Below are 225770 nucleotides of genomic sequence, written 5' to 3'. Positions count from 1 at the left end.
ACGCGTATCGCGTCCTGGCCGGGCTTGTCCCGGCCATCCACGTCTTGGAGCCTGCGTACTGTTTCCACGTCGTGGATGCCCGCGACGAGCGCGGGCATGACGGCCTTGAGGTATAGGCGGGCGCTCCAGCTCGCCTGATAAGCCGTTGCCGGCCGCTGACGCCGGGCCCTCATGGCAGGGCCCGGCGTAACCTGCTCCTACCGATACCCGTAACTCGGCGAAGTCGGCATGGGCTGGCGCTGCGGCATCGGCTGGCGCGGCATCGGGCGATAGCCGCCGCCATCACCGCGCATGCGCGGGGGGCGTGGCCGGCTCATGCCGCCGAGGATGGCGCCGCCGATGATGTCGACCGCGATGGCCGGGCCGGGGTCATAGCTGCGCACGGGCCGCTCGACCCATACGGGCTCGGCGTAGTCGTCGACCGGCGCGCGGCGCGGCTTGGTCGTGGCCTTCTGCGTCTTCTTCGGTGCCGGCGCGGGCGTCGTCTTGGTCTTCGTGGGCTTGAGCGCGGGTGCCGGCGCGGGACATACGGCCGCCAGCTGCAGCCTTGCGCGTTCCGGCGCGGTGGCGGCGAGACGCGTGGCCGCCTCGGCGTGCGAGGAGCCGGGGAAGAGGCGCAGATAGAGGGCGAAGGCGTCCTTGGTGCCGTCGCGCACGGCCTCGGCCCAGGCCATCTCCTCCTGCCGCAGCGTCAGGATGCGGTGCACGCGCAGCGCCAGCACGTCGTCGGGATGGGCGGCGAGGAACAGGCGGTAGGCGTCCGGCGTGTCCCAGTAGAGGGCGGTGCGGAAGGCCTCCGCCGCGGTGTGCCCGCCGAGCGAGGCGGTCGTGACGTGGGCAGGGCCCGTCGAGCCGGTGGTCTCGACCGTGTCCGCCGCCGTCTGCAGCGATCCTTCGAAAAAGCTGAACTGCGTCGTCAGCGACGAGGTTTCCCAGGGCGTCTGCTGGCCGCCGGTGGTCTCGTAGACGGCGAGGCGCACCTGGCGGAACAGCTGCTCCACCGGCAGGCCCGGCTCGCGCACCAGCTTGAGGAAGGCGGCGGCGAAGGGGCTGTGCTCGCCGCTGCCGTCGGCCGCCGTCGCGCCCGGGGAGGTCGAGAAGGCCACGAGGGTGCCACCCTTCGATTCGATGCGCGCGAGACCTGTCTCGCCCCGCAGGGTGGCGTCGGCGCCATCGAGGAGCGTCAGCGCGAGGCCGCGCGCCCCGGCCGGGTTGACGAAGGGATTGTCGCGGCAGGAATCGAGGATGACGATCTTGGTGCGCGCTTTCGTGGCGTCGAGGCGCTTCAGGATGTCGGTGAGCGAGACCGACTGGCCGGGCACGTCGGCATCGGTGCGGGGCTTGACGTCAATTGGCAAGAGGTAGTTCGTTCCGGCAAGCTGGACGGCATGGCCGGCGTAGAAAACGACGGCTGCCGCATCCTCGCCCGCCGCCTCGACCTTCTTGGCGAAGGCATCGAGCGTCGCCTGGAAGGCGGGCAGGGTGGCGTCAGCGAGATGGACGACGTCGAAGCCCGCCTCCGTCAGGGCATCGCGCGTCGCCGCCGCGTCCCGCATCGGGTTCGGCAGCGCGGGGATCGCCTCGTAGGACGCATTGCCGACGACGAGTGCGACGCGCTTGGCGGCTTCCGCCGGCCATGGGGTGAGGATGACTGCAACGACGGCGGCGGCAAGCCAGTTCATGAGATGGCCCGGCCGCATCGGCCGGGGAGCCACGGCTGGACTGGTCATGGAAATACCCTCCTCAGCCTGCGAGACGGCGTCTCGCGCGCGCACCGGGCATCTCTTCACAGGCGGCAGGCTGTCGGCCTCGTCTCTTCCGGGCGATTTCGCCGCGCAGGCTGCCGCGCCTGCCTGCCGGTGCAGTCCGACGTTAGGCGGGTCTTTCGCCAGCTGCCGTGAGGCGGCGCACATGCCGGCCCGCCGACCGTTCCCGCCGGCTTCCGTGCCATCAGCCCTCTTCGTGCTGTTGCGCACCGCTGCCGGTCTCTTCCTCAGGCATTCTACGCCTGTCTCGACCAGAAGACACGACTTTCGCCCCTCCGCTTCCCATGGTGGAGGGGCTTTCTTTTGCTCGTTCATCAGCGCCAGGCATAGGCGAAGGCGCCATCCTCGATGAAGACCCGGGCCTCTTCGACCTCTCCCTTGCCAAGGGAGCGCTTCAGGAACTCGCGCGAGAGGGCGGGCAGCAGCGTGTTGGTGATGACGTTGTCGATCATGCGCCCGCCGGATTCCGGGTCGCGGCACAAAGCGACGATATGGTCCACCACCTGATCGTCATAGACGAAGGCGGCGCCGTGGGCCTCGTCGATGCGCCTCGCGATGCGGCCGAGCTGCAGGCGCACGATGCCGGCGAGCACCTCCTGCGACAGCGGCAGGTAGGGAATGGTGACGATGCGGCCGAGCAGCGCCGCCGGGAAGACGCGCAGCAGCTCCGGTCTGAGGGCGGCGGCAAGGGCTTCCGGATTGCCGGCATAGCCCGGGTCCTGCCCGAGCTCCATGATGACATCCGTGCCGACGTTGGAGGTGAGGAGGATGAGCGTGTTGCGGAAATCGATGCGCCGGCCCGTGCCGTCCTCCATCTGGCCCTTGTCGAAGACCTGGAAGAAGATCTCGTGCACGTCGGGATGCGCCTTCTCCACCTCGTCGAGCAGGATGACGCTGTAGGGCTTGCGCCGCACGGCCTCCGTCAGCCGCCCGCCCTCGCCGTAGCCGACATAGCCGGGTGGCGCGCCCTTGAGGGTCGAGACCGTGTGCGCCTCCTGGAACTCGGACATGTTGATGGTGATGACGTTCTGCTCGCCGCCGTAGAGCGCCTCGGCGAGCGCCAGCGCCGTCTCCGTCTTGCCGACGCCGGAGGGTCCGCAGAGCATGAAGACGCCGATGGGCTTGTTCGGATTGTCGAGCCGCGCGCGGTTGGTCTCGATGCGCTTGGCGATGATCTCGAGCCCGTGCGACTGGCCGATGACGCGCCGGTTGAGGATATCCGGCAGCGCTAGCACGGTCTCGATCTCGTCGCGCACCATGCGGCCGACGGGTATGCCCGTCCAGTCCGAGACGACGGAGGCGACGGCCGCCTCGTCGACATGGGCGTAGATCTTGCGCGCCTCGGCTTCCATGGCATCGAGCGCGGCGAACCTTTCCTTGAGCGCCGTGCGCGTCGCCTCGGCATCGGCCTCTGTCTCGGCCTCCGTTTCCCCCTCCCCCTTCGGCGCGGCGAGCTTGTCGCGCAGGGCGCGGATTTCGGCGACGATCGCCTGTTCCGCCTGCCATTCCTCCTCGAGGCGGGCGAGCTTTTCGGTGAGCGCGCCGATCTCGGTATCGATTGCGCCAATACGCGCCTCGTCGGCGGTGCCGAGGTCGCGCTCGGTGATGAGGCCGGCCTTCTCCTTCTCCCGCGCCGCGATGGCGACGCGCGTGTCCTCGATCGTCGCGGGCGTCGCGTTCTGGCTGATGGCGACACGGGCCGAGGCCGTGTCGAGCAGGCTCACGGCCTTGTCCGGCAATTGCCGGGCGGGGATGTAGCGATGCGACAGCTCGACGGCGGCGACGATGGCCGCGTCCGAGATGCGCACGCCGTGGTGCTTCTCCATGGGGGCGAGGATGCCGCGCAGCATGTCGCAGCAGCGCTGAACGTCGGGCTCGTCGATCTGGATCGGCTGGAAACGGCGGGTCAGTGCCGGATCCTTTTCGAAGTATTGCCGATACTCCGCCCAGGTCGTGGCCGCGATGGTGCGCAGCGTGCCGCGGGCCAAGGCGGGCTTCAGCAGATTGGCGGCATCGCCCGTGCCAGCCGCGCCACCGGCGCCGATGAGGGTGTGCGCCTCGTCGATGAAGAGGATGATGGGCTGCGGTGAACTCTGCACCTCGTCGATGACCGAGCGCAGGCGCTGCTCGAACTCCCCCTTCATGGAGGCGCCGGCCTGCATCAGGCCGATGTCGAGGGCGCACAGGCGCACGCCGCACAAGGGCGGGGGCACGTCGTCGGCGGCGATGCGCTGGGCGAAGCCCTCGACCACCGCCGTCTTGCCGACGCCGGCCTCGCCGGTGAGGATCGGGTTGTTCTGGCGCCGGCGCATGAGCACGTCGACGATCTGGCGGATCTCCTCGTCGCGGCCGACGATCGGATCCATCTCCCCCGTGCGCGCCTTCGCCGTGAGGTCGTGCGAGAAGCGGTCGAGCGCCGTGGTGCCGGCCTGCCCCGCCACGGCCTCCGCCCCCGGCGTACCGGCGGCCCGAAGGCCCGCGCCGTCGAGCGGGCGCAGGTTCTCCTCCTCGGAGCCGGCCCAGATGGCGCGATATTCGCTCGCCAGCTGATCGACCGGGATCTTGCCGAACTCGCGCGAGGCGCTCGTCAGGGCGCGGCGCAGTTCGAGCGACTTCAGCGCGCCGACGAGGATATGGCCGGTGCGGATCTGCGTCTCGCCGAAGAAGAGGGTGGCGTAGTGCCAGCCGCGGTCGAGCGCATCGATGACGGCGTTGGAGACGCCCGGCATCTCCGTTTCGTTCTTGGCGAAGCCCTCGACGACATGGCCGATGTCGGCGAGCAGCCGACCGCGGTCGAGGCCGAAATGGTCGACGGTCAGGGTGATGTCGGCCGCGTCGTGCTGCAGGATGTGGAACAGCCAGTGCGCCAGCTCGACATGGCGATTGCCGGCGCCCTTGGCGTGGCGCAGCGCCTGGATGAAGGTCTCGTATCCGATGCGGTTCAGCTTGCCGGTGACTGCTTCGAGCGAGATGTCGGCCATGGATCGCCCCCTTTGCTATCGGGCGTTGGTTTCGCGTGCGCGCCGCAGACGCTCGGCGGGGTGGAAGCGCGCATCCCGCCGCATTGTTTCGTCCGTCGCGGCCCAGTTCGGGGCCATCCAGCTCGTCCAGCCGAGCTCGCCGGAGCGGCCGAGGCGTACCGGCTCGACGCGGCCGGCGGGCAGGGCGAGTTCCACGTCCCAGTCGAGTTCTTCGCCGAGGACGTGGAACACCGCATCCGCCAGCATGGCCGAGCGGTCCCCGCTCGGCAGGAAGCGGCGGTAGTCGGCGAGGCTCGCCGTGAACAGGCGGATGCGGAACTTGTCCTCCACGCTGAAGACGCTGGCGCCGAGCAATGCGTCCACACCGAGGCCGCAGTGCTGCCGGCCGAGATGGGTGCGCTCGTCCTTCTGGAAGACGAGGCGCGAGCCGACGAACTCCTCGATCTCCACCTCGGTGCCGAAGAGGCCGGCGAGGAAGCTGCGCAGCCGCGAAGCCGAGCGCGCCTGGGGCGCAAGGAGCCCGGCGAAGGCGAGCTTCTCGGCATCCGGCACCGTGTCGCGCCCGCGCATGTGCGGGGAGGCGATGCCGACGGCCGCGCCGATATAGGCGCCGAAACGGTCGAGATCGGGCCGGTCGTGCTGTGCGACGGGCCGTGCGTCGGCCCAGGCGCGGAAGAAGAGCTGCAGGAAGCGGTGGTTGAAGATGTCGAGGAAGCGCGGAAAGGCGTCGTCATGCGCCAGGTGCCAGGCGTGGGCCTCCTCGGTGGTGGCGAGCGGCAGGGCGCCCTGCGGGCCGAGCAGGCCGAGGAACTTCACGAAGAGCCGCACGCGCTCGCGGCTGTCGCGGTCCGCGCGGGCGAGCGTCGAGGCGGGGAAGTCGAGGTAGGGATCCTCGCCGAGCGCGACGTAGTCGTCGCGGCGGGTGGCGCTGTCGCCGATGCGCGGGCGCCCGGGATGGCTGCGCTCGAGATGCCGCAGGACCGTGAAGAAGTCGAAGCGCCAGGGCTCGCGCCGAAGAGCGTCGAGGAAGCGGTCCGGTGTCGCGCCGGTGTCTTCCGCAGCCGGCAGTTCGGCGGCGTCGGCCATGGCGATGCGCGCATCCTCGTTCACGGCGGGCCCCCGGCGGTCACAGCAGCCTCCTCGATCCGGCGCGCGGCGGGCCGCGCAGGATCTCGCCGCGCTCGGTCGAGCGGATCACCGTCTCGGTGAAATGGTTGAGCGTGACATATTCGGCGAAGAAGCGGTCGAGCACCGTGCCGAGCAGGAAGGCGCCGCTGCCTTCGAAGGCCTTCTCGTCGAGGGTGACCGTGATCTCGAGGCCGCGTGCGGCACCGGTGCCGGCGCGCTCGCGCAGCCGCCGCACAACCGGCCGGCTGCTCAGCGAGCGGATGCCGCGCAGCTTGCGCTCTGTGGCGCTGTCGGAGAGATCCGCGAAGAGCGACAGGATCTCGCGCAGCGCCTCGGCATTCTGGCCGGCGCCGTGGCGGACGAGGCCGAGGTGGTTGAGGCTGAGCATGTCTATGAGCCGCCAGGCGACCGTGCCGGTGGAGGCGCTCTCCCCGCGGCTCTGCCGGTGGGAGACGACGGGCTCGCGCGGCGGCGTCGGCCCGGCGATGCAGAAGACGTCGAGTGCCACGTTGTCGATGAGCCGGAAGTCCGCCCCGCCTTCCCCGATGGGCAGATGCTCCGGCAGGTGGCGGTTGGAGCACAGGGCCCGCACGCTGAGCTCGGCGATCGCCTCCCCGTCCTCCATGTCTGCCGGCTGGGTGAGCGCGATGAAGACGTCGGTGCCCGTGTAATCCGAGGCGGCGCCCCAGCGCCGCTCCTCGGCGGAGCGGCGGCGCGGCAGGCGGCGGACGGTGTAGAACGGCCCGCCGGGATGACCCGCCGCCGCGGCGGAATAGAGCGGCCGCACGGGCACCTTCTCGCGCCCGCCGGTGTAATGGGCGTGCACCTCGAGGATGCGGTGCGGCTCGTAGTCGAGGTTGCGGCTCCGGTCCGGCACGACGTGATATTCGTGCTGGTTCGGCCGGACGGGAATACGCTCCGTCGTCTTCTCGAACAGGTTGATCGCCGGCACCGCATAGAGGGCGAACATCCCGGGCTCCACCGCCGCCGGAAGGCGCGCGTGCGCCTCGTCGAAGGCGAAGAGGATGTCGAGCGACTTGGCCTTGACCTGCGGCAGCACCTCGGCGAGCCGCTTCAGCCGGAAACCGAGGAACTTGCGGGGGAAGAGGAAATATTCGCGCAGCAGCTCGAAGCCGCGGAAGATGCGCTTGTCCTGCGGCAGGAGCGCCTCGTCCTCGCCGAAGCCGACCGCCTCGATGATGTCGGCCGGCATCGGGATGACGACGGGATCTCCATAGGTGTCGAGATAGCGGAAATAGACCCCGTTGCAGTGGGCGAAGAGCTGCTCGTAGAGCGCGATCGCATCGGCCTCGGCGCCGAGGATGTGGACCGGAAGATCCGTCGTGCGGCAGCCGGCGAACCATCCCGTGGGCTCCCTGGCATCCTTGTCGGCCGGCTCGTCGTCCCGCCGCGCGGCGAGGCGGTGGGTGAGGGTGAGCCGCAGGCCCGCCGCCACGTCGGGCCCGATGGCGGCGCCGAGCGCCTGGAGGCTCGCGGGATTGGCGATGTATTCGGCCGCCGCCACGTCGAAGGGCCACAGCGTCACGTCGGCGGCGAGCCGGTAGCGGCAGGTCACGCGCCGGTCGCGCTCGCGATAGGTTGCGTCAAGGCTGGCGCCGCGGCGAATGCGGCTGCCGTCGCGCAGGGCAGGGTCGGAATAGGGCGGCACGATCTTCGCCAGCATCGCCGAGGGCGTCGGGGCGAGATAGTTCGGGACGAGCTGTTCGATGAGGTTGTTGGTGAATTCCGGGAACTCGTGCTTGAGCTTCAGCTGTACGCGGGCGGCGAGGAAGGCCGCGCCTTCGAGGAGGCCGGCGACCATGGGGTCCATGCGCTCGGCGACGAGCCCGCCGAGGCGCTCGGCGATGCCGGGATATTCCTCGGCGAATTCGCGCGCATGCTCGTTGAGGAGCTGCAGCTCGCGATTGTAGAGATCGAGGAATTCCCTGTTCATCGGCGGCCGGTTCCTTTCCGGTCGTCCTGTCGCAGCCTCAGCGGCGGGCGACGACCACCTTGCCGGTGTCGAGCTCGACATCGGCGACGAATTCGACGGGGATAGCGAGGGGCTCGCAATCGAGCTCGGCCCTGATGAGGAAGCGCACCCGCAACGCTGCGGCATCGACGCTGTCGTCGCGCACGACGGCGAGGGCTTCGCGCGCAAGGCGCGGCTCGAAGCGGGCGAGCGCCTCGGCGATCTCCGTTCCGATGCCGCCGACGGAGAACTCGTCGATGGAACGGTGCACGAGGTCCGGCCGGCCGTAGTTGAGGATCGAGCGGCGCACATGCTCGGCGGGGCCGAGCGGCAGCGAGGAGGCGAGATCGACCGTGTTGAGGAGCACCTCGAGGTCGCGGATCACTTCCTGCTTGAGCCTGGGTTCGGTGATGGCGAGGCGAGGAGCGGCGCGCCGGCCGGCGATGATGCGCTCGCCCGCCTCGTCCCTCAAGTCGAGCTTCTTGCGCGCATCGCGGGCGGCGTGAGCCTCCCGGAACGCGTACATGAGCGGCGGGCGCAGCCTATCCTTGGTAGTCGGGCTCCCCATGGCCGTCCGGGCCTCCGTCGCCTCGATGCGGCCGCGGCGCCACGTGGGGCGGCGCCGCGGTCCTGGCCCGTTAGGCCTTGACGCCCTTCTTCACGTCCCAGCCGAACTCGACCGGGCCGCCGAGGTTGCCCTCGCGCGTCTGCGGCTTGTAGACCATCTTGATCTTGGCGAAGTTCAGCGACATCTGCTCGGTGGGCACGATGTCGGAACCGCCGCCGTCATGCCCGGAGCTGTTGATCGACGAGATCAGGATGTCCTCGAGCTCGTAGGTGAGATACGGCTCCTGCTTGCCGCCCGCCTTGCGGATCGTCAGCTTGCCCTTCGGGATGTGCTTGCCCTCGGCGCATTTGAGATAGAGCGTCGGGCTGGCGTTGTTCACCCGCATGGTGACGTGCAGGTCCTGGAACTGCACCTTGCCCGCGCCGGAGCCGCCGCCGTAGTGGCCGGCACCTGACTGGCTGGCGCCCCAGGAGAAGGACAGGATGTCGATTTCATCCTTGTGCTTCTCGTCCTGCGACTCGCCCTTCACACCTTCCAACTTGAGGAAGTAGTCAGCCGTTGCCATGGTAGTTCTCCAATGATTGCCTCTGGCCTGAACTCGACCTTGGACACTGGAGCCGAATTGCCACGTCCATCGTCATCGGATGGCGTCGGGCGGCCCTTCTGCGGCGTCGGTCCTCACTGGTTCGTCGGCGCCGGCAGGCGCGACACCAGGCTCAGGCCGACGTCCATGCCCTCGAGCTGGTAGTGCGGCCTGAGATAGAATTTCGCCGAGTAATAACCTGGGTTTTCCTCGTTCTCGAAGATGTCGATGCGCGCATCGGCCAGCGGCCGCCGCGCCTTCGTCTCCTCCGTCGAGTTGAGCGGATCTCCGTCCACGTATTCGAAGATCCAGTCCTGCAGCCACTTCTTGAGCTGGTCCTTCTCCTTCATGGAACCGATCTTGTCGCGCACCATGCACTTGAGGTAGTGCGCGAAGCGCGAGACGGCGAACATGTAGGGCAGGCGGGCCGAGAGGTTGTCGGAGGCTGTAGCTTCCACCCCGTTGGGCCCGAAATAGGTCTTCGGCTTGTAGAGCGACTGGGCGCCGATGAAGGCCGCCTTGTCGGTGTTCTTGCGGTGGATGAGCGGAATGAGGCCCGCCTTGGCAAGCTCGGCCTCGCGCCGGTCGGAGATGGCGATCTCCGTCGGGCATTTGAGGTCGACCCCGCCGTCGTCCGTCGGGAAGGTGTGGGTGGGCAGGTTGATGACCTCGCCGCCCGACTGGACGCCGCGGATGCGCGTGCACCAGCCGAATTCCTTGTAGGCGCGGTTGATGTTGACCGCCATCGCATAGGCGGCATTCATCCAGCCGTATTTCTCGCCCTTGTGCCCGTCCGTCTCCTCCTCGAAGGCGAATTCCTCGACCGGCTCGGACTTGGCGCCGTAGGGCAGGCGCGACAGGACGCGCGGCAGGCAGAGCCCGACATAGCGCGCATCGGGGGAATCGCGCAGCGACTTCCAGGCCGCATAGTCCGGCGTGTCGAAGATCTTGCCGAGATCGCGCGGGTTGGCGAGCTCCGTCCAGGCGTCCATGCCGAGCAGCGTCGGATCGGCGCCCGTGAAGAAGGGCGTATGGGCCGCACCCGCGATCTTGCTGAGGTCGCGCAGCAGCTGCACGTCCGTCGGCGTGTGGCTGAAGTGATAGTCGCCGATGAGGCAGCCGTACGGCTCGCCGCCGAGCTGGCCGAACTCGTGCTCGTACACCTTCTTGAACAGCGGGCTCTGGTCCCAGCGGGCGCCGGGGAAGAGGCGCAGGTTGCGGTAGATCTCGTTCTTCGAGATGTTCATCACCCTGATCTTCAGGGACGAATCCGTCTCGGAGTTGAAGACGAGATAGTTGAGGCCGCGCCAGGCGCTCTCGATCTGCTGGAATTCCGGCGCATGCAGGATCTCGTTCATCTGCGCCGTCAGCTTCTCGTCGATGCGCGCGATCATGTTCTCGATGGTGTCGAGCACGTCCTCCTGGATCACGCTGGTATCGGCGAGGGCCTGCTGCACCAGCGTCGCGACGGCGTTCTCGACTTCCGTCGCCGCCCGCTCGGTGCGTGGCTTGAAGTTCTGCTTGAGGATCGAAGCGAATTCATCGGCATCGCGCGTCGTTACGACGGCTTCGTTCGCCTGCCGTTCGGGTCCAGCTGCTGTGGCCATGGTACCCTCGCCTTACTCTTGCGGTTCGTTCTGAGCCGCCTCGCCGCCCGCCGGCTCGGCGAGCCGTTCCTTGAGGGCGAGCATCAGCTGCGGATCGGCCAGAAGGGCCTTGATCTGGTCGCTCGCCGCGACCTTCCCGTCCATGTAGCGCAGGAGGTTGGCGAGCTGCTCGCGCGCTTCGAGGAGCCTGGCGAGCGCCGGCACCTGCCGCGCGACGGCGGCGGGACCGAAGTCTTCCATCTTGCGGAAGCGCAGGTTGACGGAGAGCTTCTCACCCTCCTCGGTGCCGAGCCTGTTGGTGACCTTGAAGGACACGCCCGGCTCGATCGCCGCCATGCGCTGGTCGAAATTGTCCATGTCGACGTCGAGGAAATTCCTGTCCGCGACGTCGGGCTTTTCCACCCCGGCGTCGTTGCCGGAGAGATCCGCCATGACGCCCATGACGAAGGGCAGCTCGATCTGCCGCTCGGCGTCGTAGGGATCCTCGTAGGAGATGTGCACGCGTGGCGCGCGGTTGCGACGAATGAACTTCTGTCCGGAGTCTGCAGCCATCGGATATCCCCTCCTGCGCGTCAGCGCGTCCGTCAGGGCGCAACTACTCGGATTGCCCGCGGGCAATTCGACGAACCAAGAAGAGCGACGTCGTTTTCACAAGCACGACCTCAGTCTTCGGTATCGGATGACCTTAGCTGATCCGATAGTACATCTTTTAGCAGACCGAGGAAATCGCGCTGTGCGAGCCCGCACGCGCGATCCGTCAGGAGCGGGATGGGGCTCGACGGCTCTGCGGTGCGGTAGTAGGCGCCGACCGCCTCGATGAGCGTGAGCGCCTCGCGCCGGCTCGTTGCCGCCGGGCGCGGCCGCGGCCCGCCGGCGTCGTTCACGGGAGAGGATGTTCCCGGAAATGCGACGACTTGCGCCCCCGCCTCGTCTTCTCCGCGGTCCTCGTCGGCCGGCTCCCGCGGCGGCGCGTCTTCCTCCCCGCCGTTGCCGTCGGGCACGAGACCGGCGAGGCGCTCCAGCGGCAGCTCGAAGACCTGACGGTTGCCGATGTTGAAGGCTGCCCGGTCGGCGAGGTCCGGCATCAGGATGCGCACCACCTCGGTGAAGGACTTGCCGATCAGTTCCTGGGCGAGGCCGACGAGGAGGATGGCCGGGTTCGACGGCTCCGCGCGGCGGAAATAGGCGGCGGCGGCCGCGAGGGCGGCTGCGGCGGCCTGCGGCGAGGTGATGGTCCCGGCCGCCGGAGGGGGGACGCGGCCGGCCGCGGTGCTTCGGAGGGCATGGCATCGGAAGGCATGGCATCATGCGGTTCGGCGGGCGGGGCCGACCGCGCGTCGGGGTCCCGCCGGGCCACGGCCTCGTCGAGAAGCTTGAACATGGCGTCTGCCAGAGGCGACAGCCGCTCGAAGCTCACCGCCTCCGCCGCGCCCGCATTCTCGAGCGTCGCGAGGCGAATGCCCGCGAGCGCCGCCCGCAGGGTGACAAGGGCATCGCGGGTCGCGACGAGATCGGGCAGCGGCGTCTCGCTGAAGGCGGCCTCGATCGCGGCGGCGCCGGGCGCGTCCTCGCCTTCGCGCGGCTCGGCGGTGCCGCTCGCGACGAGATGGCCGCGATAGCTGACGGCGCCGAAGCGCCGGCTGTGTCCGATGGGCACGTGCTGAAGCGGCATGACCACCGTCGGCATGTCGTCGAGGGTCTGCAGCGCCGCGCAGCGCAGCGTGAAGTCGCCGTCTTCCCCGGCGGGATGGACTTCGCCCCAGCGCTCGGCCAGGAGGGCTGCGATGGCGGAGAGACAGCCGGAGAAGCGGCCGAGATCGCGGTTGAGGACGAGGAGCTTGGCGAGCAGCACGAGGAGGCGCAGGTCGCGCGTGCTCGCGAGCAGGCCGCCGAGCCCGGCGACCTCCGCCGGAATGTCGATGCTCGCCCTGTCGAAGGGCACGAGCCGCCCCTCGGCGTCGTGGCTGAGGAAGGAGGCCGGCAGCAGGCCCTCGACGCGGGCGACGAAGTTCATGTAGTCGGCGTCGCCGGCGAGCTCGAGGTCCGGCCCGCAGGGCTCATCCTGCGAGACGGGGGTGGTGAGGGCGGCGAAGTCGATCTCCGGCATCGGCGGGTGACGTTCCTTGCGAGGGGCCGCCGGTATGCCGGAGACCGCGTCTAGCGGATCTCCAGGCGCGTCTCGACGCGCCTGTTGGCAGCGTCGAAGGGATTGGCGGTGCGTGGCCGCATCTTGCCGTAGCCCCTTGCCGTCAACCGCGAGACGTCGATGCCCTTCCCGGTGAGATAGCGCACCACGGAGCTCGCGCGCCGCTCCGACAGGCCGAGGTTGTACGCCTCGCTGCCGGTCGCGTCCGTATGCCCCTCGACGAGGAAGGTGGCGGTGGCGAGCCGCTGGTCGGCGAGCGCCTTGGCGAACTCGTCGAGATTGCGGCGCGCCTCGCGCGTCAGGACGTCGGAGTTGTAGTCGAAGGTGACGACGAGATCGAAGGGCTCCACCACCGGCTTGGCCGGGGCGGACTTGCACTCGGCCTCGGTGCCGATGCACAGGCCGCGGGTCGCGCCGAGCCCTGATTGCGGCGCGAAGTGCTGGATGATGTCGTTGGCGTTGTAGGCCGTTTGCGCCGTTGCCGTTTGACAGAGGGGAACAAGCAACGCAAGGGCGAATACTGCAGGGACCTTGTTGCGCATGGGAGCACACCTGGTCTTTGATTGCTCGACGATGCCCCTATTTTCCTATACTGTCAAGTTCCGTAAGTGTGCCACAACACGCGTCGAAGGCTGATCCATGAGCACCGATCTCAGTCAGGCACGGCGTATTGCTTCCTTCAAGACCCCGTTAGGCGACGATGCATTCGTCTTAACTCGCTTCGATGCTCGCGAGGGGCTGAGCGAACTGTTCGAATACAGAATAGATGCTCTGAGTAGCCAGCGAAGTGCCAATCTCGAACCGCTCCTGGGCGAGAAATGCTCCGTCAGCTTCAAGCTGCGTGACGGCAGCGAGCGGCATTTCAGCGGCATTGCGGCCGAATGCCAGCGCCTCGACGTGCGCGAGCAGGAGCAGGTCTACCGCTTCGTCCTCAGGCCCTGGCTTTGGCTTCTGTCGCAGAAGGCGACCTGCAGGATCTTCCACAAAAAGCGCGCTCCCGAGATCATCTGCGACGTTCTCGACAAGGAGAAGGGCGCCCGCTACGAGCTGCGCCTGTCCGACGACTACCAGCTGATGGATTATTGCGTCCAATACCGGGAGAGCGACCTCGATTTCGTGCAACGCCTGATGGAGGAGCACGGGATCTATTATTACTTCAAGCATTCGTCAGACGGGCACACGCTGGTGCTGGCGGATTCCCGCTCGGCGCACGATGAACTGCGCCCCTCGGCGGCGCGTGGCGGAGCGCCCGCCGACGGCGCCTTTCCCTTTCTGCCGCGCGGGACGCAGGACCAGCGCCAGTGCGAGCACATCACCCACTGGCTCAGCGAACGGCGCCTGCGGACCGGGCGCGTCGAGCTCAATGACTACGACTACACGAAGTCTGGCGCCGACCTGAAGCGCTCGAAGGAGGACGGGGCCGCCAAGGCCAAGGCCTACGAGTTCTACGACTATCCCGGCCGCTACACCGACCGGAAGGACGGCGAGCGCTTCGCCGAGATCCGCGTGCAGGCAGCGCAGGCGCAGGACGACAGGCGCCATGCCGGCGGCGACGCCGTGAGCCTCTATCCCGGGGCGCTGGTGCGCGTCGGCGAGGTGCCCGGCGAGAGCTACAAGGGCGACTATCTCGTGACCAGCGCCCGGCACGGCTTCTCGACCGAGGCCTACCGCTCGCAGGCCGGCTCGGGCGAGGACGAGATCTACAGCGGCTCCTACGAATTCCTGCCGACCGAGCGCCGCTTCCGCGCGCCGCTGGTGACGCCGCGGCCCGTCATCACGGGGCTGCAGACGGCCAAGGTCGTCGGCGAGAACCGGGAGGAGGGCGAGGAGATCGACGTCGACAAGTACGGCTGCATCTATGTCCAGTTCCACTGGGACAGGGACGACAAGACGACGTCGCGCCGCGTGCGCGTCGCTCAGATGTGGTCGGGCAAGGGCTGGGGCGGGCAGGTCATCCCGCGCATCGGCCAGGAGGTCGTCGTCGCCTTCCTCGAGGGAGATCCGGACCAGCCGCTCGTCGTCGGCACCGTCTATAACGACGAGCACGACCTGCCTTATGAGTTGCCGGCGAACAAGACCGTCTCGGGCCTGAAGTCCAACTCCACGAAGGGCGGCGGGGGCTACAACGAGCTGAAGTTCGAGGACAAGAAGGGCGAGGAGGTCGTCACGCTGCACGCGCAGAAGGACCTCGCCTCCGTAATCCGGCACCAGGAGACGCGGGAGATCGGCCAGGATCTCAAGAAGCCGACCGGCGATTTCGCACGCAAGACCATCCTGAAGAAGGGCGACGATCACCTCGACATCGACCAGGGGTGCCTCTACGTCACGGCCAAGCTGAAGATCCGCTTCAAGGTCGGCATGAGCACGATCACGATGGATCCGACGGGGGTGACCATCAAATCGCCGACCGTGACGGTGAAGAGCACGAAGACCAGCGTGAAGGGCGACGCGACCGTCGTCATCAAGGGTGGCATCGTCCAGATCAACTGAGGCCGGCCATGCAGCGGGTGCGCTTTCCCACGGCGAAAAGCTTGTTCGAGGCCTTTCCGGAGGCGGGGGAGGACATCGCCGCGCCTCCCACGGAAGAGCCGCCGCTCACCTTTGCTAGGCGCCTCGCGGCGGGCGAGACGCCGGAGGAGGCGATCACCTTCTGCGCCTATCTGCTGCCGCGGCGCGAGGCCGTCTGGTGGGCGTGCCGGTGCGTCCGGGCGCTCGTGCCGCAGCCGGCCGGCGAGGATGCGGCAGCGCTCGCCGCCGCCGAGGACTGGGTGCGCGAGCCGGAGGACGGGCGGCGCCGCGCAGCGCTCGCCCTCGGCTCGGCCGGCGACCACGGCCGCCCGGCCACCTGGGCGGCGCTGGCTGCCGCCTGGTCCGGCGGCAGCCTGGTGGAGGGACACACGGTGCCGTGCCCGCCCCACCTCACCGCCAAGGCGGCGCAGACGGCCGTCCTTACGGCACTGGCGCATGTGGATGCGCACGAGCGCGGCGGTCAGATCGCGGCCTGCCTCGAAACCGGGCTGTCGCTGCTGACGCCGGACGGCGAGAGGCGCTGAGCCGATACAACCGGCGCGCAAATTGGTCTAGGATCGGCAAGCGATGCGACGTGCGCGGCGCCGATGCGAGGAGGGCGAGCCCGGCGATGGCCCTGACGCTCACGATCGAGAACATGGCCAGCCTGCCCGACGGCGGCCCGCTCAGCGTCTCCGTCTCCGGCCCCCGCGGGCTCGACATCGGCCGCGACCAGCACCTCGACTGGACCCTGCCGGACCCGACCCGCACCGTCTCCGGCAAGCATTGCGAGGTGCGCTATCACGACGGCGCCTACTGGCTGACCGACGTGTCGACCAACGGCACCTATCTCAACGGCTCGGGGCAGCGCATGCAGTCGCCGCACCGGCTGCGCCATGGCGACCGCATCGAGATCGGCGACTACATCATCGCGGTCGCGCTCGATGCGACCGAGCCGGCGTCGCTGCCGGCGGAGGAAGCCCCCGGACCGTCTGCCCGCGCGACCGAGTTCTGGAGCAGCGCGCCCGATGCCGCCCCGCCCGCGCCGCGGCGCGACTTCCAGCCGGCGCGCGAGTTGCGTCCCGTGCGGCCGGATTTCCTCGACTGGGCGGTCGAAACGCCCGATGTCGCCGCGGCAGAGGGTGGCGCGGGTGCGGCAGGGCCGGCTCCCGCCCCTGGCGGCGCCCCTGCCGGCGAGGACCTGTCCTGGGCGGCGGGTCCCGTGCCGCAGCCACCGGCCGTGGCGGCCGTGCCGCCCGTCCCGACGCCTCGCCGGCCGCCGGCGGCTGCAGCCGCCAATCCGTGGAGCGAGCCGCCGGAGCCGTCGTCCGCGCCGCCCCCCGCACAGGAGCCTGCGCGTGCGGCAGAGCAGGGACCGCCGCCAGCGGTGCCGTTTCCTGCCGCGCAAGGCGCCGATTTCCTCGCCCGCTTCGCGCGCGGCGCCGGCCTGCCCGAGGAGGCGCTTGCCGGCCGTGACGTGGGCGAATTCGCGGAGCATCTCGGCGTGCTCATGCGGCTCGTGGCCGACGATCTCAAGCAGTTGCTCGCCGCCCGCGCCGAGGGCAAGCGCCTTGCCCGCAGTGCCAGCCAGACGACGATCCAGGCCGTCGACAACAATCCGCTCAAGTTCTCGCCGACGGTGGAGGATGCGCTGCGCCTGATGTTCGGCCCGCCGGCGAGCGGCTATCTCGATGCCCGGCAGACGCTGGCGCAGAGCTTTCGCGATCTCAAGATCCACCAGGTGAAGACCTATTCGGCCATGCAGCACGCGCTGCGCATGCTGATGGAGGACCTTGCCCCCGAGGCCATCGACGAGGCGACCGGGGACGCGGGGATCGGCGGCCTCATCGGCTCGCGCAAGGCGCGCCTGTGGGACGCCTATGTGGCGCGCTGGCAGGCGAAGACGGCGCCGCACGAGCACGGCCTCGTCGATGCCTTCATGATCTATTTCGCCGAGTGCTACGACAAGGGCGGCCGGGGCGGCTGAAGCGCGTCCCTTCATGGGCCTGCAGTCAGGACTGGCCGAGGATCTCGTCCATCTTGTGCGGCCGCAGCTCCGGCGGCGCCTCGTCGAGGCTCGCCCCATAGCGCATGAGGATGCGGATCTGGTCGTGCACGTCCCATTGCGACTGGCCGGCTTCCTCGATCTCGTCGAGATTCACGATGTTGCGCTCGAGATCGTAGACCGGCGAGGGCACCGAGGGGCGCGACCGCTTCTGCTCCTCTGCGGCCGCATAGGCGGCGCGGGCACCGGGAACCCACAGCGTGCGATAGGCTGCGGTGATGTCCTGCCGCAGCGGGCCACGGCCGTGCAGCACGTATTCGCCGGCGGCGCGGAACGCCTCGGTCAGGCCCTTGCCCTCGGCGGCGCTGTCGGCCTTGTTGAAATTGGCGGGCAGGGCGCGCACCTCGGCGAAGAGCAGCTGCAGGTCGCGCGCATGGGCGGCGTCCTTGAGGTAGAGCCACGGATAGCGTCCGTCGACCATGATCTGGCCCGGCAGCAGGTGCGCCGCCTGGCGCGGGTGGCTCTCGCGGAAATGCTGCCACTGCGCTTCCCCGCAGGTGACGCGCGGGCGCGGCGGCAGGGGCAGCGACCGGTTCTGCGCATCGCGCAGGAGGGCGAGCCAGCACAGCACCTTCACGACATGGCCGTTACGCGTCTCGGCATGGGATTTCGCGAGCTGCGGATCGCTCCTGAAGTGCTCGACGGTCTGGTGCGTGAACCGCGCCGCCTTGGCGGCTTCGCGATCGGGAACCCTGCGCGTGGCCATCGGCGCTCCTTCCTCGCAACGGCCCTTGCGCTCATCATCGTTCGTTCGCGCGGCCCCGCCGTGCGCCGGGGCACGCGCTACGGGCCGATGATGACGGTCGGCAGGCCCATGGCGATCTTGTTGGGCGGGCCCACCGCCTCGACGATGGTGTCGCCCATGCGGCAGGCGGCAAGATCGTTGATGAGCACCGTCGTCGAGCCGTCGACGACGACGCCCGGCCCGTGCGGCGGGATCGGGAGCGGTGTCGTGCATAGATGGATGTCCGCACCGCCGGCCGCCGCGGTGATGGTGGAGCCCATCGCCGTGGCAGCGGCCGCCTTGGCCGCTTCCTCCGCGGCCTTGGCCGCGGGGGCGCCCGGCGTGCCCGCGGCGGCGATCGTCGCCGCCTCGGCCGCGCGGATGGTCGTCTCCGAGGCCGTCTTGGCCGACTGGATGGCAGCCGCCGCGGCAGCGGTGACGCCGCGCCAGGCCGGCAGGCCGCCGATGAAGACAGTGGGGCTGCCCGGCCCGGGCGTCAGCAGGCCCGGGAGGGGATGGACGACCGGGTCCGTGACCCGCGCGGCAAAACCCTTCGGCATCCGGCCTTCCTCGGCAGATGGGCTTCATGCCTCGTGCGCGCCCGCACGCCGGTCATCTTGCGCCGGCGCCATCGTGCGATCAAGCGCACTGCTTGCGCGACGACTTTGGACGGCTCCCGCGACAACCTGCAGGCGGCAGGTGACGGCGGGGCGGGTGCAGTCTATACTTTTTCGGCGAGACCGGCGGGAAAGCAAATGTCCTGGTATAGCAAGGTCGTTTGGTCGGAAGGTCTCTTCCTGAGGCCGCATCACCTGCAGCAGAGTGATCGTTACCTCGAAAATCTGGTCGAGAGCCGCCTCCGCCATATCACGCCCTATCCCTGGGGCTTCTCCGCGCTCGAAATCGACCGGGACCTCGCGCAGCAGAGCAAGTTCGGCCTGCGCCGGGCGAGCGGCGTGATGCCGGACGGCACGCCCTTCAGCGTGCCCGACAACAGCCCCTTGCCCGCGCCGCTCGACGTGCCGGAGGATGCGGCCAAGCAGGTGGTGTGGCTGTCGCTGCCGGTCGGCGCGCCGAACACGCGCGAGGTCGAGGACGGCGAGGCCGACAGCGCGAGCCGCTTCGTCTCGGCGAGCGCCCTCATGATCGATTCCACCTCGCCGCTCAGGGTCGAGGAGGAGATCGACGTCGCCTATCCGCGCCTCGCCTACGAGCTGCGCCGGACGCCGAAGCCGGGCTTCGTCAACCTCGCCGTCGCGCGCATCCTCGAAGTGCGCGACCGGGCCGTCATCCTCGACGAGAAATTCGCGCCGCCGGTGCTGACGTGCAGCGCCCATCCGGTCATCGACGGCTGGATCGACCGCGTCATCGGCTGGATGGACAACAAGCTCGAGGAACTCGCCCGCTATGCCGCCGACCCGACGGCAGGCGGCGGCCTGCAGAGCGCCGACTATCTCATCCTGCAGCTGCTCAACCGGCACATCCCGGTGCTCAAGCACTTCCGCCGCTCGCGCTACGTGCATCCCGAGCGGCTCTACGAGGAACTGCTGCGCATCGCCGGCGAGCTCGCCACCTTCGTCACGGCCGAGCGGAGGGCGCGCGACTACCCGGCCTATGACCACGACGACCTCGAGCCGGTCTTCGCGCCGGTCATCCGCGACATCCAGGACTTCCTCAGCGCCCAGATCGGCCGCCGCGCCATCCGCCTCGAGATCGTCGAGCGGGCGCACAACGCCTTCACCTCGACCATCCGCGACCGGGCGCTGTTCCGCAACGCGACGCTCGTGCTGGAAGTGGCGGCACAGCGACCGCTGACGGAGATCCAGAACCAGTTCCCGCATCTCTTCAAGGTCGGGCCCAACACCAAGATGAACGAGATCGTGCATGCCCACCTGCCGGGTGTGCCGCTCATCCACCTGCCGACGCCGCCGCCGCAGATCCGGGCGATCACCGATCACGTCTATTTCTATCTCGACCGCACCTCGCCGCTGTGGCCGGAGTTCAGCACGGCGACCTCCATCGGCATGCATTTCTCCGGTGACTGGCCGGGCCTCGAGCTCGAACTCTGGGCGGTGCTGGAGGGGCGGCGATGAGCGGCGACGACAACGGCCCGCGCGATCCCTTCGGGCGCAGCGAGCGCACCATCATCCGGCCGCGGCCGGCCGGGCGCGGCCCGGCGGCGCCGCCTCCGAGCGCCACGCCTCCGCCGGCCACGCCTCCGCCGCCGGCGGCGAGCTCACAGCCGGGGCAGGGGGCAGGCGACGAGTGGGTCGCCGCCGTCCCGCCGCCGCAGGCCGCGGGCGGGGAGCGGCAGGAGGGGCGGGCCCGGGCGCTGGTGCTGCGGCGCGAGGAACTTCTCACCCCGAACGACAATCCCCTCATGCGGGCCGCCGGGCCGCTTCTTCTCCTTCTCGGCGAATTGCGTGTCGGCACGCTCAGGGCGCCCTTCGCCCAGCTGATGGAGCAGGTGGCCGACAGCATTGAGGAATTCGAGCGCGACGTGCGCGCAGCAGGCCTTCCCGCGGAAGAGACGCGCGTCGCCAAATACGTGCTTGCGGCCACCGCCGACGACATCGTCCAGAACATTCCCGGCGAGGATCGGCATGTGTGGACGCAGTACAGCATGCTGAGCCGCTTCTTCGGCGAACGCGTCGGCGGCGTGCGCTTCTTCGACGAATTGGAGCGGGCGAGGGCCGATCCGAGCGTCAACTACGCCCTTCTCGAGCTCATGCACGCCTGCCTTGCCCTCGGCTTCCAGGGCGTGCACCGCACCTCGGCCGGCGGGGCGGCGGCGCTGCAGCAGATCGAGCGCGGCCTCTACGAGACGCTGCGCCGGGTGAAGCGGGCGAACGAGGAGCTGTCGCCGCGCTGGCAGGGCCAGGCCGTTCCGGTGGAGGCGGCTCGCCTTCGGGTGCCGGTGTGGGCCGTCGCCTCGCTTGCCGGGGTCGTCCTGCTCGGCCTCTTCCTCCTCCTGCGCAGCCTGCTCGGCAACGATTCCGAAGCCGTCGCGGCGTCGCTCATCGCCGTCCACCCGACCTCCGAGATCGGCATCCAGCGCCGCGTCTTCTCGGCGCCGCCGCCTCCACCGCCCTCGGCCCAGGCGAGCCGCCTGCAGCAGGACCTCAAGGGCGAGAAGATCCTCGTCCAGGAGAGCGGCAACAAGGTGCTCATCCGCATCTCCGACCTGCCGCTGTTCGCGCCGGGGCAGGCGGTGGTGCGCAACGAGTTCAAGCCGCTTCTGGCGCGCATCGCGGCGGCGGTGGAGAAGGAGCCGGGAACGGTCAAGATCGTCGGCCACACCGACAGTGTGCCGATCCGCACCGTTCGCTTCCCGTCCAATTTCGTACTGTCGCAGGAGCGGGCGAAGGCGGTCGCCGACCTCATCAAGGCGCAGCTCACCAACCCGGGCCGCGTCGTCACCGAGGGCAAGGGGGCCGACCAGCCCATCGCCTCCAATGCCACGGCAGACGGGCGCGCCAAGAACCGTCGCGTCGAGATCCTCATCGAGCGGAGCAGTTGACGTGCCATGCCCGCAACTGAAGCCAGAGGGACAAGCAGAGGCCGCCTGACGCTGGTGGGTGCGCTCGCGCTCGGCGCGACGCTCGCCGGGCTCGTGGCCTTCGGCCTGCTGGTGTGGCTGGCGGGGCCGCTTCTCGCCTTCGGCGAGATGCGGCCGCTGGAAGAGGCATGGGTGCGTGCCGCGCTCATCGGCATCGTCGTGCTCACCGTCGCAGGGCTCCTTGCCTGGCGCCTCTACCGGCGCCGCAAGGCGAGCCGCGAGCTGGAGGAGGGGATCGCCGCCGAGGTGGCCGAGGAGAGCGATGCCGCCGCCCTCAAGGAGGGGATGAAGGATGCGCTCGCCACCCTGCGCCAGTCGAAGGGCGGCAGCGGCGACTATCTCTACGACCTGCCGTGGTACCTCATCATCGGCCCGCCCGGGGCCGGCAAGACGACGGCGCTGATCAATTCCGGCCTCAAGTTTCCCCTCGCGCGCGGGGGTACGCCGCAGGCGGTCGCCGGCGTCGGCGGCACGCGCTACTGCGACTGGTGGTTCACCGAAGATGCGGTGCTGATCGACACCGCCGGCCGCTACACGACGCAGGACAGCGACGCCAAGGGGGACCGCGAGAGCTGGCTCGCCTTCCTCGACCTCCTCAAGGAGAACCGGCCGAAGCAGCCGATCAACGGCGTCCTCGTCGCCATCAGCGTCGAGGATCTCCTGACCGCGAGCGGCGAGGAGATCACCGCCCATGCGGCCGCGATCCGCAAGCGGCTGATGGAGCTCAACCAGCGCCTCGGCGTCGATTTCCCCGTCTATGCGCTCCTCACCAAGACGGATCTCGTCGCCGGCTTCCGGGAATTCTTCGGCAGTTTCACGGAAAGCCAGCGCCGCATGGTCTTCGGCCATACGTTCCAGACCGGCGACAGGACGCGCAACATGATCGCGGACGTGCCGGGGGAATATGACGCGCTGATCGCCCGGCTCAACGGGCTGCTGCCGGACCGGTTGCACGAGGAGCCGACGCCCCAGGCGCGGGTCGCCCTCTTCAGCTTCCCGAGCCAGATGGCGACGCTGAAGCGGGTGGTGGTCGACTTCCTCGACCGCGTCTTCGAGCCGACGCGCTATCACGTCAATGCGACGCTGCGCGGCTTCTACTTCACCTCCGGCACGCAGCAGGGCACGCCGATCGACCAGCTCATCGGCACGCTCGCCAGGAACTTCGGCGCCGAGGCCGCGGCGGGCGCGGCCTATTCGGGCCTCGGCAAGAGCTATTTCCTGACGGATCTCTTCCGCAAGGTGATGCTGGGCGAAGCCGGCTGGGTGTCGACGAACCGTGCCGCCGTGCGGCGCGCGCGGGTGCTGCGGGCGGCCGCCTTCGGCGTGATCGCCGCCGCCGTCATCGCCGCCGGGGCGCTGTGGTGGCTGAGCTACAGCAAGAACCGGGACCTCATCGCCTTCTCCGGCAATGCGGTTGCCGAATATCGCGAGATCGCCGCGCCCGTGCTGCGCGAGACGACGGTGATGGAGCGCGACTTCGGCAAGATCCTGCCGCTCCTGCACAAGCTGCGCTACATGCCGGCCGGCTACGCCCAGCGGGAGGAGGCGACGCCGCTTGCCGCCACCTTCGGCCTCAGCCAGCGGGAGCGCCTGCAGTCGGCCTCCGAGACCGCCTATCACGTGGCGCTCGAGCGCATGCTGCGCTCGCGCCTCATCTTCCGCCTCGAGGAGCAGCTCGAGGCCAATCTCAACAATCCGAGCTTCCTCTACGAGGCGCTCAAGGTCTATCTGATGATCGGCGGCCAGGCGCCGACGGACGCTGATTTCGTGCTCGCCTGGATGCGGCGCGACTGGGCGGACAATCTCTTTCCCGGCGCCGCCAACGCACGCGGCCGCGAGGCGTTGGAGGAGCATCTCCTCGCCATGCTCGAGCTCGAGACGGGCGAGGCGACGATCGCGCTCAACAACGCCCTCATCGAGGACGCGCAGCGGACACTGGCGCGCATGAGCCTCTCCGAACGGGCCTACGAGCTGCTGAAGTCGCAGGCGCGCGGCCAGAGCCACAAGGACTGGGTGGTCGCCTTCCGCGGCGGGGCGGACACCGCCCTCGTCTTCGAGGGCACGGGCGGCGAGGACCTCGAAAGCATCCGCGTGCCCTATTTCTACACCTACGACGGCTTCCACGAGGCCTTCATCGCCCGCCTGCCGGACATCGGCGCGCAGGTCGAGCGCGAGCGCTGGGTGCTTGGTCCCGCCGGCCAGCAGGCGGCAGTGGCGACGCAATACCAGACGCTCTTCCAGGACATCCTGCGCCTCTACACGCGCGATTTCGTCGCCGCCTGGCAGCAGGCGCTGCTGCGCCTGAAGCTGCGCCCGCTGACGGCCGACAAGCCGCAATATGTCGCGCTGAGCGCGGCCTCGGCCGCGACCTCGCCCATCAAGCAGCTGCTGGAATCGATCCGCGACGAGACCAGGCTGACGCGCGAGCGCCCGGCGCCGCCCGTCGAAAGCGCCAGCAACGGCAAGGCGGCCGCGGCGGCCATCGACGCGGCGGCGCGGGCCGCTTCGCAGCTCGGCGGTACAGTCGGCCGCGTCGGCTCCACGGCCGGGCGCGTCGGCTCCATCGCCGGGCAGGCCGGCGTCGGCCAACTCGTGACCGGGGGCCGGCCGGCTCAGCCCCCATCTCCGCCGACGGGCAGGCGCCGGGGGCCAATATCGAGGCGCTGTTCAAGCAGTTCCACGTGCTCGTCGATGGCGACCTCGGCCGCCGGCCCGTCGACCAGCTGCTGCAGAGCCTCAGCGAGATCAACCAGAACCTCGCCGTCTCGGCCATCAACCCGGCCCAGGCGACGCAGGCCAACAACGCCCTCGTGCCGCAGATCGCGGTGCTCCGGGCCACGGCCTCGCGCTTCCCCGCGCCGTTCGACCAGATGATCCGCTCGGCGGCGGGCGACTTCGAGGGCGATGCGGCCGGCGCCTCGGTGGTCAATCTGCAGCAGGCGCTCGCCGACCAGGTGACGCGCGTGTGCCAGCAGATCGTCACCAACCGCTATCCCTTCGTGCGTGGCAGCGGGCGCGAGGTGCCGCTTGCCGATTTCGCGCGCCTCTTCGCCGCCGGCGGCATCATGGACCGCTTCTTCAGCCAGAACCTCGCCCCCTATGCCGACCAGTCGGGCGCGCAATGGACCTGGCGGGGCGACAACCGGGTGGCGCAGTCGCTCTCGGCGGCGACGCTGCGGGAATTCCAGCGTGCGGCGCAGGTGCGCGACGCCTTCTTCCCCACCGGCGGCAACATGCCCTCCTTCACCATGGCGGTGACGCCGCTGACGCTCAGCGGCGATGCGCAAAGCGCCCAGCTGGAGATCAACGGCACGGTTGTCGCGAGTCAGCAGGGCGTCAACACGCCGACCAACGTCAACTGGCCGGGCGGCGGCATCGGCCGCACGTCGATCACTCTCGGCGGCGGGTTCTTCAGTGAGGGGGCACAGCTGGAGCGGCAGGGCACGTGGTCCTTCTTCCGGCTGCTCGATGCGGGCTCCGTCCTGCGGCGCGGCGACAGCATCGTCGCGAGCTTCCTCGTCGGCGGCCGCGAGGTGTCCTACCAGTTCAACGTCGGCTCGCTGCTCAACCCGCTCGTGCTCCCGGCGCTCCGGGAGTTCCGCTGCCCGACGGGGCTGTGACATGCGCCTCGGCCTCTTCGGCAAGCTGCCGGCCAAGCGGGACTTCGTCGCCACCGGGCTGCCGCGTGACCTCATCGGCCTGTGGGAGAAGTGGATGGAGGGCGGGCTATCGACCAGCCGCCTCAGGCTCGGCGCGGGCTGGCAGGAAGTGTTCCTGAAGGCGCCGCTGTGGCGCTTCTGGCTCGGCGCCGACCTCTGCGGCGCGACCGTCGCCGGCGTCTTCATGCCGTCCGTGGACGGGATCGGCCGCTATTTCCCGCTCAGCCTCTTCGCCGTGGCGGAGGCGGGCGAGGCCTTTCCCCCGCCCGAGCTCGACCCGCAGGATGGATGGTTCGCCGGTGCCGAGGAGTTCCTGCTCTCGGCGCTCGCCGAGGGCGCCACCTACGAGGGCCTGCTCGCCGCGCTCGCCGCCCTGCCGCCGCCGGTCGCGCACCTGGCGATGCCGCCGCCGGAGGGTATGATGCGCCTTGCCGACGGCAGCGTGGCGATCAGGGCGCCACTCGCCACCCTGCCCGAGACGCTGGCTGCCATCCGTGTCGAGGATTATGCTCGCGCCTATGCGGCCACCAGCATGTGGTGGACGGCGGGCGGAGCCGGCTTTTCCCCCATGCTGCTGGTGGCCCGGCGCCTGCCGGACCCGCATCTCTTCGCCGGCATGCTGACGGGCGCCTTCGACCGAGCCGTTGCGTGACGGAGCCGCTGCCCATGCACCAGATGGCCGCAAGGTTCGAAACCGGGGCCGCCACCCATGCCGGCAAGGTGCGCAGTCTCAACGAGGACCGTTTCCTCGCCCGGCCGCAGGCCGGCCTGTGGGCCGTGGCCGACGGCATGGGCGGCTATGAAGGCGGCGAGATCGCCAGCGCCGCCCTCGTCGCGGTGCTCGAATCCATCGGCGCGCCGGCCTCGGCGCCCGATCTTCTCGCCCGTCTCGAGGACCGGGTGCTGCGCGCCAACCGGCAGCTCCGGGAGATGGGCCGCGCGCGTGGCGGCGTTCTCGGCACCACGCTCGCGGCGCTGCTCGTCTTCGACGGCGATCATGCCTGCGTCTGGTCGGGCGACAGCCGCATCTACCTCGTGCGCGACGGCGCCATCGCGCAGCTCACGCGCGATCACAGCGAAGCGCAGGAGATGGTGGACATGGGGCTCCTCACCGCGGACGAGGCGCGCGTCTGGCCGCGGCGCAACGTGATCACCCGCGCCATCGGCGTCAGCGACGAGCCGGAGCTCGAGATCCACCAGGGGCGGGTCGAGCCGGGGGACATCTTCGTCCTGTGCAGCGACGGGCTCACCGTCCATGTCGCGGACGAGGAGATCCTCGCCCATGTCGCCGGCGCGCCGCCGCAGGCGGCCTGCGACGACCTCGTCGCGCTGACGCTGGAGCGCGGGGCGAGCGACAACGTCACCGTGGTGGCGGTGCGCTGCATGCCCGGGCCGCGGGCGGGAGGCTAGCCATGGACGAGAAGACGCGCATCGCGCCGGCCCGCCAGCGCATCGCCGCGGGCACGCGCCTCAACGACATCTACGAGATCGAGCGGCTCGTCGCGGTCGGCGGCATGGGCGAGGTCTACAAGGGCCATGCCATCCAGACGGGCGATGCGGTCGCCATCAAGACGATCCGGCCGGATCTTGCCGAGAACGAGGCGGCCATCGCGCTCTTCCGCAAGGAGGCCTCGGCGCTGCACGAGCTCTATCACGAGGCCATCGTGCGCTATTTCGTGTTCTCGCGCGACCCGGCGCTCGACCTCACCTATCTCGCGATGGAATTCGTGGACGGGCAGGCGCTGTCGGAGCGCGTGAAGGCGGGGCCGCTCGGCTTTGCCGAGGTCGACCTGCTGCGCCGCCGCGTCGCCGCCGGCCTTGCCGCCGCGCACGAGCTCGGCATCATCCACCGCGACCTCTCGCCCGACAACGTCATCCTGCCCGGCGGCAACGTGGGGCGCGCCAAGATCATCGACTTCGGCATCGCCCGCTCGACCAAGCTCGGCGAGGCGACGGTGATCGGCAGCGGCTTCGCCGGCAAGTACAACTACGTCTCGCCCGAGCAGCTCGGCCTCCACGGCGGGGACGTCGGGCCGAAGTCCGACATCTACAGCCTCGGGCTCGTGCTGGCGGAGGCGCTCCTCGGCCGGCCGCTCGACATGGGCGGCAGCCAGAGCGAGATCGTGGAGAAGCGCCGGGCCGTGCCGGATCTTGCGGGCATCGATGCGCGCATGCGGCCGCTCATCACGCGCATGCTGCAGCCACGGCCGGAGGACCGGCCGGCGTCCATGGCCGAGGTCGCCGCCTGGCAGCCGCCGGCGGAGAAGGCCCCTGCCGGGCGCCGGCCGCTGGTTCTTGCCGGGCTCGCCGGTGCGGCGGCCGTCGCGGTTGCGGCCGGGATCGCAGGCATGCCGCTGCTGCAATCGCTGCTTGGTCCGCAGCCCGGCGAGCGCAGGGTCGAAGCCCCGGTGCTGACGCCGGCATCGCGCCCTCCGGCCGTGGAGGAACGCCCGACGCAGGGTGAACCGCCGGCCCTTGTGCCGGACAACGGCGCGCCGACGCAGCAGGAGACTGCGACACGGCCGGTGCCGCAGGCCGCCCCGCCGGCCGAGACTGTTGCGCCTCCCACCCTGGCGCCAGAGCAATCTCCGCCCCCTGCCGCACCAGAGCCTTCTGCAACGGAGGTGGACAGCACGCCTCAGGAAGCGCTTGCCCCAGCCCCAGCGCCGGCTCCGCCCCCGGCCCAGCCAGCGGAGGCACGGCCCGAGGCCGGCAGCGCCGATCCGCCGCCGCTGCTTCCGGCCCCGTCGCAGAGCAGGACCGATGTCGCCGCGCGGCCGGCACAGCCGGAGCTCGCTCCCGCGACGCCTGCCGTGACGGCCCCCGCACCGGCCGGGCCGGTGCCGCGCATCACGGAGATCACGCGCTATATCGACGAATACAGCGGCGGGGATTGTTTCTTCCTCAATCCCGTGGAGGTCAGCGCCAATGCCGCGCAGGTGGAGGGCTATGGCGCCGCGACGCAGCCCTTCGTGGCGTTCGACGAGGCCTTCCGGCAGGTCAACGGCTTCGAGGCGCAGATCAGCCTTCGGCAGGTGACGGGCGCGCAATGCCCGCTCGTCGCCTTCCTGCGCCAGATGGGACCGCTGCGAGGGGAGCCGCCGCGGCTCGACATCGCCGCCTTCAGCCTGCGCAGCGGCGAGACTCTGAGCGGCACGGTAGCCGGTACGGACGGCCGCGAGGTCACGGTGCTGCTCGTCTCCGACGACGGCTATGTGCACAACCTGGCGAGCTTCCTGAAGAAGGACGCCGAGGCGCTGTCCTTCAACCTGCGCGTGGAGCGTACCAGCGGCACCGGCGCCCGGCCGCAGGTCGTCCTGGCGCTCGCCAGCCCGACGCCGCTTGCGACGCTCGCGGGCGGCAAGACCTTGGATGCAGCGACGCTCTTCCCGCTGCTTTTTGCCGAGATCGACCGGACGGGCCAGAAGGTGGGCGTCGCGGCGAAGTACTTCAGGCTGGAGGAATAGGCCTCAATCGACGCGTTTGCCGGGCGCCTGCTCCACGGCCGCCTGGATGCGCTTGACCTCGCGGTAGCGGGCGAGGCGCACCGAGATCATGGCCTCGAACTTCTTGTGCACCTCGGCGAGGGAGAGGGTGCCGCCGGCCTTGTCGTAGAAGATCGGGCGGTTCGCCTCCGCGGGCTTCGGCAGGAGCTCCGCCGCCACCCGGTCGGGCGCACCTTCCATGGCGTCGATGAACAGCTCGGCCCCGCCCGGCCCGAGGAAGTGGACGAGATAGACCTCGCCGCCGGTCAGCGGCCGACCGATGCGGCGCTGGATGCGCAGCGTGTCACGCTTCAGCATCTCGCCGGCGAGCAGTGCCGAGAGATAGGGCTCGCGGCGCAGGTCGAGGATGCGGGCGCGCTCGCCGGGGTCGGTGACGACATGGCGCCGGTCGACGCGCTGGATGAGCGCCGCCTCGTTGGCGAGGCCATGTTTGGCGCCGAAGTCCTTCACCACGCCGAGCCAGGTGCTCTCGATGAACTGGTAGAGGCCGGTCGCCGAAGAGGTCTTGGCCTTCACCTCGGTGGCGAAGCTCGATTCCTTGTCGGCGACGGCCATGAGCAGCGAGGGATCGGCCCCGACCACGCGGGCGGCGCGCACGATCGTCTCGACGAGGTGGCGCCGGATCTTGATGGGGCCGAAGGTCAGGATCTGGTTGGCGTTGCCGGGGGAGGTGACGATGGGGTCGGCCCGCTCCTGCGGCACGACGCTCGGCTCCTCCTTCTCGATGAAGTCGACCGCCTGCTGGGCGGCGGCGAGATCGTCCTCGACGGCGGAGAGCAGGATCGAGGGCGGAGTCGGCGCCGCGACCAGTGCCGGCACACTGTCGGACGGCACTGTGGCGGTTTCCTGCCGCAGGGCAAGCACGGCGGTGCCGATGGCCGCCACGACGATGAGGCCGCTCGCCGCGGCAACGAGATGATGGCCACGAAGGCGCGCCCGCGCGGGCGCAGCGGCTTCCGGGACGACCGGCGCGGAGGGATCGGCAGTCGGCGCGGCTCCTGCCGCGCCGCCGTCTCCCACGCGCCGGGAGATGGCCGCGTACCATCCGGCGAGGGGGCCGGCGGCGTCGGCAGCCGCGAGGCGCTCCAAGGCCTCATGCATGTGCCGTGCGGTTCCGGGCGGGCAGCCGAGCCGCCGCTGCAGCGCGCGCGCCGAGGGGCCGCCGTCGCGGCCGGTGCCGAGCTTCACGGCGAAGAACCAGTCCGACAGTGCAATGCGCAGCGGCTCGAGGGGCGTGCCGACGCAGGGGTAGAGGGCGTGCCCGCAGGCGCGGCAGGCGAAGGCGCGGTGCTTCACGTCGCGCGCGAAGCTGCCGTTCTTGCCGCAGGCCGGACAGTCGATGGCGGTGCCGCCGAAGCGCAGCGCCATGATGGTGTCGAGACAGGCGCTCTCCGGGAATGCTGCCCGGAACTGCCGCAGGGCTTCGTCCATGTCTGCCGTCTCGCCCTGGAGCCGAATCCGATCAGGTTGAACCAAGCTGATCGGCGAATCCGTCTCTCTGTAAAAGGCGGCGGTGTCCCGCTTCTTCTTCTTCTTCCTATTCATAGCACAGGAGGGGCGCCGACGGGTGTCGGCGCGCACGCGCAGCCTGCTTCCGTCGCGCGCCAAAGGCCGCTACAACCGACAGGCGACATGGGCTTGGCGATGGGCCCGGGCGACAAGGGGATGGTGGCGACGATGGCCGGCCAGTCCTGCGAGATCGGCATCCTGTTCGGCGACATCTCCGGCAGCACGCAGCTCTACGAGGTGCTGGGGGACCGCGCCGCGCTCTCCGCCATCGAGGGGTGCCTGCGCACCGCCACGGGCGTCGTCACGGCCCACGGCGGCGCCGTCGTCAAGACCATCGGCGACGAGCTGATGGCGGCCTTTCCCGATCCCGCGGCGATGTTCGATGCGGCGCTCGCCATGCAGCGCTGCATGGAAACCCAGGCGGGGCCCGAAGGTGCGACGCGGCTCGCGCTGCGCATCGGCTTTCACTACGGGCCGGCCATCCGCACCGGGGCCGATTATTTCGGCAACACCGTCAATGTCGCGGCGCGCATGGTGCAGATCGCCCGCGCCGGGCAGATCATCACCAGCGGCGACATCACGGGGCTCCTCCCGCCGACGCAGCGGGCGGTGACGCGGGAGCTGACGCGCTTTCCCGTCAAGGGGAAGAGCGAGGCGACGCGCATCGTCGAGGTGGTCTGGCAGGAGAGCGGCGGGTTGACGGCGGTCGACGTGCTGTCCCGTTCGCCCCGCACCGTCCTGCGGCCAATGCTGCAGCTCAGCTGCGGCGGCAGCGAGCGCATGTTCGAAGGGGAGCGCGAAGTGACCCTCGGGCGGGACGCGGGCAACGACCTCGTCGTCGCCCATGACCGGGTGTCGCGCCGGCATGCCACCCTCGGGCTCCGGCGCGACCGGTGGGTGCTGACCGACCACAGCACCAACGGCAGCTTCATCGCCTTCGACGGCGAGCCGGAGCGGCCGCTGCACCTCGACGCCATCGACCTGCACGGCGCCGGCACCATCGGCCTCGGCCAGCCGGCGGCGCTCGGCGGGGGCGTGCGCTTCTCGGTGCTGCTACGCCGCCGGTGACGGCGTGGGCGCGCTCCTTTAAGCCCACTCGCCCTTGCGGAAGACGGGGACGCGCGTGCCGTCCGGCTTGATGCCGTCGATGTCGATCTCGTTCGAGCCGATCATCCAGTCGATGTGGATGAGGCTCTTGTTGCCGCCGCGGGCGGCGATCTCGTCCGGGCTCAGCGCGCCGCCGCCCTCGAAGCACTTGGCATAGCACTGGCCGAGCGCGATGTGGCAGGCGGCGTTCTCGTCGAAGAGGGTGTTGTAGAAGAGGAGCCCGCTCTTCGAGATGGGCGAGGAATGCGGCACCAGCGCCACCTCGCCGAGGCGGCGCGCGCCCTCGTCGGTGTCGAGCACCTTGCCCAACACCTCCTCGCCGCGGCTCGCCTTGGCCTCGACGATGCGCCCGCCCTCGAAGCGCACGGCGATCTCGTCGATGAGCGTGCCCTGGTAGGAGAGGGGCTTGGTGCTGACGACGCGGCCCTCGACGCGCAGGGCGTGCGGGGTCGTGAACACCTCCTCGGTGGGGATGTTCGGGTTGCAGGTGATGCCGTTCTTTGCCGTGGAGGCGCCGCCGTGCCACTCGTGGCCGTCGGCGAGGCCTACCGTGAGGTCGGTGCCCGGCCCGGTGAAGTGCAGCGCCGCGAAGCGCTCGCCGTTGAGCCAGGTCGTGCGCAGCCTGAGCGCCGCATTGTGCGCCTCCCAGGCGCCGACGGGGTCCTCGCCATCGACGCGCGAGGCGGCGAAGATGGCCTCGGCGAGGCGCGCGACCGCGACGTCCTCCTCGTCGCCCGGGAAGACCTGCTTCGCCCAGGAGGCGGTCGGGTAGGCGATGATGTTCCAGTTGATGTCGAAGCCGGCGATCTTCTCCAGCGCCGGCTGGTAGGCGAGCGAATTGGCCTTGTTGGCGCGGGAGACCTTGGCCGGATCCTGGCCGGCGAGCAGCATGGGGTTGTCGCCGACGATGGCGAGGCGGGCCGTGTCGGCAGAGAAGGCCTTGGCGACGCCCTCGTAGAGCCAGACCGGGGCGCGGTCGAAGCTCGCGTCCTTGGCGAAGCGGTAGCGGGCGAGGGTCAATTCCTCGTCGGACAGGATGGGCGTGACGAGGCCGGCGCCGGCCTTGTAGGCGTGCTCGGCGATGCGCCGCACCAGCGGCAGGGCGGCGACCGGCGCGGTGAGGAACAGATCCTGCCCCTCGCGCAGCTGCAGGCCGACCCTGACGGCGACCTCCGCCAGCCGGTCGAGCTTCACGGGGTCGATCGATGCGACGATGGTGCGCTGGTGCGTGGTCATGAGATGCCCTGCCTGCGAGAAACCTGTGCGCATCGATATACGCTCGCCGGCAGCGATCACAATGGCGAATGCCGCCTTTATGGCTCAGGCGGGCGTGCCGCGCGTCGCCTTTTCCGCGTGATAGAGTTTGCGGAAACGCGCGAGCCGCTCGGCATAGCCGTCGGGTCCGCGCGGCGAGAAACGCTCGCGCAGCGGCGGCTTGCGGCAGATCTCCGCCTCGCTGCCGGCCCCCGCTGCGAGCATGCCGAGCCGCGCCGCGCCGAGCGCCGCGCCCGCCTCGGCCCCCGCCGGCAGGTCGAGCGGGAGGCCGAGGATGTCCGCCAGCATATGCCCCCAGAAGCGGCTGCGCGAGCCGCCGCCGACGAGCATGCAGCTATCCAGCCGGGCGCCGGCTTCGTTGAGCACGTCGAGGTCGTCGGCAAGGCCGAAGGAGACGCCTTCGAGCACGGCATAGGTGAGCGCCTCCGGTCCGTGCTCGGCCCGCAGGCCGGCGAAGAGCCCGGTCGCGTCGGCGTCGTTGTGCGGCGTGCGCTCGCCGGTGATGTAGGGAAGAAACAGGGGCGCGTGGATGCGGTTGCGCTCGCTCTCCGCAAAGAGCTCCACATCGGCGAGCAGGCCCGCGATGTCGCCGCCGCGGCCCACGAGGGTCGCGACCCAGGTGAGCGCCGAGGCGGCGGCGAGGGTCACGGCCATGCCGTGCCAGCGGCCGGGCAGGGCGTGGCAGAAGGCGTGCAGCGTGCGTTCGGGCAGGGCGGTCAGCCGGTCCGTGACGGCGAAGAGCACGCCGGAGGTGCCGAGGGAGAGGAAGCCCTCGCCGGCGCGCGTCGCGCCGATGCCGACGGCCGAGGCGGCGTTGTCGCCGCCGCCGCCGGCCACCGGCACGCGCCGGCCGGCAAGGCCGAGGAGCGCCCCCGTGTCGGCCGACAGGTGGCCGGACAGCTCCGAGCCCTCGACGAGATCGGGCATGTGGGTGCGCGTGAGGCCGCAGGCTTCGATGAGCACGTCGTCCCAGCGGCGGGCGTCGACGTCGAGCCACAGCGTGCCGGCGGCGTCCGACATTTCCGAGACATAGCCGCCGGTGAGGCGGAAGCGGATGTAGTCCTTCGGCAGCAGCACCTTGCGCGTCGCCGTGAAGACATCCGGCTCGTGCCGGCGCACCCACAGGAGCTTGGGCGCCGTGAAGCCGGGCATGGCGATGTTGGCGGCGCGGCGAGTGAAGTCCGGCACCTTCTCCTGCAACTCCCGGCACTCGGCGGCGCAGCGCCCGTCGTTCCAGATGATGGCCGGGCGCAGCACACGTCCCTCGCCATCGACGAGCACGGCGCCGTGCATCTGGCCCGAGAGGCCGATGCCGGCGAGGCCCTGCCATGCCTCGGGCGCGGCGTCCCGTACTCTGGCGGTGGCGGTGAGCGTCGCCTGCCACCATTCTTCCGGGTCCTGCTCCGACCACAGCGGATGGGGCCGCGAGATGCCGACCGGCACGGTGGCCTCGGCGACGGTCGCCTGGCGCTCGTCGAGCAGCAGCGCCTTGACCGAGGAGGTGCCGATATCGAGCCCGAGATAGGTCGGCATGGAGATCTCCGATCAGATGGCGCGGCCGGCGCCGTCGAAGAGATAGGCCTGGGCGGGATCGAAGCCCGCGCGGATGTCCTCGCCCGCCGCGAGGGAGCGGCGGCCCGGCACCTGCAGGATCAGCGTCTCGCCGTTGCCGGTCTGCGCATAGAGCTGCGAGGTGGCGCCGAGGCTCTCGGCGAACTCACCCCGGAGGGCGAGGCGCGCGGCCCCGCCGTCGCCGACGGAAAGGTGCTCCGGCCTGAGGCCGAGCACCACGTCCTCGCCCGGCTGGACCGTCGGCGCATGGCGCGTGGGCAAGGTGAGGTCGTCGGCGAGGGCCGGGTGGCGCACGGTGACGGCGCCGCCGTTTACCGCCGCGACGGAGGCCTTGAGGAAGTTCATCTTCGGCGAGCCGATGAAGCCGGCCACGAAGATGTTGTCGGGGCGCTCGTAGAGGTCGGCGGGCGAGCCGATCTGCTCCACCTTGCCGGCGCGCAGCACGACGATGCGGTCGGCGAGCGTCATCGCCTCCACCTGGTCGTGGGTGACGTAGACCATGGTGACGCCGAGGTCGCGGTGCAGGCGCGCGATCTCGACGCGCATCTGGCTGCGCAGCTCGGCATCGAGGTTCGACAGCGGTTCGTCGAAGAGGAAGAGCTTCGGGTTGCGCACGATGGCGCGGCCGATGGCGACGCGCTGGCGCTGGCCGCCGGAGAGCTGGCGCGGCTTGCGCTGCAGCAGATTCTCGATCTGCAGGATGCGCGCGGCCTCGGCGACGCGGCGGTCGATCTCCTCCCGCGGGGTCTTCGCCATTCGGAGGCCGAAGGAGATGTTGTCGTGCACGCTCATGTGCGGGAAGAGCGCGTAGGACTGGAAGACCATGGAGACCTGCCGCGATGCCGGCTCCGTGTCGGTCACGTTGGCGCCGTCGAGGTAGATGTCGCCCTCGCTCACCTCCTCGAGGCCGGCCACCATGCGCAGCAGGGTGGACTTGCCGCAGCCGGAGGGGCCGACGAAGACGACGAACTCGCCGCGCTCGGCGGTGATGTCGACATGGTCGATGACCGTCGCGTCGCCGAAGCGCTTCACGATCTTCTCGAGCTTGAGAAAGCTCATGTCGGGCGGGCTCCTTTCATCTGTCCTGGCCGGAGGCGGCAAGAGCCTTCGCCTCCCGCTCGATGTCGTTGCGGAAGGCGAACAGCTTCAGATAGACGCCGTAGGCGGCCTCGTGCGCGGCGCGCCAGCGCGGGTCCGGGGCAAGGCTCTCCTGCGCCGGGGCCATGGCGTCGAGCGCGGCGAAGAGATCCGGCTGCAGGCCGGCGCCGACGGCGGCGACCATGGCCGTGCCGAGCAGCACCGGCTCGGCGCTGTCGCTGAGGACGAGCGCGGCATCGCCGAGCGCGTCACGATACAGCCGCACCATGAGCGGGTTGCGCAGGTGTCCGCCGGAGAGGGCGACGCGATCGAGCGCATAGCCGTGGGCGTTGAGGTGCTCGATGATATGCCGGGCCTGCAGGGCGAGCGCGCGGGCCGTGGCGTAGTAGGTTTCGAGGAAGGCGCGTCGGCTCATGTCCTCGCCGACGCCGACGAGGATGGCGCGCACGCTGCCGTCGCCGAGCGGCGCGCGGTTGCCGAGGAAGTCGGGCACGAGATGCCGGCGCGCGGCGAAGGCCGGCCCCTCCGCTTCGAGAAGGGCGAGGATGTCGCGGACCGCGGCCGCATGCTCGTCGGCCGAGGCGCGCCGCGGCCCGCCGGGATGGTGGGCGAGCACGGCGTCGAGCGCCGCGCCGGCGAGCGACTGGCCGGCCTCGTGCATCCAGTAGCCGGGGAAGATCGCGTCCCTGAACGGGCCCCACACGCCGGATATGCGGCGCTCGTCGGGCGCGAAGGCCATGTAGCAGGTGGAGGTGCCGCCGATGAGCGCCACCGTGCGGTTCATGTTGCCGGCAAAGCCGCGGCCGAGGACGCCGAGCGTGCCGGCCTCGGCGTCGATGAGGCCGACGGCGACGGGGATGCCCGCGGGCAGGCCGAGCCGCGCGGCGACGGCCTCCGTCACCCGGCCGTGCCGGTGGCCGACAGGCAGCGGCGGGGCCGCGAGCGCGCCGAGCTGCGGCAGGCGGCCGAGGCCCAGGCGCGCGAGGAGTTCGTGCCGCCAGGGCTCGGCATCAGCCGGCAGGTAGGCCCATTTGCAGGCGAGGCCGCAGAGCGAGTGATGGTCCTCGCCGGTGGCCCGGCGGGCGAGCTCGTCGCACAGGTCTCGCGCGCCGGTGACGCGGGCGAAGGCCTGCGGGTCGCGCCGCGCCAGCCAGGCGAGCTTCGGCGTGTGCATCTCCGGCGACATGGAGCTGCCGGTATAGGCGAGGAGCCGGTCGCCGCTTGCGCCGATCTCCTCGGCTTCCGCCTCGCCGCGGTGGTCCATCCAGCAGAACACGTCCGCCTCGCCGGCGAGCGGCGGCGGCCCTTCGTACGAGAGCGCGAGGGAGGAGGTGGCATCGAAGGCGAGAGCGGCGACGCGCCCGGCCGCATCCGCGCCGGCAGCAGCAAGGCAGGCCCGGATCGCCTCCTCGACCGCCGCCCAGATGTCGTCCATGCGATAGACGGCGTGATGCTCCGCCGGCCGCAGCAGGGGGAATTCCCGTGCGGCGGTGGCGAGGAGGTGGCCGGCGAGGTCGAACAGGCCGGCGCGGGCCGACAGGGTGCCGACGTCGACGGCGAGAAGCAGCTTCGGCGGGGGCGACGTCATGACGCCTTCTCCAGCGGCATGGCGAGGATGGCGCGGGCGCAGTCCTCGTCGGTGACGAGGCGGTTGACGTAGCCGCCCGACAGGATGGCGTGCACGACCGGCGCCTTGTTGAGCCCGCCCGAGGCGAGGATGGAGCGCGAGACGGCCTTCAACTCCTGGGGCGAGAGGGCCATGACGCACTGGTTGAGGCGGTGGGCGATGGGCCGCCCGCGCGCGTCGAGGAAGGTGCCGAGCAGGTCGCCGATGGTGCCGGCGGCCTCGAGCGCCTCCTGGTGCTGGCGCACGGTCTGGGTGGTGGCGAGCAGCGAATGGCTCGAGACGTCGCCGCAGGAGACGAGGGCGACGTCGACGGCGCGCGCCCGGCGCATCACGTCGGCGAGGCCGTAGTGGGTGAGGAGGTCGTTGCGGCTGTGCTCGCTCGGGCAATAGATGGGTGCAGCGAGATAGTGGCATTCGCCGCCGATGGCCTCGGCGAGGCGCGTCGCCACCTCGAAAGTGTTGGTGCCGGACCCGCGCGTGAGCCCGCCCATGAGCGACACGACGCGGCTCGCGGGCAGGCGCCGCGGCCCGAGCGTTGCGACGCTGGCGCTCAACGTGCGCCCCCAGCCGATGCCAATCGACTGGCCGTCCCCCATCAGGCGGCTCAGCATGGCGCCGGCGGCCTCGCCGATGACGCGCTGCTGATCCTCGTAGCCGGGCACGGCCGGCACCACCGCCACCTCGGCGAGGCCGTAGCGGGCGGCGAGTTCCTCTTCCAAGGCGACGCAGGAGGCGAGCGGCAGGCGCACCTCGATGCGCACCGAGCCGTCCACCCGCGCCTGGCCGATGATCTTGTTGACGCGCAGGCGCGTGAGGCCGAGCCGGTCGCCGATCTCCTGCTGGGTCAGATTGCCGACGTAGTAGTACCAGACCACGCGGGCCGCGACCTCGTCGCCGGCGCTGCGCTGGGCGGCGCGCGGCGGGTCGGTCATGGTGGTGCCCGCAACGGGATCGTTCATCGCGTCATTCCCCACCGAGCACCGGCGCGAGCACCGCGACCGAGCGGCGGACCCGGTCGAGCACCGCGGCATCGGTCTCCTCGAACGGGTAGAAGACTTCGAGGAAGACGGGCCGGTCGGCAAGCCCGAAACGTGCGAGCGTCGCCGCGATAGCCTCCGGATCGACGATGCCGCGCTCGGTGAAGTCCCAGTGGCGGTCGAGGCGGCCGTCGCTCTGCTGGATGTGGATGGCGCCGGTCTCGCGGCCGATCGCCTCGAGCCACGGTTCGACGCGCGCCTCCTCGGGCGCGTAGGGCGGCGAGAGGATGGCGTGGCCCCAGTCGAGGCAGTAGCGCCAGGGGACGGCGGAGCCGGCGAGGTCGTCGGATAGGCGCCGCGCCTGCGCGGGCGTCCACGGCCATTCGCGCCGGAGCGGCGTCGGCTCGATGTAGAGCTCGGTGAGGCCTTGGCTCTGCGCCTTCTCGGCAAGGCGTTTCAGGCGGGCGGTGAGGTCGACATAGTCAGCGGCCGGAATCTCCTTCGCTTCCACGGCGTCGGGCCGGGCGGCGATGGCGCCGAGGGGGCCGCCCGCGGCGCGGATGCCGGCCTTGCCGCAGAAGGCATAGGCGCGGGTGAGCCAGTACTCGGCCGCATCGCGCACGCCGGGCTCGGGGTGGAGCAGCTGGTTGAAGGTGTAGTGGGCGAGGCCGATGAAGCCGCTGTGCACGGTGATGCCGTGCTCGGCGCAGGCCTGGCGCAGGTCCGTGGCCGCCTTGTCCAGCACCTCGTCCGGCCACAGCGGATCGACGAGGTCGAACGAGAGCTGCACGAGGCCGAGGCCGAGGTCCTCGCGCACGAGGCGGGCCCAGAGCGCGGGCGTCACCCAGCGCTTGACGCAGAAGGAGAGATTGATGCCGAGCGCCATCGCCGCCTCCCTATTTGGTCGCGCCCATGGTGAGGCCGCGGATCATGTGGCGCGAGACGATGAGGGCGAAGATGGTGACCGGCAGGACGATGACCGTGCCGGTCGCCATGATCTTGCCCCAGGGCAGCTCGTAGCCGGACATGAAGCTCGTCGCCGCCACCGGCGCCGTCTGCACGTTGCGGCGGGTGAGCACCAGCGCATAGAGCAGCTCGTTCCACGAGAAGATGAAGCTGAAGATGGCCGACACCGCGACGCCCGGCAGGCCGAGCGGCAGGTAGATGCGCCAGAAGACGTCGAACTGCTTCGCCCCCTCGAGCCGCGCCGCCTGCTCCAGCTCGGGCGGGATCGAGCGGAACTGGTCCGTGCAGATCCACACCACGATCGGCAGGTTGAAGGTGAGATAGATGAGGATGAGGACGAGGTGCGTGTCGAGCAGGCCGAGCGACTGGGCGAGGAGATAGACCGGCAGGGCGAGCACGATCGGGCTGATCATGCGGTTGGAGATGAACCAGAACCACAGGTCGGACTTGCCGCGGAACTCGAAGCGGGCCAGCGCATAGGCCGCCGGCGTGCCGAGGAGGACGGCGAGCGCCGTCGTCGAGACGGCGACGATGAGCGAGTTGACGATGGCCGCTGTCACCTTCTGGTCAGCCCAGATCTCGGCGTAGTGCTTGATGGTCGGCTCGAACAGCCACATGGGCGGCGAGGCGAGCAGGTCCGCCTGGTCCTTGAAGCTGGACGAGACCATCCAGTAGAACGGGAACATCGCGAAGGCGAAGACCAGCACGAGGCCGGCAAGATGCGCAAAGCGTGCCGCGGGGCGGGACACCATCACTGGATCTCCCGGTAGAAGATGCGGATGTAGAGCCGGCTCAGAAGGATCGTGAACAGGAGCAGCAGGATCGCCTGGGCGGAGGCTGCGCCGAGGTCGAACACGCGGAAGCCGACGCGCTGGATGTAGATGGAGATGAGCTCGGTCGCCGTGCCCGGCCCGCCGCGCGTCATGGTGAAGATCATGTCGAAGAGCTTCAGCACGTCCGCCGAGCGCAGGATGAGCATGGCCGTGAGGCCGGGCAGGAGATAGGGCAGCTGCACGTGGCGCAGGAGCGCCCAATGGCTCTTCGTTTCCAGCCGCGCCGCCTCCTCGATGTCGACCGGCACCATGGAGAGCCCCGACAGGAAGATGAGGGCGCAGAACGGCGTCCACTGCCACACGTCCATGATGACGATGGCGGCGAAGGCCCCGCTCGGGTTGCCGAGCCAGTCGAAGGGCGCGAAGCCGAACCAGGACAGGAACTGGTTGGCGACGCCGAAGTTGCGGTTGAAGATGAGGTTGCCGAGGAGGCCGACGACGGCATAGGTGGTGGCGAGCGGCACGACGAGCGAGACGCGCGCGAGCGAGCGCATGAAGCCCCAGCCCGGCCGGTGCAGCATCAGGGCGATGAGGAGGCCGAGCGCCACCTGGATCGGCATGACGGTCAGGAAGAACCGGCCCGTCAGCAGGAGCGTGTCCCAGAAGGTCTGGTCGCTCAGCACGCGCCCGTAGTTCTCGAAGCCGACGAAGGGGAAGCCCTCGCGCGCCCGGGTGAGATTGTAGCGGCGGAAGGAGGTGACGAGCGCGAACAGCATCGGGTAGAGGCCGATCGCGAGCAGCGTCACCACAGCCGGGGCGAGGAAGAAGAGCGGCGTCCAGCGGCCGTGCTCGAGCCGGCGCCTGCGGGCGGGCCTTGCCCGGGCCGCTTCCTGTGCCAGTGCCTGTCCCTCGACGCTCATCCCGTCCCTATTCCAGATTGGTGTGGTTGGCGCGCATGGCCTCGGCGCTCACGCCGAGCTTATCCTTGAGCTTGAGGATCATCACCTCGAAGAGGATGTACTGCGCGCCCTCGTAGAGCGAGCCCATGGGCAGGACGGAGGAGGCGGGCCCCCTGTCATCGGCCATGGTCTGGGCGGGGATGGCCAGGACCGTGTCGGCCTGTTTCGCCGCCTCGCCGCCCGGCTGCGCGGTGACGAGGAGGCAGGCGGCGCCCGCCTTCCGCGCTTCGCCCATGAGCGCGAGAACCGTCGAGAATGCGCCCGGCCCGGCCGAGACGATGAGCAGATCGCCTTCTGCGAGCGGCGGCGTCGTCATGTCGCCCACCACCGCGGCCGCGCGGCCGAGGTGGAAGAGGCGCATGGCGAAGCCCTTGATCTGCAGGCCTTCCCGGCCGACGCCGTAGAGGGCGATGCGTCTTGCCGCGGCGATGCGCTCGACCGCGGCATCGACGGCCTGTTCGTCGATGCGGGCAAAGACGGCGCCGAGCTCGTCGAGCGCGCGTTGATAGAGCGAGGGCATGGAAGAGGCTCCGCCGATGCTGTCACGAACTGGAACGATGCCGGCCGGCACGGGGCTCGCCCGGGCCGGCCGGAGCGTCTCGTTACTGCAGCAGCGCCTTCTTGCCGTCGTAGTAGCCTTCCTTGGCGAGGATGTCCTCCATGCGGGTGCCGATCTCCTTGGCGCCCTGCTCGGTGGACACCTCGCCGAGCATCATCTTGGTGCCCCACTCGGCAACGATCTCGGAGATGGCCGGCCAGGCGGGGAAGCGCGGACGGAACTCCGGCACGCCCTTCTGCCAGGAGGCGACCATCGGCTCGACGAACTTGTACTTCGCCTTGATGTCGGCATCCTCGTAGATGCTCTTGCGGCCGGAGACGCCGCCGGCCTCCACATAGGCGCGGGCGATGTCCTCCGAGGTCGCCCACTGGATGAAGAGCCACGAGGCCTTCTGCTCCTTCTCCGGCGCCTGGGCGGCGACGGCGAGCGAGAAGCCGCCGAGGGCCGGCAGGCGGCCGGCGGGGCCGGAAGGCTCGGGCGCGACGGCGAGGCAGTCGACGATCTTCGACGTCGCCGGATCGATGAGCGTCGAATAGAAGGCCGACCATTCGGTGATCATGGCGACTTGGCCCTGGGCGAGGGCATTGACCGCCTCGGCATGGTCATAGGAGACGATGCCCGGCGGCATGTACTGCATCAGGTCCTGGCGGAACTTGAGGCCGGCCTGGCTCTCCTCGCTCAGGAGGTTCGACTTGAATTCCTTGTCGAGCAGCGAGCCGCCGAAGGGCCACAGCACGCGCATGAAGCTGTCGGCGGACTGCGTCTCGCCGCGGCGCGACTGCAGTGCGAAGGCGAACTGGTTCTTCGCCTTGTCGGTGAGCTTCGGCGCGTAGGTCTCGTAGAGCTCCTGCCAGGTTTCCGGCGGCTTGTCGAAGCCGGCCTCCTTCAGCATGCACTGGTTGTAGAAGAGGAGGCCCGAATAGTTGTCGAAGGGCAGGCCATAGACCTTGCCGCCCCAGGAGCCGAAGGCGTCGAGCAGCAGCGGAAAGAAGCCGTCGAGGTTGAGCTTGGGATCGGTGACCGCGGGATCGCTGGTGAATTTCTCTACCGGCACGATCCAGCCGTTCTCGGCGAATTCGCCGATCCAGACGAGGTCGACGAGCGCGATGGTGAGGTCGCCGTTGGAGCTGAAGTTGAGGACCTGCTTCTCGCGCGAGCTCTCGTAGGGCACGATCTCGTAATTGACCTTGATGCCCGTCTTCTTCTCGAACTCCGGCAACAGCTGGATGATGGCGCGATAGCCGGGGCGGTCGAGAAAGACCACGTTGATCTCCGCACCCTTGAGCGGCTCGGCCGCCTTCTCGAGCGACCAGTCCTGCGCCTCGGCCGGCGCGCAGACGGCCGCGGCGGCGAGCGCGAGCGCACCGACCGCTGCATGCGTGAACAGTCTCATGAGCGTCTCCCCTGATTATTGTCGTTCGGAATAATGATGCTCTTGACCATGCCGGGGGCGTCCTCAGCGTGCAGGCGGAAGGCCTCCGGCGCCTCGTCCAGCGTGAAGCGGTGGCTGACCAGCGCGTTCACGTCGACCTTGCCGGTCGCGACGAGTTCGATGGCCCGCGGATAGACCTCCCCCATCCGCCGGGCGAACTTGATCTTGAGGCCGCGCCGGCGCGCCTCGGCGGCCGGCAGCGTGTAGGTGTCCCCGTCCGGGATGCCGACGAGGACGACGCGCCCGCCGATGCGGGCGGCGAGCACGGCATCGCGGAAGCCTTCGGGCGCATTGGTGGCTTCCACCACGAGCGGGCAGCCCTCGCCCTTCGTCCAGTCGCGGATCTCGGCGACCGAGGCGCCCGTGCGCGTCGCGCCGAGCTTCGTGGCGAGGTCGCGGCGGTGCGCCTGCGGGTCGACGGCGAGAATCTCCCCAGCGCCCGCCGCCTTGAGCACCTGCAGGATGAGAAGGCCGATGGGGCCGCAGCCGACGAGCGCCACCCGCTCCAGAAGCCGCGGCTTGGCGAGGTCTACCGCATGGATGGCGACGCCGAGCGGCTCCAGCATCACCGCCTCTTCGGGCGTGAAGCGATGGGCGAGCGGCACGATCAGGTCTTCCGGCACCCAGATGCGCTCGGTCATGGCGCCGTTGAAGGGTGGGGCGCCGATGAACTCGACGTTGGGGCACAGGTTGGGATGGCCCGAGCGGCAATGGTCGCAGTGGCCGCAGGCGTGATTGGGGTCGACGGCGACGAGGTCGCCGCGGGCAAGACCGCGTGCCGGCAGGTCCTCGGCAAGATAGCCGGCAAATTCGTGACCCGGGACGAAAGGCGCGAGGATCTTGGCCGAGCCGATGCCGCCGTCCTTGTAGTAGTGCAGGTCGCTGCCGCACAGGCCGACGGCCGCCACCTCGAGCAGCGCCTCGCCCGGCTGCCCCTCGCGCAGGTTGAAGGGGGCGACCCGTGCATCGTGCGCGCCGTGGAGGAAAAGAGCCTTGCCCATATGGTCGCCCCGTTGGTCGCCCGTTCCGAATGCGACTCGGTTATACAGATGTAAATCGATCTTTACAATCGTATCGATGGCCGTGCGGCATGGATGCAGAAACGGGCTGGCGCAAGCAGCGGCTGCGGTCCACATATGAAAGGAAGTCGCCGCCAACGGTTGCGTGCGGGCAGCAAGGAGTTTTTTCTTGTTACTCGAGCTTGCCCTCGTTCTTGCGCTGACGGTCCTCAACGGCCTGCTGGCCATGTCGGAGCTCGCCATCGTCTCGGCGCGTCCGGCGCGGCTGCGCGTTCTCCACGACCAGGGGGCGACGGCGGCGGGCGTGGCGCTCGCCCTCGCCCAGACGCCGGGACGCTTCCTGTCGACGGTCCAGATCGGTATCACGCTCGTCGGCATCCTGTCGGGCGCTTTCTCGGGCGCGACGCTCGGCGTGCGGCTGGCGAACGTCCTCGAGGACTTCGGCTGGTCGCGCGGGGCGGCGGATGCGGTTGGCGTCGGCGTGGTCGTCGTCGCGATCACCTATCTCTCGCTCATCGTCGGCGAGCTCGTGCCCAAGCAGATCGCCCTGCGCCATCCGGAGCGGATCGCCGTGCGCGTGGCGCCGGCCATGGCGCTGCTGTCGCGTCTCGCCGCGCCGCTCGTGTGGCTGCTCGACACGTCGGGTGGCCTCGTCCTGCGTCTCCTCGGCCAGCGTGGCCGGCCGAAGGAGAAGGTGACCGAGGAGGAATTGAAGAGCGTCATCGCCGAGGCGGAGCAGGCGGGCGTGCTCGAAAGCGAGGAGCGCGACATGATCGCCGGCGTGATGCGCTTCGCCGATCGTGCGGCCAAGGCGCTGATGACGCCGCGGCGCGACGTGGAGCTGCTCGATCTGTCCGACGACATCGAGACGATCAGGGCGCAGGTGCGGATGACGCGCCGCTCGCGCCTGCCGGTGCGCGACGAAGAGCCCGACGCCATCGTCGGCATCGTGGCCGTGAAGGATCTCGTCCCGCTCCTCGCCACCGACGCGCCCGACATCCGCAGCCTCATCCAGGAGGTCCCGATCGTCGCCGACAATGCGCGCGCCCTCGATGTCCTGCAGGCGATGCGCGCGTCGACCGTGCACATGGCGCTCGTCTATGACGAGTACGGCCATTTCGAAGGCATCATCACCTCGGCGGACGTGCTGGAGGCCATCACCGGCGCCTTCCAGGAGGAGGGCGAGGAGGAGGCGCCCTACGTGGTGCGCGAGGACGGCTCCTTCCTCGTCTCGGGCTGGATGCCGATCGACGAGTTCGCGGACAAGATCGGCGTGCCGGTCGAGCGGGACGGCGATTTCGAGACGGTGGCCGGCCTCGTGCTCAACAGGCTCAACCATCTGCCGGACGTAGGCGAGTGTTTCGAGCTCGGCCCGTGGAAATACGAGGTGGTTGACCTCGACGGCCGGCGCATCGACAAGGTGCTCGTCAGCCGGCTCCAGTGACACGCGACGGTTGCGGCGACTTGAAAGCGCCGCATTGCGCTCCCATATCCGGATCTCGGGCAGGACCCTGATGCGCGGGATGCGCGGAAGGGCCGGGAGGATAACTGATCTTGGGGCTGCGTCTGAACCGCACCCCCGATGCCCGTTTACCCAGAACAAGAAGGACATTGCCGTGGCGTGACCGCGGCAGAGATATCGTGAGTACAATGAAAAACTTGAAGAGCGTGGCCGTTCGGGTGCGCCCGGTGCCGCATGTCGCGGCCTCGGGGCAGGCTCAGCGGCCCGGGACATCCCATCGGCCGGGCGTGGCGATGCTGCGCCGGGCACAGGAGCCGATCTGGCATCCCGAACCCTGCGGCCTGTCGCGCGGCGAACTGCGCGCCATCGTCGCCGACGTGCTCGGCTGAGCCGGGTGCGAATGCAACCGGAGCCGGCGAGGCCGGCTTCACGGTCATGACCATGAACCAACACCAACCTCAGGCTGTCCGCCCGCGTCAAGCGGGCCGGCAGCCGACCGGCACCGAGGCGCGCCGCGCCTACGAGCGCTATCTCGCGCTTGCCCGCGACGAAGAGCGCAGCGGACACCGCATCGAAGCCGAACGTTTCTATCAATATGCCGAGCACTACCTGCGTATGAGCAAGGGACGGAACGAACCGTAGCCGGGCCGTGCCGGCCCCTCGTCAGCGCAGGCGTGCAGGATATTGCAGGGCGAGTTGATCCTGCTTGCGCAGCTGCGAGCGCAGCATGTCGAACGGCCCGGCCTTGCTGAAGCGGAAGCCCTGCGCCGCATCGCAGCCGATGGCGCGCAGGAACTCGAGCTGCACGTCCGTCTCCACACCCTCCGCAATGACCGTCAGGCCGAGATTGTGCGCGAGCTCGATGAGCGCGCGGATGATGGCGGGGCTTTCCGCCTCCCGGCCGATACCGGCCACGAACGAGCGGTCGATCTTAATGCAGTCGATCGGGAAATCCCGAAGGTGCGTCAGGGACGAATAGCCCGTGCCGAAATCGTCGAGCGCGATCGGCACGCCGGCATCGCTCAATTCCTCGACCGCGAGGCGCACGTTGCGTGCCTGCTCGCCCATCAGCACCGTCTCGGTGACTTCGAGCTTGATCCAGGAGGGCGGGATGTCGTGCTCGCGCAGCTGGTGCAGGAAGCGCTCGGCGAAATCACCGCCGGCGAACTCCGCCGCGCTCGCATTGACGCCGATGACGATCGGCCCCTCGAAACCTTCCGCACGCAGCTCGGCGAGATGGGTGGTCACCAGGCTGAGAACGCGCTCGCCGATGCGCCGCGCGCTGTCCTGGTCGGCGAAGGCGTGGGAAAAGGCCTGCGGCGACATGAGCACGCCGTCGCGCCCGCGGATGCGCACGAGCGCCTCGTAGCCGGTGAGCTGGCCGTTCCGCAGCTTCACGATGGGCTGGTAGAACGGCAGCAGCCGGTTGCTGGCGAGGGCCTTGCGCACCGTCTCGATGGCGAGGCGCCGCTCGTCGAACAGCGATGCGACCTCCGGCGCGTAGGTGCCGACCGCGCCACGCTCGCGCCGCTTGGCGGTGTAGAGGGCAACGTCCGCGCATTTCAGCAGCCCGTCTGCCGTGGCGGCGTCATCGGGATAGGCGGCAAGGCCGACGGTCGTCGTCACGTAGTGACGGTCGTTGCCGATGCGAATGGGCTTGCGGACCGCGGCGACGATGCGGGCGGCCATCCGTTCGGCTCCGCTCGCCTGGCCGTTCTCGTCGAAGATGACGGCGAATTCGTCGCCGCCGAGGCGGGCGAGGAACATGTCCCGGCCCCTGCAGAGTTGCCCGAGCCGCTCGGCGACCGCGATCAGCACCCTGTCGCCGACGTGGTGGCCACAGGTGTCGTTGATCTCCTTGAAGCCGTCGAGGTCGAGCAGCAGGAGCGAGACGCGTCCGCCGCCGGAGGTCGCTCTGTCCACCACCGCCTCGAGATGGGTCTTGAATGCGGCGCGGTTGGCGACGCCGGTCAGGCCGTCGAGGTGGGCCGCCCGCCACAGGGCCTGGGTGGCTTCGATCTCGCGGGTCACGTCCTGGACGACCCCGACGACGCGGACGTGGCCATCGTCGCCGCCCACCAGGCGCTCGCCGATGGCGCGCACGGTGCGCCGCTCGCCGGAGCCGGTGACGAGGTCGGCCTCGAATGAATAGGGACTGCCCGTCGTCGCGGTGAGCTCCAGCTGGCGGCGCATGGCCGCGCCGGCCTCCGGCCCGTACCGCTCGACCACCTCGTCGATGTCGAGACGGCTGCCGACCTCGAGGCCGTGCAGGCGATAGACTTCGTCCGACCAGATGACCTCGCCGGTCGCGGCGTCGTACTCCCACCCGCCGATGGAGGCGAGGTGCTCCGTCTGCGCGAGCAGCCTGTTCCGGCGGGCGAGCGCTTCGCTCTGGCGCCGGGCGTTCGCCTCCGAAAGGGCGAGCTTGACCGCATTGGCGTGGGCGCGGATCAGCCCCTCCACCACCTGGCCGAATTCGGTCAGGATACGGGCCTCGTCCACGCCGAAGCTTCTCGGCTTCGTGTCGAGCAGGCACAATGTGCCGAGCTGGTGGCCGCTGTCGCTGCGCAGCGGGCAGCCGGCATAGAAGCGCGCATGGGGCGGCCCCTGGACGAACGGGTTGTCGTGGAAGCGCGGGTCTGCGTGCGTGTCCTTGATGACGAAGACGCCGTTCTCGACGAGGGCATAGTTGCAGAAGGCGTAGCGCCGCGGCGTCTCCTCGATGTCGAGCCCGTGCCGGGCCTTGAACCACTGCCTGTCCTTCTCGAGGAAGGAGATCACGCTGATCGGGCAACTGAAGAAGGATGCAGCCAGCCGTACCACGGCATCGAAATCCGGCCCGGTGGGGGTGCCGACGATGCCCAGCACCTCGAGGGAATGTAGGCGGGCCTCCTCATCCCCTGCGATCGGGTATGGCAGCATGTGAAGACCCGCGTGCATTTAACGAATCAATCAATCATAGAATCTTGATGCCCGCCGACAATAGATTGCCTCAGGTCCCGCTGGCCCGGCGGAATGGCTCCCGAGAGGGCACGCTTCCGGCCAATCCATGACCAGTCTGCCCATCTATTGGGCGGCTATGTGGCGGTTGCCGCCGCGCATCGGCTTTCTTCGGGTGAAGTGGCACACAATTTGATAGGCTCCACCAGGTGAGTTGCTGCGGGAGGACACATGAAGCCGAGAGCCTTCGACGAGATGGGCGGCTTCGGGGAAGGGTGCAGGCCCTGCTATGCGGCGCTGAAGCGGTGGCTCGACGACGCCCCTTCGGACCTCCTCGACCAGCGGCGCAAGGAGGCGGAGCTCCTGTTCCGCCGCATCGGCATCACCTTCGCCGTCTACGGCGAGCAGGCGGCGCAGGAGCGGCTCATCCCCTTCGACATCATCCCCCGCGTCATCGCGGGCGAGGAATGGCGCAAGCTCTCGCTCGGGCTCGAGCAGCGGGTGAAGGCGCTCAACGCCTTCCTGAAGGACGTCTACGGCAATCGCGAGATCGTGCGCGCGGGTGTCGTCCCCGAAGAGCTCATCCTCTGCAATCCCTACTTCCGGCCCGAAATGGCGCAGCTGCGCCTCGTCGGCGACATCTACGTTGCGATCGCGGGCATCGACGTCGTGCGCGTCGACGCCGATACGTTCTACGTACTCGAGGACAATGCGCGCACGCCCTCCGGCGTCTCCTACATGCTCGAGAACCGGGAGGCGATGATCCGGCTCTTCCCGGAATTATTCGCCCGCCAGAGCATCGCGCCGGTCGACGGGTATCCGGACGAACTGCTCGCGACGCTCCACTCCATCACGCCGCGGCGCGGTGAGGAGCCGTGCGTGGTGCTGCTGACGCCGGGGCCCTACAACAGCGCCTATTACGAGCACTCCTTCCTCGCCGACAAGCTGGGCGTCGAGCTGGTGGAGGGCCGCGATCTCTTCGTGCGCGACGAGATGGTCTTCATGCGCACCACGCAGGGACCGAAGCGGGTCGACGTCATCTACAGCCGCATCGACGACGACTTCCTCGATCCGCTCGTCTTCCGGCCGGATTCCGTCCTCGGCGTGCCGGGGCTGATGCTCGCCTATCGGGCCGGCAACGTCAGCCTCGCCAACGCGGTCGGCACGGGCGTCGCCGACGACAAGGCGATCTACAGCTACATGCCGGAGATCGTGCGTTTCTATCTCGGCGAAGAACCGATCCTGCAGAACGTGCCGACCTGGCGCTGCCGCGAGCCGGAGGCGCTCGCCTATGTCCTCGATCATCTCGGGGACCTCGTCGTCAAGGAGGTCAACGGCTCGGGCGGCTACGGCATGCTCGTCGGCCCGGCGGCGGATGCGGCGACGCGGCGACTCTTCGCCGAGAAGCTCAAGCGCCGGCCCGACAACTTCATCGCCCAGCCGACGCTGGCGCTCTCCACCTGCCCGACCTTCGTCGGCTCCGGCATCGCCCCGCGCCACGTCGACCTGCGCCCCTTCGTGCTGACCGGTGCCGACAAGGTGCGCATCGTCCCCGGCGGGCTGACGCGGGTGGCGCTCGTCGAAGGCTCGCTCGTCGTCAATTCGAGCCAGGGCGGCGGCACGAAGGACACCTGGATCCTGGGCGAATGATGGCGAGTGACCGATGACGCTGCTCTCCCGCACGGCCGACAATCTCTTCTGGATGGCGCGCTACATGGAGCGGGCCGACAGCGTGGCGCGCATCCTCGATGCCGCCTATCGCCTTTCCTCGCTGCCGACCGCCTATGGCGGGCTGACGAGCGAGTGGGATTCGGCGCTCGCCACGGCGGGCTGCACCGATGCCTTCGCCGCCGCGCACGAGAAGGCGACGCCCGAAGCGGTCGTCCACTTCCTCGCCGTCTCGCCGGAAAACTCCTCCAGCATCCGGCGCTGCCTCGAGATCGCCCGCGCCAATGCCCGCGCCGAACGCACGGCGCTGACCATCGAGATGTGGGAGGCGATCAACGACAGCTACCTGACCATGCAGGGCTGGGTCGACCGCGGCGTTTCGCTCGCCGATCTGCCGCGCTTCCTCGCCTTCGCCAAGGAGGCGGCCCTGCGCTTCGACGGCTCGGCCCACCGCACCATGCTGCGCACCGACGCCTTCTGGTTCACCTGCCTCGGCCTGTGCACCGAGCGCGCCGACAATACCGCCCGCATCCTCGACGTGAAGTATCATGTGCTGCTGCCGGACCATGCCCGCGTCGGCGGCGGGCTCGACTATTACCAGTGGGCCTCCATCCTGCGCTCCGTCTCGGCGCTGACAAGCTACCGCTGGGTCTACCGCGATAGCGTCAAGCCGTGGCTCGTGGCCGACCTCCTCATCCTCAAGGAGGACATGCCGCGCTCGCTCGCCGCCTGCTATCGCAATGTCAGCGGCTACCTCGACGAGCTCTCCGCGGCCTACGGCTGGCAGGGCAACAGCCAGCGCCTCGCCCGCAGCGTCCACATGCGTCTCAGCAACACGTCCATCGAGACGATCTTCCAGTCGGGCCTGCATGAATTCGTCCAGAGCTTCCTCTTCCAGAACAACGAGCTCGGCGCAGCCATCGCCGAGCAATACCTGAGCTGAGCCCATGCGCATCCGCGTGTCGCACACCACCCGCTACGACTATTCCCCGCCCGCCAAGTCGGCGATCCAGCTCCTGCGCCTGACGCCGCGCAGCCACGAGGGCCAGCACGTGCGCCACTGGCGCATCGATGTCGACGCCCAGTGCCGGCTGAAGGCGGGGGAGGATGCGCTCGGCAACATCACCCATGCCTTCACGCTCGAGGGGCCGATCCAGTCCTTCTCGGTGACGGTCGACGGGGAGGTGGAGACGCAGGACAGTGCCGGCGTCGTGCGCGGCACGGTGGAGCGCTTCCCGCCTGGCCTCTTCCTGCGCACGACGACGCTCACCGAGCCGGACGATGCGATCCTTGCGCTTGCCGGCGAGGTGCGCGAGGCGATGAGGCGGGATCCCATCGCCGGGCTGCACGACTTGTCGGGCACGATCCACGCCCGCATGGCCTTCGACACCGAGGCGACGACCACGGCGACGAAGGCGGGCGCGGCGCTCGCCCTCGGCCACGGCGTCTGCCAGGACTTCGCCCATATCTTCATCAGCGCCGCGCGCTTCCTCGGCGTGCCGGCGCGCTACGTGTCCGGCTATCTGCTGCGCGATGACGGGCTCGTCGTGCAGGAGGCGGGGCACGCCTGGGCGGAGGCCCATGTCGGCGAGCTCGGCTGGGTCGGCTTCGACCCGGCGCACGGCCTCTCGCCGACGGACGCCTATGTAAGGCTTGCCGCTGCGCTCGACTACTACGGCGCCGCGCCGATCCTCGGCAGCCGCTATGGCGGCGGTCAGGAGAGCCTCGACGTCAGCGTGCGCGTGGAGCACGCCCGGCGCCAGATCCAGAGCTGAGTGTTGACGCGGGCTTGCCTCCGGGCGCGGCTTCGTTCTATCGCAACGTCGCCGCCCGAAGGCCGGCGGCGAGGGATTTGCGGGAAAGGCGGGCGCAGCCATGACCTATTGTGTCGGCATCCTGGTGCGCGAGGGGCTCGTGATGCTGGGCGACACCCGCACCAATGCCGGGCTCGACAACATCGCCACCTTCCGCAAGCTCACCGTGCTGGAAGAGCCCGGCGAGCGCGTGATCATGCTCGCCACCGCCGGTAACCTGTCGATCTCCCAATCGGTCATGACCCTGCTCACCGAGGGCATCGAGACGGAAGCGGGCATGCGCAAGACGCTGATGGACGTCGAGAGCATGTTCGAGGCGGCGAAGCTCGTCGGCGAGGCGATCCGCCGGGTCTACGGCACCTACGGCGAGGCCCTGCAGCAGCAGAGCATGTCCTTCGACGTGACCTTCCTCATCGGCGGCCAGATCAAGGATCGCCGGCTGCGCCTCTTCCAAATCTATGCCGCCGGTAACTTCATCGAGGCGACGCAGGACACGCCCTATTTCCAGATCGGCGAGCACAAGTACGGCAAGCCCATCCTCGATCGCTCGATCTCCTACGACGTCGAGCTGCTCGACGCGCTGAAGCTCGCGCTCATCTCGATGGATTCGACCCTGCGCTCCAACCTGAGCGTCGGCCTGCCGGTCGACGTGGCCGCCTGCCGGCGCGACGAACTGAAGGCCGCCGTCTCCTATCGCATCGCGCCCGACGAGCCCTATTTCCGCGACCTGCGCGAGCGCTGGTCGAAAGCCCTGCGCCAGGCGCATCTCGCCATCCCGCGCCCGCCGTGGATCGGGTGATCGCTGCCTGACCGGTGGTTATCGGTTTGCGTGGTGCGAAGCGCAGGGCTGCGGAGCGCAACGGTTCCCCGTCTTGGCCGGGCTTGTCCAAAGCAAGTCGAGCCTGCCCGACTTGCGTCACTTCAAAGACTTGCATCACTTCAAAGAGACGCAACGCGCGCGTTGCTGTTGCCATCCAAGCGTTTCAGTTAGTGCCGGCGTTACGGCGTGGATGCCCGCGACAAGCGCGGCATGACGGGGAGGATGGAGCCGGAGCGTTTTTCAGTATGGACACGCTTCGCATAAACCGGACGGCTGTGACTGCGGCCGATCCCATGCACCATAAGCGCCTCTTTGACGGCATTAAGACGGGTGGCATGCCCCTCATGCATGTCTTTTCCCGCAGTTAGGTCTCGTCCTTCCTTGCCGGCGCGGGTCGGTCGCGGGTAGAACGGTCATCATCCCGAAAATTGCCGCCCCTGCCTGCTGCGGGGATGCGACGGATCTATCATGCGAGCCGACCTGTCAGCCCAGCCCCAGACCGGCGGCGAACGTTTCGCGCCGGCCTACCCGCCGTTCTTCGAGTTCGTGGCGCTCGTCGCGCTGCTGATGAGCCTTGCCGCCTTCTCGATCGACAGCATCCTGCCGGCCTTCGGCCATATCCAGCAGGAGTTCGGCGTCGTTGATGGCAACGACCTGCAACTCGTCGTCTATGCCTATATGGCGGGCTTCGGCATCATGCAGCTGTTCTTTGGCCCGGTGGCCGACGTCGTCGGCCGCCGGCCGACGCTGATGGCGGGTCTTGCCATCTATGTCGCCGGCACCGGGCTCGCTTTGATGGCCGACGGCTTCCACATGCTGCTCGTGGCGCGCTTCGTGCAGGGCACGGGGGCGGCGGCGGCGCGCGTGCTCGTCGTCACCTTGGTGCGCGACCGCTATTCCGGCCGCGAGATGGCCCGCGTCATGTCGCTCGTCATGATGTTGTTCATCACGGTGCCGATCATCGCGCCGGCCGTCGGCAGCGCCATTCTGGCGGCGAGCGAGTGGCACATGATCGTCGTCGCCATGTTCGCCATGGCCGTCCTCGTTTTCACCTGGTTCGCGCTGCGCATGCCGGAGAGCCTCAACCCGGCCTATCGCAAGCCGGCGGCGGTCAGGCCGATTCTCGTCGACGTGCGCCGCATCCTCGCCTCGCGCCTGTCCTTCGGCTACGCGAGCGCGATCATGCTGATGCAGGGCTGCATCATGATCTACATCGGCCTTGCCGCGCAGGTCTTCGAGACCGACGGCTACCGCCTCGGCCCCGTCGGCTTTCCACTCGTCTTCGGCCTGCTCGGCGTCATGCAGGGTGTGGCGTCCTACCTCAATTCGCGGCTCGTCGGCCGCTTCGGCATGCGCCGCATGTCCCATGCCGCGCTCTGCGGCTTCTGCGTGACGACGGGCCTGCTGCTCGTCATCGCCCTTGCCGCGGGCGGGCTGCCGCCGCTCTCCGTCTTCGTCGGCCTGCTGGCCGTCAGCCATTTCCTCTTCAGCCTGACGATGCCCAATTTCAACGCCATGGCGATGGACGAGCTCGGCGACATCGCCGGCACCGCCTCGTCCTTCATCGGCTTCTATTCCACCGTTGCGAGCGCGATCACCGGCGCCCTCATCAGCCGCACCTTCGACGGCACGGTCATTCCCCTGTGCGGCGGCTATCTCGGCCTCGGCCTTGCCTGCCTCGCCGTGGTGCTGTGGGCGGAACGGGGCCGGCTGTTCAATCCGCACCAGGCCGAAGCAACGCGATAGTGCAACGCCCTGCCGGGTTGTCCGCCCCGGGCTTTCATGGTCTCATCGCGCCCTCTTTCCGGGCCCTCAGGCCCCACAGCTTGCGGGATGATCCCATGACGCAGACGATGCCCATGCGGCGGCTCGGCCGCTCGGGCCTGACCGTGTCGCGCCTCGTGCTCGGCACCATGATGTTCGGCGGGCGCACCGACGAGGCGGAGGCGGGCCGCATCATCGCCCATGCGCGCGATGCGGGCGTCAATTTCATCGATACGGCGGACGCCTACAACGACGGCCGGTCAGAGGAGATCGTCGGCCGCGCCATCCGGGCGCAGCGCTTCGACTGGGTGCTGGCGACGAAGCTCGCCAATCCGATGGGCGAGGGGCCCCACCGGCGCGGCCTCTCCCGCCGCTGGATCATGCAGGCGACGGAGGATTCGCTGCGGCGCCTCGGCGTCGAGGCCATCGACATCCAGTACCTGCACAAGGAAGACAACGAGACGCCGCTCGAGGAGACCGTGCGGGCGATGGCCGACCTCATCCGGGCCGGCAAGGTGCGCTATTTCGGCGTCTCCAACCATCGGGCCTGGCGCGTGGCGCGCATCGCGGCGCTGTGCGACGAGATCGGCATCGACCGGCCGGTGGTGTGCCAGCTCTACTACCATGCGCTCTACCGCCCGGCGGAGGTGGAATTGCTGCCGGCCTGCGCGGCGCTGGGCATCGGCACGGTCGCCTACAGCCCGCTCGCGCGCGGCGTGCTGACGGGCAAGTATGCGCCCGGCGCCGCCGCCCCCGAGGGCAGCCGGGCCGCGAGCGGCGACAAGCGCATGGGCGAGACCGAGTTCCACCCCGCCAATCTCGAAGCCGCGGCGCGGCTCAAGGCCCATTGCGAGAGGCGCGGCCATGACATGGGGGCCTTCGCCGGCGCGTGGGTGCTGGCCAATCCGCTGATGACCGGCGTCATCGCCGGGCCGCGCACCATGGAGCAGTGGCAGGCCTATCTCGCCGCGCTCGACCTTTCCCTCGACGCGGACGACGAAGCGGCCGTCGATGCCGTGGTCCGACCCGGCACGACGGCCATTCCGCAATATGTGGACCCGGCCTATCCGGTGGAGGGGCGGCCGGTCGCGTGACGCGCTGCCGCCCGATCGGGCATTCTGCCTAGAGAACGAGCAGACCGATGCCGGCGAGCGCGATCGCGCCGCCGGCCGCGCGCGTCGCCATGAGCGGCAGGCGCGGCACGGCGCGGGGGGAGAGCCCGATGCCGATGCCGTGCAGCAGGGCCGTGGCGGCGACGAAGCCCACGGCATAGCCAGCCGCATCGGCGCCGGCCGCCATCTCGGCCCCGTGCGCATAGCCGTGGAAGACGGCGAAGGCCGCCACAAGTGCGGCGCCCGCGGCCGCCGGCAGCTTCAGGCCGAAAGCGAGCGCCGCCCCGAGCACCACGACGGACAGGGCGATGCCGGTCTCGACAGCGGGCAGGCCGACATCGGCGATGCCGAAGAGGCCGCCGACGACCATGAAGGAGAGGAAGGCGAGGGGATAGGACCAGACCGCGCGGCCGCCCGAGACGCCGGCCCACAGGCCGACGGCGACCATGGCGAGGACATGGTCGAGGCCACCGAGCGGATGGAGGAAACCGTCCATGAAGCTCGCGGCAGCGCCCGCTCCGGTGTGGGCGAGCGCCGGGGATGCGGCGAGGGCGAGGACGCCGAGGGCGGCAAGGCGGGCGGTTCTGGTCGGCATGGATGCTGGCCTCGTTGGTTGCCTGTTGCTACCGCATCACGCAAATGTCGGGCCATTCACGCAGCCGATTTCAGCCCGCCGGCCTGCTCGATGAAGCGCGCCACCGTCTCGACGCCTTCCCCGCTGCGGATGTTGGTGAAGACGTAAGGCCGCGACGGACGCATGAGCCTGGTGTCGTGCTCCATCACGGCGAGGCTCGCGCCGACATGGGGCGCAAGGTCGATCTTGTTGATGACGAGGAGGTCGGAGCGCGTGATGCCGGGCCCGCCCTTGCGCGGGATCTTCTCGCCGCCCGAGACGTCGATGACGTAGATGGTGATGTCGGCGAGCTCGGGCGAGAAGGTGGCGGCGAGATTGTCGCCGCCGGATTCGATGAGCACGAGGTCGAGCCCGGGGAAGCGGCGCATCATCTCGTCGACGGCGGCGAGATTGATGGAGGCGTCCTCGCGGATGGCCGTGTGCGGACAGCCGCCGGTCTCCACGCCCATGATGCGCTCGGCCGGCAGGGCGCCGGTGCGCGTCAGGATCTCGGCGTCCTCCTTCGTGTAGATGTCATTGGTGATGGCGCAGAGGTCGTAGGTACCGGCGAGGCGCTTGCACAGCGCCTCCATCAGCGCCGTCTTGCCGGAGCCGACGGGGCCGCCGATGCCGACGCGCAGGGGACCGTTGGGGGAGGGCACGGGTTCGTCTCCTTGAGGCTCGGCCCGTTCACGAGCGGAACAGGCGGGTATATTGCGTCTCGTGCCTGAGCGAGGCGAGGTCGGAGCGGAAGGCGGCGCCGCCGAGATCGTCGAGGCCCGCTGCCTCGGCCTCGCCCGCCACCTGCCGGCAGAGCGGCACGAGCGCAGCCGTCACGGCCTGTCCGTCGGTCTGGCCGACGACCCCGAGGCGCACGGCGGCGGAGACGAGATTGGCCGTGAAGGCGGCGAGGAAGGCTTCGAGCGTCATGGCGAGCGGCAGGCCGTGGCCCGCCGCCGCGACGCCGAGCGCGACGGGATAGGCGATGTCGCCCTCCCACGCGCCCTTCAGCAGGTCGAAGGCGGGCGTCGGCCAGGTCTTGCGGGCCGTGAGCACGAAGGCATTGCCCTGGGTAACGGTCTCCAGCAGCCGCTCGCGGCTCGTGGCGAGGGCGAGCGCCAGCTCCGCCACGCCGGCGAGGGCGGCTCGGTCGCGGGCCGTCACAGCCCGGTGGGACGCGGCGAGCAGGATGGCGTCGTTGCGGCCGGCGCCGTGGGCGAGGATGTCGGCGAGCCAGCCTTCGAGGCTCGCCGCATCCCGGATATCGCCGGTCTCGGCCGCCCATTCGAGCCCGTGGCTGTAGGCGAAGGCGCCGACCGGGAAGGCCGGCGACAGCCACGTCATCAGGGTCAGCATGGGCGAGGCGCCGGCGGGCGCCGCCTCACCTGTGGTCATGCCCGTGATCGTGATGGCCATGCTCGTGATGGTCATGGTCGTGATGATCGTGGCCGCAACCGCAGGCGCCATGCTCATGGTGATGCGCGTGGTCGTGCCCATGGGAATGATCAGGCCCGTGGCTGTGACCATGCCCGTGATCGTGCCCGCCGTGATCGTAGGCGCCGCGCTCGGGGCGGAAGGGGCGTTCCACCCTGGCGACGGCGCAGCCGAGCCCGCGCACCATCTCGGCGAGCACATGGTCGTCGGCGATATAGATGGCGTCCGCCGTGATCTCGGCCGGCGTGTGGCGGTTGCCGATATGCCACGCGACCTTGAGCAGCCTCAGCGGTCTCTCGGCGCGGATCTCGAGGAGCTTTTCCGGCGCGGCGCGCACGGCGACGAGCCGCCCGTCCTCGAGCTTCAGGGCGTCGCCGTCGTCGAGCACGGTCGCCTTGTCGAGGTCGAGCAGGAAGGAGAGGCCGCCGTCGGCGGTCAGGGTCACGCGGCGGCGGTGGCGGTCGTCATGAACGAGGGTGACGGTGTCGACGACGCGCTCGGCCTTGACGGCCGGGCGGCGGACGACGGAAGCGGCACGGAGCATGATGTTCTCCAGTTCAGTCGGGCGATGTGCCCGCGTTAGTAGCAGGAAACAGCATTTGTGCTACTAACCTGCCCGATGTCGGATGTGCCCGCATCAGAACAGGAAATACCGCTGCGCCATGGGCAGCACCTTGGCCGGCTCGCAGACCAGCAGTTCCCCGTCGGCCGTCACGGCATAGGTCTCCGGATCAACATGGATATCCGGCGTCGCGCCGTTGTGGATGAGCGAGGCCTTGGAGATGCCGGAGCGGGTGTTGTCGACGGGCAGCAGCTTCTTCTCGACGCCCAACCTGTGATCGATGCCGCGGTCGAGGGCGGCCTTGGAGACGAAGGTGACGCTCGTCTCCGTCAGGGCCTTGCCGAAGGCGCCGAACATGGGCCGGTAATGCACCGGCTGCGGCGTCGGGATGGAGGCATTGGGGTCACCCATGGCGGCCGCCGCGATGGCGCCGCCCTTGATGATGAGGTCCGGCTTCACGCCGAAGAAGGCGGGCGACCACAGCACGAGGTCGGCGAGCTTGCCGACCTCGACCGAGCCGATATGGGTCGAGACGCCGTGGGCGATGGCCGGGTTGATAGTGTACTTGGCGATGTAGCGCTTGACCCGCTGGTTGTCGTTGCCGCTCTCGCCGGGCAGATGGCCGCGCTGCACCTTCATCTTGTGCGCCGTCTGCCAGGTGCGGGTGATGACCTCGCCGACACGGCCCATGGCCTGGCTGTCGGACGACATCATCGAGAGGGCGCCGATGTCGTGCAGGATGTCCTCGGCCGCGATCGTCTCCTTGCGGATGCGGCTCTCGGCGAAGGCGAGGTCCTCCGGGATCGACGGGTCGAGGTGATGGCACACCATGAGCATGTCGAGATGCTCGTCGAGGGTGTTCACCGTGAAGGGCCGCGTCGGGTTGGTGGAGGAGGGCAGCACGTTCGGCAGGCCCGCCACCTTGATGATGTCCGGCGCGTGGCCGCCGCCGGCGCCCTCCGTGTGGAAGGCATGGATGGTGCGGCCCTTGAAGGCGGCGATGGTGTCCTCGACGAAGCCCGACTCGTTGAGCGTGTCGGTGTGGATCATCACCTGCACGTCATAGTCGTCGGCGACGGAGAGGCAGCAGTCGATGGCCGCGGGCGTCGTGCCCCAGTCCTCGTGCAGCTTCATGGCGCAGGCGCCGGCCTCGATCTGCTCGATCAGCGCGCCCGGCAGTGCCGCATTGCCCTTGCCGGCGAAGGCGAGGTTCACCGGCAGCGCGTCGGCGGCACGGATCATCTGCTCGATGTGCCAGGGGCCGGGGGTGCAGGTGGTCGCGTTGGTGCCCGTCGCCGGGCCCGTGCCGCCGCCGAGCATGGTGGTGATGCCGGACATCAGGGCATCCTCCACCTGCTGCGGGCAGATGAAGTGGATGTGCGCATCGAAGCCGCCGGCGGTGAGGATCTTGCCCTCGCCGGCGATGACCTCGGTGCCCGGACCGATGACGATGGTGACATTCGGCTGGATGTCCGGGTTGCCGGCCTTGCCGATCGCCGCGATGCGCCCGCCCTTGAGGCCGACGTCGGCCTTCACGATGCCCCAGTGGTCGACGATGAGCGCATTGGTGATGACGGTGTCGACCGCCCCCTGCGCGCGTGTCGCCTGGCTCTGGCCCATGCCGTCGCGGATCACCTTGCCGCCGCCGAACTTCACCTCCTCGCCATAGGTAGTGAAGTCGCGCTCCACCTCGATAAAGAGCTCGGTGTCGGCGAGGCGCACCTTGTCGCCCGTGGTCGGGCCGAACATGTCCGCGTAAGCCGCGCGGGAGAAGGGGAAGGGCATGGGCGTCCTTTCTAGCTAGACGGAACGGAAGAGCCGGCTTCGGCTCGCCTTTCCGTCGAAGGTCAGGGTGCCGTCGCAGCCTGCGCGCGTGTTCAGGGCGGCGATCAGAGCGTCGGCGAAGTCGAGTTGCTCCGCTTTCATGATTTCGAGGCCGTCGATGACGGCATCGCGGTCCGCGATGACATAGCCGGGGCTTTCCAGCAGCGCCTCGATGGCCATGATCACGTCGGTGCGGCTCGCCCAGTAGCGCCGCTGCAGGCTCCAGACGAGCTCGACAAGGACGACACTGTTGACGAAGCCCGGCGCCTCGGCGCTCAATGTCTCGAGCAGCCGCACCGCTTTCGGCGATTGCGCCGGGTCGTCGTTGGTCAACGCCCGCAGCAGGACGTTCGTGTCGAGCCCGATCACGGGGCTTCATCCGAAGCGGAGCGCTTCGACCTTTCGTCACGCGCAGCCGTTTCCGCGGCAATGGCCTCATCGTCAGACCCGAAACGAGGATCGGGCTTCAGATGGGCCAGCATGCCGGCGAGCGCCGCGGCGCTCTTGGCCCTGATGCGCATCCTGATCGTGCCGTCGTAGCCCTCGAAGAACTCGACGAGGTCGCCGGACCTGATGCCGAACTTGTCGCGCAGGGAGGCAGGAAGGGTTATTTGCCCCTTGCTGGTAACCGTAGAGGCGCCTATGTGCGGCATATTGGATATCTCCTTACAAAGTCGAAGGAGTATAGCATTTTAACGGTACGCCTTACAGTCTGCCCATCACCTGCTGGCGGAAGCCATAGACCTTGCGCTCGCCGGCAAGCGCAACGAGCGTGACCTCGCGCGTCTGGCCGGGCTCGAAGCGCACGGCGGTACCGGCGGGGATGTCGAGGCGCATGCCGCGGGCCTTGTCCCGGTCGAAGGACAATGACGGGTTCGTCTCGTAGAAGTGGTAGTGCGAACCAACCTGGATCGGCCGGTCGCCGGTATTGGCGACGGTGAGCGTCACCGTCTCGCGGCCTTCGTTGAGGACGAGTTCGCCCGGCGCGGCCAGCGTCTCGCCGGGCTGGAGCGCGCCGGTCGCGCCGCGGATGGGATGATGCACGGTGACGAGCTTGGTGCCGTCGGGGAAGGTCGCCTCCACCTGCACGTCGGGGATCATCTCGGCGACGCCGTCCATCACCTGTTCCGGGGTGAGCACGTGCGCGCCCGCCTCCATCAGCTCGGCGACCGAGCGGCCGTCGCGCGCGCCCTCGACGACGAAATCGGTGATGAGGGCGATGGCCTCCGGGTAGTTCAGCTTGACGCCGCGCTCCAGGCGCCGGCGGGCGACCATGGCCGCCATGGCGATCAGGAGCTTGTCCTTCTCACGCGGGGTGAGGTTCATCGCGTCTCCTCCAGCTACCAATAGCGCGGCACGCTGCGGCCGCGGAAAGTTTCGATCGTGCGCACGATGTCGGCGCGCAGGGCCGCCGGGTCGGGTCCCATCAGCCGGGCGACGAGCAGGCCGTTCCAGGCGCTCGCGCCGCATTCGCTCGTCGCGCCGGCGAGGGCCGCGCGCATGGCGTCGAGCCGCGCCTCGGCGTCGGGGGCGACGTGGAGGATCGTGGCGAGCGCGCGTGCTCCACCGCCGATGGCCGGACGTACGAGCCGGGCCGCGATGCCGCCGTCGAGCCTGACCGCCTCCGCGAAGATGAGCCGGCCGTCCCGGCGGATCGACCAGCGGTCGTCGAGACGCCCTTCGGTAACCGCCTCGCCCATGGCGGTGCGGCCGAAGACGAGGCTCTCGGCGAGGGTGAGCGAGGCGTCCGGCGCCATCTCGACGTCGAGCCGGCGCACGAGCCGCGCCCGGTCGAAGAGGATCATCTCCTGCGGCAGCCAGGCAAGATCGCTGCCCGCGCCGAGCCTGAGCGCGATGTCGATGCGGGTGGGAGCGTCCTCGGCCCGGTAGAGTTTCTCCGCCGCCTGGCTGGTGACGAGGGCTTGCGCGCCCGGGGCGAGGGCGATGTCGACGCGCATGTGGTCGCCGCCCGCCATGCCGCCGCCGGTGTTGATGAGGGCGCCTTCGCAGATCTCGGCGTTGCGCGGGAAGCGGATGCGGTAGCCGCCGCTCTCGGCGACGGTCAGCGGCTGGGTGCGTCCGCCCGCCGTCCCGAAGGCGACGCGCACGCCGCCTTGCGCACGCACGAAAGCGGGCATGCTGGGGGCGGATGCGGCCGGAGCCGCGCCGGCGTGGCCCAGGTCGGATCGCATATCAGACCGCAAGGCGCTGGCGGACATCGTCCTCCACCATGGTGTCGCGCGTTCCGGCAAGGACGATCTGGCCGCGCTCCATGACCGCGAAGCTGTCGCACAGGTCGCGGGCGAATTCGAAGAACTGCTCGACGAGCACGATCGCCATCTCCCCCTTGCCGCGAAGATAGTCGATGGCGCGGCCGATGTCCTTGATGATGGAGGGCTGGATACCCTCCGTCGGCTCGTCGAGCACCAGCACCTTCGGCCGGGTGACGAGCGCGCGCGCGATGGCGAGCTGCTGCTGCTGGCCGCCGGAGAGGTCGCCGCCGCGCCGGCCGAGCATGTCCTTGAGCACGGGGAAGAGCGCGAAGATCTCGTCCGGCACGTGGCGCTCGCCGCGCTTCAGGGGCGCAAAGCCGGTCTCCAGGTTCTCGCGCACGCTGAGCAGCGGGAAGATCTCGCGGCCCTGCGGCACGAAGGCGATGCCGCGGCGGGCACGATCATAGGGCTCGAGCCGCGAGATGTCCGCGCCGTCGAGGCTGATGCGACCGGCCGAGATCGGCTGCCGGCCGACGATGGCGCGCATCAGCGAGGTCTTGCCGACGCCGTTGCGGCCGAGCACGCAGGTCACCTTGCCGGGCGCGGCCTCGAGCGAGACCCGGCGCAGCGCCTGGGCTGCGCCGTAGTGCAGATCGATGGAATCGACGCTCAGCATGGCATTCTACCGTCCGAGATAAACTTCGATGACGCGCTCGTTGGCCGAGACCGCGTCGATGGAGCCTTCGGCCAGCACGGAGCCCTCGTGCAGGACGGTGACCTTGCAGCCGAGGTCGCGGACGAAGGCCATGTCATGCTCGACGACGACGACCGAATGCTCGCGGGCGATCTCCTTGAGCAGATGCGCCGTCTCGGCCGTCTCCGCGTCGGTCATGCCGGCGACGGGCTCGTCGACGAGCAGGAGCTTCGGGTCCTGCGCCAGCAGCATGCCGATCTCGAGCCACTGCTTCTGGCCATGCGAGAGGTCGGCCGCGAGGCGCGTGCGATGCTCGGTGAGGCGCACGGTCGACAAAATGGCGTCGATGCGCTCCCCGGCGATCCGGTTGCGGGCGCCGAAGAGGGCCGAAAAGGGCGAGCGCGCGCCGGCGAGCGCCAGGCGGATATTGTCGGCCACCGTGTGGCTCTCGAACACCGTCGGCTTCTGGAACTTGCGCCCGATGCCGAGTGTCGCGATCTCGGCCTCGTCGAGCATGGTGAGGTCGATCATGCCGCCGAAGAAGACCTCGCCCTCGTCGGGCCGCGTCTTGCCGGTGATGATGTCCATCATCGTCGTCTTGCCGGCGCCGTTGGGGCCGATGATGGCGCGCATCTCGCCCGGGGCGATGGCGAGCGAGAGATTGTTGATGGCGCGGAAGCCGTCGAAGGTGACGGAGACGCCGTCGAGATAGAGCACGGTGTTGGTGAGGGTGGGGCTGGTCATCGGCTTCACTCCGCCGCCTCGGCCGCGATCCCGGCGGGCTTTGCCGTGGCCGTCGCCTGCCGCTTCTCCCGCCACTCGGCGAGCGTGCCGACGATGCCCTTCGGCAGGTAGAGCGTGACGACGATGAAGAGCGCGCCGAGGGCGAAGAGCCACAGCTCCGGCAGGGCGCCGGTCAGCCAGGACTTTGCCATGTTGACGACGACGGCGCCGAGGGCCGCACCGACGAGCGTGCCGCGGCCGCCGACGGCGACCCACACCACCGCCTCGATGGAATTGGCCGGCGAGAACTCGCTCGGGTTGATGATGCCGACCTGCGGCACGTAGAGCGCGCCGGCGACGCCCGCCATCATGGCCGAGACGGTGAAGGCGACGAGCTTGTAGTGCTCCACGCGGTAGCCGAGAAAGCGCGTGCGGGATTCAGCGTCGCGAATGGCGACGAGCACCTTGCCGTAGGTGGAGGTGACCATGTAGCGCGCCACGCCATAGCCGAGGGCGAGCGCGATCACCGTCGCGACGAACAGTGCAAGGCGCGTGCCCTGCGCCTGGACGGAAAAGCCGAGGATGTCCTTGAAGTCGGTGAGGCCGTTGTTGCCGCCGAGCCCCATGTCGTTGCGGAAGAAGGCGAGCATCAGGGCGAAGGTCATCGCCTGGGTGATGATGGAGAGATACACGCCCGTGACGCGGGAGCGGAAGGCGAGCCAGCCGAAGACGAACGCAAGCAGCCCCGGCACGGCGAGCACCATCAGGGCCGCGAAGGGGAAGATGTCGAAGCCCGACCAGTACCAGGGCAGTTCCTGCCAGTTGAGGAAGACCATGAAGTCCGGCAGCACGGGGTGGCCGTAGACGCCGCGCGGGCCGATCTGGCGCATCAAGTACATGCCCATGGCATAGCCGCCGAGGGCGAAGAAGGCGCCGTGGCCGAGCGAGAGGATGCCGCAGTAGCCCCAGACGAGGTCGAGCGCCAGGGCGAGCAGCGCATAGGAGAGGTACTTGCCGAGGAGCGAGACCGCATAGGTCGGCACGTGCAGCGGCGATGTCTCCGGCAAGAAGAGGTTCGACAGCGGCACGAGGACGGCGAGGGCGGCGAGGACGCCAAGGAAGATGGCGCCCTTGCCGTCGAGCATCGCAAGGAGGATGGGGCGTCGCGTCATGCTTCCACCGCCCGTCCCTTGAGGGCGAAGAGCCCGCGCGGTCGCTTCTGGATGAAGAGGATGAGGAAGACGAGGAGCAGGATCTTGCCGAGCACGGCGCCGGCGAAGGGCTCCAGGAACTTGTTGGCGATGCCGAGGGTCAGCGCCGAGACGAGCGTGCCCCACAGGTTGCCGACGCCGCCGAAGACGACGACCATGAAGCTGTCGACGATGTAGCTCTGGCCGAGGTTGGGCGAGACGTTGTCGATCTGCGACAGGGCCACCCCGGCCACCCCGGCGATGCCGGAGCCCAGCGCGAAGGCCATGGTGTCGACCCACGGCGTGCGGATGCCCATGGAGGCGGCCATGCGCCGGTTCTGCGTCACGGCGCGGATCTTGAGGCCGAAGGAGGTGGCCTTCAGCGCGACGATGAGGGCGGCGAAGACGGCGAGGCTGAAGACGACGATCCACAGCCGGCCGTAGGTGATGGTGAGGCCGCCGAGGTCGAAGGCGCCGGCCATGTAGGAGGGGGCGCCGACCTCGCGGTTCGACGGCCCGAAGAGCGAGCGCACGGCCTGCTGCAGGATGAGGCTGACGCCCCAGGTGGCGAGCAGCGTCTCCAGTGGGCGGCCGTAGAGATGGCGGATGATGCCGCGCTCGATCGCCGCGCCGACGAGCGCGGCGACGAGGAAGGCCATGGGGATGGCGACCGGCAGCGTCCAGTCGAACAGCCCGGGGGCGTGGGTGCGCGCCAGCTCCTGGATGACGAAGGTGGTGTAGGCGCCGATCATCACCATCTCGCCGTGGGCCATGTTGATGATGCCCATGACGCCGAAGGTGATGGCGAGGCCGATGGCGGCGAGCAGCAGCACGGAGCCGAGCGACAGGCCGTACCAGACATTCTGCAGCATCGACAGCACGGCAAGCCGCCGCTCGACGGCGGTGATGGCGCCTTCCGCAGCCTCGCGCACCGTCGGCGATCCCTGCGCGGCGGCGGCGCGCAGGAGCGCGAGCGCATCCTGGTCGGCCCGTGTGGCGAGGATGTCGACGGCCTCGATCTTCTGAAGGTCCGAGGCTCCGGCATCGCCGAGCAGGATGGCGGCGCGGGCCTCGCCCATCAGCCGCCGGATGCCGGCGACCTCCTCGCGGGCGATGGCCTCGTCGAGGGTTGCGAGGGCGGTGGCATCGCGCGAGCGGAAGACCGCTTCGGCCGCCTGGCGGCGGGCGGCGGCGTCGGGCGCCATCAATGTCAGGGCGCCGAGCGCGGCCTCGACGGCGCGGCGGATGCGGTTGTTGAGGCGCACGGCCTTGGGCGACGGAGGCGCTTCGGCGAGGGCTTCCCCCGTCGCCGCGTCCGACCAGCCGCCGTTCGCGCCCTCGATGACCACGCGCTTGTCGGCGGCAACCGCGAGGCGGCCGTCGCGCAGCGCCTCGATGATGGCTTGCGTGCGGGCATCGCCCGAACGGGCGAGGAGATCGACGCCCTTCTCGATATCGGGAAAGCGGCCGCTGGCGATGAGGGTGAGCGCCTCCCCCGCATCGGCCGGCGCTGCGCGGACCGGCGCGGCGAGAAGGCCGCAGGCGAGCGCAAGGAGGAGGCAGAGGAGGCGTGGCATCGCGCTTCTTTCGGGAGAGGGCCGGCGGCGTGGGCTCCGCCGGCCTGAGGTGCAGGGCGGGTTACTGGGCGACCGGACCCTGGCCGCCGCACTTGCCGGTCTTGGCGTTGAAGTTGCCGCAGGAGAGCGGGGCGCGCCAATCGGCGATGAGGTCCTTCGAGCCGTCGAGATAGTCCGACCACTCGTCGCCGACGACGAGGCCCGGTGTCTGCGAGACGACGGAGAACTGGCCGTCCTCCTGGATCTCGCCGATGAGCACGGGCTTGGTGATGTGGTGGTTCGGCATCATCGTGGAATAGCCGCCCGAGAGGTTGGGCACCGAGACGCCGATGAGCGCGTCGATGACGGCGTCGGGATCGGTGGAGCCGGCCTTCTCCACCGCCTTCACCCACATGTTGAAGCCGATGACATGCGCCTCCATCGGGTCGTTGGTGACGCGCTTGTCGTTCTTGGTGAAGGCCTTCCACTTGGCGATGAAATCGTTGTTCTCGGCCGTGTCGACGGACTGGAAGTAGTTCCAGGCGGCGAGATGGCCGACGAGCGGCTTGGTGTCGATGCCGGCGAGCTCCTCCTCGCCCACGGAGAAGGCGACGACCGGAATGTCGGTGGCCTTGATGCCCTGGTTGGCGAGCTCCTTGTAGAAGGGCACGTTGGCGTCGCCGTTGATGGTGGAGACGACCGCCGTCTTCTTGCCGCCCGAGCCGAACTTCTTGATGTCGGCGACGCGGGTCTGCCAGTCGGAATGGCCGAAGGGCGTGTAGTTGACGGAGATGTCCTCGTCCTTGACGCCCTTGGCCTTGAGATAGGCCTCGAGGATCTTGTTGGTCGTGCGCGGATAGACGTAGTCGGTGCCCTCCAGCACCCAGCGCTCGACGCCCTCGTTCTCCATCAGGTAGTCGACGGCGGGGATGGCCTGCTGGTTGGGGGCGGCGCCCGTGTAGAAGATGTTGCGGGAGGATTCCTCGCCCTCGTACTGGACGGGGTAGAAGAGGATGCCGTTCAGCTCCTCGAAGACCGGCAGGACGGACTTGCGCGACACGGACGTCCAGCAGCCGAAGGTGGCCGCCACCTTGTCCTTGGTGATGAGCTCGCGCGCCTTTTCGGCGAACAGCGGCCAGTTGGAGGCCGGGTCGACGACGACCGCCTCGAGCTTCTTGCCGAGGAGGCCGCCCTTCTTGTTCTGCTCCTCGATGAGCATCAGCATCACGTCCTTCAGCGTCGTCTCGCTGATGGCCATGGTGCCCGAGAGCGAATGCAGGATGCCGACCTTGATGACGTCCTGAGCGCTCGCGCCTGCCGTCGGCAGCGCGATTGTCGCCGCCGTCGCGAGCGTTGCGAGTATCTTCTGGAAACGATTTCGCATTGTCGTTGCTCCACCCCCGGATGATTGTTGCGCCGGGAGGGCAGCAAGCCCCGTGCCAGCCTCGCCGGGCGGGGCACAGCCTGCGGGCAGGGCCTGATCGGCAAACAGGCTGCTGATTTTTTGGGCAGCGGGATGCCCGTTTGCTGCGCGTCTGTGCGCCCGCCGGGCGGAACCTTCTCCCCGCAGGCGGCCGGGCTATCGCGATGAGTATCGAGGCCTCGATCCTCCCCCGCATAGGGGAGGTGGCGCCGCGAAGTCGGGCTCGCCCGACTTCGGTTTCCAAAGGTCGAACCCGGGCAAGCCCGAGTTCAATGGCGGTGACGGAGGGGGCACACGGTTAGCATCAAGAGCCCGTACCCCGTCTTGACCCCACCCGTCTCGCGCCTTCGGCGCGATCCACCCTCCCCTCGAGGGGAGGGATCAATATCGTTCGTTCACATGGAGATAGCACTGCCGCCATCTTCGCATGGCGCTCAATGAAAATCGCGCGACTTGGGCAGGATGCGCACGTTGCGCGGATGGCCCGCGGAGCGCGGATGTTGCGGATGGGCGAATACGTCGGCGCGTGACAGCGTCGTGCGCGCCTCGTGCGCCTGCGACAGCGCGGCGAGGTCCTGCGAGCGGTCATCGACCGCCTCGGCCATGAGGTGGACGACACCCTCCGGGCTCTTCTGCACCCGCCCGGCGACGAGGGCGAGGCGTGCGCTCATGACCTGCCGGCGGAAGCGCTCGAAGCGCCGCACCCACAGGACGACATTGGTGATGCCCGTCTCGTCCTCCAGCGTCATGAAGATGGCGTTGCCCTTGCCGGGGCGCTGGCGCACCAGCACGACGCCGGCGACCCTGGCGAAGGCGCCGTCCGGCAGGGCTGCGACCTCGGCCGTGGTCCTGACGCCCTCGCGCCGGAAGCCCTCGCGCAGGAAGGCCATGGGGTGAGCCTTCAGCGAGAGGCGCAGCATCTGGTAATCGGCCACTACATGTTCCGACAGCGGCATGGCCGGCAGGGCGGCGTCGGTTTCGTCCGCCAATTCGCGCGCCGCGGCGGCGGCGAAGAGGGGCAGGGGCGCGTCGTCGGGCAGGCGGCGCACGGCCCACAGGGCCTCGCGCCGGTCGAGCCCGATGGAGCGGAAGGCATCGGCATCGGCGAGGATCTTCAGGGCGCGCTGCGGCAGGCGGGCGCGCTTCCACAGGGCCTCGACGCTGTCGTAGCCGGTGCCGCGCGCGGCCAGGAGCGCCTGCGACCAGTCCGTGCTGAAGCCGTCCACCTGGCGAAAGCCCAGGCGCAGGGCGAGCGTGCCGTCCGGCCGTTTTTCGAGCGTGTTGTCGTGGGCGCTCGCGTTGATGTCGACGGCGCGCACCTTAACGCCGTGCTCGCGCGCATCGCGCATGATCTGCGCCGGGGCATAGAAGCCCATGGGCTGGGAATTGAGCAAAGCGCAGGCGAAGACGGCCGGGTGGTGGCATTTGATCCAGGCCGAGATGTAGACGAGCTTGGCGAAGGAGGCGGCGTGGCTCTCGGGAAAGCCGTACTCGCCGAAGCCCTTGATCTGGTTGAAGCAGCGCTCGGCGAAGGCGCGCTCGTAGCCGCGCGCCACCATGCCCTCCACCATCTTCTTCTCGAAGGTGTGGATGGTGCCGACGTGGCGGAAGGTGGCCATGGCGCGGCGCAGGCCGTTCGCCTGCTCGGGGGTGAAATCCGCCGCTACCATGGCGATCTTCATCGCCTGCTCCTGAAAGAGGGGCACGCCGAGAGTGCGCTTGAGGACATTGCGCAGTTCATTCGGATCGTGCGGCGGCCGAGGTGCGGGATAGTCGACCTTCTCCTCATCGTTCCGCCGGCGCAGGTAGGGATGCACCATGTCGCCCTGGATGGGTCCCGGCCGGACGATGGCGACCTGGATGACGAGGTCGTAGAACTCCCTCGGCCTGAGGCGCGGCAGCATGTTGATCTGCGCCCGGCTCTCCACCTGGAAGACGCCGATGGAATCGCCCTTGCAGAGCATGTCGTAGACGGCGGGATCCTCCCTCGGCACGGCGGCGAGATCGAGGTCGAGGCCGCAGTGGCTGCGCAGGAGATCGAAGGCCTTGCGGATGCAGGTGAGCATGCCGAGGCCGAGCACGTCGACCTTCATGAGGCGGACGGCGTCGATGTCGTCCTTGTCCCACTCGATGAAGGTGCGCTCGTCCATGGCGGCATTGCCGATGGGCACCGTCTCGTCGAGGCGGCTGCGCATCAGCACGAAGCCGCCGACATGCTGGGAGAGGTGGCGGGGGAAGCCGAGGAGCTGCTTCGCGAGGTCGACGGCGCGGCGGATCACCGGGTTCTTCGGGTCGAGCCCGGCCTCGCGGATGTGCTTGTCGGCGATCGGCGAGCCCCAGCTGCCCCAGACCGTGCCGGCGAGGCGCGCGGTCACGTCCTCCGTCAGGCCGAGCGCCTTGCCCACCTCGCGGATGGCGCTGCGCGGGCGGTAGCTGATGACGGTGGCGGCGATGCCGGCATGGTCGCGGCCGTAGCGTTCGTAGATGTGCTGGATCACCTCCTCGCGCCGCTCGTGCTCGAAGTCGACGTCGATGTCCGGTGGCTCGCGCCGCTCGCTGGAAATGAAGCGGGCGAAGAGGAGGTCGTTATCCTCCGGGTCGACGGCGGTGATACCGAGCACGTAGCAGACGGCGGAATTGGCGGCCGAGCCGCGCCCCTGGCAGAGGATGCCATGGTCCTCCGCATAGCGCACGATGTCGCGGATGGTGAGGAAGTAGCGCGCATAATCGAGCTCGGCGATGAGGGCGAGTTCCTCCCGCAGGAGCTTCTCCACCTTCTTCGATATCCCCTCCGGATAACGCAGGGCGGCGCAGCGCCAGGTCAGCTCCTCGAGCCAGCCCTGCGGCGTCCTGCCGGGCGGCACCGGCTCCTCCGGATAGTCGTATTCCAGCTCGGAGAGCGAAAAGCTGATGCGGTCGAGGACCTGCAGCGTTTCGCCGATCGCCTCCGGCGCATCGCGGAAGAGCCGCACCATCTCCTGCGGGGGCTTCAGGTGCCGCTCGGCATTGGCGGCCAGGAGGCGCCCGGCCGTGTGGATGGTGACGCCCTCGCGGATGCAGGTCAGCACGTCCTGCAGCGGGCGCTGGGCGGGTTCGTGATAGAGCACGTCGTTGACGGCGAGGAGCGGCAGGTCCACCCGTGCCGCGATCTCCTTCAGCCCGGCGAGGTCGCGCCGGTCGCTGCCGCCATAGGCCATGGCGGCGGCGAGCCAGGTGGCGCCCGGGGCAGCCTCCTTCAGTTCGCGGAGGATGTCGAGGGACATGCCCTCGGGCCGGCCGGGCATGACGAGGAGCAGGAGGTCGCGCGCATCGGCCACGAGGTCGGCGCGGGTGAGGATGCACTCGCCCTTGTCCGCCTTCAGCTTGCCCATGGTGAGGAGGCGGCACAGGCGCCCCCAGCCGGTGCGGTTCACCGGATAGGCGAGGATGTCGGGCGTGTCGTCGGCGAAGACGAGGCGGGCACCGACGACGAGCTTGAAGGGCGGCAGCGTCTCCCCCTTCTCTGCCAAAAACGACCTGATCTCCTCGAGCGCCGAATGGGCCCGCACCACGCCGGCGACCGTGTTGCGGTCGGCGATACCGATGCCGGCAAGGCCGAGGAGGAGCGCCTGCTTGACGAGGTCCTCGGCCTTGGAGCCACCGCGCAGGAAGGAGAAATTGGTGGTGACGGCAAGCTCGGCATAGGCTGCCGCCGGCATCTGGGCGCGCGTGCTCATGCGAAGATCCCGTGCAGGAACCAGCGCGGGGCGGGCGCCTCGCCGAAGAGGCCCTGGCGGAACACCCAGAAGCGCCGCCCCGTCGCATCCTCGACGCGGTAGTAGTCGCGCGTCGGCTCCTCGCCCGCCTCGTCGCGCCACCATTCGGGCGCGATCCGCTCCGGCCCCTCGGCGCGGGCGATCTCGTGCAGCACGCGTCGCCAGCGGAAGCGCAGCGGCGGCCCGTCCGGCACCTCGGCAAGCGCCTCGATGGGCTGTGGCGGATCGAAGAGATGGACCGGCCGCGCCGGGGGATCGGCCGGCCGCTCGACGGGCCAGCCGCAGGGCTGCGCCGTCCCGCCGTCGCCGAGGCCGGCCGCCGGCACCATGCGCACGGCCCTTTCGGGAATGTGCGTGTCGACGAAGGCCGGGCGGAGGACGGCCGCCCCGCCGAAGCGGGCACCGAGCCGGTCGACGAGGGCGGCGACCTCCTCGTCCTCGACCATTCGCCCGTCGAGGCTCACCTGGCTCTCGCCGAGCGGCTCGCAGGCCGTGACGGCAAGGCGCAGCAGGTCGAAGCCGAAGCCGGGGTCGAGGGGATCGGCGAGCGCCGCGAGCCGCTCCCGGAACAGGCGCATGACGACGGCCGCGTCGCGCGCCGGCCGGCCGGTGGCGACCGCAAGGCGCGTGACCCGCCCGTCGGCGCGGAAGAAGGCGGCCTCGAAGCGCCGTCCGCCCTCGCCGCGCTCCGCGAGGATGCGGCCGGCGCGGTGGGCGAGCCCGGCGAGGGCGGCGTCGATGTCCTCCTCGCGGGCCACGGGCTCGGCGAAGCGCCGCTCGACGAGGCAGGGTGGCAGCGGCCGGCGCGGCGAGATGCCGATGTCCTCCTGGCCCAGGATACGCGCGAGACGGACCGGCAGGTCCGCGCCGAAGCGGGCGGCAAGCGGCGCGCGCGGGCGCTCCGCCAGGTCGCCGACGGTCTTCAGCCCCGCCCGGGTGAGGGCGAGCAGCACTTCCGGCGAGACGCCGAGCGCGGCCGCCGGCAGCGGCCGCACCGCCATCTCCTCCTCGCCGGGCGGGACGATGTCGTGCCGCCCGAGCGCCTTGCGGCCGAAGCGGGCGAGCGCCGCTGCCGCCTGCGGCGTGCCGGCGACGCTGCCCCGCACGTTCAGGCCGCCGCGGGCGAGGCCCTGCATCACCGCCCGGCGCAGGCCGGCCTCGCCGGCGAAGAGATGGAGGCAGCCGGTGATGTCGAGCACGAGACCGTCCGGCTCCTCGACGGCGACGAGCGGCGTATAGCGGTCGCACCAGTCGGCGAGGCGGGTGAGCAAGGCGGCATCGGCCGCGCGGTCCATGTCCACCGCGACGAGATGGGGAATGCGGGCGCGCGCATCGGCCAGGGTGAGGCCGGGGGTGAGACCGAGCGAGAACCCCTGCCGGTCGACGGCGGCGAGCCGCAGCGCGCTCGAGACCTTCTCGACGAGGACGAGCGGCGCCTCAGCCTGTGCGGGCGAGGGGGGCGAGGTCCGGCGCTGCCGGTCGGCCGGCAGGAAGGGGAACCACAGGGCGAGATAGCGGCGCGGGCTCGCGGAAGAGACGGTGCTCACGGTGCCACTCCAGGCGCCAGCGGCGGCCCTCAAGGCCGGCGCGATGGCGCAGCAAGGTGATGTCGAAGGCGGGATGGCCGGGGGCGTTGGCGGCCAGCGGCCGGGACGGGGCAGCGGCGGCCGACCAGCGTGTCGCCGCCGCGCTCGGCCGGGGCGTCGCCGCGATGCGCAGCAGAAGGGCGGGGACGCCGGATTGCTCGGCCGCGAGCGCGAGGCGGCGGCTCGCCGTCAGGTCGAGGGATTTAGGGTCGCCCCACGGCTCGATGACGACGGCGCCGAGCGCCGGGCAGCGCATGGCCTCCGCCCCCGCCTGCAGCACGCAGGTGGCATCGGGCCCCGTCACCACGACGAGCAGGCGCGGGTCGAGCCCGAGGGCGGCAAGGCCCGGTGCGTGAAGCGCGCCGGTTTCCGCCACGGAAAAACCCTGCCGCACCCAGACCACGCGGCGGCCATCCGCCGCGGCCCGCGCCGCAAGGGCGGCGGCAAAGCCGGCAGCGGCGCCGGCATCCGCCTCCTCGCGCGCGAAGATCTCGTGCGCCGCGGCCCGGAGGAAGCCGCCGCCCAGCAGCCCGTCCACGGCCGGCGCTCCGCATGTGAAGCGCCGGCCCGCTTCGGAAGCCGCCGGTTCAATCGCGGCAATGCTCCGCCGCAGCGCCTGCAATGTCTCCTGCACCGCGCTCATGACTCTTGTTCCCGTTTCGTTCTATAACGACTCAGGAGGATGCGAGAGTCAATGCCGGGCCATAAACACCGTCAGTGGACAGCCGGTACCCGGCGGCCGTTCATGCCGCCGCCTGCCGACTGTCCACTGACGGAAGGGGAATGGGCGTGGGGATATTCTTCAGCGGAAGAGGGAATCGACGTCGTCCTGCGACACGACGTCCACGTCGCCGGCGAGCGGCGGCCCGTTGAGCAGGGCTTCGTCGCCCTTCTCCTCCTCTTCCTCCACCTCCACCTCGGCAAGGCTCGAGAGGCTGTCCGGCCCGCCCCAGATCTCCATCATGCTGGTGACCCGCTCCTCGATGAACTTGAGCGTGCCGACCACCTTGCCGATGCGCTGGCCGGTGAGGTCCTGAAAGTTGCAGGCCTCGAAGATGCGGATGACCTGCTCGTAGATGTGGTTGGCGAGTTCCTGCTGCTCGCCCGCGAGCTGCTCCATCAATACGCCGGTGGCGTCGTTGATGGCCTCTGCCGAGGAGAGGATCGTCTCCGTGGCGCTCTCGGTGTCGGAGACGACGGCGTCGAGCTCGTCCGTCACGCGGCTCTTCTGCTCGCCGCGCAGGCCCTTGGCATGCAGCGTCGCGAGCTCCAGCTTCGTCTTCTGGATGCTGCGCTGGATGGCGTCGACGTCCTGCCAGAAGGCGCCGCCTTCCGAGATCTGGCCGATTCGCTCGTCGCGGCTGTTGATGGCTTCGACCAGGGTGCGCAGCTCGGTGAGCTGCTGCGTGATCTGTTCGAGCTGCACCGACACCGCCGGGCTCCCCATGAGTGTGTCGCCGAAACCGGTCTCGACCATGGATTCGATGCGAAACGGCCGATGGCCCGCAGTCATCGGCACCTCCCTTTTTAAGGATTGGTCAATTCAGGCCGTTACTATACGTGCTCGGCTTCAACCAAGGCAAACGGTCCGGCTTCCGTCATGCAAGCTTCGTGCAAGTTTTCTGCAAGAGTCTCCGCGCAGCGAAATGCGCCCCTGTCAACAAAGTGCAAAGCGGTGGAGTGAACTATGGCGCTTGATCTTTCGATGCCGATCCTCGTGGTCGACGATTATAAGACCATGGTTCGCATCATCCGCAACCTATTGAAGCAGCTCGGCTTTCAGGATGTCGACGAGGCAGCCGACGGCACCGAGGCCTTCGCCAAGATGAAGGAGCGCGACTATGGCCTCGTCATTAGCGACTGGAACATGGAGCCGATGACGGGCTACGAGCTCCTGAAGCAGGTTCGCGCCGACGAGAAGCTCGCTAACACGCCTTTCATCATGGTCACCGCCGAGGCGAAGTCCGAGAACGTCGTCGCCGCCAAGAAGGCCGGCGTCAACAACTACATCATCAAGCCGTTCAACGCGCAGACGCTGAAGGGCAAGATCGAAGCGGTCTTTGCCGAGCAGTAGTCCGCTCGGCATCTGCTGGAATAGGACTATGGCGCACGCCCCGCCGGAAACGGGGCGTGCCGCTTTGTATTTGAAACGTGTAGATCCGTCGGCCTCTGCTGGTGCATGCGACTTGATCGGCGCTCGTCGATCCGGCTTGTCGCCCCCTGTGGAAGCTTTTAATATCAAGCACTTATAGAATAGGCGCCGCTCGACTTCGAGCAGGCGTCCTTAATGATTGGGGGGCGGAAGTTGCGTCGTCCTGCGGCGTCTCTTTCCTGCCCGGTCTCCTGCGGGAGGCCGGAATGATTTCCGAGAAAAGCATCGCTCAGCGCCTCAGGGCGGCGCGGCGCCGCGCCGGCTTTGCCAGCGCGGCTGTGGCGGCACGGACCTTCGGCTGGAGCGAGGTGACCTATCGGGCCCATGAGAACGGCCTGCGCGGCATCCGGGCAACCGTCGCCGAGCATTACGCGGCGCATCTCAACGTCAGCCTCGCCTGGCTGCTGACGGGCGAGGGCCGGCAACCCCGGCGGCATCATCTCGACATCGCCGGGGAAGTCGGCGACGACGGCAATGTCCGTCGCCGGCTAAGGGCCGGGCCGCCGCGGCCGGTCTTCAGCGTCGAGACGCCCGTCGCCATGTCGCCACAGGCGATAGGCTTCCGCATCGTGGGGACCGCGCTGCAGCCGCGCTACGATCCTGGCGACATCGTCGTCTGCGACCGGGCGGGGGATCCTCTTTCGAGCCTCGTCGGCCGCGAGGCCGTGGTGATCACCAGCCAGGGCCGCGGTTACCTGCGCATCGTGCGCAGGGTCATGCGCGCCGGGCTCGCCGATCTGCAGAGTGTTGACGGGCGCGTGACGCGCGCCGTCCCCGTCGCCTGGAGCGCGGCTGTCACATCGGTGGTGCGCGCCCGCCGCGGGTGACCATCGACGGGCGGTGGCGCCGCCTGTCGGGGCACGGCCGCATGCGCCGTTGCTAAAGCTCCTCGGGCGAGCCGCGGAGACATCCTCAAGCGGGTCCTTTCCGCCGCGCGCCGGCACGCATCTGCGGTTGCGGGCTTGAAGGCCAATGCATTCGGGCGATCGAGTCCCGATGAGGCGGCGTGTTCCAGGCGCTTTTCGCGCGCTGGTAGCGAAGAGCCGTCGTTAAAATTTTAACGATAATTGTAACGAAGCGATGCAAAAATGACTCAGTGGAGCACATGCATTCCAAATCGATACAAAACGTATTGACCCTTAACGGGCGATTAATAATTCTTGGATTGCTGATTCGCTGTTTGCGCGGCCGCTTCAAGTGTCGCGAATGGGGCTTCAGGGTCGTTGGCGCTGTTGGTGTTCCGCCGTCGATGAACGAGCCGCCGCTTCATGTGGCGGCATCTTCCATGCCCAGGCTTGTCCGGGCATTGCCTGTCGCTTTTGGCGGTGATGCGCGGGGCGGAAGTGCGTACCCTCTCTCGCGAAGAGGGAAGACGGGACGGGCAACAACAAGAAATAAATACATATCTATTATATAAATGTAATAACCAAACGATATATGTCGCCTTATCAAAGTAAATCAGTGGTGCGTACCTGGTCGTGATTCGCCGGGCGTGACGTAATGACTGATTTTTCGAACGGGCTGGGGGGTCAGGCTGTGTATATCGTTGTTGACGAAAGGCAACTTGTCACATCGGGCTATGTGGCAAGCTTCGGACGCGAAGGCGTGCCGTCCATGGGCTTCTACTCGGGCGAGTTCCGGGAATGGCTCGAGACGGCATCGACGGTGGATCTCAATGCGGTGCAGGGGTTCGTGCTCGGCGACTTCGCCGACCGCTCGAGCTATCCCGAGCTCATCCGCAACCACAGCCGCGCGCCCATCATCGCGCTGAGCGAGACGCGCTCGCTGGAGCAGACGCTCGAACTCTTCACCGCCGGCATCGACGACGTGGTCCGAAAGCCGGTCCATGTCCGCGAGATCCTGGCGCGGGCTGAGGCCGTGTGGCGGCGCGTGAACACCGCCGAGGAAAAGACCACGATCGGCCGGCTCAAGGTCTTCTATGACGGCCGCGATCCGGAGATCGACGGCGAGCCGGTGACGCTGCCGCGCCGCGAGCGTCACATCCTGCAATATCTGGTGCGGGCCCGCGGCCGGCGCGTGAGCAAGATGCAGCTCTTCAACGCCATCTACGGCATCTACAACGAGGCCGTGGAAGAGAGCGTGGTCGAAGGCCACGTCAGCAAGCTGCGCAAGAAACTGCGCGAGCGGCTCGGCTACGATCCGATCGAGGCCAAGCGCTACATGGGTTACATGTTCGTCGACCGCGGCTGACCCGCCGCACGTCCCTTATCCCCTTGAAAGCGCTTCCCGCGCCAGCCGGCGCGGGGAGCGCTTTTATTTTGGGCGTGCACGCATGGCAACAAACCGGTAATATTTGCAAGCTAAGGTGGAAAACATAGCGGATTGAGGCGGTCCTAGCTTGCGCCTCAAAGGCATGATGCCGCTCCGCTATGCCGGTTCAAATCCGGCATGTCCCTTTCAAACAATCCACATCTCAATGTGAAGGGACGAAAGCATGTCCAGCTTGCTGACCAATTCCTCGGCGATGACTGCTCTGCAGACGCTGACGGCCACCAACAAGAACATGACCGCGACGCAGACCCGCATCTCGACGGGCCTGCGCGTGTCCAGCGCTTCGGACAACGCCGCCTACTGGTCGATCGCCACCACCATGAAGTCCGACAACGCCGCTCTCTCGGCCGTGAAGGACGCCATCGGTCTCGGCGCCGCGACCATCGACACGATGTACACCGCGCTCGACACGACGAAGGAAATCGTCACCGAGATCAAGAAGAAGCTCGTCGCTGCCCGTGACGCCGGTGTCGACCGCGCCAAGGTGCAGACCGAGATCTCGGACCTGCAGAAGCAGCTCAAGAGCTCGGCCTCGTCGGCCGTGTTCAACGGCGAAAACTGGCTCGACGTCGACTCGAGCGCTGCCGACTACAACGCGACCCGCGCTGTCGTCGCTTCGTTCTCGCGTGCCGGTGGTGCGGTCTCGATCGACAAGATCGACATCGACATCTCCAAGATGCACCTGTTCGATGCGAACGGCGACGTCGGCATCTTCGACAAGGACCGCAGCGCCGACTTCTCGGCGGGTGGCAACGTCACCGGCACGTCGGTCTACGACTTCGACATCTCCGGCGTGACGAACGAGGCCAACGACCTCGCCGACCTCGAGGGTCTGACCGGGGCTGTCGACGCCGCGCTGCAGGAGCTGACGGACGCTGCGTCCTACCTCGGCTCGATCAAGAACCGCGTCGACATCCAGAACGACTTCGTCAACGCGCTGTCGGACGCCATCACGCGCGGCATCGGCCAGCTGGTCGACGCCAACATGGAAGAAGAGTCCACCAAGCTGCAGGCGCTGCAGGTGCAGCAGCAGCTCGGCATCCAGGCGCTCTCGATCGCCAACTCCTCGACGCAGAACATCCTGTCGCTCTTCCGCTAAGACGACGGTAAGCTGCACCGTGAAGGGGCCGCGCTTCGCAAGAAGCGCGGCCTTTTTCTATGAGGATGCTTCCATAAGTATCCGCCACGGCTGCGCGGCGGTTCGATTGACGGATGCCGGAGCGGGGGTTGCGAAGCGCAGCACTTCCCCATCGTCATGCCCGCGCTTGCCGCGGGCATCCACGCCCTGGAACCTCGAGCAACGTTGGAGGGCGTGGATGGCCGGGACAAGCCCGGCCAAGACGAATAGGCAGGGTGTGCTGCACTCCCAGCCAAGATACCTGAACGGCGGTTTCCGGCGTCATGCCCGCGCTTGCCGCGGGCATCCACGCCCTGGAACCTCGAGCAACGTTGGAGGGCGTGGATGGCCGGGACAAGCCCGGCCAAGACGAATAGGCAGGGTGTGCTGCACTCCCAGCCAAGATACCTGAACGGCGGTTCCCGGCGTCATGCCCGCGCTCGTCGCGGGCATCCACGCCTTGAACCGTCGGGCAACGTTGGGGGGCGTGGATGGCCGGGACAAGCCCGGCCATGACGACATATAGCTGGCTCAGTGCTGTCATAGGCTGGATGTTTGTATGTAGGGTGGCAGGGATGATCGGCTCCCTGTGTCCCGCAGTGCCGGCACCCGCCACCACGCAAGCCTCGCACAAGCTTGCCCTTCTAATCTCGGCTCACCTATAGCGGATTGAGGCTGCGCTGTGCCGCGGCGCCCCTCAAAGGCATGAAGCCGCTTCGCTATGCCGGTGTGAGCCCGGCATGTCCCTTTGAAACAATCCACATCCTACTGTGAAGGGACGAAAGCCATGTCCAGCTTGCTGACCAATGCCTCGGCGATGACTGCCCTGCAGACGCTGACGGCCACCAACAAGAACCTCGCCGGCACGCAGAACCGCATCTCGACGGGCCTGCGCGTGTCGACGGCGTCGGACAACGCCGCCTACTGGTCGATCGCCACCACCATGAAGTCCGACAACGCCGCCCTCTCGGCCGTGAAGGACGCCATCGGTCTCGGTGCCGCGACCATCGACACCATGTACACCGCGCTCGACACGACGAAGGAAATCGTCACCGAGATCAAGAAGAAGCTCGTCGCTGCCCGTGACGCCGGTGTCGACCGCGCCAAGGTGCAGACCGAGATCTCGGACCTGCAGAACCAGCTCAAGGCCTCTGCCTCGTCGGCGGTGTTCAACGGCGAAAACTGGCTCGACGTCGACTCGAGCGCTGCCGACTACAACAACATCCGCGCCGTTGTCGCCTCGTTCTCGCGCGCTGGTGGTGTCGTGACGATCGACAAGATCGACATCGACATCTCCAAGATGCACCTGTTCGATGCGAACGGTAACCTCGGCATCTTCGACCTCGACCGCAGCGCCGGCTTCTCGGCGGGCGGCAACATCGCCGGCACGTCGGTCTCCGACTTCGACATCTCCGGCGTGACGAACGAGGCCAACGACCTCGCCGACCTCGAGGGCCTGACCCAGGCTGTCGACGATGCCCTGCAGGAGCTGACGGACGCTGCGTCCTACCTCGGCTCGATCAAGAACCGCGTCGACATCCAGAACGACTTCGTCAACGCGCTGTCGGACGCCATCACGCGCGGCATCGGCCAGCTGGTCGACGCCAACATGGAAGAGGAATCCACCAAGCTGCAGGCGCTGCAGGTGCAGCAGCAGCTCGGCATCCAGGCGCTCTCCATCGCCAACTCCTCCATGCAGAACGTCCTGTCGCTGTTCCGCGGCTAATACTGACGCCTTGCCGAATGCGAAAGGCCGCGCCCACCGGGCGCGGCCTTTTTCTTTGCAACCTCCGGACAAGGTTCGCGGGCGAGACTGCGGCACCACAATGCGGCGTTGTGCGCCGCAGCGTCGCGGTGGGATGCGGGGCATTCGCCTCTCGCCCAAAGCCGCAGCGGTCCGCGCGGCAAGGGCGACAAGAGCACTTTTGGCAGGAGCAAGAAGCAGTTCATGACCTCTCGCGCACAGGCCGAACAGCTCTGGGCCAACATCCGGGAACTGGGGACGCGGCGTCTGATCGCGCTCGGCTTCATCGGCCTTGCCGTCTTCCTCGTCGTCGGCCTCGGCGCCTATTATCTCAGCCGGCCCCAGCAGGAGCCGCTCTACACGGGCCTGACGCGCGAGGACGTGTCGCGCATGGGCGCCGTCCTCAAGGACGCCGGCATCCCCTTCGACGTCAGCGCCGACGGCACGTCGGTGCTCGTCAACTACGGCAACACGGCCCGCGCGCGCATGCTGCTCGCCGAGAAGGGCCTGCCGCAGAGCGCCAACTCCGGCTATGAGCTGTTCAACGACCTCGGTTCGCTCGGCCTCACCTCCTTCATGCAGGAGGTGACGCGCGTGCGTGCGCTCGAGGGGGAACTCGCGCGCACCATCCAGACGATGAGCGGCATCAAGGCCGCGCGCGTGCACATCGTGCTGCCGGACCGCGGCTCCTTCCGGCGCGAGGAGCAGCCCGCCTCCGCCTCCGTCGTCATCCGCACGGAGACGGCCGACAGCGTCACGCCGGCGCGCGCCATCCGCCACCTCGTCGCAGCCGCCATTCCGGGCATGCAGATCGACAGGGTGACGGTGCTCAACACCGATGGCACGCTGGTGCTCGCCGGCGACGACGCGGCCAGCGCCGCGACGGGGCGGATGGCCAATCTCGAGCGCACCGTCAGCCTCGAGATCCAGGACAACATCCGCAAGACCCTCGTTCCCTATCTCGGCCTCAGCAATTTCGAGGTCAGTGTCGCCGCCCGCCTCAACACGGACCGCACGCGCACCAACGAGACGATCTACGATCCCGAGTCGCGGGTGGAGCGGTCGATCCGCACCATCCGCGAGACCGAGGTCTCGCAGAACAGCAACAACCAGAACCCGGCGACCGTGCAGCAGAACCTGCCCAACGAGCAGGTGCAGGCCAACGGCGGCGAGGTGTCGAGCGAGGACAACCAGCGGCGCGAGGAGGTCACGAACTACGAGATCTCCAGCAAGACCGTGGAGACCGTGCGGGACGGCTACCGCGTCGAGCGGCTGTCGATCGCGGTGCTGGTCAACCGCGAGCGCCTCGCGTCCCTCGCCGGCGAGGGGGCGAACGACGCGGCCATCGACCAGCAGATCCGCGAGATCGAGCAGCTGGTCGCATCGGCGGCGGGAACGGTCACGGACCGGGGCGACCAGGTCAAGGTGTCGTCCGTCAGCTTCATCGCCGATTCGCGCAATCTGGAGCCTGTCCCGCCCATCGGCATCGGCGAGCTCCTGGTGCGCCAGTCCGGCAACTTCATCAATGCCGCGACCATTCTCGTCGTCGCGCTGCTCGTCATCTGGTTCGGCCTGAGGCCGGCCGTCACCGCCATCCTCGCCCGTCCGCCGGCCGAGGAGACGCAGGTGGCCGCAGCGGCAGGCGACCCGGCCCTGCCGCCGGGGGCGGAGGTGCCGCAGCTCGCCGGCCCGGCCGAAGGCGCAAATCTCATCGAGGAGCTGACCATCCGCATGAACCAGTCGCCGCAGCGGCGCCTGGAGCAGATGGTCGAGTTCAGTGAGGAACAGGCGGCGGCCATCCTCAAGCAGTGGCTGTATCAGGAGGATGCCGCCTGATGCCGCGACCGCCCCTGGTCAGCTTTCTCATCGATTTCGACGCGGAGGAGCGCCGGCTGCCACAGCCGGCGCCCCGGCGTGCCGGGCCTCCGCCCTTCGTGCAGCCGCCGACGCGTGACACGGAGGTCATGATCGCCCAGGCGCTCGACAAGGGACGCAACGAAGGCTGGGCCGCCGCCGAGGCCGCCTGGGAGGACAAGCTGCGCGTGGAGCGCGAGCAGTTCCAGGAGCAGCTGGCCGCCGCGCGGGCGGAATGGGCGCGAACGGAGGGGGAGGCCCTTGCCGGGACGATCCATACCGCCTTCGACGCCATGCAGTCGCGGCTTTCCGCCGCCCTTGCGCGGACGCTGACACCGTTCCTGGAGCAGGCCCAGCGCCAGCGCTCGCTCGCCGCGCTCGCCGATGCCGTGCGCACGCTCGCAGAGACGACGCGCCACGAGCTGATCGAGATCAGCGCGTCGGACGACCTCGCCGCGGCACTCGGCAGCCACCTCGGCGATCTCGCGGCCTCCGTCCGCTTCGTGGCCGGGGCCGGCCCGGACGTGCGTGTCGTCGCCGACGACACGGTCATCGAAACGCGGCTCGCCGACTGGGCGGCCGAGCTTGCGACAGCCGTTGGGCAGGACGCGTCATGAACGACAAGACCCCTTCCGAAATCATCCTCGTCCGGCGCCAGCTCGACGAAGAGGAAGCCCACCACGGCGGCGTGTGGAAGATCGCCCATGCCGACTTCATGACGGCGATGATGGCCTTCTTCCTGGTCATGTGGCTGATCAACGTGACCGACCAGACGACGCGCAGCGAGGTCGCGAAATACTTCAACCCGCTCAAGCTCGCCGACAGCGTCACGGACCGGAAGGGGCTGCGCGACCCGACGGTCGGCCACCCCTCGGGCGAGCCCGACAACCAGGGCCAGCCGCTCAACGTGCAGCCCGGCCAGGGGCCGGGCGCGGGCAACAACGACGGCCGCCAGGCCCGGGAGCCAGGGCAGAGCGCCGGGGAGGGCACGGCCAACCGCAGCGCGCAGGCACCCCAGGCCAAGTACAAGGACAGCGCCCTCTTCCAGGACCCCTACGCCATCCTGGCGCAGCTCGCGTCCGAGGCGGCCGCGACCAATGATCCGAAGCCGGTGCCGACGAGCGTCGACCTTGTCATGGGCGAGACGGCGGAGATCGGCATCACCGGCGGGGAGGCCCATCGCGATCCCTTCGATCCGACCTACTGGCGAACGGTGCCGCTCGGGCCGGCGCGCGAGGAAACCCCTGGTGAGCCGCGCACCGTGAACGAGACGCCGAAAGCGGCCAAGCCGGACGCGCTGGCGCGCGATGCGGCGGGCGTCCCGGCCGCGACGAGCGAGAGCGCGGCCGGTGAAAAGGCTGCTGCGGTTGCCGAGGCCGGCGACGAACTGGCGGCCCTTCGGCAGGAGTTGCAGGCGGCCTTCTCCGGCGAGGGGGCGGCCGTGCCCCATCTGCAGATCGAGAAGTCGGGCGAGGGCACGCTGATCAGCCTCACCGACGAGGCCAATTTCAGCATGTTCGCCATCGGCTCGGCCGAGCCGCAGCCGCAGGTGGTCCGCATCATGCAACGCATCGCCGAGACGCTGTCGAAGCGTCCGGGCAAGGTCGTCGTGCGCGGGCATACCGATGGCCGCCCCTTCCGCTCGGCGGATTACGACAACTGGCGCCTGTCGACGGCGCGCGCGCACATGGCCGTCTACATGCTGGTGCGTGGCGGGTTGTCGGACAGCCGGGTCGAGCGGGTGGAGGGTCACGCGGACCGTCTTCTCAAGGTTCCCGATGATCCGAATGCGGCGGAGAACCGGCGCATCGAGATCCTCCTCAAGGAGGAGAGCCCGTGAGGGCGCTGGCCGCAACCGTTCTTGCCGGCTTCATCGCGCTTGCCGTGGCCGTACCGGCCGTGGGCGAGGAGGTGGAGGCGCAGCCGTATGAGCTCGTGCGTACGCTGCAGCGCATGCAGGATCAGATCGCGGCAGGCTCGACGGCAGCTCATACGGGTCAGCGTGCGCTGCTCAAGCTGATCGAGGAGCGTTTCATGGCGGCGCCGGCGACGGTCTGGCAGGAGCCGCGGAACGCGCGCGCCGCCGTCGTCTACCTGCTGAGCGGCGGCCAGCCGAGCGTCATCCGTCATCTCCTCGGCTTCGAGCTGCGGCCCAATGTGGACGAGCGGCTGCTCCTCGGCGCGCTCGCCTATGTCGAGGGGCGGGAGGACGAGGCGCGCAGCCTGCTCCAGCCGGTGGCGCCGCGTGGCCTGGCGCCGGGGCTCGGCGGGCAGATCGCCCTCGTCAAGGCGGCGCTGCTCGTGCGCGACAAGCCGGCCGAGGCCATGGAGATGCTGGCCGTCGCCCGTCTGCTGATGCCGGGAACGCTGGTGGAGGAGGCGGCCATGCGCCGCGAGATCTTCGTCGCCAGCCAGCTCGGCGACCTCGATCGTTTCGAGATGCTGGCGGAGCGCTACATGCGCCGCTACCGGCATTCGGTCTATGCCGGCAATTTCCAGCAGCGCTTCGCCGCGGCCCTGACGCGCCTTGACTTCACGAAGGATCGGGAACGGTTCGGCCGTCTCGACGGGATGCTCTCGAGCCTCGACCCCGCGACCCGGCGCGACCTCTACCTGCTCGTTTCGCGCGCATCGGTCTATGAGGGCCGCATCGAGGCGGCGATCCATACGGCCCAGCAGGCGCTGGCGCTCTCGCCTCCCGGCGAGGAGCCGGCCGAGCGGGCGCGCCTCTACCAGGCCGCGGCGATGATCGTGACGGAAGCCGGCTATGACGAAGCGCGCGCGGAGCTGCGCCGCATCGACCGGACGCGCCTGTCGGCGGCCGACGTCGAGCTGCTCGACATCGCGCAAGGGCTGGCGCGGCATATCCGGCAGTGGCCGGCCGCCCTGCCGGAGGCGGCGGAGCCCGACGAGCCGATCGCACCAGCGCCGCAGGCGACAGCCGATCCGAAGGCGAAGCCCGGGCAGGCCCGCACCGGCGAGAGGGCCGCGCCGGCGGCCGGTGCTGCGGCGCCCGGACCGGCGCCGAGAGGGCGGCCCGCTTCGGCTCCGGCACCGCAACGCACGGCATCGCCTCCCGCCGGTCCTCGACCGGCGGTGCAGGCGGAGGAGCCGGCACGACCGGCGCCCGTTCCAACATCCGTCGTACAGCAGCCGACGCCTACGATCACACGGGCGCAGGAGCTCATAGGGGCGGTCGACGCCCTGCTCGAGGGAGTCCAGGGAGGCAAAGAATGACGATGCTCGATCCGTCTTTCCTGCGCATGCCGGCCCAGCGCGACGTGGCGGCCGACGGCGCCAAGGGCGAGGCGCACGGCAAGCAGGATGGAGATGCGTTCCGCGCCCTCCTCGAGAAGGTGCAGGGCGCGGGAGCGCGCGGCCCGGCGGCCCGGGAGGATGGCCGCGCCGAGGCCATGCCCGCGCGAACGCTGCGAGCGCTGGTGGAGCGGCTCGGGGAAGCGGCGGGCGCCGGCGACGACGCGGCTTCCCCCGATCCGCTCCCGGCCGAAGGCGACGGTGCCGATGTGCTGCTGGACGGTGCGGAAGGAAAGGCGGGCGACGGCGCCGAGGCGGCCGCACGGCAGGCCCGCTCAGTCGCCGAGGGAGCGGCCCTGCAGGCGGCGGAACGGGCCCCGGCGAAACAGGCCGGAGCGGAGCCCGAGGGTGCGGCGGGCGTCGAGCCGGAGGCCGACGTCGACGAGCGCTCCGCCACGGCGAAGCGGCTTGCCGACACCAAGCAGGGCTTCGGCGTCGATATTGCGCCACAGCCCAAGGAGCGCCCCCTGCCGAAGATGACGGTGGTCGGGCGCGAGACACATTTCGAGCCCGTCGGCACGGTGAAGCCGCAGGCAGGCGAGGGCGAGCCGGTCGAGGAGGCGCTGCCGCGGCTGAAGGGGCGCGTCGAAAGCTCGCCGCCGGCCAGCCTGCGCGAGGGCCGGCGCCAGGCCGTGCCAGTGGCTGAAACCGCTTCGCTGCGCGCCGCGAAGATCGAGGTGCAGAACACCGGAACCGGGGCCGGGCAAGGGGAGGGGCTGCCGGCTCCCACCCTGCAGCGGCTCGGCGAGCGGCTCGCCGGCGAGGTCCGCAGCCTGTCGTCCAGCAATGCGCAATCCGGTGCGGCGACGGCGGCGGCGCATAAGGCCCAGCCGGGACAGCAGGCGGCTGGGCCGGTCCGGGTCCTGCACATCCAGCTGCATCCGGCCGATCTCGGCAGCGTGAGCGTGCGCATGCGGCTCGTCGGCGACGGCATCGAGGTGCACATGCGTGCCAGCGACGCGCGCACCGTGCAGATGCTGCAGAACGACAGCGAGGCGCTGACCAACGTTCTGCGCGCGGCCGGATACCGGCCCGAGGTGATGACTCTCCAGATCAGCTCGGCCGATACCGGCTCGGGCCAGTCGCTGCAGGGCGGCGGCCAGCAGTCGGCGGCCGGCCAGCAGGCGTTCCATGGCGAGGCTTCCGGTGGCGGGCGCGGTGCGTCCTCGTCGCAGGGCGAGGAGCAGGCCCGCGAGTCACGGCGTGAGGGAGAAGGCGATGGCCATGCGGGCCGGGCTTCTGATCGCGATAGCGGCGGCGGCATCTATCTCTAGCAGCGCCGGCGCGGGGGCTTCCGCCAGCGGCGGCTCCGTCTGCGAAGGCGAGATCACCCGGGCCGCCGCCAAGTACGGGGTGCCGGTCGGCGTGCTCTATGCCGTCGGCTTGACGGAAACCGGCCGGCGCGGCTCCATGCAGCCCTATGCCATGAACATCCACGGCACGGCCTATTTCGCGCCGGACGCGCGGGCGGCCGTGCGCCGCTTCCACGAAGCGCGCCGTGACGGCATCAAGCTGATCGACCTCGGCTGCATGCAGATCAACCATCACTACCACAGCGATCGCTTCCCCTCGCTCGAAAGCATGCTCGATCCACGTCGCAACGTGGAATATGCGGCCCGCTTCCTCAAGGAGCTGAAAGAGCGCGAGGGAACCTGGACGATGGCGGTGGCGCGCTATCACGCGGGGCCGAACAACGACGCGGCGCAGAAGCGCTACGTCTGCCGTGTCATCGCCAACCTCGTCGCCGTCGGCTTCGGCGCGTGGACGCCGAACGCCCGCAGCTTCTGCGGCTGAGCCCCGGGGAAGACCCCAGACAGCTTCGTGCAAGGTTAACGACCTATAAACGCCTCGGCATTCGACAGTAGGAGGCGTTCTGTTGGACCCTGTCTATCTTTTCAAGGTCGCGGCCCGCCAAGCCGACTGGCTTTCGGTCCGGCAGTCGACGGTCTCGGGCAACATCTCCAACGTCAACACCCCCGGCTACAAGGCGCGGGACGTCGTGCCCTTCGACGAGGTCATGGACAAGACGCGCCTGACGCTCGCCGCCACCAACGCGCGGCACATCAGCATCGACGAGGCGGGCGCCAAGACGACGAAGGTCGGCAAGGGCGACAGCTGGGAGGTCGTCCACTCGGGCAACAGCGTCAGCGTCGAGCAGGAGATGCTCAAGGCCTCCGAGATCAACCGCGGCTATTCGCTGAACACGAACATCGTGCGGTCCTTCCACCGCATGTACCTGATGAGCGTGAAGGGATCCTGATGATCGACCCGCTACAGGCTTCCGCCCGCCTTTCCGCCGCGGGGCTCGAGGCCCAGTCGGTGCGCCTGCGCATCGTCTCCGAGAACATCGCCAACGCGCAGTCGACCGGCTCGGCTGCCGGGGCCGATCCCTACGCGCGCAAGACCGTCACCTTCAAGGGCGAGCTCGACCGTGCCCTCGGCGCCGCGACCGTCAAGGTCGACCGCGTCGGCAAGGACAAGGCGCCGTTCCGCGTCCAGTACGAGCCGGGCAACCCGGCCGCCGATGCGGACGGCTACGTCAAATATCCCAACGTCAACATGCTGATCGAAATGGCCGACATGCGCGAGGCCAATCGCTCGTACGAGGCGAACCTGCAGATGATCAAGCAGGCGCGCTCGATGATCTCCATGACGATCGACCTGCTGAGAAGCTCCTCATGATTGACCAGATCTCGTCCCTGACGTCGAACCTCGGCGGCACGCAATCGATCTCCCAGGCGCGGCTCTCGGCGATGCAGGCGGTGAACGCCGCCGCGACCGTGCGCCAGACGACGAACTTCAGCGAGATCCTGGCCCAGGTCGCCGGCCAGGCGGTCGAGACCATGCGCACCGGCGAGGCGACGGCTCTCTCCGGCATCCAGGGCCAGGCCTCGGTCCAGCAGGTCGTGCAGGCCGTGATGTCGGCCGAACAGACGCTGCAGACGGCCATCGCGATCCGCGACAAGGTCGTCTCGGCGTACCAGGAAATCAGCCGGATGGCGATCTGAGGAGGATCCGATGAGAGCACTCGCCATCGCGGCGACGGGCATGAACGCCCAGCAGACCAATGTTGAGGTCATCGCCAACAACATCGCCAACATCAACACCACGGCCTACAAGCGGGCGCGCGCCGAATTCGCCGACCTGCTCTACCAGGTCGAGCGGATGCAGGGCATTCCGAACGTCGCCGATACGGCGCCGATCCCGGAAGGGGCGACGCTCGGCCTCGGCGTGCGGGCGGCGGCCATCCGCTACGTGCACCGCCAGGGGCCGCTGACCCAGACGACGAACGAGCTCGACCTCGCCATCAACGGCCGCGGCTGGTTCCAGGTCACGGGGCCGGACGGCGAACTGCTCTACACGCGGGCCGGCTCCTTCAACAAGAATGCCGACAGGCAGCTCGTCACCATCGAGGGCTACCTCGTCCAGCCGAACATCGTGGTGCCGGAAAACACCATCGAGGTCTCGGTCAACGCCACCGGCCAGGTCTTCGCCAAGGTGGCGGGCGAGGACGCACCGCAGGAGCTCGGTCAGCTGGTCATGGCGAATTTCGCCAATGATGCGGGCCTCGAGCCGCTCGGCGACAACCTCTATCGCGAAACGACCGCCTCGGGTGACGCCGTCCTCGGCGTCGCCGGCGATCCGGGCTACGGCAGGATCCTGCAGGGCTATCTCGAGGCCTCCAACGTCGATCCGGTGAAGGAGATCACCGAGCTCATCAGCGCCCAGCGCGCCTACGAGATGAACTCGAAGGTCATCCAGGCCGCAGACGAGATGGCGGCCACCGTCTCCAAGGGCATCCGTTGATCGGGCTCCTGAAAACCATGGCAACCGGCACGGCATCGCGCATGTTCGGCCAGACCAGGCTCCTGGCCGGCCTCGCCGCCGTGCTGGCGGCGTTCGCGCCGGCCCTTGCGCTGGCCGACATGCTGCCGGTGCCGGCGGCGACCATCCGCCCGGGCGACGTCATCACCGAGAGCATGCTGACCGAACGGGCCTTCCCGCCCGGCTACACGGCGCGCTTCGCCACGGTGGAAGACGCCCGGCAGGTGATCGGCAAGAGCGCCCGGCGCGTGCTCCTGCCAGGCAATCCGATCCCCTACAACGCGGTGAGCGAGCCCGAGATCGTCAAGCGCGGCGTTGCCGCGCGTCTCGTCTTCGAGGCGGAGGGGCTCGTCATCACCGCGCTCGCGACGCCGCTGCAGTCGGCAGGCGCCGGCGAGTTCATTCGCGTGCGCAACGTCGACAGCGGGCTCATCGTCTCGGGCATCGTGCAGCCGGACGGGTCGATCCGGGTGGGCATGCCATGAAGCGGCTCGTGCTCGCCATCGCGGCCTGTCTCGCCGGTGCGCTGACCCTTGCCGGGCCGGCGCCGGCCGCGACGCGCATCAAGGACATCGCCAGCATCCAGGGCGTGCGCGACAATCAGCTCATCGGCTACGGCCTCGTCATGGGCCTGTCCGGCACGGGCGACACCTTGCGCAACTCGCCCTTCACCGAGCAGTCGCTGCAGTCGATGCTCGACTACATGGGCGTCAACGTGCGCGGCAGCAACCTGCGCACGCGCAACGTCGCGGCGGTGATGGTGACGGCCAACATCCCGGCTTTCGCCGGTGTCGGCTCGCGCATCGACGTCACCGTGTCCTCCATGGGCGATGCGACGTCGCTGCGCGGCGGCACGCTGCTCGTGACGCCGCTGACGGGTGGCGACGCCCAGGTCTATGCCGTCGCCCAGGGGCCGATCGCCGTGTCCGGCTTCTCCGCCCAGGGCGAGGCGGAGACGCTGACCCAGGGCGTGCCGACGGCCGGGCGCATCCCGAACGGCGCGCTCGTCGAGCGGACGGTGCCCGGCGGGCTGCGCGACATCGGGCGGCTCGTGCTCGAGCTGCACAATCCGGATTTCCGGACGGCGGCGAGCATCGCCGACGCGATCAACGCCTATTCCATGCGCCGCTTCGGCCGCCGTGTCGCCGGCGAGCGCGATTTCCGCAGCGTCGTCCTGGAGCGGCCGGCCAACATCAACCCGGCGCGCTTCATCGCCGAGATCGGCGAGCTGCGGGTGGCGCCGGATACGCCGGCGCGCGTCGTCATCGACCAGCGCACGGGGACCGTCGTCATCGGGGCCGACGTGCAGATCTCGACCGTCGCCGTCACCCACGGCAACCTGACGGTCCGGGTCACGGAAACGCCCATGGTCTCGCAGCCGGAGCCGTTCGCGGAGGGGGCGACGGTGGTCGTGCCGCGCACCGAGATCCAGGCGCGCGAGCAGACGGGACGCGTCGGCATCATCGAGGGATCCAACCTGCAGACGCTGGTGCGCGGCCTCAACCAGGTCGGCCTGAAGCCGAGCGACATCATCTCCATCCTGCAGGCCATCAAGACGTCGGGCGCCCTGCAGGCCGACCTCGTCGTGCAGTGAGGCCCGCGTGCGGCGCGAAGGGACAGGCGGAAAGAGGATGCGGGAAGACATGGTCAACCCGTGCGGCAGGGCAGAAAGGTCGCTGATCATGCGCATGTTCGCCACGATCACCGTTGCGGTTGCGATTGCCGGCTTCGGCGGTGGAGCCGCGGCCCAGGATGCGGTGCAGACGGCGCGTGCCCAGGCCGAGGCAGCCCGTGCCAATCCCTATTGCGCCAATGTGGCGGACGCGGCGGCGGACGCCCGCTTCGCCTGGCAGATGCAGACGCTCTCCTCGCTCGAGAAGGACATCGAGCAGCGCATCGTCCAGCTGGAGAAGAAGCGCGCCGAATACGAGGAATGGCTGCGCCGGCGCAACGAATTCCTGAAGCAGGCGGACGAGGGGCTCGTCGCCATCTTCAGCCGCATGCGGCCGGACGCCGCCGCCCAGCAACTCGCCAGCCTCAAGGACGAAAAGGCGGCCGCCATCATCGCCAGGCTCAACCCGCGCATCTCCAGCGCCATCCTCAACGAGATGGAGCCGGGGCGTGCCGCCCAGCTCACGGGCACGCTCATCGACAGCGCACCGCGCGAGCGGGCGGCGGAGAAATCGTGATGAAGACGACCGTTTGCGGCACTTTCGCCGTTCTCCTCGCGCTCTTCGCCGGCGGCTGCGCCGTCAAGGTGGACGAGATCGGGCGCGAGCCCAACATGACGCCGGTGGGCTACGGCCTCAACGTGCAGCGCGAGCCGCTGCCGACGACGGCCTATGCCGCCTACAAGCGGCCGGGCAGCTATCATTCGCTGTGGTCCGGCCGCACGCGCGACCTCTTCGCCGACCCGCGCGCGCGCCAGGTCGGCGATGTCATCACCGTCACCATCCTGATGGACGACAAGGCCCAGTTCGACAACGAGAGCGACCGCTCGCGCAACTCGAACGTCAACTTCGGCCTCGACCTCGGCTACGGCAACAGCACCACGAGCGACTCGATCTTCGGCAATCTCGCCATCAATTCGCGCTCGAACACCAAGGGCAAGGGCCAGATCGACCGCTCCGAAAAGCTGCGGCTCACGGTGGCCGCGGTGGTGACGGAGGTGCTGCCGAACGGCAACCTGCTCATCAGCGGCTCGCAGGAGGTGCGCGTCAACTACGAGCTGCGCGTCCTCAACATCGCCGGCATCGTGCGGCCGTCCGACATCTCGCGTCACAACACCATCGCCTACGACAAGATCGCCGAGGCGCGGGTCGCCTATGGCGGGCGCGGGCGCAGCATGGAGGTGCAGCAGCCGGCGCTGGGGCACCAGATCTACGATCTCATCGTGCCGTTCTGACGCGGCAGGCAGGCGAGAGGCAGGCACATGGCGCGGGCGCCGTTGATGAAGAAGCGGAAGAAGGAGGGGGGCGGCGGCGAGCGCTGGTTCCCCGCGCTCGTCATGCTGACGCTGATCGCGCTCGGCGTCGGCAGCCTGTCGGGCATCCACCTCGCCAATACCGTCAAGCGCCTCGCCAATGCGGAGAAGGAAGCGGCGCAGAGCGCGTCGCGGCCCCTCAAATATTCCGGCAACACCGTCATCAAGACGCTCGAGCCGGTGGTGGCGAACCTCTCCGAGCCGGCCGACGTGTGGGTGCGCCTCGAGACCTCCATCATCTTCGACAACGGCACCATCGAGAATCCGGACGTCATGAGCGGCGAGATCCGCCAGGACATGATGGCCTATGTGAAGACGCTGACACTGGCCCAGATCGAGGGGCCGAGCGGTCTGCAGCACCTGCGCGAAGACCTCAACGAGCGGGCCCGGGTGCGCGCCGACGGGCGCGTGCGCGAGCTGCTCATCGAGACGATGATCGTGCAGTGAAGGGTACCCGGTCCATGAAGTTGCGTTGTCGACCGCTCCTCGCCGCAGGGCTCGCCCTGCCGATCGTCGCCCTGATGGCGGGTGCCGCCTTCGCCCAGGCCAACAACCAGCTGCCGGACCTCGGCCAGCTCCTGCCGGGCGGCGAGGGCGCGATGACCGGCCGCATCGTGCAGATGATCGTGCTGCTCACGGTGCTGTCGCTGGCGCCGGGGCTGCTCATCATGGTGACGAGCTTCACCCGCTTCGTCATCGCCCTGTCGTTCCTGCGCTCGGGCCTCGGCCTGCAGAGCACGCCGGCGAATATCGTGATGATCTCGCTCGCGCTGTTCATGACCTTCTACGTCATGGCGCCGACCTTCGACAAAGCCTGGGAGGAGGGCCTCAAGCCCCTCACCGAGAACCAGATCTCGCACGAGGAGGCCTACCAGAAGGTCTCGGCGCCCTTCCGCGAGTTCATGCTGCGTCACGTGCGCGAGAAGGACCTGCAGCTCTTCGACGACCTCGCCGCCGGCTCCTTCGCGCCGCGCGCCGAGGGCGAGGCGATCGACCTGCGCATCGTCATCCCGGCCTTCATGATCTCGGAGCTGCGCCGCGGCTTCGAGATGGGCTTCCTCATCCTCCTGCCCTTCCTCGTCATCGACATGATCGTCGCGACGCTCGTCATGTCCATGGGCATGATGATGATGCCGCCGACGGTGATCGCCCTGCCGTTCAAGGTGCTGTTCTTCATCCTCATCGACGGCTGGAACATGCTCATCGGCGGGCTGGTGCGGTCCTTCTTCTGACCCCCTCCCGCCGCTCGCCGATAGTTGATCGGCCGGGCGTTGACCGGCTGCCGTGCCCTCCCTACCGTTTGCGGCCATCGTAACCGGTGGGAGGGGAGTGCACCATGGGCCCGCAGCTGTCTGCCGGATCCTTAGCGCGTATCCTGATGGTGCGCGTCCTCACGGCATCGATGCTCGCCCTCCCGGTCCTGTCCGGCGCCGCAGCCCATCACGGCTGGTCATGGGCGGATGCGGACCAGATCGAGCTCAAGGGCACGATCCGCGACATCTATATCGGCCCGCCGCACCCGACGCTCGACGTGGAGACGGCCTCCGACGGCGTGTGGCGCGTCGAGCTCGGCAACCCGCGCCAGACGGAGCGGGCGGGCTTCGTCGAAGGCTCGGCCAAGGTCGGGGACGAGATCGTCGCCATCGGCAACCGGTCGCAGGATGCGGGCGAGAAGCGGATGAAGGCCGTGCGCATCACCGTGGGCGGCAAGACCTACGACATCTATCCCGAACGCATCAGGACCAATTGAGCGACCTCTTCAGCGAGGCGCTGCAGGCGCTCGCCGCCTGGCCGGGCGCGGTGCTGCTGCGGCGCTCGAGCCTCGCCTATCTCCTCGTCAATGCGGCGCATATCACCGCGATCGGGCTCATCATCGGCGCCATCGTGCCGCTCGATCTGCGGCTGCTCGGCCTCTTCAGGCGCCATCCGCTCGCGGTGCTGGCGCCCTTCCTGGCGCGTATCGCGGCGGCCGGCGTCGCGCTCGCCGTGCTGACCGGCATGCTCCTGTTCTCGGTGCGGCCGGCGGAATATGTCGCGAACCCGGCCTTCCTGACGAAGCTCGGCCTCGTCGCCATCGGCATCGCCAACGCGCTGCTGCTGCGCCGCCGGAGCTCCTGGCAGGCGGCCGCGGCGGGCGGGCCGGTTCATGCCGGCGTGCGGCTCGCGGCGGCGCTGTCGCTCGTCACCTGGATCGGCGCTGTCGTCGCGGGGCGGTGGATCGGGTTTCTGTGAAACGAGCCTGCCGGCTTACTTCAGCAGGGGGCGGTCCATGCTGTGCGGGCGCGGCTGGGCGCCGTTGCCGCCTTCGCGGGTGTAGACGTAGTAGAGCACCTGCGCGACGGCCTTGAAGAACTCGGGCGGGATCATGCGGTCGACTTCCGCGGCGTCGTAGAGGGCGCGGGCGAGCGGCTTGTCCTCGATGATCGGGATGTCGTGCTGGGTCGCGATCTCGCGGATCCTGAGGGCGATGAGGTCCTGGCCCTTGGCGACGACGAGGGGCGCGCCACCTTCCTCGCGCACGTAGCGCAGGGCGACGGCGAAATGGGTCGGGTTGGTGATGACCACGGTCGCCATCGGCACCGAGGCCATCATGCGCTTGCGTGACTGGTCGAGCGCCATGGAGCGCATGCGCGACTTGATGAGCGGATCACCCTCGGCCTGCTTGAACTCGTCCTTCACCTCCTGGCGCGTCATGCGCAGCTCGCGGTGCCAGCGCAGGCGTGCCCACACGAGATCGGCGGCGACGAGCAGGATGGTGGCGACGCAGACGGCCGAGACGAGCCGGAGAGCTATGGTCAGCAGGGTTTCCGGCAGGAGGCTCGGATCGGTGAACATGGCATTTATCGCCCGTGATTGCTCCGAGCCCAGCAGGATGACGCACGCCAGGCCGACGACTGTGAACTTGAACAAGGATTTGAAAAATTCAACAAATCCCTGCTTGCCGAAGATGCGTTTGAAGCCGGCCTTCGGCGAAATGCGCTGCCATTTGGGCTGGATGCGCTCGCCAACGACGCGCGGGGCGTTCTGGAAGAGGGACGCGCAGGTGCCCGCGATGGCGATGACGACGATGATGGGCAGGACGAACTGGCCCGCGTCCCAGACGACGGCCTGCATCAGAACGGATGCGTCGTGGCCAGTCGCCAGCGAGAACCCGCCGGGCGTGTCGACGAGGCGCGTCAGCCGCTCGCTGAGCCGAGCCCCGTTGTCCCGCGTCAGGAAGGAGAAGGCGATCAGGATCGCGCCGAGCGAGGCGAAGATCGACGTCTCGCGCGAATAGGGCACATTGCCCTTGTCGAGCGCGTCGCGGACCTTCTTCTCGGTCGGCTCTTCGGTCTTGCTGTCCTGATCGGGCTGCTCGGCCATGGCGCGCGCCTGGCGGCACCCTCACTCGCTCCGCCGGCCGGAACCGTCCGGCCGTGCTCCCCCGCCCGCGGCGCCCGCGTGGCCGGCTCAGCGAATGAAGGCGTCGTCGTCTCCTTCGGGGTTGAGGTCGATCTCGCCCCGCCCGGCGAGCTCGAGCGCCAGGTCCGTGATGGAGCGCCGCGCTTCGAGAACGTCGCGCTGGGCGGCCGGCTCGCGGCCGTTGAGCTCGTGCTCCACCATGCGGCGCACGCGCGAGGCGAGCGCGGACAGGATGATCTCCCGGAAGGACTGGTCCGTGCCCTTGAGCGCCAGCACGATCCTGTCGTTGGGGATCTGGTCGAACAGCAGCGTGCGCGCCGCCGGCGTGAGGTTGACGATGTCGTCGAAGGTGAACAGCAGGCCCTTGAGGATCTCCGCCGACTTCGGCCGCGTGGCGCTGAGCGAGTTCAGCACGTCCTCCATATGGTCGCGCTCCATCTTGTTGATGATGTCGGCCATCTTGGCGTGCGTGTCCGCGCCCGCGTTGCGCGAGAAGTTCAGCATGAAGTCTTCGTGGATGGTGCGCTCGATGATGCGCATCGTCTCGTCGACGATGGGCTTGAAGGTCAGCATGCGGCGCATGATGTCGTTGCGCATGTCCTGCGGCAGCTGGCCCATGGCCTTGGCTGCGCAGGCGGGCTTGACCTTGGAGAGGATGAGCGCCGCCGTCTGCGGGTGTTCCTTGAGGAGGTAGCTCGCGAGCACGTTCTCGGAGACGTTCGAGATGCGGTCCCAGATCGAGCGGTTGGAGTTGCCCATCAGGCCCGACATGATCTCGGCGATCTGCTCGGGCGGCAGGACGCCCTGCAGCAGTTTCTCCACCTCGCTCGCCGTGCCGAAGAGGTTCTTGCCGGTGGCGAACTGAGCGGCGAATTCCTCGACCAGGGCCTCGATCTGCGGCGCAGGAATGGGGCCGAGCTCGGCCGCCGTGCGCGTGATCTCCTTGATCTCCTCGGACGTGAAATGCGTGAGCAGCCGGCCGGCGGTCGGCTTCTCCATGGCGAGCAGCAGCGCCGCCACCTTCTCGATGCCGCGCGTCAGCGTCCCGCGCGGCACGATCGGTTGCGGTGCCGCCTTCGAGGGGATTGCCGTCGCCGCCATCAGCTGCCGAGCTCGGATCCGGGCGGGCCGACGATCTCGGTCAGCGACACGCCGAAGCGGGAATTGTCGTCTTCGACCACGACCACCTCGCCGCGGGCGATGACACGGCCGTTGACGACGACGTCGACCGGCTCGCCGACCCGGTGGTCGAGCGGCACGATAGCGCCGCGGCCGAGCTTCATGAGGTTCGCGACCGGCATCGTCGCCGAGCCGAGGACCACCTGCATGACGACCGGGATGCGCAGGATGGTGTCGAGGTTGCGCGGGCCGCCGAGCGGCTCGTCCTTGCCCGTCGCCTTGCGCGGCTCGGTGCCCTGGGCGAACAGGGCCTCGTCGTGGGAGGCGGGCTCGCCGAGCCCGTCAAAGTCGTCGTCCGACTTCTGGTTCATTCGATCACTTCCTCGTCTCGAGCCGTTTCAGGGCGTCACGCCGTCGTGTCGTCGCCGACGAGCCGCAGGGCGACGCGCCCGCTGCCGGCCTGGTGCTGGGCGGCCTTCTCCAGGCTCGCCAGGGTGTCGCGCGCCGTGGCGATGCCTGCGTCGAGGCTGGCGAGCGTCTTGCGGGCATCGTCGATGCGCAGGGCGAGCTCGACAAGCGTCTTCTGGCCGTCGGCGGTGAAGCTGCCCATGGAATTGCCGGCAGCCTTCAGCGCGTCCGCCGTCTCGTCGAGCGTGCGCTTGTAGTCGTAATGATTGCGGTCGAAATGGCGCAGCTTGAGGTACGTTGCCAGCACGCAGACGCTCGTCAGGGCGAGCGCCGCGAGAAGGACGTAGTCAACGAGAGAGGACGTCATCGATAAACTCCTGCTCCTGATCGATGTAATCCTCCACGCGCAGCATGTAGGACCCGTCGGATTGACCGAGGCGGCACCAGAAGAGCGGCTGGTCGTTGCCTTCGAGCTTGACCCGGCTGCGCGGCGTCGCCTGCAGTTCGATGACCTGCCCGATCTTGAGATCGGCGATGTCGCCGAGCGCCATCTCCCGCTCCTCGAGCACGGCCCGGAGCTTGACCTCGGTGCGGCTCACCTCGCTGCGGATCTGCTCCGTCCAGCGCGGATCGCGCGTGGAATTGTCGCCGGAGAGCACGCGCGCCAGCGTCTGGCGCATGGGGTTCAGGGCCGACTGCGGGATGATGACGAACATCTCGCCGCCGCGGTTGAGGGCCTGCAGCAGGAACTTGGAGACGACGGCGAGGTTGTTGCGCCGGCCGATCACCGCGAAGTCCATGCGCGTCTCGAGGCGCTCGAACTTGAAGCGCGCGTCCGACACCATCGAGAACGAGGCCTGCAGCGCCTTGCCCACCTGCTCGAAGATGGCCATGGAGATGCGCATCTCGATATTGGTGAAGCCGCGCTCGTCGTCGACGGGCGGCTCTGTGCCGTCGGCCCCGAGCAGCACCTCGACCATGGTGAAGACGAAGTCGCGGTCGAAGCCGACGAGGATCTCGCTGTCCCACTCCGGCACGTTGAACACGCCGGCGACGGCGTTCGCCTCGTAGATCTCGAGGATGTCGCTGACGCGGCCGCTCTCGATGGTCGAGAGCGAGAAATAGGACGGCGAGGCCGAGAGGTGACGCAGGTTGTCGGCGCAGTATGTGGCCATGCGATCGAAGATCACATGCAGCATCGGCAACCGGTCGAGCGACAGGCCCGCCGCGTCGAGAAGCCTGTCGCGAATGTCGTTGCTGACGGCCTGGCTCATGCTGTTGTCCATGGATCAGGCAGCCTCCGCGGCGGGCGCATCGTTGCGGCCGATGACGGTCTCGTTCTCCACCTCGTCGATGGTCGGCCGCTCGGGCGCGGAGATGGCCTTGCGGCCGTGCTCCAGGGCGATCTGCGGCAGGGCGCCGTTCATGTAGGCGAGCAGCGTCTGCTTGACGATGACGTAGATGCGGGCCTGCTTCTCGCGCGTCAGCTTGATCTTCTGCGCGAGCGGCGTGAGCACGGCATAGGACGTGAAGATGCCGATGAAGGTGCCGATGAGCGCGGCGCCGATGAGGCCGCCGAGGATGGCGGGCGACTGGTCGATGGCGCCCATGGCTTTGACGATGCCGAGCACCGCCGCCACGATGCCGAGCGCGGGCAGCGCCTCGGACACGACGGTGAGCGAATTGTAGGGCTTGAGCTTGTGCCGGCGCATGGTGACGAGCTCCTCGTCCATGAGGGACTCGATCTCGTGCGGACGGGCGTTGCCGATGATGAGCAGGCGCACGTAGTCGCAGACGAAGTTCGTCAGCTCCTGGTTCTTCAGCACGCGCGGGAAATTGTTGAAGATCGGCGAGTTGTGCGGATCGTCGATGTGCGCCTCGACCTCGTTGCGGGCCTTGCTGCGCAGCTCGCGAAGCAGGTTGAAGAGGAGGCCCAGGATGGCGAGATAGTCGTCGCGCTTGGGCACGTCGCCGACGATCGCTTCCTTGATCGCCTTGCCGGTGTCCTTCACGGTGGACATGGGGTTGGCGATGATGAAGATGCCGAGCGCGATGCCGCCGATGATGACGAATTCGAACGGCTGCCAGATGACGGACACCTTGCCGCCGAGCGCCATGAAACCGCCGAGCATCGAGCCGATGGCGATGATCAGGCCGATGAAGAAACTCAAGTCCGATCTCCTCCGCTTGCCGGCGTGGTGATTGCCAGTCCTCCCGCTGGGCGGTGATGGCCGTTTTCTATCGCGCGAGGCTTGCGCGGGGCTGAAAGGGCGTGGGGCAGGGACAGGTCAGGCTCGGGCAAGCTAGCGGGTCCAACCTCCTCGCAGGAGGCTGCCGCCATGATGTCGACCCTCGTCAGCTATCAGATGCTCACCAAGGACCTGTCGCGCTCGCTGGAGCGTACGGCGTCGGCGCCGCTGGTCTCGCGTGACAGCAAATATTATCTGGAGAACATCCAGAACGTGAAGTCGATCGACGACTTCCTCGGCGATCATCGGCTCTATTCGTTCGCCATGAAGGCTTTCGGCCTGGAAGACATGATCTATGCCAAGGCCTATATGCGCAAGGTGCTGACGGAAGGCGTGGACGACAGCAAGAGCTTCGCCAACAGGCTGGCCGACAAGCGCTTCGTTGAATTCACCAAGACCTTCAACTTCGCGCGCTACGGCGCGACGACGACGGTCTTCTCCTCGACCCGCGAGGGCACCGTCGAGCGCTACGTCCGCCAGCAGCTCGAGGAGGATGCGGGGGCGCAGAACGAGGGCGTCCGCCTCGCGCTCTACTTCGCGCGCAAGGCGCCGGAGCTGAAGTCCGTTTACGGCATCCTGGCCGACAGGGCGCTGCTCGCAGTGGTCCAGACCGCGCTCGGCATTCCTCAAGAGGCGGCGGCGGCCGACATCGAGGTCCAGGCCAAGATGATCGAGGCCAAGATCAACTTCGAGGATTTCAAGGATCCCGAGAAGCTCGACAAGTTCCTGCAGCGGTATGCGGCGGTCTACGACGCCGTCAATACGCCGCTCACCGTCTCGGCACCGGTGCTCACGCTGTTCGGCAACAGCGGGCAGACGGCGGGGATGGGGGTCGACCTGCTCATGAGCCTGCAGAAGATCAAGACGGGACTGTAAGATGCAAGCTGCGCTCTATGTCGGGCTTTCGGCGCAGGTCGCGCTGGAGCGTCGGCTGAACACCATCGCCCAGAACGTTGCCAACATGTCGACGGCCGGCTACCGAGCCGACGAGGTGAAGTTCGAGACCGTCCTGTCGCGCACGGCGCGGGACTCCGTCGCCTTCGCCACGAGCGGCGAGAACTTCATCTCCCGCCGGGCCGGCGGCATCACCAAGACGGACAATCCGCTCGATCTCGCCATCGACGGGGAGGCGTGGTTCGCCATCACGACGCCGGCCGGCATCGTGCACAGCCGCGACGGGCGCCTGCAGATAGGCAACGACGGCATGCTGCGGACCGTGACCGGCTATCCGGTGCTCGATGTCGCCGGCGCGCCGATCATGATCGAGGCCGATGCCGGCCCGCCGACCATTGGCCGCGACGGCACGCTGAGCCAGAACGGGCAGCAGATCGGCGCGATCGGCCTCTTCACCATCGCGCCGGGCGCCGATCTCGAGCGCTTCGAGGCGTCGGGCATTATCGCGCGGACGGGCGTCGCGCCGGTCCAGGATTTCGTCGCTCATGGCGTCGTGCAGGGCTATGTCGAGGAATCGAACGTCAATCCCATCATGGAGATGACGAAGCTCATCGCCGTCTCGCGCGCCTTCGACAATGCCTCGACGGCGGTGAATGACGGCGAATCCTCGCTGCGCGAGGCGATCCGCAGCCTCGGCCCGTCGACCTGAGCCGGCCATGGACACGCTCGAGCGACTGGCCGCCGTCGTCACGGCCGGGGCACAGGAACTGCCGAGCGTGCGCATTGGCGGCGTGGTGCGGGAGGTAACGCCCACCTACTACCGCGTCGCCGGTCTCTCCCGCTTTCTCAAGCTCGGCGATCGCGTCGCATTGTGTGCTAACGGGCGCGAGCACGCCGGCGAAGTCGTGCGCATCGACGACGGCGGCGCGACCGTGAAGCCGTTCGACGGCTATGTCGATATCGGCATCGGCGCGCGCGCCTATCGCCTCGGCACCATGGCCCTGCGCCCGCACGAGAGCTGGAAGGGGCGCGTGATCAACGCCCTCGGCAAGGCGGTGGACGGGCTCGGGCCGCTCGGCGCCGGCGAGCGCGCCATGCCGGCCGATGCGCCGCCGCCCTCGGCGATGACGCGCGGGCGCGTGACGAAGCCGCTGCGCACCGGGGTGCGCGTCATCGACCTCTTCCTGCCCATCTGCGAGGGCCAGCGCATCGGCATCTTCGCCGGTTCCGGCGTCGGCAAGTCGACGCTCCTGTCCATGCTGGCCCGTGCCAGCGGCTTCGACACGGTGGTCGTCGCCCTCGTCGGCGAGCGCGGCCGCGAGGTGCGCGAATTCCTGGAGGGGCCGCTCGCCGCGAGCCGGGAGCGGGCGATCACCGTCGTCTCGACGGGCGACGAGAGCCCGATGATGCGGCGCCTTGCGCCGCGCACGGCCCTCAGCATCGCCGAATATTTCCGCGATCGGGGCGAATCCGTCCTGCTCATCGTCGATTCCGTCACCCGCTTCGCCCATGCGGCGCGCGACGTCGCGCTCTCGGCCGGCGAGCCTGCCGTCGCGCGCGGCTATGCGCCGAGCGTCTTCAGCGACCTGCCGAAGCTCCTGGAGCGAGCCGGTCCGGGCGAGGAGGGCAGCGGCACCATCACGGGCGTCTTCTCCGTGCTCGTCGACGGCGACGACCACAACGACCCGGTGGCCGACAACATCCGCGGCACGCTCGACGGCCATATCGTGCTCGACCGCGCGATCGCCGACCAGGGCCGCTATCCGGCGGTCAACGTGCTCGCCTCCATCTCGCGCCTCGCCGACCAGATCTGGTCGGGGGACCAGAAGGAGCTGGCGCTGCGCCTCAAGGGCATGATCGCCCGCTTCGAGGACACGCGCGACCTGCGCCTGATGGGCGGCTACCAGACCGGTTCGGACGCGGCGCTCGACCAGGCGGTGACCCTGGTGCCGCGCATCTACGACGCCCTGCGGCAGGACCCCGGCATGCCGCCGAGCGTCGACGCATTCGGCGAGCTTGCGCAGGTTCTGCGCCAGTAGCGCCGGACGGCTGCCGGCAAGCGGCAGCTTCACGCAAGCTTTTGCCCGTTTACTGGGGGCAACCACGGATAGCGAGGATAGGGTCCCATGAGCCTTTATGGTGTGCTGCGCACCGGCGTGTCCGGCATGAATGCCCAGTCGAACAAGCTTGGCACCGTTGCCGACAACATCGCCAACGCCAACACGGTCGGCTACAAGCGCGCCTCGGCGGAGTTCTCCTCGCTCGTGCTCTCCTCGGGCAAGGGCAGCTACAACTCGGGCAGCGTCGTCACCAACATCCGCTATTCCATCAGCCAGCAGGGGCCGCTGGTCTTCACGACGTCCTCTGCCGACCTTGCGGTGCAGGGCAACGGCTTCTTCGTGGTGTCGGACGAAGGCGGCACGCCCTATCTGACGCGCGCCGGCAGCTTCGTGCCCGACAGCGAGGGCAACCTCGTCAACACCGCCGGCTACTACCTGATGGGCTACCCGCTAACGAACGGCAACCCGAACGTCACGCTCAACAGCCTCGACGGTCTCGAGCGGGTCAATCTCGCCAACCTCGCCATGTCGGCCAACCCGACGACGCAGGGTTCGCTCGGCGGCAACCTTCCCATCGCCGCGGCATTGGGCGACACGTTCCAGTCCTCGCTCATCGTCTACGACAACGTCGGCAACAAGGTGCAGTTCAACGTCACCTTCGAGAAGATGACCGATTTCGATCCGCTCGCGCCGGCCAACCAGCAGTGGCAGGTCACCATCGACGGCGTCGAGCCCGCGGGCTGGACGGCCGGGCCGTTCGCGCTCGAGTTCGACACCTCCGGCCAGATCGTCGCCGGCGCGGCGCTGACGCCGATCAACATTCCCAACGGCCAGGCGATGACGCTCGACCTCTCGGGCATGCAGCAGCTCGCCTCCGAGTATGCGCCGCTCGACCCGATCGTGAACGGCAACGCGCCGAGCCAGGTCGACAAGGTGGAGTTCGGCAAGGACGGCACGGTCTACGCCGTCTACGAGGACGGCACGCGCATCGCCACCTACCGCATCCCGCTCGCCAACGTGCCGAGCCCGGACAAGCTGACGCCCGAGGCCGGCAACGTCTATTCGGCCAGCATCGAGTCCGGCAACGTGCAGGTCGGCTTCCCCGGCCAGGCGGGGCTCGGCTCCATCCTCTCCGGCGCGCTCGAGCAATCCAACGTCGACATGGGCGAGGAGCTGACGGCCATGATCGAGGCCCAGCGCAACTACACCGCCAATTCCAAGGTGTTCCAGACGGGTTCCGAGCTGCTCGACGTTCTCATGAACCTCAAGCGCTGACGGGACGTCCTACACAGCCTTGCCGGAGCCCTCGTCATGAGCCTTTCCGTCGCCCTCAACACGGCCCGCTCGTCCCTGCTGACGACCTCGACGCAGATCGCCGTGTCGGGAGCCAATACCAGCGGGGCGCTCGATCCGAGCTACTCGCGCAAGATCGCGATGTCCGTCACGGCCGGCGACGGCAGCGTGCGCATCGTCTCCATCGGCCGGGCGGCCGACACCTCCCTCTACTACCGCATGCTCGACGCCACCTCGCGCACGGCGGCGAGCCAGGCGCGGCTCGAGGGGCTCGACAAGCTGCACCAGACGGTGGGCGACACGGAAGATGCGCGCTCGCCCGCCGCTCGCCTCGGCAAGCTGCTCGACGCGCTCAACCAATATGCCAACGCGCCGCAGGACAAGGTCCTGGCAGGCCAGGTGCTGAGCCAGGCGAGCGGGCTCGTCACGACGCTGAACGAGGCGGCCAAGACCGTCACCACGACCCGCCAGGAGGCGGATGCCGAGATCGCCAAGTCGGTCTCGCGCGTCAACGACCTCCTGTCGCAGTTCGAGGAGCTCAACCGGGCGGTGGTGAAAGGCACGGCGACCGGCGCCGACGTCACCGACCTGCTCGACAAGCGCGACATGGTGCTCGCCCAGATCTCGGAGGAGATCGGGGTCAACGTCGTCACGCGCGAAAACAACGACATGGTGCTCTACACGGACGGCGGCGTGACGCTGTTCGAGACGAGCGCCCGCAAGGTCGAGTTCACGCCGACGCTGGTCTATGGCGCGACGACGGTTGGCAACCAGGTCGTCATCGACGGCGTGCCGGTCACCGGCAACACCACGATGCCGCTGCGCTCGGGCCGCATCGTCGGGCTGATGGAAGTGCGCGACGTGACGACCGTCGCCTACCAAAACCAGCTCGACGAGATCGCTCGCGCCGTCATCGACATCTTCGACACCGGCACGGCGGCGGGCGGGCTCTTCACCCAGGTCGGTCTGCCCGCGGGCGGCGGACTGCGCCCGGGCCTTGCGGCCGACATCCGCATCAACGCGGCCTACGACCCCGACCAGGGCGGCTCGCTCGACGAGTTGCGCGACGGCGACACCAACCCGACCGGAGAAGCGAGCTATTCGGCGCGTCTCTTCGAGCTCATCGACCGGTTCAATGCGACGCGTGGCTTCGACCCGGCCGCCGGCATCCAGACGAGCGGCTCGCTGGTCGATTTCTCCTCCTCCTCGGTCGGCTGGCTGGAGGCCCGGCGCTCGAGCGCGCAGACCGACGCCGCCTACCAGGAAACGGTGCTGGCCCGCGCCTCCGATGCGCTGTCGACCGCGACGGGCGTCAATCTCGACGACGAGCTCGCGCTGCAGCTCCAGCTCGAGCGCTCCTATTCGGCAGCCTCGCGTCTCATCGCGGTGATCGACGAGATGCTGCGCTCGCTCCTCGAGGCGGTGAGGTAAGCGCCATGAAGACGACGTTCATCTCCACTTATTCGCTGCTCAACTCGCCGCGCTCGTCGCTCGTGCGCATGCAGGCGGATGCGGCGCGCCACAACCAGGAGATCGCCACCGGCCGCCATGCCGATGTCGGCCTCACCCTCGGCGGCAGGACGAGCCAGGCCGTGTCGCTGCGGGCCGAGTACGACAACCTGACGGCGATGGTCGACGCCAACAGCCGCACCAAGACGCGGCTCGACGTGACGGTCGAGGCGCTCGGCAACATCCGCGCCATGGCCGACGAGTTCCAGGCCGAGCTCCTGTCGGTGCCGCATGCGCAGCGCGGCAGCGAGGTGATCCGCAATGCGGCGCGTGACAAGCTCGCCGCGCTGATCGGGAGCCTGAACTCGGCCGTCGACGGCCAGTTCCTCTTCGGCGGCACCAACAGCGGCGTCACGCCGGTCAACAACTATGCCGCCGGCTCGGCCAACAAGGCCGCCCTCGATGCGGCCTTCCTCGCCGAATTCGGCATGACGCAGGACGACCCGGCCGTCGCCAACATCCCGGCGGCGGACATGGCGACGTTCCTCGACAACGCCTTCTCCGATCTCTTCTTCGACGACGCCCAGTGGGCGGACTGGTCCAACGCCTCCGACAACGCCCAGCGCAGCCGCATCTCGCAGAGCGAGACGCTCACCTCCTCCGTCTCGGCCAACGACGCGGCCCTGCGCCAGCTCGCCGCCGCCTACACGATGGTCTTCGACCTCGGCAGCGACAAGCTCAACACTGAAGCGCTGCAGGTGGTGATCGACAAGGCGACGGAGCTGATGGGCGGCGCCATCGCGCAGATCATCGACATCGAGGCGCAGATGGGCGTGGCCCAGAACCGGATCGAGACCGCCAACACCAACATGGAGGCGCAGAAGAAGATCCTCGCCACCCGTGTCGGGAAGCTGGAGGATGTCGATCCGGCCGAGGCGAAGGTGCGGCTCGACGCGATCCTGACGCAGATCGAGATGTCCTATTCCCTGACGGTTCGCCTGCAGAGCCTCAGCCTGCTCAGATATCTGTAACCCTGTTAGTGAGGCGGACGGATGTATCGGCATTCCTATGCGGAAATCCTCGACGACGCGGCTTCGGAGGGCAGGGCGCGCGAGCGCATGGCCTTCGATCACGCCATCGAGCTGATGCAGGCGGCCGAAGCGAAGGGCGCCGATTCGCGCGAGGCCGTGGAGGCGATCTATTTCCTCAACCGGTTGTGGAACCTCCTCATCGAGGATCTGGCGAGCGAAGAAAACGGACTGCCGCAGGAGCTGCGCGCGAGCCTCATCTCCATCGGCCTGTGGGTTCTGCGCGAAGCGCAGCGCCTCCGGCAGGAGATGGCCGGCAGCTTCTCCGCCCTGATCGAGGTCAACTCCGCCATTCGGAACGGTCTTGCATGAAGCGTTCGATGCAACTGTCGCTGCGTGCCGGCGAGCGTATCTACATCAACGGCGCGGTGCTGAGGGTCGATCGCAAGGTCGCGATCGAGCTGCTCAACGACGCGACCTTCCTCATGGAGAACCACGTCCTGCAGATCGAGGACGCGACGACGCCGCTGAAGCGCCTCTACTTCGTGCTGCAGACGATGCTGATGGATCCGGCCACGGCGCAGGAAACGCTGAAGCTGTTCCGCCAGCTCTTCGATCTCGTCCCCTGCAGCTACAGCCAGGCGCCTGAAGCGCCCTTTCTCGAGACGCTCGAGAAGGTGCGAGGGCTTGCGGAAGAGGGGCGCCCCTTCGAGGCCATGCGCGTCCTGCGCGGTCTCTACTGCGACGAGCTGCCGCTCCTCGACGAGCACGAGCGGGAGGCCGAGGCGCCGCTCCTGCGCAAGCAGGCCGGCTAGGCGCAGGGCCAGACACCCGGGAGAAGACCCATGACCGTACCCTCGGTATCCAACGTGACGAACAACACGCCGACCAATCAGTCGGCGGGCACGTCGAAGACCTCGGTCGATTACGACACCTTCCTCAAGCTCCTCGTCGCCCAGCTGAAGAACCAGGATCCGACGGAGCCGATGGATTCGACGCAGTACATGGCGCAGCTCGCCACCTTCTCGCAGGTGGAGCAGAGCGTGATGATGAACAAGAAGCTCGATTCCCTCCTCGTCGCCAGCTCCCTGCAGCAGATCGACGGGATCATCGGGCGCACGCTGACGACGGCGGACGAGAGCATCTCCGGCACGGTCAAGTCGGTCTGGATCTACGACGAGGGTGCCGTCGCGGAGCTCGAGGACGGCACGCGCGTGCTGCTCGGCCCGGGCGTCAACATCAGCTGAGCCGATGAACGAGGCTGATGCGCTCGACATCGTCCAGATGGCCATCTGGACGATCATCATCGGGGCGGGGCCGGCCGTCGCCGCGGCGATGCTCGTCGGCGTCGGCATCGCGCTCATGCAGGCGCTCACCCAGGTCCAGGAGATGACGCTGACCTTCATTCCGAAGATCCTCGCCATCTTCGTGGTCATCGCGCTCACCGGCTCGTTCACCGGGGCGCAGATCTTCGCCTTTACCGAACAGGTCTACGGCCGCATCACCACTGGCTTCTGAGGCGGCGGGCCGACGCGGCAAACGAGGGAACAGGCGATGTCGGACGTGACGGCGGGGCAGGCGGCGGCAGGCGGGCGCAGGGGGCTCGATGTCGGCTTCGCCATCGGCATCATCGCCATCCTCACCATCCTCTTCCTGCCGGTTCCGACGTTCCTCATCGACATGGGCCTGGCCCTGTCGATCGCCTTTTCCGTGCTCATCCTCATGGTGGCCTTGTGGATCCACAAGCCGCTCGAATTTTCCGCCTTTCCGCAGGTGCTGCTCATCGCCACGATGCTGCGCCTCGCCCTGTCCATCGCCACGACGCGCCTCATCCTCGCCCACGGCGACCAGGGCGTCACGGCCGCCGGCTACATCATCAACGGCTTCTCGCAGTTCGTGATGAGCGGTGACTTCGTCATCGGCATCGTCGTCTTCCTCATCCTCATCACCGTCAACTTCCTCGTCATCACCAAGGGTGCGACGCGTATCGCGGAGGTGGGCGCCCGCTTCACCCTCGACGCCATCCCCGGCAAGCAGATGGCCATCGACGCGGACCTGTCGGCCGGCACCATCGACGAGAAGGAAGCGCAGCGGCGCCGGCGCGAGCTCGAGGAGGAGAGCGCCTTCTTCGGCTCCATGGACGGTGCCTCGAAGTTCGTGCGCGGCGAGGCGGTGGCGAGCCTCATCATCACCGCGGTCAACATCTTCGGCGGCATCATCATCGGCGTCACGCGGCACAACATGTCGCTGGCCCAGGCCGCCGACGTCTTCACCAAGCTGTCCGTCGGCGATGGCCTCGTCTCGCAGATCCCGGCGCTCATCGTCTCGCTGGCCGCCGGCCTCCTCGTCTCCAAGGGCGGCACGCGCGGCTCGGCCGAGCAGGCGGTGCTCGGCCAGCTCGGCACCTATCCCAAGGCGCTGTTCGTGGCGGCCGGCCTCATGTTCACGATGGCCGTCGTGCCGGGCCTGCCGTTCCTGCCCTTCGTCGCGCTCGGCGGCCTCATGGCCTTCGTCGGCTACGCCATCCCCCGCCGCATCGCCGAGCGGGAGGCTGCCGCCGCCGCCAAGGTCAAGGAGAAGGAAGAGCAGACCAAGCGCGAGGCGCAGGATTCGGTCAAGGAATCGCTCAAGACGGCCGAGATCGAGCTGTGCCTCGGCAAGCAGCTGTCGATGAAGCTGCTCAATGCCCACGGCGAGCTCGCCCACCGGGTCGGCAAGATGCGGCGCAAGTTCGCGCAGCAGTACGGCTTCGTGGTGCCCGACATCAAGCTGACCGACACGTTGTCGCTGCCCGGCAAGACCTACCAGGTCAAGATCCACGGCACGGTCGTCGCCACCCAGGAGATGCGCATCGGCGAGATGCTCGTCGTCACCGGTGACGGCCCGCAACCGGACGTGCCTGGCGAACTGACGCGCGAGCCGGCCTTCGGCATCAAGGCCATGTGGGTGGCGGAGACCTATTCGAACGAAGTGCGCCGGCAGGGCTTCACCACCGTCGACAACGTCTCGGTGCTCCTGACGCACCTCAGCGAGATCATCCGCAACAACCTCTCGCAGCTCCTGTCCTACAAGGACATGCGCGGGCTGCTCGATCGGCTCGACCCCGAGTACAAGCGCCTGATCGACGACATCTGCCCGGCGCAGATCTCCTATTCCGGCCTGCAGGCGGTGCTGAAGCTGCTCCTCGCCGAGGGCGTCTCCATCCGCAACCTGCACCTCATCCTCGAGGCCATCGCCGAGATCGTGCCGCATGCGCGCCGGTCCGAGCAGGTCGCTGAGCACGTGCGCATGCGCATCGCCCCGCAGATCTGCGGCGACCTCGCGGAGAACGGCGTGCTCAGCGTGCTGCGCCTCGGCAACCGCTGGGACCTTGCCTTCCACCAGAGCCTCAAGCGCGACGCCCGCGGCGACGTCGTCGAATTCGACATCGACCCGCGCCTCGTCGAGCAGTTCGGCAACGAGGCCTCGCAGGTCATCCGCCGGCACCTCAACGAGGGCGCCACCTTCGTCCTCGTCACCGCGCCCGACGCCCGGCCCTACGTGCGCATGATCGTCGAGCGGCTGTTCCCGACCCTGCCGGTGCTGTCGCACGTCGAGATCGCGCGGGGCATCGAGATCAAGTCGCTCGGAACCATCTCGTGAGCGCCCAGCTTTCGCAGTCGCTCCTCGCCGTCTTCCTGATCTTCTGCCGCATCGGCGGCTGCCTCATCGTCGCGCCCGGCTTTTCGAGCGCACGCGTGCCGACGCGCGTGCGCCTGTTCATCGCGCTCACCGTCTCGCTCGCGCTGACGCCGCTGCTGCTGGGGCCGGTCGGCGCGCGGGTGGGAGATGCGGCTCCGGCCGACATGCTGCGCCTGATCGCTTTCGAGACCTTCACCGGCTTCGTCATCGGCTTCATGGCGCGCCTGTTCTTCATGGCGCTCGAGACGCTGGCCGTCGCCATCGCCATGGCCATCGGCATCGGCGGCATGCTCGGCACGCCGGTCGATGACGGCGAGAGCCTGCCGTCGCTCGCGACGCTGATCACCCTGACGGCGGTCGCGCTCGTCTTCTTCGCCGATCTGCACTGGGAGCTGCTGCGCGGCCTCGTCGCGTCCTACCAGCGGCTGCCGCCGGGCGAGACCTTCGGCACGCGCCTGGCGCTGACGGAGGTCGTCGACAAGCTGACGGACGCCTTTCTCATCGCCCTGCGCATCAGCAGCCCCTTCATCATCTATTCGCTTGTCATCAACTTCGCCATCGGCGTCGCCAACAAACTGACGCCGCAATTGCCGATCTACTTCATCATGATGCCGCTCGTGATCGGGCTCGGACTGTTGATCTTCTACCTTCTCTTCCGTGAATACATGACCCTCTTCATGCTCGGCTTCGCCGAGTGGCTCCGGAACGGATAGCCCATGGACGCCCGCCGCAGACTGGACAAGATGCGCCGCCTCATGGACGTGCAGGAGCGGCTTTGCCGCATGGCCGAGGCCAAGCTCGTCGAAATCGAGCGCCAGCAGGCCGAGCTCTCCCGCGCGCAGACGGACATCCTGGCGAGCCTCAACGAAGGCGAGCCGCTGCACGGCCTGTTCGTGGAAACGATGGCCCGTCATCTCCACCGGCTCGCGGGCCACGCCGGGGAGCTGGAGGCGGCGCGGCAGACGCAGGCGCAGCAGGTGCTGCAGGAGGCGATGAAGCTCAAGCGCGTTGAGCGGCACGCGGCCAAGGTGGCGCGCTCCTCCCGTGAGGAGGAGGACAAGCGCAGCCTCGCCGAGATCCTCGACGCCCTGCAGGCGCGCGCGACGCAAGCCTGACATAAGCCAGCGCGGGCAAATTACCCCACGGCGCACAGACTCTATCCGCTCTGCGCCGTGAAAAGGGTAAGCCATGGCCATTCAGCCGCCGTCGGATATCGTGCTCGAGGTGACGCGCGCCGTCGAGCCGTCACGCTATCAGGCCGCGCTCCAGCGCCTGCAGAGCATGCCGGCGAGCGCCGCCGGCGTCGATTTCGCCGATACCTTCGACGAAGTCCGCCCGCCGGTGCTCGGCTCGACGCACGACGTGGAGGGCGCCCTGACGGCGATGCGCAGCCGCGCCGCCTCGGTGCGCAAGAGCGACGGCGACCCTTATCGGAAATTCGAGGCCTTCGTTCTCCAGAATTTCATCGAGGCCATGCTGCCGGAGAACGGCGAGGTCGTCTTCGGCACCGGGACGGCCGGCAAGATCTGGAAGTCGATGCTCGCGGAGAAGATGGGCGAGCAGGTGGCGGCGTCGGGCGGCATCGGCATCGCCGACATGCTGCGCACGGCCACCGAGCGGTCCCAGCAGGCGAAGCAGCAGTTTGCGCACAACGACGGCGAGGGTGCCGCCAGTCCCCTTCCGGCAGCCGGAACAGGTGAGGAGAACAGAGCATGACGTTCGATGATGTGAACGGGTCCGAGGCCGGCGAGGGACTCGACGCTGCCGAGCGCCGCGGCGAGGCGAGCATCCTTCCCCCCGCCGGGCCGCGGGTGTCCGCCACGGGAACGGCCCTGCTGCGGGCCATGGACCGGCTGGAGTTCGTCGTCGACGTCGAGACCCGTGCACTCGAGACGCACCACGACATCGATCTCGACGAGACCAACCGGCGCAAGAGCCAGATCCTGCTCGAGCTGAGCCGGCTCATGAAGGTGGTCGACCAGGAGCCGATGGAGCGGCAGGTCATCGACCGCATGAGCGGCGTGCGCCAGAAGCTCGCCCGCAACCACGCGGTGCTCGAGCTCAACCTGCGCGCCATGAACGAGGTGGCCGAGATCGTCGCCGCCTCGATCCGCGCCGAGGATTCCGACGGCACCTACAACCCCGCCGGCCATCTCCAGGGTTCCGCCCGATGATGCGTCTGCTGCTGACCGGGTTCTGGGTGGCCGCCATCGCCCTGATGTCGAGCTACGCGACCGCCTACTGGGTCGCGGGCGGCAATCCGCTCGGCACGCAGCAGACCTATCTCGAAGGCCTTGAGTACAAGAAGCTGGCGCCGATGAACGTGCCCGTCATCCTCGATGGCGAGCTCCAGGGCTACATCGTCACCCAGCTCATCTTCACGGCGGATGCGGGCACGCTGCGCGAGATGTCGGTGCCGCCCGATCCCTTCCTGATCGACGAGGCCTTCCGCCGCATCTATGCCGAGGATCGCATCGATTTCCGGAACCTCTCGCGGCAGAACCTGGCCGAACTGCTGCAGGTGATCAAGGACCGGACCAACGAGAGGATCGGTAGTCCGATCGTTCGCGACGTTCTCATCGAAGAAATCAACTACATCAAGAAAGACGAGATGAGGCCGTAGGGCGAAGCCTCATGTCGAGCGTGCAATGAGTACGTTCTTCCAGAACGGGAAAGCGGGGCACATGAAGATCTCCGGCAAGATATACGCGATTGTCGCAATCATGGGTGGCGTGGCGGTGATGGTCGCGGCGATGGCGATCCATGCGCTCCGGCAATACGACGATCAAAGCACTCTGCTCAATCAGACCGCTCAGCGTGCCTATTATGCGGAGCATCTGAACCGCCTCATCACGGCGGTCGTCATGGACTCGCGCGGCATCTACATGTCGGAGACGAGCGATTCCGCGGTGCAGTTCGCCGACGGCATCCGCAAGCACCTCGAGGAGATCGAGAAGACGCTGGCGGACTGGCGCCATCTCGTGCCGCCGGACCGGCTCGGCAGCTTCGAGGAGATGGCCGCGCGTGCAGCGGAGTTCCGCACGTTCCGGCTCGAGACGGCACGGCTCGGCGTCGACGTCTCACCCTCGGCGGCGAACGAGCAGGGCAACAACGAGACCAACCGCCGCAACCGCAAGGAATTCCAGGCATCGCTCGACCAGCAGGTCGACGGCATCCTCGGCCAGCTCGACCGGGTCCGCGGCAACATGCGCGACTTCCAGTCACGCATGATGGGTCTCGTCGTCGGCACCGCGGCCATCGGCCTCCTGCTCGGCGCCGGCCTCGCCGCCTGGATCGGCACCTTCCTCCTCAGCCGGCCGCTGCGCCGTGTCACAGGCGTGCTGCAGCAGATGGCCGCCGGCGAGTACGACGTCGAGATCGAGACGCGCCGCTCGCGTGACGAGGTGGGAGCGATCTGGGGCGCCACCGAGCATTTCCGCGAGGCGCTTCTCGAGGGCGAGCGGCTGAAGGCCGAGCAGGCGGAAGCCGATGCGCGTGCCGAAGAGCGCAAGCGCGCGATGCTGAACGAGCTCGCGGACGCCTTCGAGGCGCAGGTCATGGGCGTCGTGCGGTCGGTCTCGGCGGCGGCGGCCCAGCTCGAGCAGAATGCGGCGGCGATGAATGCCGCCGCCGAGGAGACGAACCACAAGTCGCTCGCGGTCTCCTCGGCGTCGGACCAGGCGACCAACAACGTGCACACGGTCGCCTCAGCCGCCGAGCAGCTCTCCGCATCCATTCGCGAGATCGGCCACCAGGTCACGAACGCCGCCGCCATCGCCAGCGAAGGCGCGCAGCAAGCGGGCTCCACCGTCTCGGTGGTGCGCGGCCTCGACGACAGCGCCCAGCGCATCGGCGAGGTCATCCGCCTCATCAACGACGTGGCGGCGCAGACGAACCTCCTCGCCCTCAACGCCACCATCGAGGCGGCGCGTGCGGGCGAGGCGGGGCGGGGCTTCGCGGTCGTCGCCATGGAGGTGAAGAACCTCGCGGCCCAGACGGCCAAGGCGACCGAGGAGATCTCGGCCCAGATCGGCGCGGTCCAGGGTGCGACCGGCGACGTCGTGCGGGCCATCGAGGGCATCTCCGAGACGATCGCGCGCATCGACGAGATCTCCGCGACGATCGCCTCCTCCGTCGAGGAACAGGGCGCGGCGACGGGCGAGATCGCCCGCAACGTCCAGCAGGCGGCGCAGGGCACGCAGGAAGTCTCGGCGCATATCTCGGGCGTGACGCACGCCGCCGCCGACACCGGGCGCGTGTCGTCGGAGATCGTCAGCGCGGCGAGCGAGCTGACGGACCAGGCCGGGCGGCTGCGCGAGGAAGTGGATCGCTTCATCGCGCGGGTGCGGGCGGCCTGATCGGTACGGGTTGAGAGGCCGGAGCGGGGCTCCGGTCGGGCTGAACGGGAAGGGAGCGGATGCGCGGGCCGAGATGGCCGGCATCCCTCCGGCGCCATGCGGGCAGGCCGCACGGCGGGCTTTGGGGAGTTGGGCGCATGGACGATCTGCTTCGGGAGTTTCTGACCGAGACGAACGAGAACATCGACGTCGTTGACGTCGAACTCGTGAAGTTCGAGCGGGACCCCAACAACGCTCAGGTTCTCGACAACATCTTTCGCCTCGTCCACACCATCAAGGGGACGTGCGGCTTCCTCGGCCTGCCGCGCCTCGGTGCGCTGGCTCATGCCGCGGAAACCCTCATGGGCAAGTTCCGCGAGGGGGCGCCGGTCACGACGGAGGCGGTCGGGCTCATCCTGCGCACCATCGACCGGGTGAAGGAGCTGCTCGTCGAGCTCGAGAACAACGTCGGTCAGGAGCCGGCCGGCACCGACGACGACCTCATCGCCCCGCTCGAGGCACTGGCCTTCGGGCCGCCGGCTCCGCCGGAGCCTGCGCCTGCTCCCCAGCGCAAGGTCTCCGTCGGCACGCTGAGCGACCAGGTGCTGGAGCGCGAGCTGCTGCCGGGGGAGGATTCGCTCGATGAGATCGAGCGCGCCTTCCGCGAGGCGGAGGCTGAAGTGCCGCGGCCGAAGCCCGTCACCAAGCCCGCAGCCCAGCCTGCCGCCAAGGCTCCGCCGGCGCCCGAGGTCGAGGCCAAGGCCGAGGCCGAGGCGAAGCCCGCTCCCAAGGCCGAGGCCAAGGCGCCCGTCGCCGAGGGCGACGAGCAGGGCGGCTCCGGCAAGGGCTCGGTCTCCTCGCAGTCGCTGCGGGTCAATGTCGACACGCTCGAAAAGCTGATGACAATGGTCTCGGAGTTGGTGCTGACGCGCAACCAGCTCATGGAGATCGCCCGCCGCCAGGGCGACACCGAGTTCAAGGTGCCGTTGCAGCGCCTGTCCAACGTCACCGCCGAGCTGCAGGAAGGCGTCATGAAGACGCGCATGCAGCCCATCGGCAACGCATGGCAGAAACTGCCGCGCATCGTGCGCGACCTCGCCCAGGAACTCGGCAAGCAGATCGACCTCGAGATGGTCGGCGCCGAGACCGAGCTCGACCGGCAGATCCTCGACCTGATCAAGGATCCGCTGACGCACATGGTGCGCAATTCGGCGGACCACGGCCTCGAGACGTCGGAAGGCCGCCGCGCCGCCGGCAAGCCGGAGCGCGGCAAGATCCGCCTCTCCGCCTATCACGAGGGCGGACACATCATCATCGAGATCGCGGACGACGGGCGCGGGCTCGACGTGGCGCGCATCCGCGCCAAGGCGCTGGAGAACGGCCTCGCCACCGAGGCCGAGCTCGAGAAGATGAACGAGGCTCAGATCCACAAGTTCATCTTCCACGCCGGCTTCTCGACCGCCGCCAAGATCACGAGCGTGTCGGGCCGCGGCGTCGGCATGGACGTGGTGCGCAACAACATCGAGATCATCGGCGGCACCATCGACGTGCGCTCCGTGCTCGGGCGCGGCACCACCTTCGTCATCAAGATCCCGCTGACCCTCGCCATCGTCTCGGCGCTCATCGTCGAGGCGGCGGGCGACCGCTTCGCCATCCCGCAGCTGGCAGTGATGGAGCTGGTGCGGGTGCACCACAAGTCCGGCCACCGCATCGAGCGCATCAAGAACACGCCGGTGCTCAGGCTGCGCAACAAGCTCCTGCCGGTCATCCCGCTCGCCGAGCTGCTCGGCACGGCCGAGCCGGAGGGCGGAGCGTCCGGCGTGGAGCAGGGCGAGCAGGGCTTCATCGTCGTCATGCAGGTCGGCAACCAGACCTTCGGCATCGTGGTGGACGCGGTCTTCCACACCGAGGAGATCGTGGTGAAGCCCATGTCGACGCTGCTCCGGCACCTGTCGATGTTCTCGGGCAACACGATCCTCGGCGACGGCAGCGTCATCATGATCATCGACCCGAACGGCATCGCGCAGGCGGTGGCGCATTCGGCGACGCTCGGCTCGGGCGAGGTGGCCGGCATCGACGCCGAGCGTGCCGCGGGCAAGGGCAACACGGTGGCGCTGCTGCTCTTCCGCGCCGGCGGGGCCGAGCCGAAGGCGGTGCCGCTGTCGCTCGTCACCCGCCTCGAGGAGCTGCCGGTCGAGAAGATCGAGCGTGCGACGGGGCGGCAGGTCGTGCAGTATCGCGGCTCGCTCATGCCGCTGGTGCCCGTCAACGAGCGCATCGAGCAGCGCGAGGGCGGCACGCAGCCGGTGCTCGTGTTCTCGGATTCCGGCCGCTCCGTCGGCCTCATGGTCGACGAGATCATCGACATCGTCGAGGAGCAGTTCGAGGTCACCCTCGCCTCGGAGGTGCCCGGCATCCTCGGGTCGGGCGTGGTGCGCGGCCAGACCACCGAGATCATCGACATCGCCCATTACCTGCCGATGGGCTTCAAGGACTGGTTCCATCGCCGCGGCGCGATGCAGGGCGCGCCGGAGCGGCGCAGCCTGCTGCTCGTCGACGACAGCGCCTTCTTCCGCAACATGCTCGGCCCGGCCCTCAAGGCTGCCGGCTATGACGTGACGCTGAGCGACTCGGCGGTCGCCGCCCTGCAGCTCTTCGAGCGGGGCGCCATGTTCGACGTCGTCGTCACCGACATCGAGATGCCGCACATGGACGGCTTCGAGTTCGCCGGCCACCTGCGCCGCGACCCGCGCATGGAGGGGCTGCCGATCATCGCGCTCTCCGGCCTGTGCACGCCCGAGGCGATCGAGCGCGGCCGTTCCGTCGGCTTCTCCGACTACATCGCCAAGTTCGACAAGCCCGGCCTCCTCGAGGCGCTCAAGGAGTTCGCCGGGATCCAGCAGGAGGTGGCCGCATGACCAAGCCGATCGAGGCGGCGGGCAAGCCCGCCGACACCATCCAGTACGTCACCGTGCGCATCGCCGGGCAGCTCTTCGGCCTGCCCATCCTCTCCGTGCACGACGTCTTCATGCCCGAGCGCACGACGCGCGTGCCGCGGGCGCCGCGCGCCGTGGAGGGCGTGCTCAACCTGCGCGGGCGCATCGTGACGACGATCAACATGCGCCGGCTGCTCGATTTTCCCGACGCGACCGACACCCTGCAGCCGATGGCCGTGGGCATCGACTACAAGGGCGAGTCCTACGGACTCATCATCGACACGGTCGGCGAGGTGCTGGCGCTCGACAGCTCGACGCGCGAGCCCAACCCCATGAATCTCGATCCGCGCTGGGCGCAGGTGGCCGACGGCATCCACCGGCTGGACAGCGAGCTGATGGTCATTCTCGACGTCGAGCGCGTCCTGTCCCTGCGGCAGGGGGCGATGGCGGCCTGAGCCGCAGCAGTCGGAGCCGATGAGTATAGAGGCGGCTGATGAAAACGTGTCTGGTGGTCGACGATTCCCCCTTCATCCGGAAGGTGGCGCGCAAGATCCTCGAGGAACTGTCCTTCGAGGTGAGCGAGGCGGGCAACGGGCAGGAGGCGCTAGACCATTGCATCGTGACGATGCCGGACGCGATCCTGCTCGACTGGAACATGCCGGTGGTCGACGGGCCGCAGTTCCTCGAGGCGGTGCGCGCCCTTGAGGGCGGCACCAGGCCCAAGATCGTGTTCTGCACGACGGAGAACCATCCCGGCCATATCGCGCGGGCGCTCATCGCAGGGGCGGACGAGTACATCATGAAGCCCTTCGACCGGGAGATCCTGGCCTACAAGTTCCAGGAGGTCGGCCTCATCGATGCGGAGGCCGAGGCCGACGCTCTCGCCGATGCCGGAAAGCCGCTCGCATGACGGGTGTCACGGGAGCCGCCACGGCGGGTGATCAGATCCGGGTCATGATCGTCGACGATTCGGCGATCGTGCGCGGGCTCGTGTCGCGCTGGCTGGAGGAAGAGCAGGATTTCGCGGTCGTCGCCACGCACCGGCACGGCCGCCTCGCCGCGCAGGACATGACGCAGTCCCGGCCGGATGTGGTGATCCTCGACATAGAGATGCCGGAAATGGACGGGCTCACCGCCCTGCCGCTCCTGCTCAAGGCCAAGCCGGACACCGTCGTGCTCGTCGCCTCGACCCTGTCGCAGCGGGGCGCGGAGACGAGCTTGAGGGCGCTGGCGCTCGGCGCCGCCGACTACGTGCCGAAGCCGGACCCGACGGGGCGGCTCGCCACCTCGGCCGACTTCCGCCGCGAACTCGTGGAGAAGGTGCGCCATCTCGGACAGCGGGTGCGCACCCGCTCGGCGGCCGGCCTGCGCCTGCCGCTCGGGGCACCCGCCGTCAAGCCGGCCGCCCCGGCGCCGGCGCCTGCGACACCGGCCTTCCAGCCGCGGCCGCAGCCGCCGCGGGGGACGGAGAAGCTCAGGCCCTATACGGGGATCCCCGCACGGGTCCTGTGCATCGGCAGCTCCACCGGCGGGCCGCAGGCGCTGATGCAGTTCCTGCAGGGCGCGGGGCTGGCGCTGGCGCGGCTGCCGGTCCTCATCGTCCAGCACATGCCGCCGACCTTCACGACCATCCTCGCCCAGCACCTCGGCCGCACGGCCAACCGCGAGGCGGCGGAGGGCGTCGACGGCGAGCCGCTGGCGGCGGGGCGCATCTATGTGGCGCCCGGCGGCCGGCACATGCTGGTGGAGAAGGTGGGCGAGAAGCCCGTCATCCGCCTGTCGGACGCGCCGCCCGTGCATTTCTGCCGGCCGGCCGTCGACCCGATGTTCGAGTCCGTCGCGCGGGTCTTCGGCTCCGCCGCGCTCGGGGTCATCCTGACCGGCATGGGCAGCGACGGTGCCAAGGGCGCGCTCGCCATCGCCGATGCGGGCGGCAACGTCATCGCGCAGAACGAGGCGACGAGTGTCGTGTGGGGCATGCCGGGCGCGGCGATCGCCGCCGGGGCCTGCGCGGGCGTGTTGCCGATCGAGGACATCGGCCCCAGGGTCAGCCAGCTGATCGTCGGAGGTAGAGCATGATTGCGGCCGGCGATTACGAATTCCTGCAGCAGTTCCTCAAGCAGCGCTCCGGGCTCAACCTGTCGCAGGAGAAGCAGTATCTCATCGAGAGCCGCCTTGCGCCCGTGGCGCGCAAGGTGGGGCTCGCCGGCGTCGAGCAGCTCGTGACGCGCCTGCGCGCTGCCCCTTCGGGTGCGGTCGCGGATGCCGTCGTCGAGGCGATGACGACGAACGAATCCTCCTTCTTCCGCGACAAGACGCCGTTCGAGACCTTCGTCTCCTTCGTGGTGCCGAACCTCATCGACCGGCGCGGCTCGCGGCGCATCCGCGTCTGGTGCGCCGCCGCATCGACGGGGCAGGAGCCCTATTCCCTGGCGATGACGCTGAAGGAGAACGCCCATCTCCTGCCGGGCGTCACGGTCGAGATCCTGGCGACGGACCTTGCCGGCCACGTGCTGGAGCGGGCGCAGGCGGGGCTCTATTCGGCCTTCGAGGTGCAGCGCGGGCTGCCCATCCAGTACCTGCTCAAGTACTTCGAGCAGAAGGGCGACCAGTGGCAGATCCGCCCGGAGATCCGGGCGATGGTGCAGTTCCGGCAGTTCAATCTGCTGCAGTCCTTCGCCGGGCTCGGCACGTTCGACATCATCTTCTGCCGCAACGTGCTCATCTACTTCGACATCCCGACGAAGGCGGACGTGCTTTCGCGCATGGCGAAGGTGCTCGCGCCCGACGGCTACCTGGTCCTCGGCGCAGCCGAGACGGTGATGGGCATCTCCGATGCCTTCCGGTCCGCCTCGGGGCGGCCCGGGCTTTATGTGGCCAACCGGCTGGCGGAGGCCACGGCATGATGGCCGCCGCCCTGCCGCCCCTTTCCCCCTTTCCGTTCCCGCTCACCGCCGCGACTTGCCGCGGCGCGCGGGACGAGTTCGCGTGGTAGGAATGATGTCCGAAGCGGTTCTTTCCCTGAACGAGCGCCTGGCCTTCTACAAGATCGACGCTGCGGTGCGCGGTGACCTCGAGACCGCCTGGGGTCTCATCGCGCCCCACATGCCGCGCATCATCAGCGACTTCTACCGGCATCTCGCCAAATTCCCGATGACGGCGCGGCTCGTCGACAAGCGGCAGGACCGGCTCGCCAAGCTGCAAGCCGAGCACTGGCGCCGGCTCTTCACCTCGGGCTTCGATGAAAGCTATCTCACGAGCGTGCGGGCCGTGGCCGTGGCCCATGTGCGCGTCGGCGTCGAGCCCGACTGGTACATCGGCGGCTACAGCGTCATCCTCGCCGAGCTGACGACCGTGCTCGCGCAGGAGACGCGGCTGCGTTCGGGCCGGCTGGCGCGGCTCGCTAGCGCCGTCGGCAGCGCGGTGATGTTCGACATGGGCATCGCGGTCTCCGTCTATCACGAGACCTTGCTGACCGCAGGCGAGGAGCGCCGTACGCGGCTGACCGGCGAGATCGGCATCTTCGATCAGACCTTCTCGCAGAGCCTTTCGGCGCTCAACCAGGCGGCGCACGTCATGCGCGGCGCGTCCGAGCAGCTCGGCGCGGCGACCGGCCGCACGAGCGAGCAGGCCGACAGCATGACGATGACCGCCGAGGAAATGGCGGAGCGGGCGGCCCGCGGTGCGGCTGCGGCAGGCACGATGGCGAGGTCCATCGAGACCGTCGAAGGCTATGCCCAGCGCGCCTACGAGATCGCCGGCAAGGCCGCGGAACAGGCCAAGGCGGCCGACGCCGGCGTGCGCGGCCTCGCCGAGGTCACCGAGCGCATCGGCTCCATCGTCGAGCTCATCGGCGGCATCGCCCGGCAGACGAACCTTCTCGCCCTCAACGCCACCATCGAGGCGGCGCGCGCAGGCGAGGCCGGGCTCGGCTTCGCCGTGGTGGCGCGCGAGGTCAAGACGCTGTCGACGCAGACCGCCAAGGCCACCCAGGAGATTTCCGACCAGATCGCGGCCATCCAGCAGGCGACGCGGGCCACCGTCGGTGATCTCGACGGCATCGGCACCGTCATCCGCGAGGTCGTGCAGTCGGCCGAGGCGATTGCCGCGGCCGTCGAGAACCAGGCTGCGGCGACCCATTCGATCCTCACCGCGGTCGAGGAGATGTCGCAGGATGCGCAGGGCGTGGCGGAGGCCGTGGCGACCGTGCGTGCCGCCGCGCAGGACATCGGCGGCATCGTCACCACTGTGCAGACGCTCGCGTCCTCGCTCGACGAGCAGGCGGCGCACATGAACGGCGACGTGCGCCAGTTCTTCGACCGTGTGGCGGCGGCGTGAGCGGCGACGACGAACAATCGGGAAAGAAGAAGGGGGCGCGGCGCGTGCGGCCAGGTCTCGATGCCCTCTTGCAACCCGGTCTGGCGAAGGCGCCGGACCGGGTGAAGCCGTTTCAGCCGCCGCGCTTGCCCGGCCCCCTCAAGAAGCGGGCGCAGCCGCCGAAGGCCGCGCCCGTGCCGCCGCCCGCAGGCCCCACCCGCGCGCCCGGCTCCGCGCAGGAGACGGGCGGGCGCGAGCTGCTGCCGGTCGTCGCCCAGTACGGCGCGGATTCGGCCGCCCGCGGCGACGGCCAGGGGCATGTGGTGGAGGCGCGCAACCGCCGGGCGCGGGTGCAGTTCTCCTTCGGCGGCGTGTCGGCGGGCCAGTGGTGCGAACTGACGTTCGCCCTCACCTGGGCGGATGACGAGAAGGCCGGCAGGGTGCCGGACGCCGTCCGCCTCGGCTTCGACTTCCAGACGGGCGACGGCGTCAGCCTCGACCTTCCGGCCGTCGCCGGGTTGATGCGGGGAAGGATCGACCCCTTCTCGATCGACGTCGCCGGACCCGCCGCGCCTGGCCGCAAAGTCTCGCAGGTGCGCGTGGCCTTCCAGCTGCCGGCCCATGCCGAGCGCGTGGAACTGACGGTACGCAGCTGGCGCAACACGGCGCCGTTCGAGATCGCGACGCCCCGCCTGCGGCCGTTGCCGCAGCCGCCCGCAGAGGCCGCGGCGCCGCCGGGACCCCAGCTCCTCGACGCGGAGCCGCAATGGGAGAGCTGGGGTGTCGTGCCGGGCGGCGGGCTGACGGTGCGCGGCCAGCTGCTCTGCGCAACGCCCGCGCCGGACATGGCCTTTGCGCGCATCGTCTACCGCGATGCCAAGGGCCGGGCCTTGCCGCGTCCCTATGAGGGCACGCTCGAGGCCGAGGGCATCGGCGCCTTCGTCATGCTGCCGACGGACCGGCGCGCGCGTCGCTTCACGCTGCGCCTTGCCCCGCCGGCCGGCGCCCGCTCGGTCGATATCGGCTTCCAGGCGCGGGGCCGGGCGGATATCCGGCGCATCCTCCCTTACGAAGTTTCGCCCGACGATGGACTTGCGGACGGGACCGAAGACGACCCGCTGGGGCTGCTTGGCCGCCTGGCCGAGCGGTTCGGCATCGCCGAACGCGACGCCCGCGGGCTGCTCGCGTCTTTCGTCGACGAAGCGGCGCTCGCCGCGGCGCCGTTCGTCCAGGCCGATCTCGCCGGCTGGCTCGCCGGCGGCATGGGCAGCGTGGCCGACGGGCGCCTTCGCCTTGCCGGGCACGAGGACTGGTCGCTGCCGGAGATCATCGACTGGCAGGAAGACCCGTTTGGCTGCGGTCTGTGGCGCGCCCGCTATCACGCTCTCGGCTGGCTCGTCTCGCTGACGGAGGGCGGCGAGCGCAAGAGCCTCGCCCAGGCGGTCGCCCTCGCACTGTCGTGGCAGGCGGCTGCCCCGCGGGCGGACGTCGACGACGAGGATCGGTTCGGCCCGCGTACGGTGGCGATCCGGGTCGAGGTGTTGCTGCAGCTCCTCGCGCAGTCGCTCGCGGCCGGTCTGCCGGTCGGCAAGAGCGCGGGGCTGGTCGCCGAGATCGTGCGGCATGCCCGGTTCCTCGCCGAGGCGCTCGGCGACAATCTCATCGGCGAGGCGCGCGAGCGGCTGCATGCGGCGGCCGGGCTCGCGGTCGTCGCCGCGGCGCTGCCGCGCCTGCCGCTCGCGGCCCTGTGGCGCTCCATGGCGCTCAACCACATCGAGTGGTCGGCGGCGCAGCTCTTCGCCGAGACGGCGATGCCGAGCGAGGGCTCGTCGCATCTGCATTTCGAGGCGCTCGCGGTCGGCCTGGCGCTGCAGGGCGTCCTTGCCGTCCTGCCGGGCACGGAGGGCCTGCGCCGGCGCATGGCGCTGCCGCTCGGCCGGGCCATCGCGACGAGCGTGGCGCTGACCGACCCCGACGGCTGCCTCGCGCCCTTCGGGGAGACGACGGGCGGTGCGGAGCATCTGCCCATCCTGCGGGATCTCATCGCCCGTTGCGGGCGGGACGTGATGGCCGAACCGGCGGTGGCCGAGATGCTGGCCGCCCGTGCCTCGGCGCCGCTTGTGCTCGACCGGCAGGCAGGGCTCGTCACGGCGCGCCACAGGGACGGGCGGGACTGGGCCTATTTCGCCACCCGCTTCGGTGCCAGCAGTGCCCGTGGACACGATGACTGCGGCTCCTTCGTCTATGCCGCCAGAGGCATCCGCTGGATCACCGATCCCGGCGGCATCGCCGTCAGGGGCGATGGCGGGGCGGGCAGCCACTTCCGCACGGGCGCCGCCCACAACATCCTTCGGCCGGTCGATGCGGAGAGCGTTGCCGGCTGCGGCTGGCTCGCGGCGGATGTCGCCCTCGAGGGGGCGAGCGCCTTTCTCGTCGACAGCAATGTCCACGGGACGTCCCATCATCACCGGCGCCTCTTCCTGCTGCTCGACGATCTCTCCGGCATCGCGGTGTTCGACCGGCTGGCGAGCGTCGAGCCCGGTGCCGATCTCGCGGCCGAGGGCTTCCTGCATCTCGGGCCTGGCGTCGCCGGGGTGCTCGTCGCCGCCAATCTCGGCCTTGCCCTCGCCGGCAACAGCCGGCTGCAAATCGTGGCGCAGGCGCGGGCAGGCGTGCTGAACGGCCTGTCCTTCATCTGCGGCCAGGAGGCCGGGACGGGGGGCGAGCAGGGCTTCCTGTCGGGAGCCTGCGGCGAGAAAGAACCGGCGAACGTTCTTCGTTATTCGGTCGCGGGAAAGGGCGACGTCACCGCCGGCGTGCTGATCGCCACGGATGACACCGCCCGCCGCCGGCTGGCCGAGGGCCTCGGCGATCCCCGCCTGACGATGCAATTCGAGATGCCTTTTGGGGGCATGGCATGAAACTGACGCGCGAATTCACCGCCCCGATCGGGGCGACGGGCGGGATGCGGTCGCCGGCTGCCTCGCAGGCGCTCTGCCGCCGTGCGGGGCCGCTCCTCGGCCTCCTCGTCCTCGCCGGCTGCTCATCGGGCGACTTCAACAGCTGTGAGCGCTATTACACCAGCCCGTGGAACCCGCCGGCGCGGTGCTACCGGGCGGCGCCGCCATCCGTGGAGGTCGAGGCCGTCGTCGTGGCCCCGGCCGTGGGCATGCGCCCGCGGGGCGTGGTCGTGCGCGAGGCGCCGATGCCGCCCCTGCCGGCGCAGCCCTTGCCGGCGAAACCGGCGGGCCCCCCTCCGCCCCTGGGCGGGGCGACGGCTCCCGGCCCGCTGCCGGCGCCGAAGGTGGTCAAGGGCTACACGCCGCCCCAGGCTGGACATGCGAAGCCGGTGCCGCAGCGGTCCCAGGTCTCCGGCCGCTGGCGCATGACGGAAGCGGGCGGCAAGGCCTGCGAGCTCGTGCTGACCAATGCCGGCCTCCTCGACCAGTACCGCGCCTCGACGAGCGGCTGCGCGAGCGAGGCGCTGCGCAGCATCAACGGCTGGGACCTGAAGGGGCCGGACGTGGTGCTCTATGCACGCGGCGCGATCATTGCGCGCCTTGCCGAGGATCGCGGCGGCTATCGCGGCGTCGTCCTCAGTTCCGGGGCCGGCCTCGCGCTGGCGCGCTGAGGCCGTCCTCCAGCTTCGCACAAGGCTGGCGGCCTAAGCTGAACATGGTGTTGGTGGGAGAACTGCGTTCTTCGGTCCTGCGCGGGTCTCCGCGGCCGGTCTGACCGGGGAAGCGCCGGCGGCTCATTCGCTCAGCGGACACCGCCGAGTTGCGTCTATTCCGAAATGCGACCGAGGAGGTCCTCCGGCCGACGGAGGGCCCCATCGGCGAGGCAACGCCGCGCACCGGCAAGGGTGGGCGGCACCAAACGAAGGGCGACCGGCTGGCAAGAGCCGGTCTGCGAATGCGGGGTGGCTGGCATGGAAACTGCCAAGGTTCGAAACGGATTGGGTCGCTTTCTCGGAAAGATCGGCCTCAGGACGATCGGCGCGCGGCTGGCGGCGGTCGTCGCGCTCTTTGCGGTCAGCACGGCTGCGATCGTGGCCATCCTTGCATCCATGCAGGCCACCTCGATCCGCGATGCCCGCGTGGACATGCTGCAGTCGGTGACGGGTGTCGTCATCAAGGCCATCGACCAGCAGTTCCAGGAAACGGCGAAGGGCCTCATCGGCGAAGGCTGGGCGCAGCAGCGCGCCCGTGCCGTGGTCCGCGCCATGCGCTACAACGGCGACGAATATTTCTTCGTCATCGATGACGAGGGCAATTCCATCGTCAACGGCGGCCAGCCGGCGATGGAGGGCAAGAACATCATGGACGCCAAGGACGCCAAAGGCGTGGCGTACGTGAAGGAAATGATCGCCATCAGCAAGGACAAGGGCTCCGGCTACGTCTCCTACGACTACCCGCGGGCGGGCGAGGACATGTCGCAGGCGGTGCCCAAGCTCGCCTATGTCGAGCGCTTCGGTCCCTGGGGCTGGACCGTCGGCACCGGCGTCTACACCGACGACGTGACGGCGCGCATCCAGCACGCCGCGCTCGTCGCGGCTGCGGTCGGCTTCGCCTTCTTCCTCGTCATCGGCGGCTTCGCCTTCGTCTTCGCCCGCAACCTGACGCGCCGCATGCGCAACCTGCGCGACGTGATGCTGCGCCTCGCCGACGGCGACAGCAACGTCGTCGTGCCGCCGGTCGTCGGCCGTGACGAGATCGACGAGATGACGGGTGCGGTCGAGGTCTTCCGCGAGAACGCCATCGAGCGCGAGCGCCTTGCCGCGGAGCAGGAAGCCGAGCAGCTCGCCAAGGAAGAGCGGGCGCGCAACGTCGAGGCGCTGGTGAACAAGTTCGAGGCCGAGGCGATGGGCGTGGCCCGTGCCGTCGCCGCCGCGGCCTCGCAGCTGCAGCAGAATGCCGGCGCCATGAACTCCGCCGCCGAGGAGACCAGCCGTCAGTCGACGACGGTCGCCGCGGCCGCGGAGCAGGCGACGAGCAACGTCAACACGGTCGCTTCGGCCGCCGAGCAGCTCACGGCCTCCATCCGCGAGATCGGCCAGCAGGTGACGACGGCCGCCCGTGTCGCGAGCGCCGCCAACGGCCAGACGAAGTCCGCGGCGGACGTGGTGCGCGGCCTCGCCTCCAGCGCCCAGCGCATCGGCGAGGTGGTGAGCCTCATCACCGACATCGCCTCGCAGACGAGCCTGCTCGCCCTCAACGCCACCATCGAGGCGGCGCGGGCCGGCGAGGCGGGCCGCGGCTTCGCCGTCGTCGCCACCGAGGTCAAGAACCTCGCGGAGCAGACGGCCAAGGCGACCGACGACATCTCGGCCCAGATCGCCGCGGTGCAGAACGCCACCAACGACGTGGTCGGGGCCATCGACAGCATCACCGAGACGATCCGCCAGATCGACGAGGTGTCGACGACGATCGCCTCGGCGGTGGACCAGCAGGGCGCGACGACCAACGAGATCGCCCGCAACGTCTCGCAGGCGGCGCAGGGCACGCAGGAGGTGTCGTCGAACATCACCGGCGTCAGCCGTGCGGCGGCCGAGACGGGCGTCGTCTCCAGCCAGATCGTCGAGGCGGCCAATGACCTCGTGCGCCAGTCCGATGCACTGCGCCAGCAGGTCGACGGTTTCATCCGGCAGGTGAAGGCAGCGTGACGAAGGCGACCTGAGCCGTCCCTCGGAGGGTTCAACGATCATCCGCCGCGCGACGAGCGCGGCGGATTTTTTTGTTCGCAAGGGAGCGAGAGGCACGGAGTAGGGGCCGGCCGATCCCGCGACTAGGCCTCCTCGCGCCTGAAGCCCTCGCTCGCCACCATCAGCTCGCGCGTATAGGGCGTCTCGATGCGCCGGGCGGCGAGGTCGGCGGAGGTCAGGAGCTCCACCGGCCTGCCGTGCTGCATCACCAGCAGGCGCTCGCACATGTGCGTGACGACGGCGAGGTCGTGGCTGACGAGGACATAGGTGAGCCCGCGCTCGCGGCGGATCTCCTCGAGGAGATTGAGCACCTCGGCCTGCACCGAGGCGTCGAGCGCCGAGGTCGGCTCGTCGAGCAGCAGGATCGTCGGCTCGAGGATGAGCGCGCGGGCGATGGCGACGCGCTGGCGCTGGCCGCCCGACAGCTGGTGCGGATAGCGGAAGCGGAAGCCCTTGCCGAGACCCACCTCGTCGAGCGCCTTCAGGATGCGCCGCTCTGCATCGCCGATGCCGTGCACGGCGAGCGGCTCGGCGAGCGCCCGGTCGATGGTGTGGCGCGGATGCAGCGAGCCGTAGGGATCCTGGAAGACCATCTGCACCCGGCGGTAGAAGGCCTTGCTGCGCGCATGGCCGATCGTCTCGCCGCTGACGGAGATGGCGCCCTCGGTGACCGGTGCAAGGCCGGCGACGGCGCGGAGGACGGTGGATTTTCCCGAACCGGATTCCCCAACGAGGCCAAAGGATTCGCCCTCGGCGACCGAGAAGCCGACGCCATCGACGGCGCGGAAATCGTCGAACTCGACCGCAAGGCCCTTGATCGCGAGCGCGTCCGTCATGCCGCCCACTCCGGCTTGCGGTCGAGCACCGGCAGGGGATGGCGGCTCTGCCCGAGCTTCGGCAGGCAGTTCATCAGGCCCTGGGTATAGGGATGCTGCGACTGGTGCAGCCTGTCGGCGGCGATCTCCTCCACCACGCGGCCGGCATACATGACGAGCACCCGGTCGCAGAAGGAGGAGACGAGCCTGAGGTCGTGCGAGACGAAGATGAGGCCCATGCCGCGTTCGGCGACGAGCTTGTCGAGGATGGAGAGCACCTGGAGCTGCACGGTCACGTCGAGGGCGGAGGTCGGCTCGTCGGCGATGAGCATGTCCGGCTCGGCGACGAGCATCATGGCGATCATGGCGCGCTGGCCCATGCCGCCCGAGACCTCGTGCGGATAGAGGTTGAAGACGCGCTCGGGATCGCGGATCTGCACCGCCTCCAGCATGGCGAGCGTGCGCCGGCGCGCCTCGGCGCCCGAGCCGCGGCCGTGGGCGGCGAGGGTTTCCATGATCTGCTCGCCGATGCGCATCACCGGGTTGAGCGAGAACTTGGGATCCTGCAGCACCATGGCGATGCGCTTGCCGCGCAGCGTCCGGCGTTCCCTCTCGCTCGCGGCGAGCAGGTCGGTGCCGTCGAAGACGAGGCGGTCGGCAGTGACGGATGCATGCGGCGGGGTGAGGCCGAGGATGGCGCGGCCGGTCTGCGACTTGCCCGAGCCCGATTCGCCGACGATGCCGAGCCGCTCGCGCCCGAGGGTGAAGGAGACGCCGCGCACGGCCTCCACCACGCCCGAGCGCGTGGGAAAGCTGACGCGCAGGTTTTCGACGTCGAGGAGCGCGCTCATTGGCCGGCCGCCTTCGGGTCGAGCGCGTCGCGCAGGCCGTCGCCCAGGAGATTGAAGCCGAGGCTGACGACGAAGATGGCCACGCCCGGCGCTGCAGCGACCCACCACTGGTCGAGCACGAAGCGCCGGCCCGAGGCGATCATGGCGCCCCATTCGGGCGAGGGCGGCTGGGCGCCGAGGCCGAGGAAGCCGAGGCCGGCCGCCGTCAGGATGATGCCGGCCATGTCGAGCGTCACGCGCACGATCACCGAGGACACGCACAGCGGCATGATGTGGCGGGCGATGATGCGGGCGGGCGAGGCGCCCATCAGCCGCACAGCGCTGATGTAGTCCGCATGGCGCAGCGTCAGCGTCTCGGCGCGGGCCATGCGTGCGTAGGGCGGCCAGGAGGTGATGGCGATGGCGATGACGGCATTGACGATGCCGGGGCCGAGCGCCGCGACGAAGGCGAGTGCCAGCACGAGGCGCGGGAAGGCGAGGAAGATGTCGGTGATGCGCATCAGCACGGCATCGATCCAGCCGCCCGCATAGCCCGCGACCGTGCCGATGAGGAGGCCGACGGGCGCGGCGATGACCGCCACCAGGATGACGACGAAGAGGGTGATGCGCGAGCCGTGCACCAGGCGGGCGAAGATGTCGCGCCCCTGGTCGTCGGTGCCGAACCAGTGCGCGGCGCTCGGCGGCAGCAGGCGCGCCGTGCGCAGGTCACCGTCGGTCACGGCCGAATAGGGCGCGATCACGTCGGCGAAGGCGGCGACGAGGAGCAGGGCCAGGATGATGAAGAGGCCGGCCATGGCGAGGCGGTTGTCGGCAAAGCGCGACCAGGCGGCATAGGCGCGGCCGAGGCGGGCCTGCCGGCGCGAGGCCGGCCGCTCGCTCGTCAGCCATGCGCGCCAGGTTTGAGCGTCGTTCGTCATCTTGCGCGGGTCCGCTATCGGGCTCGGGTTCTGGGGTCGAGGACGCGGTAGAGCAGGTCGGACAACAGGTTGAGGCCGATGAAGACCGAGCCGACGACGATGGTACCGCCGAGGACGGCGTTCATGTCCGCGTTCTGCAGCGAATCGGTGATGTAGAGGCCGAGGCCCGGCCAGGAGAACACGGTCTCCGTCAGCACCGAGCCTTCGAGCAGGTTGGCGTAGGACAGGGCGATGACCGTGACGAGCGGCACCAGCGCGTTGCGTAGCGCATGGCGCCAGATGATCGTGCGCTCCGACAGGCCCTTGGCCCTTGCCGCCACGACATATTCCTGGCCGAGCTCCGTCAGCATGAAGGAGCGCGTCATACGGCTGATGTAGGCCATCGAGAAATAGCCGAGCAGCGATGCCGGCAGGATGAGATGGCCGAAGACGTTGCGGAACGCCTCCCACTCGCCCTGCATGGCCGTGTCGAGCAGCAGGATGCCCGTGACGGGCGTCACGGTGTATTCGTAGACGACGTCGATGCGGCCGGGCCCTTCCACCCAGCCGAGGCGGGCATAGAAGACGAGCAGCGCCATCAGCCCCAGCCAGAAGATCGGCACCGAATAGCCGACGAGGCCGATGACGCGCACGATCTGGTCGAGGAAGCTGCCGCGCCGCACCGCCGCAAGGACGCCGAGCGGCACGCCGAGGAGGGCGCCGATGAGCGTTCCGAGCGTGGCGAGTTCCAGCGTCGCGGGGAAGACGCGGCGGATGTCGGTCATCACCGGGTTCGACGTCAGCACGGAGATGCCGAAATCGCCCGTCAGCGCCTTGCCGACATAGATGACGAACTGCTGGTAGAGCGGCAGGTTGAGGCCGAGTTCCTCGCGCACGCGCTCGACGACATGCGAGGGCGCCCGGTCGCCGACGATGGCGAGCACCGGATCGACGGGAATGACGCGGCCGATGAAGAAGGTGACGGCGAGGAGGCCGAGATAGGTCAGCGCGACGACGACGAGAAAGCGCGCGACGGCCATGGCCGTGGAACGCAGGCGGGCGCGTCTGCGCCCGCCCGCTCTGGCGGAACCCGCGAGTGCCATGCGGGCCTCAGTTCTTGGAAACCCTGAAGACGTAGGTCGAGTCGGAGGTGGAGCCGAGGACGAAACCTTCGACGTTCTTCCGCACGCCCGCGGTCTCGACCATCTGGTAGATGATGACGAAGGGGCTCGTCTTCAGCAGGTCGCGCTGCAGCTCGGTGTACATCTCCACGCGCTTGGCCGGGTCACGCTCGAGCACGGCGGCATCGGCCTTCTTGGTCAATTCCGGAATGTCCCAGGCGTTGCGCCAGGCGAGCGGCTTGGAGGCCGCGTTGTCGGAATTGTCCGGGTTGCGCGCGAAGGTGTCGGCGTTGGTGTGGGGGTCCCAATAGTCGGCGCCCCACTGGCCGATGTAGAGGTCGTGGTTGCGGGCGCGGTACTTGGTCAGCGTCTGCTTGCCGTCGCCGGGGATGATCTCGAGCTTGATGCCGGCCTGGGCGAAGGTGCGCTGGACGGCCTCGGCGATGCCGGCGACCGGCTGCGTCTGGCGCACGTCCATGGTGATCGAGAAGCCGTCCTTGAGCCCGGCCTTCTCCAGCAGCTCCTTGGCCTTGGCGACGTCGAGCTTGTAGGGCTTCTCGTCGATGGCGCCGAGCAGGCCCATGGGCAGGAAGGTCTGGTGGACGGTGCCGATGCCCTTGATCAGCGTCTCGCCGATGGCGTCGTAATCGACCAGCCACTTCATCGCCTCGCGTACCTCGGGCTTGGCGAGGGTCGGGTTCTTCTGGTTGAGGCTGATGTAGTAGATCGTGCCCTTGGGCCGGTTGGTGATGGCGACGTCGGCGTTCTTCTCGACCGCCGCAAGATCTTCCGGGCTGAGGTTGCGGGCGATGTCGACGTCGCCCTTCTCGAGCAGGAGGCGCTGGGTCGCGCTTTCCTTCACGTGGCGGTAGATGACGCGCGGCAGCTTGGCCTTCTCGCCGTAGTAATTGTCGTTGCGCTCGAGCGCCAGGATCTCGTTGGCGCGCCAGTCGCGGATCTTCATCGGGCCCGAGCCGGCATAATTCGTCTTCAGCCAGGCATAGCCGAGGTCGCCGTCCTTCTCGTGCTCGAGGACGAGCTTCTTGTCGATGATGGCGGCGACATTGGCGGTGAGGCAGTTGAGCACGAAGGTCGGCGCATAGGCCTTGTCGGTCTCGATCACGACGGTGAGGTCGTCGATCTTCTTCACCTTGTCCTCGACATTGTCCTTCGACAGGCCGAACTGGGTGAGGATGAAGGCCGGCGACAGGTCGAGCTTGACCGCGCGCTGCAGCGAGAAGGCGACGTCGTCGGCCGTCAGCGGATTGCCGGAGGCGAACTTGAGGCCGGGCTTCAGCTTGAAGGTATAGGTCTTGCCGTCTTCAGAGACCGTCCAGCTTTCGGCGAGGTCGCCGTAGAGCTTGGAGGGATCGGCCACGTCGAAGCGCACCAGCCGGTCATAGGTGTTGCCCATGATCTCGCCGGCGCTGATCTCGAAGGATTCGGCGGGGTCGAGGGTGATGATGTCGTCGATGGCCCAGGCGAGGACGAGCGTGTCCTTCGGGGTCGCGGCAAGGACGACGGGGCTCGTGGTGGCGATGAGGACGGCCGCGGTGGCGCCCAGGAGGCCACGGCGGGTGAGGCCGCGGGCGACGAGGTTCTTCACGGCGGTCATGGGCGTGCGGATGGGCATTCGGGTCATGGACATGGATTGTTCCCCCATTTTGCGCCATACGAGGGCATGACGAGGGGCGGGCGTCAAGAGCGCGCGGTGGGCAATCCCGGGTGGAGAAAGGGCACAAGCTGCCCATGCGGGAGGCAGTCCCTAAGAGGCATGCCCGCGAGGCTGTGCAAAGGCGGCGCCAGCGGCTATGAAGCGCTGTCCGCTGCTGCGGCAGGCGGGCGAGTGGACGGGCCAGGTATATGACCATTCTCGTCACCGGCACGGCCGGGTTCATCGGATATCACACGGCCGAGGCGCTGCTGGCGCGCGGCGAATCCGTGGTCGGCCTCGACATCGTGAACGACTATTACGACCCGGCCCTGAAGGAGGCGCGGCTCGCGCGCCTTGCCGGCCGCGCCGGCTTCGTCGAGGCGCGGGTCGACATCGCCGACCGGCCGGGGCTCGAGGCGGTCTTCGCCCGCCATCGGCCACGCGGGGTCATCCACCTCGCGGCGCAGGCGGGGGTGCGCTATTCGGTCGAGAACCCGCATGCCTATGTCGGCAGCAATCTCGTCGGCTTCCTCAACATTCTCGAATGCTCCCGGCAAGGGCGCGTCGAGCATCTGGTCTACGCCTCGACGAGCTCCGTCTATGGCGCCAACGCCGCCCTGCCGTTTTCGGAGCAGCACGGCGTCGGCCATCCGATGAGCCTCTATGCCGCCACCAAGCGGGCCAACGAGGTGATGGCGCATTCCTATGCGCATCTCTACGGCCTGCCCTGTACCGGGCTGCGCTTCTTCACGGTCTACGGCCCGTGGGGGCGGCCGGACATGGCGCTGTTCAAGTTCACGCGCGCCATCCTCTCGGGCGAGGCCATCGACGTCTACAACAACGGCGACATGCGCCGTGACTTCACCTATATCGACGACATCGTCGAGGGCGTGGTGCGCGTGTTCGACCGGCCGGCACGGCCCGATGGCGCCTGGAACCCGGCATCGGAGCACCCCGATCCCGGCGCGAGCGGCATCGCCCCCTTCCGCATCTACAACATCGGCCGCGGCAGCCCCGTGCCGCTGATGGACTTCATCCGCGTCCTCGAGGACAAGCTCGGGCGCCGGGCCCTCTGCAACATGCTGCCGATGCAGCCGGGCGACGTCGCCGCCACCTTCGCCGACACGAGCGCCCTTGCACGCGATACCGGCTATGCGCCCTCGACCTCGGTCGAGACCGGCGTCGGCCGCTTCGTCGACTGGTACCGGGAGTATTATGGTGTCTGACAGGCCAGACCGGGTCATTTCGGTCGTCGGTCTCGGCTATGTCGGCCTGCCGGTGGCCTGCGCCTTCGCCGCGGGCGGCTATCGCGTCATCGCCTTCGACATCGACGCGGGCCGGATCGCGGAACTGAAGGACGGCATCGACCGGACGGGCGAGGTCGAGCCGCAGGAACTGGCGGCGCCGTCGCTTCACCTGACGGGCGATGCCGAGGCGCTGCGCGAGGCGGACTTCCACATCGTCACCGTGCCGACGCCGATCACGGGTGAGCGCCTGCCCGACCTCAGGCCACTCCTCGCCGCCTCGCGCACCGTGGGGCGCGTGCTGAAGCGGGGCGACATCGTCGTCTACGAATCGACCGTCTATCCCGGCGCGACCGAGGAGGACTGCGTGCCGGTGCTGGAGGCCGAGAGCGGCCTTATCTTCGGGCGCGACTTCACGGTCGGCTATTCGCCGGAGCGCATCAACCCGGGCGACCGTGCCCACCGCTTCACCACCATCACCAAGGTCGTCTCCGGCTCGGACCCGGCGACGCGCGCGACGGTGGCCGCGGTCTACGGCGCGGTGGTGCGGGCCGGCGTCCACGAGGCGCCGTCGATCAAGGTGGCGGAGGCGGCGAAGGTCATCGAGAACACGCAGCGCGACCTCAACATCGCGCTGATGAATGAACTCGCCCTCATCTTCGACCGGGTGGGCATCGCCACCAGCGACGTGCTCGACGCGGCGGCGACGAAGTGGAACTTCCAGCGCTTCTCGCCGGGCCTCGTCGGCGGCCATTGCATCGGGGTCGATCCCTACTACCTCACCGCCAAGGCCGAGGCGCTCGGCTACCACCCGCAGATGATCCTCGCCGGGCGGCGCATCAACGACGCGATGGGCCATTTCGTCGGCGAGAAGCTGGTGAAGCTGCTTCTGGCGCGCGGGCGCGACCTGCGCACGGCGCGCGTCGCCATCCTCGGCCTCACCTTCAAGGAGAACGTGCCGGACCTGCGCAACAGCCGCGTGCCGGACATCATCGCCGAGCTCGGCGAATACGGCATCCGCCCGCTGGTGCACGACGCCCTGGCGGAAGCACGCGAGGCCGAGCGCGCCTACGGCGTCGCCCTCGCCGACTGGGGGGCCCTCGACGCGCTCGACGCGGCGGTGCTCGCCGTCCCGCACGGCGCCTATCTCGCGGATGAGGGTGCTCGCATCGCATCGATGCTGGCGCCGGGCGCCGTCGTGATCGACGTGCGCTCGGCAATCAAGCCCGGGTGCCTGCCGGCGGATGTCCTGCACTGGCGTCTGTGAGGAGGAGCGCAGCCTTCGTCCCACGCTCCCGTCATACTTCAAGCCCTATTGCCCTTTCCGTCGCGGGGCGGCAAGAACGACGCCGGCTGATGCCAGAATTCGGGGGGCGGGGATGAAGTGGGCAGCAATCGCGCTGGCGCTCGCGGCAAGCGTCGTGGTCGCCGGATGCAAGACGACGGAAGAGGCCAACAAGGCGCTCAGGGGCAAGTGGATCGGGCAGACGGCCGACGCATTCTTCATCGAGAATGGTCCGCCGGTCTCGAGCTATGAACTCGACGGCGGCGGGGTGATCTACACCTGGCGCGGCGGCGAGACGAGCTATGTGCGGCCGGCCCGGGTGCAGACGCAGGGGGCGACCCAGCCGCTCAACCGCTCCCAGCGCACGGTGACGACCGTTTCCAATCCGGCGCCGGGCACCACGGTCACGCGCACGAGGACCACGTCGACCTCCTTCGGCGCCGCGGTGCCGACGTCCGTGATCGTCGAGCCGGCGCGACGCGTCGACCTGTTCTGCGAGGCGCAGATCGCGACCGATGCGCAGGGCGTCATCACCTCAGTGCGCATCAACAAGGATACGGAAGGGGCGGGCCTGTCCTTCTCGCGCTGCGCCGAGCTGTTCGGCGACGAATAGGCGCGTGGCGACGCCGTGGCGCATGTCGGCCTGGCCGGCGCGCCGCTAGAACGTCCGGCGGAAGAGGAGACACGGGCCGATGGTGACGATCGAAGCCGTCTTCGCCGGCAAGGCGGTGCCCTATGCGCGCGAGGGCACCCTGAGCGCCATCGACAAGCGGCGTCTCGACGCGCCGGTCGAGATCCGCGCGGAGGGGCTCGCCGGCGACGAGCAGGGCGACCGCAAGAACCACGGCGGGCCGGACAAGGCGGTGCACCATTATCCGGCCGAGCATTACGACGCCTGGGCGGGGGAGGGCATCGACCTGTCGTCGTTCCTGCCCGGCCGGGCGGCCTTCGGCGAGAATCTCCGCACGCGGGGGCTCGTCGAGGCGGACGTGTGCATCGACGATATCTTCCGCGTTGGCACGGCGCTCGTTCAGGTCTCGCAGGCCCGGCAACCCTGCTGGAAACTGAACCACCGCTTCGGCCGCAAGGACATGGCGCGTCGCGTGCAGGAGAGCGGTCGCACCGGCTGGTACTACCGGGTGCTGGAGCCGGGGATGGTCGCGTCGGGCGACCGGATGGTCCTCCTCGAGCGGCCGCAGCCGCAATGGCCGCTGTCGCGCGTGCTCCACGTCCTCTATGTCGACATGCTCGACCGCGAGGCGCTGGCGGAGCTGGCGCGCCTGCCGCATCTGCCGGCCTCGTGGAAGGCGCTGGCCGCCCGGCGGCTGGAGCGCGGGGCGGTGGAGGACTGGTCGCGGCGGCTCGGCGAGGGCTGATCAGGCCGGTACCAGCCCCGGCGCCGGCATGGCGAGCTCGATGCTGCGCTCGCTGGCGCAGGTGGTGTCGAGGGGCCGCGCGGCGAGCTGGCGCACATAGGCGCGGGTCAGGCGCTCGCGCAGCGGATTGAGCGACCCCACCGGCTCGTCGTCGGCAAAGCGGCAGCTCAGCACGAGCCCGCTCTCCCGGCGCACGGCGGTCAGCTCGACAGCGCGATGCGTGCGGCGCGCCTCGTCGAGATAGGCCGGCAGCAGCGCCGCAAGGTAGAGCCCGATGCCGATGGCGCGGTCGAGGTCGACCGTGACGTCGCGGGCGGCGACTTCGATCCGCACCTGTTCGGCCGGCAGGGCCGCCGAACGGCGCAGGCCGTCGACGATGTCGTCCAGCAGCTCGGCGAGCGGGGCATCGGTGATGTCGCCGAGCGCGTAGCAGACGCGATAGGCCACGGCCATGGCCTGCACGTGGTCCTCGATGAAGCGGATGTCGTCGCGCCGCTCCGCGGGCAGCGCCTGCTTGTGCAGGCTGAGCAGGCTGACGATAACCTGGAAGTTGTTCTTGACCCGGTGATGCAGCTCGCGCAGCAGCTGCGACTTCTCCTCGGCCACCGTCTCCAGCGCCTCGGCGTGCTGGGCGATGTTCTCGGCCATGTTGTCGAAGGCCTCGCCGAGCTCCGCGAGCTCGCTCGGCGCATGCACGAGCCGCACGGCGCGGACCGAGAAGCGGCCGCTGCCGTAGACCCTCGTCAGGCGCTTGAGATAGTGCAGCCAGCGCAGCACCAGCCGGTCGACGGCGAAGACGATGCCGATCGTCGCGCCCACCAGCATGATGACGGGCGGCATGATGGCCCCCCACAGCTGGCGCTGCTCATTGCTGAAGAAGGCGGCCGAGGGATAGCCGGTGACGACCGTGATCCCCGTCCTCGACGAGCGGGTGGCGAAATAGCGGTAGCTTTCCCCACCGCGGCTTTCGTCCATGAAGACGTGTGATCCGCTGCCGAACTGCTGGGTGGTGATGCCGCCCTTGGGCAGCCAGTCGGCCGGGATGTTCTCGGTCCGGTATTCGGCGACGCGCCGGTCGGACGGGGAGAATACGACCGAGCCGTGCTCCTGCGACACCCGGGCCGAACGCAGGGCGATTTCCAGGATGATGTGGGAAACGGAGAAGATCGCGATGGCATCGCGGTCGCTGCCGGCGGCGATCGCACTCGCGAGCAGCACCGGGCCGCCCGTGACGGGACTGTCGAGAACGGCGGTGAGCCCCTGCGCGAGCTGGGCGGACAGCCGCTCCCGGGTCGTCGCGCTGGCGCGGGCGACGAGGGCATCGCGATCGAAGCCGTAGGCGCAGCGCAACGTATCGCCGGCAAAGACGGCCACCGCCGTCAGCTCCGGGTAGGAGCCGAGGACCGGTGCCGCGGCGGCGCTGCAGCTGTCGGGCGCGCCGCCGGCCTTGGCCAGGTGGGATTCGAGTTCCGCCGCCGCGAGCTGCGCCTCGCGCAGTACCTCGTCGATCTGCGCGGCGACATAGGCATTGGCCTGAGTGGCGGCGTCGATCCGCTCCTGGCGCAGCTGCCGGTTCTGCGCCACCGTCCAGCCGAGGGCGATGAGGGCCGCCGGCAGCAGGACGAGCGCCAGGGCCGCGACGAGGCGGCCGCGCAGGCTGCGGCTGAGGCCACTCACGCCCTCCATCGCCTGGACCTGGCGGTCTTCGTTCGGGCTGCCGGTGCCGGTATTCCGGAGGATGGTCATGGCGCGCCGATCAGCTGATCGATGCGGCGCGGCTGCCATGGACCGGGTCCATTCGCGGCCTCACGGACAGGGATGGCAAGCGCTCATGCCGCCCTGCTTCCATCATTGGGGAGACCGCCAGCACGTCGATCGATCCTCATTGCTTTTCCCCACCCTCGTCCGGTTCGTCGGGGGCGGAGGCGGTCCCGCCAATTCTGGCGTCCAGCTCCGTAAGCAGCTTCATGAAACGGTCGGGCACCTCTTGCTGCAGGATGTCGTCGTAGACGGCACGCAGCTGCTGGCCGATCTGGGCCTGGATGTCCTTGCCGACAGTCCGTCCCCCGCCTGCCGCCCTATCCGCGGACGGGGGGCGGCCGGCCGTGGTGTCCTTCTGCCGTTGGGTGACGCCACCCTTTGCGCCCTTGTCTGCGCCCATATGCCTGCTCGTGTTCCGTCTGCCATTGCCCCGCTACATCGATAATGGGCGGAATTTTAAATTGTTCCTGACCTACCGGAACTTTTTTCGATGGACTTCGTTTGCTCATGATGGTGCTGTCGCCGCGTGAGTGGCGGGTCGGCCCCCACCGCGATGGCGGTGTGCAGACGACGACAACGAAACAGAGGTTGTTCATGTCCCTCGCTCAAGCGATTGCTCCCCATCTGCCCTATCTGCGCCGCTTCGCGCGCGTGCTCGCGGGTAGCCAGAGCGGAGGCGATGCCTATGCCGTCGCGACATTGGAGGCGATCCTTGCCGATCCGGCGGCGCTCGACCGGCAGATCGACCTGCGCGTTGCGCTGTATCGCGTGTTTCTGCGGGTGTGGCAGTCCATCCAGCTCAATGCGGAGGCGCCCCTAGCCATCGACACCGAGCCGCAGGATGAAGGTTTCACACGGCTCGAGCAGCTGACGCCGCGTCCGCGCGTCGCCTTCCTTCTCGCCGCGGTCGAAGGATTCTCGACCGCGCACGTCGCCCAGGCCCTCGACTGCAGCGAGGACGAGGCGGCGGCGCTTCTCGCCGAGGCCGGCCAGGAGCTCTCCGAGCAGCTGGCGACCGACATCCTCATCATCGAGGACGAGCCCATCATCGCCATGGACCTCGAGGCGCTGGTCGAAAGCCTCGGCCACCGTGTCATCGACGTCGCCCGGACCCACAGCGAGGCCCTCGAGGTCGTGAAGCGGCAGCGTCCGGGACTGGTGCTCGCCGATATCCAGCTCGCCGACGGCTCGTCCGGCCTCGATGCGGTCAACGACATCCTCGCCGAGGCGGAGATGCCGGTGATCTTCATCACGGCCTATCCGGAGCGGCTGCTGACCGGGGCGCGGCCCGAGCCGACCTTCCTGGTCACCAAGCCGTTCAGCCCGGATGCCGTGAAGGCGGTGATCAGCCAGGCGCTGTTCTTCGACCGACGCTCGCACCAGGCAGGTCCCGTCGCGGCGGCAAGCTGAGCGCGTCGTCCGCCGGCGCCCGAGCTTGCGAAGCGCGGGCCCGGCGGCGATCCGCCCTGCTATGCCTAATCCTTCCGTTTCGATCGTCCGGGGCGCTCCAGCAGGCGCCCCGAGACGAACCCGGCTATGAGGGCGGCAAGCATCAATTGCTTGCCGTCCAGAGACCGGGCAAGCTCACGCCCCACGTTCAGAGCGGAGGCTTCGAGCGCTTCCTGCCGCGACAGGCCGGCGGCAGTGGCTGGGTGGGCAGCGACGTCGCGGGGCCGATACCGACCGGCGCGCGCGCCCAGAAGAAGCAGGATGGCCACGAGCACGAAGGTCCCGGCGATGATCGACGGGGCCGCAATCGGCCCATACAGGTCTTCCAGCCACCGGTGAGCGGCGATCGCGGCGAAGACCAGCCCGATGCCGAGGGACAAGGCCGCCAGCAGGCACAGGACGATGCTGCGCACGATGCGCGCGGCTCCTTCTTGCACCTGCCGGCGCGCAGCGCTGGTGACGAGCGAAAGAAGCCCGCCCATCAGCGCCGGCTCATCATGCCGAGGATGAGGCCTATGCCGCCGGCGATCAGCACTGCCGTGAGCGGGTTGCGTTCGATGCCGTGCTCGATTTCGGAGCCGACGGAACGCACCCGGCGCTCGGCATCGGCAGCGGCGTCGCGCGTTGCCCGGGCGATTTCCTCGGCCGTGGCCGTGAAGCGGTCCATCGTCTCGCCGGCTGCCGTGCGCACCCGCTCGCCGGTTTCCTCGAGCTCGCGCTGCAGGAGGTTGGAGACGGCCTCGGTCAGACGACCGATGTCGCCCCTGAGGGTGTCGATCTCCCGGCGCAGCTCAATCGCCTCAGCGGACCCGCCATCGGTCTTGGTGGCCATCCTCTCCTCCTCGCTTTCAGTGGGTTCAACGCTCTTTCAGTGCCGGCTCAGCCAGGTGTCGATCTCGCGTTCGGCCTGGTCCTTGGCATAACCGTAGCGCTCCTGGAGACGGCCGACGAGTTCGGTCCGCTTGCCCTCGATGACGTCGAGGTCGTCATCGGTGAGCTTGCCCCACTGCTGCTGGGCCATGCCCTTGAATTTCTTCCAGTTACCTTCGACCTGATCCCAGTTCATCTCCACCTCCGTTTGCAAGGAATGTCCGACAGGCCGCAGCGCCGTGCGGCTTTGCCCGGAAAGAACGCCCCTGCGACATCGATGGTTCCGTCGGTCCCCGTTGGGAACTTCTCGTCCGGCGCGACGTTGATGGATGATTGAACACAGGACGGTATGATGATTGTGGCAGCGTTTACGGAGACCTCGGTATGACCATGACGAGCGACGGAAGAGCCGGAGACGGCCATAACCGACGCCGTGATGCTGCCCTGGGCGGCAGCCGGGCAGCCCTTCGGATGCGCGATGGAGACGGCGGATCCGTCATGGCTGAAAACAAGAACGATGCGGTGGTTGTGTCGCACGCGGCTGTTGCTGCGCCGTTGCCCGAGCACCTGACGCGGTGCCTCAGGGCGATGTACGACGACGTTCTCGACGAGCCGGTGCCGGACCGTTTCCGTCAGCTCCTCGAAGCGCTCGATCGTCAGCAGGGAGCCGCCGATGCAGCCGACTGAGAAGACCAAGCAGGATCTGCTGAAAGCCATCCCCAGCCTGCGTGCCTTCGCGATGTCACTCACCGGCAATCCGGACCGCGCGGACGACCTGGTGCAGGAGGCCCTCATCCGTGCCTGGGCCAACCTCGGTTCCTTTACCGAGGGCACCAATATGGTCGCCTGGCTCTATACGATCCTGCGCAACGCCTTCTATTCGGAGTATCGCAAGCGCAGCCGCGAGGTGGAGGATGTCGACGGCCGGGCCGCCGCGGCCCAGGCGATGCCGCCCTCGCAGCTCGACCACATGAACATGTGCGACTTCCGCGCCGCGCTGATGACCCTGCCGGCCGACCAGCGCGAGGCGCTCGTGCTCGTCGGGGCGGCCGGCATGTCCTATGAGGAGGCGGCGGAGATCTGCGGCTGCGCGCTCGGCACCATCAAGAGCCGCATCAACCGCGCTCGCACGCGCCTTGCCCAGGTCCTCTCCGTGGAGAACGGCGCCGATTTCAGCGCCGATCCCGAATGGCAGGCGGTGATGGACCAGCCGGTTCCCACGGCGCGGGCGGGCTGACCGCTCAGCAGGCTTCGCCCGCGAAGGTCGCCTTCAGGGCCTTGCCGAGGCGGCGGGTGTCGCCGTCGAACAGCCGATCGGCGGCGCGTGAGATCCTCTTCTCCAGCCGCCGCTGCTCCTTGCCGATGAGGCTGCCGAGGGTGGCGAGTTCCGCCCCATCGACAAGGCCGGCACCCGCAATGGCCCGGCGGGCGTCGTGCAGGTCGTGGTGGCGCCCGAGGAGGTCGCGCAGGTCCTGCATGCGCTTGCGGCGCGTCTCCATGAGACGGCCCGCGGCTGTGAGGAAGCCGAGATGGTAGCGGTGGCGCACCACCCAGCGGCGCGCGGCATGCAGTTCGTCCGCATCGCGGCTGGAAAGGCCCTTGGCGAGGCGCCGCCGCGCCCGGCGCACCGTGTGCTTCGCGCCCTTGAGGAGCTGGCGCCAGCTATCGGGCACGGGCCAGTCGCCGACGCCTTCGCCAAGGCCGTGCAGCGCTTCCGCCACCTGCGCGACGCGCTGGTGGCTCAGGACCTCGCCCTCGGCAGCGGAGGCACATTCGTCGGCCCACCGGCACAGGCGGGCGAGCAGGGCGCTCGCCTTCTCCGGAGCATGATGGGCCAGCGCGCCGAGGGTTTCGGCGAGGACGCGCGCCTCCCGGGCGCCCGCGAGCAGGGTCGCGCTGTCGCGCAACTGCGCATCGACCTCGCACAGCCGTTCGCATTCGGGATCGGCGAGACGCAGCAGCGCCCGGAGCGCCTTGATGCCCTTGCGCGTCTCATGCGCGGCGGTCGCCGGCATGGCGTCGAAGGCGGCGAGCGCGCGGGACATGTCGGCGAGGAGGGCCCGCGCGAGGTGTCGCACGGCCTCGTCTGCCGGCAGCGAGGGGTCGAGCGCGTGTTCCGCGATGGTCGGCGGGCGTGCATCCATGGCGCTATTCGCGGCATTGCCCCGCCTCCTGTCAACGGTGCGCTGCCCGACCGGCGCCCAATACCGCCGTGGAGCACGTCACGGGGCGGCTTTCAAATCTGCAGCTTCCTGATCTAATCTCGTCACAGTGCCGTCATGGGCGGCAGCGGGCGCGTGCCCGCATCTCGGGAGGCAATCGATCATGCAGAAACTGTTCTCGCGCCGCGATGTCGCGCGGCTCGGTCTGGGGCTGGGCGCCGTTGCGCTCATGGGGCGCGAAGCCTTCGCGCAGGGGCCGGCCTTCTTCCGCATCGGCACCGGCGGCACGGCGGGCACCTACTATCCCGTCGGCGGCCTCATCGCCAACGCGGTCTCCAACCCGCCCAACCTCATTGTGACGGCGCAGGCGGCCAACGGCTCCGTCGCCAATGTCAACGGCATCGCCTCAGGCGCCATCGAATCCGGCTTCAGCCAGGCGGACGTCGCCTACTGGGCCTATACGGGCACGGGCCTGTTCGAGGGCAAGGGCAAGGTCGACGTGCTGCGGCTCATCGCCAATCTCTATCCAGAGAGCATCCACCTCGTCGTCTCCAAGGCCGCCAACATCAAGTCGGTCGCCGACCTCAAGGGCAAGCGCGTGTCGCTCGACGAGCCGGGCTCGGGCACCCTCGTCGACGCCAAGATCATCCTCGGCGGCTGGGGCCTGACCGAAAAGGATGTCGCGGCGGACTACCTGAAGCCGAACCAGGCGGCCGAGAAGATGCGCGACGGCGGCATGGACGCCTTCTTCTTCGTCGGCGGCTATCCGACGAGCGCCATTGCCGAACTCGCGGCGACCAGCTCCGCCGGCATCGACATCGTGCCGATCGACGGCGAGGGCGCGGCCAAGATCATGAGCGAATACAAGTTCTTCGCCGCCGACGAGATCCCCGCCGACACCTACAAGGGCGTCGGCGCCGTCAAGACGCTCGCCGTCGGTGCCCAGTGGGTGACGTCCTCCAACGTGTCGGACGATGTCGTCTACGAGGTCGTCAAGGGGCTGTGGAGCGACAAGACCCGCCAGGCGCTCGATGCCGGCCATGCCAAGGGCAAGCTCATCCGCAAGGAGACGGCGCTCGCCGGCGCGGGCATTCCGGTCCATTCGGGTGCCGAGAAGTTCTACAAGGAAGCCGGCCTCTTGAAGTAAGAGCCTGGAGAGGCAGTAGGCAATCGGCCGTCGGCAGTCGGGATCCCGGCCGCCGAGGCGCGATTGCCTGCTGCCAAGCCTTTTGGGGCAGTCAGCCCCGACGACTGCCGACTGCCCATTGCCCATTGCCGTGTCCCTGACAATGACCAATGCAAACCTTCACACGGTGACCGAGAGCCGGTCGCTCGAGGAGAAGTTCGATCCGGAGATGCGCTTCCGCCCCCTCCAGCCGGGTGTGGCGTGGCTGGTCGCGGGGCTGCTCTTCGCGCTGTCGGCATTCCATTACTACACGGCCGGTTTCGGTCTCCTGCGCGAGACGACGCATCGCGGCATCCACATGGCCTTCGTCGTCGGCCTCATCTTTCTCGTCTTTGCCGCCCGCAAGGTCGACCAGGAGAGGCTCGCGCCATCGCGATGGTGGCGTCCCGGCGGCATCCCGCTCTTCGACTGGGCCTTCGCCGTCGCCGCCGTCGCCGCCAGCCTCTACGTGCCTTGGATCTTCAGCGAACTCGCCTTCCGCGTCGGCAACCCGACGCCGACCGACGTCCTCATGGGCACGCTGATGATCGTCACGCTCATCGAGGCGACCCGGCGCGGTGTCGGTTGGCCGCTGCCGATCATCGCGACCGGCCTCATGGCCTATGCCTATTTCGGCCCCTCCATGCCGGGCATCTTCCAGCATCCGGGCGCCTCCTGGTCCAACATCGTCAACCACCTCTACCTGACGAGCCAGGGCATCTACGGCATCCCCCTCGGCGTGGTGGCGACCTATGTCTTCCACTACGTGCTGTTCGGGGTGCTCGCGACGCGCATCGGCCTCGGCAAGCTGTTCATCGATCTTGCGTCCTGCGTCGCCGGGCGCTTCGCCGGCGGGCCGGCGAAGATCTCGATCTTCGGCTCCGCCCTCTTCGGCATGATCTCCGGCTCGTCCATCGCCAATACGGTGACGGTGGGCTCGCTCACCATTCCGGCCATGATCCGGCTCGGCTATCCGCGCCATTTCGCGGCGGCGGTGGAATCGACCGCCTCGACCGGTGGGCAGATCACGCCGCCGATCATGGGGGCTGCGGCCTTCCTCATGGTCGAGTTCCTCGGCATCGCCTACACCAGCGTCATCCTCGCCGCCGCCGTGCCGGCCTTCATGCATTTCTACGGCGTCTTCGCGCAGGTGCATTTCGAGGCGAAGAAGAGCGGCCTGCGCGGCCTGACCGCGGCCGAGCTGCCCAATCCGCTCAAGGTGCTGCGCGAGGGCTGGCAGACGCTGATGCCGCTCGCGGCGCTGCTCACCATCCTCTTTTCGGGCTACACGCCCTATCTCGCCGCCTTCTGGGGCATCACCGCCTGCATGGTCGTCGGCCTCGCGCGCGTGCCGGCGATCACCGTCGGCTATTTCGCGGCACTCGCGGTGGCCGTCGCCTTCGGCGTTGTCACGCAGCTCTGGTTCTCGGTGCCGATGGTGCTCTTCGCCATCGGGCTCGGCGTCGCCGGCTGGCTGCGCGACGACCGGCACAAGGCGCTCGTCATCGATGTCGCCGACGGCTTCGTGGTCGGTGCCAAATATGCCATTTCGGTCGGCGCCGCGGCGGCGACCGTCGGCATCATCATCGGCATCGTCACGCTGACGGGCGTCGGCTTCAAGATCTCCTACATCGTCACGAGCCTTGCGGCGGAGATCGGCCAGGCGGTGCTGTCGGTCGTGCCCGGCGGGCTTTTAACCGACAAGGGCCTGACGCTCTTCTTCACCCTGGTGCTGACCGCCATCGTCTGCATCCTGCTCGGCTGCGGCGTGCCGACGACGGCCAACTACATCATCATGGTGACGGTGGCCGCGCCGACGCTCGCGCTCTTCGCCATCGAGCCCGTGGTCGCGCACTTCTTCGTCTTCTACTACGGGGTGCTGGCGGATGTGACGCCGCCCGTCGCGCTGGCGGCCTATGCGGGCGCCAGCATGGCGGGGGCCGATCCGTTCCGCACGGGCAACACGGCCTTCCGCCTCGCGCTCGGCAAGGTGCTGGTACCCTTCGTCTTCGTCTATGGCCCCGCGATGCTCATCGTCACCCAGGGCTTCAACTGGCCGGACTTCCTGACGACGACGGCGGGCTGCCTCATCGGCATCACGCTGCTCTCGGCGGCCTTCGCCGGCTATGGCCTTGCCCCGCTCGCCGGCTGGGAGCGGTGGCTCATCGGCATCGCGGCGCTGCCCACCGTGGCGCCGGGGCTGACGAGCTCGCTCGCCGGCGTCGCCCTCGCGAGCCCGGTCGTCCTGCGCCAGCTCCTCGCCATGCGGCGCGCGGCGGCGCCAGGCCTCGGCTGAGACCGGCGCTGGTTCAGGCCTTGACGTAGACCCAGGCCTCGCGGCCGGAGGCGAGGCGCACGAGGATGCGCCGGTAATCCGCCACCTCATAGGCGTCGGCGGCCGCAAGCTCGGCCTCGGTGATGGCGAAGACCTTGCCGGGGACGCGGTCGGCCGGGTTACCGGTGGGCGCGACGATGGGGTGGAAGCGGCTGCCGCTGGTGCGGACCACCTCCGGATCGGTGATCTCGACGAAGGATTGCCGGTACCCAGGCATGGCGTCGTCGCTGCCGTCGAGCAGCCGGCCGAAGGAGGCGAGCTGCACGTTCTCCTGCTGCAGGGTGCCGTAGGAGAACAGGAGAACGGTGCGGCTGTCGCTCATCGGTTCGCTCTTCAGTCGGAACATCGCGGGGGCCGCTACGTTAGCGCCTCGCGCCCCGCCGGCCAGTGGGTGTCGCCGCGGCAGGCTGCGACATCGTCGCGCGGGTCCCTGCGGCGCATCTCGCCCTTCGCCGCGGAACGAAGGTGGCCGCGCTTCGTTCGAAGACTGTCCCCGACAACGAAAGGGAGAAGACAGATGCAGGATATTTCCGGCAAGCGCGTCGCAATTCTCGCCACCAACGGCTTCGAACAGTCGGAGCTCGAGGTGCCACGCGACAAGCTGCGCCAGGCGGGTGCCGAGGTTCACGTAATTTCGCTCGAGGGCGGCGAGATCAAGGGGTGGGACAAGAGCGACTGGGGCCGCCCGGTGCCGGTCGACAAGACCCTCGACGCAGTCCGGCCGCAGGACTACGACGCGCTGGTGCTGCCCGGCGGGCAGATCAACCCCGACCTCTTGCGCGTCGAGACGAAGGCGCTCGCCTTCATCAAGAGCTTCTGGACGGACAAGAAGGTGATCGGCGCCATCTGCCATGCGCCGTGGCTGCTGATCGAGGCCGGCATCATTCGGGACCGCCGCGTCACCTCCTACAAATCCATCAAGACCGACGTGATCAACGCCGGCGGCAAGTGGGAGGACAGCGAAGTGGTCACCGACCAGGGCCTCGTCACCAGCCGCAATCCCGGCGACCTCGACGCCTTCTGCGGCAAGCTCGCGGAGGAGATCCGCGAGGGCCGGCACGAGCGTCGGGCCGCGTAACCGCCGCCATCAACAGCCGCAGGTTGGGAAGGCGTCCCTCAGGGGCGCCTTTTCCATTCTGGAGCGGACAGCGTGCCGCCGCTACCATCCCGGAAGCGTCCATCAGCTTGACAGGGGCCCGGTCCCGATTCATAGGAGAATGAATGTTCATTCTCATCGGGTGAGTGTTGCGTAGCGACCTATGGGAGCGTCCGGCCGAGGGCGAGGGGAGCGCCGACAGGCGCTCGCGTATCCTCGATGCGGCCGAGAGGTGTTTCGTCCGCAGCGGCTTTCATCGCACGACGATGCAGGACGTTGCCGCCGAGGCAGGCATGAGTGCGGGCAATCTCTACCGGTACTTCCGCTCGAAGGGCGCGATCGTCGCGGGCCTGACGGAGCGGGACCGGGCGGAGATGGCCTCCGACCTGTCGGTCATCGGTGCGGGGGACGATTTCATCGCCGCCTTCCGCGAACTGGGGCGCAAGCACTTCGAGGACGAGCCGCGCGAAAGGGCGGTCCTGTGCCTCGAGATCTGGGCGGAGGCGACCCGCAACCGCAAGGTGGCCGCGACGGCGCAGGAGTTCGAGCGTGATCTCATCACGCGCCTGACCGATCTGATCGCCGCCGCGCAGGCGAATGGCTCGGTCTCGCCGCTCAGCGAGGCGCGCGACATCGCGGTGCTGATCGCAACGCTCGCCGATGGGCTGTTCGTACGCCGGGCCCTCCTGCCGGATTTTGATGCCGATCGGGAGGTCCGTCATGTTCTCACAATCCTTGGCGCCTTGTTGAAGGGACACATTTGTCTGTCACAAGGCGGTTGCGGCGCGGAGGCGTCCTCATGAAGGCCAGTCGAGTTCTTGCCGTCGTCATTCTGATCGGCGCCGTAGCGTGGATCGGATCGGGCGTGTTCGGCCGCGACGGCGAGCAGACCGCGGCGCTCGCGCCGCAGGCCGAGACGCAGGCGCAGGCCCTGTTCCGCGTCGCCGTGCTGCCGGCGACGGTGGAGGACCACGCACGCCGCGTCGTCCTGTCCGGCCGCACCGAGGCGGACCGGCGCGTCAACGTGTCGGCCCGTGCCGACGGCACCATAGAGCAGCTCAACGTGCGGCGCGGCGCGCGGGTCAAGACCGGCGACGTCCTCGCCGTCATCTCCGACGAGGCGCGCGAGGCGCAGGTCGCGCAGGCCAAGGCCAAGCTCGAGCAGCGGCGCGTCGAGCTCACGGCGCGCCTCACCCTCATCGAGCAGGGCAACCTCGCTCCGCTGCAGAAGCCGCAGCTCGAGGCGGAGCTGCGCGCGGCCGAGGCCGCGCTCGCCCAGGCCGAGACCGAGCTCAGCAAGAACCAGGTGCGCGCGCCCATCGACGGCATCGTCATCGAGGTGCCGGTCGAGGCCGGGCAGCCGTTGCAGGTCGGCGCCAAGGTAGCCGAGATCATCAGCCTCGATCCCATGCTCGCCGTGGTCGAGATCGCCGAGCGGCAGCTCGGCGGCATCACCGTCGGCGACACGGCGAAGGTCAAGACGGTGAACGGCGTCGAGGCCGCGGGGCGGGTGCGCTTCATCTCCGCGGCAGCGAGCCAGCAGACCCGGACTTATCGCGTCGACATCGAGCTCGCCAATGCCGACGGGCAGCTGCCGGACGGAGTGACCTGCGAGGTGGTGCTGGAGCTCGCGCCCCAGCCGGCCGCGCATGTGCCGCGCTCGGCATTGACCTTCTCCGCCGAGGGGCGGCTCGGCGTCCGGGTCGTCGGCACGGGCGACGAGGTGGCCTTCGTGCCGGTCACGATCATCGAGGACGGGCTTGAGAAGGTGTGGCTCGGCGGCCTCCAGACCGGCCAGCGCGTCATCGTGCAGGGGCAGGATTTCGTCAAGGAAGGCCAGCGCGTGACGCCCGTCGAGGCGCCGGCGGCGGTGGTCAGCAAGGGCTGAGGCCCACGCGGCTCCCCGCATCCGGCCCGCCGGCGGGCGGTTCGGGAGCCCTCATGCAGCTTCAACGGCGGAACGGCGCGAGCGGCCGTTCCGCCTGCAACGTTCGGGGACCGGGCCCATGGCCAATCCTGTCGATTACGCCATTTCCCATGCCAGGCTGACGCTTGCGACGCTCGCGTTCCTGCTCATCGCCGGCTTTTCCGCCTATCTCTCGATCCCGAAGGAGGCGGAGCCGGACGTCAAGGTCCCGATCATCTACGTCAGCGTGACCCAGCGCGGCATCAGCCCGCAGGACGCGGAGCGGCTCATCCTGCGGCCCATCGAGACGCAGCTCAAGTCGGTGTCGCACGTCAAGGAGATGCGGGCGGCCTCCTATGAGGGCGGCGGCTACGTGCTGGTCGAGTTCGAGGCGGGCTTCGATTCCAACGCGGCGCTCGCCGACGTGCGCGCCAAGGTGGACGACGCCAAGAGCGACCTGCCGCGCGAGGCGGACGAGCCGAAGGTGCAGGAGGTCAATCTCTCGCTCTTCCCGGTGCTCGTGGTGGCGCTCGGCGGCAATGTGCCGGAGCGGACGCTGCTGCAGCTCGCGCGCCAGGCCGAGACGGCGATCGAGCAGCTGCCGGGCGTGCTCTCGGCCGACCTGCGCGGCGCGCGGGACGAGGTGGTGGAGATCATCGCCGAGCCGATGCTGATGAAGAGCTACGGCATCTCGCTCGACACGCTGGTGCAGTCGTTTTCCGCCGGCAACAGCCTCGTCGCCGCCGGTGCCATCGAGAGCGCCTCGGGGCGCTTCGCGGTGAAGGTGCCCTCGCTCATCGAGCGGCCGGAGGACGTGCTGAAATTCCCGGTGGCGGCGACGCCGTCCGCCGTCGTCACGCTCGGCGACGTCGCCGAGGTGCGGCCGACCTTCAAGGACCCGACCTCGATCACGCGCATCAACGGCAAGCCGGCGATGACGCTCGAGATCGTCAAGCGCACCGGCGCCAACCTCATCGAGACGGTGGATGCCGTCAAGCAGACGATGGCCGATCTGCAGAAGACCTGGCCGTCGACCGTGGAGGTGGCGTTCACGCAGGACAAGTCGAAAGACATCCGGACGATGCTGCACGAGCTGCAGAACAGCGTCATCACGGCCGTTCTGCTCGTCGTCGTCATCATGCTGTTCGTGCTCGGCGGCCGTGCGTCGATCTTCATCGGCATCGCCATTCCGGCCTCGTTCCTCGCCGGCATCCTCGGCCTGCAGCTCGCCGGACTGACGGTCAACATCGTCGTCCTGTTCTCGCTCATCCTCGCCGTCGGCATGCTGGTCGACGATGCCATCATCGTCTCGGAATTCGCCGAGCGGCGCATGGCGGAGGGCATGCCGGCGAAGGCGGCCTATTCGCTCGCCGCCAAGCGCATGGCGGGGCCGGTGATCGCGGCCACGGCGACGCGCGTCGCCGCCTTCTCGCCGCTGATGTTCTGGCCCGGCATCGTCGGCGAGTTCATGAAGTTCCTGCCGCTGACGCTGATCGCCACGCTCTCGGCCTCGCTGGCGGTTGCCCTGTTCTTCACCCCGACCCTCGGCGCCATCATGGGCCGGGCCACCGAGATCAAGGACGAGCGCGCGGCCGACCGGGGCGTCTACATGCGCACCGTGCGCCTCGCCCTCAAGCATCCGCTCGCCACGCTCGGGCTCGCGGTGCTGCTGCTCGTCGGCGTGATCCAGGCCTACGGGCGCTTCGGCCACGGCGTCGAGTTCTTCCCCGAGGTGGAGCCGGACTATGCGCTCGTGCAGGTGCGCGCGCGCGGCAATCTCTCCATCGCCGAGAAGGACGGGCTCGTGCGCCAGGTGGAGGAAACGCTGCTCGGCATGAAGGAGCTGGAGACCGTCTATGCGCGCGCCGGCGAAGGCCAGCGCGGCTCCGACGAGGTGACCGAGGATACCGTCGGCACCATCCAGTTCGAATTCGTCGACTGGCGCGAGCGGCGTCCGGCCTCCACCATCATGGAGGAGATCCGCCAGAAGACGGCGGGCCTCCCGGGCGTGATCATCGAGGTGACGAAGCCGGCGGCCGGCCCGCCGACGGGCAAGCCGATCACCCTGCAGATCACCTCGCTCGATCCCGAGAAGCTGTTCCCGACGGCCGTGCGCGTCGGCGACCTGCTCCGCTCGATGCCCAATACGCGCGACGTCGACGACGGGCTGCCGCTGCCGGGCATCGACTGGCGGCTCGACGTCGACAAGGCCGAGGCGGCCAAGTACGGCGCCAATCCCTCGTCCGTCGGCACCGCGGTGCAGCTCGTTACCAACGGCGTGAAGATCGCGGAATACAGGCCCGACAATACCGACAAGTCGGTCGACATCCTCGTGCGCTTCCCCGGCGACCGGCGCAGCATCGACCAGCTCGACGACCTCAGGATGAACACGCCGTCGGGCTATGTCCCGATCGGCAATTTCGTCACGCGCACGCCGGACCAGAAGGTCGGCCTGATCAACCGCGTCAATGCCCAGCGCGTCGTGACGGTGACGGCCAACGTCGCCGAGGGCGTGCAGACCGCGCAGGTCCAGCAGGCGGTGATGGAGGCGCTCGCCAAGGAGAACTTCGGCGACGGCATCTCCTTCAAGATGAAGGGCGAAGACGAGGAGCGCGAGAAGGCCGGCGCCTTCCTGATGAAGGCCTTCGGCGCGGCGATGTTCCTGATCTTCGCCATCCTGCTGGCGCAGTTCAACAAGTTCACCAGCGTCCTGCTGGTGCTGACGGCGGTCATCCTGTCGACCATCGGCGTGCTCGTCGGCCTCATGATCATGGGCCAGGCCTTCGGCGTGGTGATGACCGGCATCGGCGTCATCGCCAATGCGGGCGTCATCGTGAACAACAACATCGTGCTGATCGACACCTACGACAGGCTGAGGCGCGAAGGCTGGACCGCCTATGACGCCATCATCGAGACCTGCCGCGAGCGTGCCCGGCCGGTGGTGCTGACGGCGGTGACGGCGGTGCTCGGCGTCGCGGCCATCGCCTTCGGGGTCAATATCGACTTCGTTACGCGCGACGTCTTCGTCGGAGCGCCGTCGACCCAGTGGTGGATTCACCTGTCGACGGCCATCGTCTTCGGCCTCGGCTTCGCGACGATCCTGACGCTCATCGTCACGCCGGCCGCGCTCATGGCGATCGCCAACCTCGCCGCCTGGCGCGACGCGCGCCGCGCCCGCCGGCGCGAGCGGAAGGCGGGTGGAGCCGGCGGCGGCTCCGCGGCGGGCGCGACGCCGGCGGAGTAGCCGAGACAGAGCGGGGCCGGCCGGGCAGGGTGATTGCCGACAGGACCCCTCTCGTGTCGACGGTCTTGAGTCACAGCGTCATGCCCGCGCTCGTCGCGGGCATCCACGCCTTGGGAGGTCGTGCAGCTTCAAGAGCGTGGATGGCCGGGACAAGCCCGGCCATGACGGTGGTTTTCGATATTATTCCGCCGCGTCCGGCACCTTCAGCACGCCGCGGCGGATCTGGTCTTCCTCGATGGATTCGAAGAGGGCGCGGAAGTTGCCCTCGCCGAAGCCCTCGTCGCCCTTGCGCTCGATGAACTCGAAGAAGATCGGCCCGAGCACCGTGCCGGAGAAGATCTGCAGGAGCACGCGCGTCATGGTGCCGCCGCGCGCGCCGACCTTCACGGCGCCCTCGCCGTCGATGAGGATGCCGTCCTTCTTCAGCCGCTCCACGTCCTCGCCGTGGCCGGGCACGCGCGCGTCCACCTTCTCGTAATAGGTCGGTGGCGGGGCGGGCATGAAGGGCAGGCCGTTTGCCTTGAGGCGCTCGACGCTCTCGTAGATGTCACGGCAGCCGCAGGCGATGTGCTGGATGCCCTCGCCCTTGTAATCCTTGAGATATTCCTCGATCTGGCTCTTGTCGTCGACGGATTCGTTGATCGGGATCCGGATCTTGCCGCAGGGGCTGGTGATGGCGCGGCTGATGAGGCCGGTCAGCTTGCCCTCGATGTTGAAGAAGCGGATCTCCTTGAAGTTGAACAGCTTCTCGTAGAAGCCGGCCCACACGTCCATGCGCCCGCGGTGCACGTTGTGGGTGAGATGATCGATGTAATAGAGCCCGACGCCTTCGGGCTTCTTTTCGGCGCCCGGCAACGGCTCGAAATCGGCCATCCAGTCGTCGCCCTCGTTGGAGACGAAATAGATGACCGAACCGCCGATGCCCTCGATCGCCGGCGCATCGACGGCGAGCGGCCCGCGGTCCTCGCGCACGGGCCTGGCGTCGAGCGAGAGCGCGCGCTTGCGCGCGAAGGCGGGATCGACCATGCGCCAGCCCATGCCGACCGCGCAGGGGCCGTGCTCGGCGGCGAAGGCCGCGGCATAGCTCGCCGGCTCGTCATTGGCGAGGTAGCAGACGTCGCCCTGGCGCCACAGCGTCACGGCGCGGCTCTTGTGCCGGGCGACGGGGGCAAAGCCCATCTTGGCGAAGAGGTCTGCGAGCTTCTCGGGCTCGGGATGGGCGAATTCGACGAAGGCGAAGCCGTCGGTGCCCATGGGATTGGAAGCATCGATGACGGCCGGCTCGGCATCGTGCGGGAAGGGACCCATGCTGTTCTCTCCTCTCTGGTGATGTAGGACAGAATGACGCATGATCGGTGCAAGGTGCTTGCAAAGGGCGGCATTCTTGCCGGCACGGATGCCGGTTTCGTGCATGAAATGGGGATCGGATGCAGGAAGCGATCGCTCTCGACGGGTTCGACTGGCGCCTCCTTCACGCGCTGCAGGAGGATGCCTCGCTGACCAATGCGGGGCTTGCCGAGCGCGTCGGCCTGTCGGCCTCGCAGGTATCGCGGCGGCGGCAGAAGCTGGAGGAGGCCGGGATCATCCGCGGCTACCGGGTCGATCTCGACGGGCGCAGGCTGGGCCTCGGCGTCACGGTCTTCGTCCATGTGACGCTCAACACCCATTCGCGCGACAATGCCCGGCGCTTCCGGGATCTCGTGCGGCGCACGCCGAGCGTGCTCGAGGGCCATGCCCTGACCGGCGAGGCCGACTATCTCCTCAAGCTCGCCGTTGCGGATCTCGGCGAACTGTCGCTCGTCATCAACGATGTCCTCCTGCCGGACCCGAGCGTTGCCCGGGTGCGCTCGGAAATCGTGCTTGAGACGCTGAAGGAGGCGGCCGGACTGCCGCTGCCCGGCCTGCCCGCCTGAGGTGGGGCGGAAGGCCGGCCGGTGCGATTTGCGGCCGGGCGAAGCAGGGCTCCATCTGGCAATAGCCGCCCGGCGATCCTACCTGCCGGAAGGAGAGGGCGGCGAGCAGCGCCCGCAACAGGGAGAGAGGGATGTTCGACGCCAAGAAGCTTCTCGACGCGCTCGTCGGTTCGGCCGCCGCCGGCGGCGGCAACGGCAAACAGGGGGAGGCCGGCCTCGGCAACATGCTGAACGACGTGCTCGGGCAGTTCACCGGCGGTGCAGGCGCGGCCGGACGCCCCGGAGCACCGGGGGCGGGCGGCAACATCGCCGAGAAGGCGATGGGCTATCTCAACACGCCGCAGGGCAACATGGCGGCGAGCGCCGTCATCGGCGGCCTCGCGGGCCTGCTGATGGGCTCGAAATCCGGCCGCAAGCTCGCCGGATCGGCCGCGAAGGTCGGTGGTCTCGCCCTGATCGGCGGCCTCGCCTATACCGCCTACCGCAACTGGAAGGCCGGGCAGCAGCCGGCCGCCTCGGCCGGTGCGCAACCCGGCGGAGTGCAGATGCTGCCGCCGCCGTCGCAGTCGCCCTTCAGTGTCGAGGGCGCCTCGCAGGACACGGCGCTGGTGCTGCTGAGGGCGATGATCGCCGCGGCGGCCGCGGACGGGCACGTCGATACGGTCGAGCGCGGCCGCATCATCGGCGGGCTGAAGCAGGCGGGCTTCGACATCGAGGCCACGCAGTTCCTCGACAACGAATTCGCCAATCCCGCCCCGATCACGACGCTCGCTGCCGCCGCGCGGACGCCGGAACTGGCGAGCGAGATCTACACGGCGGCGCGCCTCGCGATCGAGCCGGACACCTTCGAGGAAAAGACGTTCCTGACCCAGCTCGGCGACGCGCTCGGCCTCGACAAGGCGCTCATCGCCCATATCGACGCCGCGGCGACGGCGGCGAAGGCGTAAGCCGCAGGCAGAACATGGGGCGCCGACGCGCTCGTCGAGGGGATGACGGCGTGACGCTCGCCCGGGATTGAAGGGCGTGGATGGCCGGGACAAGCCCGGCCATGACGGGCGGAGAGGTTCTGCCTCATTCCTCCTGTTCCATCTGCGTAACTGTCTCGGCCGTCATGCCCGCGCTTGTCGCGGGCATCCACGCCGTGACGCTCGCCCGGGTTGAAGGGCGGGGATGGCCGGGACAAGCCCGGCCATGACGGGCGGGGAGGTTGTGCCACGCTCTTCCCGCTCCCTTTGCGCAGCCGTCTCCACCGTCATGCCCGCGCTCGTCGCGGGCATCCACGCCGTGACGCTCGCGCGGGGTTTAAAGCCGTGGATGGCCGGGACGAGCCCGGCCATGACGAACGGGGAAGTTGCGCCACGCTCTTCCCGCTCCCTTTGCGCAGCCGTCTCCACCGTTGTGCCCGCTCGTCGCGGGCATCCACGCCGTGACGCTCGCGCAGGGGTGAAAGGCGTGGATGGCCGGGACGAGCCCGGCCATGACGGACGGAGAGGTTCTGCCTCATTCCTCCTGTTCCATCTGCGTAACTGTCTCGGCCGTCATGCCCGCGCTCGTCGCGGGCATCCACGCCGTGACGCTCGCGCAAGGCTGAAAGGCGTGGATGGTCGGGACGAGCCCGGCCATGACGGGCGGGGAGGCTACGCTCTGCCGTTGAGCGAGGCAGGCTCGTCACGCCGCCTTGCGCGAGGCGAGGAAGGCGCCCATGCGGTCGAGCGCCTTCAGGATGTTTTCGGTCGAGTTGGCATAGGACAGGCGGATGAAGCCCTCGCCATGGACGCCGAAGTCCGGCCCGCCGATGACGGCGACGCCCGCCTCCTCGAGGAGGGCCGAGGCGAGCGCCTTTGCCTTCCAGCCCGTGCGCGAGACGTTCGGGAAGGCGTAGAACGCGCCCTTCGGCGTGGCGCAGGAGACGTCCGGCAGCTTGTTGAGACCCTGGACGACGACCTTTCGCCGCCGGTCGAACTCGGCCACCATCTCGCTGACGCAGTCCTGCGGGCCGGTGAGGGCGGCGAGCCCCGCCCATTGCGCGGCGGCATTGACGCAGGAATAGGAATTGACCGCGAGCTTGCGCGCCGCCTCGTAGAGCGGCTTCGGCCAGAGCGAGAAGCCCATGCGCCAACCGGTCATGGCATAGGTCTTCGACCAGCCGTCGAGCAGGATCAGGCGGTCGCGGATCTCGGGATAGGCGAGCAGCGACACGTGCTCCTCGCCGTCGTAGGTCATCTGGCCGTAGATCTCGTCCGACATCACGGCGACGTCCGGGTGGGCGGCAAGGCCGGCGACGAGGCGGTCGATCTCGGCCTTGGGCGTGACGCCGCCGGTCGGGTTGGCGGGGGAGTTGAGGATGAGGAGGCGCGTCCGCGGCGTGATCAGCGACAGGGTCTCCTCGGCGGAGAAGGCAAAGCCATTCTCCTCGCGGATCGGCACCGGAACGGGCGTCGCCCCGGTGAACTCGATCATCGAGCGGTAGATGGGAAAGCCGGGATCGGGATAGAGGATCTCGGCCCCCGGCTCGCCGAACATGAGGATCGCCATGAACATGGTGACCTTGCCGCCGGGCACGATCAGCACCTCGTCGGGCGAGACGGAGACGCCGAGGCGGCGGTGAATGTCGGCGGCGACGCTCTCGCGCAGCGGCAGGATGCCGGTGGCCGGCGTATAGCCGTGGTGGCCGTCGCGCAGGGCCTTGACGGCCGCCTCGACGATGTGGGGCGGGGTCGGGAAATCCGGCTGGCCGATGCCGAGGTTGATGATGTCGCGCCCCTCGGCGGCGAGCGCGGTGGCGCGGGCCAGCACGGCGAAGGCGTTTTCCTCTCCGATGCGCCCGAAGGCGTCGACGATCCTGAGCATTCTCACTCCCTAGATCTTCAGTTGATGTCCTGGTTCTTCATCGGCTTGCCGAGGGCGCAGTCGCGGTTGGCGCCCGTGCCCGGGGCGTTCTCGAAAGTGCATCGGCGCTCCGGCTGCGGTCCGCAGACCTTCGCGAGGTCGCGAAAGCCGACGCAGCGGCCGTCCGGGCCGCGGTAGCCGGGGCCGCCCTTGCAGCCGCAACCGCGGCACGCCGGCCGCTCGGGACAGGCCGCGAGGACCGGACCGGCCCAGGCCAGCACGGCAACGGCGAGCGCCGCCGCGAACAGCCGCATGGTTCGGCCGCCACACCCCTTCCGATCGCTCCCCACCCCTCGCGTCCCCCGCCTGTTGCCAGCGTGAGGCAACGGAGCCCTGCCTCCAACGCATCAGTTCAGCGATTGATTTTCCGCTGCATTTAGGGCGATGCTGGCAGGGAAATCAAACGGCTAAATCGTTTTTATAGCGCCTTGCAGAAGGCGTGGGACGGGAAGGACAACGCCACATGACTGCGCATAACCGGGACAAATCGCAGCTGCGCTCGCGCCTGTGGTTCGACAATCCCGACAATCCGGGCATGACGGCGCTCTATCTCGAGCGCTACCTCAACTACGGCCTGACGCGCGAGGAGCTGCAGTCGGGCAAGCCGATCATCGGCATCGCCCAGACGGGCTCGGACCTCTCGCCCTGCAACCGCCACCATCTCGACCTGGCGCAGAGGGTGCGCGAGGGCATTCGCGCCGCCGGCGGCGTGGTGATGGAATTCCCCGTCCATCCCATCCAGGAGACGGGCAAGCGCCCGACCGCCTCGCTCGACCGCAACCTTGCCTATCTCGGCCTCGTCGAGGTGCTCTACGGCTATCCGCTCGACGGCGTGGTGCTGACGACGGGCTGCGACAAGACGACGCCGGCCTGCATCATGGCCGCGGCGACGGTGAACATTCCGGCCATCGTGCTCTCCGGCGGGCCGATGCTCAACGGCTGGTTCCGCGGCGAGCGCACGGGCTCCGGCACCGTGGTGTGGAAGGCGCGCGAGCTGCTCGCCGAGGGCAAGATCGACTACGAGAAGTTCATCGAGCTCGTCGCCTCCTCGGCGCCGTCCGTCGGTCACTGCAACACCATGGGCACGGCCTCGACCATGAACTCGCTGGCCGAGGCGCTCGGCATGAGCCTGCCCGGCTGCGCCGCCATCCCCGCGCCCTATCGCGAACGCGGGCAGATCGCCTACGACACCGGCAAGCGCATCGTCGAGATGGTGTGGGAGGACCTGAAGCCCTCCGACATCCTGACGCGCGAGGCCTTCGAGAACGCCATCGTGGTCAATTCGGCCATCGGCGGCTCGACCAATGCGCCGATCCACATCAATGCCATCGCCAAGCACATCGGCGTGCCGCTGAGCGTGGAGGACTGGGAGACGGTGGGGCACAAGGTGCCGCTGATCGTCGACCTGCAGCCGGCCGGCAAATATCTCGGCGAGGAATATCACCGTGCCGGCGGCGTGCCGGCGGTGGTCAACGAATTGATGCAGCACGGCCTCATCCGCGAGGGCGCGCTCACGGTGAATGGCAGGACCATCGGCGAGAACTGCCGTGGGCGCGAGGCGGAGGACCGCGACGTCATCCGCAGCTTCGACAACGCGCTGATGCAGGATGCCGGCTTCATCGTGCTGAAGGGCAACCTGTTCGATTCGGCGATCATGAAGACGAGCGTGATCTCGAAGGAGTTCCGCGACCGCTACCTGTCGAATCCGAGCGACCCCGACGCCTTCGAAGGGCGGGCCATCGTCTTCGACGGGCCGGAGGACTACCACAAGCGCATCGACGATCCGGCCCTCGGCATCGACGAGCATTGCATGCTCTTCATGCGCGGCGCCGGGCCCATCGGCTATCCGGGGGCGGCGGAGGTCGTCAACATGCAGGCGCCGGACTATCTCCTCAAGAAGGGCATCACCTCGCTGCCCTGCATCGGCGACGGGCGCCAGTCCGGCACGTCGGGCTCCCCGTCGATCCTCAACGCCTCGCCCGAGGCGGCGGCTGGCGGCGGCCTGGCGCTGCTCAGGACCGATGACCGGGTGCGCATCGACCTGCGCAAGGGCACGGCCGATATCCTCATCTCCACCGAAGAGCTCGCCGCCCGCCGGGCCGAGCTGGAGAAGAACGGCGGCTACCCCTATCCCGCCAGCCAGACGCCCTGGCAGGAGATCCAGCGCGCCATGGTCGATCAGCTCTCCGAGGGCATGGTGCTGAAGCCGGCGGTGAAATATCAAAAGGTCTCTCAGACCTTCGGGGTGCCGCGCGACAACCATTGACGTGGTTCACACGGCTCGCCCTTCCCGACGGAGAGACCAGTGAGCTCCATCCACGACCGCCGTCACGCATTCCGCCGGCTGCACGAGGCCGGCGGGGCCTTCGTCATGCCGAACCCGTGGGATGTGGGCACCGCCCGCTTCCTGCAGAGCCTCGGCTTCAAGGCGCTCGCCACGACGAGCGCCGGCGTCGCCTTCTCGCAGGGCTTCCCGGACACCGACTGGGCCGTCCCGCGCGATGCGATGCTGGCGCATATCCGCGAGATCGTCGAAGCCGTGGACGTGCCGGTGAACGCCGATTTCGAATCGGGCTATGCGCACGAGCCGGGCGACGTCGCCAAGAACGTGCGGCTGTGCGCCGAGACCGGCGTCGCGGGCCTCTCCATCGAGGATGCGACGGGGGAGCCGTCGCGCCCGCTCTATGACCTCAGCCTCGCGAAGGAGCGGATCGCGGCGGCGCGTGCCGCCATCGACGAGGCCGGCAAGGGCGTCGTGCTGACGGCGCGGGCGGAATGCTGGCTCGTCGGCCACGCGGCGCCGCTCGACGAATCCATCCGCCGGCTCGTCGCCTATGCCGAGGCCGGGGCCGACTGCCTCTATGCGCCCGGCTGCCGGACGCCCGAGGAGATCCGCGCCATCGTCGAAGCCGTGGCGCCCAAGCCCGTCAACGTGCTCATTCCCGCCGGCACGACCATGGGCGTCGACGAATTTTCGGCCCTCGGCGTCAAGCGCCTCAGTGGCGGCTCGGCCTTGTGCCGGGTTGCCTGGGGCGCCTTCATGCAGGCGGCGCGCGATGTGGCGACGACCGGGCGCTTCGATGCGCTCGCGCAGGCCGTGCCCTTCGACGAGATCAATGGCTTCTTTCGCGACGACCTTGCGCACGGGCGGAGGCCGACGCGATGAACGATCCGGTCATCGGCCCGGCGCGCGGCCTGCCGCCGCGGCGGGAGCATGAGGGGCGCACGGTCGTTCTCGCGCCGCTCGACGCGCGGCTGCATGCGGCCGACCTGTGGGCGGCCGTCGCGGGGCACGACAGTCTCTGGGACTACATGGCCTACGGCCCCTTCGCCGATGCGGAGGCCTTCGGCCTCTGGCTCGAGGGGCGGGCGGAGCTGAGTGATCCGTTCTATTTCACCGTGATCGACCGCGGCACGGGCCGGGCCGTGGGCCTCGTGACGCTGATGGAGATCCGCCCCGCCCACGGGGTGGTCGAGGTCGGGAACATCGTCTTCTCACCGGCGCTGCAGCGTACCTGCGCGGCGACGGAGGCGATCTATCTCCTTGCGAAGCATGTCTTCGACGATCTCGGCTACCGCCGCTTCGAGTGGAAGTGCAACGCGGCCAATGCCGCCTCGCGTCGGGCAGCCGAGCGCTTCGGCTTCACCTTCGAGGGCATCTTCCGCCAGCACATGATCGTCAAGGGGAAGAACCGCGATACCGCCTGGTTCGCCATGCTCGACAGCGAGTGGCCGGCGCGCAAGGCGGCCTTCGAGAGCTGGCTGGCGCCCGGCAATTTCGACGCGGCGGGGCGCCAGCGCGTCCCGCTCGCCGCTTTTCAGAAGAAACCTCAAGCGACAATCTAGGGAGTAACGCAAGTGGCTGGACGCCTATCGGGCAAGACATGTGTCGTGACGGCGGCAGGGCAGGGCATCGGCCGGGCCTGTGCCGAGGCCTTCCTGCGCGAGGGGGCCAAGGTCGTCGCGACCGATCTCGACGAGGCCAAGCTCGCCGGCCTTGCGGGCGCGCGCTGCAGCAAGCTCGACGTGCGCTCGACCGCCGCCGTCGAGGCGCTGGCGCGCGACGTCGGCCCGGTGGACGTGCTGCTCAACGCGGCCGGCTATGTCCACCACGGCTCGGTGCTGGAGTGCTCGGAGGAGGACTGGGACTTCTCTTTCGACCTCAACGTGAAGTCGATGCACCGCACGGTGCGCGCCTTCCTGCCCGGCATGCTGGAGAAGGGCGCCGGCTCCATCATCAACATCGCCTCGGGCGCCTCCTCCGTGCGCGGCATCCCCAACCGCTACGTCTATGGTGCCAGCAAGGCTGCCGTCGTCGGCCTCACCAAGGCGCTGGCGGCCGACTTCATTCGCAAGGGCGTGCGCGCCAACGCCATTTGCCCCGGCACCATCGAATCGCCCTCGCTCGACGAGCGCATCGCCACCCTGGCGCGCGAGACCGGCCAGAGCGTGGAAGCCGTCCGCCAGGCCTTCATCGACCGCCAGCCGATGGGCCGGCTCGGCAAGCCGGAAGAGATCGCCGCGCTCGCGGTCTATCTCGCCTCCGACGAATCGGCCTTCACGACGGGCCAGATCCATCTCGCCGACGGCGGCTTCGCGCTCTGAACGACGATTGGTCTAACGGGGCGAGCGCATCCCGTTCCCTCCCCCCTTGCGGGGGAGGGTAGGGAGGGGGGTGGTGCAGCATGCAGGGCTTCATGGCTCTTGCGTCGCGACCCCACCCCAACCCCTCCCCGCAAGGGGGAGGGGCTCCGTCCCCACCGCAATGCAAAGGAACTCTAGGTCATGCATATCCTCATCATCGGCGCGGCGGGCATGGTCGGCCGAAAGCTCACGGAACGGCTGGTCCGGGACGGTGCGCTCGGCGGCAAGACGATCACGCGCGCCACGCTGCACGACATCGTGGAGCCGCTCGCCCCGGCCGGCGCGCCTTTCGCCGTGAAGACGCTCGCCTCCGATTTCTCTGAGCCGGGCGAAGCCGAGAAGCTGGTGGCGGAGCGGCCGGACGTGATCTTCCATCTCGCGGCCATCGTCTCCGGCGAGGCCGAGGCGGATTTCGACAAGGGCTACCGCATCAATCTCGACGGCACGCGCTATCTCTTCGACGCGGTGCGCGTGATCGAGGGCTATGTGCCGCGCCTCGTCTTCACCTCCTCGATCGCGGTGTTCGGCGCGCCCTTCCCCGACGCGATCGGCGACGAGTTCTTCACCACGCCGCTGACGAGCTACGGCGCGCAGAAGGCGATCGGCGAGCTTCTCCTCGCTGATTACACCCGCCGCGGCTTCTTCGACGGCATCGGCATCCGCCTGCCGACGATCTGCGTCAGGCCGGGCAAGCCGAACAAGGCGGCGTCCGGCTTCTTCTCCAACATCATCCGCGAGCCGCTGTCCGGCATCGAGGCGGTGCTGCCCGTGGGCGAGGATGTGCGCCACTGGCACGCGAGCCCGCGTTCGGCCGTCGGCTTCCTCATCCACGCCGCGACCATCGACGGCGAGACGGTGGGGCCGCGTCGCACCCTCACCATGCCGGGCCTCTCCGTGACCGTGGGCGAGCAGCTCGAGGCGCTGCGCCGCGTCGCCGGCGACAAGGCGGTGGCGCTGGTCAGGCGCGAGCCGGATCCGGTCATCGTGAAGATCGTCGCCGGCTGGCCGCGCAATTTCGACGCGAGCCGCGCCCTCTCCCTCGGCTTCAAGGCGGAGACGTCCTTCGACGACATCATCCGCGTGCACATCGAGGACGAGCTCGGCGGCAAGCTGGGCGTGTGACTCGAGGGGGACTCACGCGGGCATGCTTCGATGCGGTCATCCCCGCGCTTGTCGCGGGCATCCCCGGTTGAGCAACGGCAAAGGCGTGGATGGCCGGGACAGGCCCGGCCATGACGTGGGGAGGCGGTAGCACTTCATCTGAACCGAACAGCCGTGGGGCATCAAGCGCCCGTGGCGGGCGAGGAAGGTCTGATCCGAACGCCCCCGGTCGCGCCTTCCCCCACGAAGCGGCGGGGAGGGGCGGGGGCGGTGCCGCAGGCAGGCGGTCGCCGATTGAAAGTTGGGAGAGAGCGTTGCTGGTCGGGGATTGCCGGCATGCTCGTGACGAGCGTCGGCGCCCCCCACCCCTAGCCCCTCCCCGCCGCAAGCGGGGGGAGGGGGACAGGGGGCTCTCGCGGCCTGCGCCGTTTGATCAGTTCAGCTGCGCGTCACTTCCGCGGCCAGGGCGTCTCGGCCACCGGTGTCTTCGGGCCCTTGCCCTCGAACCAGGACACGAGGTTGTCGACGACGAGCTGGCCCATGGCGTTGCGCGTGTAGACCGAGGCCGAGCCGACGTGGGGCAGCAGCACCACGTGATCCATGGCGATGAGCTCGGCCGGCACGCGCGGCTCGTCCTCGAAGACGTCGAGGCCGGCGGAGAGGATCTTGCGGTCGCGCAGGGCGGCGACCAGCGCCTTCTCGTCGACGACGGTGCCGCGGCCGACATTGATGAGGATGCCGTCCGGGCCGAGCGCCTCCAGCACCTCGGCATTGACGATGTGATGCGTCGCCGTCCCGCCCGGCGCGACCACCATCAGCACGTCGACGTCGCGTGCCATGGCGACGAGGTTGTCGTAATAGCGGTAGGGCACGTCCGTCTGGCGGCTGCGGCCGTGATAGGCGATGTCGAGGCCGAAGGCGGCGCAGCGCTCGGCGATGGCCTTGCCGATGCGGCCGAGGCCGAGAATGCCGACCTTGCGCTCGCGCAGCGTGGCGGTGAGCGGGTAGGGCTTCTCCAGCCACTTGCCGGCGCGCAGATAGCGGTCCACCTGCGGGATCTGGCGCACGGTGGCGAGCAGCAGGCCGAGCGCGAGATCCGCCACCTCGCCCGTGAGCACGTCCGGCGTGTTGGTGACGATGATGCCGCGCTCGGCCGCCGCCTTCACGTCGATGCCGTCATAACCGACGCCAAAGTTGGCGATGATCTCGAGCGCCGGCAGCTTCTCGATCAGCGCCCGGTCGGCCTTACCGGCGCCGCCGGCCGCGACGCCGCGGATGCGCGGGCCCACCTCGCGGAAGAAGGCCGCCTCGTCCGCGACCTCGGCGAGCTTGTGCAGGGTGAAATGCTTCGTCAGCCCGTCCTCGATGAGAGGCATGATGGGGCGGACGAGGAGAATCTCGGGCTTGCTCACGAGCGCGTTTCCCTGGCTGTCGTTCGGTTTCGTCGGGCTTAAGCGTTTAAACGATTGAATTCAAGTTGAGACGCAGCTAGCGTTAGGTCAACAAGGATGTCGCCTTCGCGCGGCAGACCAAAAAAGCCGGATACCGGCGACGGGGAAACAGCCTTCACGGGCTCAGGGGAGGGGACGGCGTGCACAACCGGCGGCGCGGCATCTCAGCTTTTCGCGATGGACTGGTTTTCGTCTTGCGCAGCGGTTGCGTTTGACGAACGATCTCGCGTGTCCCGCTGCCTTTCGGGGAGGGCGTCGGGAAGAGTGGTGATGCGGCCGGCGGCGCCGCTTGAACAGGGACGGTCGACTTAAATGGCATCGGTTGAAATTCGAGACGTGCGCAAGGCGTTTGGCGCGACCCAGGTCATCCACGGCGTGTCCATCGACATCGTGGACGGCGAGTTCGTGATTCTCGTCGGCCCTTCCGGATGCGGCAAGTCGACCCTGCTGCGCATGGTGGCCGGCCTCGAGAACGTCACCGGCGGCGAGATCCGCATCGGCGAGCGCGTCGTCAACGACGTGCCGCCGAAGGAGCGGGACATCGCCATGGTGTTCCAGAACTACGCGCTCTATCCGCACATGACGGTGGCGGACAACATGGCCTTCTCGCTCAAGCTGCGCAGCGCGCCCAAGAGCGAGATCGAGGAGCGCGTCAAGAAGGCGGCCGACATCCTCGGCCTCGGCCATCTGCTCGAACGCTACCCCCGCCAGCTCTCGGGCGGCCAGCGCCAGCGCGTCGCCATGGGCCGGGCCATCGTGCGCAACCCGCAGGTCTTCCTGTTCGACGAGCCGCTGTCGAACCTCGATGCCAAGCTGCGCGTGCAGATGCGCACGGAGATCAAGGAGCTGCACCAGCGCCTCAAGACGACGACGGTCTACGTGACGCACGACCAGATCGAGGCCATGACCATGGCCGACAAGATCGTCGTCATGCATGACGGCATCGTCGAGCAGATGGGCGCGCCGCTCGAGCTCTACGACAGGCCGGCCAACATGTTCGTCGCCGGCTTCATCGGCTCGCCGGCCATGAACTTCGTCAAGGGCAACATCACGGTCAACGGCAAGGCGGTGTTCAAGACCGAGGGCGGTCTCGAGCTGCCGCTCGCCACGGCGCCGGCGGGAGCCGACGGGCGCCCCGCCGTCTACGGCATCCGGCCGGAGCACTTCGTGATCGATGCGGCGAACGGCATCCCGGCCGAGGTCGTGGTCGTCGAGCCGACGGGGTCGGAGACCCAGGTCTTCGCCAAGCTCGGCGGGCAGGACATCGTCGGCGTCTTCCGCGAGCGCGTCACCGTCGGCCCGGGCGACACCATCCCGCTCACGCCCAATCCCGCGCTCGTGCACCTGTTCGACGCGCAGACGGGTCAGCGCCTGTAAGGCTTCGGCCGCGGCCCTTGCGGCCGCGGCTGTATGGCGGTGTCGTCACAAAGAATGGCCAAGGGACGGCCGCACCGCGCCATGAGTTGCGTCCCATCATATCGGAGGATTGCCCATGACCGTTTCGAGACGCGATCTGCTTCTCGGCAGCGCCGGCCTTGTCGCCGGCGCGGCCGGCATGTCCATGCTCGGCTCCGTGCCGGCCCGTGCCCAGTCGGCGATGAAGTTCACGCCGGAGCAGGGCGCCTCGCTGCGCGTGCTGCGCTGGTCGCCCTTCGTCAAGGGCGACGAGGACGCCTGGCTCGCCAATACCAAGAAGTTCACGGAAGCCACCGGCGTCGAGGTGCGCATCGACAAGGAGAGCTGGGAAGACATCCGGCCGAAGGCTGCCGTCGCGGCCAATGTCGGCTCCGGGCCGGACGTCATGTGGGTGTGGTTCGACGACGCGCACCAGTATCCCGACAAGCTCCTCGACGTGACCGACCTCGCCAACGACCTCGGCTCGCGTTACGGCGGCTGGTATGCCGGCCCCGAGGGCTATGCCAAGCGCGAGGGGCGGTTCATCGGCCTGCCGCTCGCCACCATCGGCAACGCCCTGTGCTACCGCGAGAGCTGGGTGAAGGAGGCGGGCTTCAGCGAGTTCCCGAAGGATACCGCAGGCTTCCTCGAACTCTGCAAGGCGCTGAAGGCCAAGGGTCATCCGGCCGGTTTCCCGCACGGCAAGGCCGTCGGCGACGGCAACAACTATGCCCACTGGCTGCTGTGGAGCCATGGCGGCAAGATGGTCGACGAGAGTGGCAAGGTCGTCATCAACAGCCCGGAGACGATCGAGGCGCTGAAATATGCCCGCGAGCTCTACCAGACCTTCATCCCGGGCACCGAGAGCTGGCTCGACGTCAACAACAACCGCGCCTTCCTGGCGGGCGAGGTGTCGGTGACGGCCAACGGCGTGTCGCTCTACTACGCCGCCAAGAACGATCCGAAGCTGGCGGAGATGGCGGCCGACATCAGGACGACCAACCTGCCGATCGGGCCGGTCGGTCAGACCGTCGAGCTGCACCAGACGACGACGGCGGTGATCTTCAAATATTCGAAGTTCCCGCAGGCGGCGCAGGCCTATCTGCAGTTCATGTTCGAGGCCGACCAGATGAACAACTGGATCCAGGGCTCGAGCGCCTATTGCTGCCAGACGCTGAAGGCCTTCGCGAACAACCCCGTCTGGACGTCGGATCCGGTGCACGCGCCCTATGCCAAGGCGTCCGACACGCTGCGTCCCAACGGCTATGCCGGCCCGCTCGGCTACGCCTCGGCGGCGGTGATGGCGGACTACGTGCTCGTCGACATGTTCGCCGAGGCCGCCACCGGCCAGCGCACGCCGGAGGATGCGGCCAAGCGCGCCGAGCAGCGCGCCAACCGCTACTACCGCGTCTGATCGACCAGGAGGCGGCGGCAGGGCCGCCGCCTCTTCAAGACCGCCGCCACTCGTCAGGTCCGGCAGGGCGACGGTCTCTTTCACTGAGAAACCGGAGAGCGGCGTATGTCCGTCAGTGCCGATTCGATCGCGGCCGCCCCGTCATCGCGCTGGAGCCTGTCGCGGCTCGCGCATGACCACAATGTTCTCGGCGTCCTGTTCCTGCTGCCGGCAGCCGCCTTCCTGCTGGTCTTCCTCACCTATCCGCTCGGCCTCGGGGTCTGGCTGGGTTTCACCGATACGCGCATCGGCCGCTCGGGCATCTTCATCGGGCTGGAGAACTACCAGCTCCTGTGGGAAGATCACATCTTCTGGCTGTCGGTGTTCAACACCATCCTCTACACCACCGTCGCCTCGGTGCTGAAATTCGGGCTCGGCCTGTGGCTCGCCCTGCTTCTCAACGAGCGCCTGCCGTTCAAGGCCTTCTTCCGCGCCATCGTGCTCCTGCCCTGGGTCGTGCCGACGGTGCTGTCGGCGATCGCCTTCTGGTGGATCTACGACGCGCAGTTCTCCATCATCTCCTGGGCGCTGATCAAAATCGGGCTGATCGAGTCCAACATCAACTTCCTCGGCGACGCCACGAATGCGCGGGCCTCGGTGATCGCGGCCAATGTCTGGCGCGGCATTCCGTTCGTCGCCATCTCGCTGCTCGCCGGCCTGCAGACCATCCCGCCCTCGCTGCACGAGGCGGCGACGCTGGACGGCGCCTCGTCGTGGCAGCGCTTCCGCCACATCACGCTGCCCATGCTGACGCCGATCATCGCCGTGGTGATGACCTTCTCGGTGCTGTTCACCTTCACCGACTTCCAGCTCATCTACGTGCTGACGCGTGGCGGACCGCTCAATGCGACGCATCTCATGGCGACGCTCAGCTTCCAGCGCGCCATTCCCGGCGGGCAGCTCGGCGAGGGCGCGGCCATCGCGGTCGCCATGATCCCCTTCCTGCTCGCCGCCATCCTGTTCAGCTACTTCGGCCTGCAACGCCGCCGCTGGCAGCAGGGCGGGGCCGATTGAGGAGACACCGATGAGCGCTTCCACCCAAACGGCGCCCGTTCGCGAGCCCCTCGTCGGCGACGAGGGCGGGATGGGCTATCTCGAGCGCCTGCCGCGGCGGCTCGTGACCGTCTACCTGCCCCTTCTCGTCTTTCTCTTCGTCCTGCTGTTCCCGTTCTACTGGATGGCGATCACCTCCATCAAACCGAACGCGCAGCTGACGGACTATCACAACTACAGCCCCTTCTGGGTGGTCGACCCGACGCTCGACCACATCCGCTACCTCCTGTTCGAGACCTCCTATCCGGGCTGGCTCGTGAACACGATGGTTGTTGCGGTGGCGGCGACCTTCGTGTCGCTCGTCACCTCGGTGTTCGCGGCCTATGCCATCGAGCGGCTGCGCTTCACGGGCTCGCGCTTCGTCGGCCTCGCCATCTTCCTCGCCTATCTGGTGCCGCCGTCGATCCTGTTCATCCCGCTGGCGCTGATGGTGTTCAACTTCGGCATCTACGACAGCAAGCTCGCGCTCATCTTCACCTATCCGACCTTCCTCGTGCCGTTCTGCACGTGGCTGCTGATGGGCTATTTCCGCTCCATCCCCTACGAGCTCGAGGAATGCGCGCTGATCGACGGCGCCTCGCGCTGGCAGATCCTCGTCAAGGTGCTGCTGCCGCTGTCGGTGCCGGGGCTGATCTCGGCCGGCATCTTCGCCTTCACGCTCTCGTGGAACGAGTTCATCTATGCGCTCACCTTCATCGCCTCGTCGGAGAACAAGACGGTGCCGGTCGGCGTGCTGACGGAGCTGGTGCGCTCGGACGTCTATGAATGGGGGTCGCTGATGGCCGGGGCGCTCATCGGCTCCCTGCCGGTGGTCATCCTCTATTCCTTCTTCGTCGAGCACTACGTCTCGTCGATGACCGGCGCGGTGAAGGAATAGGGCTCGCTGGTCTGGCGGCTGGTCTGGTCGTCATGCCCGCGCTCGTCGCGGGCATCCACGCCCTCACAAGCATGAGCGACGTCAAAGGCGTGGATGGCCGGGACGAGCCCGGCCATGACGAGGGGGCGTGCGCCAGGCCATTGCAGACGACACGTCGCTCAACCCGGACGGGGCGCGCGTTGTGCGGGCGCAGCGATCAAGGGATGACTGAGCCTGCGGTCCGCCGTCCGCCCCTTGTCACCGCAGCGGGCAGGTCGAGTTGCGCACGACGAGGCGCGGCTCGAGGAGGACGCGGCGCACCTCCGCCTGCGGCGAGGCGATGCGGCGGATGAGCAGCTCGGCGGCGCTCTGGCCCATCTCGAGCTGGCGGTTGTGGACCGTCGTCAGGGCCGGATACCATTGCGCCGCCTCGGCGACGTCGTCGCAGCCGACGACCGAGAAGTCGACCCCGGCCTCGCGCCCGGCATGGCGTAGGCCGAGCATCGCGCCGAAGGCGACGAGGTCGTTGAAGCAGACGGCGGCCGTGGGCGGCTCGTCGAGCTCGAGCAGGCTCTGCACGCTGCGGAAGCCGAGCTCGCGGGTGCCGAAGCCCTCGACGACGAGGGCGGGATCGAAGCGGATGCCGTGGCGGGCGAGGGTGTTGCGATAGCCGGTCCTGCGGTTGTGCCCGGTCGAGATCAGCTCGTTGCCGCCGAGGAGCGCGATGCGCCGGTGGCCGAGGGCGAGCAGGTGCTCGACCGCCAGCTCCATGCCGCGCGCATCGTCGGAGCCGGCGAAGTCGAGGTGGGCGTCCGGCACCTCGCGCGACACCTGCACGACGGGAATGCCGGCCGAGGTCAGGATGCGCAGGTTGGCGACCGTGGTGCCGCCGGCGGGGCAGATGATCATGCCGTCCGGCCGGTATTCCCGAAGCGTCGCGAAGACCTTGTTCTGCTTCTCCAGGCTCTCGGCATAGGTGCCGAGCAGGATAGTGAGGCCGTTGCGGCTCGCCGTGTCCTCGATGGTGCTGAGCAGCTCGGTGAAATAGGGGTTGGTGATGTCGTGGAAGGCGACCGCGATGATGTTGGTGCGGGCGGTGCGCAGGCTGGCGGCGCTGCGGTTGTAGATGTAGCCCAGCTCACGGGCGAGTTCCTGCACCCGCTGCTTGGTGCTCTCGGCCACGACGGCGCTGTCGCGCAGGGCGAGCGAGACGGTGGCCGTGGAGAGGGAGAGCTTGTCGGCGATGACCTGCAGGGTTACGCGGCCGCGTTCCTGGCCTTCTGTCATCAAGCCATCGACGGTCATGGTCTGCGCTTCCCCCTCGTCCGCCCCGCTTCGGCGGGGCCTTTGCTTGTCCCGCAAGGACGCATTTTCAATCGAATTAAGTCAAGGGGCCATTTGAGGAATCGACTTTTTGCGCCGTGGCACGCGAGCAAAGACCAGCCTCAGCCCGCGGCCTGGCTCGGCGGAGCCTTCCGCACGCGCTCGCGGTAGAGCAGATAGAGGCCGGACATGACGACGATGCCGGCGCCGGCGAGCGTCCATCCATCCGGCACGTCGCCGAAGACGATGAGGCCGAGCGCGATCATCCACACGATCTGCGTATAGATGAAGGGGGCGAGAATCGGGGCCGGGGCGCGCCGGTGCGCGAGAATCAGCATCCAGTGCCCGAGAGCGCCGAAGGCGCCGACGGCGAACATGATGAGCCAGACCATCGCCGAGGCGGGCGCCGACCAGACGAAGGGAATGATCGGCGTCGTCAGCACCACCCCGGCGAAACCGGAATAGACCATCGTCGTCTCGGACGAATCATGGGCGGCGAGGACGCGCGTGGCGATGCTGTAGAGGGCATAGCAGAAGGCGCCGGCGACGGAGAGCAGCGCGGCCGGATGCAGCCCGCCGATGCCCGGCCGCGTGACGACGAGGACGCCGATGAAGCCGACGCCGATGGCGGCGAGGCGTCGCGGCCCCGCCCATTCGCCGAGGAGCGGGCCGGCAATGAGCGCGACGATGAGCGGTGTCGAGAAGAGGATCGACATCGTCTCGACGAGCTGCAGATAGCGCAGGGCGAAGAAGTTGAGGATCGTCGACAGGAATAGCAGCAGCGAGCGCGCCACCTGCAGCGCGAGCCGGTTCGTCTTGAGAACGCCGGGATGCGTGGCGGGGTTGATGAGCGCCGTGACGAAGATGATGCTGCCGATATAGCGCACCCACACCGTCTGGATCGGATCCATGTAGCGGTTGAGCCACTTGGCGCTGGTGTCGAGGCAGGCGAAGCACAGGAGGGCCCCGCACATCAGGGCGATCGCGACGAGCCGGTCCTTGCGCGCCTTCTCATCCGCCGCTTCGAGCGAGGCCTGCGACGTCATCCTGCCGATTTCAACCGTTTTGAACGAGCCATGCCCGACGCTAGACGAGGTGCGGGCGAAGAGCGAGTCGTCCCCCCGCAAGGCTCCCCTGCGCCTTGTGCGGTGCTGTGATGATGCGGGCGCTCAGCCGACGGAGGCGATCGCGGGCGCGTCCTCGATGTCGTCGGCGTCCGGGTCCTCGTCGAGGCTCTCGCCCTCGTCGGACGTGCTGCCGGCGAGGTTCTTGGCAGCCTTGCGCAGGAGCTTGCGCAGGCGCTTGCGGTCCTTGTTGTCGAAGCCCTGCAGCAGTTCGTCCTCCACCTCGTTCCAGAGGTTGTCGATCGAGGCGGCGCGGCGGGCGCCTTCCTCGGTCAGCCTGACGACGACGATGCGGGCGTCGCCCGGCTCGGTGGCGCGCTGGACGAGCCCCTGGGCCGCAAGGCGGGCGATGGTCTTGGAGGCGGTGGGCGGCTTGACGCGCAGGAGGCCGGCGAGCTCGCCCATGGTCAGCGTCTTGCCGCCGACGAGGGCCTGGAGCACCTGCTCCTGGCCCGGGAACAGGCCGAGGCCGTTGAGCCGCTCGCCGACGCGCGTGCGGTGGAGGCGGGCCGCGTGGACAAGTGCCCACCCGACACTCTTGGCGACCGGGTGCTTCATTGCGGGCCTCGAACAGTTTCGCTCATCGAAGGGCTTGCCTTGCCGTCGAAATAATGACCGGCAGGCCGTGACACTTCAATGACGGCCTGAGCCTATCGTCGGTCAGACACGGCCGAGGACGCGCGAAACCCTGGCGAGAAAGCGCCGGCGTTCGTCCGCCGTCACGGTGTCCATGCCGTGCAGGCCGAGCCAGAGGCGCTTGCACCTGAGGCCGCACAGGGCGCCGATGCCGGTCAGCAGCATGCGCCGGCCTGGCATGCCCATGAACCACCACCACCAGCGCGGGCTGCCGAGGGTGGAAACGACGGCGAGAAAGCGGATGTGGCCCATGGCGCCGAGGGTCGTCTTGCCGCGCTCCGGCATGCGGAAGGTGGCATGCGGGACGAAGACGCGGTCGAGCCAGCCCTTCAGCATGGCCGGCGGCCCGTACCACCAGGTGGGATGGACGAAGACGAGGCCCTCGGCCCAGCGCAGCAGGGCGAGGTGACCGGCGACCGGCTCCTCGTTGGCGCCGGGCGTGTGATAGCCGCGGCGCTCGTCCGCGCTCATCACCGGGTCGAAGCCCTCGGCGTAGAGATCGAGCAGGCGCACGTCGTGGCCCCGGCCCGACAGGGTGGCGAGGGCGGTGTCGCGCACCGCCGCGGTGAAGCTCTCCGCGCAGGGATGGCAGTAGACGAGGAGGATGCGCATCGCTGCCGCCCGGCGTCAGGCGGCGCGGTCGGCGAGGCCCGGGAAGAGGTAGGTCTTGCCCGCCGTGTAGTCGTAGTCCGGGTTCTCCCAGGCGATCATCTTGCCGGGGTTGAGGAGGCCCCGCGGGTCGGCCTCGCGCTTGAAGGCGAGCTGCACGGCATCGGTCTGCTTCATGCCGCCTTCCTCCAGCGTGTAGCGATGCGGATTGAACACCGGCACGCCCATGTCCTCGTGGATGCGGATGATCTCGTCGAGGCGCTCCTCGCTGGTGAAGCGCACGAGCGGCAGGCCGAAGCAGGTGATCTTGCCGTCGAAGCGTACGAATTCGAGATGGGCCGTCACCTCGTCGCCGAAGCGCTCGTGGGTCTTCTCGACGAGGCCGAGCTGGTTCGGGAAGGGATAGAGCGTCTGCAGATAGGTGATGCTCGGGTCGATGCGCAGGGCGCGCAGCGTCGTGTGGTTCCAGGCGAGCTCGAAGGCGGGCGGCAGGCCGCGCAGCTCCTCGGGGCTCATCACGTCCTGGCGGAAGAGCACCTCCGCCCCCGCGAAGCGGCGGGTGAAGGCGAGGGTGGCGTCGAGCGCGTGCTCCGCCACCATGACGACGGCGATATGCTTCTCGCGCGGCAGGAACTTCTGGTGGCGCAGGAAGACGTCGTGCGGCACCGGCGCGGCGATGACGGCGAGCTCCTTCAGGAGGAGCCCGTCCTGCTCGCCGAGGGCATTGGCATAGGCCGCGGCCCCCGCCAGCGTGTCGAAGCCGACGATGAGGTCGACCCAGGCGTAGGCCGGCGCCAGCGGCACCGAAACTTCCGTGATGATGCCGTTGGTGCCGTAGGCATGGGCCACCTTGTGCAGGTCGTCGCCGGTGAGCGTCAGGACGCGCGGGCTCGCCTCCATGGTCGCGACCTTGAGCGAGAGGACGTTGCCGGCATCGCGCAGGCCGCCCCAGCGGATGGAGCCGACGCCGCCCGAACCGCCGGCGATGAAGCCGCCGAGCGAGGCGGTGGCATAGGTGGACGGGAAGAGGCGCAACTCCTGCCCGGAATGCGGGCGGGTCTGCCGGTCGATCTTGGCGAGCATGGCGCCGGGCTCGGCCACGAGGCGCCCGGGGCTGATCTCCTTGACCTTGTCCATGCCCGACATGTCGAGGACGATGCCGCCGGATAGGGGCATCGCCTGGCCGTAGTTGCCGGTACCGGTGCCGCGCGGCGTGACCGGGATGCCGAGCTCGTAGGCGGCGGCGAGCACGCGCAGCACCTCGCTCTCGCTCGCGGGCGAGACGAGGATGTCGCCGGTGACGTTCTCGAGCTGGCGCTTGAGGGTCGGCGAATACCAGAAGAAGTCGCGGCTCTTCTGGCGCACGAGGGCCGGGTTGTCCTCGGTCTTGATGCCCTCGATGCGGCTCTTCAGCCCCTCGATGTCGTAGCGGTGGGTCATCGGTCCTGTCCCTCTCGTTGCGCTGCGACCAGCCGGTCGAGTTCGCGATAGTCCGGCAAGGCCTCGTCGATGGCCCGGCCGGCGATCATAACCGTCCGGTCCGCCTGCGGCCGTGCCAGAAGTTCCGTCCAGCTGCGCGCCCGCGTCACGACGAGGTCGGCAGGGCCACCCTCGGCGAGCCGGCCCGCGTCGGCGAGGCGCATCACGTCGCCCGGCGTCGTCGTCACCGCCGCGATCCAGTCGTCGCCGTTGTGGTCGAGATGGGCGATGCGCGTCGCCTCGCGGACGACCTCGACCATGTCGAGGTCGCCATAGGCGTAGAAGGGATCGCGCGTGTTGTCGCTCGCCACCATCACCGGCACTCCGGCGGCCTTCAGCTCGTGCAGGGGGGTGACCCCGCGCCAGCGCGGCGTGCGCCCCGGGCGGCGGTCCTGCAGGTACATGTTGCACATCGGCAGCGAGACCACGGCAATGCCGGCTTCGCCCAGCTTGTCGATAACGCGCGCGGCATCGGTTTCGTTCTGCAGGGCGAGCGAGCAGCAATGGCCGGCGAGGATGCGGCCCTTGAAGCGGTGGCGCAGGGCGGCGTCGGCGATGCGCTCGAGGCTGCGTGCCTCGGGGGCGTCGCTCTCGTCGACGTGGAAGTCGAGGTCGAGGCCGTTGGCCGCGGCGGCCATGAAGATGCGGTCGAGGGCAAGGTCGAGCGCCGCATCGGGTGCCGCCCCGAGGAAGGTGACGCCGCCGAGGACGCCGCCATGACGGGCGACGGTGGCGACAATGTCGCGGAACTGCGGCTCGTCGCCGGTGACGATGTCGCAGGTGAAGAGTGCGGTCGCCTGCAGGGTGATGCGCCCCTTCCACGCCTCGCGCATTTCGGCGAAGACCGGCCAGGAGATGGCGGTCTGCGGCCCGAGCGAATCGAGATGCGTGCGCACGGCGCCCGTGCCGTGGGCGAGGGCGCAGCGCAGGGAGAAGTCCATGCGGGCGGCGACGTCCTCGGCGCTCCAGAAGGCGATGCGATCCCGCCCGGCGCTGTCGAGCGCGCCCATGAAGCTGCCGTCGGGGTTCGGCGTGCGCGGCCAGATGTGACCCTTGTCGAGATGGGTGTGCACGTCGACGAGGCGCGGCAGGACGATGCCGCCGTCGAGGTCGACCCGCGCCGGTGCGGGCGCCGTCTCCTCGCCGCCGGCAGGAGCGATCCGCGTGATGCGGCCGTCGGCTACGTGGATGTCGCAGCGCACGAGCCCTTCGACGGCGCTGCGTACGGCCGCAATGGGCAGCACCGCCGCCGGCACCGTGGCGTCGGCGAGCACGAAAGCCGGAGCGTCGGGGAGCGGAAGGAAGCCGCGGCTCACCTCAGGCCTCCCGCTTGCGGGCGCTCTCGTGCCAGCGGTGCAGCAGGAGATGGCTGAGGGCCGTGAAGAGGAGGAAGATGAGGATGCCCGCCACCGAGATCAGGAAGAGCGCGGCGAACATGCGCGGGATATTGAGCCGGTAGCCCGATTCGATGATGCGGAAGGCAAGGCCCGAGCCCTGGCCCGCCGTGCCGGCGGCGATCTCGGCGACGATGGCGCCGATCAGCGCCAGCCCGCCGCCGATGCGCAGCCCACCGAGGAAATAGGGCAGGGCGGCCGGCAGGTGCAGGTAGACGAGCTGCTTGAAGCGCGAGGCGCCGTAGAGGTCGAAGAGGTCGCGCAGGTTGTGATCCGCCGAGGCGAGCCCGAGCGCGGTGTTCGACAGGATGGGGAAGAAGGCGACGAGGAAGGCGCAGACGAGCACGGCGGTGCCCGGCTCGAGATAGATGAGCAGCAGCGGCGCGATGGCGACGATCGGCGTCACCTGCAGGATCACCGCGAAGGGGAAGAAGGACAGTTCGATCCAGCGCGACTGGGCGAAGAGGATGGCGAGCAGGACGCCCCCGACGACGGCGGCGAACAACGCGAGAAAGGTGATGCGCAGCGTCACGAGGAGCGAGCCGAACAGCACCGGCCAGTCCTTGAGGAGCGTCGCCGCGATCTGCGACGGCGCCGGCAGGATGTAGGGCGGGATTTCGTTGATGCGCACCACCGCCTCCCAGCCGGCGACGGCGAGGACGAGGATCGCGACCGGCAGGAAGATGGCGGCGAGGCGCGCCGCATCCATGCGCGAGGGGCCGGAGGTTGCGGGCGTATCGTCTGTCGAGGCGCTCATCGTGGCCCTGCTAGAGATGATCGTCGGGCGCCATGGCGCCGTGCAGGGCGGCGGAGGCCTCACGGCACAGTTCGGCATAGCGCGGCGTGGCGCGGAAGCTCTCGCTGCGCGGCATCGGCGCGTCGACCTCGATCGTCGAGACGACGCGGCCCGGGCGCGCCGCCATCACCACGATGCGGCTCGACATGTAGACGCTCTCGTAAACCGAATGGGTGACGAAGACGACCGTGCAGCCGAGCTCGGCCTTGAGGCGCAGGAGATCGTCGTTGAGCTTGAAGCGGGTGATCTCGTCGAGCGCCGCGAAGGGCTCGTCCATCAGGAGGATGGAGGGTTTGGTCGCCAGCGCGCGGGCGATGGAGACGCGCATCTTCATGCCGCCGGACAATTCGCGCGGATAGGCGCCGGCAAAGCTCGCGAGACCGACGAGCGCGAGGCTGTCGCGGATCACCGCATCCGCCTTCGCCCGCGAAACGCCCTTGAGGCGCAGGGGCAGCCAGACGTTGTCGGCCACCGTTGCCCAGGGCATGAGCGTCGGCTCCTGAAAGACGAAGCCGATGTCGCCGCGATGCTCGCCGGGGTCGTGGCGGGCGATGGAGACCTCGCCGCGCGTCGCCCGGCCGAGGCCGGCCATCAGCCGCAGCGCCGTCGATTTGCCGCAGCCCGATGGCCCGAGCAGCGACAGGAACTCGCCCGGGAAGACGTCGAGATCGAGGTTCTCGAGCGCCACCGTGCCGTTGGAGAACGTCTTGCCGACCCCGCTGAGGGACACGACCGGTTCCCGGTCCGCGAGGGTCGGCGACAGCGAAGCGAGCGTCATTGGGTCTCGAGCGTCGTTGGATCTCATGCCGCCGGGCGGCATGCCGCGCATTCGTCTTGGCGTCGATTGCGTCAGTGCTTGCACTCCCCGCCCCGGCGCGTCAACCGCCCGGGGCGAGCCGTTGCCGGTTTCCCGGCCGCTTCGTGTCCCATCAGTTCTTGGGCTTGAGGTCGAGGCCGACGCCCTTGTTCACGAACTGAAGGGTGTAGCTCTTCTTGTAGTCGAGGTCCGCCGGCACGACGCCGGCCTTCACCATCTTGTCGAAGAAGTCCTTCATGCGCTCGTCGCTCATCGCGCCGATGCCCTTCTCGACCGCGTCGCCCGAATCGACGATGCCGTATTCCTTCATTTTGGCGATGGAATAGGCGATCTGCTCGTCGGTCATCTCCGGGTTGTCGCGCTTGATGGCCTCGTTGGCCTTGGCGTTGTCGCCGTAGAGGTAATTGTACCAGCCGATGGCCGAGGCATCGACGAAGCGCTGCACGAGATCGGGGTTCTTCTCGACGAGGTCGCGGCGCGTCTCGACGGTCGTCGCATAGGTCGAGAAGCCGTAGTCGGCGAGCAGGAAGACGTTGGGCTTGAAGCCGGCCTCGCGCTCGACGGCGAGCGGCTCGGAGGTGAGGTAGCCCTGCTGGCCCGCCTTCTTGTCCGCGATGAAGGGGGCGGCGTTGTAGTTGTAGGGGCGGACCTGGCTCTCGTTGAAGCCGTACTGGGTCACCATCCACTGGTAGAAGGAGGCGAGGCCCTCCTTGGAGATCAGCAGCGTGGCGCCCTTGAGGTCCTCCCACTTGTCCATACCGGGGTGGGAGATGATGACCTGCGGGTCCTTCTGGAAATGGGCGGCGACGATGAGGGTCGGGATGTTCTCCTGCACGGCCGAGAAGGCCTGGATCATGTTGCCGCCCATGTAGAAGTCGAGCTTGCCGACCGGCAGCAGCATGCGGTTGTTGGATTGCGGCCCGCCGGGGACGATCTCGACGTCGAGGCCGTATTTCTCGTAGGTGCCGTCGACGAGGGCCTGGTAGTAGCCGCCGTGCTCGGCCTGGGCGACCCAGTTGGTGCCGAAGCGTACCTTGTCGAGCGCCTCTGCGCCGCCCGTTGCCGCGAGCATGGCCAAGGCCGTCACACCTGCCGCCAGTGCCTTTGAACCGATCATGCGCTGCCTCCCTCTTGCGCAGCCTTCCAGCGAAGATGCCTGTTGTGCGATGCCAGCGCGCCGGTTGGCAAGGTTCAACGGCGATCCGGGCACGGCGCTGGCAAGACCCGTGCCGGACGGCGAGGCGGCGGTCCCGCCCGGCGCATGGCGCCCTTCCCATTCGGGCGTTGCCGTGATGCGGCGCGTCCGCGATGGTGTGGCAAGTCTCCGAGCAACGGACGGACAAGAATGAACAAGGCCCATAGCCCGGCGGGTGTCCGCCCGCCCTTCGCCCGCTACAGCCATGCCGTCGAGGTGCAGGCCGGCAGCCGCATGCTGTTCGCGTCCGGCCAGCTCGGCATCAGCGTCAACGACGAGGTGCCGGACGATGCCGGCGCCCAGGCCGAGCTGTGCTTCCGCGCCATCGGCGCGATCCTGGCCGAGGCGGATATGGATTTCGGCGACATCGTGCGCATCAGCGCCTATGTCACCGACAGGGCCTTCATGAAGGCCTATATGGAGGTGCGCGACCGATTCGTGCGCGAGCCGCCGCCGGCCTCCACGCTGATGATCGTCTCCGGCTTCACGCGCGAGGAGTTCAAGGTGGAGGTGGAGATCATCGCCGCCGCCAAGGGCTGACGCCGGGCTGACATTCCGCAAGCCGAGGACCTGCCGCCATGTTCCCCTCCCGCTACTGGATCGACCTGACGAGCGACGATTTCCGCCGGCTGCCCATGGGCGAGGCGATCGCCGTGCTGCCGGTCGCTGCTGTCGAGCAGCACGGCCCGCACCTGCCGGTCGGCGTCGACACCCATATCATGCAGGGCTATCTCGACGCGGTGGCGCGGCGTCTGCCCGACGATCTGCCCGTGCTCTTCCTGCCGGTGCAGGCGGTCGGCAAGTCGAACGAGCATCTCGCCTATCCGGGCACGCTCACTTTATCGGCCGAGACGGCGATGCGGGCCTGGACGGACATCGGTCAGAGCATCGCCCGGGCCGGCTGCCGCAAGCTCGTCATTGTCAACTCGCACGGCGGCAACGTCGCCATCATCGACATCGTGGGCCGCGAGCTGCGCGTTGCCCACGCCATGCTGGTGGTCTCGGCCTCCTGGCACCGTTTCGGCTATCCCGACCTCTTCGCCGCGCGCGAACTGAGGCACGGCATCCATGCGGGCGAGGTGGAGACCTCGCTGATGCTCGCCTTCCGGCCCGATACCGTGCGCATGGACAAGGCCGAGAACTTCGAGCCGCGCTCGCTCGCCATGGAGCAGCGCTATCGCCACATCGGCATCGGGACGGCGACGTCCTTCGGCTGGATGAGCCAGGACCTGCACGAGGCCGGCGCCATGGGCGACGCCGCGAGCGCCAGCCGCGAGAAGGGCGAGGCCTGCGCCATCCACGGCGCCGAGGCCTTCATCGCCATGCTGCGCGAAGTGGCGGACTGCCCGCCGCCGCAGCCGTGGCGGGACGGGAAGACCGGTCTGGCTTGAGCGCGGACAGAGACGAGGGAGCAGCCTGTCCTCCTCCTCCCACGAAGTGGCGGGGAGGGGCTAGGGGTGGGCGGCGGTGCCGCCTGCAGGCGGCAGCCCGTCATTCTCCGGCCATCGTCCCGACCTTGGCAGCACCGACGATAGGTGACCAGCCAGCGGCACTGCCCCCAACCCCGGCCCTCCCCTTCGCAAGGGGGGAGGGGATAGTGCACCCGGCTCACGCTCGTTGGTTCCCAGAGCGCCCGAAAAAGTCCCTTACTGGCTCGACCAGGGATAGATCCAGGTCTCGGTCAGCGCCTTGTCGCCGGCGCGCAGGAAGGCGCGCACGTCGCCCGTCTGGCCTTCCGGCACCTCGATGTCGATGGAGGCGCGGAAGCCGCCGATGGCCGGGTTCGGCAGCACGAAGGCGCGCGTGACCTGGCCGGCCGAGAGGCTGGCGTCGACCTGCACCAGCTGCGGATCGCCGAGATAATAGGGCAGGTCGTCGCCGTTGAAGTCGACGAGATAGCGCCGCGCCCCCGCGGGCACCGGCTCGTTCGAGCCGTGGGCCTTCGGCACCGTGACGAAGGTGTTGAGCACCTTGCCGCCGGTGTGCATCTCCGTCTCCCGGTCGAGGGCGGTGATGCGGTAGCCGAAGGTCAGTTCCTGCCCGCGATCCGGCGCCTGCTGGGGGATCCATGCGGCGACGATGTTGTCGTTCGTCTCGTCGCCGGTGGGCAGCTCGATGAGCTCCACATGGCCGTCGCCCCAGTCGCCGCGCGGCTCGATCCAGTAGCTGGGACGCGTCTGGTAGTGGAGGTCGAGATCCTGGTAGTGCGAGAAATGCCTGTCGCGCTGCATCAGGCCGAAGCCGCGCGGGTTCTTCTCGACGAAAGCCGCGATGGAGGGCCGCGTGGGATTGCGCAGCGGTCGCCAGATCCACTCGCCCGAGCCGGAATGGATGAGCAGGCCGTCCGAATCATGCAGCTCCGGCCGGTAGCCCGTGTCGAGGTGGCGGTCGTTCTCGCCCGAGAAGAACATCGAGGTCAGCGGCGCGATGCCGAGCTTCGGGATGCTGGTGCGCGGGAACAGCGTCGCCGTCACGTCGAGGACGCTTTGCGCCGAGGGATAGAGGTGGAACTGGAAGGCGCCGGCGATCGAGGGGCTGTCGAGCAGGGCGTAGATCGTGGCGCGTTCGGCATCGGCCTCCGGGTTCTCGACCCAGAACTCGCGGAAGACGGGAAATTCCTCGGGCTCCCCGCCCGCGTTGATCGCGAGCCCGCGTGCCGAAAGCCCGTAGTGCTGGTTGCGGCCGAGGAAGCGGAAATAGCTCGCGCCGAGGAACGAGATGACCTCGTCGAGCACCTTCGGGTTGTTGAGCGGATAGTGCAGGCGAAAGCCCGCGAAGCCCGTGTTCACCGGCAGCGGCTTGTCGAGCTTGGTGCGGCCGTAGTCGAACATCTGGGCGGAGAAGGGCACCGGCGTCGGCACGCCTTCGCGGATGACGTTGATCGTCACCGGCTGGCGGAAGAGGAAGCCGGGGTGGAAAAGCTGCATGCGGAAGGGCCCGCCGCTCTGGGCGAGCAGGGCCTTGTCCGGCCGGAAGCGGATGTCGCGGTAGGCGTCGAAGTCGAGCTTGGCCAGCACGTCGGCCACGGCGCTCGCCGGCCGCTCGTAGGGCAGGGAGCCGAGATCGCGCGCGCGGCGAACGACATCCTCGAAGCCGAAGGGCGGGCGGGTCTGCGGGCCGCGGGCGGAGGGGTCGACCTGCTGGGCGAGGGCGGCCCGCGGCATCAGGGAGGCGGCGGCGGTGGCCGTGGCGGCGATCTTGAGAAGGGTGCGGCGGTCCATCGTCATCTGCTGCGCTTTTCTGGTCCTCGTCCCGTGGGAGCAACGACGCCGGAACGATGCCATTCCGACCTTTAAGATCCCATCAATCCGCCCATGCGGCAGCATCAAGGCGGGGCTGCGCTGAGGGCACGAAATTTTTCGACATTTTTGCACGCTTCGGGTCTTGAGAGAGGCGAGCAACGATACTATTAAACGCATGCCCAATTTCGCACGTGCCTGTGGTCGCGTGCCAGTCGGTGGGCATCCGGACAAGAGGCCGGACAGCCGCCCGAAGCGCCAGCGCTTCGAACACTTGACTGGCAGCCGGAGGCGAAACCGGCGCACTCCGCTCTCCGCGGGGGACGCGGCTTAAAGCAACGACGGAACGGGCTTTTTTGGTCTCTACCGACCCTCCAAAGGTCGGCTCGGGCTACCGAAGAGGCTTGTCCATCATTGCCAGGCGTGCGGAAGGCATTCCTTCCAAAGCGTAGGCAGCACGTTCGGGTGTGAAACCCCTCGTCGTCGTCACGTCTCCACAGCGTGGCGGCGCAGGCTATCGCATCCGTGTCATGCCGGGCGGTTTCGCCCCCTGTTGAGCTTTGGGAGCAGGTCGATGACCGAGCGCATCCGCGAATTTCTGCGCAACCGACGAGAGGATGGTCCCTGCCTCGTGGTGGACCTCGACGTCGTGCGCGACAACTACCTCGATTTTGCGCGCGCGCTGCCGGACACGCGCGTGTTCTATGCCGTCAAGGCCAACCCCTCGCCGGAGGTGCTGACGCTGCTCGCCGGCCTCGGCTCGTGCTTCGATACGGCGTCCGTCGCCGAGATCGAGATGGCCATGGCCGCCGGCGCGACGCCGGACCGCATCTCCTTCGGCAACACCATCAAGAAGGAGCGCGACATCGCGCGCGCCTTCGCGCTCGGTGTGCGCCTCTATGCCGTGGACTGCACGGACGAGGTGGAGAAGGTCGCCCGCGCCGCCCCCGGTGCCAGGGTCTTCTGCCGCATCCTGTGCGACGGCGCGGGTGCGGAATGGCCGCTGTCGCGCAAGTTCGGCTGCGAGCCCTCGCTCGCCGTCGACGTGCTGGAGCACGCCCACCGCCTCGGCCTCGAGGCCTATGGCGTGTCCTTCCACGTCGGGTCGCAGCAGGGCAACACCGAGGCCTGGGACCAGGCGCTCGCCTCGGCGGCCGGCATCTTCCGCGAGTGCGCGGAGCGTGGCATCAGCCTGTCGATGGTCAACCTCGGCGGCGGCTTCCCGACGCGCTACCTCAGGGACGTGCCGGCGGTCGAGGCCTATGGCTCGTCGATCTTCCAGGCGCTGTGCCGCCACTTCGGCAACGCGATCCCGGAGACGATCATCGAGCCGGGCCGCGGCATGGTCGGCAATGCCGGCATCATCGAGGCCGAGGTCGTGCTCATCTCGAAGAAGAGCGCGAGCGACGAGGTGCGCTGGGTCTATCTCGACATCGGCAAGTTCGGCGGCCTCGCCGAGACGATGGACGAGGCGATCCGCTACCCCATCCGCACGCCGCGCGACGGCGATGCGGTGGAGCCTTGCGTGCTCGCCGGGCCGACGTGCGATTCCGCCGACGTGCTCTACGAGAAGGTGCCCTATCCGTTGCCGGTCAGCCTGTCGATCGGCGACAAGGTGCTGATCGAGGGCACGGGCGCCTATACGACGACCTATTCGGCGGTCGCGTTCAACGGCTTCCCGCCGCTGAAGGCCTATCACATCTGAGCCGCGGCCCGTCTGGGTCCCGGCTCCGCCATCGTCGGGAGCCGGGCGGCCGGCTCCCCTTCCTCACGAAGCAACGCAGGTTGCACGGAACGTCCCGCCCGCGGGACGGGGAAGGCATTGCCATGATCATCGGGAAAGAAGAGCCGCGCGACATCGCGGCACGCGAGGCGCTGCTCGACGAGGCCTTCGGGGCGGCGCGCTTCACGAAGACGTCGGAGCGCCTGCGCGAAGGGCGCCTGCCGGCCGAGGGGCTCGCCTTTGCCGCGCGCGAGGGCGGGCGGCTCGTCGGCACCCTGCGCCTGTGGCACGTCACGGCCGGTCCGTCACGGCCGGCGCTCATGCTCGGCCCGCTCGCGGTGGCGGCGGACATGCGCTCGGCCGGCGTCGGCGGCGCGCTGATGCGCCGCGCCATCGCCGATGCGGCCGATCTCGGCCACGGCGCCATCCTGCTCGTGGGCGATGCGCCCTATTATGCGCGCTTCGGGTTCTCGGCGGCGCAGACGGGCGGCCTGTGGCTGCCCGGCCCCTTCGCGCGCGAGCGCTTCCTCGGGCTCGAACTCGCCCCCGGCGCGCTGGCCGGGGCGCGCGGCCTCGTCTCACCGACCGGGCTTCCCGCGGCCCTGCCCGACCTCGGCCAGCTCGTCGCCGCGGCGCACGGAGCCGGCGAGGGGTACGCCCGGGCGGCCTGATTCCTGCTTTTCTGATTGACTGCGCCGCACGGACACGCATTCGTGCGGTCGCAGCCGTTTTGTCCGTCCCGCCCGCGGGACATCACCCGCCAGCCCAGGAGAGTGAAGAGATGACCGACTGGCCCGTGCATGCCCGCTTCGACGGCCCCATCGTCATGATCGGCTTCGGTTCCATCGGCAAGGGCACCCTGCCGTTGATCGAACGCCACATCGCCCATGACCGCTCGAAATTCGTGGTCATCGATCCCGATGCCAAGAACCGCGGCGTGCTCGACGAGCGCGGCATCCGCTTCATCAACGAGGCGATCACGCGCGAGAACTTCGACCATCTCCTCAAGCCGCTGCTGACGGCCGGGCCGGGACCAGGTTTCCTCGTCAACCTGTCGGTCGAGGTGTCGTCGACCGAGATGATGCGCCTCGCGCGCGAGTGCGACGCCTTCTACGTCGACACCGTGGCCGAGCCCTGGGCCGGCTTCTACACGGACCCGCGCCTCACGGTCTCGCAGCGCTCCAACTACGCCCTGCGCGAGTCGGTGCTCGACATGAAGAGCGCGCTCGGCCCGGGCCGCACGGCCGTGAACTGCTGCGGCGCCAATCCCGGCATGGTGTCCTGGCTGGTCAAGCAGGCGCTCCTCAACCTCGCCGCCGACCTCGGCCTCGACGAGCCCGAGCCGGCGAGCCGGGAGGAATGGGCGCAGCTGATGATGAAGGCCGGCGTCAAGGGCATCCATGTCGCCGAGCGCGACACCCAGCGCGCGAAGAAGCCCAAGGAACGCGGCACCTTCGTCAACACCTGGTCGGTCGACGGCTTCATCGCCGAGGGCCTGCAGCCGGCCGAGCTCGGCTGGGGCACGCACGAGAAGACGCTGCCGCCCGAGGGACGCGGCCACGATTTCGGCTGCGGCGCCGGCATTTATCTCATGCGCCCCGGCGCGGGCACGCGCGTGCGCTCCTGGACGCCGACGGCCGATGCCCAGCACGGCTGGCTCATCACCCACAACGAGGCGATCTCCATCGCCGATTACTTCACCGCCCGCGAGGGCGGGAAGGTGGTCTACCGTCCCACCTGCCACTACGCCTACCACCCCTGCGACGACGCGGTGCTGTCGCTGCACGAGATGGCGGGCGGCCAGTGGAAGATCCAGGACGTGTGGCACATCCTCGACGAGGAGGAGATCGTCGACGGCATCGACGAACTGGGCGTGCTGCTCTACGGCCATGCGCGCAACGCCTATTGGTACGGCTCGCAGCTCTCCGTCGAGGAGACGCGACGCCTCGCGCCCTACCAGAACGCGACCGGCCTGCAGGTGACCTCGGCCGTGCTCGCCGGCATGGTCTGGGCGCTCGAGAACCCGGATCGCGGCGTGGTTGAGGCCGACGAGATGGATTTCCGCCGCTGCCTCGAAGTGCAGCGGCCCTATCTCGGCCCTGTCGTCGGCCGCTATACCGACTGGACGCCGCTCCAGGACCGCGGCGTCCTCTTCCCCGAGGACGTCGACCACGACGACCCCTGGCAGTTCAAGAACGTCATCGTGCGCTGAGGCGGGGCCGACAGGCCCTCGTTTCCGCTTCGACAGCAGCAGGCGCCGTCGCGGTTGACGCGGCGGCGCGGGCATGGACAGACTGTCGGCAACAGTGCGATCCGCGCGGCCCGCAGGGTGCCGGTCCGGCTACCCCGAGGTCGTCCGGCGTCTGTCGCCAGCGTTGCCTTATCCGCGTTGCCTTATCCGCGTAGCCTTGCCCGCGTAGCCTTGCCCGAGTTGTCGCGCCCATGCCCTTCTTCGACGACATCTATGCAGCCAAGCTGCGCGGCAATCTCGGCCTCGCCGATGCCGAATCAGTGATCGACCTGCGCGGCGTGGCCCGCCAGCGGGCGCTCGCGTCCATCAAGGAGATGCTGGAGCGCAGCCGCTTCGCCGCGGGCAAATCCGTCGCCGTGCTCATCGACCCCGCCTCGCCGACGAGCGGAGAGACCCTGTTCCAGCCCGTGGGCCGCCTTCTGCTCGAGGCGCGGCGCAAGGGCTGGGTCGAGCGGCTCACGCCGCTTCCGGCTCGCGACGGCGCCGGTTTCTACGTCGCGCTTTCGGGCCGGCCCGACAACGGCGATTGAACGCCGTCAGCCGGCGTCCTCCGGCAGGCCCGCGCCGGCGATGGGCAGGGTCTCGTGGCGGTTGCGGAAGCCGGCGATCAGCGGCCGCGCCTCGGCGATGGCGGCCTTGACCGCCGGCAGGTCGAGCGAAGCGGCGTGGCTGTCCCTGTCCTTCCACACCTCCGTCACCCACAGGGCGTCGGCATCCTCCATGTCATAGGCGACGACATAGCTGATGCAGCCTGGCATGTCGGCCGTGCCCTCGACGAGGATGGCCGCCAGCCTGTCGCGCGCGCCGGGCGTGGCGATGATCTGGCCGAGCAGTCCGTACATGGCGTCGCCTCCCCCAGAATGCCGGTGTGACGGCAGGTTAGGGCGGGCGGAGGGGACTGGCAATTGGAGGGGCGGCGCCCGTGTGTGCGCCGCCCCTCGACCGGTCTCAGAACCGGTATTCCATGACGACCTCGCCCCCGATGACAGCGCCGGTGCGCCGGAAGCCGAAGCTTTCGTAGATGCGGCGCGCCCGCTCGTTCTCGGGATGCACGCCCAGGACGACGCAGGGGCAGCCGGGCAGCCGCGAGAGCTGCTCGACGATTTGCCCCAGGGCGGCTCGCCCATACCCCTTGCCCTGGAACCGAGCGTCGATCATCAGGCGATAGATCCAGTAGTTCCCGTCGTCCTCATCGCGTGCATACATGGCGAATCCGACGGGCTCACCTGCCGCGGTTATGATGAGCGGTACGCAGGCACTATTGTCTTCTGCTTCTTCAAGCGATTCCTCGTTGCCGGCGATATACGCTGCCTGGTGCGGATGGGGCCGCAGCGACAAGATCGAGCGATAGTCCTCACGCTTCGGTGGTCTGACAGTAACGGCGGCGCGCACTTCGGCAGCCCGCTGCTCGATGTCTTTCATGAACAATTCCGGAGTTGTTCGCGCGATCGCCACCCTTTGCCCGGAGTGGGATCGGCCGACATGGCAATGCACACCGTTCTTCTCAAGCCCGTGCGGGCCGAGCAGAACCGGTGACTGGTGAACTGGCTCAGAAGGGACCGGGCGCGACCGGCCTAACGCCTGTCGCTCTGTCCGATACCAGCGAGCGCGCTTGGGGCAGAAGTCTTGGACATGAGCGCGCCTCCCTGGTTCGCATTGCACGTCGCAGTGAGCTAGCCGATTGGGCGATGGCTTGCAAGCATAGGCCCTGTTGCGGCCCGATCCGAACACGGCGCCGATGCCGTCGCGCTTTAGCGACAGTCGGGAGTACTCGCCAAGAGCAGCCGGATCACTGGCAGCGGCTTGCCAAACCATTTGATCGGTCAGGTTTCATCGCCCTCGCCCTGCGCTGCATCCGTCCGCTCAAGTCTTCGAGGAGCTTCCTGCTCGCTCGCCCGCTTGAGCCGGCTGAGCATGGATGCGGCATAGGCCGCATAGGGGCCGATCCAGCGCTCATGGATGGCGTGGATCGGCAAGGCGTCGAGGTGGTTCCAGCGCTCGCGCCCGCGCCGCTCGACCACCACGACGCCCGCGTCCTCCAGCACCTTCAGGTGCTGCATCACCGTGCATCGGTCGAGCTCGGGCAGGAGGTCGCACAGCATGCCTGTCGTGCGAGGGCCGGCCTTGAGCGCATCGAGAATGCGCCTGCGCGAGCGATGGGCCAGCGCCTTGAACAGTCGGTCGTCTTCGTCGTCGGTTGACATGTTATATTTTTATAACATATCTTTGCCGGAACAGCAAGGGAGACCTGGCCATGGACCTGACGTTCACGATCACGGGCCGCATCGCAAAACCGGTCGCAGAGGTCTTCGAAGCGGTCGTCAACCCGAACCATCTCTCCGAATATTTCACGACGGGAGGCGCAAAAGGGCGGCTCGAAGCCGGCGCGGTGGTCACTTGGGACTTCCACGACTTTCCCGGGGCATTTCCCGTCCATGTGGTGGAAGTCGAGAAAGACAGGCGCATCGTCCTTCGATGGGACGGCGAGGAGAACACCGTTCCAGCCGATTCCTCCGGCGCTCGCAGAACCACCGTCACCATGACCTTCGAGCCGACCGACGACGGTCGCACGCTCGTCCGGATCTCCGAACACGGCTGGCTGGAGACGCCGCAAGGCCTCTCGGCCTCATACGGCAATTGCGAGGGGTGGACGGGAATGCTCTGCGCCATGAAGGCCTGGCTCGAACACGGCATCAAGCTTCGCGAGGGATTTTACAAGTAGCGGGGCAGGCGGCCAGCGGCTTTGCGGGCCGAATGGCAATACATGGCGGCGCTCTGCCATCCGCATCCGACGGGGGGAATTTCTTGGCGGCGTCCGAAAGCAGTCATTCGCCTGTGGTTAGAAGCCTTTAGCCAACGCGAAAACGCTATACCGAAACTGAGCAAAGGCCTGCCAGGAAGGCACGATGATAAATATCCGCCCAGTCAAGTCTGCAGACATTGAAGCGCTGTATGCTGTATCTCTCCTCACTGGTTTTGAGGGACGAGATGCTTCACATCTCTATGATGACCCAAAGATGATGGGTCACATCTACGCCGCGCCTTACGCAGTGCTTGAGCCTCAGCTTGCGCTAGTTATCGAGGACTCCCAAGGTATCGCAGGTTTCGCTGTTGGAGTAATCGACACAAAAGAGTGGGAAGATCGTCTGGAAAGAGAATGGTGGCCGCAACTTCGGCTGCGCTATGCCGATCCACCTGAAGCGTCACGGGACGTGTGGACGCCGGACGAGCGGCGGGCATCCATGATCCACCACCCGACGCGAACGCCAGCAGGCGTGGTTGGCAAGTATCCGGCCCATCTTCACCTGAAGATTTCGCCCCGTATTCAAGGGGGTGGGTTTGGCTCAAAGCTGTTCGATAAATGGCGAAGCATTGCGGTGCAGCAAGGTGCCAAAGGTATTCATGTCGGGGTCAATCGCGCGAATACGCGAGCGATCCGCTTCTGGGGAAGGCTTGGCTTTGGGGAGCTGACCATCGAGGGGGCAGCAAAAGCGCGAACGGTTTGGATGGGCAACAGCACAAGCTAGCGCCCGCTATGGGCTCTCCTTAGCCGTTTATCGCGCCGAAAGCGCATGCCGAAGGCTTTGCCCAACCCGGCGAAGCGCGCAGCGCGAAGTAGGATGGGGGCCGAGAACGAAGAAGCAGAGAACTATGTCTACATCATTAACGTGCTAGGGAGCTCCTTAATACCTCCTTAGCAATGTCGGCATGGGTGAGGAAACTGTTGTCGTCCGACAGTCTGAGCTATGGAGAGCCTCTGAGCGCCCGATCAAAGGCAACGTGCGGCTCGCTTCCTCTATCTGGAGCGCCTCTCGTTTGGCGGCAAGGTGGCCGGTCGGGTGTTCGGCATCGACACCCAGGCGCCGGGCCGTTTCGACGTGCGCAAGCTGGGGCCACTCTTGGAGGCGGCACATGAACGCCTCGCTGGTGTCTGGATCGAGTGCCTGCCGTGGCGGCAGTTTATCGAGCGCTGGGACCGTCCGGGCACGTTGTTCTATCTCGACCCGCCGTACTGGGGCACCGAGCACTACTACGGCCGGGAGCTGTTCGGGCGCGACGAGTTCTCCGAGATGGCAGCCGTTTTGAGGGGCCTTCAAGGCCGCTTCATCCTCACGCTGAACGACGTGCCCGACGTCCGGGAACTATTCTCATGGGCACGGATCGAGACGGCCGAATTGACCTACACGGCAGGCGGGAATGGCGCGGCCAAATCCGTGCGCGAGGTGATCATCCGAGGGCCGTCTTGAGGGCGCGGCGCGCGCTCGCATGTGATGTTGCGCAGAGTCGCACGCGATTTTGCGCGCTACAGTCGAGCATCGGGCAACAGCGTCGAATTGACGGTTCGCCATACCACCTAGCGGTGTGCTGCAATCAGCGGTAATGGCGGAGAGAGAGGGATTCGAACCCTCGATACGGTTGCCCGTATACACGCGTTCCAGGCGTGCGCCTTCAACCACTCGGCCACCTCTCCGGGTCCGGATGCGCGCCCGTTGGTCGGTTAGCCGACATGGGGCGCGTTCGGATGGGGCGCGTTATATAGCCCGTCGGGCGGCGAGCGCAAGGCGTTCCGGCGGCAATTCACCGATGCCGTCGATTTGATTGCATGGAACGTCGCGCCCGGTGATAGATGGGACGGAAGCGAGCGGTCGGAGCAAGCGCGGCGGCATCGGCTGTCACTGCCGTCTCGGGGCCGCTCCGCCCGTTCCGGCCGGCGGTGTCGAGCCGCGGCCGCCTTGTCGAAGCGTTTACGGGTGCAAGATGCGGTTCGTCCTGCGGGTTGTCGGTTTTCTGGTGATCGTCGCCGGCTTCGTGTCCTTCGTCATCGACAGCACGCGCGGCATCGCCAACGGGCATTTCGATTTCACCCCACTCGGGGCGACGCTCTTTGCCCTGTTGCCGCACAGCTTCCCGCTCATCGAACCGGCGGTGGCGCGGCATATCCATCCCTTCCTCTGGGATCCGGTGCTGCTCACCCTCTTCACGACGCCGACCTGGGTCGTGGCGCTCGTCATCGGCGTCCTCGCCATGTGGATCGGCCGGCGCAAGCCCGAGCCCATCGGCTTTGCCACCGACCGCTGAGGCGCGTCACGAAAGCTTGAGCGTCCCCGGCCTCGTGATGGTGGTTGCGCCTTCCTACATGATGCGGTGCCTGTTTCGAGCAGTCCGGCGGCCGTTGCGGCGTCGCTGCACGGGCGTATCGTGCCTGACGGGCCTGGTGGCGGACGTATAATACGGATGTTGAATGTGAAAATCGTAAATTAACAAAATAATTGAGTTTATAAGCGTCCGCGGTATGGTGCTGCGGGCGCGGCGGATGAAGGCCACGCCGGGGCGACTGCGGGGCATTCATGGTCTCCGATTTTCTTCTTCTCGCGCTCGTCGGCTTCTGCGCGCAGCTGGTCGACGGGGCGCTCGGCATGGCCTTCGGCCTCATCTCGACATCGGCCCTGCTGGCGCTGGGCGTGCCGCCGGCCCATGCGAGCGCGGCGGTGCATACCGCGGAGCTGGCGACGACGGCCGTGTCCGGCGTGTCCCACCTGGCGCACGGCAACATCGACAGGCGCCTGCTCGTGCGCCTCGCGCTCGCCGGCGCGGCGGGGGGCAGCCTCGGCGCCTTCGTCCTGTCCAATGTCGAGGGCAGCGCCATCCGTCCCTTCGTCGCGGCCTATCTCCTCGTCATGGGCGGGCTCATCCTCCTGCGCGTCGCGCGCTCGGCGCGCAGGACCGACGTTTCGCCGGCGGGCGCCGCGCCGCTCGGCCTCGTCGGCGGCTTCCTCGACGCCATCGGCGGAGGCGGCTGGGGGCCGATGGTCACCTCGACGCTGATCGGCTCCGGCCATGCGCCGCGCAAGGTCATCGGCTCGGTCAACGCGTCGGAGTTCTTCGTCACGGCGGCCATCTCGGCGACGTTCTTCGGCCAGCTCGGCGCCACGCACCTGTGGAACGTCGCCGGCCTCATCGTCGGCGGCGTGCTGGCGGCGCCGCTCGCCGGCTACCTCGTCAAGCGCATCCGGCCGGAGCCGTTGATGATCGCGGTCGGGCTCGTCATCTCGCTGCTGGCGCTGCGCGAGCTCGCCATCGCCTTCAAGGTGTTCTGAGCACCGTTCCTATTGCGCCACGAGGACCGATCGGCAGGCTGCCGGCAGGTCGTCCAGGGTCAGGGGCGGGGCGGGGCGCGTGGGCTTCGGATGGCGTGCCTCGTCGGAGAACCACCAGGCGAGCTCCTTGCCGCAGCCGTCGTCCTTCGGCGGCGGCGCCTGCGGGCGACAATCCGCCTCGCCAGGCGGGCAGGCAAGGCGGATGTGGAAATGGTAGTTGTGGCCGTATGTCGGCCGCACCGTCGCGAGCCATGCCCTGTCCCGCCCGGCCTCGCGGCACAGGGCCTTCTTGATGGCGGGGTTGACGAAGACGCGCTCCACCGCCGGCTCCTTCGCGACGGCGCGGATGAGCGCGGTGTGCGCCTTCGTCCAGGCCGTGGGGTCGACGTCGTTCCAGTCGCCGGCGACGACATTGGTGGCGGAGATCTCGTCGCGCTCGGCGAGCGACAGGCGCCGCGACGGCATCGGCGTCAGCCACACGTCGGCATCGAGGCCGACCTGGTGGGAGGCGTGGCCGGTCAGCATCGGGCCGCCGCGCGGTTGCGAGATGTCGCCGACGAGCAGGCCCGGCCAGCCGTTGATCTCCGGCACGCGCGCCGAGAGGCGCTCGAGGAAGGCGATGAGGGCCGGGTGCCCCCAGTTGCGGTTGCGCGAAGTGCGCATCACCTGCCATGTCTCGCCGTCGACCGGCAGGGCGCTGGCGCCGGCGAGGCAGCCGCGCGAATAGAAGCCGATGGCGCGGGCGGCAAGGGGGGCGGCGCTCGTCTGCGTGCCGAAGAAGCGCTTGGCGGCATCCTCGGGCAGGGATTTCAACGCGGCCGCACGCCGAGCCGCCTCCTGGCGCGCGTTTTCCTGCGCATGGACGGGCATCACCCAGGCGGGCGCCAGCGCAAGGACGGCGAGGAGGATGACGAACGGCAGGCGGGCAGGGTGCATGGTGACGATCCCGGTTGCGAATCACCTCGATTGAGTATGACCAGAATGGCCCGGAATGCGGCCGCGATGCGCCTCGAGGGCGCCGCGGGCGCGAGGGTGAACGGAAGGAAGGATGCCGCCATGGCTTGGTCGCCGCAACAGGACGAGGCGCTCGCCGCCGTCGCCGCCTGGCTGCGCCGCAAGGACACGCAGGTGTTCCGCCTGTTCGGCTATGCCGGCACGGGCAAGACGACGCTGGCGCGCCACCTCGCCGAGGGGGTAGACGGCGGGGTCATCTTCGGCGCCTTCACGGGCAAGGCGGCCTCCGTGCTGAGGGCCAAGGGCTGCCCCGGCGCGGCGACCCTGCACAGCCTCATCTACCGCACGCGCGAGACCGAGGGTGAAAGCCCGACCTTCGTCCTCAACCGCGACAGCCCGGCCGCCAAGGCGGCGCTCATCGTCATCGACGAGTGCTCGATGGTGGACGAGGATCTGGGCAAGGACCTCCTGTCCTTCGGCACGCCGGTGCTGGTGCTGGGCGACCCGGCGCAGCTGCCGCCGGTCAAGGGCGGGGGCTTCTTCACCGAGGCGGAGCCCGACGTGATGCTGACGGAGGTGCACCGGCAGGCGCGTGACAACCCCATCATCCGCATGTCGATGGCGGTGCGCGAGGGCGAGGGGCTGTCGCACGGCACCTATGGCGAGAGCCGCATCATCGGCAAGCGCGACATCGATGCCGAGGCCGTCATGCGCGCCGACCAGGTGCTCGTCGGCCTCAACCGCACGCGCCGGGCCTACAACAACCGCATCCGCAACCTCATGGGCTTTCGCGACGCCATGCCGGCGGCGGGCGAGAAGCTCGTCTGCCTGCGCAACAACAAGCAGAAGGGCCTGCTCAACGGCGGCACCTGGCTGATCAAGGAATTCGCGACCTCGCGCTCGAAGAAGGCGGTGGTGACGATGCGCGTGCAGTCCGAGGAAGATGCGCGCAACGTCGTCAAGGTGTCCGTGCCGCAGGAGTTCTTCGACGGGCGGGAGGAGGAGCTGACGCCGCAGATGCGGCGCGAGTTCGAGGAGTTCACCTACGGCTATGCGCTGACCGTGCACAAGGCGCAGGGCTCGCAGTGGGACGACATCGTGCTCTTCGACGAATCCTTCGCCTTCCGCGAGCACCGCAGCCGCTGGCTCTACACCGGCATCACCCGCGCCGCCGAGCGCCTGACGCTGGTGATGTGAGCCCCTGCTACAGCGGCCAGACGATCAGCAGCATCGGCACCGAGACGGCGAGCACCACGACCTCGAGCGGCAGGCCCATGCGCCAGTAGTCCGAGAAGCGGAAGCCGCCCGGGCCCATGATGAGCGTGTTGTTCTTGTGCCCGATGGGCGTGAGGAAGGCGCAGGAGGCGGCGATAGCGACACCCATCAGGAAGGTGTCGGGATTGACGTCGAGCTCACGCGCAAGCCCGATGGCGACGGGCCCGGTGATGACCATGGTGGCGACGTTGTTGAGGACGTCCGACAGCGTCATGGTCGCCACCATGATGGCGACGAGCGCGACGACGGGTGAATAGTCGCTCGTCAGGGTGACGATGCCTTCGGCGATGAGCGCGGTGCCGCCCACCTCCTCGAAGGCTGCGCCGATGGGCAGGAGGAAGGCCAGCATGACGACGATCGGCCATTCGATCTGCAGGTAGAACTCGCGCGCCGGCACGATGCCGAGCGCCGCATAGGCAGCGACCGCCATGGCGATGGCGATGGTGAAGGAGACGACGCCGAGGGAGGCGGCCGCGATGGCGGCGGCGAACAGGCCGATGGTGATCGCCACCCTGCCCGGCGAGGTGCCGGCGACGCTCGCGCGGCTGAGCGGGATGACGCCGAGCAGGTCGAGCGTCGCGCTGTCGGTGCCGCGGCCGGTCAGGAGAAGCACGTCGCCGGCTGCGATGTAATTGTCGTGCACACCCCTGCGGGTGAGGGTGCCCGCGCGGGCGATGCCGAGCAGCGTGACGCCGAAGCGGGGCCTGAGGCGCATCGCGCCGGCCGAGCGGCCGACGAGCAGCGAATCGGCCCGCACCACCGCCTCCACCACCTCCGGTCCCTTGTCGCGCTGCTCCTCCTCCTCGCCCTCGGATTTCCTGTCTTCCTTCCTGCCGCTGCGCTGTCCGGTTCTTCCGGCGGGCTGGTCGGCCTTCCCCTCGGCGCTCCCGTCCTGTTCGCCCGGCTGCTGCATGTCGAGCGCCTTGATGAAGGCGGCGATGGCGTCGCTCGAGCCCTTGAGGCGCAGCTTGTCGCCGGCCGCGATGGCCGGCATGCGCGTGCGCGGCAGCTTGCGCCCCTCGCGCACGAGGCCGAGCACGATGACGTCGGCGGTGCGGGCTTCCTCGTCGATGTCCGCCGCATGGCGGTCGATGGCGGCGGAACCTTCGGGCACGCTCACCTCCGCCTCGAAGGAGGACGGCTTCGTCGCAGCCGCCTGGTCGGCGCGGCGCGGCACGAGGCGCCAGCCGACGAGCGCCACGAAGGCGAGGCCGGCGATGGCGACCGCGCCGCCGACGGGAGCGAAGTCGAACATGCCGTAGGGACTGCCGAGCAGGCGCTCGCGGATGCCGGAGGCGATGATGTTCGGCGGCGTGCCGATCAGCGTCACCATGCCGCCGAGGATGGTGGCGAAGGCGAGCGGCATCAGCGTGACGCCGGGCGGGCGGCCTGCCTTGCGCGCCGCCTCGACGTCGATGGGCATCAGAAGGGCCAGCGCGGCGACATTGTTGATGATCGCCGAGAGCGCCGCCCCGATGCCGCCGGTCATGGCGATATGCCGGCTCGTGGGGCGGTGGTCGCTGACGAGCCGCCGCGTGACGAGCGTCAGCGCGCCGGAGTTCTCGAAGGCGCGCGAGACGATGAGCACGAGCGCGACGATGACGACCGCGGGATCGGCAAAGCCGGAAAAGGCCTTCTCCTGCGGCACCAGGCCGAGCATCACCGCCACCAGCAGTCCGCTCGCCGCCACCAGATCGTAGCGCAGGCGCCCCCACAGCAGCATGGACAGGATGGCGCCGAACAGGGCAAAGAGCAGGATCTGGTCGAGGGTCATCGAGGCTCCCTGGGTCTTGCTGATCTCGGACCATGGCAGAACGGGCGCCGTGCGACAAAGGTTCGGCCGGCGCTCCCGACGACGCGAGCGGCATGGAGATGGCAGGGATGGATGCGAAGCCGGTCTGGGCCATCGGCCTGATGACGGGGACCGCCCTCGACGGGCAGATCGACATCGCGGCGGTGCGCACGGACGGCGAGCGGATCGATGCGCTCGGGCCCTATGCGCTGTCGCCCTATCCCGCTGCGGTGCAGGCCCTGCTGCCGCAGGCGGTCGCGGCGGCGCGGGCGTGGAACTTCACCGGGCCCGAGCCGGCGATCTTCGCCGAGGCGGAGGCGGCGCTGACGCGCGCGCAGGCCGAGGCGGTGAGGGCCTTCATGGGCCTGCATGGCCTCGCTGCGGCGGATGTGGCGGCGGTCGGCTTCCATGGCCAGACCATGCTGCACCGGGCGCCGCAGCCGGGACGGCCGGGGGACACGCGCCAGCTCGGCGACGGCGCCCTGATGGCGGGGATCGTCGGCGTGCCCGTCGTCTTCGACTTCCGCACCGCCGACGTGCGGGCCGGCGGGCAGGGGGCGCCGCTCGCGGCGAGCTATCACGCCGCCCTGCTGCGGCGCGCGGGCCTCGGGCCGGAAGCGGCGGTGCTCAACCTCGGCGGCGTGGCGAATGTCACCTGGTGCGGCGGCGGGGATGAGCTCGTCGCCTTCGACACCGGTCCGGCCAACGGCCCGCTCAACGACTGGATGACAGAGCACGGCGCCGGCGCGATGGATGTCGACGGCGCGGCCGCACGGCGCGGCCGGGTGGACGAGGCGCGGCTCGCGCGGCTTCTCGATCATCCCTATCTCGCCGCGCCCTACCCGAAGTCGCTCGACCGCTACGATTTCACGGCCGCGATGGCGGAAGGCCTGACGCTGGACGACGGGGCGGCGACGCTGACCGCCTTCACCGCCGCGGCGGTCGGGCGCGGGCTCGACCTCCTGCCGCGCCGGCCGGACAGGCTCGTGCTGTGCGGCGGCGGGCGCCGCAACCCCGCCCTCGTTTCGGCCATCGCCGAACGGGCGGGCGTCACGGCTGTGATGGCGGAGGATGCGGGCTGGCGCGGCGATGCGGTGGAGGCGGAGTGCTTCGCCTTCCTCGCCGTGCGGCGCCTCCGGGGGCTGCCGATCAGCTTCCCGACGACGACGGGCGTGCCGCAGCCGATGGCGGGCGGGCAGGTGGCGATGCCGTAAGGGGGCCCTGGTGGATCGGCTACCGCGTCCCCTCCCCGCAAGGGGAGGGGGGCAGCGAGCGTCGTTCCTGGATCTTGGGAAAACCGCCTATTCTGCCGCGATCGGCAGCGGCAGCGTGCCCTGCACCTCCTCGGCCGCCTCTTCCTCCTCGGCCCCGCCGCGCTCGTCGAGATGCTTGCGGAACCACAGGGCGTAGAGCGCGGGCAGGAAGAGCAGGGTGAGGAAGGTGGCGACGAACAGCCCACCCATGATGGTGATGGCCATCGGCCCCCAGAAGGCGGAGCGGGACAGCGGGATCATGGCGAGGATGGCGGCGAGCGCCGTCAGGATCACCGGCCGGGCCCGGCGCACCGTCGCTTCGACAATGGCCTCGCGGCGCGCGAGGCCGCCGGCGACGTCGGTCTCGATCTGGTCCACCAGGATCACCGTGTTGCGCATGATCATGCCGGCGAGCGCGATGAGGCCGAGCAGCGCCACGAAGCCGAAAGGCCTGTCGAAGACGTTGAGGGCGAGCGAGGCGCCGACGATGCCGAGCGGGGCGGTGAGGAAGACGAGGATCAGCCGCGAGAAGCTCTGCAGCTGGATCATGAGGATCGTCAGCATGACGATCACCATGATCGGGAAGAGCGCGAAGATCGAGGCGTTGCCCTTCTGCGATTCCTCGATGGCGCCGCCGATCTCGAGGCGATAGCCGGGCTCGAGCTTGTCGCGGATGTCCTTGAGGGCGGGCCAGATCTGGTTGGTCACGTCCGGCGCCTGCATGCCGTCGACGATGTCGGCCCGGGCGGTGATCGCCATGTCGCGGTTGCGCCGCCACAGGATCGGCTCCTCGTGGCCGTAGTCGATGCGCGCCACCTGGGCGAGCGGCACCGCGATGCCGCCGCGCGTGGTGATGGTGAGGTCGGGCAGGCGCGCGAGGTCGAGGCGCTCCTCGGCGACCGCGCGGGCCAGCACCTGGACGCGTTCCGTGCCGTCTCGCACCACCGTCACCGGCGCGCCGGAGATGAGCGTCTGCAGCGACTGGGCGATGTCGGAGACGTTGAGGCCGAGCGCCCGGGCCCGCTCCTGGTCGACGGAGAGGGAGATCGACGGCGTCTTCTCGTTCCAGTCGAGGTGCGGATCGACGACGTTAGGATTGGCGCGCATGACGTCGCGCACCTCGTAGGCGATGCGGCGCACGGCGTCGGGATCCGGGCCGACGATGCGGAACTGGACGGGGAAGCCGACGGGCGGGCCGAAATTGAAGCGGTCGACGCGCACCCGCGCCTCCGACAGGGCGCCTTCCGAGAGGGCCTTCTCGATGCGCGCCTTGATGCGCTCGCGCTCCTCGACGCCCTTCGCCACGATGACGATCTCGGCGAAGGCCTCGTTCGGCAGCTGCGGGTTGAGGCCGAGCCAGAAGCGCGGCGAACCCTGCCCGATATAGGTCGTGTAGGTCGCGACGTCGTCGTCGCCCGCGAGCAGGCGCTCAGCCTCCTTCGCCGTCGCCTCGGTGACGCCGATGGCGGTGCCCTCGGGCAGGCGCATCTGGAAGAACAGCTCGGGCCGCTCGGAGAGCGGGAAGAACTGCTGCTGCACCCGGCCGAAGCCGACGATGGAGCCTGCGAAGATGAGGACCGTCGCGATGATGGTGAGCCCGCGCCAGCGCACGCAGAAGCGCACGAGGGCGCGGAAGCGCTCGTAAAGCGGTGTGTGGTAGATGGCGTTCGGGTCGTCGTGGATGCCGTGGCCGTGCTTCTTCGCCATCTTGGCCGCGAAGTCGGGCAGGAGCTTCATGCCGAGATAGGGCGTGAAGATCACGGCGACGAACCAGGACGCGACGAGCGCGATGGCGACGACCCAGAAGATGCCGCCCGCATATTCGCCGACCGAGGAATTGGCGAAGCCGATGGGCAGGAAGCCGGCCGCCGTCACCAAAGTGCCGGTGAGCATGGGAAAGGCGGTGGAGGTCCAGGCGAAGGAGGCTGCCTTCACACGATCCCAGCCCTGCTCCATCTTCACCACCATCATCTCGATGGCGATGATGGCGTCGTCGACGAGCAGGCCGAGCGCGATGATGAGGGCGCCGAGCGTGATGCGGTGCAGGTCGAGCCCGATCGCGTACATCGCGATGAAGACGAAGGCGAGCACCAGCGGCACCGACAGGGCGACGACGATGCCCGTGCGCCAGCCGAGCGACAGGAAGCTGACGAGCAGCACGATGCCGAGGGCTTCGGCGAAGACCTTGACGAACTCGCCGACGGCGCCGTCGACGACATGCGGCTGGTCGGCGATGCGCTCGATGTCGACGCCCTGCGGCAACGCCGCGGTGAAACGCGCCATCGCCTCGTCGAGATCCTCCCCGAGCTTCAGGATGTTGCCGCCCTTGGCCATGACGACGCCGACGCCGAGGGCCGGCTCGCCGCGCTGGCGCACCAGGTAGTCGGACGGGTCCTCGAAGCCGCGCGTGACATTGGCGATGTCGCCAAGGCGGAAGGTGCGGCCGTTCGCCTCGACAGGCGTCTCGGCCACGGCCTGCGCCCCGTCGAGCGCGCCGGTGACGCGCAGCGGAATGCGCTGGGCGCCGGTCTCGACCGTGCCGGCCGGCGTCACCGCGTTCTGCCGCTGCAGCGAATCGAACAACACCTGCGGCGACAGGCCGAGGGTCGCGAGGCGCGCGTGGCTGAACTCGACGAAGATCTTCTCGTCCTGCACGCCGTAAAGATTGACCTTGGTGACGTTCGGCACCTTGAGCAGGTGCTGGCGCATCGCCTCGGCCACCCGCTTCATCTGGGCGTAGTCGAGGCCCGCACCGGTGATCATGTAGAGCACCGAATCGACGTCGCCGTATTCGTCGTTGACGTTGGGGCCGATGAGGCTGTCCGGCAGCTCGCTCCTGAGATCGGTCAGCTTCTTGCGCAGCTGATAGAACAGCTCCGGCACCTCGCGCGCCGGCGTGTTGTCCCGGAACGTCACCTGCATCGCCGTGAAGGACGGCTTGGTATAGGTCTGCACCTTGTCGAAATAGGGCAGCTCCTGCAGCTTCTTCTCGATGCGGTCGGCGACCTGCGCCTGCATCTCGGTGGCGGTGGCACCGGGCCAGATGGCGGTGACGACGGCGACCTTGATGGTGAAGGACGGATCCTCGGCCCGGCCGAGGCGCAGGTAGGAGATCGTGCCGCCGACGGCGAGCGCGAGGATGAAGAAGAGCACGAGCGCCTGATGCGTCACCGCCCAGTGCGAAAGGTTGAAGCGCTGCATGGTGGTGACTCTCGGCAGTAACTCTTGAGGTCGTGGCCTTCGGCGGCGCGGCGGGTCAGTAGGCGAGGGCCTCGACGACGCGGACCTTCTGCGCGGGGTCGAGCTTCTGCACGCCGAGCGCCACGATCTCGTCGCCCTCGGCGACGCCGTCCGTTACCAGCACCTCGCGGGCGTCGTAGCGGACGACCGTCACAGGCTTCAGGCCGACGGCGCCGGTCGCGCGGTCCACCACCCAGAGCGCCGGGCCGGACCCCTGGTTGAACAGCGCCGAGAGCGGCAGGCGGGCCGCCTTCTCGCCGGTGCCGCCCTTGACGGCGAGCGTCGCGCTCATGCCGAGCGCCACCTCGTCGCCAGCGTCGGGCATGGCGAAGCGGGCGAGATAGGTGCGCGTCGTCGGGTCTGCCGCCGGCGAGAGCTCGCGCAGGCGCGCCGCATAGCGCCGGTCGCGGTCCGACCAGAGCGCGACGGAGGCCTCGCCCTGGCGCACGCGCGAGAGCAGCGCCTCCGGCACGGCGACGACGGCTTCCTTCTCGCCGAGCTCAGCGATGCGGACGGCGGTCTGGCCGGCGGCCACCACCTGGCCGGGCTCGACGAGGGTCGCGGTCACGACGCCGTCGGTGTCGGCGGTCAGCGTGGCATAGGAGAGATTGTTGCGGGTGAGCTCCACGGAACGCTCGGCGCGGGCGAGGCGCGAGCGGGCCTCGGCGGCGGCGGCCTTCTGGCGGTCGAAGGCGGCTTCGGAGGCCCAGCCGCGGCGGCGCAGCTCGGTGCTGCGGTTCTCCTCGGCCTCGGCCTGGGAGAGGGCCGTGCGGGCGGCGTTGAGCTCGGCCTCCGCCTGTTCCGCCTGCAGGCGCAGGTCGGTCTCGTCGAGCTCGGCGAGCGGCGTGCCCTTCGCCACCGTGTCGCCGACCTGGACAAGCCGGCGGGCGACCTTGCCGGTCACGCGGAAGCCGATATCGCTCTCGACCCGCGGCCGGATGCTGGCGACGAAGGTCCGCTCGGGAACGATCTCCTCGAAGTGCACCTTGGCGACGAGCACCGGCCGGTCCGGCTTCGCCTCCTGCTCCGCCACGCTGTCCGTGCAGGCCGCGAGGCCGAGGGAGAGGAGAGCGGCGGCGACGAGCGCCGGCATGCGGGGGAGGCGGCCGCCGGCCGGCTGCGGCGAGAAGTGGTGCATCGGTCCTGGGCTCCATGGGGTGACCGGCCCGGGGGCGGAACCCGTGGATCGGGGGGCACCGAGAGCGGACCACGCGCCACGCCCCCGGACCGGCTGCAGCAAAGGTAGATGATGGCTGACGAATGTCAATTTTCGTCACTAGGCACCCCACAAATCGCGCGATCGGGATGTGCGCTGGCGCACATCATTGAAGGGCGATCGGCAGCGGGCAGTGGGCAGTCGGGCGTCGCGCCGTTCTTCGCCAATGACGTGCCGCGCCGAGCTGTGGCATATCTCGGCTGTCGACCGACTGCCGATTGCCTACTGCCACCGCCCGTCACGAGGAAAACGATGAATTCAGTGCTGGCCGGATTGCCGACGACGGTCTTCGAGGTGATGTCGCGCCTGGCGCGCGAGACCGGGGCCATCAATCTCGGCCAGGGCTTTCCGGACGATCCGGGACCGGCGGACGTGCGCGCCAGGGCGGCGGAGGCCGTGGTGGACGGCTGGAACCAGTATCCGCCGATGCTCGGCCTTCCGGAGCTGCGCCAGGCCGTCGCCGACCACTACCAGCATCATCAGGGCCTAGCCCTCGATGCCGAGAGCGAGGTGATGATCACCTCCGGCGCCACCGAGGCGATCGCCGGCGCGCTTTTCGCCCTCATCGAGCCGGGCGACGAGGTCGTCCTCTTCCAGCCGATGTACGACGCCTATCTGCCGCTGGTGCGCCGGGCCGGCGGCGTGCCGCGCTTCGTCACCTTGAAGCCGCCCCACTGGCGGCTGAGCGAGGAGGCGCTTGCCGCAGCCTTTTCGGAGCGCACGAAGGTCGTCCTCTTCAACAATCCGCTCAATCCCTCCGCCGTCGTCTACGGCCGCGAGGACCTCGAGCTGCTCGCCCGGTTCTGCAAGCGCTTCGATGCCATCGCCATCTGCGACGAGGTGTGGGAGCACCTCGTCTTCGACGGGCGCCGGCACCTGCCGCTGATGACCTTGCCCGGCATGCGCGAGCGCTGCGTCAAGATCGGCTCCGCCGGCAAGATCTTCTCGCTGACCGGCTGGAAGGTCGGCTTCGTCTCGGCGGCGCCCGAGATCCTCAAGGTGCTCGCCAAGGCGCACCAGTTCCTCACCTTCACGACGCCGCCCAACCTGCAAAGCGCGGTCGCCTACGGCCTTGCCAAGGACGACGCCTATTTCGAGGGGATGCGGCGCGATTTCGCGCGCAGCCGCGACCGCTTCACCGAGGGGCTGAGGAGCCTCGGGCTCGCCGTGCTGCCGAGCGAGGGCACCTATTTCGTGAACATCGACATCGCCCCCCTCGGGGAGGAGGACGACGTCGCCTTCTGCAAGCGGCTCGTCGCCGAACGGGGCGTCGCCGCGATCCCGGTCAGCGCCTTCTATCACGAGAATCCGGTGCGCAACGTGGTGCGCTTCTGCTTCGCCAAGAAGGACGCGACGCTCGACGGCGCGCTCGAGCGTCTCGCCGGTCTCGGCCGTTGAGAAAATGCCCGTAACCGCTTAGCCTTCACGGGGACGCTCGCCGTGAGCGTCCGCTTTCCATCTCGCCTTGGGAGACTGCCCGGAAATGGTCCGCGCTCTCGTTGCCTCACTCGTTGCCGCGCCGCTTCTTGCGCTCGCCGTGCCGGCGGCCGCGCAGGAGAAGACCGTCCACGTCTACAACTGGTCGGATTATGTCGATCCGAAGATGCTCGAGGACTTCACCAAGGAGACCGGCATCAAGGTCGTCTACGACACCTACGACAACAACGAGATCGTCGAGACGAAGCTGCTCGCCGGCAAGTCCGGCTACGACATCGTCGTGCCGTCGGGGCCCTTCCTGCAGCGGCTGATCAATGCGGGCATCTTCGCCAAGCTCGACAAGGCGAAGATTCCCAACCTGCAGAACGCCTGGCCCGAGGTGGCGGAGCGGCTCCAGGTCTTCGACCCCGGCAATGCGCATGCCGTCAACTACATGTGGGGTACGACGGGCATCGGCATCAATGTCGACAAGGTCAAGGAGCGGCTCGGCGACATCCCGCTCAACACGTGGGACATCGTGCTGAAGCCCGAGCTCTCGGCCAAGCTCAAGGACTGCGGCATCCACATGCTCGATGCGCCGGAGGACATCTTCCCGGGCGTGCTGAGCTATCTCGGCCTCAATCCCGATTCCAAGGACGCCAAGGACTTCCAGAAGGCCGCCGATCTCCTCGTCAAGGTGCGCGGCAACATCCAGAAGTTCCATTCGTCCGAATACATCAACGGGCTCGCCAACGGCGACATCTGCGTGGCCGTCGGCTATTCCGGCGACATCCTGCAGGCCAAGGCCCGTGCGGAGGAAGCCAAGAACAACGTCGACGTCGCCTACATCATCCCCAAGGAGGGAGCGCTGATGTGGTTCGACTCGATGGCCATCCCGGCCGATGCGCCGCATCCGGACGAGGCGCACGCCTTCATCAACTTCATGATGAAGCCGGAGGTCGCCGCGGCGAACAGCAACTTCGTCGCCTATGCCAACGGCAACATCGCCTCGAAGGAGCATCTCGACGAGGAGATCCGCAACGATCCCGGCATCTATCCCGATGACGAGACGATGAAGCGCCTCTTCACCAACACGGCCTATGACGAGCGCGCCCAGCGCACGCTGACCCGGCTGTGGACGCGGGTGAAGACGGGCCGGTAAGCGGAACCGGACCGCAGCGGATCACAGGGCGGCATGCCGGGCATGCCGCCCTTTTTCGTTGCCGGCGCCCGACGGGGATTGTCGAAGGCGCCCTTGTGGGTGTCTCATATCCCCACCGCCGCCGCCGGGGCGACGACGCGCCAAGGGGACATTGAGAGGCCCCGCGCGAGGGGAGGCGAACCATGCGCGACATCTACTGGGAGTGGCTTCACGCGCCGGGGCAGGAGCATCTGCGCCTGATCGAGAAGCCGGAGGCGATCCTCGCCGAGGGCGTCGTGGCCGGCACGCTGGAGAGCGGCACCTTCCGCATGCACTACCTCGTGACCTGCGATCGCGCGTGGCGCTTCCGCCATGCCGAGGTGCAGCTGGAACAGGGGCCGGTGCGGCGGGAGCTCCACCTCGGCCGCGAGCCGGACGGGCACTGGCACGCCGACGGCGTCGAGCGGCTCGATCTCAGATCGTGCACGGAGATCGACCTGATGGGTTCGCCCTTCACCAATACGCTGCCCATCCGCAATCTCGGGCTCGCGCCCGACGAGGCGCGGGAGATCCGCGTCGCCTATATCCGCGTGCCGGACCTCGCGGTGACGCCGGAAGCCCAGGTCTACACACGGCTCGACCGGGGCGAGCCGCCGCGGCGCTTCCGCTACCACGGTGTCGCGACCGGGTTCACGGCGGACCTCACCGTCGACGAGGCGGGCCTCGTCGTCGACTATCCGGGCATCTGGCGCCGGCGCGGGTGATCCGGATCCTGGCTTCGGAATGGCGTGCTCTTGAAGCGGAAAGCATATTTCCGCGCAGTACATTGCCATGAGCTGGCAAGTATGAATGCGTGATTCAGGAATTGTCGAGCAACATAGAAGCTATACGTTTTGCGGCATTTTCAATCATTGCTTGGATTTTGATGATGGATATTCCCGGATCCGGTCAGTCGTGTGGCGTCCCCCGCTCCGACGCGCTCCCGAATGCCGACAAGTGGCGCTCCTCGATGGAGCGGAGCGGGTCGCGCGCGGAGCCTTTTGCGAGAGAGACCCTGGTGGCGCAGGTTGCCGCCCTCGGGCATGACGCCTGGCGCGCCGAGCGCCGCCGCGCCGACGGCGGCTATGAACCGCGCGTCAAGGAGGTGAAGGACGAGGCGTGGATGGCACGCTCCGGCCGGACCACGGTCGACATCGCAAACACCGACTATCGCGATCTGCCGAGCGACTGGCAGGCTGAGAACAAGGCCTCGGCGGAAATCGCCGTCGATTGCGTCCTCAAGGCGTTCAGGCAGGGCGGTGCGCTCGACGGCGCCTTCGTCGAAAGAGCGGCCGAGGTGGTCCATGACGCCTGGCTCGCGCGCAATGGAGCATGGGCGCCGGAGGAGCAGAAGCTGCCTTATCCGCAACTGACGGAAGCGGAAAAGGACAAGGATCGCTTCTGGATCCGCAATGCGGTCGCCCTGGTTGCGAATCCGGCGCAGAACCGCACAGCCTGACGAGCGCAGCCGCTGGATGGGCGCAGAGCGGTGGAGCGCGATTTGGCCGAAGCTCGCTCCACCCGGGCGCGGGATTCGACGTCTCCCGGACGGCGATGCCGCCGGCCGGCTCAGCCGAGGTTGAGCTCCTTGAAGAAGTCGTTGCCCTTGTCGTCGACGACGATGAAGGCGGGGAAATCCTCGACCTCGATGCGCCAGATGGCTTCCATGCCCAGCTCGGGATATTCCACGACCTCGACCTTCTTGATGCAGTCCTGCGCCAGGCGGGCGGCGGGGCCACCGATGGAGCCGAGATAGAAGCCGCCGTGCTTCTGGCAGGCTTCACGTACCTGCGCCGAGCGGTTGCCCTTGGCGAGCATCACCATGGAACCGCCGGCGGCCTGGAACTGGTCGACATAGGCGTCCATGCGCCCGGCGGTGGTCGGGCCGAAGGAGCCGGAGGCGTAGCCTTCCGGCGTCTTGGCCGGGCCGGCGTAGTAGATGGGGTGGTTCCTGAAATAGTCGGGCATCGGCTCGCCGCGCTCCAGCCGCTCGCGCAGCTTGGCGTGGGCGAGGTCGCGCGCCACGATCATCGGCCCGGTCAGCGACAGGCGGGTGCGGATGGGATGGCGCGACAGCGTGGCGAGGATCTCGGACATCGGTCGCGTCAGGTCGATCCTGACCACCTCGCCGCCGAGCGCGGCCGCGTCGACCTCCGGCAGGTACTGTGCGGGGTTCGTCTCGAGCTGCTCGAGGAAGACGCCGTCGCGCGTGATCTTGCCTTTGGCCTGCCGGTCGGCCGAGCAGGAGACGCCGAGGCCGATGGGGAGCGAGGCGCCGTGGCGCGGCAGGCGGATGACGCGCACGTCGTGGCAGAAGTACTTGCCGCCGAACTGGGCGCCGACGCCGAGCTTCTGCGTCATCCTGTGGATCTCGGCCTCCATCTCGAGGTCGCGGAAGGCGTGGCCCGCTTCCGAGCCCTCGGTCGGCAGGTCGTCGAGATAGCGCGTGGAGGCGAGCTTCACCGTCTTCAGGTTGAGCTCGGCGCTGGTGCCGCCGATGACGATGGCGAGATGATAGGGCGGGCAGGCGGCGGTGCCGAGGGTGAGGATCTTCTCCTTCAGGAAGGCGAGAAGCCTGTCCCGCGTCAGCAGCGAGGGCGTGCCCTGGTAGAGGAAGGTCTTGTTGGCCGAGCCGCCGCCCTTGGCGACGAAGAGGAACTTGTAGGCATCCTCGCCCTCGGCATAGAGATCGATCTGCGCCGGCAGGTTGTTGCGCGTGTTCTTCTCCTCGAACATGGAGAGCGGCGCGAGCTGGGAATAGCGCAGGTTGCGCTTGAGATAGGCGTCGCGGATGCCCCCGGCGAGGGCGGCCTCGTCGTCGCCGTCCGTCCAGATGCGCCGGCCCTTCTTGCCCATGACGATGGCCGTGCCCGTGTCCTGGCACATGGGCAGGATGCCGCCCGCCGCGATGTTCGCGTTCTTGAGGAGGTCGTAGGCGACGAACTTGTCGTTCGCCGTCGCCTCGGGGTCGTCGAGGATGGTCTTCAACTGCGCGAGATGGCCGGGGCGCAGCAGGTGGTTGATGTCGCCGAAGGCGGCCTCGGCCAGCTGGCGCAGGGCCTCGGGCTCCACGACGATCATCTCGCGGCCGGCGAAGGTCTCGACCCGCACGCCGTCGCTCGTGATCTTGCGGTAGGGGGTGCTGTCGGCGGCGAGGGGGAAGAGCGGCGTGTAGGCGGCGTCGGCGGACATCGGGGTTCCTCATCTGGCGAGGGGAGGGGCACGGCCGTGGACCCTGCGGCCCGAGCGTGCTTCTAATGGCTCTCTCGCATCATTCCAAGGCGTGGAAGATGCGAATGCGTCCCCCCGTCGCACGGGGGGCCATCGGCAGGACAAGGAACGCTCAGGAAACCGATGTTCGCCTATCCTCTTCTCGTCGCCGACATCGGCGGCACCAATGCGCGCTTTGCGGTGGTGATGGAGCCCGGCGGGCCGCTCAGGCCCCTCGCGCAGCTGCACACCGGGTCCTATGCCAGCCTCGTCGCCGCGGCGGAGGCGGCCCTCGGACGGGCGGGCGACCTCTTTCCCCGCTCCGCCATCCTGTGCGCCGCGGGCCCTTGCGACGGCCGGCGCATCAAGCTGACCAACGCGTCCTGGATCATCGACGGGCCTGAGATCGCCGATGCCCTGTCGCTCGACCAGGGGCTGCTGCTGAACGATTTCGAGGCGCAGGCGCTCGCCTTGCCTGCCCTGCCGGAGCACGGCCTGCGCGACCTGACCGCCGGCCTCGCGGCGCACGGGCCGACGCGGGTCGTGCTCGGGCCTGGCACCGGGCTCGGCGTCGCCGGCCTGACGGAGGCGGCCGGGCGCTTCATCCCGCTGCCGAGCGAAGGCGGGCATGTGGATTTCGCGCCGATGGATGCGGCCGAGGCTGCGATCTGGGCGGCGCTCGAGCGGGTGGAGGGACGCCACACGGCCGAATCGATCCTCTCCGGACCCGGCCTTGTCCGGCTGCACCGGGCGCGGCTCGCCGTTGCGGGCGGCGAGGGATCGACGGACGAGGCGCCGCAGATCGTGGAGCGGGCGCTCGCCGGCCAGGACGGAGAGTGCCGAGAAACGGTGGCGCTCTTCCTGCAGCTCGTCGCGCGCTTTGCCGGCGACATGGCGCTGACCTTCGGCGCGGCGGGCGGCGTCTATCTCGCCGGCGGCATCCTGCCCCGGCTCGCCCCGCTGATCGATTCCAAAGCCTTCGTGGCCGCCTTTGCCGACAAGCCGCCGGTCGCGGCCTTCGTGCAGGCCATTCCCGTGCGGCTCGTCACGACGCCGGATGCCGTGCTCTACGGGCTCGCTGCCATCGGCCGCGCGCCTGAGCGCTATGCGATGGAATGGGACAGACGGCTGTGGCGGCCGTGAAAAGAGCTATTCGCTCGGCTGGTGGGCGACGGTCGGCGCCTGGGTGAGGATGGCGAAGAGCGCCGCGGGGTCGCGCGTCGCGCGGATGCGCTCCAGCACGTCCGGCTCGCGCAGGATGCGGGCGACGCGCGCGAGCGCCTTGAGATGGTCCGCACCCGCCGATTCGGGCGCGAGCAGCAGGAAGACGAGGTCGACCGGCTGGCCGTCGAGGGCCTCGAAGTCGATCGGCCGTTCGAGCCGCGCGAAGAGGCCGAACAGCCGGTCGATCCTGGCCGGCTTGCCATGCGGAATGGCAATGCCGTCGCCGATGCCGGTGGAGCCGAGGCGCTCGCGCTGGAGCAGCGTTTCGAAGATGTCCCGCTCGTCGAGCCCGGTCAGCTCGGCCGCATGTGCGGACAGCTCCTGAAGGGCCTGTTTCTTGCCATTGACTTTGAGCGCCGGCAGGACGGCCTCAGGCGAAAGCAAATCGGTCAGAGCCATATCTCAACACACAGGTGCGCGGCCATCGGGCTGGAACAGGTCCGGCCCGCCGGCACACGTCAGGCCTTGTCAGCGGTGCCGTCAGCCGGGGGATCGACCCAGCCGATGGTCCCATCGTGGCGCCGGTATACGACGTTCAGGCGTCCACTGCCAGCGTGTCGAAACACAACGACCGGCGCACCGGTCAGATCGAGCTCGACCACCGCGTCGCTGACGGACAGCACATGCAGCTGCTTGGTCGATTCCGCCACGATGACCGGGTGGAAGTCAGGGCCGCTCTCGTCCTCCTCATCGCCCGGGGCCTCGAGGACATAGGCAGACATGTCCTGCGGGGTGCCGTTGGCCACGCCATTGGCCGCCTGACGGTCCTTGAGGCGGCGCTTGTAGCGCCGCAGCCGCTTCTCGATGCGCTCGGCGGTCTGGTCGAAGCTCAGATAGGCGTCATGCGCCATGCCGGAGGCCTCGAGCGTGATGCCCGAGGCGAGATGAAGCACGCATTCGGTCCTGAAACCCGTCCCCTCCTTGGCGACCGTCACATGGCCCGCGTGCCCGCCCTCGAAATATTTCGAGATGACACTGGCCACGCGCTCCTCCACCTGGCCGCGCAATGCCTCGCCGATGTCGATGTTCTTGCCCGAAACCCGCAGCGTCATTGTTCTCTCCCTTTCTGGCGACCTTTTACGGTGCCACCTCGAGGGGCCCCTTTCGGCAGGTTGTCACAGTATGTCGTAGAAAGAGCGCCGGCCCAAGTCAACGCGGCCAGCCGCCACGCCGGCTTTCATTGAGTGCCGCGACCTTGGGCGCGCTTCTGCCTGCGACGCTCGACGGAGGAGGGAATGCGCAGGGATTCCCGATATTTGGCCACGGTGCGGCGGGCGATGTCGATCCCCGCGCCCTGAAGCTTCTGGACGATGGCGTCGTCGGAGAGGACGTCGTCCGCCGGCTCGGCGTCGATCATTTGTTTGATACGGTGGCGCACCGCCTCGGCGGCATGCGCCTCGCCCCCGGGCGTGCCGGAAATGGCGGCGGAGAAGAAATATTTCATCTCGAAGACGCCACGCCGCGTGCCGATGGACTTGTTCGACGTCACGCGCGAGACCGTCGATTCGTGCATGCCGATGGCGTCCGCCACGGCCTTCAGGTTCAGAGGTCGCAGATGCTCGATGCCGTGGGCGAAAAAACCGTCCTGCTGGCGCACGATCTCGCTGGTGACCTTGAGGATGGTGCGCGCCCGCTGCTCGAGGCTGCGGGTCAGCCAGTTGGCCGTCTGCAGGCAATCGGCGATGAAGGTCTTGTCCGCCTCGCTGCGGGCGTCGCGCGAGACGCGGGCATGATAGGTCTGGTTGACGAGCACGCGCGGCAGCGCCGCCTCGTTGAGTTCGATCAGCCAGCTGCCGTCGGCCGCCTCGCGCACGAAGACGTCCGGCACCAGCGTCTGCGCCACGCCGCCGCCGAAGGCGCGGCCGGGCTTCGGGTCGAGCCGGCGCAGCTCGGCGAGCATGTCTGTGAGGTCCTCGTCGTCCACCCCGCACAGCCGCTTGAGAGCGGCGACATCGCGCCGGGCGACCAGCGGCAGGTGGGCGACGAGCGCCTGCATCGCCGGATCGAACCGGTCCTGCTCCTTCAGCTGGATGGCGAGGCATTCGGCGAGGCTGCGCGCGGCGATGCCGGAGGGCTCGAAGGTCTGGACGAGGGCGAGCACCTCCTCGACGCGCTCGTTCGTGGTGCCGAGCCGCGCGGCGATGGCCGCCGTGTCCTCGGCGAGATAGCCGGTCTCGTCGACGGCATCGATGAGATGGCGGCCGATGAGCCGCTCCGCGGGGTCGCTGGTCGCGACGAGCAACTGTGCCTCGAGGTGGTCGTGCAGCGACAGGTCGGCGGCGAGCGTCGCCTCGAGGCTCGGTCCCTCGTCGTCGTCGAAGGAGCCGTGCCCGCTGCCGCTCCACAGGGAGGACGAGACCGGCAGCTGGTCCTCGGCCGCGCGGGCCTCGCGGGCCTTCGCCCCGCCTTCGTCCTGGAAGACGTTGTCGAGGCGCGTGCCGAGGCCTGCCTCGATCGTGTCGCGCGAGACGGCGAGCTCGTCCTTGAACCACTGGCGCTCGTCGTCGACGCCGGCCGGCTCGGCGGCGGGCTCCGCCATCTCGGCCGGGCGCTCGCCGTCGGCGCCGTCGGCCCGTTCGAGCAACGGGTTGCGCTCGAGCTCCGCCTCCACATAGGAGACGAGCTCGTTGTGCGAGAACTGAAGCAGCTTGATCGCCTGCAGCAGCTGCGGCGTCATCACCAGGCTCTGGCCCTGGCGCAGCTCCAGTCGGTGCATCAAAGCCATGTTGCCGCCGCCGTCCCCAAACCCCGCGCGCCTTCGGCACGCTTCTTGCTTGGATCACGGTTTTAGCGAGTGTCGCACCCTGCGTCAAAGGGACGGTGCGCCCGGCACGGCCTTCAGAGGTGAAAATCCTCGCCAAGGTAAAGACGGCGCACGTCCGCATTGGCGACGATCTCGTCCGGCCGGCCTTCCGTCAGCACGCGGCCGGAGTGGATGATGTAGGCCCGGTCGATGAGGCCGAGCGTCTCGCGCACGTTGTGATCGGTGATGAGCACGCCGATGCCGCGGCTGGTCAGGTGCCGCACGAGGTTCTGGATGTCGCCCACCGCGATGGGGTCGATGCCGGCGAAGGGCTCGTCGAGCAGCATGAAGGACGGCTGGCCGGCAAGCGCGCGCGCGATCTCGCAGCGCCGCCGCTCGCCGCCCGACAGAGCGATCGACGGCGACTTGCGCAGCCGGGTGATGTTGAATTCCTCGAGCAGCGCGTCGAGCTCGCGCTCACGCTCGCGCTTGTCCCGGATGACGACCTCCAGCACCGCCCGGATGTTGTCCTCGACGGACAGGCCGCGGAAGATCGAGGCCTCCTGCGGCAGATAGCCGATGCCGAGGCGCGCGCGCCGGTACATGGGCAGGTGGGTGATGTCGTGCCCGTCGAGGGTGATGGTGCCGCGGTCGGAGGCGACGAGGCCCGTGATCATGTAGAAGATCGTGGTCTTGCCGGCGCCGTTGGGGCCGAGCAGGCCCACGGCCTCGCCGTTGCGCACGTTGAGCGCCGCATCCTGCACCACGGTACGCCCGCGATAGCTCTTCTGCAGGCCGCGCACGGAGAGAATGCCGGGGCCGCCATAGGCACCGTCCTCGCCCTCGTGCGAGCCGGCCGCATAGAGGGGGGCGAAATCGTCGGGGGCCTGGGGGCCGCCGAAGGGGGGCACGCCACCGGCAAACGGCTCGGCGGTCTCCAGCCCTTCCGGGCGGTGCGCGGCGCCGGCATGGCGCTTCAGGGAGAATTTCACGTCTGTGATCCGTCCTCGGTCGACGAGCGGTGCGGCCTCAGCGGGGGCGCGCCGGCTTCTGCGGCTCGTTGCCGCCCGGCACGAACACGCCCTGCACGCGCCCGCCCGGCTTCGACTCGCACCGCGCGATGCTGGTGTTGAGGTCGTAGACGATGTGGTCGCACTGCTGCACGTTCTGGCCCTGGCTGAGCGCCACCTTGCCGGTCAGGAACACGCGGTTGGCCTGGCGGTCGAAGGTGGCGTTGTCGCCGGTCGCGGTCTGGTCCTTCGAGACCACCGTCACGGGCCCGGCGCATTCGAGCTTCTTGATGTTGTTTTCCGCCGGGGTGCCTCCGGCCTGCGCACCCGCCGGCTGGCCGGCGGCGGCCTGGTTGCCGCCGGTCTGACCGCCGCCCTGGGTGGCGCTCTGGTCGTAATGGACGACGAGCTGCGAGCAGCGCATGGTCGTGTCGCCCTGCACGGCGACCACGTTGCCCGAGAAGACGGCGCGCTGCTCCTTGTCGAAGATCTCGAGCCGGTCGGCGTCGATCTTGATCGGATCCTTGCTGTTGCCGAGGCCGCCGAAGGGCGACGCGCTCTCCTGCTGGGCGAAGGCCGGGGCCGCCATCAGCGCAAGGGCAAGGAGGGCGTAGGGCTGAAGCCTGATGGTCATGGACGGTCTTCTCGGTTGGATCCGGTCTCGGCGCCGCCGGTCGTCGGCGGGTTGGCTGCTTCGGGCTGGCGGGCAGCCTTGGCCTCGATCGTCGCCTGCACCCGTCCGGCGAAGGTGATGTGCTGCCCGTTGTCGGTGACGTCAAGCGTGTCGGCGGTAATGGTCGCGCCGGTGATGGCGACCTCGACCGGCTGCTTCGAGGTGACGGTGCCTGCCTTGAAGTCGACGGAGGCCGACTTGAGGCGCGCATCGTAGCCGCGCTCCGTCGTCACGCGCACGTTGCCGTCGAGCTCGAGCTGCTCGTTCTGGGAATCATAGAGGCCGCTGTCGGCGCTCAGATGCGCGCGCCCCTGGTCTTTCAGCGTGACGTGGCCGTCGATGGTGGCGAGCTCGATGAGGTTGGGCTTGCGCGTGTCCTGGGTGGCGGCCGAGGCGGTGAGCTCGTAGGGCTGGGTGCCCTCGCGGAAGCCGCGCAGCTTGGGCGCGCTCATGGTGATCTTGGTGCCGGACAGGCTGACGGGGCCGAGCGACAGGCCGCCGATCGCTCCGAGCGGCGCGAGCAGGCTGATGCCGACGATGGCAAGGACGGCGAGAAGCGCGCCGACGGGGATCGCGCGCCGCAGGAAGCGCACCCGGCCCGAATGGCGCAGGGCCGCGCCATAGGCATCGCCCTCGCGCGCAACGCGGTGGCCGGTCCTGTTAGACGACACCCCGACGGACATGGGACAGGTTCTCACCCTCGCATGGCGAACGCGCAGCTGGGCGGATCATTCCAGCCCCGATAAGGCGCGCGATCGACGGCAATATCAAAACGCAAGATACCTCGGCATGCACGGCAATGCACGCCGAGGCAAGCCTCATGTAGTGATGCCGAGGCGCAAGGTCAAAGCCTTGTGCCAACCGGCTCACGAATGGGCGAAAATGTCGACTTCCGGCCAGCCCGCAAGATCGAGCCGCGCCCGCGTCGGCAGGAAGGCGAAGCACTGGCGCGCGAGCTCCGTGCGACCCTCGCGGGCGAGCAGCGCCTCGAGCTTGTCCCTCAATGCGTGGAGATGCAGCACGTCCGAGGCCGCATAGGCGAGCTGGGCCTCGCTCAAAGTCGAGGCGCCCCAGTCGGACGACTGCTGCTGCTTCGAGATCTCGACGCTGAGGAGCTCCCGCAGCACGTCCTTGAGGCCGTGGCGGTCGGTGTAGGTGCGGGTGAGACGCGAGGCGATCTTGGTGCAGAACACCGGGCCGGGCATGACGCCGAGATAATGCTCGATGACGGCGAGGTCGAAGCGGGCGTAGTGGAAGATCTTCAAGACCTTCTCGTCCGCGAGGAGGCGCGCGAGATTGTCCGGCCGCGGCCCGTCGGGACGGATCTGGACGAGGTCCGCCGTGCCGTCGCCGCGCGACAGCTGCACGAGGCACAGCCGGTCGCGCTGGGGCACGAGGCCGAGGGTTTCGGTGTCGACGGCCACGGCGTCGCCGAAGTCGGCGTCGGCCGGCAGGTCACCGATGTGCAGGCGGATCGTCATGTCGCAGCGTCCTTCTTTCGCCCCGGGCTACCACCGCGCCTGCGGCAGGGCAAGGGGCCGGGAGAACGATGGCGATGGTCAGGGCGGCGGCAGTTCGGCCGCGGTGCCCCGCCTGTGGCCGGACGTTTGCGGCACGATGAGGGTGCCGGTCGCCTCGGCCGTGTCGGAGATCGAGCCGCCGAGGCGCTCGACGTGCGTGCCGTAGTTGCCGCGCGAGGTCTCGTCGAGGACTGAGACAGGGGCGCTGATGACGAGGCCGGCGGCGGTGCCGACCGTGCTCGCCGCACCCGCGGTCAGCTGGATGATGCGGTCGCCGAGCCCGACGCGCTGGTCCGTCATCGTCTGGCCGGCGACGAGGCGCTGGCCGATGATCTGCACGACCTCCGGGCTCTCGGCGAACTTGCCGTGGTTGAGCCGGTCGCCCGTCTGCAGCTTGGTGAGATCGATGACGGTGATGCCGTCGCGTGGCAGGTCGGTGTGGTAGGGCTCCATCTCGGGGTCGATGGCGCCGAGCCGGGCCGAGCTGCCCCAGATCCGGCGCGAGACGGCGAGCGCCCGGTCGTCCTGCGAGACGAACAGGGTGACGTTGGGGCGCGGCGCCCGGATGGCGGCGAGCTGGGTACGGAAGACGTCGACGTCCACGTCGGGGGCCGCCAGCATGACGTTGCGGATCTTCGGGGCCACGCGGCCGTTGCGGATGGCCATCTGGCGCAGCGCCTCCAGCGTCACCCAGTTGCCCATGGAATGGGCGAGCACCGAGATCTCGCCGACCGCCGGATCACGGGCGAGCGCGGTCAGCAGGGTTTCCAGCGCGTCGCGGGAATAGGTGCTGCTCTCGCGGTCGTAGCCGTAGGCAAGAATGCTGGCGCGCGACGGCCAGGTGAACAGCACCGGCACCACGGGCGAGCCCGAATCGTGGACGATCTGGGCGAAGCGGAAGACCGCGTCCTCGAAGCGGTTGTTGAAGCCGTGGATGAACACGAGCACGCGGCGCTTGGGCGTGCGCGCCACCGCCTTGTGGAACCAGTCGAGCGCCGCCTGGCGATCGAGCCTGTCGGCCCGCAGCGTGACGAAGTCGGTCGCGGGATTGCCAGGCACGCGGCTCGGCCATTGCACCTCGCCGGCGGTGCGGGCGCTGTCCGGCGGGATCGAGACGGTGATATTGGCGAAGGCCGGCTCGCGGCCACGCTCGCCCGTGAACATATCGACCGGGGTCTCGCCCGGGCTGCGGGTCGTGGCGACGATCATGTCGACGGTCGCGGTGCCCGGCGCCCGCTCGGCGACCGGCAACAGTACGCCCTTGGGCGGGCCGGCGCAGGCGGCGAGGCTCGCGCAGAGGAGAATGCCGGCCAGCGGGCTCAGCCATGACGCTCGCAAACCGCCAATGATCATTGCAAGACCGCTCCCCAACCCGCTGGCCCGGCATCGGCCGGCGCCGCAGCTTTGCCCGGCAGGGGCGGGAATGGCAAGGGACAGGGAGGAAATGACCGATCGGCTCAGGCCTGCGGGGCTGCGGCTGCGGCGCCAAGGTCTTCGTCGGTCACCTCGGCGGCTGCCTTGGCGATCTTGAGCGCCCGGGTCCTGCGGCCGGGCTCCATGACGAGGACGATGGTCTCGAGGCCCGGGCAGGCGGGATCGGCGCAGACGATCTCGTTCACGGCGACGGTCGCCTCGTCGGAGAGGCAGAGCACGATGCGGGCCCGCTCCTTCAGGGCGGCGAGCGCGGCCTTGGCCCCGTCGTCGCCGTCCTTCCTGCCGAAGAGGCCGAAGCGCAGCGCCATGGCCCCTGCTCAGGGCAACGTGAGGATGCCGGCCGCCCCCGCGGCCGTGCCGAAGGCGAGGCGCTTGCCCTTGGCGTCCCAGGCGAGGGCCGTCACCGCCGCATCCTCCTGCGCTTCCACGCTCGCGCGGCGCACCAGCAGCTCCGTCGCGTCGGTGAGGCGGATGAGGAGGATGCAGCCGTCCTCGTAGCCGGCGGCGACGACGAGCGCGCCGGGGTGGAAGGCGACGCGCGAGACCTTGGCGTGGCGCACGCCGCATTCCCGCGGGGCGCGGCCCATCGGGCCGTCCTTGTCGAAGGGCCAGACGATGATGGCATCGGCGCCGGAGGTGGCGAGCCAATTGCCGTCGTGCGACCAGGAGAAGGAGCGCGTCTTGGCCGGATAGCCGGTCATGCGCATGTCGCGCCGGTCGGAGAGGCGCCAGCCGTGCAGGGCGTTCTCCTGCATGGAGGTGACGACGAAGCGCGCGTCCGGCGACCAGGTGACGCCGAGGTGCGAGCCCTTCCACTCAAGCTTTTCGGGCTCGGCGTCGGTGTTCGGGAACCAGAGGCTGACGGCATTGTAGTGGGCGATGGCGAGGCGGTAGCCCTTCGGCGCGAACGCAAGGCCCTGGGCTGTCGATGGTGCCTCGAAATGGCGCAGGCGGCCCTTGCCGTCACGCGCCGTGACGCGCTTGCCGGCGCTCCAGGCGAGGGTGCCGTCGCGACCGGCGACGATGGCGTCGATCCAGCGGCCCTTCTCGTCGCCGATCTCCTCCACCGTGCCGTCGCCGGCGACGGCGACGATGCGGCCGTCGTCCCCGCCGGTCACGAGCCGCCGGCCGTCGCTCGTCGCGACGAGCGCGGCCCCGTCCGGATGGGCCGCGACGCGTTTCTGGTCGTCGCCGGCAACGAGCAGCGCCGCGCCGTCGGCCAGTGCGAATGCGGTGGTGCCGCCGAGCCAGGCGAGGGCGGTGACATGCGCGCCGGCAGCGAGATCGGCGACATGGTCGGTGAGGGAGGAGATCGTCGGAGCGGCCATGGGATCTTTATGATCGAGCGTCGGTCGGAGACTCCCCTCCCCCTTGCGGGGAGGGGGTAGGGGTGGGGGCGCGACGCAAGAGCACGACCGCCTGCGTGCTGCTCCACCCCCCTCCCTACCCTCCTCCACAAGGGGGAGGGGACAAGAGGAGTCGTTCGGCAAGCCGGGGGAGCGAGCAATGCCCGCCGCGTCACGCCGTACAGGCCAGGAAGCCCTCGCGGATCGCCTCCTTGTCGAGGTTGCGGCCGATGAAGACGATCTTCGACCGGCGCTCCTCGCCGGGCTTCCACTCGCGCTGCAGGTCCCCGTCGAGGATCATGTGCACGCCCTGGAAGACGAAGCGGCGCGGCTCGTCGCGGAAGGCGAGGATGCCCTTGGAACGCAGGATGTTCGGGCCTTCGCGCTGCACGAGGTCGTTGACCCACGGCAGGAACTTGTCGGGATCGACCTCGCCGTCGATGGTCAGCGCCACCGACTGCATGTCCTCGTCGTGATAGTGCTTCAGCCCGCCGTGATGGTGGTGGTGATCATGGTCGCAGTCCGGGCCGCAGGCATGGTCGTGGTCATGATCGTGGTGGTGATGGTGGTGGTCGTCGTCCTCGAGGAAGGCGGGCTCGAGTTCGAGAACGCGCTCGAGGTCGAAGGCGTTGCGGCCGAGCACCTGCGAGATGTCGACGGAGGCGCGCTCCGTCTTGTGGATCATCGCATAGGGGTTGATGGCGCGGATGCGGCCTTCCACCTCGGCGAGTTCCTCGGGCGAGACGAGGTCGATCTTGTTGAGGATGATGACGTCGGCGAAGGCGATCTGGTTCTTCGCTTCCGGCGCGTCCTTCAGCCGGTCGGTCAGCCACTTGGCGTCGGCGACGGTGACGACGGCGTCGAGCTTCGTCTTGTCGGAGACGTCCTGGTCCATGAAGAAGGTCTGGGCCACGGGCGCCGGGTCAGCGAGGCCGGTCGTCTCGACGATGATGGCGTCGAACTTGCCCTTGCGCTTCATCAGCCCGTCGAGGATGCGGATGAGGTCGCCGCGCACGGTGCAGCAGATGCAGCCGTTGTTCATCTCGAACACTTCCTCGTCCGCGCCGACGACGAGGTCGTTGTCGATGCCGACTTCGCCGAATTCATTGACGATGACGGCGAAGCGCTGGCCGTGCGGCTCCGTGAGGATGCGGTTGAGAAGCGTCGTCTTGCCGGCGCCGAGATAGCCGGTGAGGACGGTGACGGGAATCTTGTCGGCCATAGATGGGCTCCAAGGAACGCCGGGCGCAGCCCGATCCTGACGGACCCTGCCGCACGGGCGTGATCAGACCTCGCGAAAGGCGGTGCCCCGGATGCGGGGCTTTCCACCCCCTCCTAGCACCGCCGCCGGGCCGCCGTCGACCGTCACCGGGCGAGGGCGGCGTTCAGCGCCTTTATATTGTGCTGCATCATGGCGATGTAAGTCCCCGCCGCGCCGTTTTCATCCGACAGGGCATCCGAATAGAGGCGGCCGCCGATCTTGGCGCCGGTCTCCTTGGCGATGCGCTCGACGAGGCGCGGATCGGTGACGTTCTCGAGGAAGACGGCGGGGATCTTGTCGCGCTTGATCTGGCGGATGATGCGGCCGACGTCACGGGCCGAGGCTTCCGCATCGGTCGAGACGCCCTGGGGGGCGATGAAGGTGAGGCCGTAGGCCCTCGCGAAATAGCCGAAGGCATCGTGCGAGGTGATGACCTTGCGGCGGTTGCGCGGGATGGCCTCGACCGCCGCCTTGACCTCGGCCTCGAGCGCATCGAGTCTGGCGAGATAGGCCTCGGCATTGGCGGCATAGGCCTCCTTGCCCGCCGGATCGGCGGCGGCGAGCCCGTCGCGGATCGCCGCGACATAGAGCTTCGCATTGGCCACATCCTGCCAGGCGTGCGGGTCGAGCCCGCCATGCTCGTGGGCGTGCTTCTCGTCGTGTTCGTCGGCGTGGCCGTGTCCGTGGGCGTGGCCATGCGCGTGGCCATGACCGTGGCCGTCGTCCTCCATCTCCAGCGGCTTCACCTCGGCCGCGGCCTCGACGACCGTGGCCTTGGTGCCGGAGGCCTGAACCAAGCGGTCGATCCAGCCTTCGAACTTGAGGCCGTTGACGAAGATGACCTTGGCCTCGGCGAGGTTGCGGGCGTCGGCGGGCGAAGGGGAATAGACATGCGCGTCGCCATTGGGCCCGACGAGGACGGTGAGATCGATGCGCTCGCCGCCGACCTCGCGCACGAGATCGCCCAGGATGGAGAAGGTGGCGACGACCTTCGTCTTCGAGGGCGTCTCGGCCTGCTGCGCGAAGGCAGCGGGAGCGAGCGGCAGCGCCATGAAAGCGGCGGCGGAAAGTGCTGATATAACGTTGCGTCTGGTGCGCATGGTTGATCCTCCAGAGCCCGCCGCGGGGCGGCGGTGATTTCAGGCTTCGAGATGTCGTCCCGGCACGAGGCGCCACAGGAGGCCGTCGACGGGGCCGACGAAGAGCGAGGCGATATAGGCGCCGCCCGCGACGAGGATGATGGACGGGCCGGCCGGCAGGCCGGTGTGGTAGGACAGGATGAGCCCGGCCGCGCCGGACAGCATGCCGACGAGCGTGGAGACGCCGATCATCACGGTGATGTCGCCGCTCCAGAAGCGGGCGCTCGCGGCCGGCAGCATCATCATGCCGACGGCGAGCAGGGTGCCGAGGGCGTGAAAGCCGCCGACGAGATTGATCACGACGAGCGCGAGAAAGGCGAGATGCGCGACGGCTCCCGCGCGGCTCACCGAGCGCAGGAAACCTGGATCGACGCATTCCAGCACCAGCGGCCGGTAGAGGACCGCCAGGGCGGCGAGGGTCACGGTGGCGATGCCGGCGACGAGCAGGAGCGTCGCATCGTCGAGCGCGAGCACCGTGCCGAAGAGGACGTGCAGCAGGTCGACATTGGAGCCGCGCAGCGAGACGAGCGTCACGCCGAGTGCGAGCGAGATGAGGTAGAAGGCGGCGAGGGCCGCGTCCTCCTTCAGCGCCGTCGTGCGCGCGACGAGGCCCGCGGCGAGCGCCACCGCGAAGCCGGCGGCGAGCCCGCCGATGGTCATCGCCGGCAGCGACAGGCCGTAGAGGAGGAAGCCGACGGCGGCACCGGGCAGGATGGCATGGGCCATCGCGTCGCCCGTCAGGCTCATGCGGCGCAGCATCAGGAAGACGCCGACCGGGCCGCCCGACAAGGCAAGGGCGGCGGCCCCGACGAGGGCCCGGCGCATGAAATCGAATTCCACGAAGGGGTCGATGAGAAGGTCGTAGAGCATCGCCGCTCAGGCCGCGTCGCGTGCGCAGATCGGCGCATGCGTGTCGAAGGCCTCGACGAGGTGGCGGGCCCGCAGCAGGTTCTCGGCCGTCAGCACCTCGTCCGTCTCGCCCCAGGCCACCGGCTCGCGCGCCAGCAGGAGCGTGCGCGGGAAGGCCTGGCGCACCATCTCCATGTCGTGCAGCACGGCGACGACCGTGCGCCCCTCGTCGTGCCAGCGGCGCACGAGGGCGAGAAGGTCCGCCGTGGTGCGGGCGTCGATGGCGGTGAAGGGCTCGTCGAGCAGGATGATGTCGGCATCCTGCAACAGGAGGCGGGCAAAGAGCGCCCGCTGCATCTGCCCGCCGGAGAGCGTGCCGATGGTGCGCTTCTCGAAGCCGGTGAGGCCGACGGCGGCGAGCGCCTCCTCGATCCGCACCCGGTCCTTGCGGCCGATGCCGCCGAACAGGCCGGCGCGGCTCCACAGCCCGACGCAGACGAGGTCGTAGACGGTGATGGGGAAGCTGCGGTCGATGTCGGCCGCCTGCGGCAGATAGGCGATGCGGGCCTTCGCCCCGCGCGGCGTGCCGAGCGACAGGCGGATATGGCCGGACAACGGCGGCAGCGCCCCCACGATGCCCTTGAGCAGGGTGGACTTGCCGGCGCCGTTCGGCCCGACGACAGCCGTCAGGCTGCCGCTCGCCAAGGCGCCGTCGAGATGGTGCACGGCCGGGTGCCGGTCGTAGCCGAGCGTCAGGTTCTCGAAGCGGATGGCGTCGCTTGTGCGCGCGGCATCGGTCATGGGCTCAATCCAGCACGGACAAAACGGCGATCCACAGCAGCACGAGCACCGCACCCGCGCCGGCAAGGCGCGTCAGCGCCGACATGCGCAGCAGCGACATGGTCGGCTGCGCCGCTTCGGCATGGTGATGGTGGTGGCGATGCGCGTGCGAATGCGTCATGACCATTGAATTAGATGTTCTACTATAACATTGCAAGCATGCGGGGCCGCGTCAGGGCGCCGCTGGGAATGTTCCGGGGACATCATGGTTCGGCGCCCTCGGCGCGTTTCAAGCGCTGGATGCGGGCTCGCATTCCGCTCACGCTCCATGCGTCCGGCAAACGAGGCTGCGCTCGTCCGGCACGCGCTCCAGCCCCCCACACACCCTCGTGCCCCGGACGCACCGCAGCATGAAATGATGCGGTGCTGAGCCGGGGCCTATTCATACGGTGCCTTCGGCCGATCATGCGCTGGATCCCGGCTCGCATTCCGCTTCGCTCAATGCGTCCGGGAAACGAGGTTGTGCGGGGGATCCCCGCTGCCGCTCAGAACGGGTGGTACTGGTAGAGCCAGGTCTCGGTCAGCACCTGGTCGCCGAGCTTCAGGAAGCAGCGCATCTCGACCGGCTCGGTGCCCTCGACGGTGAGGTCGAACTGCACGCGCCAGTGGCCGGGCACGTCGTTGGGCAGGGCCTCGGCGAGGATGTAGGAGAAGCTGCCGCGCGAGGCCCAGAGCACGGGCTCGGGCTCCTCGCCGAAGGGAATGGTCGCGAGCGGCGGGCCGCGGAACTCGAGCATGAACTTGCGCACGCCCGCCGGGCGCGGCTGGCCCGGCTGGCCGCCGTTGCCGAGGCGCGTGGCGACGCAGCGGCCGAGGGTCGTCGGAAAGGGCTCGTCGGCGAGCCAGTGCAGGCGGTAGGAGAGGTCGTGGCGCGTGCCCGCCTTCGCAGGCTCGCGCGGCACCCACATGGCGACGATGTTGTCGTGGATCTCGTCGTCCGTCGGGATCTCGATGAGCTCGACGGCGCCCTTGCCCCAGTCGCCCTTCGGCTCCACCCACAGGCTCGGCCGCCGGTCGTAGAAGACGCCGTCGAGATAGTGGTCGAAGGCGCGGTCGCGCTGCAGGAGGCCGAAGCCGCGCGGGTTCTCGTCCTGGAAGGCGGAGGCGATGGTGCGCGGCGGATTGTTGAGCGGCCGCCAGATGTGCTCGCCGGCCCCGGTCCACAGGGCAAGGCCGTCGGAATCGTGGATCTCCGGGCGCCAGTCGACGGCCGTCGGCTTCACGGTCTCCGAGTACCAGTACATCGACGTCAGGGGCGCCAGGCCGAAGCGGGTGACGTCGCTGCGCAGGAAGAGCGTGCTGTCGATATCCATCAGCACGCCCTCGCCGCGCTGCATGACGAAGCGGTAGGCGCCGGAGATGCTCGGCCCGTCCAGCAGGCAGCAGACCGTGACCGTGTCGCTGCCGTCCGCCGGCGTGTCGAAATAGACGTGGGTGAAGGCGGGAAATTCCTCCGGCTTGCCGGCGACGGCCACCTCGAGCGCGATGCCGCGCGCCGACAGGCCGTACTGGTAGAGGGCGCCGATGGCGCGGAAGTAGGAGGCACCGAGGAAGGCGACCCAGTCGTTGCCGCGCCAGTCGCGCTTCGGATCGGTGCCGAAGCGGCTTTCCTGGAAGCGGAAGCCCGCGAAGCCCGATCCGGCCGGCAGTTCATGCGCCGGACTGTCCGCCGGCATGTCGAAATAGCGCTCGTCGTAGACGATCTCGCGCGCCTTGCCGTTGGCGACGACATGCATGCGCACCGGGCTCTGGAAGTAGCGGCCGAGGTGGAAGAAGGTGACGGGGAACTGGCCGGGCCCATCGGCGAAGAGCGCATAGTCGGGCTTGAAGCGGATCTTGCCGTGGGCGTCGTAGTCGATGCGCTCGAGGATGTCGGACGGCGGCGCCGGCGGGGCCTTGTAGGGGCGCTTGGCCATTGCTTCGGCCCGCGCCACGAGCGCGTCGAAGGAGAACGGTGCCTCGTTGCCGAACTTCAGGCCCTGGGCCGCGAGCGCGGCTGGGGCAAATCCCGTTGCCGCAAGGCCGGCGGTGGCGGCAGCGGAAGCAAGAAGCGTACGTCTGTCGATCATGCGTCGGGCGCTCGTTGTGGCGTCGTGGGTCGGGCTCTCAGGCCATGTGGTGCCGCGGTGCCGCCTTGTCATCCCCGCAAGGCGGCAACGGCATGATTGGGTTATCGCGGGGAAGATGGCGGGGGAATGGCGAAAACCGTGCGCTTCCGGCGCTGAAGACTTGAGCTTGCTGCCGTCGCCATGGATAACTCTGAACTCGACGGGGGCGCGGCCTCGCGAGGCCGCGTCCGCTCAACGCATTCCGGGAGGAGGGAAGATGCGTCGCTTCATGAAGACGATGACTGCAGGAGCTGCGGCACTCACGGCCGTGCTGATGGCTTCGAGCCTGCCGGCCCGCTCGGCCGAGTTCATCAACGTGCTCACCGGCGGCACCTCGGGCGTGTACTATCCGCTCGGCGTCGCCCTGTCGAAGATCTATGCGGAGAAGATCCCGGACACCCGGCCGTCGGTGCAGGCGACCAAGGCCTCGGTCGAGAACCTCAACCTGCTGCAGCAGGGCAAGGGCGAAATCGCCTTCGCGCTCGGTGACAGCGTCAAGCTGGCCTGGGAAGGCGATACGGAAGCCGGCTTCAAGGGCAAGCTCGACAAGCTGCGCGGCATCACCGCGATCTATCCCAACTACATCCAGATCGTCGCGTCCAAGGAATCGGGCATCAAGACCCTGGCCGACCTCAAGGGCAAGCGCCTGTCGGTCGGCGCGCCGAAGTCGGGCACCGAGCTCAACGCCCGCGCCATCCTGGAGGCGGCCGGCCTCGGCTACAACGATCTCGGCAAGGTGGAGTATCTGCCCTTCGCCGAATCGGTCGAGCTGATGAAGAACCGCCAGCTCGACGCCACGCTGCAGTCGGCCGGCCTCGGCGTCGCCTCGATCCGCGACCTCGCCGCCTCGGTCGACATCACGGTCGTGGAGATCCCGGCCGACGTGGTCGAGAAGGTCGGCGCGCCCTACATCGCCGGCACGATCCCGGCGGGCACCTACAACGGCCAGGCGGGCGACGTGCCGACCGCTGCGGTCGTCAACTTCCTCGTCACCCGCGAGGATGTCTCCGACGATCTCGCCTATGCGATGACGAAGACGATCTACGAGAACCTCGATCAGCTCGCGGCGGCCCACAGCGCGGCCAAGGCGATCAAGATCGAGGACGCCCTCGGCGGCATGCCGGTGCCGCTCCACCCGGGCGCAGAGCGCTTCTTCAAGGAAAAGGGCGTGTCCCAATAAGCCGTTCGACGGACGGCACGGTGGAAAAGCGGGCCTTGCGCCCGCTTTTTTCATGGCTGGTTTCGTGCTCCCCCACGCGGCGGCGATATTCGTTCGCGGCATCGGGCCCTTGCAAATTCGGCATGGGTGGTGTTGAGACGGCGCACGAAAACCGGCAGGCGCGGGCCGTGTCGGGAAGAAGGGTACTGGCGCTCTCCCACGGCCGCGGCACGCGCCGCGAACAGGGGCGGGTGCTTCGCTTCGGGAGTAGACAATGGCAGAAACGGCCGGCCGTGAGGCTGCAGCGACGGTGAACGCCGAACACGGGATGCCCGAGGGGTTCGGCGCCGGTGCGACGGCCCGGATCCTCTTCTGGATCGCCGTCGCGTTCTCCTTCTTCCAGATCGTCACGGCCTTCGGCATCCCGCTCGACCGCGATTTCCTGCCGGGCGTCGACCTCATCGTCGTCACCGGCGCCGTCTTCGCCCTGTGGGCCGTGAAGATCGCGGTCGATGCCGCGCGCGGCCGCCCGGTCGCCGAGGCGCTCTATGCCTTCGTGCCGCTCGCCCTGACGATGGTGCTGCTGTCGCGATTCGGCGGCGGCGTGCCGAGCCAGATCGTGCGCACCATCCACGTCGGCTTTCTCTGCCTCGTCGCCGGCGGCCTGCTCGCCATGCACCGCTCGCAGACGCCGTGGGGCCGCGCGATCGCCTGGGCGCTCGGCATCGGCGGCTTCCTCGTCGGGCTCTACCACTGGGTCTTCTATTTCGACCTCGTGGTGCGCGCGGGCGAGCTCATCCCGTCGGATTTCGTCGTCGGCATCGCCGCCATCGTCATCCTGTTCGTCCTCGTCTGGCGCGTGATGGGGCCGGCCCTGCCGATCGTGGCGGGGATCTTCCTCGCCTACTGCCTCTTCGGAAACTACCTGCCGGCGCCCTTCGACCATCGCGGCTACACCCTCGAGCAGGTCGTCGAGCACATGTCCTTCGGCACCGAGGGGCTCTATGCGGTGCCGACGGCCGTGTCGGCGACCTACATCTTCCTGTTCATCCTGTTCGGCTCCTTCCTGGAGCGGGCGGGGATGATCCAGCTGTTCACGGACGTGGCGATGGGGCTCTTCGGCGGCGCCCGCGGCGGTCCGGCCAAGGTGTCCGTCTTCTCCTCGGCGCTGATGGGGACCATCTCCGGCTCGGGGGTCGCCAATGTCGTCTCGACGGGGCAGTTCACCATCCCGCTCATGAAGCGCTTCGGCTACCGGTCCGCCTTCGCCGGCGGCGTCGAGGCGACGGCCTCGATGGGCGG

Annotated in this window: 213 protein-coding genes, 1 tRNA gene and 1 pseudogene (1 of these 215 running past the window's edge); 113 read left to right on the top strand and 102 right to left on the bottom strand. The window is 68.8% G+C overall.

What is annotated here, in order from left to right; genetic code table 11:
- Nucleotides 1-197 precede the first annotated feature (197 nt).
- The 11 genes from AL346_RS04585 to AL346_RS04535 all read right to left on the bottom strand — a co-directional run bounded on the left by AL346_RS04585 (nt 198) and on the right by AL346_RS04535 (nt 13293).
- A complete protein-coding gene (locus tag AL346_RS04585; RefSeq protein ID WP_157672228.1) occupies nt 198-1730 on the bottom strand; it encodes a caspase family protein in 1533 nt (510 codons plus the stop codon).
- Between the two features lie 350 nt (nt 1731-2080).
- Nucleotides 2081-4747: a type VI secretion system ATPase TssH gene (gene tssH, locus AL346_RS04580; RefSeq protein WP_019401768.1), complete on the bottom strand. Its 2667-nt coding sequence runs from the start codon at nt 4745-4747 to the stop codon at nt 2081-2083.
- A gap of 15 nt (nt 4748-4762) precedes the next feature.
- Entirely contained in the window at nt 4763-5857 is a 1095-nt protein-coding gene (gene tssG, locus AL346_RS04575; protein ID WP_019401767.1) for a type VI secretion system baseplate subunit TssG, read from the bottom strand.
- 16 nt (nt 5858-5873) lie between these two features.
- Nucleotides 5874-7829, bottom strand: a complete 1956-nt coding sequence (tssF, locus tag AL346_RS04570; RefSeq protein WP_053193322.1) for a type VI secretion system baseplate subunit TssF — start codon at nt 7827-7829, stop codon at nt 5874-5876.
- 37 nt (nt 7830-7866) lie between these two features.
- The gene (locus tag AL346_RS04565) at nt 7867-8415 is read right to left on the bottom strand and encodes a type VI secretion system baseplate subunit TssE (protein ID WP_245303220.1); all 549 of its coding nucleotides are present in this window, start codon (nt 8413-8415) and stop codon (nt 7867-7869) included.
- Nucleotides 8416-8485: 70 nt separating this feature from the next.
- Nucleotides 8486-8980 (bottom strand): type VI secretion system tube protein Hcp, encoded by a 495-nt coding sequence (locus AL346_RS04560; RefSeq protein ID WP_019401825.1) that lies wholly within the window; start codon nt 8978-8980, stop codon nt 8486-8488.
- Nucleotides 8981-9093: 113 nt separating this feature from the next.
- Nucleotides 9094-10605 (bottom strand): type VI secretion system contractile sheath large subunit, encoded by a 1512-nt coding sequence (tssC, locus tag AL346_RS04555; RefSeq protein WP_053193319.1) that lies wholly within the window; start codon nt 10603-10605, stop codon nt 9094-9096.
- Between the two features lie 12 nt (nt 10606-10617).
- The gene (gene tssB, locus AL346_RS04550; RefSeq protein WP_019401827.1) at nt 10618-11157 is read right to left on the bottom strand and encodes a type VI secretion system contractile sheath small subunit; all 540 of its coding nucleotides are present in this window, start codon (nt 11155-11157) and stop codon (nt 10618-10620) included.
- Between the two features lie 110 nt (nt 11158-11267).
- The gene (locus AL346_RS04545; RefSeq protein WP_156332681.1) at nt 11268-11690 is read right to left on the bottom strand and encodes a hypothetical protein; all 423 of its coding nucleotides are present in this window, start codon (nt 11688-11690) and stop codon (nt 11268-11270) included.
- Between the two features lie 35 nt (nt 11691-11725).
- Complete coding sequence (locus AL346_RS04540) at nt 11726-12712, bottom strand: type VI secretion system ImpA family N-terminal domain-containing protein (protein ID WP_053193317.1); 987 nt, start codon at nt 12710-12712, stop codon at nt 11726-11728.
- Nucleotides 12713-12762: 50 nt separating this feature from the next.
- Nucleotides 12763-13293, bottom strand: coding sequence for an OmpA family protein (locus AL346_RS04535; protein ID WP_019401829.1), 531 nt, complete (start codon nt 13291-13293; stop codon nt 12763-12765).
- Nucleotides 13294-13390: 97 nt separating this feature from the next.
- Here AL346_RS04535 and AL346_RS04530 point away from each other — a divergent pair, with 97 nt between their 5' ends.
- The 3 genes from AL346_RS04530 to tagH all read left to right on the top strand — a co-directional run bounded on the left by AL346_RS04530 (nt 13391) and on the right by tagH (nt 17246).
- Nucleotides 13391-15241, top strand: coding sequence for a type VI secretion system Vgr family protein (locus tag AL346_RS04530; protein ID WP_026015078.1), 1851 nt, complete (start codon nt 13391-13393; stop codon nt 15239-15241).
- A gap of 41 nt (nt 15242-15282) precedes the next feature.
- Nucleotides 15283-15804, top strand: coding sequence for a hypothetical protein (locus tag AL346_RS04525; protein ID WP_245258881.1), 522 nt, complete (start codon nt 15283-15285; stop codon nt 15802-15804).
- Between the two features lie 86 nt (nt 15805-15890).
- The gene (gene tagH, locus AL346_RS24500) at nt 15891-17246 is read left to right on the top strand and encodes a type VI secretion system-associated FHA domain protein TagH (RefSeq protein WP_082312412.1); all 1356 of its coding nucleotides are present in this window, start codon (nt 15891-15893) and stop codon (nt 17244-17246) included.
- A gap of 25 nt (nt 17247-17271) precedes the next feature.
- Here the strand turns inward: tagH and AL346_RS04515 are convergent, their stop codons facing one another.
- Both AL346_RS04515 and AL346_RS04510 read right to left on the bottom strand, forming a co-directional pair.
- Nucleotides 17272-18030: a hypothetical protein gene (locus AL346_RS04515; RefSeq protein WP_019404182.1), complete on the bottom strand. Its 759-nt coding sequence runs from the start codon at nt 18028-18030 to the stop codon at nt 17272-17274.
- 77 nt (nt 18031-18107) lie between these two features.
- Nucleotides 18108-18608 (bottom strand): PAAR domain-containing protein, encoded by a 501-nt coding sequence (locus tag AL346_RS04510; protein WP_019404181.1) that lies wholly within the window; start codon nt 18606-18608, stop codon nt 18108-18110.
- Nucleotides 18609-18803: 195 nt separating this feature from the next.
- Between AL346_RS04510 and tssK the strand changes: the two genes are divergently transcribed.
- From tssK to AL346_RS25310, 7 genes are read left to right on the top strand one after another with little or no spacing between them, the layout of a single operon-like run.
- Nucleotides 18804-20141, top strand: coding sequence for a type VI secretion system baseplate subunit TssK (gene tssK, locus AL346_RS04505; protein ID WP_019404180.1), 1338 nt, complete (start codon nt 18804-18806; stop codon nt 20139-20141).
- Nucleotides 20138-21568, top strand: coding sequence for a type VI secretion system protein TssL, long form (gene tssL / locus AL346_RS04500; RefSeq protein ID WP_053193316.1), 1431 nt, complete (start codon nt 20138-20140; stop codon nt 21566-21568). The genes tssK and tssL overlap by 4 nt, the downstream gene beginning before the upstream one ends.
- Before the next feature lie 54 nt (nt 21569-21622).
- Complete coding sequence (gene tssM, locus AL346_RS04495) at nt 21623-24481, top strand: type VI secretion system membrane subunit TssM (RefSeq protein WP_245303219.1); 2859 nt, start codon at nt 21623-21625, stop codon at nt 24479-24481.
- Entirely contained in the window at nt 24478-25227 is a 750-nt protein-coding gene (locus AL346_RS25925; protein ID WP_371259737.1) for a type VI secretion IcmF C-terminal domain-containing protein, read from the top strand. Before tssM ends, AL346_RS25925 begins: the two co-directional genes overlap by 4 nt.
- 1 nt (nt 25228) lies before the next feature.
- Nucleotides 25229-25918: a type VI secretion system-associated protein TagF gene (gene tagF, locus AL346_RS04490; protein ID WP_019404035.1), complete on the top strand. Its 690-nt coding sequence runs from the start codon at nt 25229-25231 to the stop codon at nt 25916-25918.
- The gene (locus AL346_RS04485; RefSeq protein ID WP_019404036.1) at nt 25915-26676 is read left to right on the top strand and encodes a protein phosphatase 2C domain-containing protein; all 762 of its coding nucleotides are present in this window, start codon (nt 25915-25917) and stop codon (nt 26674-26676) included. Before tagF ends, AL346_RS04485 begins: the two co-directional genes overlap by 4 nt.
- Nucleotides 26677-26678: 2 nt before the next feature.
- Nucleotides 26679-28733: a serine/threonine-protein kinase gene (locus tag AL346_RS25310; protein ID WP_019404037.1), complete on the top strand. Its 2055-nt coding sequence runs from the start codon at nt 26679-26681 to the stop codon at nt 28731-28733.
- A gap of 3 nt (nt 28734-28736) precedes the next feature.
- Here AL346_RS25310 and AL346_RS24950 read toward each other — a convergent pair whose 3' ends face one another.
- Nucleotides 28737-30203 carry a transposase gene (locus AL346_RS24950; RefSeq protein ID WP_053193314.1) on the bottom strand — a complete coding sequence of 489 codons (1467 nt, stop codon included), beginning with the start codon at nt 30201-30203 and terminating at the stop codon, nt 28737-28739.
- A 201-nt stretch (nt 30204-30404) separates the two neighbouring features.
- On the opposite strand from AL346_RS24950, the gene AL346_RS04470 reads away from it, so the two are divergent.
- Nucleotides 30405-31349 (top strand): adenylate/guanylate cyclase domain-containing protein, encoded by a 945-nt coding sequence (locus AL346_RS04470; RefSeq protein ID WP_082312411.1) that lies wholly within the window; start codon nt 30405-30407, stop codon nt 31347-31349.
- Nucleotides 31350-31367: 18 nt separating this feature from the next.
- Here the strand turns inward: AL346_RS04470 and AL346_RS04465 are convergent, their stop codons facing one another.
- The 11 genes from AL346_RS04465 to AL346_RS04415 all read right to left on the bottom strand — a co-directional run bounded on the left by AL346_RS04465 (nt 31368) and on the right by AL346_RS04415 (nt 43627).
- Nucleotides 31368-32624, bottom strand: a complete 1257-nt coding sequence (locus AL346_RS04465) for an aminopeptidase (RefSeq protein WP_053193311.1) — start codon at nt 32622-32624, stop codon at nt 31368-31370.
- A gap of 84 nt (nt 32625-32708) precedes the next feature.
- A complete protein-coding gene (gene xylB, locus AL346_RS04460; RefSeq protein ID WP_019404041.1) occupies nt 32709-34196 on the bottom strand; it encodes a xylulokinase in 1488 nt (495 codons plus the stop codon).
- A gap of 12 nt (nt 34197-34208) precedes the next feature.
- On the bottom strand, nt 34209-35294 hold the full coding sequence (locus AL346_RS04455; protein ID WP_019404042.1) for an ABC transporter ATP-binding protein: 1086 nt from the start codon (nt 35292-35294) through the stop codon (nt 34209-34211).
- 16 nt (nt 35295-35310) lie between these two features.
- Nucleotides 35311-36921, bottom strand: a complete 1611-nt coding sequence (locus tag AL346_RS04450; protein ID WP_019404043.1) for an FGGY-family carbohydrate kinase — start codon at nt 36919-36921, stop codon at nt 35311-35313.
- A complete protein-coding gene (locus tag AL346_RS04445) occupies nt 36918-37919 on the bottom strand; it encodes a sugar-binding transcriptional regulator (protein WP_019404044.1) in 1002 nt (333 codons plus the stop codon). The genes AL346_RS04450 and AL346_RS04445 overlap by 4 nt, the downstream gene beginning before the upstream one ends.
- 4 nt (nt 37920-37923) lie before the next feature.
- Entirely contained in the window at nt 37924-38823 is a 900-nt protein-coding gene (locus AL346_RS04440) for a sugar phosphate isomerase/epimerase (protein ID WP_019404045.1), read from the bottom strand.
- Nucleotides 38824-38833: 10 nt separating this feature from the next.
- Nucleotides 38834-39655 (bottom strand): carbohydrate ABC transporter permease, encoded by an 822-nt coding sequence (locus AL346_RS04435; RefSeq protein ID WP_019404046.1) that lies wholly within the window; start codon nt 39653-39655, stop codon nt 38834-38836.
- Nucleotides 39655-40596, bottom strand: coding sequence for a carbohydrate ABC transporter permease (locus tag AL346_RS04430; RefSeq protein ID WP_019404047.1), 942 nt, complete (start codon nt 40594-40596; stop codon nt 39655-39657). The genes AL346_RS04435 and AL346_RS04430 overlap by 1 nt, the downstream gene beginning before the upstream one ends.
- A gap of 7 nt (nt 40597-40603) precedes the next feature.
- On the bottom strand, nt 40604-41155 hold the full coding sequence (locus tag AL346_RS04425) for an SIS domain-containing protein (RefSeq protein WP_019404048.1): 552 nt from the start codon (nt 41153-41155) through the stop codon (nt 40604-40606).
- Nucleotides 41156-41237: 82 nt separating this feature from the next.
- Nucleotides 41238-42587, bottom strand: a complete 1350-nt coding sequence (locus AL346_RS04420) for a sugar ABC transporter substrate-binding protein (protein WP_019404049.1) — start codon at nt 42585-42587, stop codon at nt 41238-41240.
- The gene (locus AL346_RS04415) at nt 42584-43627 is read right to left on the bottom strand and encodes a zinc-binding dehydrogenase (protein ID WP_019404050.1); all 1044 of its coding nucleotides are present in this window, start codon (nt 43625-43627) and stop codon (nt 42584-42586) included. The genes AL346_RS04420 and AL346_RS04415 overlap by 4 nt, the downstream gene beginning before the upstream one ends.
- 187 nt (nt 43628-43814) lie before the next feature.
- Here AL346_RS04415 and AL346_RS04410 point away from each other — a divergent pair, with 187 nt between their 5' ends.
- The 3 genes from AL346_RS04410 to AL346_RS25300 all read left to right on the top strand — a co-directional run bounded on the left by AL346_RS04410 (nt 43815) and on the right by AL346_RS25300 (nt 45749).
- A complete protein-coding gene (locus AL346_RS04410; protein ID WP_019404051.1) occupies nt 43815-45089 on the top strand; it encodes a hemolysin family protein in 1275 nt (424 codons plus the stop codon).
- Between the two features lie 206 nt (nt 45090-45295).
- Nucleotides 45296-45496 carry a hypothetical protein gene (locus tag AL346_RS25305; protein WP_157672273.1) on the top strand — a complete coding sequence of 67 codons (201 nt, stop codon included), beginning with the start codon at nt 45296-45298 and terminating at the stop codon, nt 45494-45496.
- 46 nt (nt 45497-45542) lie between these two features.
- Nucleotides 45543-45749, top strand: coding sequence for a DUF4167 domain-containing protein (locus AL346_RS25300; protein ID WP_019404053.1), 207 nt, complete (start codon nt 45543-45545; stop codon nt 45747-45749).
- A 21-nt stretch (nt 45750-45770) separates the two neighbouring features.
- On the opposite strand, the gene AL346_RS04395 is transcribed toward AL346_RS25300, so the two are convergent.
- A complete protein-coding gene (locus AL346_RS04395; protein WP_040405343.1) occupies nt 45771-48029 on the bottom strand; it encodes an EAL domain-containing protein in 2259 nt (752 codons plus the stop codon).
- A gap of 249 nt (nt 48030-48278) precedes the next feature.
- On the opposite strand from AL346_RS04395, the gene AL346_RS04390 reads away from it, so the two are divergent.
- The 6 genes from AL346_RS04390 (at nt 48279) to AL346_RS04365 (ending at nt 55207) form a co-directional block, all read left to right on the top strand.
- Nucleotides 48279-49697 carry a circularly permuted type 2 ATP-grasp protein gene (locus AL346_RS04390; protein WP_019404055.1) on the top strand — a complete coding sequence of 473 codons (1419 nt, stop codon included), beginning with the start codon at nt 48279-48281 and terminating at the stop codon, nt 49695-49697.
- Between the two features lie 19 nt (nt 49698-49716).
- Entirely contained in the window at nt 49717-50658 is a 942-nt protein-coding gene (locus AL346_RS04385) for an alpha-E domain-containing protein (protein WP_026015457.1), read from the top strand.
- A 4-nt stretch (nt 50659-50662) separates the two neighbouring features.
- Nucleotides 50663-51490 (top strand): transglutaminase family protein, encoded by an 828-nt coding sequence (locus AL346_RS04380; RefSeq protein ID WP_019404057.1) that lies wholly within the window; start codon nt 50663-50665, stop codon nt 51488-51490.
- Between the two features lie 100 nt (nt 51491-51590).
- Complete coding sequence (locus AL346_RS04375) at nt 51591-52328, top strand: hypothetical protein (protein ID WP_019404058.1); 738 nt, start codon at nt 51591-51593, stop codon at nt 52326-52328.
- 489 nt (nt 52329-52817) lie between these two features.
- Nucleotides 52818-54095 (top strand): multidrug effflux MFS transporter, encoded by a 1278-nt coding sequence (locus AL346_RS04370; protein ID WP_019404060.1) that lies wholly within the window; start codon nt 52818-52820, stop codon nt 54093-54095.
- A gap of 107 nt (nt 54096-54202) precedes the next feature.
- A complete protein-coding gene (locus tag AL346_RS04365; protein WP_053194022.1) occupies nt 54203-55207 on the top strand; it encodes an aldo/keto reductase in 1005 nt (334 codons plus the stop codon).
- Between the two features lie 28 nt (nt 55208-55235).
- On the opposite strand, the gene AL346_RS04360 is transcribed toward AL346_RS04365, so the two are convergent.
- The 18 genes from AL346_RS04360 to AL346_RS04275 all read right to left on the bottom strand — a co-directional run bounded on the left by AL346_RS04360 (nt 55236) and on the right by AL346_RS04275 (nt 74311).
- A complete protein-coding gene (locus AL346_RS04360) occupies nt 55236-55820 on the bottom strand; it encodes a HupE/UreJ family protein (RefSeq protein ID WP_019404062.1) in 585 nt (194 codons plus the stop codon).
- Nucleotides 55821-55876: 56 nt separating this feature from the next.
- Nucleotides 55877-56500 carry an urease accessory protein UreG gene (gene ureG / locus AL346_RS04355; RefSeq protein ID WP_019404063.1) on the bottom strand — a complete coding sequence of 208 codons (624 nt, stop codon included), beginning with the start codon at nt 56498-56500 and terminating at the stop codon, nt 55877-55879.
- 28 nt (nt 56501-56528) lie between these two features.
- Nucleotides 56529-57269, bottom strand: a complete 741-nt coding sequence (locus tag AL346_RS04350) for an urease accessory protein UreF (RefSeq protein WP_245258944.1) — start codon at nt 57267-57269, stop codon at nt 56529-56531.
- The gene (locus tag AL346_RS04345) at nt 57220-57816 is read right to left on the bottom strand and encodes an urease accessory protein UreE (protein ID WP_019404065.1); all 597 of its coding nucleotides are present in this window, start codon (nt 57814-57816) and stop codon (nt 57220-57222) included. Before AL346_RS04345 ends, AL346_RS04350 begins: the two co-directional genes overlap by 50 nt.
- 93 nt (nt 57817-57909) lie before the next feature.
- Complete coding sequence (ureC, locus tag AL346_RS04340; protein ID WP_019404066.1) at nt 57910-59619, bottom strand: urease subunit alpha; 1710 nt, start codon at nt 59617-59619, stop codon at nt 57910-57912.
- A gap of 15 nt (nt 59620-59634) precedes the next feature.
- Nucleotides 59635-60027, bottom strand: a complete 393-nt coding sequence (locus AL346_RS04335; protein ID WP_019404067.1) for a PIN domain-containing protein — start codon at nt 60025-60027, stop codon at nt 59635-59637.
- Nucleotides 60024-60311 carry an AbrB/MazE/SpoVT family DNA-binding domain-containing protein gene (locus AL346_RS04330; RefSeq protein WP_019404068.1) on the bottom strand — a complete coding sequence of 96 codons (288 nt, stop codon included), beginning with the start codon at nt 60309-60311 and terminating at the stop codon, nt 60024-60026. Before AL346_RS04330 ends, AL346_RS04335 begins: the two co-directional genes overlap by 4 nt.
- A 52-nt stretch (nt 60312-60363) precedes the next feature.
- Nucleotides 60364-60984, bottom strand: coding sequence for an urease subunit gamma (locus AL346_RS04325; protein ID WP_019404069.1), 621 nt, complete (start codon nt 60982-60984; stop codon nt 60364-60366).
- 14 nt (nt 60985-60998) lie between these two features.
- Nucleotides 60999-61784 (bottom strand): urease accessory protein UreD, encoded by a 786-nt coding sequence (locus AL346_RS04320; protein WP_245258945.1) that lies wholly within the window; start codon nt 61782-61784, stop codon nt 60999-61001.
- A gap of 67 nt (nt 61785-61851) precedes the next feature.
- Nucleotides 61852-62547 carry an urea ABC transporter ATP-binding subunit UrtE gene (gene urtE, locus AL346_RS04315; RefSeq protein WP_019404071.1) on the bottom strand — a complete coding sequence of 232 codons (696 nt, stop codon included), beginning with the start codon at nt 62545-62547 and terminating at the stop codon, nt 61852-61854.
- A gap of 6 nt (nt 62548-62553) precedes the next feature.
- Nucleotides 62554-63309, bottom strand: a complete 756-nt coding sequence (gene urtD, locus AL346_RS04310) for an urea ABC transporter ATP-binding protein UrtD (protein WP_019404072.1) — start codon at nt 63307-63309, stop codon at nt 62554-62556.
- A 5-nt stretch (nt 63310-63314) separates the two neighbouring features.
- Complete coding sequence (urtC, locus tag AL346_RS04305) at nt 63315-64460, bottom strand: urea ABC transporter permease subunit UrtC (protein WP_019404073.1); 1146 nt, start codon at nt 64458-64460, stop codon at nt 63315-63317.
- Nucleotides 64457-66055 (bottom strand): urea ABC transporter permease subunit UrtB, encoded by a 1599-nt coding sequence (gene urtB / locus AL346_RS04300; protein ID WP_019404074.1) that lies wholly within the window; start codon nt 66053-66055, stop codon nt 64457-64459. The genes urtC and urtB overlap by 4 nt, the downstream gene beginning before the upstream one ends.
- A 61-nt stretch (nt 66056-66116) precedes the next feature.
- Nucleotides 66117-67418, bottom strand: a complete 1302-nt coding sequence (gene urtA, locus AL346_RS04295; RefSeq protein ID WP_019404075.1) for an urea ABC transporter substrate-binding protein — start codon at nt 67416-67418, stop codon at nt 66117-66119.
- Nucleotides 67419-67891: 473 nt separating this feature from the next.
- Nucleotides 67892-71173 (bottom strand): error-prone DNA polymerase, encoded by a 3282-nt coding sequence (locus AL346_RS04290; RefSeq protein ID WP_019404076.1) that lies wholly within the window; start codon nt 71171-71173, stop codon nt 67892-67894.
- Nucleotides 71170-72759, bottom strand: a complete 1590-nt coding sequence (locus tag AL346_RS04285; protein ID WP_082312409.1) for a DNA polymerase Y family protein — start codon at nt 72757-72759, stop codon at nt 71170-71172. Before AL346_RS04285 ends, AL346_RS04290 begins: the two co-directional genes overlap by 4 nt.
- Nucleotides 72650-73336 (bottom strand): ImuA family protein, encoded by a 687-nt coding sequence (locus AL346_RS04280; protein WP_245258979.1) that lies wholly within the window; start codon nt 73334-73336, stop codon nt 72650-72652. Before AL346_RS04280 ends, AL346_RS04285 begins: the two co-directional genes overlap by 110 nt.
- Nucleotides 73337-73600: 264 nt before the next feature.
- Nucleotides 73601-74311, bottom strand: a complete 711-nt coding sequence (locus AL346_RS04275) for a protein phosphatase CheZ (protein WP_019404742.1) — start codon at nt 74309-74311, stop codon at nt 73601-73603.
- A gap of 174 nt (nt 74312-74485) precedes the next feature.
- Here AL346_RS04275 and AL346_RS04270 point away from each other — a divergent pair, with 174 nt between their 5' ends.
- The 23 genes from AL346_RS04270 to AL346_RS04160 all read left to right on the top strand — a co-directional run bounded on the left by AL346_RS04270 (nt 74486) and on the right by AL346_RS04160 (nt 94312).
- Nucleotides 74486-74872 (top strand): response regulator, encoded by a 387-nt coding sequence (locus AL346_RS04270; RefSeq protein ID WP_019404743.1) that lies wholly within the window; start codon nt 74486-74488, stop codon nt 74870-74872.
- Nucleotides 74873-75156: 284 nt separating this feature from the next.
- Nucleotides 75157-75777, top strand: coding sequence for a hypothetical protein (locus AL346_RS04265; protein ID WP_019404744.1), 621 nt, complete (start codon nt 75157-75159; stop codon nt 75775-75777).
- Between the two features lie 709 nt (nt 75778-76486).
- On the top strand, nt 76487-77161 hold the full coding sequence (locus AL346_RS04260; protein ID WP_026015588.1) for a response regulator transcription factor: 675 nt from the start codon (nt 76487-76489) through the stop codon (nt 77159-77161).
- A 244-nt stretch (nt 77162-77405) separates the two neighbouring features.
- Nucleotides 77406-78341 carry a flagellin gene (locus tag AL346_RS04255; protein WP_053193308.1) on the top strand — a complete coding sequence of 312 codons (936 nt, stop codon included), beginning with the start codon at nt 77406-77408 and terminating at the stop codon, nt 78339-78341.
- Nucleotides 78342-79146: 805 nt separating this feature from the next.
- Nucleotides 79147-80085 (top strand): flagellin, encoded by a 939-nt coding sequence (locus tag AL346_RS04250; RefSeq protein WP_019404750.1) that lies wholly within the window; start codon nt 79147-79149, stop codon nt 80083-80085.
- 222 nt (nt 80086-80307) lie between these two features.
- Nucleotides 80308-81939 carry a flagellar basal-body MS-ring/collar protein FliF gene (gene fliF, locus AL346_RS04245; protein WP_019404749.1) on the top strand — a complete coding sequence of 544 codons (1632 nt, stop codon included), beginning with the start codon at nt 80308-80310 and terminating at the stop codon, nt 81937-81939.
- Nucleotides 81939-82574, top strand: a complete 636-nt coding sequence (locus tag AL346_RS04240) for a hypothetical protein (protein ID WP_019404748.1) — start codon at nt 81939-81941, stop codon at nt 82572-82574. Before fliF ends, AL346_RS04240 begins: the two co-directional genes overlap by 1 nt.
- The gene (locus AL346_RS04235; protein WP_053193305.1) at nt 82571-83797 is read left to right on the top strand and encodes a flagellar motor protein MotB; all 1227 of its coding nucleotides are present in this window, start codon (nt 82571-82573) and stop codon (nt 83795-83797) included. Before AL346_RS04240 ends, AL346_RS04235 begins: the two co-directional genes overlap by 4 nt.
- Complete coding sequence (locus AL346_RS04230; protein WP_019402944.1) at nt 83794-85194, top strand: hypothetical protein; 1401 nt, start codon at nt 83794-83796, stop codon at nt 85192-85194. The genes AL346_RS04235 and AL346_RS04230 overlap by 4 nt, the downstream gene beginning before the upstream one ends.
- A gap of 44 nt (nt 85195-85238) precedes the next feature.
- Nucleotides 85239-86546 (top strand): flagellar hook-length control protein FliK, encoded by a 1308-nt coding sequence (locus AL346_RS04225; protein ID WP_157672254.1) that lies wholly within the window; start codon nt 85239-85241, stop codon nt 86544-86546.
- Entirely contained in the window at nt 86497-87066 is a 570-nt protein-coding gene (locus tag AL346_RS04220) for a transglycosylase SLT domain-containing protein (RefSeq protein ID WP_026015267.1), read from the top strand. The genes AL346_RS04225 and AL346_RS04220 overlap by 50 nt, the downstream gene beginning before the upstream one ends.
- A gap of 82 nt (nt 87067-87148) precedes the next feature.
- Entirely contained in the window at nt 87149-87532 is a 384-nt protein-coding gene (gene flgB, locus AL346_RS04215; protein WP_019402941.1) for a flagellar basal body rod protein FlgB, read from the top strand.
- Nucleotides 87532-87954, top strand: a complete 423-nt coding sequence (flgC, locus tag AL346_RS04210) for a flagellar basal body rod protein FlgC (RefSeq protein ID WP_019402940.1) — start codon at nt 87532-87534, stop codon at nt 87952-87954. The genes flgB and flgC overlap by 1 nt, the downstream gene beginning before the upstream one ends.
- Entirely contained in the window at nt 87951-88280 is a 330-nt protein-coding gene (locus tag AL346_RS04205; protein ID WP_019402939.1) for a flagellar hook-basal body complex protein FliE, read from the top strand. Before flgC ends, AL346_RS04205 begins: the two co-directional genes overlap by 4 nt.
- A gap of 10 nt (nt 88281-88290) precedes the next feature.
- Nucleotides 88291-89079, top strand: coding sequence for a flagellar basal-body rod protein FlgG (gene flgG, locus AL346_RS04200; RefSeq protein ID WP_019402938.1), 789 nt, complete (start codon nt 88291-88293; stop codon nt 89077-89079).
- Nucleotides 89080-89096: 17 nt separating this feature from the next.
- Nucleotides 89097-89582 (top strand): flagellar basal body P-ring formation chaperone FlgA, encoded by a 486-nt coding sequence (flgA, locus tag AL346_RS04195; protein WP_040404804.1) that lies wholly within the window; start codon nt 89097-89099, stop codon nt 89580-89582.
- Complete coding sequence (flgI, locus tag AL346_RS04190; RefSeq protein WP_019402936.1) at nt 89579-90691, top strand: flagellar basal body P-ring protein FlgI; 1113 nt, start codon at nt 89579-89581, stop codon at nt 90689-90691. Before flgA ends, flgI begins: the two co-directional genes overlap by 4 nt.
- 88 nt (nt 90692-90779) lie before the next feature.
- Nucleotides 90780-91286 carry a MotE family protein gene (locus AL346_RS04185; protein ID WP_156332677.1) on the top strand — a complete coding sequence of 169 codons (507 nt, stop codon included), beginning with the start codon at nt 90780-90782 and terminating at the stop codon, nt 91284-91286.
- Nucleotides 91286-92002 carry a flagellar basal body L-ring protein FlgH gene (gene flgH / locus AL346_RS04180; RefSeq protein ID WP_019402934.1) on the top strand — a complete coding sequence of 239 codons (717 nt, stop codon included), beginning with the start codon at nt 91286-91288 and terminating at the stop codon, nt 92000-92002. Before AL346_RS04185 ends, flgH begins: the two co-directional genes overlap by 1 nt.
- 45 nt (nt 92003-92047) lie before the next feature.
- Entirely contained in the window at nt 92048-92527 is a 480-nt protein-coding gene (locus AL346_RS04175; RefSeq protein WP_019402933.1) for a flagellar basal body-associated FliL family protein, read from the top strand.
- Between the two features lie 14 nt (nt 92528-92541).
- Nucleotides 92542-93312, top strand: coding sequence for a flagellar type III secretion system pore protein FliP (fliP, locus tag AL346_RS04170; protein ID WP_019402932.1), 771 nt, complete (start codon nt 92542-92544; stop codon nt 93310-93312).
- Between the two features lie 146 nt (nt 93313-93458).
- Complete coding sequence (locus AL346_RS04165) at nt 93459-93830, top strand: DUF6152 family protein (protein ID WP_019402931.1); 372 nt, start codon at nt 93459-93461, stop codon at nt 93828-93830.
- Nucleotides 93827-94312, top strand: coding sequence for a hypothetical protein (locus AL346_RS04160; RefSeq protein ID WP_019402930.1), 486 nt, complete (start codon nt 93827-93829; stop codon nt 94310-94312). The genes AL346_RS04165 and AL346_RS04160 overlap by 4 nt, the downstream gene beginning before the upstream one ends.
- A 15-nt stretch (nt 94313-94327) precedes the next feature.
- On the opposite strand, the gene flhB is transcribed toward AL346_RS04160, so the two are convergent.
- The 6 genes from flhB to motA form a co-directional block, all read right to left on the bottom strand.
- Complete coding sequence (gene flhB / locus AL346_RS04155) at nt 94328-95443, bottom strand: flagellar biosynthesis protein FlhB (protein WP_019402929.1); 1116 nt, start codon at nt 95441-95443, stop codon at nt 94328-94330.
- A gap of 87 nt (nt 95444-95530) precedes the next feature.
- A complete protein-coding gene (locus AL346_RS04150; protein ID WP_019402928.1) occupies nt 95531-96583 on the bottom strand; it encodes a flagellar motor switch protein FliG in 1053 nt (350 codons plus the stop codon).
- Nucleotides 96583-96972: a flagellar motor switch protein FliN gene (gene fliN, locus AL346_RS04145; protein WP_019402927.1), complete on the bottom strand. Its 390-nt coding sequence runs from the start codon at nt 96970-96972 to the stop codon at nt 96583-96585. The genes AL346_RS04150 and fliN overlap by 1 nt, the downstream gene beginning before the upstream one ends.
- Nucleotides 96973-97007: 35 nt before the next feature.
- A complete protein-coding gene (locus AL346_RS04140; RefSeq protein ID WP_019402926.1) occupies nt 97008-97376 on the bottom strand; it encodes a hypothetical protein in 369 nt (122 codons plus the stop codon).
- Nucleotides 97357-98295, bottom strand: coding sequence for a flagellar motor switch protein FliM (locus AL346_RS04135; protein ID WP_019402925.1), 939 nt, complete (start codon nt 98293-98295; stop codon nt 97357-97359). Before AL346_RS04135 ends, AL346_RS04140 begins: the two co-directional genes overlap by 20 nt.
- Nucleotides 98296-98298: 3 nt before the next feature.
- The gene (gene motA, locus AL346_RS04130) at nt 98299-99180 is read right to left on the bottom strand and encodes a flagellar motor stator protein MotA (protein ID WP_019402924.1); all 882 of its coding nucleotides are present in this window, start codon (nt 99178-99180) and stop codon (nt 98299-98301) included.
- A 168-nt stretch (nt 99181-99348) separates the two neighbouring features.
- On the opposite strand from motA, the gene AL346_RS04125 reads away from it, so the two are divergent.
- The 26 genes from AL346_RS04125 to AL346_RS04000 all read left to right on the top strand — a co-directional run bounded on the left by AL346_RS04125 (nt 99349) and on the right by AL346_RS04000 (nt 126918).
- Nucleotides 99349-100134 (top strand): DUF1217 domain-containing protein, encoded by a 786-nt coding sequence (locus AL346_RS04125; RefSeq protein WP_019402923.1) that lies wholly within the window; start codon nt 99349-99351, stop codon nt 100132-100134.
- Between the two features lies 1 nt (nt 100135).
- Entirely contained in the window at nt 100136-100861 is a 726-nt protein-coding gene (gene flgF / locus AL346_RS04120; protein ID WP_019402922.1) for a flagellar basal-body rod protein FlgF, read from the top strand.
- A gap of 7 nt (nt 100862-100868) precedes the next feature.
- Nucleotides 100869-102191, top strand: a complete 1323-nt coding sequence (gene fliI, locus AL346_RS04115; protein WP_019402921.1) for a flagellar protein export ATPase FliI — start codon at nt 100869-100871, stop codon at nt 102189-102191.
- A gap of 87 nt (nt 102192-102278) precedes the next feature.
- Nucleotides 102279-103487, top strand: a complete 1209-nt coding sequence (locus AL346_RS04110; RefSeq protein WP_019402920.1) for a flagellar hook protein FlgE — start codon at nt 102279-102281, stop codon at nt 103485-103487.
- Nucleotides 103488-103523: 36 nt separating this feature from the next.
- A complete protein-coding gene (flgK, locus tag AL346_RS04105; RefSeq protein ID WP_019402919.1) occupies nt 103524-104936 on the top strand; it encodes a flagellar hook-associated protein FlgK in 1413 nt (470 codons plus the stop codon).
- 5 nt (nt 104937-104941) lie between these two features.
- Entirely contained in the window at nt 104942-105985 is a 1044-nt protein-coding gene (locus tag AL346_RS04100) for a flagellar hook-associated family protein (protein ID WP_019402918.1), read from the top strand.
- Between the two features lie 21 nt (nt 105986-106006).
- Nucleotides 106007-106354, top strand: a complete 348-nt coding sequence (gene flaF, locus AL346_RS04095; RefSeq protein WP_019402917.1) for a flagellar biosynthesis regulator FlaF — start codon at nt 106007-106009, stop codon at nt 106352-106354.
- On the top strand, nt 106351-106797 hold the full coding sequence (flbT, locus tag AL346_RS04090) for a flagellar biosynthesis repressor FlbT (RefSeq protein WP_026015264.1): 447 nt from the start codon (nt 106351-106353) through the stop codon (nt 106795-106797). Before flaF ends, flbT begins: the two co-directional genes overlap by 4 nt.
- Nucleotides 106798-106827: 30 nt before the next feature.
- Nucleotides 106828-107229 carry a flagellar hook assembly protein FlgD gene (flgD, locus tag AL346_RS04085; RefSeq protein ID WP_019402915.1) on the top strand — a complete coding sequence of 134 codons (402 nt, stop codon included), beginning with the start codon at nt 106828-106830 and terminating at the stop codon, nt 107227-107229.
- 4 nt (nt 107230-107233) lie between these two features.
- A complete protein-coding gene (locus AL346_RS04080) occupies nt 107234-107500 on the top strand; it encodes a flagellar biosynthetic protein FliQ (protein WP_019402914.1) in 267 nt (88 codons plus the stop codon).
- A gap of 36 nt (nt 107501-107536) precedes the next feature.
- Nucleotides 107537-109624 (top strand): flagellar biosynthesis protein FlhA, encoded by a 2088-nt coding sequence (gene flhA, locus AL346_RS04075; RefSeq protein ID WP_053193292.1) that lies wholly within the window; start codon nt 107537-107539, stop codon nt 109622-109624.
- Nucleotides 109621-110376 (top strand): flagellar biosynthesis protein FliR, encoded by a 756-nt coding sequence (gene fliR, locus AL346_RS04070; protein WP_019402912.1) that lies wholly within the window; start codon nt 109621-109623, stop codon nt 110374-110376. Before flhA ends, fliR begins: the two co-directional genes overlap by 4 nt.
- Nucleotides 110377-110379: 3 nt before the next feature.
- Nucleotides 110380-110778, top strand: coding sequence for a hypothetical protein (locus AL346_RS04065; protein WP_019402911.1), 399 nt, complete (start codon nt 110380-110382; stop codon nt 110776-110778).
- A gap of 73 nt (nt 110779-110851) precedes the next feature.
- Nucleotides 110852-111379: a rod-binding protein gene (locus AL346_RS04060; RefSeq protein ID WP_053193290.1), complete on the top strand. Its 528-nt coding sequence runs from the start codon at nt 110852-110854 to the stop codon at nt 111377-111379.
- The gene (locus AL346_RS04055; RefSeq protein ID WP_019402909.1) at nt 111376-111837 is read left to right on the top strand and encodes a hypothetical protein; all 462 of its coding nucleotides are present in this window, start codon (nt 111376-111378) and stop codon (nt 111835-111837) included. Before AL346_RS04060 ends, AL346_RS04055 begins: the two co-directional genes overlap by 4 nt.
- Entirely contained in the window at nt 111834-112286 is a 453-nt protein-coding gene (locus AL346_RS04050; protein WP_026015261.1) for a hypothetical protein, read from the top strand. The genes AL346_RS04055 and AL346_RS04050 overlap by 4 nt, the downstream gene beginning before the upstream one ends.
- Before the next feature lie 25 nt (nt 112287-112311).
- A complete protein-coding gene (locus tag AL346_RS04045; RefSeq protein ID WP_245258913.1) occupies nt 112312-114021 on the top strand; it encodes a methyl-accepting chemotaxis protein in 1710 nt (569 codons plus the stop codon).
- A 137-nt stretch (nt 114022-114158) separates the two neighbouring features.
- Nucleotides 114159-116918: a chemotaxis protein CheW gene (locus tag AL346_RS04040; protein ID WP_019402906.1), complete on the top strand. Its 2760-nt coding sequence runs from the start codon at nt 114159-114161 to the stop codon at nt 116916-116918.
- The gene (locus AL346_RS04035; protein ID WP_019402905.1) at nt 116915-117391 is read left to right on the top strand and encodes a chemotaxis protein CheW; all 477 of its coding nucleotides are present in this window, start codon (nt 116915-116917) and stop codon (nt 117389-117391) included. Before AL346_RS04040 ends, AL346_RS04035 begins: the two co-directional genes overlap by 4 nt.
- 38 nt (nt 117392-117429) lie before the next feature.
- Nucleotides 117430-117846 carry a response regulator gene (locus tag AL346_RS04030; protein WP_040404782.1) on the top strand — a complete coding sequence of 139 codons (417 nt, stop codon included), beginning with the start codon at nt 117430-117432 and terminating at the stop codon, nt 117844-117846.
- Nucleotides 117843-119015, top strand: a complete 1173-nt coding sequence (locus tag AL346_RS04025) for a chemotaxis response regulator protein-glutamate methylesterase (RefSeq protein WP_019402903.1) — start codon at nt 117843-117845, stop codon at nt 119013-119015. Before AL346_RS04030 ends, AL346_RS04025 begins: the two co-directional genes overlap by 4 nt.
- Complete coding sequence (locus AL346_RS04020; RefSeq protein ID WP_019402902.1) at nt 119012-119842, top strand: protein-glutamate O-methyltransferase CheR; 831 nt, start codon at nt 119012-119014, stop codon at nt 119840-119842. The genes AL346_RS04025 and AL346_RS04020 overlap by 4 nt, the downstream gene beginning before the upstream one ends.
- A 91-nt stretch (nt 119843-119933) precedes the next feature.
- Nucleotides 119934-121274, top strand: coding sequence for a globin-coupled sensor protein (locus AL346_RS25295; RefSeq protein WP_019402901.1), 1341 nt, complete (start codon nt 119934-119936; stop codon nt 121272-121274).
- Entirely contained in the window at nt 121271-124174 is a 2904-nt protein-coding gene (locus AL346_RS04010) for a heparinase II/III family protein (protein WP_040404780.1), read from the top strand. Before AL346_RS25295 ends, AL346_RS04010 begins: the two co-directional genes overlap by 4 nt.
- Nucleotides 124171-124884: an AprI/Inh family metalloprotease inhibitor gene (locus AL346_RS04005; RefSeq protein ID WP_019402899.1), complete on the top strand. Its 714-nt coding sequence runs from the start codon at nt 124171-124173 to the stop codon at nt 124882-124884. Before AL346_RS04010 ends, AL346_RS04005 begins: the two co-directional genes overlap by 4 nt.
- 327 nt (nt 124885-125211) lie before the next feature.
- Nucleotides 125212-126918: a methyl-accepting chemotaxis protein gene (locus AL346_RS04000; RefSeq protein WP_019402898.1), complete on the top strand. Its 1707-nt coding sequence runs from the start codon at nt 125212-125214 to the stop codon at nt 126916-126918.
- A 122-nt stretch (nt 126919-127040) separates the two neighbouring features.
- Here the strand turns inward: AL346_RS04000 and AL346_RS03995 are convergent, their stop codons facing one another.
- The 5 genes from AL346_RS03995 to AL346_RS03975 are packed head-to-tail and all read right to left on the bottom strand — an operon-like array spanning nt 127041 to nt 132255.
- Complete coding sequence (locus AL346_RS03995) at nt 127041-127793, bottom strand: ABC transporter ATP-binding protein (protein WP_053194018.1); 753 nt, start codon at nt 127791-127793, stop codon at nt 127041-127043.
- Nucleotides 127790-128623: an ABC transporter ATP-binding protein gene (locus AL346_RS03990; protein WP_019402896.1), complete on the bottom strand. Its 834-nt coding sequence runs from the start codon at nt 128621-128623 to the stop codon at nt 127790-127792. Before AL346_RS03990 ends, AL346_RS03995 begins: the two co-directional genes overlap by 4 nt.
- On the bottom strand, nt 128620-129540 hold the full coding sequence (gene nikC / locus AL346_RS03985; RefSeq protein ID WP_019402895.1) for a nickel transporter permease: 921 nt from the start codon (nt 129538-129540) through the stop codon (nt 128620-128622). Before nikC ends, AL346_RS03990 begins: the two co-directional genes overlap by 4 nt.
- 14 nt (nt 129541-129554) lie before the next feature.
- On the bottom strand, nt 129555-130622 hold the full coding sequence (locus AL346_RS03980) for an ABC transporter permease (protein WP_026015258.1): 1068 nt from the start codon (nt 130620-130622) through the stop codon (nt 129555-129557).
- A 7-nt stretch (nt 130623-130629) separates the two neighbouring features.
- Nucleotides 130630-132255, bottom strand: coding sequence for an ABC transporter substrate-binding protein (locus AL346_RS03975; RefSeq protein ID WP_040404786.1), 1626 nt, complete (start codon nt 132253-132255; stop codon nt 130630-130632).
- Between the two features lie 248 nt (nt 132256-132503).
- Between AL346_RS03975 and AL346_RS03970 the strand changes: the two genes are divergently transcribed.
- From AL346_RS03970 to AL346_RS03955, 4 genes are all read left to right on the top strand, one after another.
- On the top strand, nt 132504-133520 hold the full coding sequence (locus AL346_RS03970) for an NAD-dependent epimerase (protein WP_053193288.1): 1017 nt from the start codon (nt 132504-132506) through the stop codon (nt 133518-133520).
- Complete coding sequence (locus tag AL346_RS03965) at nt 133510-134805, top strand: nucleotide sugar dehydrogenase (protein ID WP_019402891.1); 1296 nt, start codon at nt 133510-133512, stop codon at nt 134803-134805. Before AL346_RS03970 ends, AL346_RS03965 begins: the two co-directional genes overlap by 11 nt.
- 112 nt (nt 134806-134917) lie before the next feature.
- Nucleotides 134918-135436, top strand: a complete 519-nt coding sequence (locus tag AL346_RS03960; protein WP_019402890.1) for a hypothetical protein — start codon at nt 134918-134920, stop codon at nt 135434-135436.
- 79 nt (nt 135437-135515) lie between these two features.
- Nucleotides 135516-136199, top strand: a complete 684-nt coding sequence (locus tag AL346_RS03955; RefSeq protein ID WP_019402889.1) for an MOSC domain-containing protein — start codon at nt 135516-135518, stop codon at nt 136197-136199.
- On the opposite strand, the gene AL346_RS03950 is transcribed toward AL346_RS03955, so the two are convergent.
- Nucleotides 136200-137945 (bottom strand): sensor histidine kinase, encoded by a 1746-nt coding sequence (locus AL346_RS03950; RefSeq protein ID WP_019402888.1) that lies wholly within the window; start codon nt 137943-137945, stop codon nt 136200-136202. It lies immediately after the preceding gene.
- A gap of 136 nt (nt 137946-138081) precedes the next feature.
- Entirely contained in the window at nt 138082-138360 is a 279-nt protein-coding gene (locus AL346_RS25920) for a NepR family anti-sigma factor (RefSeq protein ID WP_019402887.1), read from the bottom strand.
- A gap of 194 nt (nt 138361-138554) precedes the next feature.
- Here AL346_RS25920 and AL346_RS03940 point away from each other — a divergent pair, with 194 nt between their 5' ends.
- On the top strand, nt 138555-139370 hold the full coding sequence (locus AL346_RS03940; protein WP_026015256.1) for a response regulator: 816 nt from the start codon (nt 138555-138557) through the stop codon (nt 139368-139370).
- 65 nt (nt 139371-139435) lie between these two features.
- Here the strand turns inward: AL346_RS03940 and AL346_RS03935 are convergent, their stop codons facing one another.
- From AL346_RS03935 to AL346_RS03925, 3 genes are read right to left on the bottom strand one after another with little or no spacing between them, the layout of a single operon-like run.
- Nucleotides 139436-139891: a hypothetical protein gene (locus AL346_RS03935; RefSeq protein WP_019402885.1), complete on the bottom strand. Its 456-nt coding sequence runs from the start codon at nt 139889-139891 to the stop codon at nt 139436-139438.
- Nucleotides 139891-140241 (bottom strand): YqjD family protein, encoded by a 351-nt coding sequence (locus tag AL346_RS03930; protein ID WP_019402884.1) that lies wholly within the window; start codon nt 140239-140241, stop codon nt 139891-139893. The genes AL346_RS03935 and AL346_RS03930 overlap by 1 nt, the downstream gene beginning before the upstream one ends.
- 36 nt (nt 140242-140277) lie before the next feature.
- Nucleotides 140278-140475 carry a CsbD family protein gene (locus AL346_RS03925; RefSeq protein WP_019402883.1) on the bottom strand — a complete coding sequence of 66 codons (198 nt, stop codon included), beginning with the start codon at nt 140473-140475 and terminating at the stop codon, nt 140278-140280.
- A 188-nt stretch (nt 140476-140663) separates the two neighbouring features.
- Here AL346_RS03925 and AL346_RS25520 point away from each other — a divergent pair, with 188 nt between their 5' ends.
- Both AL346_RS25520 and AL346_RS03915 read left to right on the top strand, forming a co-directional pair.
- A complete protein-coding gene (locus AL346_RS25520; RefSeq protein ID WP_156332675.1) occupies nt 140664-140966 on the top strand; it encodes a NepR family anti-sigma factor in 303 nt (100 codons plus the stop codon).
- On the top strand, nt 140953-141516 hold the full coding sequence (locus tag AL346_RS03915) for a sigma-70 family RNA polymerase sigma factor (protein WP_019402881.1): 564 nt from the start codon (nt 140953-140955) through the stop codon (nt 141514-141516). Before AL346_RS25520 ends, AL346_RS03915 begins: the two co-directional genes overlap by 14 nt.
- Before the next feature lie 4 nt (nt 141517-141520).
- On the opposite strand, the gene AL346_RS03910 is transcribed toward AL346_RS03915, so the two are convergent.
- Nucleotides 141521-142423, bottom strand: a complete 903-nt coding sequence (locus AL346_RS03910) for a CHAD domain-containing protein (RefSeq protein WP_019402880.1) — start codon at nt 142421-142423, stop codon at nt 141521-141523.
- 181 nt (nt 142424-142604) lie between these two features.
- Here AL346_RS03910 and AL346_RS03905 point away from each other — a divergent pair, with 181 nt between their 5' ends.
- Together AL346_RS03905 and AL346_RS03900 are read left to right on the top strand one after the other, a co-directional pair.
- Complete coding sequence (locus tag AL346_RS03905) at nt 142605-143588, top strand: TAXI family TRAP transporter solute-binding subunit (RefSeq protein ID WP_019402879.1); 984 nt, start codon at nt 142605-142607, stop codon at nt 143586-143588.
- A 142-nt stretch (nt 143589-143730) separates the two neighbouring features.
- Nucleotides 143731-145902, top strand: a complete 2172-nt coding sequence (locus tag AL346_RS03900; RefSeq protein ID WP_019402878.1) for a TRAP transporter permease — start codon at nt 143731-143733, stop codon at nt 145900-145902.
- Between the two features lie 13 nt (nt 145903-145915).
- On the opposite strand, the gene AL346_RS03895 is transcribed toward AL346_RS03900, so the two are convergent.
- A complete protein-coding gene (locus AL346_RS03895) occupies nt 145916-146263 on the bottom strand; it encodes a gamma-glutamylcyclotransferase family protein (protein WP_019402877.1) in 348 nt (115 codons plus the stop codon).
- Between the two features lie 195 nt (nt 146264-146458).
- Between AL346_RS03895 and AL346_RS03890 the strand changes: the two genes are divergently transcribed.
- From AL346_RS03890 to AL346_RS03875, 4 genes are all read left to right on the top strand, one after another.
- Nucleotides 146459-147019: a type 1 glutamine amidotransferase domain-containing protein gene (locus AL346_RS03890; RefSeq protein ID WP_053193282.1), complete on the top strand. Its 561-nt coding sequence runs from the start codon at nt 146459-146461 to the stop codon at nt 147017-147019.
- 164 nt (nt 147020-147183) lie between these two features.
- A complete protein-coding gene (locus AL346_RS03885) occupies nt 147184-147840 on the top strand; it encodes a TetR/AcrR family transcriptional regulator (protein WP_156332674.1) in 657 nt (218 codons plus the stop codon).
- On the top strand, nt 147837-148925 hold the full coding sequence (locus AL346_RS03880) for an efflux RND transporter periplasmic adaptor subunit (RefSeq protein ID WP_019402874.1): 1089 nt from the start codon (nt 147837-147839) through the stop codon (nt 148923-148925). Before AL346_RS03885 ends, AL346_RS03880 begins: the two co-directional genes overlap by 4 nt.
- A gap of 118 nt (nt 148926-149043) precedes the next feature.
- Entirely contained in the window at nt 149044-152187 is a 3144-nt protein-coding gene (locus AL346_RS03875) for an efflux RND transporter permease subunit (protein WP_082312406.1), read from the top strand.
- 180 nt (nt 152188-152367) lie between these two features.
- Here AL346_RS03875 and hppD read toward each other — a convergent pair whose 3' ends face one another.
- Nucleotides 152368-153495 carry a 4-hydroxyphenylpyruvate dioxygenase gene (hppD, locus tag AL346_RS03870; RefSeq protein WP_019402750.1) on the bottom strand — a complete coding sequence of 376 codons (1128 nt, stop codon included), beginning with the start codon at nt 153493-153495 and terminating at the stop codon, nt 152368-152370.
- A gap of 119 nt (nt 153496-153614) precedes the next feature.
- Between hppD and AL346_RS03865 the strand changes: the two genes are divergently transcribed.
- Both AL346_RS03865 and AL346_RS03860 read left to right on the top strand, forming a co-directional pair.
- Nucleotides 153615-154100, top strand: a complete 486-nt coding sequence (locus AL346_RS03865) for an Lrp/AsnC family transcriptional regulator (protein ID WP_019402749.1) — start codon at nt 153615-153617, stop codon at nt 154098-154100.
- Between the two features lie 131 nt (nt 154101-154231).
- On the top strand, nt 154232-155047 hold the full coding sequence (locus AL346_RS03860; protein ID WP_019402748.1) for a tellurite resistance TerB family protein: 816 nt from the start codon (nt 154232-154234) through the stop codon (nt 155045-155047).
- Between the two features lie 721 nt (nt 155048-155768).
- On the opposite strand, the gene AL346_RS03855 is transcribed toward AL346_RS03860, so the two are convergent.
- Nucleotides 155769-156950 carry a pyridoxal phosphate-dependent aminotransferase gene (locus tag AL346_RS03855; protein WP_019402172.1) on the bottom strand — a complete coding sequence of 394 codons (1182 nt, stop codon included), beginning with the start codon at nt 156948-156950 and terminating at the stop codon, nt 155769-155771.
- Between the two features lie 17 nt (nt 156951-156967).
- Nucleotides 156968-157243 carry a hypothetical protein gene (locus AL346_RS03850; protein WP_019402171.1) on the bottom strand — a complete coding sequence of 92 codons (276 nt, stop codon included), beginning with the start codon at nt 157241-157243 and terminating at the stop codon, nt 156968-156970.
- A gap of 209 nt (nt 157244-157452) precedes the next feature.
- On the opposite strand from AL346_RS03850, the gene AL346_RS03845 reads away from it, so the two are divergent.
- The 5 genes from AL346_RS03845 to denD all read left to right on the top strand — a co-directional run bounded on the left by AL346_RS03845 (nt 157453) and on the right by denD (nt 162755).
- Entirely contained in the window at nt 157453-159255 is a 1803-nt protein-coding gene (locus AL346_RS03845; RefSeq protein WP_019402170.1) for an IlvD/Edd family dehydratase, read from the top strand.
- A 39-nt stretch (nt 159256-159294) separates the two neighbouring features.
- Nucleotides 159295-160155 carry an isocitrate lyase/phosphoenolpyruvate mutase family protein gene (locus AL346_RS03840; protein ID WP_019402169.1) on the top strand — a complete coding sequence of 287 codons (861 nt, stop codon included), beginning with the start codon at nt 159295-159297 and terminating at the stop codon, nt 160153-160155.
- The gene (locus AL346_RS03835) at nt 160152-160835 is read left to right on the top strand and encodes a GNAT family N-acetyltransferase (RefSeq protein ID WP_019402168.1); all 684 of its coding nucleotides are present in this window, start codon (nt 160152-160154) and stop codon (nt 160833-160835) included. Before AL346_RS03840 ends, AL346_RS03835 begins: the two co-directional genes overlap by 4 nt.
- Before the next feature lie 12 nt (nt 160836-160847).
- Nucleotides 160848-161594, top strand: coding sequence for an SDR family oxidoreductase (locus tag AL346_RS03830; protein ID WP_053193280.1), 747 nt, complete (start codon nt 160848-160850; stop codon nt 161592-161594).
- A 180-nt stretch (nt 161595-161774) separates the two neighbouring features.
- The gene (denD, locus tag AL346_RS03825) at nt 161775-162755 is read left to right on the top strand and encodes a D-erythronate dehydrogenase (RefSeq protein WP_019402166.1); all 981 of its coding nucleotides are present in this window, start codon (nt 161775-161777) and stop codon (nt 162753-162755) included.
- Nucleotides 162756-163183: 428 nt separating this feature from the next.
- Here denD and AL346_RS03820 read toward each other — a convergent pair whose 3' ends face one another.
- Nucleotides 163184-164146 carry a 2-hydroxyacid dehydrogenase gene (locus AL346_RS03820; protein WP_019401574.1) on the bottom strand — a complete coding sequence of 321 codons (963 nt, stop codon included), beginning with the start codon at nt 164144-164146 and terminating at the stop codon, nt 163184-163186.
- Between the two features lie 351 nt (nt 164147-164497).
- On the opposite strand from AL346_RS03820, the gene AL346_RS03815 reads away from it, so the two are divergent.
- The 4 genes from AL346_RS03815 (at nt 164498) to AL346_RS03800 (ending at nt 168963) form a co-directional block, all read left to right on the top strand.
- A complete protein-coding gene (locus tag AL346_RS03815; RefSeq protein WP_026015030.1) occupies nt 164498-165562 on the top strand; it encodes an ABC transporter ATP-binding protein in 1065 nt (354 codons plus the stop codon).
- A gap of 115 nt (nt 165563-165677) precedes the next feature.
- Nucleotides 165678-166994 (top strand): ABC transporter substrate-binding protein, encoded by a 1317-nt coding sequence (locus AL346_RS03810; protein ID WP_019401572.1) that lies wholly within the window; start codon nt 165678-165680, stop codon nt 166992-166994.
- Nucleotides 166995-167099: 105 nt separating this feature from the next.
- Complete coding sequence (locus tag AL346_RS03805) at nt 167100-168047, top strand: carbohydrate ABC transporter permease (protein ID WP_019401571.1); 948 nt, start codon at nt 167100-167102, stop codon at nt 168045-168047.
- Nucleotides 168048-168057: 10 nt separating this feature from the next.
- Nucleotides 168058-168963 carry a carbohydrate ABC transporter permease gene (locus AL346_RS03800; RefSeq protein ID WP_019401570.1) on the top strand — a complete coding sequence of 302 codons (906 nt, stop codon included), beginning with the start codon at nt 168058-168060 and terminating at the stop codon, nt 168961-168963.
- Here the strand turns inward: AL346_RS03800 and AL346_RS24945 are convergent.
- From AL346_RS24945 to AL346_RS03755, 10 genes are all read right to left on the bottom strand, one after another.
- Nucleotides 168927-169079, bottom strand: a complete 153-nt coding sequence (locus AL346_RS24945) for a hypothetical protein (protein WP_156332673.1) — start codon at nt 169077-169079, stop codon at nt 168927-168929. The genes AL346_RS03800 and AL346_RS24945 overlap by 37 nt on opposite strands.
- Nucleotides 169080-169200: 121 nt before the next feature.
- Nucleotides 169201-170247, bottom strand: a complete 1047-nt coding sequence (locus tag AL346_RS03795) for a LacI family DNA-binding transcriptional regulator (RefSeq protein WP_019404220.1) — start codon at nt 170245-170247, stop codon at nt 169201-169203.
- Between the two features lie 140 nt (nt 170248-170387).
- Nucleotides 170388-171311: a DMT family transporter gene (locus AL346_RS03790; protein ID WP_053193277.1), complete on the bottom strand. Its 924-nt coding sequence runs from the start codon at nt 171309-171311 to the stop codon at nt 170388-170390.
- A 123-nt stretch (nt 171312-171434) separates the two neighbouring features.
- A complete protein-coding gene (locus AL346_RS03785; RefSeq protein ID WP_053193274.1) occupies nt 171435-171947 on the bottom strand; it encodes a MarR family winged helix-turn-helix transcriptional regulator in 513 nt (170 codons plus the stop codon).
- Nucleotides 171948-172049: 102 nt separating this feature from the next.
- Nucleotides 172050-172637 carry an NAD(P)H-dependent oxidoreductase gene (locus tag AL346_RS03780; protein WP_019404223.1) on the bottom strand — a complete coding sequence of 196 codons (588 nt, stop codon included), beginning with the start codon at nt 172635-172637 and terminating at the stop codon, nt 172050-172052.
- A gap of 15 nt (nt 172638-172652) precedes the next feature.
- A complete protein-coding gene (locus AL346_RS03775; RefSeq protein WP_019404224.1) occupies nt 172653-174074 on the bottom strand; it encodes an FAD-binding oxidoreductase in 1422 nt (473 codons plus the stop codon).
- Entirely contained in the window at nt 174071-175429 is a 1359-nt protein-coding gene (locus AL346_RS03770) for a cytosine deaminase (RefSeq protein WP_019404225.1), read from the bottom strand. The genes AL346_RS03775 and AL346_RS03770 overlap by 4 nt, the downstream gene beginning before the upstream one ends.
- 1 nt (nt 175430) lies before the next feature.
- Nucleotides 175431-176264, bottom strand: a complete 834-nt coding sequence (locus AL346_RS03765) for an ABC transporter permease (RefSeq protein ID WP_050996750.1) — start codon at nt 176262-176264, stop codon at nt 175431-175433.
- A 10-nt stretch (nt 176265-176274) separates the two neighbouring features.
- Nucleotides 176275-177081: an ABC transporter ATP-binding protein gene (locus AL346_RS03760; RefSeq protein ID WP_019404227.1), complete on the bottom strand. Its 807-nt coding sequence runs from the start codon at nt 177079-177081 to the stop codon at nt 176275-176277.
- A 151-nt stretch (nt 177082-177232) separates the two neighbouring features.
- Entirely contained in the window at nt 177233-178237 is a 1005-nt protein-coding gene (locus AL346_RS03755) for an ABC transporter substrate-binding protein (protein WP_019404228.1), read from the bottom strand.
- Between the two features lie 228 nt (nt 178238-178465).
- Between AL346_RS03755 and AL346_RS03750 the strand changes: the two genes are divergently transcribed.
- Both AL346_RS03750 and AL346_RS03745 read left to right on the top strand, forming a co-directional pair.
- Nucleotides 178466-178855 carry a RidA family protein gene (locus AL346_RS03750; RefSeq protein WP_019404229.1) on the top strand — a complete coding sequence of 130 codons (390 nt, stop codon included), beginning with the start codon at nt 178466-178468 and terminating at the stop codon, nt 178853-178855.
- Between the two features lie 38 nt (nt 178856-178893).
- A complete protein-coding gene (locus AL346_RS03745) occupies nt 178894-179706 on the top strand; it encodes a creatininase family protein (protein WP_019404230.1) in 813 nt (270 codons plus the stop codon).
- A gap of 255 nt (nt 179707-179961) precedes the next feature.
- Here AL346_RS03745 and AL346_RS03740 read toward each other — a convergent pair whose 3' ends face one another.
- Nucleotides 179962-181542: a glucan biosynthesis protein gene (locus AL346_RS03740; protein WP_053193271.1), complete on the bottom strand. Its 1581-nt coding sequence runs from the start codon at nt 181540-181542 to the stop codon at nt 179962-179964.
- A 586-nt stretch (nt 181543-182128) separates the two neighbouring features.
- Between AL346_RS03740 and AL346_RS03735 the strand changes: the two genes are divergently transcribed.
- The 4 genes from AL346_RS03735 (at nt 182129) to AL346_RS03720 (ending at nt 186058) form a co-directional block, all read left to right on the top strand.
- Entirely contained in the window at nt 182129-183259 is a 1131-nt protein-coding gene (locus tag AL346_RS03735; RefSeq protein ID WP_019404232.1) for a type III PLP-dependent enzyme, read from the top strand.
- Nucleotides 183260-183381: 122 nt separating this feature from the next.
- Nucleotides 183382-183948 carry a GNAT family N-acetyltransferase gene (locus AL346_RS03730; protein WP_019404233.1) on the top strand — a complete coding sequence of 189 codons (567 nt, stop codon included), beginning with the start codon at nt 183382-183384 and terminating at the stop codon, nt 183946-183948.
- Nucleotides 183949-184058: 110 nt separating this feature from the next.
- Nucleotides 184059-185489, top strand: coding sequence for a homospermidine synthase (locus tag AL346_RS03725; RefSeq protein ID WP_019404234.1), 1431 nt, complete (start codon nt 184059-184061; stop codon nt 185487-185489).
- 230 nt (nt 185490-185719) lie between these two features.
- Entirely contained in the window at nt 185720-186058 is a 339-nt protein-coding gene (locus AL346_RS03720; protein ID WP_019404235.1) for a hypothetical protein, read from the top strand.
- 6 nt (nt 186059-186064) lie between these two features.
- Here AL346_RS03720 and AL346_RS03715 read toward each other — a convergent pair whose 3' ends face one another.
- The 3 genes from AL346_RS03715 to AL346_RS03705 all read right to left on the bottom strand — a co-directional run bounded on the left by AL346_RS03715 (nt 186065) and on the right by AL346_RS03705 (nt 187732).
- Nucleotides 186065-186370: a putative quinol monooxygenase gene (locus tag AL346_RS03715; protein WP_019404236.1), complete on the bottom strand. Its 306-nt coding sequence runs from the start codon at nt 186368-186370 to the stop codon at nt 186065-186067.
- A 106-nt stretch (nt 186371-186476) separates the two neighbouring features.
- The gene (locus AL346_RS03710) at nt 186477-186950 is read right to left on the bottom strand and encodes a GNAT family N-acetyltransferase (RefSeq protein ID WP_050996753.1); all 474 of its coding nucleotides are present in this window, start codon (nt 186948-186950) and stop codon (nt 186477-186479) included.
- A 401-nt stretch (nt 186951-187351) separates the two neighbouring features.
- Nucleotides 187352-187732, bottom strand: a complete 381-nt coding sequence (locus AL346_RS03705) for a helix-turn-helix transcriptional regulator (protein WP_019404238.1) — start codon at nt 187730-187732, stop codon at nt 187352-187354.
- 50 nt (nt 187733-187782) lie between these two features.
- Between AL346_RS03705 and AL346_RS03700 the strand changes: the two genes are divergently transcribed.
- The 3 genes and pseudogenes from AL346_RS03700 to AL346_RS03695 all read left to right on the top strand — a co-directional run.
- Complete coding sequence (locus AL346_RS03700; protein WP_019404239.1) at nt 187783-188250, top strand: SRPBCC family protein; 468 nt, start codon at nt 187783-187785, stop codon at nt 188248-188250.
- Nucleotides 188251-188434: 184 nt separating this feature from the next.
- Nucleotides 188435-189055: an N-acetyltransferase gene (locus tag AL346_RS24485; RefSeq protein ID WP_082312405.1), complete on the top strand. Its 621-nt coding sequence runs from the start codon at nt 188435-188437 to the stop codon at nt 189053-189055.
- 258 nt (nt 189056-189313) lie between these two features.
- Nucleotides 189314-189775, top strand: a pseudogene (locus tag AL346_RS03695) (DNA adenine methylase); the annotation flags it as partial.
- Between the two features lie 134 nt (nt 189776-189909).
- On the opposite strand, the gene AL346_RS03690 reads toward AL346_RS03695, so the two are convergent.
- Nucleotides 189910-189999 (bottom strand) — tRNA-Ser (locus tag AL346_RS03690).
- 287 nt (nt 190000-190286) lie between these two features.
- Between AL346_RS03690 and AL346_RS03685 the strand changes: the two genes are divergently transcribed.
- Both AL346_RS03685 and AL346_RS03680 read left to right on the top strand, forming a co-directional pair.
- Entirely contained in the window at nt 190287-190607 is a 321-nt protein-coding gene (locus tag AL346_RS03685) for a hypothetical protein (protein WP_019404241.1), read from the top strand.
- A gap of 269 nt (nt 190608-190876) precedes the next feature.
- Nucleotides 190877-191626 (top strand): sulfite exporter TauE/SafE family protein, encoded by a 750-nt coding sequence (locus AL346_RS03680; RefSeq protein WP_019404242.1) that lies wholly within the window; start codon nt 190877-190879, stop codon nt 191624-191626.
- A gap of 9 nt (nt 191627-191635) precedes the next feature.
- Here AL346_RS03680 and mepA read toward each other — a convergent pair whose 3' ends face one another.
- Nucleotides 191636-192562, bottom strand: coding sequence for a penicillin-insensitive murein endopeptidase (gene mepA / locus AL346_RS03675; RefSeq protein ID WP_019404243.1), 927 nt, complete (start codon nt 192560-192562; stop codon nt 191636-191638).
- Between the two features lie 120 nt (nt 192563-192682).
- Between mepA and AL346_RS03670 the strand changes: the two genes are divergently transcribed.
- Nucleotides 192683-193777 carry an ATP-dependent RecD-like DNA helicase gene (locus tag AL346_RS03670; RefSeq protein WP_026015490.1) on the top strand — a complete coding sequence of 365 codons (1095 nt, stop codon included), beginning with the start codon at nt 192683-192685 and terminating at the stop codon, nt 193775-193777.
- Between the two features lie 7 nt (nt 193778-193784).
- Here AL346_RS03670 and AL346_RS03665 read toward each other — a convergent pair whose 3' ends face one another.
- On the bottom strand, nt 193785-195629 hold the full coding sequence (locus tag AL346_RS03665) for an SLC13 family permease (RefSeq protein WP_019404245.1): 1845 nt from the start codon (nt 195627-195629) through the stop codon (nt 193785-193787).
- A 107-nt stretch (nt 195630-195736) separates the two neighbouring features.
- Here AL346_RS03665 and AL346_RS03660 point away from each other — a divergent pair, with 107 nt between their 5' ends.
- Complete coding sequence (locus AL346_RS03660; protein ID WP_019404246.1) at nt 195737-196861, top strand: anhydro-N-acetylmuramic acid kinase; 1125 nt, start codon at nt 195737-195739, stop codon at nt 196859-196861.
- Nucleotides 196862-196948: 87 nt separating this feature from the next.
- On the opposite strand, the gene AL346_RS03655 is transcribed toward AL346_RS03660, so the two are convergent.
- Together AL346_RS03655 and AL346_RS03650 are read right to left on the bottom strand one after the other, a co-directional pair.
- Nucleotides 196949-200101, bottom strand: a complete 3153-nt coding sequence (locus AL346_RS03655; protein WP_019404247.1) for an efflux RND transporter permease subunit — start codon at nt 200099-200101, stop codon at nt 196949-196951.
- Nucleotides 200102-200156: 55 nt separating this feature from the next.
- On the bottom strand, nt 200157-201278 hold the full coding sequence (locus tag AL346_RS03650; protein WP_019404248.1) for an efflux RND transporter periplasmic adaptor subunit: 1122 nt from the start codon (nt 201276-201278) through the stop codon (nt 200157-200159).
- A gap of 330 nt (nt 201279-201608) precedes the next feature.
- Between AL346_RS03650 and AL346_RS03645 the strand changes: the two genes are divergently transcribed.
- From AL346_RS03645 to AL346_RS03630, 4 genes are all read left to right on the top strand, one after another.
- Nucleotides 201609-202754, top strand: a complete 1146-nt coding sequence (locus tag AL346_RS03645; RefSeq protein WP_026015491.1) for an aminotransferase — start codon at nt 201609-201611, stop codon at nt 202752-202754.
- Between the two features lie 85 nt (nt 202755-202839).
- The gene (locus tag AL346_RS03640) at nt 202840-203934 is read left to right on the top strand and encodes a polyamine ABC transporter substrate-binding protein (RefSeq protein WP_019404250.1); all 1095 of its coding nucleotides are present in this window, start codon (nt 202840-202842) and stop codon (nt 203932-203934) included.
- Between the two features lie 182 nt (nt 203935-204116).
- Nucleotides 204117-204677 carry a putative glycolipid-binding domain-containing protein gene (locus tag AL346_RS03635; RefSeq protein ID WP_019404251.1) on the top strand — a complete coding sequence of 187 codons (561 nt, stop codon included), beginning with the start codon at nt 204117-204119 and terminating at the stop codon, nt 204675-204677.
- Nucleotides 204678-204838: 161 nt separating this feature from the next.
- Nucleotides 204839-205411: a hypothetical protein gene (locus AL346_RS03630; RefSeq protein WP_156332671.1), complete on the top strand. Its 573-nt coding sequence runs from the start codon at nt 204839-204841 to the stop codon at nt 205409-205411.
- 110 nt (nt 205412-205521) lie between these two features.
- Here AL346_RS03630 and AL346_RS03625 read toward each other — a convergent pair whose 3' ends face one another.
- Nucleotides 205522-207144, bottom strand: a complete 1623-nt coding sequence (locus tag AL346_RS03625) for a fumarate hydratase (RefSeq protein WP_019404253.1) — start codon at nt 207142-207144, stop codon at nt 205522-205524.
- A 162-nt stretch (nt 207145-207306) separates the two neighbouring features.
- Between AL346_RS03625 and AL346_RS03620 the strand changes: the two genes are divergently transcribed.
- Nucleotides 207307-208305 carry a glucokinase gene (locus AL346_RS03620; protein WP_019404254.1) on the top strand — a complete coding sequence of 333 codons (999 nt, stop codon included), beginning with the start codon at nt 207307-207309 and terminating at the stop codon, nt 208303-208305.
- 6 nt (nt 208306-208311) lie between these two features.
- Here AL346_RS03620 and ptsN read toward each other — a convergent pair whose 3' ends face one another.
- The 16 genes from ptsN to AL346_RS03545 all read right to left on the bottom strand — a co-directional run bounded on the left by ptsN (nt 208312) and on the right by AL346_RS03545 (nt 223270).
- On the bottom strand, nt 208312-208785 hold the full coding sequence (gene ptsN / locus AL346_RS03615; protein WP_019404255.1) for a PTS IIA-like nitrogen regulatory protein PtsN: 474 nt from the start codon (nt 208783-208785) through the stop codon (nt 208312-208314).
- Nucleotides 208786-208844: 59 nt separating this feature from the next.
- Nucleotides 208845-209438 carry a ribosome hibernation-promoting factor, HPF/YfiA family gene (hpf, locus tag AL346_RS03610; RefSeq protein ID WP_019404256.1) on the bottom strand — a complete coding sequence of 198 codons (594 nt, stop codon included), beginning with the start codon at nt 209436-209438 and terminating at the stop codon, nt 208845-208847.
- Nucleotides 209439-209563: 125 nt separating this feature from the next.
- Nucleotides 209564-211111, bottom strand: coding sequence for an RNA polymerase factor sigma-54 (gene rpoN / locus AL346_RS03605; protein ID WP_019404257.1), 1548 nt, complete (start codon nt 211109-211111; stop codon nt 209564-209566).
- 113 nt (nt 211112-211224) lie between these two features.
- Nucleotides 211225-212121, bottom strand: coding sequence for an LPS export ABC transporter ATP-binding protein (gene lptB, locus AL346_RS03600; RefSeq protein ID WP_019404258.1), 897 nt, complete (start codon nt 212119-212121; stop codon nt 211225-211227).
- A gap of 37 nt (nt 212122-212158) precedes the next feature.
- A complete protein-coding gene (locus AL346_RS03595; RefSeq protein WP_019404259.1) occupies nt 212159-212773 on the bottom strand; it encodes an LptA/OstA family protein in 615 nt (204 codons plus the stop codon).
- On the bottom strand, nt 212770-213495 hold the full coding sequence (lptC, locus tag AL346_RS03590; RefSeq protein WP_019404260.1) for an LPS export ABC transporter periplasmic protein LptC: 726 nt from the start codon (nt 213493-213495) through the stop codon (nt 212770-212772). Before lptC ends, AL346_RS03595 begins: the two co-directional genes overlap by 4 nt.
- 183 nt (nt 213496-213678) lie before the next feature.
- A complete protein-coding gene (locus AL346_RS03585) occupies nt 213679-214293 on the bottom strand; it encodes a ribonuclease D (protein ID WP_019404261.1) in 615 nt (204 codons plus the stop codon).
- A gap of 78 nt (nt 214294-214371) precedes the next feature.
- A complete protein-coding gene (locus tag AL346_RS03580) occupies nt 214372-215685 on the bottom strand; it encodes an alpha/beta hydrolase (protein ID WP_019404262.1) in 1314 nt (437 codons plus the stop codon).
- Nucleotides 215686-215789: 104 nt separating this feature from the next.
- Nucleotides 215790-216074 carry a hypothetical protein gene (locus tag AL346_RS03575; protein ID WP_019404263.1) on the bottom strand — a complete coding sequence of 95 codons (285 nt, stop codon included), beginning with the start codon at nt 216072-216074 and terminating at the stop codon, nt 215790-215792.
- A 9-nt stretch (nt 216075-216083) separates the two neighbouring features.
- Nucleotides 216084-217094 carry a WD40 repeat domain-containing protein gene (locus AL346_RS03570; RefSeq protein ID WP_019404264.1) on the bottom strand — a complete coding sequence of 337 codons (1011 nt, stop codon included), beginning with the start codon at nt 217092-217094 and terminating at the stop codon, nt 216084-216086.
- A gap of 190 nt (nt 217095-217284) precedes the next feature.
- Nucleotides 217285-218334, bottom strand: a complete 1050-nt coding sequence (locus AL346_RS03565) for a GTP-binding protein (protein ID WP_019404265.1) — start codon at nt 218332-218334, stop codon at nt 217285-217287.
- A gap of 143 nt (nt 218335-218477) precedes the next feature.
- A complete protein-coding gene (locus AL346_RS03560; protein ID WP_026015492.1) occupies nt 218478-219473 on the bottom strand; it encodes a metal ABC transporter solute-binding protein, Zn/Mn family in 996 nt (331 codons plus the stop codon).
- A gap of 39 nt (nt 219474-219512) precedes the next feature.
- Nucleotides 219513-220382 carry a metal ABC transporter permease gene (locus AL346_RS03555; protein ID WP_019404267.1) on the bottom strand — a complete coding sequence of 290 codons (870 nt, stop codon included), beginning with the start codon at nt 220380-220382 and terminating at the stop codon, nt 219513-219515.
- A gap of 6 nt (nt 220383-220388) precedes the next feature.
- Nucleotides 220389-221162 carry a zinc ABC transporter ATP-binding protein AztA gene (gene aztA / locus AL346_RS03550; RefSeq protein WP_019404268.1) on the bottom strand — a complete coding sequence of 258 codons (774 nt, stop codon included), beginning with the start codon at nt 221160-221162 and terminating at the stop codon, nt 220389-220391.
- Between the two features lie 4 nt (nt 221163-221166).
- Nucleotides 221167-221322 carry a hypothetical protein gene (locus tag AL346_RS24940; protein ID WP_156332670.1) on the bottom strand — a complete coding sequence of 52 codons (156 nt, stop codon included), beginning with the start codon at nt 221320-221322 and terminating at the stop codon, nt 221167-221169.
- A gap of 364 nt (nt 221323-221686) precedes the next feature.
- Nucleotides 221687-223270, bottom strand: coding sequence for a glucan biosynthesis protein (locus AL346_RS03545; RefSeq protein ID WP_019404270.1), 1584 nt, complete (start codon nt 223268-223270; stop codon nt 221687-221689).
- A gap of 256 nt (nt 223271-223526) precedes the next feature.
- On the opposite strand from AL346_RS03545, the gene AL346_RS03540 reads away from it, so the two are divergent.
- Nucleotides 223527-224489, top strand: a complete 963-nt coding sequence (locus tag AL346_RS03540; protein WP_019404271.1) for a TAXI family TRAP transporter solute-binding subunit — start codon at nt 223527-223529, stop codon at nt 224487-224489.
- A gap of 553 nt (nt 224490-225042) precedes the next feature.
- Nucleotides 225043-225770, top strand: partial view of a TRAP transporter fused permease subunit gene (locus AL346_RS03535; protein WP_245258957.1) — the beginning only. Its footprint extends 1246 nt past the window's final position; the window shows 728 of its 1974 coding nt (coding positions 1-728); its start codon is at nt 225043-225045; its stop codon lies off the right edge, out of view.

This window comes from Chelatococcus sp. CO-6, assembly GCF_001271345.1.
Lineage (GTDB): Bacteria > Pseudomonadota > Alphaproteobacteria > Rhizobiales > Beijerinckiaceae > Chelatococcus_A > Chelatococcus_A caeni.
This window is presented reverse-complemented; position numbering and strand designations above follow the sequence as displayed.

Bases quoted from the DNA above. Each gene is read 5' to 3' on its own strand.
- AL346_RS04585 (WP_157672228.1), bottom strand. From the start codon at position 1,730: ATGACCAGTCCAGCCGTGGCTCCCCGGCCGATGCGGCCGGGCCATCTC.
- tssH (WP_019401768.1), bottom strand. From the start codon at position 4,747: ATGGCCGACATCTCGCTCGAAGCAGTCACCGGCAAGCTGAACCGCATC.
- tssF (WP_053193322.1), bottom strand. From the start codon at position 7,829: ATGAACAGGGAATTCCTCGATCTCTACAATCGCGAGCTGCAGCTCCTC.
- AL346_RS04565 (WP_245303220.1), bottom strand. From the start codon at position 8,415: ATGGGGAGCCCGACTACCAAGGATAGGCTGCGCCCGCCGCTCATGTAC.
- AL346_RS04560 (WP_019401825.1), bottom strand. From the start codon at position 8,980: ATGGCAACGGCTGACTACTTCCTCAAGTTGGAAGGTGTGAAGGGCGAG.
- tssC (WP_053193319.1), bottom strand. From the start codon at position 10,605: ATGGCCACAGCAGCTGGACCCGAACGGCAGGCGAACGAAGCCGTCGTA.
- tssB (WP_019401827.1), bottom strand. From the start codon at position 11,157: ATGGCTGCAGACTCCGGACAGAAGTTCATTCGTCGCAACCGCGCGCCA.
- AL346_RS04545 (WP_156332681.1), bottom strand. From the start codon at position 11,690: ATGCCGGACCTCGCCGACCGGGCAGCCTTCAACATCGGCAACCGTCAG.
- AL346_RS04540 (WP_053193317.1), bottom strand. From the start codon at position 12,712: ATGCCGGAGATCGACTTCGCCGCCCTCACCACCCCCGTCTCGCAGGAT.
- AL346_RS04535 (WP_019401829.1), bottom strand. From the start codon at position 13,293: ATGCGCAACAAGGTCCCTGCAGTATTCGCCCTTGCGTTGCTTGTTCCC.
- AL346_RS04530 (WP_026015078.1), top strand. From the start codon at position 13,391: ATGAGCACCGATCTCAGTCAGGCACGGCGTATTGCTTCCTTCAAGACC.
- tagH (WP_082312412.1), top strand. From the start codon at position 15,891: ATGGCCCTGACGCTCACGATCGAGAACATGGCCAGCCTGCCCGACGGC.
- AL346_RS04515 (WP_019404182.1), bottom strand. From the start codon at position 18,030: ATGGCCACGCGCAGGGTTCCCGATCGCGAAGCCGCCAAGGCGGCGCGG.
- AL346_RS04510 (WP_019404181.1), bottom strand. From the start codon at position 18,608: ATGCCGAAGGGTTTTGCCGCGCGGGTCACGGACCCGGTCGTCCATCCC.
- tssK (WP_019404180.1), top strand. From the start codon at position 18,804: ATGTCCTGGTATAGCAAGGTCGTTTGGTCGGAAGGTCTCTTCCTGAGG.
- tssL (WP_053193316.1), top strand. From the start codon at position 20,138: ATGAGCGGCGACGACAACGGCCCGCGCGATCCCTTCGGGCGCAGCGAG.
- AL346_RS25925 (WP_371259737.1), top strand. From the start codon at position 24,478: ATGATCCGCTCGGCGGCGGGCGACTTCGAGGGCGATGCGGCCGGCGCC.
- tagF (WP_019404035.1), top strand. From the start codon at position 25,229: ATGCGCCTCGGCCTCTTCGGCAAGCTGCCGGCCAAGCGGGACTTCGTC.
- AL346_RS25310 (WP_019404037.1), top strand. From the start codon at position 26,679: ATGGACGAGAAGACGCGCATCGCGCCGGCCCGCCAGCGCATCGCCGCG.
- AL346_RS24950 (WP_053193314.1), bottom strand. From the start codon at position 30,203: ATGGACGAAGCCCTGCGGCAGTTCCGGGCAGCATTCCCGGAGAGCGCC.
- AL346_RS04470 (WP_082312411.1), top strand. From the start codon at position 30,405: ATGGGCTTGGCGATGGGCCCGGGCGACAAGGGGATGGTGGCGACGATG.
- AL346_RS04465 (WP_053193311.1), bottom strand. From the start codon at position 32,624: ATGACCACGCACCAGCGCACCATCGTCGCATCGATCGACCCCGTGAAG.
- xylB (WP_019404041.1), bottom strand. From the start codon at position 34,196: ATGCCGACCTATCTCGGGCTCGATATCGGCACCTCCTCGGTCAAGGCG.
- AL346_RS04455 (WP_019404042.1), bottom strand. From the start codon at position 35,294: ATGAGCTTTCTCAAGCTCGAGAAGATCGTGAAGCGCTTCGGCGACGCG.
- AL346_RS04450 (WP_019404043.1), bottom strand. From the start codon at position 36,921: ATGACGTCGCCCCCGCCGAAGCTGCTTCTCGCCGTCGACGTCGGCACC.
- AL346_RS04445 (WP_019404044.1), bottom strand. From the start codon at position 37,919: ATGAACGATCCCGTTGCGGGCACCACCATGACCGACCCGCCGCGCGCC.
- AL346_RS04440 (WP_019404045.1), bottom strand. From the start codon at position 38,823: ATGGCGCTCGGCATCAATCTCTCCTTCTGCGTCAAGCGCTGGGTGACG.
- AL346_RS04435 (WP_019404046.1), bottom strand. From the start codon at position 39,655: ATGGTGTCCCGCCCCGCGGCACGCTTTGCGCATCTTGCCGGCCTCGTG.
- AL346_RS04430 (WP_019404047.1), bottom strand. From the start codon at position 40,596: ATGAGCGTCGAGGGACAGGCACTGGCACAGGAAGCGGCCCGGGCAAGG.
- AL346_RS04425 (WP_019404048.1), bottom strand. From the start codon at position 41,155: ATGCCCTCGCTCTATCAACGCGCGCTCGACGAGCTCGGCGCCGTCTTT.
- AL346_RS04420 (WP_019404049.1), bottom strand. From the start codon at position 42,587: ATGAGACTGTTCACGCATGCAGCGGTCGGTGCGCTCGCGCTCGCCGCC.
- AL346_RS04415 (WP_019404050.1), bottom strand. From the start codon at position 43,627: ATGGGCAAGGCTCTTTTCCTCCACGGCGCGCACGATGCACGGGTCGCC.
- AL346_RS25305 (WP_157672273.1), top strand. From the start codon at position 45,296: ATGAAAAACTTGAAGAGCGTGGCCGTTCGGGTGCGCCCGGTGCCGCAT.
- AL346_RS25300 (WP_019404053.1), top strand. From the start codon at position 45,543: ATGACCATGAACCAACACCAACCTCAGGCTGTCCGCCCGCGTCAAGCG.
- AL346_RS04395 (WP_040405343.1), bottom strand. From the start codon at position 48,029: ATGCTGCCATACCCGATCGCAGGGGATGAGGAGGCCCGCCTACATTCC.
- AL346_RS04390 (WP_019404055.1), top strand. From the start codon at position 48,279: ATGAAGCCGAGAGCCTTCGACGAGATGGGCGGCTTCGGGGAAGGGTGC.
- AL346_RS04380 (WP_019404057.1), top strand. From the start codon at position 50,663: ATGCGCATCCGCGTGTCGCACACCACCCGCTACGACTATTCCCCGCCC.
- AL346_RS04375 (WP_019404058.1), top strand. From the start codon at position 51,591: ATGACCTATTGTGTCGGCATCCTGGTGCGCGAGGGGCTCGTGATGCTG.
- AL346_RS04370 (WP_019404060.1), top strand. From the start codon at position 52,818: ATGCGAGCCGACCTGTCAGCCCAGCCCCAGACCGGCGGCGAACGTTTC.
- AL346_RS04365 (WP_053194022.1), top strand. From the start codon at position 54,203: ATGCCCATGCGGCGGCTCGGCCGCTCGGGCCTGACCGTGTCGCGCCTC.
- AL346_RS04360 (WP_019404062.1), bottom strand. From the start codon at position 55,820: ATGCCGACCAGAACCGCCCGCCTTGCCGCCCTCGGCGTCCTCGCCCTC.
- AL346_RS04350 (WP_245258944.1), bottom strand. From the start codon at position 57,269: ATGACCATCACGAGCATGGCCATCACGATCACGGGCATGACCACAGGT.
- AL346_RS04345 (WP_019404065.1), bottom strand. From the start codon at position 57,816: ATGCTCCGTGCCGCTTCCGTCGTCCGCCGCCCGGCCGTCAAGGCCGAG.
- ureC (WP_019404066.1), bottom strand. From the start codon at position 59,619: ATGCCCTTCCCCTTCTCCCGCGCGGCTTACGCGGACATGTTCGGCCCG.
- AL346_RS04330 (WP_019404068.1), bottom strand. From the start codon at position 60,311: ATGCCGCACATAGGCGCCTCTACGGTTACCAGCAAGGGGCAAATAACC.
- AL346_RS04325 (WP_019404069.1), bottom strand. From the start codon at position 60,984: ATGAACCTCACCCCGCGTGAGAAGGACAAGCTCCTGATCGCCATGGCG.
- urtE (WP_019404071.1), bottom strand. From the start codon at position 62,547: ATGCTGAGCGTCGATTCCATCGATCTGCACTACGGCGCAGCCCAGGCG.
- urtD (WP_019404072.1), bottom strand. From the start codon at position 63,309: ATGACCAGCCCCACCCTCACCAACACCGTGCTCTATCTCGACGGCGTC.
- urtC (WP_019404073.1), bottom strand. From the start codon at position 64,460: ATGACGCGACGCCCCATCCTCCTTGCGATGCTCGACGGCAAGGGCGCC.
- urtB (WP_019404074.1), bottom strand. From the start codon at position 66,055: ATGCCACGCCTCCTCTGCCTCCTCCTTGCGCTCGCCTGCGGCCTTCTC.
- urtA (WP_019404075.1), bottom strand. From the start codon at position 67,418: ATGCGAAATCGTTTCCAGAAGATACTCGCAACGCTCGCGACGGCGGCG.
- AL346_RS04290 (WP_019404076.1), bottom strand. From the start codon at position 71,173: ATGAGCACGCGCGCCCAGATGCCGGCGGCAGCCTATGCCGAGCTTGCC.
- AL346_RS04275 (WP_019404742.1), bottom strand. From the start codon at position 74,311: ATGACTGCGGGCCATCGGCCGTTTCGCATCGAATCCATGGTCGAGACC.
- AL346_RS04270 (WP_019404743.1), top strand. From the start codon at position 74,486: ATGGCGCTTGATCTTTCGATGCCGATCCTCGTGGTCGACGATTATAAG.
- AL346_RS04265 (WP_019404744.1), top strand. From the start codon at position 75,157: ATGATTTCCGAGAAAAGCATCGCTCAGCGCCTCAGGGCGGCGCGGCGC.
- AL346_RS04255 (WP_053193308.1), top strand. From the start codon at position 77,406: ATGTCCAGCTTGCTGACCAATTCCTCGGCGATGACTGCTCTGCAGACG.
- AL346_RS04250 (WP_019404750.1), top strand. From the start codon at position 79,147: ATGTCCAGCTTGCTGACCAATGCCTCGGCGATGACTGCCCTGCAGACG.
- fliF (WP_019404749.1), top strand. From the start codon at position 80,308: ATGACCTCTCGCGCACAGGCCGAACAGCTCTGGGCCAACATCCGGGAA.
- AL346_RS04240 (WP_019404748.1), top strand. From the start codon at position 81,939: ATGCCGCGACCGCCCCTGGTCAGCTTTCTCATCGATTTCGACGCGGAG.
- AL346_RS04235 (WP_053193305.1), top strand. From the start codon at position 82,571: ATGAACGACAAGACCCCTTCCGAAATCATCCTCGTCCGGCGCCAGCTC.
- AL346_RS04220 (WP_026015267.1), top strand. From the start codon at position 86,497: ATGCGGGCCGGGCTTCTGATCGCGATAGCGGCGGCGGCATCTATCTCT.
- flgC (WP_019402940.1), top strand. From the start codon at position 87,532: ATGATCGACCCGCTACAGGCTTCCGCCCGCCTTTCCGCCGCGGGGCTC.
- AL346_RS04205 (WP_019402939.1), top strand. From the start codon at position 87,951: ATGATTGACCAGATCTCGTCCCTGACGTCGAACCTCGGCGGCACGCAA.
- flgG (WP_019402938.1), top strand. From the start codon at position 88,291: ATGAGAGCACTCGCCATCGCGGCGACGGGCATGAACGCCCAGCAGACC.
- flgA (WP_040404804.1), top strand. From the start codon at position 89,097: ATGGCAACCGGCACGGCATCGCGCATGTTCGGCCAGACCAGGCTCCTG.
- flgI (WP_019402936.1), top strand. From the start codon at position 89,579: ATGAAGCGGCTCGTGCTCGCCATCGCGGCCTGTCTCGCCGGTGCGCTG.
- AL346_RS04185 (WP_156332677.1), top strand. From the start codon at position 90,780: ATGCGCATGTTCGCCACGATCACCGTTGCGGTTGCGATTGCCGGCTTC.
- flgH (WP_019402934.1), top strand. From the start codon at position 91,286: ATGAAGACGACCGTTTGCGGCACTTTCGCCGTTCTCCTCGCGCTCTTC.
- AL346_RS04175 (WP_019402933.1), top strand. From the start codon at position 92,048: ATGAAGAAGCGGAAGAAGGAGGGGGGCGGCGGCGAGCGCTGGTTCCCC.
- fliP (WP_019402932.1), top strand. From the start codon at position 92,542: ATGAAGTTGCGTTGTCGACCGCTCCTCGCCGCAGGGCTCGCCCTGCCG.
- AL346_RS04165 (WP_019402931.1), top strand. From the start codon at position 93,459: ATGGTGCGCGTCCTCACGGCATCGATGCTCGCCCTCCCGGTCCTGTCC.
- flhB (WP_019402929.1), bottom strand. From the start codon at position 95,443: ATGGCCGAGCAGCCCGATCAGGACAGCAAGACCGAAGAGCCGACCGAG.
- AL346_RS04150 (WP_019402928.1), bottom strand. From the start codon at position 96,583: ATGGCGGCGACGGCAATCCCCTCGAAGGCGGCACCGCAACCGATCGTG.
- fliN (WP_019402927.1), bottom strand. From the start codon at position 96,972: ATGAACCAGAAGTCGGACGACGACTTTGACGGGCTCGGCGAGCCCGCC.
- AL346_RS04140 (WP_019402926.1), bottom strand. From the start codon at position 97,376: ATGACGTCCTCTCTCGTTGACTACGTCCTTCTCGCGGCGCTCGCCCTG.
- AL346_RS04135 (WP_019402925.1), bottom strand. From the start codon at position 98,295: ATGGACAACAGCATGAGCCAGGCCGTCAGCAACGACATTCGCGACAGG.
- AL346_RS04125 (WP_019402923.1), top strand. From the start codon at position 99,349: ATGATGTCGACCCTCGTCAGCTATCAGATGCTCACCAAGGACCTGTCG.
- flgF (WP_019402922.1), top strand. From the start codon at position 100,136: ATGCAAGCTGCGCTCTATGTCGGGCTTTCGGCGCAGGTCGCGCTGGAG.
- fliI (WP_019402921.1), top strand. From the start codon at position 100,869: ATGGACACGCTCGAGCGACTGGCCGCCGTCGTCACGGCCGGGGCACAG.
- AL346_RS04110 (WP_019402920.1), top strand. From the start codon at position 102,279: ATGAGCCTTTATGGTGTGCTGCGCACCGGCGTGTCCGGCATGAATGCC.
- flgK (WP_019402919.1), top strand. From the start codon at position 103,524: ATGAGCCTTTCCGTCGCCCTCAACACGGCCCGCTCGTCCCTGCTGACG.
- AL346_RS04100 (WP_019402918.1), top strand. From the start codon at position 104,942: ATGAAGACGACGTTCATCTCCACTTATTCGCTGCTCAACTCGCCGCGC.
- flaF (WP_019402917.1), top strand. From the start codon at position 106,007: ATGTATCGGCATTCCTATGCGGAAATCCTCGACGACGCGGCTTCGGAG.
- flbT (WP_026015264.1), top strand. From the start codon at position 106,351: ATGAAGCGTTCGATGCAACTGTCGCTGCGTGCCGGCGAGCGTATCTAC.
- flgD (WP_019402915.1), top strand. From the start codon at position 106,828: ATGACCGTACCCTCGGTATCCAACGTGACGAACAACACGCCGACCAAT.
- AL346_RS04080 (WP_019402914.1), top strand. From the start codon at position 107,234: ATGAACGAGGCTGATGCGCTCGACATCGTCCAGATGGCCATCTGGACG.
- flhA (WP_053193292.1), top strand. From the start codon at position 107,537: ATGTCGGACGTGACGGCGGGGCAGGCGGCGGCAGGCGGGCGCAGGGGG.
- AL346_RS04065 (WP_019402911.1), top strand. From the start codon at position 110,380: ATGGACGCCCGCCGCAGACTGGACAAGATGCGCCGCCTCATGGACGTG.
- AL346_RS04060 (WP_053193290.1), top strand. From the start codon at position 110,852: ATGGCCATTCAGCCGCCGTCGGATATCGTGCTCGAGGTGACGCGCGCC.
- AL346_RS04055 (WP_019402909.1), top strand. From the start codon at position 111,376: ATGACGTTCGATGATGTGAACGGGTCCGAGGCCGGCGAGGGACTCGAC.
- AL346_RS04050 (WP_026015261.1), top strand. From the start codon at position 111,834: ATGATGCGTCTGCTGCTGACCGGGTTCTGGGTGGCCGCCATCGCCCTG.
- AL346_RS04045 (WP_245258913.1), top strand. From the start codon at position 112,312: ATGAGTACGTTCTTCCAGAACGGGAAAGCGGGGCACATGAAGATCTCC.
- AL346_RS04040 (WP_019402906.1), top strand. From the start codon at position 114,159: ATGGACGATCTGCTTCGGGAGTTTCTGACCGAGACGAACGAGAACATC.
- AL346_RS04035 (WP_019402905.1), top strand. From the start codon at position 116,915: ATGACCAAGCCGATCGAGGCGGCGGGCAAGCCCGCCGACACCATCCAG.
- AL346_RS04030 (WP_040404782.1), top strand. From the start codon at position 117,430: ATGAAAACGTGTCTGGTGGTCGACGATTCCCCCTTCATCCGGAAGGTG.
- AL346_RS04025 (WP_019402903.1), top strand. From the start codon at position 117,843: ATGACGGGTGTCACGGGAGCCGCCACGGCGGGTGATCAGATCCGGGTC.
- AL346_RS04020 (WP_019402902.1), top strand. From the start codon at position 119,012: ATGATTGCGGCCGGCGATTACGAATTCCTGCAGCAGTTCCTCAAGCAG.
- AL346_RS25295 (WP_019402901.1), top strand. From the start codon at position 119,934: ATGATGTCCGAAGCGGTTCTTTCCCTGAACGAGCGCCTGGCCTTCTAC.
- AL346_RS04005 (WP_019402899.1), top strand. From the start codon at position 124,171: ATGAAACTGACGCGCGAATTCACCGCCCCGATCGGGGCGACGGGCGGG.
- AL346_RS03995 (WP_053194018.1), bottom strand. From the start codon at position 127,793: ATGACGGACGCGCTCGCGATCAAGGGCCTTGCGGTCGAGTTCGACGAT.
- AL346_RS03990 (WP_019402896.1), bottom strand. From the start codon at position 128,623: ATGAGCGCGCTCCTCGACGTCGAAAACCTGCGCGTCAGCTTTCCCACG.
- nikC (WP_019402895.1), bottom strand. From the start codon at position 129,540: ATGACGAACGACGCTCAAACCTGGCGCGCATGGCTGACGAGCGAGCGG.
- AL346_RS03980 (WP_026015258.1), bottom strand. From the start codon at position 130,622: ATGGCACTCGCGGGTTCCGCCAGAGCGGGCGGGCGCAGACGCGCCCGC.
- AL346_RS03975 (WP_040404786.1), bottom strand. From the start codon at position 132,255: ATGACCGCCGTGAAGAACCTCGTCGCCCGCGGCCTCACCCGCCGTGGC.
- AL346_RS03970 (WP_053193288.1), top strand. From the start codon at position 132,504: ATGACCATTCTCGTCACCGGCACGGCCGGGTTCATCGGATATCACACG.
- AL346_RS03965 (WP_019402891.1), top strand. From the start codon at position 133,510: ATGGTGTCTGACAGGCCAGACCGGGTCATTTCGGTCGTCGGTCTCGGC.
- AL346_RS03960 (WP_019402890.1), top strand. From the start codon at position 134,918: ATGAAGTGGGCAGCAATCGCGCTGGCGCTCGCGGCAAGCGTCGTGGTC.
- AL346_RS03955 (WP_019402889.1), top strand. From the start codon at position 135,516: ATGGTGACGATCGAAGCCGTCTTCGCCGGCAAGGCGGTGCCCTATGCG.
- AL346_RS03950 (WP_019402888.1), bottom strand. From the start codon at position 137,945: ATGACCATCCTCCGGAATACCGGCACCGGCAGCCCGAACGAAGACCGC.
- AL346_RS25920 (WP_019402887.1), bottom strand. From the start codon at position 138,360: ATGGGCGCAGACAAGGGCGCAAAGGGTGGCGTCACCCAACGGCAGAAG.
- AL346_RS03940 (WP_026015256.1), top strand. From the start codon at position 138,555: ATGTCCCTCGCTCAAGCGATTGCTCCCCATCTGCCCTATCTGCGCCGC.
- AL346_RS03935 (WP_019402885.1), bottom strand. From the start codon at position 139,891: ATGGGCGGGCTTCTTTCGCTCGTCACCAGCGCTGCGCGCCGGCAGGTG.
- AL346_RS03930 (WP_019402884.1), bottom strand. From the start codon at position 140,241: ATGGCCACCAAGACCGATGGCGGGTCCGCTGAGGCGATTGAGCTGCGC.
- AL346_RS03925 (WP_019402883.1), bottom strand. From the start codon at position 140,475: ATGAACTGGGATCAGGTCGAAGGTAACTGGAAGAAATTCAAGGGCATG.
- AL346_RS25520 (WP_156332675.1), top strand. From the start codon at position 140,664: ATGACCATGACGAGCGACGGAAGAGCCGGAGACGGCCATAACCGACGC.
- AL346_RS03915 (WP_019402881.1), top strand. From the start codon at position 140,953: ATGCAGCCGACTGAGAAGACCAAGCAGGATCTGCTGAAAGCCATCCCC.
- AL346_RS03910 (WP_019402880.1), bottom strand. From the start codon at position 142,423: ATGGATGCACGCCCGCCGACCATCGCGGAACACGCGCTCGACCCCTCG.
- AL346_RS03905 (WP_019402879.1), top strand. From the start codon at position 142,605: ATGCAGAAACTGTTCTCGCGCCGCGATGTCGCGCGGCTCGGTCTGGGG.
- AL346_RS03900 (WP_019402878.1), top strand. From the start codon at position 143,731: ATGACCAATGCAAACCTTCACACGGTGACCGAGAGCCGGTCGCTCGAG.
- AL346_RS03895 (WP_019402877.1), bottom strand. From the start codon at position 146,263: ATGAGCGACAGCCGCACCGTTCTCCTGTTCTCCTACGGCACCCTGCAG.
- AL346_RS03890 (WP_053193282.1), top strand. From the start codon at position 146,459: ATGCAGGATATTTCCGGCAAGCGCGTCGCAATTCTCGCCACCAACGGC.
- AL346_RS03880 (WP_019402874.1), top strand. From the start codon at position 147,837: ATGAAGGCCAGTCGAGTTCTTGCCGTCGTCATTCTGATCGGCGCCGTA.
- AL346_RS03875 (WP_082312406.1), top strand. From the start codon at position 149,044: ATGGCCAATCCTGTCGATTACGCCATTTCCCATGCCAGGCTGACGCTT.
- hppD (WP_019402750.1), bottom strand. From the start codon at position 153,495: ATGGGTCCCTTCCCGCACGATGCCGAGCCGGCCGTCATCGATGCTTCC.
- AL346_RS03865 (WP_019402749.1), top strand. From the start codon at position 153,615: ATGCAGGAAGCGATCGCTCTCGACGGGTTCGACTGGCGCCTCCTTCAC.
- AL346_RS03860 (WP_019402748.1), top strand. From the start codon at position 154,232: ATGTTCGACGCCAAGAAGCTTCTCGACGCGCTCGTCGGTTCGGCCGCC.
- AL346_RS03855 (WP_019402172.1), bottom strand. From the start codon at position 156,950: ATGCTCAGGATCGTCGACGCCTTCGGGCGCATCGGAGAGGAAAACGCC.
- AL346_RS03850 (WP_019402171.1), bottom strand. From the start codon at position 157,243: ATGCGGCTGTTCGCGGCGGCGCTCGCCGTTGCCGTGCTGGCCTGGGCC.
- AL346_RS03845 (WP_019402170.1), top strand. From the start codon at position 157,453: ATGACTGCGCATAACCGGGACAAATCGCAGCTGCGCTCGCGCCTGTGG.
- AL346_RS03835 (WP_019402168.1), top strand. From the start codon at position 160,152: ATGAACGATCCGGTCATCGGCCCGGCGCGCGGCCTGCCGCCGCGGCGG.
- denD (WP_019402166.1), top strand. From the start codon at position 161,775: ATGCATATCCTCATCATCGGCGCGGCGGGCATGGTCGGCCGAAAGCTC.
- AL346_RS03815 (WP_026015030.1), top strand. From the start codon at position 164,498: ATGGCATCGGTTGAAATTCGAGACGTGCGCAAGGCGTTTGGCGCGACC.
- AL346_RS03810 (WP_019401572.1), top strand. From the start codon at position 165,678: ATGACCGTTTCGAGACGCGATCTGCTTCTCGGCAGCGCCGGCCTTGTC.
- AL346_RS03805 (WP_019401571.1), top strand. From the start codon at position 167,100: ATGTCCGTCAGTGCCGATTCGATCGCGGCCGCCCCGTCATCGCGCTGG.
- AL346_RS03800 (WP_019401570.1), top strand. From the start codon at position 168,058: ATGAGCGCTTCCACCCAAACGGCGCCCGTTCGCGAGCCCCTCGTCGGC.
- AL346_RS24945 (WP_156332673.1), bottom strand. From the start codon at position 169,079: ATGGCCGGGCTCGTCCCGGCCATCCACGCCTTTGACGTCGCTCATGCT.
- AL346_RS03795 (WP_019404220.1), bottom strand. From the start codon at position 170,247: ATGACCGTCGATGGCTTGATGACAGAAGGCCAGGAACGCGGCCGCGTA.
- AL346_RS03790 (WP_053193277.1), bottom strand. From the start codon at position 171,311: ATGACGTCGCAGGCCTCGCTCGAAGCGGCGGATGAGAAGGCGCGCAAG.
- AL346_RS03785 (WP_053193274.1), bottom strand. From the start codon at position 171,947: ATGAAGCACCCGGTCGCCAAGAGTGTCGGGTGGGCACTTGTCCACGCG.
- AL346_RS03780 (WP_019404223.1), bottom strand. From the start codon at position 172,637: ATGCGCATCCTCCTCGTCTACTGCCATCCCTGCGCGGAGAGCTTCACC.
- AL346_RS03775 (WP_019404224.1), bottom strand. From the start codon at position 174,074: ATGACCCACCGCTACGACATCGAGGGGCTGAAGAGCCGCATCGAGGGC.
- AL346_RS03765 (WP_050996750.1), bottom strand. From the start codon at position 176,264: ATGAGCGCCTCGACAGACGATACGCCCGCAACCTCCGGCCCCTCGCGC.
- AL346_RS03760 (WP_019404227.1), bottom strand. From the start codon at position 177,081: ATGACGCTCGCTTCGCTGTCGCCGACCCTCGCGGACCGGGAACCGGTC.
- AL346_RS03755 (WP_019404228.1), bottom strand. From the start codon at position 178,237: ATGATCGGTTCAAAGGCACTGGCGGCAGGTGTGACGGCCTTGGCCATG.
- AL346_RS03750 (WP_019404229.1), top strand. From the start codon at position 178,466: ATGAACAAGGCCCATAGCCCGGCGGGTGTCCGCCCGCCCTTCGCCCGC.
- AL346_RS03745 (WP_019404230.1), top strand. From the start codon at position 178,894: ATGTTCCCCTCCCGCTACTGGATCGACCTGACGAGCGACGATTTCCGC.
- AL346_RS03740 (WP_053193271.1), bottom strand. From the start codon at position 181,542: ATGACGATGGACCGCCGCACCCTTCTCAAGATCGCCGCCACGGCCACC.
- AL346_RS03735 (WP_019404232.1), top strand. From the start codon at position 182,129: ATGACCGAGCGCATCCGCGAATTTCTGCGCAACCGACGAGAGGATGGT.
- AL346_RS03730 (WP_019404233.1), top strand. From the start codon at position 183,382: ATGATCATCGGGAAAGAAGAGCCGCGCGACATCGCGGCACGCGAGGCG.
- AL346_RS03725 (WP_019404234.1), top strand. From the start codon at position 184,059: ATGACCGACTGGCCCGTGCATGCCCGCTTCGACGGCCCCATCGTCATG.
- AL346_RS03720 (WP_019404235.1), top strand. From the start codon at position 185,720: ATGCCCTTCTTCGACGACATCTATGCAGCCAAGCTGCGCGGCAATCTC.
- AL346_RS03715 (WP_019404236.1), bottom strand. From the start codon at position 186,370: ATGTACGGACTGCTCGGCCAGATCATCGCCACGCCCGGCGCGCGCGAC.
- AL346_RS03710 (WP_050996753.1), bottom strand. From the start codon at position 186,950: ATGAAAGACATCGAGCAGCGGGCTGCCGAAGTGCGCGCCGCCGTTACT.
- AL346_RS03705 (WP_019404238.1), bottom strand. From the start codon at position 187,732: ATGTCAACCGACGACGAAGACGACCGACTGTTCAAGGCGCTGGCCCAT.
- AL346_RS03700 (WP_019404239.1), top strand. From the start codon at position 187,783: ATGGACCTGACGTTCACGATCACGGGCCGCATCGCAAAACCGGTCGCA.
- AL346_RS24485 (WP_082312405.1), top strand. From the start codon at position 188,435: ATGATAAATATCCGCCCAGTCAAGTCTGCAGACATTGAAGCGCTGTAT.
- AL346_RS03685 (WP_019404241.1), top strand. From the start codon at position 190,287: ATGCGGTTCGTCCTGCGGGTTGTCGGTTTTCTGGTGATCGTCGCCGGC.
- AL346_RS03680 (WP_019404242.1), top strand. From the start codon at position 190,877: ATGGTCTCCGATTTTCTTCTTCTCGCGCTCGTCGGCTTCTGCGCGCAG.
- mepA (WP_019404243.1), bottom strand. From the start codon at position 192,562: ATGCACCCTGCCCGCCTGCCGTTCGTCATCCTCCTCGCCGTCCTTGCG.
- AL346_RS03670 (WP_026015490.1), top strand. From the start codon at position 192,683: ATGGCTTGGTCGCCGCAACAGGACGAGGCGCTCGCCGCCGTCGCCGCC.
- AL346_RS03665 (WP_019404245.1), bottom strand. From the start codon at position 195,629: ATGACCCTCGACCAGATCCTGCTCTTTGCCCTGTTCGGCGCCATCCTG.
- AL346_RS03660 (WP_019404246.1), top strand. From the start codon at position 195,737: ATGGATGCGAAGCCGGTCTGGGCCATCGGCCTGATGACGGGGACCGCC.
- AL346_RS03655 (WP_019404247.1), bottom strand. From the start codon at position 200,101: ATGCAGCGCTTCAACCTTTCGCACTGGGCGGTGACGCATCAGGCGCTC.
- AL346_RS03650 (WP_019404248.1), bottom strand. From the start codon at position 201,278: ATGCACCACTTCTCGCCGCAGCCGGCCGGCGGCCGCCTCCCCCGCATG.
- AL346_RS03645 (WP_026015491.1), top strand. From the start codon at position 201,609: ATGAATTCAGTGCTGGCCGGATTGCCGACGACGGTCTTCGAGGTGATG.
- AL346_RS03640 (WP_019404250.1), top strand. From the start codon at position 202,840: ATGGTCCGCGCTCTCGTTGCCTCACTCGTTGCCGCGCCGCTTCTTGCG.
- AL346_RS03635 (WP_019404251.1), top strand. From the start codon at position 204,117: ATGCGCGACATCTACTGGGAGTGGCTTCACGCGCCGGGGCAGGAGCAT.
- AL346_RS03630 (WP_156332671.1), top strand. From the start codon at position 204,839: ATGATGGATATTCCCGGATCCGGTCAGTCGTGTGGCGTCCCCCGCTCC.
- AL346_RS03625 (WP_019404253.1), bottom strand. From the start codon at position 207,144: ATGTCCGCCGACGCCGCCTACACGCCGCTCTTCCCCCTCGCCGCCGAC.
- AL346_RS03620 (WP_019404254.1), top strand. From the start codon at position 207,307: ATGTTCGCCTATCCTCTTCTCGTCGCCGACATCGGCGGCACCAATGCG.
- ptsN (WP_019404255.1), bottom strand. From the start codon at position 208,785: ATGGCTCTGACCGATTTGCTTTCGCCTGAGGCCGTCCTGCCGGCGCTC.
- hpf (WP_019404256.1), bottom strand. From the start codon at position 209,438: ATGACGCTGCGGGTTTCGGGCAAGAACATCGACATCGGCGAGGCATTG.
- rpoN (WP_019404257.1), bottom strand. From the start codon at position 211,111: ATGGCTTTGATGCACCGACTGGAGCTGCGCCAGGGCCAGAGCCTGGTG.
- AL346_RS03595 (WP_019404259.1), bottom strand. From the start codon at position 212,773: ATGACCATCAGGCTTCAGCCCTACGCCCTCCTTGCCCTTGCGCTGATG.
- lptC (WP_019404260.1), bottom strand. From the start codon at position 213,495: ATGTCCGTCGGGGTGTCGTCTAACAGGACCGGCCACCGCGTTGCGCGC.
- AL346_RS03585 (WP_019404261.1), bottom strand. From the start codon at position 214,293: ATGACGATCCGCCTGCACATCGGTGACCTGCCGGCCGACGCCGACTTC.
- AL346_RS03580 (WP_019404262.1), bottom strand. From the start codon at position 215,685: ATGATCATTGGCGGTTTGCGAGCGTCATGGCTGAGCCCGCTGGCCGGC.
- AL346_RS03575 (WP_019404263.1), bottom strand. From the start codon at position 216,074: ATGGCGCTGCGCTTCGGCCTCTTCGGCAGGAAGGACGGCGACGACGGG.
- AL346_RS03570 (WP_019404264.1), bottom strand. From the start codon at position 217,094: ATGGCCGCTCCGACGATCTCCTCCCTCACCGACCATGTCGCCGATCTC.
- AL346_RS03565 (WP_019404265.1), bottom strand. From the start codon at position 218,334: ATGGCCGACAAGATTCCCGTCACCGTCCTCACCGGCTATCTCGGCGCC.
- AL346_RS03560 (WP_026015492.1), bottom strand. From the start codon at position 219,473: ATGCGCACCAGACGCAACGTTATATCAGCACTTTCCGCCGCCGCTTTC.
- AL346_RS03555 (WP_019404267.1), bottom strand. From the start codon at position 220,382: ATGCTCTACGACCTTCTCATCGACCCCTTCGTGGAATTCGATTTCATG.
- aztA (WP_019404268.1), bottom strand. From the start codon at position 221,162: ATGACCGATGCCGCGCGCACAAGCGACGCCATCCGCTTCGAGAACCTG.
- AL346_RS24940 (WP_156332670.1), bottom strand. From the start codon at position 221,322: ATGACGCATTCGCACGCGCATCGCCACCACCATCACCATGCCGAAGCG.
- AL346_RS03545 (WP_019404270.1), bottom strand. From the start codon at position 223,270: ATGATCGACAGACGTACGCTTCTTGCTTCCGCTGCCGCCACCGCCGGC.
- AL346_RS03540 (WP_019404271.1), top strand. From the start codon at position 223,527: ATGCGTCGCTTCATGAAGACGATGACTGCAGGAGCTGCGGCACTCACG.